Source organism: Actinomadura sp. K4S16 (assembly GCF_008327685.1).
Taxonomy (GTDB): domain Bacteria; phylum Actinomycetota; class Actinomycetes; order Streptosporangiales; family Streptosporangiaceae; genus Spirillospora.
The window spans coordinates 1-227469 of the sequence record NZ_BDDE01000023.1; the positions used below are offsets into that span (position 1 = coordinate 1).

At 71.3% G+C, this 227469-nt stretch carries 212 protein-coding genes, 1 tRNA gene and 1 pseudogene (1 of these 214 only partly in view); 117 read left to right on the forward strand and 97 right to left on the reverse strand.

Going from position 1 to position 227469, the window contains the following annotated elements; all coding sequences use genetic code 11:
* The 11 genes and pseudogenes from K4S16_RS44650 to K4S16_RS35055 form a co-directional block, all read left to right on the forward strand.
* The coding region (locus K4S16_RS44650) for a DUF5753 domain-containing protein (RefSeq protein WP_235037265.1) at nt 1–543 on the forward strand (543 nt) is incomplete at its 5' end.
* On the forward strand, nt 540–734 hold the full coding sequence (locus tag K4S16_RS35005) for a DUF397 domain-containing protein (protein WP_149263365.1): 195 nt from the start codon (nt 540–542) through the stop codon (nt 732–734). The genes K4S16_RS44650 and K4S16_RS35005, both read left to right, overlap by 4 nt.
* 218 nt (nt 735–952) lie before the next feature.
* The gene (locus tag K4S16_RS35010) at nt 953–2380 is read left to right on the forward strand and encodes a sialidase family protein (RefSeq protein WP_160161142.1); all 1428 of its coding nucleotides are present in this window, start codon (nt 953–955) and stop codon (nt 2378–2380) included.
* Between the two features lie 203 nt (nt 2381–2583).
* Complete coding sequence (locus tag K4S16_RS35015; RefSeq protein ID WP_149263367.1) at nt 2584–3663, forward strand: winged helix DNA-binding domain-containing protein; 1080 nt, start codon at nt 2584–2586, stop codon at nt 3661–3663.
* 93 nt (nt 3664–3756) lie between these two features.
* Nucleotides 3757–4356 carry a short chain dehydrogenase gene (locus K4S16_RS35020; protein ID WP_149263368.1) on the forward strand — a complete coding sequence of 200 codons (600 nt, stop codon included), beginning with the start codon at nt 3757–3759 and terminating at the stop codon, nt 4354–4356.
* A gap of 147 nt (nt 4357–4503) precedes the next feature.
* Nucleotides 4504–5100, forward strand: coding sequence for a 3'-5' exonuclease (locus K4S16_RS35025; protein WP_149263369.1), 597 nt, complete (start codon nt 4504–4506; stop codon nt 5098–5100).
* Between the two features lie 241 nt (nt 5101–5341).
* The gene (locus K4S16_RS35030; protein WP_235037266.1) at nt 5342–5704 is read left to right on the forward strand and encodes a type II toxin-antitoxin system RelE/ParE family toxin; all 363 of its coding nucleotides are present in this window, start codon (nt 5342–5344) and stop codon (nt 5702–5704) included.
* A 2-nt stretch (nt 5705–5706) separates the two neighbouring features.
* Complete coding sequence (locus tag K4S16_RS35035) at nt 5707–6054, forward strand: helix-turn-helix transcriptional regulator (protein ID WP_149263371.1); 348 nt, start codon at nt 5707–5709, stop codon at nt 6052–6054.
* A 183-nt stretch (nt 6055–6237) separates the two neighbouring features.
* A pseudogene (locus K4S16_RS46035) lies at nt 6238–6873 on the forward strand (DEAD/DEAH box helicase family protein).
* A 1283-nt stretch (nt 6874–8156) separates the two neighbouring features.
* Nucleotides 8157–8660 carry a hypothetical protein gene (locus K4S16_RS35050; RefSeq protein WP_149263373.1) on the forward strand — a complete coding sequence of 168 codons (504 nt, stop codon included), beginning with the start codon at nt 8157–8159 and terminating at the stop codon, nt 8658–8660.
* A gap of 234 nt (nt 8661–8894) precedes the next feature.
* A complete protein-coding gene (locus tag K4S16_RS35055; RefSeq protein ID WP_200842296.1) occupies nt 8895–10238 on the forward strand; it encodes a hypothetical protein in 1344 nt (447 codons plus the stop codon).
* A gap of 58 nt (nt 10239–10296) precedes the next feature.
* On the opposite strand, the gene K4S16_RS35060 is transcribed toward K4S16_RS35055, so the two are convergent.
* Nucleotides 10297–11916 carry a GMC oxidoreductase gene (locus tag K4S16_RS35060; protein WP_149263375.1) on the reverse strand — a complete coding sequence of 540 codons (1620 nt, stop codon included), beginning with the start codon at nt 11914–11916 and terminating at the stop codon, nt 10297–10299.
* A 131-nt stretch (nt 11917–12047) separates the two neighbouring features.
* Between K4S16_RS35060 and K4S16_RS35065 the strand changes: the two genes are divergently transcribed.
* On the forward strand, nt 12048–13127 hold the full coding sequence (locus tag K4S16_RS35065; RefSeq protein WP_149263376.1) for a dihydrodipicolinate reductase: 1080 nt from the start codon (nt 12048–12050) through the stop codon (nt 13125–13127).
* A 25-nt stretch (nt 13128–13152) separates the two neighbouring features.
* On the forward strand, nt 13153–13644 hold the full coding sequence (locus tag K4S16_RS35070) for a carboxymuconolactone decarboxylase family protein (RefSeq protein ID WP_149263377.1): 492 nt from the start codon (nt 13153–13155) through the stop codon (nt 13642–13644).
* A gap of 47 nt (nt 13645–13691) precedes the next feature.
* Here K4S16_RS35070 and sigJ read toward each other — a convergent pair whose 3' ends face one another.
* Entirely contained in the window at nt 13692–14618 is a 927-nt protein-coding gene (gene sigJ / locus K4S16_RS35075) for an RNA polymerase sigma factor SigJ (protein ID WP_149263378.1), read from the reverse strand.
* Nucleotides 14619–14842: 224 nt separating this feature from the next.
* Here sigJ and K4S16_RS35080 point away from each other — a divergent pair, with 224 nt between their 5' ends.
* Nucleotides 14843–16309 (forward strand): MFS transporter, encoded by a 1467-nt coding sequence (locus tag K4S16_RS35080; protein WP_149263379.1) that lies wholly within the window; start codon nt 14843–14845, stop codon nt 16307–16309.
* Here the strand turns inward: K4S16_RS35080 and K4S16_RS35085 are convergent.
* Both K4S16_RS35085 and K4S16_RS35090 read right to left on the reverse strand, forming a co-directional pair.
* Complete coding sequence (locus K4S16_RS35085) at nt 16302–17576, reverse strand: MFS transporter (RefSeq protein WP_149263380.1); 1275 nt, start codon at nt 17574–17576, stop codon at nt 16302–16304. The two genes, K4S16_RS35080 and K4S16_RS35085, sit on opposite strands and share 8 nt — an antisense overlap.
* Nucleotides 17555–18730, reverse strand: coding sequence for a glycosyltransferase family 4 protein (locus tag K4S16_RS35090; protein WP_200842297.1), 1176 nt, complete (start codon nt 18728–18730; stop codon nt 17555–17557). Before K4S16_RS35090 ends, K4S16_RS35085 begins: the two co-directional genes overlap by 22 nt.
* A 198-nt stretch (nt 18731–18928) precedes the next feature.
* Between K4S16_RS35090 and K4S16_RS35095 the strand changes: the two genes are divergently transcribed.
* Both K4S16_RS35095 and K4S16_RS35100 read left to right on the forward strand, forming a co-directional pair.
* A complete protein-coding gene (locus K4S16_RS35095; protein WP_160161143.1) occupies nt 18929–20620 on the forward strand; it encodes a DUF262 domain-containing protein in 1692 nt (563 codons plus the stop codon).
* 52 nt (nt 20621–20672) lie between these two features.
* A complete protein-coding gene (locus tag K4S16_RS35100) occupies nt 20673–21326 on the forward strand; it encodes a RadC family protein (protein WP_149263382.1) in 654 nt (217 codons plus the stop codon).
* Nucleotides 21327–21718: 392 nt separating this feature from the next.
* Here K4S16_RS35100 and K4S16_RS44655 read toward each other — a convergent pair whose 3' ends face one another.
* Nucleotides 21719–21868, reverse strand: coding sequence for a hypothetical protein (locus tag K4S16_RS44655; RefSeq protein WP_160161144.1), 150 nt, complete (start codon nt 21866–21868; stop codon nt 21719–21721).
* Nucleotides 21869–22100: 232 nt separating this feature from the next.
* Here K4S16_RS44655 and K4S16_RS35105 point away from each other — a divergent pair, with 232 nt between their 5' ends.
* Nucleotides 22101–22475 (forward strand): helix-turn-helix transcriptional regulator, encoded by a 375-nt coding sequence (locus K4S16_RS35105; RefSeq protein ID WP_268843294.1) that lies wholly within the window; start codon nt 22101–22103, stop codon nt 22473–22475.
* Nucleotides 22466–22588: a hypothetical protein gene (locus K4S16_RS47055; protein ID WP_375708360.1), complete on the forward strand. Its 123-nt coding sequence runs from the start codon at nt 22466–22468 to the stop codon at nt 22586–22588. The genes K4S16_RS35105 and K4S16_RS47055 overlap by 10 nt, the downstream gene beginning before the upstream one ends.
* A gap of 16 nt (nt 22589–22604) precedes the next feature.
* Here K4S16_RS47055 and K4S16_RS35110 read toward each other — a convergent pair whose 3' ends face one another.
* The 8 genes from K4S16_RS35110 to K4S16_RS35140 all read right to left on the reverse strand — a co-directional run bounded on the left by K4S16_RS35110 (nt 22605) and on the right by K4S16_RS35140 (nt 31590).
* Nucleotides 22605–23747 carry a restriction endonuclease subunit S gene (locus K4S16_RS35110; RefSeq protein ID WP_160161145.1) on the reverse strand — a complete coding sequence of 381 codons (1143 nt, stop codon included), beginning with the start codon at nt 23745–23747 and terminating at the stop codon, nt 22605–22607.
* Nucleotides 23744–25243, reverse strand: coding sequence for an N-6 DNA methylase (locus K4S16_RS35115; RefSeq protein ID WP_149263385.1), 1500 nt, complete (start codon nt 25241–25243; stop codon nt 23744–23746). The genes K4S16_RS35110 and K4S16_RS35115 overlap by 4 nt, the downstream gene beginning before the upstream one ends.
* Nucleotides 25244–25250: 7 nt before the next feature.
* Complete coding sequence (locus tag K4S16_RS35120; protein WP_149263386.1) at nt 25251–26117, reverse strand: nucleotidyl transferase AbiEii/AbiGii toxin family protein; 867 nt, start codon at nt 26115–26117, stop codon at nt 25251–25253.
* Nucleotides 26114–26716, reverse strand: a complete 603-nt coding sequence (locus tag K4S16_RS35125) for a hypothetical protein (protein ID WP_149263387.1) — start codon at nt 26714–26716, stop codon at nt 26114–26116. Before K4S16_RS35125 ends, K4S16_RS35120 begins: the two co-directional genes overlap by 4 nt.
* 84 nt (nt 26717–26800) lie before the next feature.
* Entirely contained in the window at nt 26801–29239 is a 2439-nt protein-coding gene (hsdR, locus tag K4S16_RS35130) for an EcoAI/FtnUII family type I restriction enzme subunit R (RefSeq protein WP_200842298.1), read from the reverse strand.
* A 94-nt stretch (nt 29240–29333) separates the two neighbouring features.
* Nucleotides 29334–30287 carry a winged helix DNA-binding domain-containing protein gene (locus K4S16_RS35135; RefSeq protein WP_268843295.1) on the reverse strand — a complete coding sequence of 318 codons (954 nt, stop codon included), beginning with the start codon at nt 30285–30287 and terminating at the stop codon, nt 29334–29336.
* A 6-nt stretch (nt 30288–30293) separates the two neighbouring features.
* A complete protein-coding gene (locus tag K4S16_RS46040; protein WP_235037267.1) occupies nt 30294–30440 on the reverse strand; it encodes a hypothetical protein in 147 nt (48 codons plus the stop codon).
* Between the two features lies 1 nt (nt 30441).
* Complete coding sequence (locus K4S16_RS35140; protein WP_149263388.1) at nt 30442–31590, reverse strand: epoxide hydrolase family protein; 1149 nt, start codon at nt 31588–31590, stop codon at nt 30442–30444.
* Nucleotides 31591–31653: 63 nt separating this feature from the next.
* On the opposite strand from K4S16_RS35140, the gene K4S16_RS35145 reads away from it, so the two are divergent.
* On the forward strand, nt 31654–32610 hold the full coding sequence (locus K4S16_RS35145) for a YafY family protein (RefSeq protein WP_149263389.1): 957 nt from the start codon (nt 31654–31656) through the stop codon (nt 32608–32610).
* On the opposite strand, the gene K4S16_RS35150 is transcribed toward K4S16_RS35145, so the two are convergent.
* Together K4S16_RS35150 and K4S16_RS35155 are read right to left on the reverse strand one after the other, a co-directional pair.
* Nucleotides 32607–33842 carry an MFS transporter gene (locus K4S16_RS35150; RefSeq protein ID WP_235037268.1) on the reverse strand — a complete coding sequence of 412 codons (1236 nt, stop codon included), beginning with the start codon at nt 33840–33842 and terminating at the stop codon, nt 32607–32609. The two genes, K4S16_RS35145 and K4S16_RS35150, sit on opposite strands and share 4 nt — an antisense overlap.
* A gap of 102 nt (nt 33843–33944) precedes the next feature.
* Entirely contained in the window at nt 33945–35333 is a 1389-nt protein-coding gene (locus K4S16_RS35155) for an FAD-dependent oxidoreductase (RefSeq protein WP_149263390.1), read from the reverse strand.
* 73 nt (nt 35334–35406) lie between these two features.
* Here K4S16_RS35155 and K4S16_RS35160 point away from each other — a divergent pair, with 73 nt between their 5' ends.
* Together K4S16_RS35160 and K4S16_RS35165 are read left to right on the forward strand one after the other, a co-directional pair.
* Nucleotides 35407–36057, forward strand: a complete 651-nt coding sequence (locus tag K4S16_RS35160) for a TetR/AcrR family transcriptional regulator C-terminal domain-containing protein (protein ID WP_149263391.1) — start codon at nt 35407–35409, stop codon at nt 36055–36057.
* A 159-nt stretch (nt 36058–36216) separates the two neighbouring features.
* A complete protein-coding gene (locus K4S16_RS35165; protein WP_149263392.1) occupies nt 36217–36477 on the forward strand; it encodes a DUF6406 domain-containing protein in 261 nt (86 codons plus the stop codon).
* Nucleotides 36478–36563: 86 nt separating this feature from the next.
* Here the strand turns inward: K4S16_RS35165 and K4S16_RS35170 are convergent, their stop codons facing one another.
* A complete protein-coding gene (locus tag K4S16_RS35170; protein ID WP_149263393.1) occupies nt 36564–36950 on the reverse strand; it encodes a hypothetical protein in 387 nt (128 codons plus the stop codon).
* 653 nt (nt 36951–37603) lie between these two features.
* Between K4S16_RS35170 and K4S16_RS35180 the strand changes: the two genes are divergently transcribed.
* From K4S16_RS35180 to K4S16_RS35190, 3 genes are read left to right on the forward strand one after another with little or no spacing between them, the layout of a single operon-like run.
* Nucleotides 37604–38443 (forward strand): helix-turn-helix transcriptional regulator, encoded by an 840-nt coding sequence (locus K4S16_RS35180; protein ID WP_149263395.1) that lies wholly within the window; start codon nt 37604–37606, stop codon nt 38441–38443.
* Nucleotides 38443–38640 (forward strand): DUF397 domain-containing protein, encoded by a 198-nt coding sequence (locus K4S16_RS35185; RefSeq protein WP_149263396.1) that lies wholly within the window; start codon nt 38443–38445, stop codon nt 38638–38640. Before K4S16_RS35180 ends, K4S16_RS35185 begins: the two co-directional genes overlap by 1 nt.
* Nucleotides 38637–38804: a DUF397 domain-containing protein gene (locus K4S16_RS35190; protein WP_149263397.1), complete on the forward strand. Its 168-nt coding sequence runs from the start codon at nt 38637–38639 to the stop codon at nt 38802–38804. The genes K4S16_RS35185 and K4S16_RS35190 overlap by 4 nt, the downstream gene beginning before the upstream one ends.
* A gap of 71 nt (nt 38805–38875) precedes the next feature.
* On the opposite strand, the gene K4S16_RS35195 is transcribed toward K4S16_RS35190, so the two are convergent.
* Nucleotides 38876–39685 carry an aminoglycoside phosphotransferase family protein gene (locus tag K4S16_RS35195; RefSeq protein WP_149263398.1) on the reverse strand — a complete coding sequence of 270 codons (810 nt, stop codon included), beginning with the start codon at nt 39683–39685 and terminating at the stop codon, nt 38876–38878.
* Nucleotides 39686–39745: 60 nt separating this feature from the next.
* The gene (locus K4S16_RS35200) at nt 39746–40663 is read right to left on the reverse strand and encodes a hypothetical protein (RefSeq protein WP_235037269.1); all 918 of its coding nucleotides are present in this window, start codon (nt 40661–40663) and stop codon (nt 39746–39748) included.
* 44 nt (nt 40664–40707) lie between these two features.
* Between K4S16_RS35200 and K4S16_RS35205 the strand changes: the two genes are divergently transcribed.
* Nucleotides 40708–41544 carry a 2,3,4,5-tetrahydropyridine-2,6-dicarboxylate N-succinyltransferase gene (locus tag K4S16_RS35205; RefSeq protein WP_149263399.1) on the forward strand — a complete coding sequence of 279 codons (837 nt, stop codon included), beginning with the start codon at nt 40708–40710 and terminating at the stop codon, nt 41542–41544.
* Here the strand turns inward: K4S16_RS35205 and K4S16_RS35210 are convergent.
* On the reverse strand, nt 41534–42217 hold the full coding sequence (locus tag K4S16_RS35210; RefSeq protein WP_235037289.1) for a 4'-phosphopantetheinyl transferase superfamily protein: 684 nt from the start codon (nt 42215–42217) through the stop codon (nt 41534–41536). The genes K4S16_RS35205 and K4S16_RS35210 overlap by 11 nt on opposite strands.
* 33 nt (nt 42218–42250) lie before the next feature.
* On the opposite strand from K4S16_RS35210, the gene dapE reads away from it, so the two are divergent.
* Both dapE and K4S16_RS35220 read left to right on the forward strand, forming a co-directional pair.
* Nucleotides 42251–43327, forward strand: a complete 1077-nt coding sequence (gene dapE, locus K4S16_RS35215; RefSeq protein WP_149263401.1) for a succinyl-diaminopimelate desuccinylase — start codon at nt 42251–42253, stop codon at nt 43325–43327.
* Nucleotides 43324–44124, forward strand: coding sequence for a TIGR00730 family Rossman fold protein (locus K4S16_RS35220; protein ID WP_149263402.1), 801 nt, complete (start codon nt 43324–43326; stop codon nt 44122–44124). The genes dapE and K4S16_RS35220 overlap by 4 nt, the downstream gene beginning before the upstream one ends.
* A 195-nt stretch (nt 44125–44319) precedes the next feature.
* Here K4S16_RS35220 and K4S16_RS35225 read toward each other — a convergent pair whose 3' ends face one another.
* Together K4S16_RS35225 and K4S16_RS35230 are read right to left on the reverse strand one after the other, a co-directional pair.
* Entirely contained in the window at nt 44320–44661 is a 342-nt protein-coding gene (locus tag K4S16_RS35225) for a hypothetical protein (RefSeq protein ID WP_149263403.1), read from the reverse strand.
* A 99-nt stretch (nt 44662–44760) separates the two neighbouring features.
* On the reverse strand, nt 44761–45243 hold the full coding sequence (locus tag K4S16_RS35230; RefSeq protein ID WP_149263404.1) for a hypothetical protein: 483 nt from the start codon (nt 45241–45243) through the stop codon (nt 44761–44763).
* A gap of 278 nt (nt 45244–45521) precedes the next feature.
* Between K4S16_RS35230 and K4S16_RS35235 the strand changes: the two genes are divergently transcribed.
* The gene (locus K4S16_RS35235) at nt 45522–46262 is read left to right on the forward strand and encodes a dienelactone hydrolase family protein (protein ID WP_149263405.1); all 741 of its coding nucleotides are present in this window, start codon (nt 45522–45524) and stop codon (nt 46260–46262) included.
* A 99-nt stretch (nt 46263–46361) separates the two neighbouring features.
* Here K4S16_RS35235 and K4S16_RS35240 read toward each other — a convergent pair whose 3' ends face one another.
* Nucleotides 46362–46934: a hemerythrin domain-containing protein gene (locus K4S16_RS35240; protein WP_149263406.1), complete on the reverse strand. Its 573-nt coding sequence runs from the start codon at nt 46932–46934 to the stop codon at nt 46362–46364.
* 275 nt (nt 46935–47209) lie between these two features.
* Between K4S16_RS35240 and K4S16_RS35245 the strand changes: the two genes are divergently transcribed.
* Nucleotides 47210–48412, forward strand: a complete 1203-nt coding sequence (locus K4S16_RS35245) for a hypothetical protein (RefSeq protein ID WP_149263407.1) — start codon at nt 47210–47212, stop codon at nt 48410–48412.
* A 44-nt stretch (nt 48413–48456) separates the two neighbouring features.
* Here the strand turns inward: K4S16_RS35245 and K4S16_RS35250 are convergent, their stop codons facing one another.
* Nucleotides 48457–49044, reverse strand: coding sequence for a dihydrofolate reductase family protein (locus K4S16_RS35250; RefSeq protein ID WP_149263408.1), 588 nt, complete (start codon nt 49042–49044; stop codon nt 48457–48459).
* Nucleotides 49045–49702: 658 nt separating this feature from the next.
* On the opposite strand from K4S16_RS35250, the gene K4S16_RS35255 reads away from it, so the two are divergent.
* The 3 genes from K4S16_RS35255 to K4S16_RS35265 all read left to right on the forward strand — a co-directional run bounded on the left by K4S16_RS35255 (nt 49703) and on the right by K4S16_RS35265 (nt 51654).
* Nucleotides 49703–50005 (forward strand): response regulator transcription factor, encoded by a 303-nt coding sequence (locus K4S16_RS35255; RefSeq protein WP_149263409.1) that lies wholly within the window; start codon nt 49703–49705, stop codon nt 50003–50005.
* 100 nt (nt 50006–50105) lie between these two features.
* A complete protein-coding gene (locus K4S16_RS35260; RefSeq protein ID WP_149263410.1) occupies nt 50106–51356 on the forward strand; it encodes a cytochrome P450 in 1251 nt (416 codons plus the stop codon).
* On the forward strand, nt 51346–51654 hold the full coding sequence (locus tag K4S16_RS35265; RefSeq protein WP_149263411.1) for a DUF4190 domain-containing protein: 309 nt from the start codon (nt 51346–51348) through the stop codon (nt 51652–51654). Before K4S16_RS35260 ends, K4S16_RS35265 begins: the two co-directional genes overlap by 11 nt.
* Nucleotides 51655–51693: 39 nt before the next feature.
* Here K4S16_RS35265 and K4S16_RS35270 read toward each other — a convergent pair whose 3' ends face one another.
* The 3 genes from K4S16_RS35270 to K4S16_RS35280 all read right to left on the reverse strand — a co-directional run bounded on the left by K4S16_RS35270 (nt 51694) and on the right by K4S16_RS35280 (nt 54626).
* Nucleotides 51694–52887 (reverse strand): family 2 encapsulin nanocompartment cargo protein terpene cyclase, encoded by a 1194-nt coding sequence (locus K4S16_RS35270; RefSeq protein WP_200842299.1) that lies wholly within the window; start codon nt 52885–52887, stop codon nt 51694–51696.
* 52 nt (nt 52888–52939) lie between these two features.
* Nucleotides 52940–53776, reverse strand: coding sequence for a geranyl diphosphate 2-C-methyltransferase (locus K4S16_RS35275; protein WP_149263412.1), 837 nt, complete (start codon nt 53774–53776; stop codon nt 52940–52942).
* 205 nt (nt 53777–53981) lie between these two features.
* Entirely contained in the window at nt 53982–54626 is a 645-nt protein-coding gene (locus K4S16_RS35280) for a DUF6962 family protein (protein ID WP_149263413.1), read from the reverse strand.
* Between the two features lie 94 nt (nt 54627–54720).
* Between K4S16_RS35280 and K4S16_RS35285 the strand changes: the two genes are divergently transcribed.
* A complete protein-coding gene (locus K4S16_RS35285) occupies nt 54721–56139 on the forward strand; it encodes an RtcB family protein (protein WP_305790879.1) in 1419 nt (472 codons plus the stop codon).
* A gap of 23 nt (nt 56140–56162) precedes the next feature.
* On the opposite strand, the gene K4S16_RS35290 is transcribed toward K4S16_RS35285, so the two are convergent.
* Nucleotides 56163–56588, reverse strand: coding sequence for an archease (locus K4S16_RS35290; RefSeq protein ID WP_149263414.1), 426 nt, complete (start codon nt 56586–56588; stop codon nt 56163–56165).
* Nucleotides 56589–56767: 179 nt separating this feature from the next.
* Here K4S16_RS35290 and K4S16_RS35295 point away from each other — a divergent pair, with 179 nt between their 5' ends.
* The 5 genes from K4S16_RS35295 (at nt 56768) to K4S16_RS35315 (ending at nt 61870) form a co-directional block, all read left to right on the forward strand.
* Nucleotides 56768–57841 (forward strand): S1C family serine protease, encoded by a 1074-nt coding sequence (locus K4S16_RS35295; protein ID WP_235037270.1) that lies wholly within the window; start codon nt 56768–56770, stop codon nt 57839–57841.
* A gap of 99 nt (nt 57842–57940) precedes the next feature.
* Nucleotides 57941–58609: a TetR/AcrR family transcriptional regulator gene (locus K4S16_RS35300; RefSeq protein ID WP_149263416.1), complete on the forward strand. Its 669-nt coding sequence runs from the start codon at nt 57941–57943 to the stop codon at nt 58607–58609.
* Nucleotides 58606–59517, forward strand: a complete 912-nt coding sequence (locus K4S16_RS35305) for an ABC transporter ATP-binding protein (protein ID WP_149263417.1) — start codon at nt 58606–58608, stop codon at nt 59515–59517. The genes K4S16_RS35300 and K4S16_RS35305 overlap by 4 nt, the downstream gene beginning before the upstream one ends.
* Nucleotides 59514–61175, forward strand: coding sequence for an ABC transporter permease (locus K4S16_RS35310; RefSeq protein WP_235037271.1), 1662 nt, complete (start codon nt 59514–59516; stop codon nt 61173–61175). The genes K4S16_RS35305 and K4S16_RS35310 overlap by 4 nt, the downstream gene beginning before the upstream one ends.
* 92 nt (nt 61176–61267) lie before the next feature.
* Entirely contained in the window at nt 61268–61870 is a 603-nt protein-coding gene (locus K4S16_RS35315) for a TIGR00730 family Rossman fold protein (protein ID WP_235037272.1), read from the forward strand.
* Between the two features lie 36 nt (nt 61871–61906).
* On the opposite strand, the gene K4S16_RS35320 is transcribed toward K4S16_RS35315, so the two are convergent.
* Both K4S16_RS35320 and K4S16_RS35325 read right to left on the reverse strand, forming a co-directional pair.
* Complete coding sequence (locus K4S16_RS35320; RefSeq protein WP_149263418.1) at nt 61907–63712, reverse strand: thiamine pyrophosphate-requiring protein; 1806 nt, start codon at nt 63710–63712, stop codon at nt 61907–61909.
* Between the two features lie 28 nt (nt 63713–63740).
* Nucleotides 63741–64766, reverse strand: coding sequence for an SDR family oxidoreductase (locus tag K4S16_RS35325; protein ID WP_149263419.1), 1026 nt, complete (start codon nt 64764–64766; stop codon nt 63741–63743).
* A 155-nt stretch (nt 64767–64921) separates the two neighbouring features.
* Here K4S16_RS35325 and K4S16_RS35330 point away from each other — a divergent pair, with 155 nt between their 5' ends.
* The 3 genes from K4S16_RS35330 to K4S16_RS35340 all read left to right on the forward strand — a co-directional run bounded on the left by K4S16_RS35330 (nt 64922) and on the right by K4S16_RS35340 (nt 68282).
* Nucleotides 64922–65749, forward strand: coding sequence for an inositol monophosphatase family protein (locus tag K4S16_RS35330; protein WP_149263420.1), 828 nt, complete (start codon nt 64922–64924; stop codon nt 65747–65749).
* A 163-nt stretch (nt 65750–65912) separates the two neighbouring features.
* Nucleotides 65913–66818 (forward strand): aldolase, encoded by a 906-nt coding sequence (locus tag K4S16_RS35335; RefSeq protein ID WP_149263421.1) that lies wholly within the window; start codon nt 65913–65915, stop codon nt 66816–66818.
* 147 nt (nt 66819–66965) lie between these two features.
* On the forward strand, nt 66966–68282 hold the full coding sequence (locus tag K4S16_RS35340; RefSeq protein ID WP_149263422.1) for an alkaline phosphatase PhoX: 1317 nt from the start codon (nt 66966–66968) through the stop codon (nt 68280–68282).
* Nucleotides 68283–68312: 30 nt separating this feature from the next.
* Here the strand turns inward: K4S16_RS35340 and K4S16_RS35345 are convergent, their stop codons facing one another.
* Nucleotides 68313–68630 (reverse strand): hypothetical protein, encoded by a 318-nt coding sequence (locus K4S16_RS35345; RefSeq protein WP_149263423.1) that lies wholly within the window; start codon nt 68628–68630, stop codon nt 68313–68315.
* 67 nt (nt 68631–68697) lie between these two features.
* Between K4S16_RS35345 and K4S16_RS35350 the strand changes: the two genes are divergently transcribed.
* From K4S16_RS35350 to K4S16_RS35360, 3 genes are read left to right on the forward strand one after another with little or no spacing between them, the layout of a single operon-like run.
* Nucleotides 68698–69129 (forward strand): SlyX family protein, encoded by a 432-nt coding sequence (locus tag K4S16_RS35350; RefSeq protein ID WP_149263424.1) that lies wholly within the window; start codon nt 68698–68700, stop codon nt 69127–69129.
* Nucleotides 69126–69554, forward strand: coding sequence for an SRPBCC family protein (locus tag K4S16_RS35355; RefSeq protein WP_149263557.1), 429 nt, complete (start codon nt 69126–69128; stop codon nt 69552–69554). Before K4S16_RS35350 ends, K4S16_RS35355 begins: the two co-directional genes overlap by 4 nt.
* Nucleotides 69555–69569: 15 nt before the next feature.
* On the forward strand, nt 69570–70184 hold the full coding sequence (locus K4S16_RS35360; protein WP_149263425.1) for a DNA-3-methyladenine glycosylase I: 615 nt from the start codon (nt 69570–69572) through the stop codon (nt 70182–70184).
* Nucleotides 70185–70325: 141 nt separating this feature from the next.
* Here K4S16_RS35360 and K4S16_RS35365 read toward each other — a convergent pair whose 3' ends face one another.
* The 3 genes from K4S16_RS35365 to K4S16_RS35375 form a co-directional block, all read right to left on the reverse strand.
* Nucleotides 70326–72896 carry an FtsX-like permease family protein gene (locus K4S16_RS35365; protein WP_149263426.1) on the reverse strand — a complete coding sequence of 857 codons (2571 nt, stop codon included), beginning with the start codon at nt 72894–72896 and terminating at the stop codon, nt 70326–70328.
* A 5-nt stretch (nt 72897–72901) separates the two neighbouring features.
* Nucleotides 72902–73666: an ABC transporter ATP-binding protein gene (locus tag K4S16_RS35370; protein WP_200842300.1), complete on the reverse strand. Its 765-nt coding sequence runs from the start codon at nt 73664–73666 to the stop codon at nt 72902–72904.
* A 109-nt stretch (nt 73667–73775) separates the two neighbouring features.
* Nucleotides 73776–74561: an enoyl-CoA hydratase-related protein gene (locus K4S16_RS35375; RefSeq protein ID WP_149263427.1), complete on the reverse strand. Its 786-nt coding sequence runs from the start codon at nt 74559–74561 to the stop codon at nt 73776–73778.
* A gap of 318 nt (nt 74562–74879) precedes the next feature.
* Between K4S16_RS35375 and K4S16_RS35380 the strand changes: the two genes are divergently transcribed.
* The gene (locus K4S16_RS35380; protein ID WP_083980698.1) at nt 74880–75047 is read left to right on the forward strand and encodes a DUF3117 domain-containing protein; all 168 of its coding nucleotides are present in this window, start codon (nt 74880–74882) and stop codon (nt 75045–75047) included.
* A 101-nt stretch (nt 75048–75148) separates the two neighbouring features.
* Nucleotides 75149–76618, forward strand: a complete 1470-nt coding sequence (locus tag K4S16_RS35385; RefSeq protein ID WP_149263428.1) for a leucyl aminopeptidase — start codon at nt 75149–75151, stop codon at nt 76616–76618.
* Nucleotides 76619–76660: 42 nt separating this feature from the next.
* Here K4S16_RS35385 and K4S16_RS35390 read toward each other — a convergent pair whose 3' ends face one another.
* Nucleotides 76661–77281, reverse strand: coding sequence for a hypothetical protein (locus K4S16_RS35390; protein ID WP_149263429.1), 621 nt, complete (start codon nt 77279–77281; stop codon nt 76661–76663).
* On the reverse strand, nt 77274–77933 hold the full coding sequence (locus K4S16_RS35395) for an O-methyltransferase (protein ID WP_149263430.1): 660 nt from the start codon (nt 77931–77933) through the stop codon (nt 77274–77276). Before K4S16_RS35395 ends, K4S16_RS35390 begins: the two co-directional genes overlap by 8 nt.
* Before the next feature lie 169 nt (nt 77934–78102).
* On the opposite strand from K4S16_RS35395, the gene sigE reads away from it, so the two are divergent.
* The 5 genes from sigE to K4S16_RS35420 all read left to right on the forward strand — a co-directional run bounded on the left by sigE (nt 78103) and on the right by K4S16_RS35420 (nt 83062).
* On the forward strand, nt 78103–78837 hold the full coding sequence (gene sigE, locus K4S16_RS35400) for an RNA polymerase sigma factor SigE (protein WP_235037273.1): 735 nt from the start codon (nt 78103–78105) through the stop codon (nt 78835–78837).
* Nucleotides 78838–78901: 64 nt separating this feature from the next.
* Nucleotides 78902–79564 carry an anti-sigma factor gene (locus K4S16_RS45275; protein WP_200842301.1) on the forward strand — a complete coding sequence of 221 codons (663 nt, stop codon included), beginning with the start codon at nt 78902–78904 and terminating at the stop codon, nt 79562–79564.
* On the forward strand, nt 79561–80679 hold the full coding sequence (locus K4S16_RS35410; RefSeq protein WP_149263432.1) for a MucB/RseB C-terminal domain-containing protein: 1119 nt from the start codon (nt 79561–79563) through the stop codon (nt 80677–80679). The genes K4S16_RS45275 and K4S16_RS35410 overlap by 4 nt, the downstream gene beginning before the upstream one ends.
* 102 nt (nt 80680–80781) lie before the next feature.
* The gene (locus K4S16_RS35415) at nt 80782–82590 is read left to right on the forward strand and encodes a S1C family serine protease (RefSeq protein ID WP_149263433.1); all 1809 of its coding nucleotides are present in this window, start codon (nt 80782–80784) and stop codon (nt 82588–82590) included.
* Nucleotides 82591–82711: 121 nt separating this feature from the next.
* Complete coding sequence (locus tag K4S16_RS35420; RefSeq protein ID WP_149263434.1) at nt 82712–83062, forward strand: sec-independent translocase; 351 nt, start codon at nt 82712–82714, stop codon at nt 83060–83062.
* Between the two features lie 105 nt (nt 83063–83167).
* Here the strand turns inward: K4S16_RS35420 and K4S16_RS35425 are convergent, their stop codons facing one another.
* Entirely contained in the window at nt 83168–84307 is a 1140-nt protein-coding gene (locus tag K4S16_RS35425; protein ID WP_149263435.1) for an Mrp/NBP35 family ATP-binding protein, read from the reverse strand.
* A 129-nt stretch (nt 84308–84436) separates the two neighbouring features.
* Here K4S16_RS35425 and K4S16_RS35430 point away from each other — a divergent pair, with 129 nt between their 5' ends.
* The gene (locus tag K4S16_RS35430; protein ID WP_200842302.1) at nt 84437–84895 is read left to right on the forward strand and encodes a MarR family winged helix-turn-helix transcriptional regulator; all 459 of its coding nucleotides are present in this window, start codon (nt 84437–84439) and stop codon (nt 84893–84895) included.
* On the opposite strand, the gene K4S16_RS35435 is transcribed toward K4S16_RS35430, so the two are convergent.
* The gene (locus tag K4S16_RS35435) at nt 84892–85392 is read right to left on the reverse strand and encodes a DUF1003 domain-containing protein (RefSeq protein WP_149263436.1); all 501 of its coding nucleotides are present in this window, start codon (nt 85390–85392) and stop codon (nt 84892–84894) included. The genes K4S16_RS35430 and K4S16_RS35435 overlap by 4 nt on opposite strands.
* On the reverse strand, nt 85389–86687 hold the full coding sequence (locus K4S16_RS35440; RefSeq protein WP_149263437.1) for a magnesium transporter MgtE N-terminal domain-containing protein: 1299 nt from the start codon (nt 86685–86687) through the stop codon (nt 85389–85391). Before K4S16_RS35440 ends, K4S16_RS35435 begins: the two co-directional genes overlap by 4 nt.
* Nucleotides 86688–86793: 106 nt before the next feature.
* Between K4S16_RS35440 and K4S16_RS35445 the strand changes: the two genes are divergently transcribed.
* Nucleotides 86794–87693, forward strand: a complete 900-nt coding sequence (locus K4S16_RS35445; protein WP_235037274.1) for an RNA polymerase sigma-70 factor — start codon at nt 86794–86796, stop codon at nt 87691–87693.
* 28 nt (nt 87694–87721) lie between these two features.
* Here the strand turns inward: K4S16_RS35445 and K4S16_RS35450 are convergent, their stop codons facing one another.
* A complete protein-coding gene (locus K4S16_RS35450; RefSeq protein WP_149263439.1) occupies nt 87722–88222 on the reverse strand; it encodes a hypothetical protein in 501 nt (166 codons plus the stop codon).
* A 39-nt stretch (nt 88223–88261) separates the two neighbouring features.
* On the opposite strand from K4S16_RS35450, the gene K4S16_RS35455 reads away from it, so the two are divergent.
* Both K4S16_RS35455 and K4S16_RS46740 read left to right on the forward strand, forming a co-directional pair.
* Nucleotides 88262–89200 carry a CoA ester lyase gene (locus K4S16_RS35455; RefSeq protein WP_149263440.1) on the forward strand — a complete coding sequence of 313 codons (939 nt, stop codon included), beginning with the start codon at nt 88262–88264 and terminating at the stop codon, nt 89198–89200.
* 74 nt (nt 89201–89274) lie between these two features.
* Nucleotides 89275–90726: a CPBP family intramembrane glutamic endopeptidase gene (locus K4S16_RS46740; protein ID WP_149263441.1), complete on the forward strand. Its 1452-nt coding sequence runs from the start codon at nt 89275–89277 to the stop codon at nt 90724–90726.
* 22 nt (nt 90727–90748) lie between these two features.
* On the opposite strand, the gene K4S16_RS35465 is transcribed toward K4S16_RS46740, so the two are convergent.
* Complete coding sequence (locus tag K4S16_RS35465) at nt 90749–91138, reverse strand: NUDIX hydrolase (RefSeq protein ID WP_149263442.1); 390 nt, start codon at nt 91136–91138, stop codon at nt 90749–90751.
* A gap of 84 nt (nt 91139–91222) precedes the next feature.
* Between K4S16_RS35465 and K4S16_RS35470 the strand changes: the two genes are divergently transcribed.
* From K4S16_RS35470 to K4S16_RS35485, 4 genes are all read left to right on the forward strand, one after another.
* Nucleotides 91223–91870 carry a DUF6758 family protein gene (locus tag K4S16_RS35470; protein ID WP_149263443.1) on the forward strand — a complete coding sequence of 216 codons (648 nt, stop codon included), beginning with the start codon at nt 91223–91225 and terminating at the stop codon, nt 91868–91870.
* A gap of 27 nt (nt 91871–91897) precedes the next feature.
* Entirely contained in the window at nt 91898–92764 is an 867-nt protein-coding gene (locus K4S16_RS35475; RefSeq protein ID WP_149263444.1) for a PHP domain-containing protein, read from the forward strand.
* Between the two features lie 10 nt (nt 92765–92774).
* The gene (locus K4S16_RS35480) at nt 92775–93482 is read left to right on the forward strand and encodes an MBL fold metallo-hydrolase (protein ID WP_149263445.1); all 708 of its coding nucleotides are present in this window, start codon (nt 92775–92777) and stop codon (nt 93480–93482) included.
* A gap of 86 nt (nt 93483–93568) precedes the next feature.
* A complete protein-coding gene (locus tag K4S16_RS35485; protein ID WP_149263446.1) occupies nt 93569–94468 on the forward strand; it encodes a PD-(D/E)XK nuclease family protein in 900 nt (299 codons plus the stop codon).
* Here the strand turns inward: K4S16_RS35485 and K4S16_RS35490 are convergent.
* Nucleotides 94465–95373, reverse strand: a complete 909-nt coding sequence (locus K4S16_RS35490) for an oxygenase MpaB family protein (RefSeq protein WP_149263560.1) — start codon at nt 95371–95373, stop codon at nt 94465–94467. The genes K4S16_RS35485 and K4S16_RS35490 overlap by 4 nt on opposite strands.
* 117 nt (nt 95374–95490) lie before the next feature.
* On the opposite strand from K4S16_RS35490, the gene K4S16_RS35495 reads away from it, so the two are divergent.
* From K4S16_RS35495 to K4S16_RS35515, 5 genes are all read left to right on the forward strand, one after another.
* On the forward strand, nt 95491–95949 hold the full coding sequence (locus tag K4S16_RS35495) for a MarR family winged helix-turn-helix transcriptional regulator (RefSeq protein WP_235037276.1): 459 nt from the start codon (nt 95491–95493) through the stop codon (nt 95947–95949).
* A gap of 26 nt (nt 95950–95975) precedes the next feature.
* A complete protein-coding gene (locus tag K4S16_RS35500; RefSeq protein ID WP_149263447.1) occupies nt 95976–97394 on the forward strand; it encodes an MFS transporter in 1419 nt (472 codons plus the stop codon).
* A gap of 552 nt (nt 97395–97946) precedes the next feature.
* Nucleotides 97947–103745, forward strand: a complete 5799-nt coding sequence (locus K4S16_RS35505) for a type I polyketide synthase (protein WP_235037277.1) — start codon at nt 97947–97949, stop codon at nt 103743–103745.
* Entirely contained in the window at nt 103742–104176 is a 435-nt protein-coding gene (locus K4S16_RS44660; protein WP_160161146.1) for a thioesterase family protein, read from the forward strand. Before K4S16_RS35505 ends, K4S16_RS44660 begins: the two co-directional genes overlap by 4 nt.
* 13 nt (nt 104177–104189) lie before the next feature.
* Entirely contained in the window at nt 104190–104999 is an 810-nt protein-coding gene (locus K4S16_RS35515; protein ID WP_149263450.1) for an SAM-dependent methyltransferase, read from the forward strand.
* A gap of 8 nt (nt 105000–105007) precedes the next feature.
* Here the strand turns inward: K4S16_RS35515 and K4S16_RS35520 are convergent, their stop codons facing one another.
* Nucleotides 105008–105172, reverse strand: coding sequence for a DUF1059 domain-containing protein (locus K4S16_RS35520; protein WP_235037278.1), 165 nt, complete (start codon nt 105170–105172; stop codon nt 105008–105010).
* Between the two features lie 239 nt (nt 105173–105411).
* Nucleotides 105412–106083 (reverse strand): DUF6338 family protein, encoded by a 672-nt coding sequence (locus K4S16_RS35525; RefSeq protein WP_149263452.1) that lies wholly within the window; start codon nt 106081–106083, stop codon nt 105412–105414.
* Between the two features lie 100 nt (nt 106084–106183).
* Here K4S16_RS35525 and K4S16_RS35530 point away from each other — a divergent pair, with 100 nt between their 5' ends.
* Nucleotides 106184–109039: a CHAT domain-containing protein gene (locus K4S16_RS35530; protein WP_149263453.1), complete on the forward strand. Its 2856-nt coding sequence runs from the start codon at nt 106184–106186 to the stop codon at nt 109037–109039.
* 31 nt (nt 109040–109070) lie between these two features.
* Here the strand turns inward: K4S16_RS35530 and K4S16_RS35535 are convergent, their stop codons facing one another.
* The 9 genes from K4S16_RS35535 to K4S16_RS35575 all read right to left on the reverse strand — a co-directional run bounded on the left by K4S16_RS35535 (nt 109071) and on the right by K4S16_RS35575 (nt 127011).
* On the reverse strand, nt 109071–114488 hold the full coding sequence (locus tag K4S16_RS35535; protein ID WP_149263454.1) for an ATP-binding protein: 5418 nt from the start codon (nt 114486–114488) through the stop codon (nt 109071–109073).
* Between the two features lie 52 nt (nt 114489–114540).
* Nucleotides 114541–116127, reverse strand: coding sequence for a hypothetical protein (locus K4S16_RS35540; protein WP_149263455.1), 1587 nt, complete (start codon nt 116125–116127; stop codon nt 114541–114543).
* Entirely contained in the window at nt 116127–120239 is a 4113-nt protein-coding gene (locus K4S16_RS35545; RefSeq protein WP_149263456.1) for a serine/threonine protein kinase, read from the reverse strand. The genes K4S16_RS35540 and K4S16_RS35545 overlap by 1 nt, the downstream gene beginning before the upstream one ends.
* 3 nt (nt 120240–120242) lie before the next feature.
* Entirely contained in the window at nt 120243–121652 is a 1410-nt protein-coding gene (locus K4S16_RS35550) for a restriction endonuclease subunit S (RefSeq protein WP_149263457.1), read from the reverse strand.
* Nucleotides 121649–122275, reverse strand: coding sequence for a hypothetical protein (locus K4S16_RS35555; RefSeq protein ID WP_149263458.1), 627 nt, complete (start codon nt 122273–122275; stop codon nt 121649–121651). Before K4S16_RS35555 ends, K4S16_RS35550 begins: the two co-directional genes overlap by 4 nt.
* Nucleotides 122272–123555, reverse strand: a complete 1284-nt coding sequence (locus tag K4S16_RS35560) for an AAA family ATPase (protein WP_149263459.1) — start codon at nt 123553–123555, stop codon at nt 122272–122274. The genes K4S16_RS35555 and K4S16_RS35560 overlap by 4 nt, the downstream gene beginning before the upstream one ends.
* Complete coding sequence (locus K4S16_RS35565) at nt 123552–125645, reverse strand: N-6 DNA methylase (RefSeq protein ID WP_149263460.1); 2094 nt, start codon at nt 125643–125645, stop codon at nt 123552–123554. The genes K4S16_RS35560 and K4S16_RS35565 overlap by 4 nt, the downstream gene beginning before the upstream one ends.
* A 165-nt stretch (nt 125646–125810) precedes the next feature.
* Nucleotides 125811–126125 (reverse strand): DUF397 domain-containing protein, encoded by a 315-nt coding sequence (locus tag K4S16_RS46600; protein WP_149263562.1) that lies wholly within the window; start codon nt 126123–126125, stop codon nt 125811–125813.
* A gap of 28 nt (nt 126126–126153) precedes the next feature.
* Entirely contained in the window at nt 126154–127011 is an 858-nt protein-coding gene (locus K4S16_RS35575; RefSeq protein ID WP_149263461.1) for a helix-turn-helix transcriptional regulator, read from the reverse strand.
* A gap of 198 nt (nt 127012–127209) precedes the next feature.
* On the opposite strand from K4S16_RS35575, the gene K4S16_RS35580 reads away from it, so the two are divergent.
* Nucleotides 127210–127491: a hypothetical protein gene (locus K4S16_RS35580; protein ID WP_149263462.1), complete on the forward strand. Its 282-nt coding sequence runs from the start codon at nt 127210–127212 to the stop codon at nt 127489–127491.
* The gene (locus K4S16_RS35585) at nt 127488–127970 is read left to right on the forward strand and encodes an ATP-binding protein (RefSeq protein WP_149263463.1); all 483 of its coding nucleotides are present in this window, start codon (nt 127488–127490) and stop codon (nt 127968–127970) included. Before K4S16_RS35580 ends, K4S16_RS35585 begins: the two co-directional genes overlap by 4 nt.
* A 109-nt stretch (nt 127971–128079) precedes the next feature.
* Here K4S16_RS35585 and K4S16_RS35590 read toward each other — a convergent pair whose 3' ends face one another.
* Nucleotides 128080–130194 carry an AIPR family protein gene (locus K4S16_RS35590; RefSeq protein ID WP_160161148.1) on the reverse strand — a complete coding sequence of 705 codons (2115 nt, stop codon included), beginning with the start codon at nt 130192–130194 and terminating at the stop codon, nt 128080–128082.
* Between the two features lie 356 nt (nt 130195–130550).
* Between K4S16_RS35590 and K4S16_RS35595 the strand changes: the two genes are divergently transcribed.
* Both K4S16_RS35595 and K4S16_RS35600 read left to right on the forward strand, forming a co-directional pair.
* A complete protein-coding gene (locus K4S16_RS35595; protein WP_149263465.1) occupies nt 130551–132863 on the forward strand; it encodes a type I restriction-modification system subunit M/S in 2313 nt (770 codons plus the stop codon).
* Nucleotides 132864–132878: 15 nt separating this feature from the next.
* Nucleotides 132879–133094, forward strand: coding sequence for a hypothetical protein (locus K4S16_RS35600; RefSeq protein WP_149263466.1), 216 nt, complete (start codon nt 132879–132881; stop codon nt 133092–133094).
* Between the two features lie 99 nt (nt 133095–133193).
* Here the strand turns inward: K4S16_RS35600 and K4S16_RS35605 are convergent, their stop codons facing one another.
* Together K4S16_RS35605 and K4S16_RS35610 are read right to left on the reverse strand one after the other, a co-directional pair.
* Entirely contained in the window at nt 133194–133490 is a 297-nt protein-coding gene (locus K4S16_RS35605; RefSeq protein ID WP_149263467.1) for a hypothetical protein, read from the reverse strand.
* Between the two features lie 5 nt (nt 133491–133495).
* Nucleotides 133496–133681 (reverse strand): DUF1059 domain-containing protein, encoded by a 186-nt coding sequence (locus tag K4S16_RS35610; RefSeq protein ID WP_235037279.1) that lies wholly within the window; start codon nt 133679–133681, stop codon nt 133496–133498.
* A 203-nt stretch (nt 133682–133884) separates the two neighbouring features.
* On the opposite strand from K4S16_RS35610, the gene K4S16_RS35615 reads away from it, so the two are divergent.
* Nucleotides 133885–134379: an Imm21 family immunity protein gene (locus K4S16_RS35615; RefSeq protein WP_149263469.1), complete on the forward strand. Its 495-nt coding sequence runs from the start codon at nt 133885–133887 to the stop codon at nt 134377–134379.
* Here the strand turns inward: K4S16_RS35615 and K4S16_RS35620 are convergent.
* Nucleotides 134376–135329 carry a YafY family protein gene (locus K4S16_RS35620; RefSeq protein ID WP_200842304.1) on the reverse strand — a complete coding sequence of 318 codons (954 nt, stop codon included), beginning with the start codon at nt 135327–135329 and terminating at the stop codon, nt 134376–134378. The genes K4S16_RS35615 and K4S16_RS35620 overlap by 4 nt on opposite strands.
* 61 nt (nt 135330–135390) lie before the next feature.
* On the opposite strand from K4S16_RS35620, the gene K4S16_RS35625 reads away from it, so the two are divergent.
* From K4S16_RS35625 to K4S16_RS35650, 6 genes are all read left to right on the forward strand, one after another.
* On the forward strand, nt 135391–135960 hold the full coding sequence (locus K4S16_RS35625; protein ID WP_149263470.1) for a DinB family protein: 570 nt from the start codon (nt 135391–135393) through the stop codon (nt 135958–135960).
* Between the two features lies 1 nt (nt 135961).
* Nucleotides 135962–136399 carry a VOC family protein gene (locus tag K4S16_RS35630; protein WP_149263471.1) on the forward strand — a complete coding sequence of 146 codons (438 nt, stop codon included), beginning with the start codon at nt 135962–135964 and terminating at the stop codon, nt 136397–136399.
* Between the two features lie 186 nt (nt 136400–136585).
* Nucleotides 136586–138178 (forward strand): FAD-binding oxidoreductase, encoded by a 1593-nt coding sequence (locus tag K4S16_RS35635; RefSeq protein WP_149263472.1) that lies wholly within the window; start codon nt 136586–136588, stop codon nt 138176–138178.
* 9 nt (nt 138179–138187) lie between these two features.
* Nucleotides 138188–139735 carry a serine/threonine-protein kinase gene (locus K4S16_RS45280; protein WP_200842305.1) on the forward strand — a complete coding sequence of 516 codons (1548 nt, stop codon included), beginning with the start codon at nt 138188–138190 and terminating at the stop codon, nt 139733–139735.
* A 177-nt stretch (nt 139736–139912) separates the two neighbouring features.
* Nucleotides 139913–141307 carry a hypothetical protein gene (locus K4S16_RS35645; RefSeq protein ID WP_149263473.1) on the forward strand — a complete coding sequence of 465 codons (1395 nt, stop codon included), beginning with the start codon at nt 139913–139915 and terminating at the stop codon, nt 141305–141307.
* Nucleotides 141308–141316: 9 nt separating this feature from the next.
* Nucleotides 141317–141574: a hypothetical protein gene (locus tag K4S16_RS35650; protein ID WP_149263474.1), complete on the forward strand. Its 258-nt coding sequence runs from the start codon at nt 141317–141319 to the stop codon at nt 141572–141574.
* Between the two features lie 110 nt (nt 141575–141684).
* Here K4S16_RS35650 and K4S16_RS35655 read toward each other — a convergent pair whose 3' ends face one another.
* The gene (locus K4S16_RS35655; protein ID WP_200842306.1) at nt 141685–142230 is read right to left on the reverse strand and encodes a hypothetical protein; all 546 of its coding nucleotides are present in this window, start codon (nt 142228–142230) and stop codon (nt 141685–141687) included.
* A 123-nt stretch (nt 142231–142353) separates the two neighbouring features.
* Nucleotides 142354–142917, reverse strand: coding sequence for a TetR/AcrR family transcriptional regulator (locus K4S16_RS35660; RefSeq protein ID WP_149263476.1), 564 nt, complete (start codon nt 142915–142917; stop codon nt 142354–142356).
* Between the two features lie 103 nt (nt 142918–143020).
* Here K4S16_RS35660 and K4S16_RS35665 point away from each other — a divergent pair, with 103 nt between their 5' ends.
* Nucleotides 143021–143935 (forward strand): SDR family oxidoreductase, encoded by a 915-nt coding sequence (locus tag K4S16_RS35665; RefSeq protein WP_149263477.1) that lies wholly within the window; start codon nt 143021–143023, stop codon nt 143933–143935.
* A gap of 50 nt (nt 143936–143985) precedes the next feature.
* Here K4S16_RS35665 and K4S16_RS35670 read toward each other — a convergent pair whose 3' ends face one another.
* The 4 genes from K4S16_RS35670 to K4S16_RS35685 form a co-directional block, all read right to left on the reverse strand.
* Entirely contained in the window at nt 143986–146754 is a 2769-nt protein-coding gene (locus K4S16_RS35670; RefSeq protein ID WP_149263478.1) for a bifunctional YncE family protein/alkaline phosphatase family protein, read from the reverse strand.
* Nucleotides 146755–146757: 3 nt separating this feature from the next.
* Nucleotides 146758–148107: an ABC transporter permease gene (locus tag K4S16_RS35675; RefSeq protein WP_149263479.1), complete on the reverse strand. Its 1350-nt coding sequence runs from the start codon at nt 148105–148107 to the stop codon at nt 146758–146760.
* Nucleotides 148104–149081, reverse strand: coding sequence for an ABC transporter ATP-binding protein (locus K4S16_RS35680; protein WP_149263480.1), 978 nt, complete (start codon nt 149079–149081; stop codon nt 148104–148106). The genes K4S16_RS35675 and K4S16_RS35680 overlap by 4 nt, the downstream gene beginning before the upstream one ends.
* Before the next feature lie 229 nt (nt 149082–149310).
* Nucleotides 149311–149673: an SDR family oxidoreductase gene (locus K4S16_RS35685; protein ID WP_235037280.1), complete on the reverse strand. Its 363-nt coding sequence runs from the start codon at nt 149671–149673 to the stop codon at nt 149311–149313.
* An 80-nt stretch (nt 149674–149753) separates the two neighbouring features.
* Here K4S16_RS35685 and K4S16_RS35690 point away from each other — a divergent pair, with 80 nt between their 5' ends.
* Nucleotides 149754–150611: an oxidoreductase gene (locus tag K4S16_RS35690; RefSeq protein ID WP_149263481.1), complete on the forward strand. Its 858-nt coding sequence runs from the start codon at nt 149754–149756 to the stop codon at nt 150609–150611.
* A gap of 23 nt (nt 150612–150634) precedes the next feature.
* On the opposite strand, the gene K4S16_RS35695 is transcribed toward K4S16_RS35690, so the two are convergent.
* Entirely contained in the window at nt 150635–151510 is an 876-nt protein-coding gene (locus tag K4S16_RS35695) for an alpha/beta fold hydrolase (protein WP_149263482.1), read from the reverse strand.
* Nucleotides 151511–151587: 77 nt separating this feature from the next.
* Between K4S16_RS35695 and K4S16_RS35700 the strand changes: the two genes are divergently transcribed.
* Nucleotides 151588–152295: a glycerophosphodiester phosphodiesterase gene (locus K4S16_RS35700; protein ID WP_235037293.1), complete on the forward strand. Its 708-nt coding sequence runs from the start codon at nt 151588–151590 to the stop codon at nt 152293–152295.
* A 28-nt stretch (nt 152296–152323) separates the two neighbouring features.
* Here K4S16_RS35700 and K4S16_RS35705 read toward each other — a convergent pair whose 3' ends face one another.
* The 8 genes from K4S16_RS35705 to ligD (K4S16_RS35740) form a co-directional block, all read right to left on the reverse strand.
* Nucleotides 152324–153775, reverse strand: coding sequence for a DEAD/DEAH box helicase (locus K4S16_RS35705; protein ID WP_235037281.1), 1452 nt, complete (start codon nt 153773–153775; stop codon nt 152324–152326).
* A 493-nt stretch (nt 153776–154268) separates the two neighbouring features.
* The gene (locus tag K4S16_RS35710) at nt 154269–154556 is read right to left on the reverse strand and encodes a GlsB/YeaQ/YmgE family stress response membrane protein (protein WP_149263485.1); all 288 of its coding nucleotides are present in this window, start codon (nt 154554–154556) and stop codon (nt 154269–154271) included.
* 126 nt (nt 154557–154682) lie between these two features.
* Entirely contained in the window at nt 154683–154916 is a 234-nt protein-coding gene (locus K4S16_RS35715; protein ID WP_149263486.1) for a DUF3107 domain-containing protein, read from the reverse strand.
* A 133-nt stretch (nt 154917–155049) separates the two neighbouring features.
* A complete protein-coding gene (locus K4S16_RS35720; RefSeq protein ID WP_141577962.1) occupies nt 155050–155679 on the reverse strand; it encodes a TetR/AcrR family transcriptional regulator in 630 nt (209 codons plus the stop codon).
* A 212-nt stretch (nt 155680–155891) separates the two neighbouring features.
* Complete coding sequence (locus K4S16_RS35725) at nt 155892–156080, reverse strand: hypothetical protein (protein ID WP_149263487.1); 189 nt, start codon at nt 156078–156080, stop codon at nt 155892–155894.
* Between the two features lie 55 nt (nt 156081–156135).
* Nucleotides 156136–157461, reverse strand: coding sequence for an NAD(P)/FAD-dependent oxidoreductase (locus tag K4S16_RS35730; protein WP_149263488.1), 1326 nt, complete (start codon nt 157459–157461; stop codon nt 156136–156138).
* A 105-nt stretch (nt 157462–157566) separates the two neighbouring features.
* Entirely contained in the window at nt 157567–158475 is a 909-nt protein-coding gene (gene ligD, locus K4S16_RS35735) for a non-homologous end-joining DNA ligase (RefSeq protein WP_149263489.1), read from the reverse strand.
* A complete protein-coding gene (gene ligD, locus K4S16_RS35740; protein ID WP_149263490.1) occupies nt 158465–159439 on the reverse strand; it encodes a non-homologous end-joining DNA ligase in 975 nt (324 codons plus the stop codon). Before ligD (K4S16_RS35740) ends, ligD (K4S16_RS35735) begins: the two co-directional genes overlap by 11 nt.
* A gap of 113 nt (nt 159440–159552) precedes the next feature.
* On the opposite strand from ligD (K4S16_RS35740), the gene K4S16_RS35745 reads away from it, so the two are divergent.
* Nucleotides 159553–160458, forward strand: a complete 906-nt coding sequence (locus K4S16_RS35745) for a Ku protein (protein WP_149263491.1) — start codon at nt 159553–159555, stop codon at nt 160456–160458.
* A 30-nt stretch (nt 160459–160488) separates the two neighbouring features.
* On the opposite strand, the gene K4S16_RS35750 is transcribed toward K4S16_RS35745, so the two are convergent.
* Nucleotides 160489–160788, reverse strand: coding sequence for a response regulator transcription factor (locus tag K4S16_RS35750; protein ID WP_149263492.1), 300 nt, complete (start codon nt 160786–160788; stop codon nt 160489–160491).
* Nucleotides 160789–160982: 194 nt separating this feature from the next.
* On the reverse strand, nt 160983–163136 hold the full coding sequence (locus K4S16_RS35755) for an MMPL family transporter (protein ID WP_149263493.1): 2154 nt from the start codon (nt 163134–163136) through the stop codon (nt 160983–160985).
* 165 nt (nt 163137–163301) lie between these two features.
* On the opposite strand from K4S16_RS35755, the gene K4S16_RS35760 reads away from it, so the two are divergent.
* Nucleotides 163302–164018, forward strand: coding sequence for a TetR/AcrR family transcriptional regulator (locus K4S16_RS35760; protein ID WP_149263494.1), 717 nt, complete (start codon nt 163302–163304; stop codon nt 164016–164018).
* Between the two features lie 98 nt (nt 164019–164116).
* On the opposite strand, the gene moeZ is transcribed toward K4S16_RS35760, so the two are convergent.
* Nucleotides 164117–165298: an adenylyltransferase/sulfurtransferase MoeZ gene (moeZ, locus tag K4S16_RS35765; RefSeq protein ID WP_149263495.1), complete on the reverse strand. Its 1182-nt coding sequence runs from the start codon at nt 165296–165298 to the stop codon at nt 164117–164119.
* A gap of 217 nt (nt 165299–165515) precedes the next feature.
* Between moeZ and K4S16_RS35770 the strand changes: the two genes are divergently transcribed.
* The 11 genes from K4S16_RS35770 (at nt 165516) to K4S16_RS35820 (ending at nt 178690) form a co-directional block, all read left to right on the forward strand.
* Nucleotides 165516–165707 carry a hypothetical protein gene (locus tag K4S16_RS35770; protein ID WP_149263496.1) on the forward strand — a complete coding sequence of 64 codons (192 nt, stop codon included), beginning with the start codon at nt 165516–165518 and terminating at the stop codon, nt 165705–165707.
* A gap of 58 nt (nt 165708–165765) precedes the next feature.
* On the forward strand, nt 165766–165957 hold the full coding sequence (locus tag K4S16_RS35775; RefSeq protein ID WP_149263497.1) for a CsbD family protein: 192 nt from the start codon (nt 165766–165768) through the stop codon (nt 165955–165957).
* Nucleotides 165958–166138: 181 nt separating this feature from the next.
* Entirely contained in the window at nt 166139–167053 is a 915-nt protein-coding gene (locus K4S16_RS35780) for a hypothetical protein (protein WP_149263498.1), read from the forward strand.
* Nucleotides 167047–168408, forward strand: a complete 1362-nt coding sequence (locus K4S16_RS35785; protein ID WP_149263565.1) for a S8 family serine peptidase — start codon at nt 167047–167049, stop codon at nt 168406–168408. The genes K4S16_RS35780 and K4S16_RS35785 overlap by 7 nt, the downstream gene beginning before the upstream one ends.
* Before the next feature lie 25 nt (nt 168409–168433).
* Nucleotides 168434–169192: a hypothetical protein gene (locus K4S16_RS35790; protein ID WP_149263499.1), complete on the forward strand. Its 759-nt coding sequence runs from the start codon at nt 168434–168436 to the stop codon at nt 169190–169192.
* Nucleotides 169186–170448, forward strand: a complete 1263-nt coding sequence (locus tag K4S16_RS35795) for a S8 family serine peptidase (protein ID WP_149263500.1) — start codon at nt 169186–169188, stop codon at nt 170446–170448. The genes K4S16_RS35790 and K4S16_RS35795 overlap by 7 nt, the downstream gene beginning before the upstream one ends.
* A gap of 15 nt (nt 170449–170463) precedes the next feature.
* Entirely contained in the window at nt 170464–170766 is a 303-nt protein-coding gene (locus tag K4S16_RS35800) for an MGMT family protein (RefSeq protein ID WP_149263501.1), read from the forward strand.
* 137 nt (nt 170767–170903) lie between these two features.
* The gene (locus K4S16_RS35805) at nt 170904–174017 is read left to right on the forward strand and encodes an ATP-dependent DNA helicase (RefSeq protein WP_200842307.1); all 3114 of its coding nucleotides are present in this window, start codon (nt 170904–170906) and stop codon (nt 174015–174017) included.
* Between the two features lie 19 nt (nt 174018–174036).
* Complete coding sequence (locus K4S16_RS35810) at nt 174037–177474, forward strand: ATP-dependent DNA helicase (protein ID WP_149263503.1); 3438 nt, start codon at nt 174037–174039, stop codon at nt 177472–177474.
* 73 nt (nt 177475–177547) lie between these two features.
* A complete protein-coding gene (locus K4S16_RS35815; protein ID WP_149263504.1) occupies nt 177548–178327 on the forward strand; it encodes a class I SAM-dependent methyltransferase in 780 nt (259 codons plus the stop codon).
* Between the two features lie 54 nt (nt 178328–178381).
* Nucleotides 178382–178690 (forward strand): hypothetical protein, encoded by a 309-nt coding sequence (locus tag K4S16_RS35820; protein WP_149263505.1) that lies wholly within the window; start codon nt 178382–178384, stop codon nt 178688–178690.
* Nucleotides 178691–178747: 57 nt separating this feature from the next.
* On the opposite strand, the gene K4S16_RS35825 is transcribed toward K4S16_RS35820, so the two are convergent.
* The 5 genes from K4S16_RS35825 to K4S16_RS35845 all read right to left on the reverse strand — a co-directional run bounded on the left by K4S16_RS35825 (nt 178748) and on the right by K4S16_RS35845 (nt 186063).
* Entirely contained in the window at nt 178748–180340 is a 1593-nt protein-coding gene (locus K4S16_RS35825) for an AMP-binding protein (protein WP_308800944.1), read from the reverse strand.
* A gap of 98 nt (nt 180341–180438) precedes the next feature.
* Nucleotides 180439–182586 carry a tetratricopeptide repeat protein gene (locus K4S16_RS35830; RefSeq protein ID WP_160161149.1) on the reverse strand — a complete coding sequence of 716 codons (2148 nt, stop codon included), beginning with the start codon at nt 182584–182586 and terminating at the stop codon, nt 180439–180441.
* 88 nt (nt 182587–182674) lie between these two features.
* Nucleotides 182675–183034 carry a hypothetical protein gene (locus K4S16_RS35835; protein WP_149263508.1) on the reverse strand — a complete coding sequence of 120 codons (360 nt, stop codon included), beginning with the start codon at nt 183032–183034 and terminating at the stop codon, nt 182675–182677.
* A gap of 174 nt (nt 183035–183208) precedes the next feature.
* Nucleotides 183209–185644 carry a tetratricopeptide repeat protein gene (locus K4S16_RS35840; RefSeq protein WP_149263509.1) on the reverse strand — a complete coding sequence of 812 codons (2436 nt, stop codon included), beginning with the start codon at nt 185642–185644 and terminating at the stop codon, nt 183209–183211.
* 50 nt (nt 185645–185694) lie between these two features.
* A complete protein-coding gene (locus K4S16_RS35845) occupies nt 185695–186063 on the reverse strand; it encodes a hypothetical protein (protein ID WP_149263510.1) in 369 nt (122 codons plus the stop codon).
* Nucleotides 186064–186378: 315 nt separating this feature from the next.
* On the opposite strand from K4S16_RS35845, the gene K4S16_RS35850 reads away from it, so the two are divergent.
* The gene (locus K4S16_RS35850) at nt 186379–186993 is read left to right on the forward strand and encodes a hypothetical protein (RefSeq protein ID WP_149263511.1); all 615 of its coding nucleotides are present in this window, start codon (nt 186379–186381) and stop codon (nt 186991–186993) included.
* A gap of 10 nt (nt 186994–187003) precedes the next feature.
* Here the strand turns inward: K4S16_RS35850 and K4S16_RS35855 are convergent, their stop codons facing one another.
* From K4S16_RS35855 to K4S16_RS35865, 3 genes are read right to left on the reverse strand one after another with little or no spacing between them, the layout of a single operon-like run.
* On the reverse strand, nt 187004–187930 hold the full coding sequence (locus tag K4S16_RS35855; RefSeq protein WP_149263512.1) for a MerR family transcriptional regulator: 927 nt from the start codon (nt 187928–187930) through the stop codon (nt 187004–187006).
* A gap of 33 nt (nt 187931–187963) precedes the next feature.
* A complete protein-coding gene (locus K4S16_RS35860; protein ID WP_149263513.1) occupies nt 187964–188866 on the reverse strand; it encodes a pyridoxamine 5'-phosphate oxidase family protein in 903 nt (300 codons plus the stop codon).
* A gap of 29 nt (nt 188867–188895) precedes the next feature.
* Entirely contained in the window at nt 188896–189357 is a 462-nt protein-coding gene (locus tag K4S16_RS35865) for a VOC family protein (protein WP_149263514.1), read from the reverse strand.
* Between the two features lie 120 nt (nt 189358–189477).
* Here K4S16_RS35865 and K4S16_RS35870 point away from each other — a divergent pair, with 120 nt between their 5' ends.
* The gene (locus tag K4S16_RS35870; RefSeq protein ID WP_149263515.1) at nt 189478–190050 is read left to right on the forward strand and encodes a CGNR zinc finger domain-containing protein; all 573 of its coding nucleotides are present in this window, start codon (nt 189478–189480) and stop codon (nt 190048–190050) included.
* Nucleotides 190051–190072: 22 nt separating this feature from the next.
* On the opposite strand, the gene K4S16_RS35875 is transcribed toward K4S16_RS35870, so the two are convergent.
* The gene (locus K4S16_RS35875; RefSeq protein WP_149263516.1) at nt 190073–190975 is read right to left on the reverse strand and encodes a LysR family transcriptional regulator; all 903 of its coding nucleotides are present in this window, start codon (nt 190973–190975) and stop codon (nt 190073–190075) included.
* 71 nt (nt 190976–191046) lie between these two features.
* Between K4S16_RS35875 and K4S16_RS35880 the strand changes: the two genes are divergently transcribed.
* Complete coding sequence (locus K4S16_RS35880) at nt 191047–191901, forward strand: PhzF family phenazine biosynthesis protein (RefSeq protein WP_149263517.1); 855 nt, start codon at nt 191047–191049, stop codon at nt 191899–191901.
* Between the two features lie 35 nt (nt 191902–191936).
* On the forward strand, nt 191937–192575 hold the full coding sequence (locus K4S16_RS35885) for a maleylpyruvate isomerase N-terminal domain-containing protein (RefSeq protein WP_149263518.1): 639 nt from the start codon (nt 191937–191939) through the stop codon (nt 192573–192575).
* A 3-nt stretch (nt 192576–192578) separates the two neighbouring features.
* Here K4S16_RS35885 and K4S16_RS35890 read toward each other — a convergent pair whose 3' ends face one another.
* The 4 genes from K4S16_RS35890 to K4S16_RS35905 are packed head-to-tail and all read right to left on the reverse strand — an operon-like array spanning nt 192579 to nt 197981.
* Complete coding sequence (locus K4S16_RS35890; RefSeq protein ID WP_235037282.1) at nt 192579–193646, reverse strand: alanine racemase; 1068 nt, start codon at nt 193644–193646, stop codon at nt 192579–192581.
* An 11-nt stretch (nt 193647–193657) separates the two neighbouring features.
* Nucleotides 193658–195259 (reverse strand): IucA/IucC family siderophore biosynthesis protein, encoded by a 1602-nt coding sequence (locus tag K4S16_RS35895; RefSeq protein ID WP_149263520.1) that lies wholly within the window; start codon nt 195257–195259, stop codon nt 193658–193660.
* A complete protein-coding gene (locus K4S16_RS35900; RefSeq protein ID WP_149263521.1) occupies nt 195250–196824 on the reverse strand; it encodes an IucA/IucC family protein in 1575 nt (524 codons plus the stop codon). Before K4S16_RS35900 ends, K4S16_RS35895 begins: the two co-directional genes overlap by 10 nt.
* The gene (locus K4S16_RS35905; RefSeq protein WP_149263522.1) at nt 196821–197981 is read right to left on the reverse strand and encodes an ATP-grasp domain-containing protein; all 1161 of its coding nucleotides are present in this window, start codon (nt 197979–197981) and stop codon (nt 196821–196823) included. The genes K4S16_RS35900 and K4S16_RS35905 overlap by 4 nt, the downstream gene beginning before the upstream one ends.
* 136 nt (nt 197982–198117) lie before the next feature.
* On the opposite strand from K4S16_RS35905, the gene K4S16_RS35910 reads away from it, so the two are divergent.
* Nucleotides 198118–198726, forward strand: a complete 609-nt coding sequence (locus K4S16_RS35910) for an HD domain-containing protein (RefSeq protein ID WP_149263523.1) — start codon at nt 198118–198120, stop codon at nt 198724–198726.
* 14 nt (nt 198727–198740) lie between these two features.
* Here the strand turns inward: K4S16_RS35910 and K4S16_RS35915 are convergent, their stop codons facing one another.
* Complete coding sequence (locus K4S16_RS35915) at nt 198741–199034, reverse strand: DUF4031 domain-containing protein (protein ID WP_149263524.1); 294 nt, start codon at nt 199032–199034, stop codon at nt 198741–198743.
* A 130-nt stretch (nt 199035–199164) separates the two neighbouring features.
* On the opposite strand from K4S16_RS35915, the gene K4S16_RS35920 reads away from it, so the two are divergent.
* Both K4S16_RS35920 and nudC read left to right on the forward strand, forming a co-directional pair.
* Nucleotides 199165–200556, forward strand: a complete 1392-nt coding sequence (locus tag K4S16_RS35920; RefSeq protein WP_149263566.1) for a dipeptidase — start codon at nt 199165–199167, stop codon at nt 200554–200556.
* Nucleotides 200557–200618: 62 nt separating this feature from the next.
* A complete protein-coding gene (nudC, locus tag K4S16_RS35925; protein ID WP_149263567.1) occupies nt 200619–201530 on the forward strand; it encodes an NAD(+) diphosphatase in 912 nt (303 codons plus the stop codon).
* Nucleotides 201531–201751: 221 nt separating this feature from the next.
* Here the strand turns inward: nudC and K4S16_RS35930 are convergent, their stop codons facing one another.
* Entirely contained in the window at nt 201752–202033 is a 282-nt protein-coding gene (locus K4S16_RS35930) for a mycoredoxin (RefSeq protein ID WP_149263525.1), read from the reverse strand.
* Between the two features lie 130 nt (nt 202034–202163).
* Between K4S16_RS35930 and K4S16_RS35935 the strand changes: the two genes are divergently transcribed.
* The 5 genes from K4S16_RS35935 (at nt 202164) to K4S16_RS35955 (ending at nt 206495) form a co-directional block, all read left to right on the forward strand.
* On the forward strand, nt 202164–204230 hold the full coding sequence (locus tag K4S16_RS35935) for an ATP-dependent DNA helicase UvrD2 (RefSeq protein WP_149263526.1): 2067 nt from the start codon (nt 202164–202166) through the stop codon (nt 204228–204230).
* Nucleotides 204231–204282: 52 nt separating this feature from the next.
* Complete coding sequence (gene tesB, locus K4S16_RS35940) at nt 204283–205173, forward strand: acyl-CoA thioesterase II (RefSeq protein WP_149263527.1); 891 nt, start codon at nt 204283–204285, stop codon at nt 205171–205173.
* A gap of 224 nt (nt 205174–205397) precedes the next feature.
* Complete coding sequence (locus tag K4S16_RS35945) at nt 205398–205787, forward strand: hypothetical protein (protein WP_149263528.1); 390 nt, start codon at nt 205398–205400, stop codon at nt 205785–205787.
* Nucleotides 205788–205906: 119 nt separating this feature from the next.
* Nucleotides 205907–206185, forward strand: coding sequence for a WhiB family transcriptional regulator (locus K4S16_RS35950; RefSeq protein ID WP_052357680.1), 279 nt, complete (start codon nt 205907–205909; stop codon nt 206183–206185).
* Between the two features lie 97 nt (nt 206186–206282).
* The gene (locus K4S16_RS35955; protein WP_149263529.1) at nt 206283–206495 is read left to right on the forward strand and encodes a hypothetical protein; all 213 of its coding nucleotides are present in this window, start codon (nt 206283–206285) and stop codon (nt 206493–206495) included.
* A gap of 290 nt (nt 206496–206785) precedes the next feature.
* Here the strand turns inward: K4S16_RS35955 and K4S16_RS35960 are convergent, their stop codons facing one another.
* A complete protein-coding gene (locus tag K4S16_RS35960; RefSeq protein ID WP_235037284.1) occupies nt 206786–208117 on the reverse strand; it encodes an AarF/ABC1/UbiB kinase family protein in 1332 nt (443 codons plus the stop codon).
* A 173-nt stretch (nt 208118–208290) separates the two neighbouring features.
* Here K4S16_RS35960 and K4S16_RS35965 point away from each other — a divergent pair, with 173 nt between their 5' ends.
* The 3 genes from K4S16_RS35965 to K4S16_RS35975 all read left to right on the forward strand — a co-directional run bounded on the left by K4S16_RS35965 (nt 208291) and on the right by K4S16_RS35975 (nt 210497).
* Nucleotides 208291–209091 carry an enoyl-CoA hydratase/isomerase family protein gene (locus K4S16_RS35965; protein WP_149263530.1) on the forward strand — a complete coding sequence of 267 codons (801 nt, stop codon included), beginning with the start codon at nt 208291–208293 and terminating at the stop codon, nt 209089–209091.
* A gap of 138 nt (nt 209092–209229) precedes the next feature.
* The gene (locus tag K4S16_RS35970; protein WP_235037285.1) at nt 209230–209820 is read left to right on the forward strand and encodes a M48 family metallopeptidase; all 591 of its coding nucleotides are present in this window, start codon (nt 209230–209232) and stop codon (nt 209818–209820) included.
* Nucleotides 209817–210497: a hypothetical protein gene (locus K4S16_RS35975; RefSeq protein WP_235037286.1), complete on the forward strand. Its 681-nt coding sequence runs from the start codon at nt 209817–209819 to the stop codon at nt 210495–210497. The genes K4S16_RS35970 and K4S16_RS35975 overlap by 4 nt, the downstream gene beginning before the upstream one ends.
* A gap of 29 nt (nt 210498–210526) precedes the next feature.
* Here the strand turns inward: K4S16_RS35975 and K4S16_RS35980 are convergent, their stop codons facing one another.
* The 3 genes from K4S16_RS35980 to K4S16_RS35985 all read right to left on the reverse strand — a co-directional run bounded on the left by K4S16_RS35980 (nt 210527) and on the right by K4S16_RS35985 (nt 212924).
* Nucleotides 210527–211078, reverse strand: a complete 552-nt coding sequence (locus tag K4S16_RS35980) for an NUDIX hydrolase (RefSeq protein ID WP_375708361.1) — start codon at nt 211076–211078, stop codon at nt 210527–210529.
* 236 nt (nt 211079–211314) lie between these two features.
* Nucleotides 211315–211491, reverse strand: coding sequence for a hypothetical protein (locus K4S16_RS44665; protein WP_160161151.1), 177 nt, complete (start codon nt 211489–211491; stop codon nt 211315–211317).
* Complete coding sequence (locus K4S16_RS35985) at nt 211488–212924, reverse strand: zinc-dependent metalloprotease (protein ID WP_149263531.1); 1437 nt, start codon at nt 212922–212924, stop codon at nt 211488–211490. The genes K4S16_RS44665 and K4S16_RS35985 overlap by 4 nt, the downstream gene beginning before the upstream one ends.
* Before the next feature lie 89 nt (nt 212925–213013).
* Here K4S16_RS35985 and K4S16_RS35990 point away from each other — a divergent pair, with 89 nt between their 5' ends.
* Entirely contained in the window at nt 213014–214096 is a 1083-nt protein-coding gene (locus K4S16_RS35990; RefSeq protein WP_149263532.1) for an NAD-dependent epimerase/dehydratase family protein, read from the forward strand.
* A gap of 110 nt (nt 214097–214206) precedes the next feature.
* On the opposite strand, the gene K4S16_RS35995 is transcribed toward K4S16_RS35990, so the two are convergent.
* A complete protein-coding gene (locus K4S16_RS35995; RefSeq protein ID WP_149263533.1) occupies nt 214207–217107 on the reverse strand; it encodes a UPF0182 family protein in 2901 nt (966 codons plus the stop codon).
* A gap of 118 nt (nt 217108–217225) precedes the next feature.
* Here K4S16_RS35995 and K4S16_RS36000 point away from each other — a divergent pair, with 118 nt between their 5' ends.
* From K4S16_RS36000 to K4S16_RS36015, 4 genes are all read left to right on the forward strand, one after another.
* On the forward strand, nt 217226–217756 hold the full coding sequence (locus tag K4S16_RS36000; RefSeq protein WP_149263534.1) for a PPA1309 family protein: 531 nt from the start codon (nt 217226–217228) through the stop codon (nt 217754–217756).
* A 33-nt stretch (nt 217757–217789) separates the two neighbouring features.
* On the forward strand, nt 217790–218233 hold the full coding sequence (locus K4S16_RS36005) for a molybdenum cofactor biosynthesis protein MoaE (protein WP_235037287.1): 444 nt from the start codon (nt 217790–217792) through the stop codon (nt 218231–218233).
* 27 nt (nt 218234–218260) lie between these two features.
* Entirely contained in the window at nt 218261–219310 is a 1050-nt protein-coding gene (locus K4S16_RS36010; RefSeq protein ID WP_149263536.1) for a PDZ domain-containing protein, read from the forward strand.
* 49 nt (nt 219311–219359) lie between these two features.
* A tRNA-Met gene (locus tag K4S16_RS36015) sits at nt 219360–219433 on the forward strand.
* Nucleotides 219434–219625: 192 nt separating this feature from the next.
* Here the strand turns inward: K4S16_RS36015 and K4S16_RS46605 are convergent.
* Together K4S16_RS46605 and K4S16_RS36025 are read right to left on the reverse strand one after the other, a co-directional pair.
* Entirely contained in the window at nt 219626–220999 is a 1374-nt protein-coding gene (locus tag K4S16_RS46605; protein WP_149263537.1) for an RNA polymerase sigma factor, read from the reverse strand.
* Nucleotides 220996–221364: a YciI family protein gene (locus K4S16_RS36025; RefSeq protein ID WP_149263538.1), complete on the reverse strand. Its 369-nt coding sequence runs from the start codon at nt 221362–221364 to the stop codon at nt 220996–220998. Before K4S16_RS36025 ends, K4S16_RS46605 begins: the two co-directional genes overlap by 4 nt.
* 338 nt (nt 221365–221702) lie before the next feature.
* On the opposite strand from K4S16_RS36025, the gene K4S16_RS36030 reads away from it, so the two are divergent.
* The 4 genes from K4S16_RS36030 (at nt 221703) to K4S16_RS36045 (ending at nt 225526) form a co-directional block, all read left to right on the forward strand.
* Nucleotides 221703–222263: a dihydrofolate reductase family protein gene (locus K4S16_RS36030; RefSeq protein WP_149263539.1), complete on the forward strand. Its 561-nt coding sequence runs from the start codon at nt 221703–221705 to the stop codon at nt 222261–222263.
* Nucleotides 222264–222279: 16 nt separating this feature from the next.
* Entirely contained in the window at nt 222280–223107 is an 828-nt protein-coding gene (locus tag K4S16_RS36035) for an alpha/beta fold hydrolase (protein WP_149263540.1), read from the forward strand.
* 30 nt (nt 223108–223137) lie between these two features.
* Nucleotides 223138–223788, forward strand: coding sequence for a DUF998 domain-containing protein (locus K4S16_RS36040; RefSeq protein WP_149263541.1), 651 nt, complete (start codon nt 223138–223140; stop codon nt 223786–223788).
* 115 nt (nt 223789–223903) lie between these two features.
* Nucleotides 223904–225526: an acyl-CoA synthetase gene (locus K4S16_RS36045; protein ID WP_149263542.1), complete on the forward strand. Its 1623-nt coding sequence runs from the start codon at nt 223904–223906 to the stop codon at nt 225524–225526.
* Nucleotides 225527–225532: 6 nt separating this feature from the next.
* On the opposite strand, the gene K4S16_RS36050 is transcribed toward K4S16_RS36045, so the two are convergent.
* Nucleotides 225533–226621 (reverse strand): CdaR family transcriptional regulator, encoded by a 1089-nt coding sequence (locus tag K4S16_RS36050; protein WP_149263543.1) that lies wholly within the window; start codon nt 226619–226621, stop codon nt 225533–225535.
* 117 nt (nt 226622–226738) lie between these two features.
* On the opposite strand from K4S16_RS36050, the gene K4S16_RS36055 reads away from it, so the two are divergent.
* Nucleotides 226739–227469, forward strand: partial view of a proline dehydrogenase family protein gene (locus tag K4S16_RS36055; RefSeq protein WP_149263544.1) — the 5' portion only. The gene runs 178 nt beyond the window's last position; the window shows 731 of its 909 coding nt (coding positions 1–731); it begins with the start codon at nt 226739–226741; its stop codon lies off the right edge, out of view.

Below are 227469 nucleotides of genomic sequence, written 5' to 3' on the forward strand. Positions count from 1 at the left end.
AAGCAGTACCTCCAGTACGAGGAGGCGGCCGACGTCATCAAGATGTACCACGGCAAGACCGTCCCGGCCTTGGCGCAGACCAAGGCATATGCGCAGGCTCTCCTCAAAGCCGCGGGTCGTGCCGATGAAGCCGAGGCTGAAGCTCAGGCCCGGATGAAGCGCCAGGAGATTTTGCTGCGGAAGGAGCCGCCTTACCTGTGGATTCTCATCGACCAAGAGGTACTCGACAACGTCGTGGGCGGTTGCGAAGTCATGGCGGAGCAGTTGCACCATCTCATCGAGTTGGGGGACACCGACCGCGTCTGCGTCCGCGTCGTCCCGCGCGCTTCGGGGTGGCATCCAGGGCACGACGGGCACTTCCAGGTGATGACGATCAATGGTCGGGGTGTTTCCTACGCCGTCGCGCAGGTCGCCGGGCGGTTGATCGAAGCCGGTGACGAGTCAGCCCTACTCGAAGTACGTTTTGACCAGATCGGGGCACTTGCCCTGCCTCGAACGGACTCGCAAGCCCTGATGGATCGGATGCTGAGGAAGTACGAGTGAGCAATTGGCGCAAGAGCTCCCACAGCGGCGGCGGCAATGACGATGCATGCGTGGAGCTGGCGGAGCTGGGCGGTCGGGTGTGGGTGCGGGACTCCAAGGATCCGGATGGGGAACGGCTGGTGTTCGGGCGGGAGGCGTTCGGCGGGCTGCTGGCCCGGCTGAAGCGGGACGACCTCGATCTTCCTCGCTGAGCGGCCGGCGCGGCGGGCCGACCGGTCGGGGAGAGGTCGGAGATGATCTTGATTTCCTCGTTCGCGGGATAGAAGTCGATCTTGGACTGTAGCGTCGGTCGTGCCGTTCCGGCGTCCGCTGGGGCGCGTTGTCCGGTTCATGGCCGCGTCCTGCGGAGACACCCCGATCGAGGATGAGGAAGGCACCTTTGAAACGACCTTCGACGTTAATGGCGGCCATGGCGGCCGCCGTGTTCGCCTTGAACTTCGCGGTTCAATCCGCCTTCGCGGACGGGTCCGACCCTGCCAGTGTGGTGCGTATATCGGGTAAAAGTGCGCTGCCTTCGGGCTGTGGGCAGCCCGAAGGCGACGGTTATGTGCTGAACCCGAACACCGAGGTTCAGCCCATGGTGGCTCGTGATCCGAAGCGGCCGTCGCATCTGGTCGCGGTGTACCAGCAGGACCGGTGGAACAGGTACGGGAGCAATGGAACCGCCACCGCCGTGTCCGACGACAATGGCGCGACGTGGCGTCCGTCGGCGGAGCAGCCCGCGTTCTCCCGGTGCGACGGCGGTACCGCGGCCAACGGCGGCGACTACGACGTCACGACGGACCACTGGGTCACGATCACGCCGTCCGGTGCGGCGGTGACCGCGTCGTTCTCGCTGTCGCGTTCCGGCGAGACGACGGCGATCCTGGTGTCGCGGTCCGGTGACGGCGGCATGCACTGGGATCGTCCGGTGACCCTGAAGCGCGACGACGATCCGCGGTTCTTCAACGACCGCCCCGCGATCACGGCCGATCCGTACCACCCGGGCGTGGTCTACGCGGTGTGGGACCGGGTCGAGACCCGGTCGACCGACACGACGCAGAGCTGGGTACAGCCGATCTACATGGCGAAGTCGACCGACGACGGGCGTACCTGGACCACGAAGAAGGTGTACGACTTCCCGACCAACAGCGGCGTCATCGGTACCGAGCTGGTGCCGCTGGCCGACGGGACGCTGCTGATGGGCATGCACCAGGAGACCGACACCACCGCCGCCACGCAGGTCATCCGCTCGACAGACGGCGGCGACACCTGGTCGGCGCCGACGCTGAACGTGGCGGCTCCGATGGCCGTGGGCATCAAGGTCCCCGACCCCGACAACTCGGGTGACCCCGTGCGCAACGCCTCGCTGCCGCTGCTGGCGGCCCGGCCGGGCGGCAAGACGGCGAACATCGTCTGGCAGAGCCAGGACGCCGACGGCACCTTCCACGTCCAGTACGCGGAGTCCAACGACGGCGGGAAGACCTGGTCCAGCCCGGTTCGCGTGGACAAGACGCCCTCCGGTTCGGCCGTGGTACCGGCGATCGCGGTATCCCCCGGCGGCACCGTGGCGGTCACGTACTACGACTTCCGGAAGAACACGTCCGCCGCCGGCCTGCCCACCGACTTCTGGGCCGTGACCTGCGCGCAGGAATGCACGAAGTCCGGATCGTGGCGCGAGCGGCACATCGAGGGCCCCTTCGACGCGCGGACGGTGCCGTCGACGAGTTCCGGTCGGATGCTCGGTGACTACACCGGCCTGGTCTCGACCGGCTCGGCCTTCGTGGCCGTCTACGGCGTGGCCACCGGCGACACCGCCAACCCGGTGGACATCCACAGCGCGACCTTCTACAACTGAGCGCCGGGGTGCGCCCCGCCGACCCTCGAAGTTCGGGCGGGTCGCACCCCGTGCCCAACGGATCACCGCGTAGCCGCGCCCCTTCCGCAACGGTCGCTGCGGAAGGGGCGTGAGCGCCTTTGGGCTGACGAACGTCCGCCGACCGGCTGAATGTCAGAGCGCCTGCCTAGGCTGTTCCCGGTTCGAGTCCAGGAGATGGGGGCGTGGTGCGGGACATCGACATCGCTCGTTGGCGGTTGCGCTCTCAGCACCTGGTCTGGCCCTACGTCGGGTCGGCGGGTGAGGCGGTGGGATCACTGCTGGCCGTCCAGGCGGAGAACTCCAGCCAGGCGGCTTGGGCCGTGGCCTCCCGCACACGGAACCCCGACCGGGCCGATCTGGCGACCCTCCTCGACGACGGCGCCATCGTGCGCACGCATGTGCTGCGCCCGACGTGGCACTTCGTGCGAGCCGAGGACGTCGGCTGGCTGCTCGACCTGACCGGTCCTCGTGTCCGCCAGGTCACCGGCCGGCAGCTGCGCGATACCCACGGCCTCGACGAACGTGCCATCGACCGGGCGGTCGCCGCCGTCATGGAGGCGTTGGCGAGCCGTGGCCATCTCACGCGCAAGCAGTTGGCTGAGGAGTTGCGCGAGCGCGGTGTCCAGGGCGGCGGGCAGATGCCGGTCATCCTGCTGGCCCACGCCGAGTTGGACGGCCTGATCTGCAGCGGGCGACCCGTCGAGGGCGAACACACCTACGCGCTCATGTCCGAGCGCGTGCCGGCACCACGGCGCCTCGACCGGACCGAGGCCCTGGCCGAACTCGCGCTGCGGTACTTCACCGGGCATGGCCCGGCGACCGAACGGGACCTCGCCTACTGGGCGACGCTCACCCTCACCGACGTGCGTGCCGGCCTGCACCAGGTGCGTGATCGGCTCGACTCGTTCCAGCACGACGGGCGCACTTTCTGGCACGCGCCCGGAGAAGCTCCCGACGGACCGCAGGACCCCGGGGGCCACCTCTTGCAGATCCTCGACGAGACGTATCGCGGCTATCAGGACTCCCGCTGGGTGCTGGACGCCGCCGGCGACGTGCCGCGCACCCGGGAGGCCGCGATCGGGATGGCCCTGGTCGACGCCCAGCTCTCCGCCTCCATGCGACGCACCGTCGGCCGCGACCATGTGCGGTTCGACCTGCGGCCTTACCGGGCGCTGACACGTCCGCAGCTCGAAGCCCTCGACCAGGCCGCCAGACGGTACGGCGAGTACCTGCGGCTCCAACCCAAGGTCACGCTTCTCTGACCGTACGTCCGATCCCGCGGTGCGGCATGCCCTCCCCGTTTGGGACGACCTTTATGGCTGGACTTCGGGACCGTGACGAACGATCATCCCTCCATGAAGATCCTGCTCATCGGCGCGAACGGCACCCTCGGAAGCGCCGTCCACAGCGCCTTGCGGAAGCGTGACCACCAGATCGTCACCGCCTCGCGCTCGGGCTCCGACATCTCCGTCGACATCACCGACCCGGACTCCATCCGGTCGATGTACGAACGGGCGGGCCGGGTCGACGCCGTGGCGAACACCGCGGGCAGCGTTCCGTGGAAGCCCTTCACCGAGCTGAGCGCCCAGGACATGCGAGACGGCCTCACCGGCAAGGCGCTCAGCCAGATCGAACTCGTCCGTCAAGGCAGCATGCTCATGGGCGGGGAGGCCTCGTTCACTCTCATCACCGGCGTCCTCACTCGTGACCCGGTCGTCACCGGCTCGGTGGCGTCCACGGTGAACGGCGCCGTCGAGGCGTTCGTCCGAGCCGCCGCGATCGAACTTCCGCACCGCCAGCGGATCAACGCCGTGAGCCCCACCGTCTTCGCCGAGTCGATGGACGTCTACGGCGACCTGTTCGCCGGTTTCCAGCCCGTCCCGGTCGCCGTCGCCGCCGACGCCTACATCCGCTCGATCGAGGGCCGCCAGACCGGCCAGGTGTACACGATGTGACCCCACGCTCCGGTCCCGCGACGAACCGCCTCCCTCACCGTCCGGACGGAGATCCGCGTTTTCCGGTCTCCATACCTCCTCGCAATTCAGGTGGGCGTCCATAAACGAGTCGCCAGGCCGGGAGTTCGTCGGTAGCGTTGCTTGGCTATGGAAAATTTTGGGCAGTTTCTCAATGTCATTGATGTGGAAGCGACCTGTTGGGAGGGACGTCCGCCGCCCGGGGAGGTCAGCGAGATCATCGAGATCGGGCTCTGCGTGGTGGACGTGGAGGCGCGGAAGCGGGTGGCCAAGCACCGCATTCTGGTCCGCCCTGCCCGCTCGGCGGTAAGTGCGTTCTGTACTGAGTTGACCGGGCTGACCTCGGCCGAAGTCGAGGGCGGGCTCGAATTCAGGGAGGCGTGCGCCCTCCTGGAACGGGAGCATCGGTCGAGGTCCCGCGCCTGGGCGAGCTGGGGTGACTACGACCGCAGGCAGTTCGAACACCAGTGTTCGGGCGGCCGGGTGTCCTACCCGTTCAGCTCGCGGCACACCAACGCCAAGCGGGCCTTCACCGAGTGCTTCGGCCTCCGCAGGAAGCCCGGGATGAGCGCGGCACTTGACCACGCCGGCCTGCCCCTGGAGGGCCGTCACCACAGCGGACCCGACGACGCCTGGAACATCGCCGCCCTGATGCTCGAGATCAGCGCCCGCGGGGCCTGGCCCGGCTCGGACGAGAAGGTATCCCAGCCCACCGGCCGGCGTTGACCATCACGTGACCGTGGCGTGATCGTCGGGCGCGGTCGGTGCGTGACGGAGCAGAACCGGCTGGCCGCCGTGGTGCTGGAACACGACTAGCGGCATCAGTGCGGGCCTCGCACCGATGGGCCTCTCTGCTGATCCTGAGACCCGCCGGAGGCCGCCCCAGCCCAGTTCGCCTGTCAGCACCCGTGGGAGGAGGCAGGAGACTAGGTTAAGGCTATCCTTAAGTTTCGAAGGAGGACCGTCGTTGACCTGGGCCGTGAAAGTGACCGAGGAGTACGCGACGTGGTTCCGTACCTTGATCAAAGAGGATCTCGGCTCTGCCACGCAGGTCGCCCAGGCCGTGGCGGCACTACGGGAAGAGGGCCCGACCTTGGGCAGACCCCTGGTCGACCGCCTCAAAGGCAGCAACCTGCACCACCTCAAGGAGCTACGACCCGGTTCCCGCGGCCGATCCGAGATAAGGATAATCTTCGCATTCGACCCGACACGATCAGCGCTCCTTCTGCTCGGCGGCGACAAGGCGGGCAACTGGGAGCGGTGGTACCGCGACAAGATCCCACTGGCCGAACAGCTCTACATCGACCACACCACCCAAGAGGAGGAGTGACCGTGCCCAAGCGCACTCCGCAGGACTGGGAAACCCTGGAACAAGAACTGCACGCCGCCGGCGTCTCCCCTTCCGAGATCGAGTCCGGAGCACGCAGGCTCCTCGCCGAGACGCGCGGACACCAGCTCGCCGAAGCCCGCAAGCACGCTGGCCTCGGCCAGAAGGACCTCGCCGCTGGCATGGGCGTGAGCGTCGCCCGCATCTCCCAGATCGAACACGGTGAGGTCACCTCCATCGAGGTCATCGCCCGATACGTCGAGGCACTCGGAGGACACCTCGACCTGGTGGCCGACTTCGGCGACCACACCATGAGGCTTCCCGTCACCGACCGGCCCACCAACGCCGCCTGACGCTGCCCCCCAGCCACCACGGCAACCGCACTTGAGGTCAGGACGTGCCGGTGGGGGGCTTTTTGCGGTCTGCGGTGGGCTTGGCTCGGCGGGTTCGGGCGGCGGCGTTGCCGTCCGCGTTGGCCTGGTCGGGAGTCGGCCGAGGCCGCATTGGGACGGAGGGTCAGGAGGTCTTCGTCGCGGATGCGGTCGATCGAGGGGCTGGCCGCCGCCAAGGTCGTCCTGGTCACCGACCGGACGCAGCTGCAAAGGCAACTCTCCAGGACGCTGATGACCGGCGAGGAGATCCAGGAGGCCGCAAGCGTCAAGAAGGCCAAGCGGCTCCTCTCGGAGCACGGGCCGGGCATTGTCGCCGTGATGATCCTGAAGCAACAGGACGTGGCCGCCCGGAAGTCCGACGGGGGCCGAGCGAGACGGCGCCCTCGCTCGGCGAGCTGAAACGCCGACGAGTCGGTCGTCATCCTGAACGACGAGGCGCACCGGTCGCACGGCTCGCGGCTGGACACGAACCTCTTCGAAGCGCTGCCCGACTGCGCACGAATCGGCTTCACCGGTACGCCGATCATCATGGGCAAGAAGAAGCGGACCAGCCAGATCTTCGGCCCGGTCATCGACCGCTACCCGCTCGCCGACGCTGAGGCGGACGGCGCGGTCGTGCGGATCTTCTACGAGGGCAACACCGTCAAGGGCGCCGTCCGCGACGGGCGCGACCTCGACGAGGTCTTCGAGAGATGTTCGCCGAGTAGAGCGAGCAGGAGCGCGAGGCGCTCCAGCGCCGGTACGCCACCCGGGGCGACGTCCTCGAAGCCGAAAAGCTGATCGAAGCCAAGGCCCGGCACATGCTGCGCCACTACGTCGCCGGGGTGCTGTTCGGCGGGTTCAAGGCGCAAATCGTCGCCAACGGCAGGGGGCGACGATCCGCTACCGCGAGGCCCTGATCAAGGCCCGGGACCGGCTGGTCGCGGAGGCCGAGGCGATCCCGTCCCGGCTGCATCGAGGTCAACCGGGGCCGGGATCCCGGCCGCTACCGGATGCTGAGCGAGCGGCTCGAAGAGATCCTCCACGATACGCCGACAACTGGGAACAGCAGGCGGCTCTGCTGCCTCCTCCGCGACCCAAGCCAGAGCGGGCGCTATGGATACGTCGCTGCGTCACCTCCGGCACACCTCCGCATCAGCATGATGTTGCAGTCATAGATCGTCACTGTCGGTGACGGAATATACTTTGTAAAGCCTTATCAAGGAACGTAGATGCTCTTCGCTCCTGTCGGAGTGCTTACTACTGCCGGTAGTTGTCGACGGCGTCGCGCTGGAATGCGACCGTACTCACGGGTATCTCGATGACGAGCCATCGCTTGACGTCTGACCGTCGCATGTAAAGCGTCCGACTCGCCACGTAATGAGCAGTTCTGCATGATTCGCACGCATGATCGAAAACACTAATCATGATCGTTTGCTCACTCTTAGTAGTGATATGGGCGACATCGGCGACAAGGGGCAACGTGTGCGCAACTTTGGGGCCGTGGAGGAGTAGAGTCGTTGCCTAGTGCGGAAACGCGACTCTTCCGGTCCTGTCACGCTGTCCTCGCCGGGGTGGCAGACGCTGCGGAGCCAGTTGACCGAACGCGGTCCGGGCAGAACGCGGTTCGGGGAGCGGGTGGGCCAGGAGGTATCGATAAGCGGCACTTCGTGATCAGTCCAGATGGGGCTCACGGCATTTCCTGTAAGGGGAACTAGGAGACGGACCCGGCCGTGGCCCTTTTCTTATAGATCTTGTCCGGGAAGCGAAAAGCGGAAAGCCCGGATAAGCCGAGGGCCGTCATCCCTACCGCCGGTTGTTGGCGCAGCTCACCGGTAGGTTGACGGCCCTCACCCCGCAAGACCCGTCCCGATTTCACTAGAGGAGAGCCCTGGGGTGGTTTTAATGCATCACAGGAGCGTTGGTGCCGGGAAAGACTCGGCACTACCCATACCTGAGCACATTGTGGTTCCACCGTACGGCAAAGCCGCACAGGTTGATACCTACTCCGCCGCTTTGTTGGGGAGCATGTCCGATGCCGGTCCGTGCCGCACCGCGGCGCAGAGCGGGGAGGCGAGGCGGCGGTGACCTGGAAACAGGGGTGCAGCCTGGTCGCACTCGCGGCCGGCACCCCCGCTGCCGCCGCCGTGGCGGTGTTCGAGGCGACCGGTGACCCGGCATTGGCCCGGTGGGTCGCGGGCTGCGTCGCCGTTGTGGCGCTCTTCGGAGCCGTCGCCGCGCTGCTCCAACCCGCCCTGCCAACCTGGCTCCAGCACCGCACCGAATATCGGATCGCGCGTGACGAGGGCCGCGAACGGCGCCGAGTCACCAGGGCCGCCACTCGCTCGTGGATACCGCGCGGAGGTTCCGAGGCGGTTGTCAAGCTGCGCCGGGACGCCCGTGCCTACGCCAAGGATCGAGGATGGAGGGGGCCCACCGCCATGGTCGACGTCATGCGCGCCACCCGCGACCGCGGTGGCACCGTACGCAGAACGCGTTCCGGGACGGCTCGTAAGAGCGGCAACGTCACCGAACTGGAGAACAAGCGGCGCGCCTCCGGTGACACCTCCACCGGACCGTCTCGCTGACCCTTTCGGTCGTGGCCCGTCCCTGCGGGTACGGGCCACGGCCGACCGCTATGCGAATCCGGGGGCCTGATCGCGCCGGAGGTCGCCCGGCGTAGGAGCGCGCCTCTTGGGCTTCTAGACGGCGGGCTACGCGGAAGACCGGATGGCGCTGCCGCCCGTCCGCGCGACGAGCACGAGGGGCCGGATGCGGTCTCGTCATTCCATTGACCGACCGGACGGTATGTAATGCGCTTCATGCGCATTCGTCCCCTCGCCGTTCTCTCCGCGCTGGTGCTCTCCGCGCTCGTTCCGGCTGGTGCGGCCCGTGCCGACCGCGTTCCCGGCGACCAGCCGCTCCCCGGGTACACGATCGTCAATCCGCCGCTCGCGCCCGTCCAGGTGCACGGGGAGCCGTCGCGGGTGATCCAGGGCGTCCACCGCCATGCGGCCTACGACATCGAGGTGCCGCCGCAGTGGAACGGCAAACTGGCGCTGTGGGCCCACGGCTATGCCGGGCAGGGGAAGGTGCTCACGGTGGGGCCGCCCTCGTTCGGCCTGCAGCAACGGCTCCTTGACCAGGGGTACGCGTGGGCCGCGTCGTCCTACTACGACAACGGGTACGACGTCCGCGCGGGCGTGTTGAGCACTCGCGACGTGGCCGAGCTTTTCGCCGCGAAGGTGGGGCGGCCCAAGCAGCGCATCATCGCCGGGGTCTCCATGGGCGGGCACATCATCGGACGCTCGCTGGAGCAGTTCCCCGGGTATTACGACGGCGCGCTTCCCATGTGCGGGGTGCTCGGCGACGACGAGCTGTTCGACTACTTCCTCGACTACAACCTCGTCGCCCAGGCCCTGTCCGGCGTCCGCGAGTACCCGGTCACCGAGCAGTACGCGACGGTGACCGTCCCGAAGATCGAGGCGGCGCTCGGGCTGACCGGGCTGCAGCCGGGCGGGCCGGACACCACTAACGAGCGCGGGAAGCAGTTCCGCTCGATCGTCGTCAACCGGACGGGCGGGGAGCGTCCCGGCGCTGTGAACTCGTTCGCGGTCTGGAAGGACTTCCCGTTCACGCTGGCCGAGCCTCCCAAGCCGGACGCGACCCTGGCCGAGGAGCCGGGGCAGCTGGGGACGAACCTGTTCACCCGGTACGAGCCGAACAGCCCGGTCGACGTGAACAGGACGGTCCAGCGGGTGCGGGTCCAGAACCTGCCGGCGCGGCTGTCGAACCGGCTGTCCCAGGTTCCGCGCATCAACGGGCGTCCGGACGTCCCGGTCCTGAGCCTGCACGGGCTGGGGGACCTGTTCGTCCCGTTCTCCATGGAGCAGATCTACGCGAAGGAGGTCGCGCGGAACCACCGGTCGAGGCTGCTCGTCCAGCGTGCCGTCCGCACGACCCAGCACTGCGAGTTCTCAGGCGGTGAGGCGGGCGCGGCCTGGGACGATCTCGTCCGCTGGATCGACAGGGGAGTGCGGCCCGCCGGGGACGTGGTCACGAGGCCGTCGGTGGTGGCGCGTCCGGACTTCGGCTGCCGGTTCAGCGATCCCGCCGCCTACGCGGCCGGCACGGGGACGCGGCGGCTGTTCCCCGCCTGCCCGTAGAGCCGTGCGCCCGTGGAAGGGGTCCGGCCACACGCGCCCGTGGCCGGATCCCGGTGGATCACAGGTCGGTGGCGATGATCTTCTCGATGTTCCGCTCGGCGAGGGCGGTGATGGTGACGAACGGGTTCACGCTGGTGTTGCCCGGGATGAGCGAGCCGTCGATCGCGTAGAGGCCGGGGTGGCCGTGCAGGCGGCCGTAGTTGTCGGTGGCCTTGTTCAGGACGGCGCCGCCGAGCGGGTGGTAGGTGAGGTGGTCGCCCCAGATCTTGTAGGTGCCGAAGAGGTCGGTCCGGTAGATCGTCCCCTCCTTGCTGTTGATCTTGTCGAAGATCGTCTTGGCCATGTCGATGCTGGACTGCTTCCAGGACTTCTGCCAGTTGAGGTCGACGCGTCCGGCGGAGGCGTTCCACGAGAACTCGGCCCGGTGCGGAGTGTTGGTGATCGACAGGTAGAACGAGGCGTACGTCTCGATGCCGGTGGGCAGCGGCGCGACCTCGGCGAACGCGCCGCCGGCGTCCCAGTTGTCGATGCCGCCCGTGGGCATGGACGACTGGAGGCTGCCGGTCGGGTCCCACATGTGGTTGGCGCGGCCGACCATGACGTTGCCGTTGTCGCCCCAGCCCTTGCCGACCTCGCCGTTCAGGTTGGGCAGCGCGCCGGTCGCCTTGAGCTTGACCAGCAGCTTGCTGGTGCCGACGCTGCCGGCGGCGAAGAACACCCGGTCGGCGGTCACCGTCTTGGTCGCCACGACGTTGCCGGTGGTGTCGATCTGCTCGATGGCGACCGTGTATCCGCCGCCGGACGCGGGGGACACCGACGTGACCCTGTGCTGGGCCGAGATGGCGACCCGGCCGGTGGCCTTGGCCTGCGCCAGGTAGGTCTTCTGGAGTGACTTCTTGCCGTAGTTGTTGCCGTAGAGGATCTCGGTGTTCAGCGCCGACCTCGGGACGGCGTTCGCCGCCTCCTGCTTCATGTAGTTGAAGTCGTAGACGTTCGGGACGTAGACGAACTCGAACCCCGAGCGCTCGGCGTGCTTCCGTCCGACCCGGGCGTACTGGTAGCAGTCGGTCGTGTCGAACCAGGCCCGGTCGATCTCGTTGACGCCGAGCCCGGAGTTGGCGCGCGGGTAGTAGACGTTGTACATCTCGTCGGCGTTCACCGAGGGGAGGATGGCGCTGAAGCGCGAGCGCTTCGGCGTGACCGCCATCCCGCCGTTGACGAGGGAGCCGCCGCCGACGCCGCGGCCCTGGTAGACGAGGATGCCGCCGAAGTCCTCGGCGTCCAGGATCCCGGTGTACTTGGGGACGTCCTTGTCGATCGGGAAGCCGAGGAAGTTGCTGATGGGCTGCAGGGTCCGCGTCCGGAGCCAGTAGGCGCGGTAGTCCGGCGACTTCATGCCCGAGAAGATCTTGCCGTCCGAACCCGGGGTGTCCCAGGTCATGCCCATCTCGACCATGTGGACGTCGACGCCCGCCTGGGCGAGGCGCAGCGCGGCGACCGAGCCGCCGTAGCCGGTGCCGATGACGAGGACGGGTACGCGGGCGCCGTTGGCGATCGGCGCGGGGGCCGGGGCCGCCGCGGCTCCGGTCCGACCGAGCAGGCCCAGCCCGACCATAGAACCGGTTCCAACGATGAAACCGCGACGGGACACGCGAAGGGACGGGGTGGTGTCACTCATGTGACCTCCCTCACTCGTGAGATTAGAACGTGTTCTATATGGATTTAGGGGCCGCGTCACGAGCTGGGGGAAAGATTTACGTGTCCACATGTGGCTACCAAGTGCTTGCTTGGTCCTGGTACATTCCGCGCATGATCTCCGTGGTCGTCTGGGGTACCGGCAACATGGGACGGCTGGCCGTGCGGGCCGTCGAGGCGAATCCGGCGCTCCGGCTGAGCGGCGTGATCGTCCACGATCCCGGCAAGGTCGGACGGGACGCGGGCGACCTCGCCGGCCTCGGCCGCGACCTGGGCGTCGCGGCGACCGCCGACGTCGAAGCCGTGCTCGCCGACCGTCCGCAGGCCGTCGTGTACGCGGCGTCCGGCGACATCCGCCCGGACGACGCGCTCGCCGACGTCCTCAAGGCGATCCGCGCCGGGGCGGTCGTCGTCACACCCGCCCTGTACGCCCTCTATGACCAGCGCAACGCGCCGCCCGAGATGCGCGCGGCGGTGCTGGACGCGATCGCCGAGGGCGGCGGCTCCCTGTTCGCCTCCGGCGTCGACCCGGGGTGGGGCAACGACGTCCTGCCGCTGCTGGTCAGCGGCCTCGGCGGCACGATCGACGTCGTCCGCTGCCAGGAGATCTTCGACTACTCCACCTACGACCAGCCCGACTCCGTCCGGTACCTGGTCGGCATGGGGCAGCCGATGGACTACGAGCCGCCGATGCTCGCCGCGACCGTCCCGACCATGGTGTGGGGCGGCCAGGTCAGGCTGATGGCCCGCGCCCTCGGCGTCGAGCTGGACGAGATCCGCGAGACCGTCGACCGGCGCCCGCTCGACGCCACGATCACCACCGTGTCCATGGGCGAGTTCGAGAAGGGGACGCAGGGCGCGGTGCGGTTCGAGGTCCAGGGCATCGTGGGCGGCGAGCCCCGCATCGTCGTCGAGCACGTCACGCGCATCCACCCGTCCTGCGCGCCCGACTGGCCCGTGCCTCCGGACGGCGACGGCGCGCACCGCGTGGTCATCGAGGGCGTCCCGCGCATCGAGGTCACCGTCGAGGCCACCGACGAGCACGGCAACCGCGCCGCCGGCGGGAACGCCACCGCCGCCGGCCGCCTGGTGAACGCGATCGACTGGCTCGTGGACGCCGAACCGGGGCTCTACGACGCGCTCGACGTTCCCGTCCGTCCCGCCGTGGGCAAACTCGGCAGGACGGCGCCATGAGAGGCGTCAGCAGAAGGGCAGGCCCGTGAACATCGAGATCCCCGAGGGCAAGGACCCGATCCAGTACGTGTGGGGCGAGATGGTGCCGGGCATCGGCCCCGCCGCCTCGAACCTCTCCCTCGCCGTCTACGCGCACACCACCCTCGGGCTCCGCGAGTTCGAGGCCGCCCGGCTGCGCGTCGCCCAGCTCAACGGCTGCCTGTTCTGCCTCGACTGGCGGACGGAGCGCGACGGGCAGAAGGTCGAGGAGGGGTTCGCCGACGCCGTGACCGAGTGGCGCACCACCGACGCCTTCGACGACCGCACCCGCCTGGCCGCCGAATACGCCGAGCGATACATCCTCGACCACCACGGCCTGGACGAGGACTTCTGGACCCGCATGGCCGCCCACTACACCCAGGCCGAGATCGTGGAGCTGAGCATGTGCATCGGCTCCTGGCTGGCCTTCGGCCGCCTCAACCGCGTCCTCGGCCTAGACGCCATGTGCGTCCTGCCCCATTCCGGCGCCACCCCCTGAGACGACCACCGAACGGTGAGGCGCGGGGCCGCCCGTGAGCCGCGAGTTCAGTCCTCGTCCTCGATCTCCTCGTTCTCCTCGATGTGGGTCAGTTTTTCGGGGTTGGTGACCGCGTAGACGCCGCGGACGTGGTAGCCGTCCGGGTCCAGGTCGAGGACCATGACGGCGAACGGGGCGTTCTTGTCGAACAGCACCGCTGACGGGTCGCCGTTGACGGTGCGGTAGCAGATGTCCAGCTCCAGGGGCGCGCGGCTGGTCGTCCCGGCGATGACGCGCGCCACCCGGTCGGCTCCCTGGATGGGGCGCAGGGCCGCCACGCCCCTGGATTTGCCGCCGCCGTCCGTCCACAGCGTCACGTCGGGGGCGAGGATGTCCATCAGTGCGTCGAGGTCGCCGCCGAGGGCGGCCTGGAGGAACCGCTCGGTCGCCTTCCGCTGCACCTTCGGGTCGGCCTGGTAGCGGGGGCGGCGGGCGTGCACGTGCTCCCGGGCGCGGTGCGCGAGCTGGCGGACCGCCGATGGGCTGCGCTCCAGGATCTGCGCTATCTCGGTGTGCGCGTAGCCGAACACCTCGTGCAGGACGAACACCGCCCGCTCCAGCGGTGTGAGCGTCTCCAGGACGACCAGGAGCGCCATCGAAACCGCCTCGGTGCGCTCGGCGGACTCGTCCACGTCGTCGCGGGTCACCAGCGGCTCGGGCAGCCACGGCCCCACGTACGTCTCGCGGCGGCGCCTGATCGCGGCCTGCCGCGACAGCGCCGTGTTGACCGCGATCCGCACCAGGTAGGCGCGCGGGTTCTCGATCTCCCCGGGGGCGTCGGCGGCGCTGCGGGACGCCCATGCGAGCCAGGCGTCCTGCAGGACGTCCTCGGTGTCGGCGACGCTCCCGAGCATGTTGTAGACCACCGAGAACAGCAGCTCCCGGTGCCCGGCGAACACCTCCGTCGCGATGTCGGCGGCTGTGCCTTCGGACATGGCTCGACCTCCTCTGCGCTCACCCCTCTGAGCGCGGCCGGCCCCCCGAGTGTGACATCCGCTACCCGATTGTGACCTGACCCACATTCCCGGGCCGCCGCGTCACACTCCCGCCCTCCGATCCGCTCATGGAACGCGAACCGAACCGACCCGGGGGAGCGAACGAGCCCCCGAGCGTCCCGCGCCGAAGGTCACCGGCGCGGGCCCATCGACCGGAGGCCCGCATGACCGAATCCCCTCCGTCCCTCCTCGCGACGGGACGCGGCAAGCTCACCCTGACCCTGCTGTGCGCCATCGCGTTCCTGGACTTCATCGACGCCTCGATCGTCAACGTGGCGCTGCCCGCGATCCGCGCCGACCTGGGCTTCTCCGTCCAGGACCTGCAGTGGGTCCCGTCCGGCTACCTGCTGACCTACGGCGGCTTCATGCTCCTCGGCGGCCGGCTCGCCGACCTGCTCGGACGCCGCCGGATCGTGGTCGCGGGCACCGTGCTGTTCTCGCTGTCCTCGATCGCGGGCGGGCTCGCCGCCTCGCCCGGGACGCTCGTCGCCGCGCGGCTCGCGCAGGGCGTCGGCGCCGCGCTGATGCTGCCCGGCACGCTGTCGATCCTGACGACCACCTTCAAGGAGGGCGGCGACCGCGCCAAGGCGCTCGGCGTGTGGGGCGGCGTCGGCGGCGGCGCCTCCGCCGCAGGGGTCCTGTTCGGCGGGCTGCTCACCGACGGGCCCGGCTGGCGCTGGGTGATGCTCGTGAACGTCCCGGTCTGCGTCCTCGTCATCGCCGGGCTGTTCCTGCTGGTCGAGGGCGACCGGCGCGGCGCCCGGCTCGCGGGCTTCGACGCGCTCGGCACGGTCCTCGTCACCGGCGGGATGCTGCTGCTGGTGTTCACCCTGGTCAAGGCCCCGGAGGTGGGCTGGGACGCGGGCCGCACGATCGGCGGCCTCGCCGGTTCCGCCGCGGTCCTGCTGGCCTTCCTGGTCACCGAGCAGCGCGGCCGGAACCCGCTGCTGCCGCTGTCGATCTTCCGGATCCGGGGGCTGGCCGCCGCGGACGTCACCCAGCTCGTCGCGGTCGCCGGGTTCCTGTCGATGTTCTTCTTCCTGAGCCTCTACATGGTGAACGTCCTCGGCTACTCGCCGCTGGAGACCGGCTCGGCCTACCTGCCGCTCTGCGCGGGCGTGGGCGTCGCGGCGGGCGCGTCCGCCCCGCTGATCGCGCGCGCCGGGACGCGGCCGGTGATGATCTTCGGGCTGCTGCTCGCGGCCGCGGGCATCTACCTGCTGTCGCGCGTCCCGGTGGACGGCCACTACCTCGCCGACCTGCTGCCCGGCCTGATGGTGACCTCGTTCGGGCTCGGCTTCACGTTCGTGGCCGTCACCACAGCGGCCAACGCCAACGTCCCGCCGGACAAGGCAGGGCTGGCGGCGGCGCTGCTCAACGCGTCCCAGCAGATCGGCGGCGCGCTCGGCCTGGCGATCTTCTCGGCGGTCGCCACCGCCCGCACGAACGACCTGCTGGCCGACCGCAGGCCCGTGCCCGAGGCGCTCACCGGCGGGTTCTCCCGCGCGCTGCTGGCCAGCTCGCTCTTCCTGGTCGCTGCGGCCGTCGTCGCCCTCCGCGCCGCCAACAGCCGCGGCGAGGCGTCCGCGATGGAACAGGAGAAGAAGCCCGGCCCCGTCCCGGTCACTTAGCGGAGAGGCCATTGCCGCCGGGGACGCGGATCAGGGACGCCCCGAACAGCACGACCAGCCCGGACATCGCCAGCACGAACTGCGACGGCGACAGGCCGAGCGGGGCCGCGCCGGCCTTCCTCAGGAGGTCGGCCGCGGCCCCGGCCAGCAGCGCGGCCAGCGCCAGGCCGAAGCGCAGAACGGCGTGGAAGGCCGTGAGGGCCAGGTTCCGGTTGGCCCCGCTGAGCGCCTCCTGGAGGTAGGTGATCCCGCCCACCAGCGCACTGGTCGCCGCCGCGCCGAACAGCACGGCCCCGATGAACGCCCAGGTCACCGTCCCCAGCAGGGCCATGAGGAAGATCACCACACCCTGCACGGCCGTCCCGGCCCGGATCTGCACCGACAGGTTCCGCACCTTGCGGTGGATGATCAGCAGCCCGACGAGCGCGCCCACGCCGAACAGCACCACGAGCGTCCCGAACCCCACCGGGCCCGCGGTCAGGACGTTTCGCACGAACACCACGCCCAGCGAGAACAGCGCCCCCAGCCCGAGCGACACCACCGCCACCCCCGGCAGGACGCCGCGCACCACGGGCAGGCGCAGGCCCGAGAGCAGGCCGCGGGACGACGTCTCCTGCTCGGTGCGCTCCATCTCCCGCCGCTCGGCGGGCCCCGGACCGAGGTCGGGGATCGAGCGGATGGCGAGGTAGCAGATCAGGTACGTCAGGGCGTCCAGCCAGAACACCACCGCGTAGCGCCAGTTGCCGTGCAGGCCGATGTTCTCCGAGAACAGCAGGATCAGGCCGAACGCGCCGGCGCCCACCGGGATCATCCCGTACGAGGTGGCCATCGTGATGCCGTTGGCGATCTCCAGCGTGCCCGTGTCGTGCCGGTTCTCCTCGTCCTCGATGAGGAACGGGATCGACGCGTCCCGGGCCGGCAGGAAGATCAGCCCCGCCACCTCGATCATGAAGGCCCAGAAGTACACCCACCCCAGCCACGGCACGATCGGCAGCGCCAGCGCCATGCCCGTCTGGACGAGGGTCGCCCACATCATGACGCTGCGCCGCCGCCAGCGCGTCACCACCCGCGCCGCCACCGGCGCGCCCAGCGCGGACGGGAGCAGCCGCAGCACCAGCACGCCGCCGACCGCCGTCGTGGAGTCGCTGAGCAGCAGCACGAAGTACATCAGCGCCAGGGTGCCCATCCAGTCGCCGAACGAGGAGACCGTCTGACCGACGATGAGCCGCCGGAAGTCGCGCTTGTTCAGCTGCTCCCTGAGTCCCATGCGGGCTCCATCCCCGGTGTGTCGTGCTTCGGCGGCGCTTCGGGGGCGGAGTCCTTCAGCAGGCCGGCGAGCCGGGCCGCGGCGGCGTCCCAGCTCCACCGCTCGCACGTCCACCGCCGTCCGGCGGCCCCCATCGCGGCGGCGCGCTCGGGGGAGCCGAGCAGGCGGTGCAGGGCGAGGGCGATCTCGTCCGGGCCGGCGGCGTCGACCAGCACGCCCGTCCGGCCGTTGATCAGGGACTCGGGGCTGCCGCCGGACCGCCCCACGACCACCGGCAGCCCCGACGCCGACGCCTCCAGCACCGACAGGCCCAGCCCCTCGGTCTGGAGCCCCGCCCGGTCGTCGCGGCACGGCAGCGCGAACACGTCGGCGGCGGCGTAGTAGCGCGGCAGCTCCGCCGCGGAGACGGGCCCGGTCACCGTGACCGTCCCCGGCACCTCCCGGTCCGCCAGCTCGACGAGCCTGCGCCGCATCGGACCGTCCCCGACGATCACCAGCCGGGCGTCCGGACGGCGCCGCACCACGTCGGCCCACGCGCGGATCAGCATGTCGTGGCCCTTGCGGCGGACGAGCCGCGCGACGCTCAGCACCACCGGCCCGTTCCCGAGCCCGTGCCGGCGGCGCACCGCCGACCCGTCCAGCCCCGGACGGAACCGCACGGTGTCGACGGCCCCGGCGAGCCGCGCCAGCCGCGTCCGGTCGCCGACCGCGGCCTGGAGCTCCGGCAGCGTGGTCGCGCTGAGATGGGTGAGGACGTCGAACGACCGCGCCGCCGCCCGGAGCGCCACCCGCGTCGGCGGCGCCCGGAACCACCCCAGCTCCTGCCCGTGGGCGGACCCGACCAGCCACCGCACCCCGGCCGCCCGCACCAGCGGCGCGTACATCCCGAACGGCGCCGCCGCCGTGATCCACCCGGCCTCGACCCGGTGCCGGACGACGAGCCGCCGCAGCCCGCGGAACAGCAGATACCCGTGCCGCCGGACGACGGGGAACGCGAGGGCCGCGTCGAACTCCGCGGACCCCGGCCACGCGGGCGCCACGACGACCACCCGGTCCACGGGCAGCCGCCGGACCAGCTCCCACGTGAACGTCTGAACGCCGCCGGGCTCCGGTGGAAAGTGCCCGGTCAGCACCAGCGTCCGCGGTATCTCCATGCGACGACGATTTCCCGTCTAGAGGCCCCCCAACCAATCCACCAGGCCACTGACCGCTTTGTCGCTTTTGCGGCTCCCTGGCCTGACTCGTGCGATCCGGCCGAAGTCCCACAACATCCTTAAAAGGAACGTCAGAACGTCAGGGGTAAATGTCATGATGTGGCAAAGGCGCGACAGGCGGGCGGAGCGGGGGATGGGGTGTCCAGAAGGTCGCAGGAACGGGAGCACAGGCCGGTCCCGGAGCTGATCACGGGACTGGCTTCACGCGTCCGCGAGGGGCGGATCCGCCTCCCCAAGTTCCAGCGCGAGTTCGTCTGGACGCGGGAGCAGGTGCTCGACCTTCTGGACTCGATAGCGCGCAACTACCCGATCGGCAGCCTCCTGCTGTGGCGCAGCGATCTTCCCCTCGCGAGCGAACGCACCATCGCCGACCTTGCGATCGACGTCCGCGAGGACGAGGACGTCACTGCCTACCTCCTCGACGGCTGCCAGCGGCTGTCCACGATCTGCGGCGCGCTCCACTGGGAGCCGGACGACCCACGGAGTAACTGGAACCTCGCATACGACCTGCGGGAAGAGCGCTTTCTGCACCGCGATGATCTCGATGACCCGCCGGCCCACCAGGTCCCGCTCCGCTTCCTGACCGATCCGTCCGCCTTCTTCAAACGGGTCATGAAGCTCCCCGAAGAGCAGCAGGCCCGAGCGGACCTCCTGTTCAACCGATTCGCCCAGTACGAGGTCGCCGTGGTGACACTAGAAAGAACGTCGTTCACCGAGGTCGGCCGCATTTTCGAGCGCGTCAACACGCGGGGGACCCCGCTCACGACCGTGGAGTTCGTCCGCGCCGCTACCTGGACCGACGAGTTCGACCTGCTCGACGCGATCGACGGCGTCCGTGCGGTCCTCGCACGCAAGCACTACGGCCGGATTGACCGGCAACTGCTGCTCAGGGCGATCTCCGCCGCCGCAGACCTCGGGTTCTCCACGAGGGACCTCGAAGGGCTGCCCGCCCTGCCGCACGAGAAGCTGACCTCGGCCATCGCGGAGACCGGGGACGCCGCACGCCGCGCCGTGGACTTCCTCACCACCGAGATCGGCACACCGACCGCCGAGGCGCTCCCGTATCCGAACCAGCTCGCGGTCGTCATCGAGATCTTCCGGCGGCTCCCGAAGCCCGACGCGCGCCAGTTCGCCGCGATCCGCAGCTGGTTCTGGAAGACGGCGCTGACCGCCTACTACGACGGCTGGAACGCCCGGAAGATGAGCGACGACCTCGCCGCCGTCGCCGCGTTCGCATCTGGTGCGGCCAAGAGCATCACCGTGGACACGCCGCCCCTGAGCGTTGGGCTCTGGAAGTCTCAGCAGTACAGGCGCGACAGCGGCAGGACGAAGGCGTTCGCTCTGCTCCTGGCGGCCGCAGGACCGCGCGACCTGCGCACGGGGCAGCGGATCGACACCGGCCGTGCCCTGGCGATGTCCAACGACATGCAGTACCACCACTTCTTCCCGAAGGCGTGGCTGATGCGCGAAGGGCTCGCCTATGAACGGGCGAACACGCTGGTCAACATCGTCATGTTGACCGCGATCAGCAACCAGGCCGTGGCCGACCAGGCCCCCGCCGCCTACCTCAAGGACGAGATCGACTTCAGTGGAGAAGAGGAGATCCGCGCACGGCTCGAAAGCCTCCTGGTGTCACCGCCGGCGTACGACGCGGCCGTGCGCGGCGACTATTCCGCGTTCCAGGACGCACGTGCCGAGACGCTTCTCTCCTGGGCTCAGGAACTCGTCGGGGGCGCCGCGATCGCCGAGACGCCGGACGAGGATCTCGATCCCGAGGTGACCCGGCGGCTGACGGAGGTCGAGGTCACCGACACCGATACCGACGACTGAGCTTGCCGCGCTCTGTCCCCCCCGTCTGCTCTCCTTCTGGGGGAGGTACGAGATGCGGGTCAAGGATCTGCCCGAGTTGGACAGGCCTCGCGAGCGCCTGCTCCGCCAGGGCCCTCGCGCTCTGGCGGACCGAGAGCTGCTGGCGCTGATCCTCGGTGCCGGGCGGCCGGGCCGCGATGCGATCGAACTGGCCGCCAGACTGATCGACGATCAGGGCTGCCTCGCGACCCTGGCAGGTGCTGACGCCCACACTCTGAGCCGCCTGCCGGGGATCGGCCCGGCCAGAGCGGCCCGTGTCGCCGCCGCCTTCGAGTTGGCGCGGCGCGCGGCGACGGGCGAGGAACGGCGCAGGGTCCGGGGTTCGGCGGACCTCGCCGCGGTGGCAGCGCCGCTCTTGCGCGGCCTCCGACACGAGCGGGTCGTGGTCGTCGTCTGCGATGCCGGCGGCGGGGTTCTTCGCGTCGTGCCGCTGACCGAAGGCGCCGCCGATCGGAGCCTGATCCCTGTCCGGGACGTTCTGACCACGGTCCTCTCGACCGGCGGCACCGCCTTCGGGGTGGCGCACAACCATCCCAGTGGAAGTCTTGAGCCCAGCGTGTCCGACCGCCGGGCGACGGAGGCGCTGCGCGACGCCGCCGAAACGGTCGGCCTGCGCTTCATGGACCACGTCATCGTCAGTGAAACCGCCTGGGCTCGTGTGGCCTGATCAGGCCGTCCCGAATGTCTTCCGGGTAATCGAGCGCCGACCCGCCCAGGCCGCCCGCACACCCGCCTGACGACCCCGGCGGCCCCGTCCAACCGTCCCGTCTGGAGAGACTCGCTCGCGTCCGCGAAGTTTTTCGTCAGGTTGGATAGAGCATCCAGGCCGCGCGTGGCCGTGCAGGCACCTCAAGGGCCGCCTCGCGGTCACCCGGTCGGTGCGTGCTGGTGCTCTGTGGCTCGCATGGCTAAGGCGGTGAGCCTCTGGGTGGGGAGTTCTGGGAGCGTGCCTCGATCAACCGGTCCGGCAGGCCGGGGACGAACATCCACCATGACCGCGTGTAGATCCCGTGCCAGACCTGCAAACCGGGATCCATTATGCCAGGTCGGCGGCCGGGTTCATCGGCTCAGCTCCCCGGCGGACGGCTGAGCGGCCAGCGCCTCGCGTAGTTCCTTCTCGGAGTCGGCGATGACGGTCGCGGGCAGGCCCGGCCTCGGGTCACGTCGAACCGCGCCCCAGTACGCGCCCTGCTGGGATATCCACACCATCCAGGCGGGGAAGTCCCGCTCAATCTCGGCCGTTCTCGTGTCTCTCGTTCGCTGACCTGTCTCTTCCCGGCCGACCTCGTCGGCGTGCGTCTGATTCCTGAGACAGATTGCGGTCGAGCGATTACTTTGGGCAACGAAGCTATTGTAACTGGACCTCCACCCCCCCGACGCCCCCGCCAACCAAGTGCCGGAGGCCCCTGCCAAGGCCGCTGACCAGTAAGACCCCGACGCGCTGCGCGTCTACTTCAGCGAAGAGCTCCGCCGGATGCGCCAGCGCGCGAAGCTGTCCCAGAGCCAACTCGCGAACGCCTTGGGCTGCACACCGCAGTGGATCTGCCAACTGGAGAAGGCGGACAAGACCGTCTCCGAGCAGACGGCTCTCGACCTGGACACCTACTTTAAGACCGACGGCTGGGACCACGACGAAGGCCACTTCCAGCGCATCCACAAGACCATCCGCCGCGCCAGCCGCCACCGCGTCCTGCTGCCAGGTTTCGACGCCGACCTACGCCACGAAAGCTTGGCTATCGGCATCCGATGCTTCGCTGCGCAGGTTGTCCCGGGACTCTTCAGACAGAGGACTACACACGCGGGACGATGGATCTGAGTGAGTCGGCTGAGACGCTCGGTGCTCGGACTACCGGACGTATCGCCCGGCAAGCGATCCTCAACACGCCGCAAGTCAACACGTCCGGGGAAACTTGGTGGACACGCACTTGACCGTCCCGTCCGGCTCTCAGAGCTTTCCGCTGAATGCCGCGTTAAGAAGGGACTGTTGCAGCGCCGAAGTAGTTGGTTTCTGAGTCTGCGCCAACTTGCGCATCTTCGTGCTTTCGTCGAGGAAGTTGGCTATTTGGTGCTGGCGGGATGGAGTCGGGAGTGGGATGGATATGTTGTTAAACTTATTAATCGAGAGGGTTTGATTGCGAAGGACGGTCCCGGTGGAGGTGTTGCGAATGATTCCTTGACCGGATCTGCTCTGAAAATAATAATTCAGATAGCGCAGGTCGACATTATCGGACGGGGTAAAGCTAAGAAAGCGGCTCGAGCCGACGCAGTCTTTATCTGCCTCCGTGGAAATGGCAATCGCGCCCTCCCAGGCCATGATGTTAGATACGATCAATCGGTCTGGCTGTATCCAGAAATATTTTAGCTTGCTCAGTTCCCGCCCTGGCAGTTTGTCGCGGTGGAAGATTCCGTTTCCGAAAGATCGTACACCGATCTGCGTGTATTCGCGTTCGGGGTCAACTTCTAGGGGGATTCTCTCCAGGGAGAGGATATCGCCAAGCCGGGTTGATTTACTCGACTCTTCCTTGTGGATTACGGAGTCTCGGAGAGCGTTGTGAAGATCCTCGGTAAAGTCTCGTTTCTTCTGTATCAGTGACAGTTTTTGCATTGCTGAGTCCAGACGGGCGGCGATGCGGCGCTGCTCTGCCGGACTGGGGAGCGGGATATTTACCGACAGTAGGCGTTCAGCGCTGACGCGTTCCTTGCGTGCGCCAATACCTTTAGACTGGGCGCGAAGGCGCTCCCAGAACTCTGGCCAAGCGCAAATATTTGCCAAATAGCGGGAATCGGCCCGGGTGTCGTCGATCGCAAATGTTGGAAACTCGGGAGACAAATACCAGCCATCGAACTCGGCTGAAATCAGCGATATAGCTCCCTCGAAAGCTTTAAGGCGGCTCATGACCAGACGCCCCTCAGTCAGCCGGTTAAGCTTCTTGTAGCTTGTTTCCCTGCCTTGAATCGGTCCGCGCTTGAACAAACCTCTCCCAAATCCGTACACGCCGGCTATTGGGTAGGACTGGTCGTCCGCCACACGTTCTTCTGTAGTTGCGAGACTTATGACCTCGCCAAGCGGACGCTCTTGGATACTCAATGGTTCTCCTTGAGTTCTGCTTGGAGTTCTGTAAGTGAGGCGAGAATCTGACGCTCAGTGTTAATGAGGTCTGCGAGAAGTTCAAGGGGCGGACGGTGCGCCAGATCATCCTCTTCTTCAGGGTGGTTGAGGTTGAGGTTGTAATCGTTGGCGATGATATCGGCGATGGGGACGCACCAGGCGTGTTCGTTTTTCTCTCGGCCGGTTCGTTCCTTGCCACCCCACCACTCGGCACATTCTGCGAATTCCTCATTGCGCATGGGCCTGGTTTTTGCGTAGCCCTTGCGGCCCTCGGGCGGGTCGATCTGGTAGAACCAGGTCTCCTTCGTGGGGCCCGTCTTGTCGAAGAACAGCAGATTCGCCGGGATCTGCGTGTAGGGCGCGAAGACGCCCTGGGGAAGCCGCACGATGGTGTGCAGGTTGCACTCCTCCATTAGTTTCTTCTTGATTTTCGTGCCGATGCCTTCACCGAAGAGGGCGCCGTTCGGCAGGACGATAGCGCAGCGGCCGTCCGGCTTGAGCTTCCTGATTACCTCGTGCAGGAAGAGCCAGGCCGTTTCGCGAGTCCGATATCCCTGCGGGAATGCCTTGGCGATCGAGGCCTCCTCCTCGCCGCCGAACGGCGGGTTGGTGAGGATCACGTCCACGCGGCTGCTCGGCCCGGACTCGTTCAGCATGTGCCGGAGCGCGTTCGTGTGCAGGATGTTCGGCTCGGTGATGCCGTGCAGGATCAAGTTCATCATGCACAGGAGGTAGGGTAGCGGCTTCTTCTCGATGCCCCGCAGGTCGCGCCAGAGCTTCTCCTGCTGGAGGATTCCGAGCTTCTGGCCGCTGGGCAGTTCCGTCAGCTCCGTGTAGGCCTCCACGAGGAAACCTCCGGTGCCGCAGGCCGGGTCGAGGATCGTCTCGCCGAGCTCTAGGAACGTCTGCTCGACCATGAACCGGATGACGGGGCGCGGAGTGTAGAACTCGCCAGAGTCCCCGGCCGCGTCTCGTACCTCTTTCAGTAGCGACTCATAGAGGTACGCCATCGTGTGGATGTCGTCGCTGGACGCAAAGTTGATGTTGTTGATTTGGTTGATCAGGTCACGGAGGAGATATCCCGACGCCATCCGGTTCTGGACGCCCTCGAATACCTGGCCGAGAACGTTGCGCGGGTCGCCTGGCTGGTCGCTCTTGAGGTCGCTCAGGTAAGGGAGCAATTCCTCGTTGACGAACTTGAGAAGGTCGTCGCCGGTGAGCTCCTTGTCCTCGGCCCATTTCCTCCACTGGTACTTGGGCTCGATCGCAGGGCGGAAGTCGTCCTGTTCCCACTCCTTGCGCTGCTTCTCCAGCGCGTCGAAGGCCCGGAGGAACAGCAGCCACGACAGCAGGGGCAGCCGGTCCAGGTCGCCGTTCAGGCCGGCGTCCTTGCGCATGATGTCGCGGGCCGACTTGATGACGGAACCGAGTCTCGCGCGCGAGCTGGTGTCCTCGGTCTTCTTCGCTGAAGCCATGGCGGGGTCAGATTTCCGTTTCCGTGATGAGGGTCTGCGCCCAGAACTTGCGGACGAGATCGAGCGCGGTCGCGAGGTTCGGTTCGGCGAGCGTCCGGTCCTCGGCGAGTCTCGGGTACTCCGTCGCCCAGACGGGCGGCGGGTCGGGGATGTCTGGCGGTACAGGGTGGACGGCGCGAGCGGTGAACACGTGGCGCACCACCCCCAGCAGGGGCCGGTCCGCGGGGAGCCCGTCCTCGATCAGCAGGACCAAGTCCACGAGGTCCTTGACCCTCGTGTTCGGCCGCTCGCCGTAGTCGCGGGTGAGCGCGTGCAGCTTCTCCGCGAAATGCTGGCGGCGGTCTACCGACTCGATGGTGCGGGCGGGCACGTCCGCGAAGTCTAGGAAGCCGGGCAAGGTGATGCGTTCCGTGGCCGCGAGTTCCTCGCCGCGCAGGACGACGTCCAACCTGATCGTGGCGAACGACTTGCCGGCGAGCGCGGCGTCGACGGAGAAGCGCCAGCCGGGACGTCCGGCCGAGTCGGGCTCCAGGGCCGTGGGCGGCCGGACGGTGAAGGTGAAGCGGTCGCCGTCCACGTCCACGGCGAGTGTCTCGATCAGCTCCTCGCGCAGGACCACGCCGTCACTCGGCCCGTCCAGCAGTGCAAGGTCGAGGTCCTTCGTCGCGCGGGCGCGGACGCCGAGGCGGAACTCCAGGGACGCGCCCCCTTTGAGGACCCACCCCCGTTCCGCCGCGGACAGCCGCGCGCCGATCCGGTCGAAAACCGCCACGCGGCGCAGGCGGCTGAGGTCGGTGCCGGTCTCCTCCGCCCGCTGTTTGAGCCGGGCCTCCAGGGCGCGCCGAAGATCGACAGCGGTCGCGTACCTCTTCATGCGCGTTCCGCCTGGAAGGCCCGCTCGACCGCGAGTTCCGCGCGCGCGCCCAGATGCTGCGCGGCGCGCAGGAGCTGCCCCTTGGTCGCGGCTCCGCGGTCGAGCAGTTCGGCGACGGCGGAGTCGATCGCGTCCTGCTCGAGCCCGTCGGCGGCGGACTCCGCGATGGCGCGGACGGGAGTGGTCACCCGGAACCCTTCATGTTCTTCGATCTCCTCGGGGGAAAGCTCGGCGCGGTGGACCACCACCGCCGGGTCCCGCTGCCGGAACCCCGGCGGGACCGTCAGGTGGATCTCGGCGGGGTTGGCGATGCCCAGGTCGTGCACGCCGAGTGCGGTTCCGTGGGACACCACGGCCAGGTCGCGGCTCCAGAGCGTCCAGCGGACGAGGTGGTCGTTCTCACCGGTCGGCAGGTCGGCGAACTCGCGGAAGCGGTAGACCCCGCGATCGATGCGCGTCCAGTTGCCGCGCTGCACATGGAAGTACTGCGACTGGTAGGAGTAGCCGTCCTCAAGTGCTTGGGCGGCGGTGAAGTAGCCGCGCTGACGCGCCGCCCGACGCCACAGCCGGGCGCGAGGCTCGTCGTCCCGCTGCCGCATGCGGTCACCCTATCGGCGTTAGACCTTCGAGAAAAGTTTAGTTTGGTGCAGGCCGCTTGCATGGAACTAAAAATTACTTGAAGGTTACGACGCTTCGTAGACACGGGCGTTCAGCTCGTCGAATGCCGCGCGCAGCTCGTCGCCGCCGCCGAAGCGCTCGCCGATCTCCAGGATGTTGCCTAGATCGGAGTAGGCGTCCGAACGCAGCGCCCGGACGTCCAGCTCTTCGGCCCCCCGAGCGGCGTACTGGTCCAGCACCCTATCGAGCACCTCGCGGGCCTGGGGCGCGAACGAGTCGAGGAACTCGCGATGCCGGACCGAGACACGGCGCGCCCGCTCCGACCGCGACAGCAGCGGGACCTCCCAGGCCAGGTACAGCAGCAGGTCGATCGTGTCGGCGTCCGGCCGTCCGGCCCACTCGGCGAGGTCTTCGAGATCGATGTGGCTTTCGCCTAGCAGCTTGCGCAGTTCCTGCCTGCTCTTCACCCTCGCCCAACGGCCCATGAGCTGGTGCGGCTCAAGGCGGAGCTTGATGATCTGGTCGCGGACGAACTGGTCGTACTCGACGAGCCGCAGGCCGCCGTTGGCGCTGCTGTCCGACACGTAGAACGCGGTGCCCCACGGCGTGACGGGGACGCCGTCCACGTAGAAGGTCTGCGGGCTGGCGAGGATGTCGTCAACCTCGTCCGGATCGGTGACGAGCGGAGGCAGGGTCCCGCCGTCCTGCACTTCGTACTCGCCCTCTGGCTCGGCGACGGTCCCGTCATCGCCGGGCACTTCCTCTTCGACTGAGTCGGCGATGCGGCCGTCGGTGTCGGTCTCGTCACGCACCACGCGCATCGGCGGGCCGTCGAACTGCGGGTCGTTGAACAGGCGCGTCGCCTCGACGAAGTCGATGATGTCGAAGGTGTACTTGCGCGACTCGGGGAAGAGCCGGGTGCCGCGCCCGATGATCTGCTTGAACTCCGGCATCGACTTGATCACGCGGAATAGCACGATGTTGCGGAGGGTCGGGATGTCGACTCCGGTCGACAGTAGCCTGGAGGTGACCGCGATGACCGGGACGTCGCTCTCCTCCTTGCGGAACTCGTCCAGCAGCTCCCGCCCCGGATCGCCGTCCGCTGCGGTGATCCGGCACGCGTACTTGCCGTTGTATCGGCGCGACATGTCGGCGTTGGCGTTGGTCAGGGCGTTCACCATCCGGCCGGCGTGGTCGGTGTTCGCGCAGAACACGATCGTCTTGCCCATCCGGCCCGTCCGGTGCAGGAACTCGGTCAGGTAGCGGGCGGCCTCCTCGGTGCGTTCGAGGATGGCGAGGATCCGCTCGAACTCCTTCGGGCCGTAGAGCTTGTCCGGTATCTCCCGGCCGAGGAGGTCCTTCTGGCCGGGATCGGGGCGCCAGCCCGTCATATCGACGTTCAGGCGCACCTTGCGGACGCGGTAAGGGGCCAGAAACCCGTCCTCGATGCCGTTCGCGAGCGTGTACTGGTAAAGCGGCTCGCCGAAGTAGCCGTAGGTGTCGGCGTCCCTGGTGGTGACCGGGGTCGCGGTCAGGCCGAGCTGCACCGCCGGGGAGTAGTACTCCAGGATCTCCCGCCATCTCGACTCCTCGGCCGCGCTTCCCCGGTGGCACTCGTCGACGATGATGAGATCGAAGTAGTCGGGGGCGTACTGGCGGTAGAGGGCTTCCGCGTCGCCACTGCTGTCGAGTGACTGGTAGAGGGCCATGTAGATGTAGCGGCCCGTCTTGGCGTCGCCTCCCCCGAGCTTGTACACGGCCTCGCCGAACATGGGGACGAAGTAGTCGTCCTTGGGCTGGTCGATCAGGATGTTGCGGTCGGCCAGATAGAGGACCCGAGGGCGCCGGGCCTCCGGCCATTTCGCGTTCCAGAGCTTGGCGACGATCTGCGATGCGACGAGAGTCTTCCCCGTGCCGGTGGCCAGGACGAGCAGCATCCGCTTCTTGCCGGATGCGATGGCCTGGACCGCCCGGTTGATCGCGATGTTCTGGTAGTAGCGCGGCTCCTTTGGGGTGCCGTCCCAGTTGCGGAGTTTCGAGTTGAGCGAGGCCGAGGCCAGCCTTGCCTGTTTTTCGTCAGCGAGTTGCCGTTCCTGCCGGTAACGGGTCCACAGCTCATCGGGGGACGGGAAAGCCGCGATCTCGTTCTGAAGGCCGGTGCGGGCGTCGAACTCCAGGATCCGGTGCCCGTTCGTCGAGTAGGCGAAGGGGACGTCCAGCAGGCGGGCATACCGCTTTGCCTGCTCCAGGCCGTCCGCGGGGTCGCGGCGCGAGCGCTTGGCCTCGATGACGGCGATCGGCAGCCCGTCAGAGTAGGACAGGACGTAGTCAGCCTTCAGCGGCCGTTCCTGCCGATGGCCCCGCGTGGTCGCGCGGAGGCGCCCCCGATTGATTGAATACTGGCCGCGGATCTGGTTGTCCTGCCAGCCTGCTGCGTCCAGGGCGGGCTCCACGAAGCGGCGGCACGTCTCGTCCTCTAGGGGGTCCTGGAATCTCGACGTCACCGCACCATTCTCACTCGGACCGCCGACAATTTCGGCTGATCGGGCCTTCTGCCGCGATCTGGCCTCCCGGGTCGGTGGCGCCACACGTCAATGGCTACTGACAGAGCGTCAGTTGGACGTCGTGGCGGGTGTGCGGGCGAGTAAAGGTGAGCAGCCGTTCTGCCTCGGCCTCTATCGCTGAGCGGTCCGTCGGCGACAGGGGGCGGAACGGACGGACGGTCAGCGTGACCGTGTCGGCAGTGCGCTTCGCCGTCCAGGTGCCGGTGACCGTGCCGTCGACCAGGACGGTGGAGGCCACGGCGGCGCCGTCGCAGACACGGCGCCGGACGTCGGCGGTCATGATCCTGCTGCGGTCGGCGTGGGCGAGCAGCGTCGCGTCGAACTCGGGCAGGAGGCGCACCGGCGCCGGGACGTCCTCGTCGGGGCGTGGGGCGTCCGGCAGGTCGAAGAGTTCCTTACCGGACGGGTCGGCGAACAGGCGCAACTCGGGACGCAGGTAGTCGAACACCTCGCGAAGACCGGCAAGGCCCGACCAGAGCCGGGCGTCGGCCGCCGACGCGGGTCCGAACGCCGCCAGATAACGCCTGACCAGCAGGTACGCGTCCTGGAGCGTCGGTTCCCGGTGGACGCCCGTCCAGTCGGCGCGGGCGAACGGCGTCGCGCCGCGAACGTTCCACGTGCCGCTCGGCGCGGGATGCACCACGGGTCCGAGGTACTGCACCGACCATCCGAGGGCGGCGGGGTCGGCGTCCGGCCACCGGCGGGCGAGGAGCCGCCCGAGCTCGGGGCGGGTGAGCGTCCGGCCGTCGGCGAGCAGGTCGCGGGCCTCGGTGACGAGCGCGTCGAGGTCGGCGCCGGCGACGCGGCGGCCGAACGCGGTGCGCTGCACCCGCCGCAGCAGCGGCGCCAGCTGCGGACGGATCAGCCGGAAGTCCGGCACCGACAGCAGGTGCTGCGTCGCACGCATCAGCGTAGAGCGCACCAGCTCGCGGTTCTCGATTGCCGCCGTCAGGTCATCGATCGCGAAGCCCTCCAGGCGGTTCCACAGCGCGAGTTACGGCAGATTCGGGTCCTGGGCGTTGAGGCCGAGCAGCCGTTCGACGGCCGGGACCACCGAGAGGTCCGCTCGGCGGAGCAGCAACTGGCGTCCGAGGAGCGCGCGGTTGAGCGCTCGCGCGGACAGGGCCTCGCGAGCGCCCATGTCAGCGCACCTTCCGGAAGAACGCGCGGATGTCGCCGGTCAGGAGGTCCGGCGCCTCCATCGCCGCGAAGTGGCCGCCGCGGTCGTACTCGGCCCAGTGCACGATCCTGTGCTGCCGCTCGGCGAGCGCCCGGATCGTGAGGTCACCCGGGAAGATCGCACATCCGGTGGGGACGGTCGAGGTCTCAGCCGGGGCACCCCACTGCGACGCCTCCTTGTACAGCCGGATGGACGACGCCAGTGTGTCGGTCAGCCAGTAGATCGTGACGTTGGTGAGCAGGGCGTCCCTGCCGACCGCGTCCTCCGGAAGCCGCTTGGCCGGGTCGCTCCACCGCTGGAACTGGTCGGTGATCCAGGCGAGCAGCCCCACCGGCGAGTCGTGCAGACCGAACGCCAGCGTCTGCGGCCGCGTCGACTGGATCGCCGCGTACCCGAACCGCTCACCGGACGGGTCGGTCAGGACGGCGAGCCGCTCCTTGTCTGCCTCGTCGAAGCCGTCGTCGTTGCCGTCCCAGGACGGAAACGTCATCGGGCCGTTCATGTGGACTCCGACGACGCGCTCGGGGGCCATGCGTCCGAGCTGGGGCGAGACGAAGGAGCCGACGTCGCCGCCGTGCGCGCCGTACCGCTCGTACCCGAGCCGGTCCATCAGCCCGGCCACGACCTCGGCGTAGCGTGCGGTGTCACCGTCGCCGGGCCTGCGCGTCGGGCCGGAGAACGCGAACCCCGGCAGCGACGGGACGACCAGATGGAACGCGTCGGCCGGGTCGCCCCCGAAGGCCCGCGGATCGGTGAGCGGCCCGATCACGTCCAGGAACTCGGTGAACGTCGCGGGCCAGCCGTGGACGAGCACGAGCGGCAGCGCGTCCGCCTCAGGCGACCGGACGTGCAGGAAGTGCACCCGCTGCCCCTCGATCTCGGTGACGTGATGCGGGTACTCGTTCAGCGCGGCCTCGTGCGCGCGCCAGTCGTAGCCGGTGCGCCAGTACTCGGCGAGGTCCTTGAGGTAGGAGGCGGGGACGCCGTGGTCCCAGCCCACTCCGGGAAGCTCGTCCGGCCAGCGGGCGGCCGCGAGCCGCGCGTTCAGGTCGTCGATCCGATCCTGCGGGATATCAAGGGTGAAGGGACGAATGTCCTGTTCGGAATTCATGCGGACGACGCTAGAAGCAGGTTAGGACGAGTTCGTTCCTAAGTAACTGGCATATTTAGACTCATGCCGGACACATCCGCGCGGCTGCTCAGGCTGCTGTCGCTGCTCCAGACCGGCGGGGACTGGTCCGGTGCCGAACTCGCCGAAAGGCTGGCGGTCACCACCCGGACCGTCCGCAGGGATGTGGACCGGTTGCGGGAACTCGGCTACCCCGTCCACGCCAGCCGCGGCATGGCCGGGTACCGGCTGGGGGCGGGCGCGTCACTGCCGCCCCTGCTGCTGGACGACGACGAGGCGGTCGCGGTGGCGCTCGGGCTGCGGACGGCGGCCGGAGGATCCGTCGCCGGGATCGAGGAGGCGTCTCTGCGGGCGCTCGCCAAACTCGAACAGGTGCTTCCGTCCCGCCTGCGCCACCGGGTGGCGACACTGGCCCGGGCCACCGTCCGGGTCGGCGCCCGCGCTCCCGAGGTGGACGCCGACACGCTGATGACCATCGCCGACGCCTGCCGCCGGCACGAGCGGCTGCGGTTCGGCTACGCGGGCCCGCGCGGAGACACCGTCCGCCAGGTCGAGCCGCACACCGTGGTCAACTTCGGACGCCACTGGTACCTCGTGGCCTGGGATCCCGACCGCGACGACTGGCGCACGTTCCGCGTGGACCGCATGAGCCCGCGCCTCCCGGCGGGCCCCCGCTTCCCGCCCCGCGCCCCTCCGGACGGCGACGTGGCCACCTACCTGGCGCGTCGGCTGTCGGTCAGGTCGTGGGCCTGCCAGGCGACGGTCACCCTGCACGAACCCGCCGGCGCGGTCGCCGACCGCGTGTGGCCGGGCATGGGCGTCATCGAGGCCGTCGACTCCCGCAGTTGCCTCCTGCACGTGGGCGCCGACACCCCGTCCGCCCTCGTATGGATGATCACCTCCGTGGACGCCGACTTCACCCTGACCGCGGGCCCACCCGAACTGGCGACCGCCCTCCGCGCCCAAGCCACCCGCTGCCAGAACGCCGTCGACCACCTCTAACTCTCAACAGGGTCCTGAACGCGCCCTGTGGAAGTGGACGGGACGGAGCGGCCGCGCGCCGCCAGCGTGAACGCCGCGGCGATGACGACCGCGGCCGCCGCGAACCCCGTCGTCGCAGGCCAGCCGAACCGTTCGACGGCGGTGGCGCCGAACGCCGTCCCCAGGCTTCCGCCGACGAAGTAGACGAGCATGTAGGCGCTGTTGAACCGTGCGGGCGCCGCGGGATCGATCGCGAGGACGGTGCTCTGGTTCGCGACCTGTGCGGCGAACAGTCCCGCGTCGAACAGCGCCAGGCAGAGCAAGGTCGCCGGGGCGCTCGGGAGGGCGACCCCGACGACCGCCGCCGCGGCCCCGGCGACGGCCAGGCCCGAGAGGATGACGCGCCGCGCGCCGACGCGATCGGTGAACAGGCCCGCGACCCGGGTGGCGGGGATGCCGAGGAGGCCAGCGAACGCGTACAGGCCGATGCGCTCCGCCGAGTACGAGTACGGGGGCTCCGACAGTGCCACGGCCAGCCCGGCCCAAACCGCGCAGAACGCGAAGAACCACAGGGCACCGCGGGTCGCGGCCGACCGCAGCGCCGTGTACCGGACGAACAGGCCCGGAATCGACTTCAACGTGGCGAGATATCCCCGCTCGACCCCTCCCCGGGCGGTCGGGACCACCAGCAGCAGGCCCACCGCGACGGCCGCGCAGGCCGCGGCGAACGCCATGAGCATGCCCCGCCAGCCGATCACCTCGGCGAGCCAGCCGCCGACGATGCGGCCGGCGAGGATACCCGCCGAGATCCCGGCCGTCAGGATTCCCAGCGTCGCCGCCCGCCGATGCGGGGACGCCAGCCGTCCGACCATCGAACTGAGGGCGGCGCCGACCGCCGAACACGCCCCGATCACGCTGGTCGACGCGCCCAGCACCCGCACATCGCTGACGACGGCGCTCATGAATAGGGCAGCCGCCAGGACGCCGACCTGCGCCGACAGCACCCGCCTCGGAGGGAACCGGTCGACCAGCGGGACGAGCAGGCCGAGCCCGACCAGGTAGCCCATCGGCCCGCACGCAAGCGCCACCCCGACCGCGCCGAGCGATGCGTGCAGCGAATCCGCCACATCGGCGATCGCCGGCTGCAACGGATAGATCGTCGCCGTCCCGAGCCCGGCCGCGAGCGACATGAACCAGACGACGGGACCGGGCAGGTCGCGGCGCCGGCCGGCACCGGCAAGATCAGTTTCCACGCCCCGACGGTAGGAAGCGCGGGCACGACCACGCTGGCAGGAATCGGACCTCGACGTCCCCGCGACGACGGGTCGGGCCGGGTTCGTGAACGGTGGAGAAGGCTAAAGAGTCCGGTAGGCGTCTTTGGCCCCCACTCGATCCGCGTACTCTGCCAGCCCATCCGTGGTCTCTCCCGCCCAGCCCACGTAGCCGTCCGGGCGGATCAGGAAGACGCCCGCGCCGTACACCTGCGCCGTGTACGTGTCGAGGTCCGTGTCCACCGTCAGCAGGGTCCAGTGCGGCCCCCGGAACGCGTCGAACAGCCGTGTCCCCTTCACCGTTCCGTCCGGTGCGCGGTCGCCCGCCCGCACCGGGCCCGGGGCCTCGCGGGTCTCCTCGTTGAGGGAGGAGGTCCGGTAGCCGAGGTTGAGCTGGCGGGTCGCCTCGCCTCGGCGGGTCTCGCCGCGGTGGACGCTCGTCGACAGCCCGAGCATGGCGGCGGCGATCGGGCGCCGTTCCTCCTCGTAGGTGTCGAGGAGTGCGGCGGGCGCGTCGCCCCGCAGCACCGCGCCCAGCTTCCAGCCCAGGTTGTAGGCGTCCTGCACGCTGGTGTTGAGGCCCTGGCCGCCGGCCGGCGAGTGGACGTGCGCCGCGTCCCCGATGAGGAAGACCCGGCCCTGGCGGAAGCGGTCCGCCAGGGCCGCCCGCGGGCGGAAGTCCGAGGCCCACCCCACCTCGGTCACGTCCTCGGGGGCGAAGTGCGAGCGGGTGGCGACGACCTTGCGCACGCCGTCGAGGGAGAGGTCCACCGCGGTGCCTTCCGGGAGCCGCGCCACGAGTTGGAAGTCCTCCGTGCCCGCGAGGGGGCAGACCGCCATGAAGCTCCCGTCCTCTCCCGGGAACATGTGCCAGTTGTCGCGGTCCAGGTCGGGGATGCGGACGTCTGCCACCAGCATCGGGCCCGGATCGACCGTCTCGCCCGTCATGCCGATGCCGAGCGCCCGGCGCACCGCCGAGCGCCCCCCATCGGCGGCGACCACGTACCTGGCCCTCAGTTCTGGACCGTCGGCGAAGCGCACGGTCACGCCTTCCTCGTCCTGTACGAGGCCGACCGCCTCCCGGCGGAAGGCGGCCCGTCCGCCCAGCTCCCGCAGCCGCGCGAGCAGGATCTCCTGCGTGCGCCACTGCGGCACCATCCAGGGTTCGGTGTACGGCGCGTCCTCGGTCGGCTCCGCCGGGTCGAACATCTGGTGCTCGCCCATGCGCCGTCCGTCCTGCCAGATCATCCCGACCGGGTGGACGCCGCCGGCCGCGCGGATCGCGTCGATGACGCCGAGGTCGTCGAAGACCTCCATGGTGCGCGGCTGGAGCCCCTTGCCGCGCGAGCCGGGGAACAGTCCTTCGCCCTGCTCGACGACGAGCGCGTCCACCCCGCGCCGGGCGAGGTCGACGCCGAGAGCCAGCCCGCTGGGACCCGCGCCCACCACCAGTACGTCCACCTGTGCGGCCATGCGTCCACGCTCCTTAATGCCGTTAAGTTCCGTCGGATGCGAGGATGGCCTTAACGGCGTTAAACTGTCAAGCGTGACCACCAGACGGCGTGCGCCCCTCGACCGCAAGCGGGTCGCGGACGCCGCCCTGAACCTCCTGAACGAGGTGGGCCTGGAAGGCCTGACGCTGAGCGCCATCGGCCGCGAGCTGGGCGTCCAGGCACCCGCCCTGTACTGGCACTTCAAAGACAAGCAGGCCCTGCTCGACGAAATGGCCACCGAGATGTACCGCCGGATGGTCGCCGGGACCCCGCTCCATCCCGACGACACCTGGCAGGAACGGCTGCGCAAGTCCAACCACGGCTTTCGCGAGGCACTGCGCGCTTACCGCGACGGCGCGAAGGTCTTCAGCGGCTCACGCTTCACGGGCATCGAGCACGCCGAGCAGATGGAGGACAACCTGCGCCTCTTCACCGCCGCCGGCTTCACCCTCGCCCAGGCGGTCCGTGCGACGTTGACGACGTACCTGTACACGATCGGCTTCGTCATCGAGGAGCAGGGCGTCGAACCCCTCCCCGACGAGCGCCGCGAGGGCTTCGACGTCGAGGAACGCGCCCGAATGATGGCCGACTTCCCCCTCTCCGCCGCCGCGGGCCCCGAGATCTTCACGGACTACGACCGCCACTTCGCAGAGGGCCTAGAACTACTGATCGCAGGCATCACCACCCAATACCGCATCGACTGACCGGCACCCGGGCGGCTAACGGCGGCCCTGACTCTCGCCCCGGGCGGCCGACCACTGGACGATCACGATGTCCCGGGGACTCGGCAAGCACCGGAAGCCCAGCCCCGGCCAAGAATTCAAACGCGAAGCACGGCCACGCTATACGACATTGGAGTAATCATGGTGCGCAAGAATGTTGCCCTTCAGGAAGGAACCCAGGCTCACTTGGATGAGGGGGTGAAGATGGGCTTGGTCGACGTGAATCTAGGAGGAGATGGTGTCCCGTCAGAGGTGATTCCTTTCGTCAAGGATGGCGGAGAAAAAGAGTTCACCCTACGCCTTGGCGACACCTTCCCCGTCGGCGAGCGAACTTGGAGGGTCGAGCGCATTGAAGAGATTGGAACGGGCAAATTGGGCGCCGTTTTTTCCAGGATTGAGTAGCGTCTTCGGGTGACGCACGGTGGCGATCAGCCGTTCCGGGGGCGGCTCGACGCGCTCAGGTGTTTCTGACTGCGAAATCTCGACGGTCAGCCGCGGCGGAGCAGGCGGCGCTTGCGGGGCGGGGGAGTGTCGTCGGGCGGTGGGAGGTATTGCTGGACGTGCACCTGCTCGGCTGTGGTGATCCGGGCAAGTTTCGGGCTGGAAGAAGCGGGGGTGCTCACCTCCACCAGCCACGACCCGTCGGAGAGCCTGAACACGCTCCGACCGGGGGTTGCGCCGCGAGGTATGTAGATCGACTCGGGGACGTGTTCCATGGCCAGAGCCTGTGCCCGTGCGTCGGCGACGGTGCGGTCGCCCTCCACGGGGATCGTCTTGACGAGCTGCCAGTGGTGGTCGTCGCTCCCGATGGGAATCACTTCCTCGACGAGGATCACGTACCGCATGGCGGCTTCCGGCGGCGTGTCTCTGACCATGAACGTAAACCTAATGCCCTTCCTGGAGCGCACGAAGGTCTCTGTGCGCGGTGATGGCACGCAAGCTCGCGATCTACGGCCGGGGTTCTAGGGCGCATTGCGTCGCTGTCGCCGGGATGGTGCGGGTCGGTGGTTCGCGGTTCGCATGGCCAGTGAAGTCAGACTCTGGGCCAGGAGGTCCGGGGACGGGGCTTCGATCAGTCGGTCTGGGAGGCCGGGGACGAACGCCCACCATGAGCGGGTGTAGATCCCGTACCAGACTTGCAAGCCGGGGATCCAAGTCGTCAGGCCGGCTGCCGGGTTCATCGGCTCAGCTCCCCGCTGGACGGTTGGGCCGCGAGCCCTGCGCGTAGTTCGTCCTCGGAGTCGGCTATGACGGTTGCGGGCATGCTGGGCTTTGGATCGCGTCGGACCGCGCCCCAGTACTCGCCCTGCTGGGATATCCACACCATCCAGGCGGGGAAGTCTCGCTCTATCCCGGCCGTTCTCGTGTCTTTCATTGGTTGACCTGCCCCTTCGTGGCCGAACTCGTTGGTCTGCGTTCGATTCGTGGGACAGAATGCAGTCGATCGATTACTGTCAGCTACGAAGCTGTTTCAAGTGGACGTCCACCCCCCGACGCCCCCGTCAACCGAGTGCCGGAGGCCCTCGCCATGGCCAGCGACCAGCAAGACCCCGACGCGCTGCGCGTCCACTTCGGTGAAGAGCTGCGCAGGATGCGCCAGCGCGCGAAGCTGTCCCAGAACCAGCTCGCAAGCGCCCTCGGCTGCACCCCGCAGTGGATCTGCCAGATGGAGAAGGCGGACAAGGCCGTCTCCGAGCAGACGGCCCTTGACCTGGACACCTACTTCAAGACCGACGGCTCGGACCAGGACGACGGCCACTTCCACCGCCTCTACACCGCCATCCGCCGCGCCGGCCGTCACCGCGTGCTGCGCCCTAGCTTCGACGACTACCGGGTTCAGGAGGCGATAGCCATAGGCGTCCGTGCCGTTGCAGCCCAATTGGTCCCTGGCCTTCTCCAGGTGGAGGCCTATGCGCGAGGCATCATGGACCGAAACGAGCCGGCCGAAACCCTCGACGGTCGTGTCGCTGTACGGATGGAAAGGCAAGAGATCTTCCATCGCGAGAACCCTCCGGAAGCGATGTTCGTCCTGGACGAATCCGCACTTCGGAGGCCGGTGGGAGGCTCAAAGGTCATGGTGGAGCAGATCGACCACCTCGTCGATATGACTCAGCGGCCCAACGTTCAGGTGCTTGTCATGCCCTTCGACAGGATCACGCCGCTTGCGCTGGGCGGCGGCTTCATCCTGCTCAGCTTCGCGCGAGATTCCGACCTCATGTACACCGAGGCAGGTCACGTCAGTCAGCTCATCGGAGACAAGGACGTGCTCTTCAAAGCCGGAGTACATTTCAATCTGGTGATGGGGGAAGCTCTCAGCCAAGCTGAGTCCATCGAGTTCATGCTTCGAGTGCGCGAGGGGTATCTGTGATGCATTCAGAACAGGCGGGCGTCCTGTGGCGGAAGAGCAGCCATAGCGACGGCACTGGAGGCGAATGCGTTGAAGTTGCCGCAACCCCAGGACGGTTGCTGATCCGAGACTCCAAGGACCCCAACGGTCCACACCTGGATCTGTCCCGGGCAGCGGCGTGTGCCCTGATGGGCCGACTGCGCGGCGAGAAGTTGTGAACCGCGGAGATCGACGTGATCTCCGGTGGCGGAAGAGTAGTTACAGCGGTGGCTCGGGTGGTGAGTGTGTGGAGGTTGCCGCTGGGGCGGGGTGTGTTCTGGTTCGGGACTCCAAGGATCCGGACGGACCTTGTCTGGGGCTGACTCCGGCGGCTGCGCGTTAGCTCGTGGGGCGACTGCGGGGCGCGTAGTTCGGGGCTTCGGGTGGCCGTCCTGGGGGCGTCTGCCCTGCCGTTCAGTGGAGCAGGGTCAGGACGCGGGTTGCTTGGTGCTTCAGGAGTTCGGGTGGGGCTTCCTGGGGTGGGGTGCGGCGCAGGATGGCCACCAGCCAGAACGTGGCCAGGAGGCGTCGGGACTCTTGTAGGCGTGCCGCTTGGGTGGGGGAGAGGCCGAAGTGGTCGAGGATCTGGGTGGCGTCGATGACGTCCGGGGCGGCTAGGGAGATGTGTTCGACGGTTTCGGCCAGTTCGTAGAGCTGGTCGCTGCGGCCGGAGTGCTCGAAGTCCACGATGCCTACCGTCTGGCCGTTCCAGAGGTAGTTGGCCAGGTTGCCGTCGCCTGTGCCTAGCACCGGCTCGTGTTCCTCGGCTGCGAACGCGTCCAGCGCTGGGCGTCGTATCCATGCGGACGCCTCGTCGAACGCTTCCTCGATCATTCGGTCGGATGTCGGCATGGGGAGCATGGGGAACGCTAGACGGAGGTCGGTGAGCATTTCCGCTGGGGACCCTGCTCGTGGCGGGAGTGTTGTGAGGAGGTCGCGGGGGATTGCTTGCTGCATCGCCTTGATGGCGTCCGCCATGGCCTCTACCTGCGCGGTGGTCACCGGGGGAGTCAGAGGAGTGCCGGCGAGCCTCGTCATCGTCACGCGGGCGGGCTCGGTCGCCAGCTCGGCGGTTATGGGGGACGGTGCGAGGCCGGGGGCGTAATCGGCGAGCAGTGTCAGCGCTCGCCATTCCCGCTTCGCCGCATCGCGACTCCCGGGCCGGTACGTCTTGACCACGACTCGGGGGTGGATCTGAACGTCGTGCGTGCTGGCCAGGCTCATCCGGCTTCGCCGATCCCTTCGGGCGGGGTGCCGTCCCCCGCATCCGGCCGTGCCGGACGACTACTGGACGATCACCGTGTTCTGGGGGGCCTGCTTGTCCTCGGTCCAGCCGTCGTGGCCGGCGTTGGACTTCCAGTGCTTGCCGGCGTAGCGGATCTCGGTGAGGCCGTAGGCCTGGGCGTGGGTCACGGCCCAGCTCGCCACCGCCCAGCCTGAGCGGGGGTTCGTCACCTGCACCGCGTTCCACGATTTCGGGTCGGACGGGGAGCCCGCCTTGAGGGGGCCGGGGCCGCCGACCTTCAGGCGGCTGCCGAAGGCGCGGCGCATCTCGCGGAGGGCCTCCGGGCGGCGGGACGTGGTCTTCTTGTCGGGCGGGTACCAGCAGCGGGCGGTGGCGGGCTCGCGGCCGGTGAAGGCCGTCGCGAGGAGCTTGCCGTCGGGCTCGTGCTGGGCGTAGGCGCGGCCGTCGGCGCTGCGCTGGACCTTCTGCGCCGCGTCGTGCAGGTCGCGGTCGAGGTAGTCCTTGACCTTGACGAGGGCGTCGAAGAACTTGCTGGTGGACTGGACGGGGTCGCGGAGCTTGTCGGGCGTGCCCCAGCCTTGTGACGGGCGCTGCTGGAACATGCCGACCGAGTCGCGGTCGCCGCCCGGCAGGTTGTGGATGTGCGACTCCTGGATCGCGGTCGCGTAGGCGATGACGACGGCGCGCTCGGGGAGCTGCTTGCGGAACGCGACGGCGGCGATGGTGGCGGCGTTCGCGCCCTGCTCCAGGTCGAGCGGCATCTTGCCCAGGGACGTCTGCACCTCGCAGCCCGAGCCGTGCAGGTAGGGCCGCGCCCGCTGGAAGGCCACGTAGGCGCCCACGCCCACCAGCAGCACGACGACGGACAGGACCGCAGCCCAGCGGGCACCGCGCCGGCCGCGCCCGCCGCCCGCCCCCTCCTCGGGGCGCGCCTTCAACCTCGCCCAAACAGCCACGCGAAGACAGTACTGGCAGATGGCCACCAGTAAGCTCAGGAGGCATGACCGAAACGTTCACCAGCCCGATCTCCGGCGGCATCGACGAGCTGTGGGAGCGGCGCGCCGAGCTGAGCCCGGACGACGCCGACGCGCGTGAGGCCATCGTGGCCGCCGTCGACCAGATCGACACCGGCGAGGCCCGCGTCGCGCAGATCGACCCCGCGACCGACGAGGTGGTCGTCGACGAGCGGGCCAAGCGCGCCATCCTGCTGAGCTTCAAGGTCCTCGGCATGGCGCGCTCCCAGGTGGGCGACTTCCGTTACCACGACCGCATCCCGCTGAAGACGCGCCTGGACGGCGTGCGGGTCGTCCCGGGCGCCATCGCGCGCTGGGGCGCCTACCTCGCCCCGGGTGTCGTCCTCATGCCGTCTTTCACCAACATCGGCGCCTATGTCGACTCCGGGACGATGGTCGACACCTGGGCCACCGTCGGGTCGTGCGCGCAGGTCGGCAAGAACGTCCACCTGTCGGGCGGCGTCGGCATCGGCGGCGTGCTGGAGCCCCCGAACGCCAAGCCGGTGATCATCGAGGACGAGGCGATGATCGGCAGCCGGTCCATGATCGTCGAGGGGGCGCGGGTGGGCCGCGGCGCCGTCGTCGGGTCCGGGACGAACCTGTCGGCGTCCATGCCGGTCATCGACGTCGAGACCGGCGAGGAGATCAGCCGCGGGCGCATCCCCGACTGGTGCGTCGCCGTCGGCGGCACCCGCTACAAGGAGTTCAAGGGCGGCACGTTCGGCCTGCCGGCGGTGCTGATCCTCAAGCGGCTGGAGGAGGGGCAGCGCCACGACAAGGCGTCCCTCAACGACATCCTCCGCGACCACGGCATCAACACCTGAGCGGCACCTGGTTGACCCTGAGGGGACGGTCGGTGAGGACGGCGGCCGCGGCCGCGTAGCCGGGGCCCGCGTCCAGGTCGGCGAGGCGGACGGGTGAGACCGCCGCCTCGCCCTCCCACGCGACGACCTCGGGCGGCTCGTCCGGGCCGGAGACGTGGATCGCGGTCATCGAGGCGGCCAGCCCGTGGCCCGTCGCCTTCAGAAGGGCTTCTTTCCGGCTCCAGTAGGCGTGGAAGCCGCGTTTCCGGTCGTCCATGGTCCGCAGCACCTCGCCCTCTGCGTCGGTGAGAACCATCCTGGCGAGGCTGTTGATGTCGCGGTCGCTCTCCTGCTCCACGTCCGCCCCGACCGCGGCGCCCTCGACCAGGACGAGCAGGACGCGGTCCCCGGAGTGGGAGAGCGAGAAGTCCAGATCGCTGCCGGGCAGGCGGGGCTTGCCGTGCGAGCCGCCGCAGTGCGGGCAGTCGGTGGTGAAGCGGAGGTCGCGCGGAGGCCTGCCGGTGGCCTCGGCGAGGACCGTGCGCGCGAGCCATCGCCCGGTGACGAACCGGGCCTTGTCCTCGGCGCGCATGAAGCGCTCATAGCGGGCGCGCTCCCCCTCGTCCAGGAGGTCGCGCATCCGGGGGTCGTCGTCGGGACGCGCCCAGTGGACGGCGCACTCCAGTACGGGCATCTCCACGAACGCGATGATAGATAACCTTCGAGCATGGGGCTTGATCTCTTCTCAGACGTCGCGGACCTGACGGCGGCCGTCGTCGACATCGAGTCGGTGAGCGGCGGGGAGGAATCCCTGGCCGGCGCCGTCGAGGAGGCGCTGCGGGCACTGCCGCACCTGGCGGTGGAGCGCGTCGGCAACAACGTCGTCGCGCGCACGGATCTCGGACGCGCCGAGCGGGTCGTCCTGGCGGGGCACCTCGACACCGTCCCGCTGAACGGCAACCTCCCGTCCCGCGTGGAGGAGGACCGCCTCTACGGCTGCGGCACCACCGACATGAAGAGCGGCGTCGCGGTCGCGCTGCGGCTCGCCGCGACCGTCGCCGAACCCACCCGCGACATCACCTACGTCTTCTACGACTGCGAGGAGGTCGAGGCCGAGCGCAACGGGCTGCGGCACCTCGCGGCGTCCCGGCCCGACCTGCTCGCGGGCGACTTCGCCGTGCTGATGGAGCCCACCGGCGGGCTGATCGAGGGCGGCTGCCAGGGCACGATGCGCGTGGAGGTCACCGCGACGGGGGAGCGGGCGCACAGTGCGCGCGCCTGGATGGGGTCCAACGCGATCCACTCGGCCGGGGCGATCCTGGACGTCCTGCGCGCCTACGAGCCGTCCCGGCCGATTGTGGACGGCCTGGAGTACCACGAGGGCCTGAACGCGGTGTTCATCTCGGGCGGCGTCGCAGGGAACGTCATCCCGGACGAGTGCGTCGTCACCGTGAACTACCGGTTCGCGCCCGACAAGTCCCTCGCCGACGCGGAGGCGTACCTTCGGGAAACCTTCGCGGGCTTCCAGGTGACGGTGACCGACGCCGCGCCCGCCGCCCGGCCAGGGCTGACCCACCCGGCCGCCGCCGCGTTCGCCTCGGCGAGCGGCGCCGAGGTCCGCGCCAAGCTCGGCTGGACCGACGTCGCCCGCTTCGCCGAACTCGGCGTCCCGGCCGTCAACTACGGCCCCGGCGAACCCACCCTCGCGCACACGCGGGACGAGTACGTCGAGATCCCTCTCATCGGCGAGTGCGAGCAACGTATGCGCATGTGGCTGGAGGGTCCCATTACCGTGGCTCCATGACACTGGATGTGAATTCCCGCTCGCGGCGCCAGGGCCCGGCCATGCTCCGGGGACGCGCCGTCCCCCCGACGACGACCGACCAGCGGCTCCTCGACAGCCGGGGCCCGGTCGACTGGGTCCACGCCGACCCCTGGCGGGTGCTGCGGATCCAGGCGGAGTTCGTCGAGGGCTTCGGCCTCCTCGCCGAGCTGCCGAAGGCCGTCAGCGTCTTCGGCAGCGCCCGCACCAAGCCGGACTCCCCGGAGTACGGGCTCGCCGTCGACATCGGCGCCCGCCTGCACGAGGCCGGCTACGCCGTCATCACCGGCGGCGGTCCGGGGATCATGGAGGCGGCCAACAAGGGCTGCGACGAGAACGGCGGCCTGTCGGTCGGCCTGGGCATCGAGCTGCCGTTCGAGCAGAAGCTCAACGACCACCTCGACATCGGCCTGGAGTTCCGGTACTTCTTCGTCCGCAAGACGATGTTCGTGAAGTACTCGCAGGCGTTCGTCGTCCTGCCGGGCGGCTTCGGGACGCTGGACGAGCTGTTCGAGGCGATCACCCTCGTCCAGACCAAGAAGATCACCCGCTTCCCGATCGTCCTGGTCGGCACCCGGTTCTGGGGCGGCCTGCTCGACTGGATCAAGGAGTCGATGCTGACCTCCGGCAAGATCTCGCCGCAGGACATCGACCTGTTCCACCTCACCGACGACCCGGAGGAGGTCGTCAAGATCATCATCGAGGGCCACACCCGCGCCGAGCAGGAGATCATCGAGTCCCGCGCCGCGGCCGAGGCGGCCGAGACCGGCGGGGAGTAGCTCCGCGCCGTGGACCTGCATGAGCGCCCCGGCCATGCAGGTCCAGGCGACCCCGCACGCACCCGGCAGCGGCGGTCACGGCGAACCGAGCGGAAGACCTGTTGAGCGAAAGACCATCGGCGAAGCACGGTCGGTCATCCATGGCCCCTGTCGCCCGGATGATCCTGCCTCGGCTCTCGGGAAGCCGTCGCCGTCTCAGCCGCTGACGATCACGGCGGTCTGGGTCACGAGGAGAAGCACTACCTGGCCCGCGACGAGGACCGGGCGGATCCGCGCGGTCACCGTCCAGGCGGACCGGAGCAGCAGTGCGCCGACGCCGGCGGCGCCGCTGGCCCAGAAGCTCCACCAGGCGATGGGCAGGAGGGTCTCCGCGGCCGGGTCGCACTGCTCCCCATAGGTGAGGCAGCGGCCGTACTCCGGGGTGGAGAGCACGCACAGCCAGGCGAGCACGGTGAGGGGCAGGAGCAGGGCGAGCGCGACCGCCGCGGCCACCCGCCAGCCCGATCGCGTCCGAGGGGCGGCGGCGGTGTCATTCATGATCACAACCTCAGTGAACCGGCTTCCGGCCGCTCGACCGATCCGCTCGCCTACTCAGATACGCGCGGTGCGGTACTCAACTGGAGCACGATGGCCGGTTCAGTCGTTGTTCGTGTGCGTTTCAGCGACCACGCCCATGTCCTGAGTGGTGAACCTCTTCCCGGATACCGGCAGCAATGTGACCGGGTAGGTCCGTTGATGGCCGAAGAACCAGACCCTTCCCGCAGGGAACTTCAGTTTCCTGGATTCGCCGGGCCTGAGCGTTGCCCGTCCACCTGGAATGGGAGACTCGTGCTCGGTGTCGCAGACCCCGGACTGCCCCATGCACAGCGTCACCGGGACGGCGAGCCGGTTGACCACACGAACCCGGTCGGGGTCCGCCTCGATGCAGTCGGTGGACCACCCGGACGCGGTTATCGCCGCGCGCCCCCCTGGCGTCATCGAGCCTCCGCAGATCTCCTGCTGGAAGTAGGGATCGTCGGTCTTGGGGCCCCAGACCATAGGGACCCACAGAATCGCCAAGAGCGCCGCGATGAACAGGAAGACCGTCATTCCGCTCGACACGCGTTCTCGCTCGGGCATCCCGCCGGTCCTCCCCGTGCGAACCGAGTGTCCACCTCAGCCGTGCGTCTGGGCAAAGGGTACGCAGGCCGATCATCCGGCGTCACCCGCAAGAGCGGGCCTTCGCGAAAACCCGTTGGCGGGCCGCGGCGGCCACTGCTACTTTTCGGGAGGCCGTGCGGCAGACCGAGGAGGTGGTACCCGTGAACACATCGACATGGGTGCTCCCCTCTGGGGTCACGGTCGGGCGATAGGTCGTCCGGGAGCGCCGTTCAAGAGCACTCCCGAAAGGCACGACCATGCGGTTCACTTCTGAGCAGCGCTTCGACGACGGCGTCCTCGAACGCGACTTCACCCTCGGCGACATCCCCGGCATCCTCTGGACGCCCGGATCCGCGTCTGCTTCGGCGCCGGTGCCGCTGATCCTGCTCGGCCACCCCGGCGGGCTGGACAAGATGCGCCCCCGGCTGGCGGGGCGGGCCCGGCACTCCGCGGCGGAGAGCGGCTTCGCCTCGGCCGCCATCGAGCTTCCCGGCAGCGGTGACCGGCCCCGTTCGGCCGCCGCCGAGCAGGCCCGCGCCGACCTGCGCCGGGCGGTCGAGGCCGGTGAGCCGGTCGGCGACGAGATCGTCGACCGGCTCGTCCTTCCGCTGGTCGACAAGGGGGTCCCGGAATGGCGGGCCACCCTGGACGCCCTCCTCGCGCTGCCCGAGATCGGCGGCCCGGTCGGATTCTCGGGGGGAGTGATCGCCATCGGCGTCCGGCTGGCGGTGGTCGAGCCGCGCATCTCGGCCGCCGTTCTGTTCGCCGGGAGCTTCGTGCCCCGCGTCATCTTCGAGGAGGCCCGGCAGGTCACCATTCCGCTGCACGTCCTGCTGCAGTGGGACGACGAAGGCAACGACCGGCAGGTGGCCCTGGACCTGTTCGACGCCTTCGGCTCCAAGGAGAAGACCCTGCACGCCAACATGGGCGGGCACACCGGCGTCCCGCAGTTCGCCGGGGACGCCGCGGCGGCCTTCTTCACCCGGCACCTGACCTAGCCACCGGCAGGCCCCGCACGAACGCCCCGATCGCGTCGGTACCGCCCATCGGCGGTACCGGCCGGTCGGGGCGGCTCGGCCGCGACGGAACGCGCCGGGTCAGTGCTTGCCGCGGGCGTCTCGGATCAGGTCGCGGACGCGGTCGGCCACCGAGGCCATCGGTCCGGCGAGCATGTTCTTGGTGGCGGACTCCACTCCGGGGTGCGGGTGCGTGGGCGCGGTGGCCTCGGCGGCGCGGACCGCGGCGGCGAAGCCCTTGAGCTGGGCCGGGCTGAACTGGTCCTTGAGCCGGTCGAACTCGTAGCGCTCCTCGGCGCGGGCGTGGGTGAGCACGTCGATGCGCAGCTTGTCGAGCGACTTGAGGAAGCGCGGGTCCTCGATGTCCATGCCGTCCAGCTCGGAGAGCAGCTCCTTGGCCTCGCGCTCCTCGGCAAGGCGGTCGTCCACGATGCCGTCGCCGCCGGGCAGGCGCCGCGCCATGGGGTGGATGATCTCCTCCTCGGCCGTCTCGTGGACGGCCAGCAGCTTCACCAGCTGCTGGAAGGCCTTCCGGCGCTCCTTGCCCTCGGAGTCCATGACCTCGTCGAACAGGTCCCTGATCCGGCCGTGCTGCGCGCGCAGCAGGTCGACGACGTCCTCGGTGGTCTCGGCGTTCGCGGGTGTGGTCCGCATGGGCCTTCCTCGCTTCCTCGCCCGGCCGCTGCTCCTGCTGGGCGCTGTCCGTGCAGATGGGCGTGCTGGTGAGACGGTGCCGAAGGGTGGGGATGCGCGGCCCGTACCCAGCGCCCCTCGGCCTATGCGAATGGCTCTCGCCCGTTCGGACAGGGAGTCGGTCAATGCGGGACCAATCTTGAGAAACAGCTGCTCGGAGAGGTGCATAACGGGACGCCCCGGGTACGCGCACCGGTCGTCAGCCCGAACAGCACCCGCAGGAAGGGACGAGCCTGGTGGCCTTCAACCCGCTCGAACACCGCGGCATCCCGCTCGACGACCAGCTGCGCAACTGGTCCCAGCTGGACGTGGCGCCCGTCGACCCGGACAAGTCCGATCCCTACACCCGCTGCCGCATCATCACGATGAACGGCATCGAGGTGGAGGCGATCATGTTCAGCCACCACTTCAACCGCATCTGCCCCGACCTGGAGGTCAAGCAGAAGCTGGCGGAGGTCCGCAACATCGAGCAGCAGCAGAAGGTGGTCAACTGGCTGCTGCCCGGCCAGGCGTCCGTGCTGGAGACGACCATCGCCTACGAGCAGGTCGCGGTCGACCTGACCGGCTGGGTCGCCCGCCAGGAGCCCGACCCGTACCTCCAGCAGGCCTACCAGTTCGGGCTGCTGGAGGACTTCGACCACCTCTACCGGTACTCCAACCTGTACGAGATGATCGAGCACCGCCGGGCCGAGAAGATCGTCGACCAGCTCACCGAGGTGATGCCGGGACGTCCCGGCCACCTCCAGCACCGCCACCCGGTCGACAACGTCCGCGAGCACTACGACCGCGAGGCGGCGGCGCCGATCTCCAAGCTGCACGCACTGACGATCATGGCGGCCGAGCAGCAGACGATGAACTTCTACATGAACGTCGGCCCGATGTACATGGAGCCGATCGCCCGCCGGCTCTACCAGGACATCGGCCTGATCGAGGAGGAGCACGTCACCCACTACGAGTCGCTGGTCGACCCGGGGGAGACCTGGTGGGAGCGGCTCGTCAACCACGAGTACAACGAGTGCTACCTGTACTACTCGTTCATGCAGACCGAGTCCGACCCGCGGGTCAAGGGCATCTGGGAGCTGCACCTGAACATGGAGCTGGAGCACCTGCGGATCGCCTGCGACCTGATGCGCCGCCACGACGGCCGCGACCCGGAGAGCATCCTGGCGCCCGCACTGCCCGAGCCGGTCACCTTCGAGCCGAACAAGCAGTACGTGCGCGAACTGCTGGCCACGCAGATCGACTACACGACGCTCGGCACCGGGTACGTCCAGGAGGCCCACCGCCGCTTCGAGGAGTACCAGGACAAGATCCACGCCGAGCGGCCGCCGCAGGAGCGCGTCATCGAGGAGCACCGCGCCAAGTTCGGCGACGAGTACCGCCTGGAGACCGACGGCCCCCATCCGGTCCAGCGCCTGCGCGACCAGCCCGCCACCTGACCCGGCCGAGGGCGCGCGCCGGCCCCGCCGGACCGCGCCCCGGCTCAGGGGCGGACGACGCGGTAGCGCAGGTGCATGACGGCGTGCGCGGGGTCCTCGTCCTCCGGCGTGGTCAGATGGCGGACCAGGCGGAGTTCGGTGTGCTCGGGCGGCAGGTGGTCGAACAGGCGACGGCCCTGCCCGAGCAGGACGGGGACGACGTGGAGTTCGAGCTCGTCCAGCTCCCCGGCCCGCAGCAGCGCCTGCGCGGCGCCCGCGCCGTGGACCATCACGTCGCCGTCCCCGGCCGCCGCGCGCGCCCGCTCGGCGCATTCACGAACGTCGGTGACATAGCGGACGCTGCCCGGCGGCGGGTCGTCCGGGACCGAGTGGGTCAGGACGAAGACCGGCACGCCGTCGTGGTGGTCGCCCTGCCAGCGGCCCGCGAGCTCGTAGGTGCGACGGCCCGCGACGACGGCGCGGGTGGCCATCGCCTCCCGATACACCTGCCCGCTTGGCCCCGGCTCGTGCCGCCGGTCGAGCCAGTTGAAGAGGCGGAAGCCGCCGGTGCCCAGGGGAGCGTCGGGGCCGTCGTCCGGTCCGGCGACGTAGCCGTCCAGGGAGATCGTCATGTAGAGCCGGATGGTCGCCATCGGCTCAGCCGGCCTGGACGGCATGGGTGAAGGGCGTCATGGATCGCGTTCCTTTCGTGACGGCCCGTGCGAGGGCCTGACGGGTGCCAGCATCCCGTCCAGCATGCGAGATGCCGGCGGCGCGGCTGAATCCCAGGTTCCTGGGATGGCTCAACGGGGCCGCTGTAGGCTCGGCGCGTGGCCAACGCGGCGGCGCCGGGACGCGTCCGCGACGTGCTGGGCCGCGTCGTGCCCGCCGAGGGCACCTGCCTGATGACGACCGCCCCGGCGACCCTGCTCCCGACCGCCGAGTACGTGGAGAACGGCCTGCCCGCGCCCGAGATGCGGCGCCTCCTGGAGATCGAGGCACGCGAGCCGGACTTCAACAAGTGGGTACAGCTCGCCCGCGCGGAGCACCCGGCGGCCAGCCTGAGCGAGGCCACCGCGGGCGATCTGGAGCGCAGCCTGCGCCGGCGGGAGATCCGTCGGCCCGGCGGCTTCGCCGACGAGCTGCGCGTCGTCCTCGCGGGCGGCACCGGGACCTGGGGCGTGCTGACCGTGTTCCGCGAGGCCGGGCGCCCGCACTTCGCCCCGGCCGAAGTGCGGCTCGCGGCGTCCCTGGCGGCGCCGATCGCCGACGGGCTGCGGCGCGGCCTGCTGCTGGAGGGCGCGTGGGCCGGTGACACCGACGCCGGCCTGCTGGTCCTCGACGCCGACGACGGCGCGGCTGATCGTGGACGCGTACGGCTTCACCGCGCGGGAGCGGCGGGTCACCGAGCTGGTCGCGCAGGGCCTGTCGACCAGGCAGATCGCCGGACGGCTGCGGGTGACGCCCTACACCGTCCAGGACCACCTGAAATCGATCTTCGCCAGGTCGGGCGCCGCGTCCCGCGGCGACCTGGTGGCCCGGCTGTTCTTCGCCCATTACGCGGGCCCGCTGGAGGCGGGACCCGTGGCACGGTCCAGCGGTGGATGGCCGTAAGCGGTCACCATGCCCTGGCGGCTGATGTGCTGGGGTTGGACCGAGGCGCCGGAGCGGACACCGGTCGGCGCGCGGCTTTCGATGGCGGTAGGAGGCTGCAATGGGTGTGCGGTACAGCCTGTACGACTACGGAATCCAGCAGGATCCGTATCCCGTTTACACGCAGTTACGGGAGGAGGCGCCGGTCCACCGCAATGACGAGGAGGATTTCTGGGTCCTGTCGCGGCACGAGGACGTGACCGCGGCGTTCCGGGACTTCCGGAGGTTCTCCAGCGCCAACGGGATCCTGCTGGAACCGTCGGTGTGGGGGCCGCAGGCGCGCAGGCACGCGTCGTTCCTCGCGCTGGACCCGCCCGAGCACACCCGGATGCGCGGGCTCGTGGCGAAGGCGCTCACCCCGCGCCGCGTCGCCGACCTGGAGCCGCGGATCCGCGACATCGCGCGCGGCCACCTGGACCGGGCGCTGGACGGCGCGGAGTTCGACCTCGTGGCCGACTACGCGGCGCCGCTCCCGATGGACGTCATCTCCGAGCTGCTCGGCGTCCCGGAGGTCGACCGCGGCGAACTGCGGCGGCTGGCCGACCCGATCGTGCACCATCAGCAGGGCCTCCAAGACGTGACCCGGGCCTGCCACGAGGCGATCCCCGTCCTGGCGGGCCACTTCCACGACCTGATCGCCGAGCGCCGCGCGCGGCGCCGCGACGACCTGGTGTCGGCCCTGCTGTACGCCGCCGAGGGCGGCGACCACCTGACCGAGGCCGAGATCATCGGCGTGCTGCTCGTCCTGGTCGCGGCCGGCACCGGGACCGCCACGAATCTGATCTCCAACGCCTGGCACTGCGCCTGGCGGCATCTGGACCGCCCGTCCGCGGCGTTCGGGCGGGTCGGCGACTGGATCGAGGAGACGCTGCGGCTGGAGGCCCCGGCGCAGGCCGACGGGCGCACGGTGACCGGGGAGTTCACCCTGCACGGCGTGACCGTCCCGGCCGGGGCACGCGTCCTCCTGGTGCTCGGCGCGGCGAACCGCGACCCGCGCGTGTTCCGCGACCCCGACCGGTTCGACCTGGGCCGCGACACCACGGCCAAGATCAGCTTCGGGTCGGGCCGGCACTACTGCATCGGCGCGAACCTGGCCCGGCTGGAGGCCCGGATCGCACTGGAGGAACTGGCGGCCCGCGTCGGCGACTACGCCATCGACGAGGCCCGAGCCCGACGCCTCGCCTCGCCATACGTGCGCGGCTTCGCCGAGCTGCCGACCACCGCCGTCCCCACGGCGGACCGCTGGCCTCGATCGGCGGCGATCATGTCAACTCTCCGCGGGCCCAGGGCGTCGAACCGTCATGGGGCCTGAAGAAGAGCCGGTCGTCTCGGAACCGCGTACCGCATCGAACCCGGGCGACGCCCCGGCGTACCGTCTGGCGACGGCGAGCATGGTGCTGGGCGTTCTCGGGTTCCTTCCTTTCGGGCAGTTCGCCGTCGTGGCGATCGTCATGGGGCACGTCGCGCGCAGGCGGATCAGGCGGACCGGCGAGGGTGGCCGGGGCCGGGCGACCGCGGGCCTGGTCCTCGGCTATCTCTTCACGTGCCTTTGGGCGGGCATCCAGGGCACCACCGTGTGGGCCTACGGCGTCGCCTTCCACCTCTGGTGACACGGTGCGTCGTCTGACCTGCCCCCGGCCGGCCGGCCCTCAGGCGTGTTCGCGGTAGCGCGGGTTGGTCGCGTGCCATTCGAAGCCGCCGCCCATCCAGGCGCGCAGGCCGCGCAGGAACCGCTGGAGCTCGGGGGAGGGGACGGCCGCCAGGTCCCGGTGGCCGGCCTCGAAGTCGCGGACGAGGTCGTTGTGGAGGCCCACGGCGGCCTCGGTCGCCTCCTCCACCGAGCAGCCCCGGTCGGCGGCGATCAGAAGGACCAGGTTGCAGACCGGGTTCTCGTCGGCGGCGTCCTTGGCCACCGAGTGCAGGTCGTTCACGATCACGCTCGCCGTCCCGGCCTGGAAGGCGGCCCGGCGGACGCGCGGATCGTAGAACAGGCGGCCCGGCACCTCGTAGCCGCCGACGACGTCGATCAGCGTCATCGAGGTGTAGAAGCTGTCGTGCTGGCGCGCTGCGAGGTACTCCCAGGCGGGCGGGTGCTCGCCGGTCTCGCGCCACGCCGCGTAGGCGGTCCAGCTCACGAACATGGCGAAGGTCGAGTAGCAGACGCGCTGGACCTGCGCGTGGGACGCGTGGCGCCTCAGGTGGCCGACGGCCGAGCCGAGCATCCGCAGGACGAGGTCGTCGTGCAGGGCCTCGCGCAGCGGCGGGGTGAACTCGCCCGCCGGCGGGACCGGGTCCATGGCCGACATCACCAGCGTGAGGCGCTGCGGCAGCCGCGCGGGCACGGCGCCGAGCGCGGTGTCGTCGGCGTAGTAGTCGTCGGCCGCCCACCAGCCCGCGTTCAGCTGCGCGGCGACGAGCAGGGCGTCGGGGTCGTCGGTGTCGGGGTGGGCGAGGGTGACCAGCCGCCCGAAGGCCGCCTTGCCCAGCGCGTCGAGCTCGTGGTCGTCGAACCCGCGGTCGCGCGCCCAGGCGAGCAGCCGGGCGTCCACCTCGGCGGCGAGGGCGTCGTCGACGCGCTCGACGACCGGGCAGTACAGCGGCGAGTGCGACCCGTCGCCCCAGTCGCGCTCGACGTAGCCGGGCCCGCCGCCGCCGACCGGACGCGGGTGCGTCCCGGCCAGGAGGTCGCCGTAGGGCACCTCCCGGCTGGGCCACGCCGCGGCGATCAGCGACGGCAGGGACACCGCGCCGGTCCCGGGGCCGGACGGTCCCGCCGGGCGGGGTTCCGCGGACGAGCCGTACGGCGCGTGGCGGCCGCTGCACCCGTGGTGCGTCGCTTCCATGTAGTGCTCACCTACCTCTGCCCGAAGGCGACCGGTCCGGCGTTGACGGGGGTCAGATCCGATCGGCGGCGATGAGCAGGTACTGGAAGCTTCCGTCGCGGTAGGCCTCCAGGAAGGCGCCCTCGATGCCGGTCGCGACCGGCGACTTCTCGCGCAGCTCCCAATACGGGATCGTGTCGGCGGTCAGGTCGACCACGGTGACGGGCACGAGCCGGTTGGCGGCCATCGCGCGGAAGTAGGCGCTGCGCGGGTGGATGTCGCACACGTAGTGGGCGTTGATCGTGGACACCGCCCTGGACGGCAGCCCGTACACGTCGTTGTAGCAGCCGGTGATGGTGACGTACCTGCCGCCGCGGGCGAGCAGCCGGGAGTGCTCCGCGAACAGGTCGTCGAGGACGGTGTACATCGTCGACTCGTTGTTCCAGACCGCCTGGAACGCGCCCGCCTCGAAACCCGTGTCGAGCATGTTCTTGAAGTGGAACCGGACCCGGTCCGACACGCCGCGCTCGACGGCCTGCTCGTTGGCGAAGTCGACCTGGGACTGGGAGATCGACACGCCGTCGACCCGGCAGCCGAAGGCGGCGTTGGCCATGATGCTGGAGCCGCCGCGCCCGGAGCCGGCGTCCAGCAGCCGGTGGTCGGGCCGGATGTCGCCGAGGTGGTCGAGCAGGAACCGGGCCTGGGCGTTCTCCAGCCGGTGCAGCTCGGTGATGATCGCCTGCTCGCGGGCGTCCTCCGGGGTCTCCAGGACCGACCAGTCCACCTCGCCGATCCCGTAGTGGTGGTGGTAGATCCCGGACACGTCGCCGAGGCGCAGGTTGACGGGGTTGCGCTCGGTGTTCCAGTAGGTGGCGACGTCGTGCTGGTAGACGCTGGCGATGGCCGTCATGAACGCTTTCCTCCACGCGGTCGGGGGGTTCGAATCACGGGTTGAAAGCTAACGGTGACCGTCCGTGTCCGAAAGGGCGGTGTTCAGCACAGAAGGAAGGCACCCCCGTAAGGGGAATGTTCCACCCCGGACACTCCCGTGCCGCCCGTGCCGTCCGGGATGCGCGTTCCGTCCGGAAAGGGGGTACTACCTGGTCAGGGGCGTGCTATCCGAGCAGGGGGCGCGGCTCGCGGCCCTGGCGGTGCGGGTTGCTGACTGCCAGGTAGAGCAGGACCATGCCGACGATCTGGGCGAGGTGGTAGACCGACGTCGGGTCCAGGGCGACGAGGCGGGCGAGGGCCGGGTCGATCGCCTTGGTCGCGGCCGCCGCGGCGCTGGCCGCGAGCGCGGCGATCACCGGCCCGGCCATCGGGTGGCGGTGCAGGGCCGCCCAGCCCCACAGCGCGAGGATGCACGCCATCGTCAGGCTCTCGCAGGCCAGCAGGGCGCCGACCCCGGCGTGGCCGGTGACCGCGAGGACGGCGTAGGCGCCGATCCCGACCGAGCGCAGCAGCCAGAACGTCCTGCCGTGGCGCGGGCCGAGCACCTCGGCGACGGTGGCCGCCAGCAGGTAGGACACCGCGACGACGACCATGGCGCTGATCAGGGCCCAGCTCGGCCCCGACCACCGCTCGGAGTGCTTGACCACGCCGTGGTGGACGAACCCCGCGAGCGCCGCGATCCCGGCCCACCAGAAGGACCTGCGCCAGTGCGGATGCGCCGCCTGGGCGCGCCCCAGCCGGACCGCGAGCGCCACCACGACCAGGCCGAGAGCGAGGTCGCTCAGTGCGGGCGCGGGTTCGGCGAGCATGTTCCGCACGCTACCGGCACGGTCTCTGGAGATCCTCGGTCGGCCGCCGCCGCGCCGGGAGCATGAGCGGCGGGGCGGGGGGTAGCCCCGCCTTGTGGACGTCGACCTGGTCGAGGACGGCCCGTACCGGTTCCGGATCGAGCCGGTGGGCGCCATGCGCGTGCCCGGCGTGGTGTTCGCGTCGCGGGAGCTGCTGGCGCCCGCGGACAACGCGGTCGGACAGGTCGCCGCCGTCGCCACGCTCCCGGGAGTGGTCGAGGCGTCCTACGCGATGCCCGACATCCACCTGGGGTACGGCTTCCCGATCGGCGGCGTGGCGGCGACCGACCCGCGTGAGGGCGGCGTGGTCTCGCCCGGAGGCGTCGGGTTCGACATCTCGTGCGGCGTGAGGCTGCTCGCGGCGGACATCGACGCCGCCGGGCTCGGGCCCGTCCTGCAAGACCTGATGGACGGCCTCGACCCCGTCATCCCGCGCGGCATGGGCAAGGGCGCGGTCTGGCATCTGCCCGGACGGCGGGAGCTGACCGGCATCCTCACCGGCGGGTCGCGGTACGCGGTCGAGCAGGGCCACGGGGACGAGCGCGACCTGCGCCGGTGCGAGGACGGCGGGGCCGTCGCCGACGCCGACCCCGGCCCGGTGAGCGAGCGGGCCGTGGAACGCGGCGCCCGCCAGGTCGGCAGCCTCGGCTCCGGCAACCACTTCCTGGAGGTGCAGCGGGTCGCCGAGGTGTACGACGCGGACGTGGCCGAGGTTTTCGGGCTGCGGGCCGGGCAGGTCTGCGTCATGATCCACTGCGGCTCGCGGGGGCTGGGCCACCAGATCTGCACCGACCACGTCCGGGCGATGGAGCGGGCGATGCCGCGGTACGGCATCGAGGTGCCCGACCGGCAGCTCGCCTGCACCCCGGTCGACTCCGCCGAGGGCCGCGCCTATCTCGGCGCGATGGCGGCGGCGGCCAACTACGGCCGCGCCAACCGGCAGCTGCTCACCGAGGCGGCGCGCCGGGTGTTCCAGCGGGTCGCGGGCGCCCGGCTCGACCTGGTCTACGACGTCTCGCACAACCTGGCCAAACTCGAAGAGCACACCGTGGACGGACGGCGGCGCCGGCTGTGCGTGCACCGCAAGGGGGCCACCCGCGCACTTCCGCCCGGCCATCACGATCTGCCGCCTGACCTGCGCGAAGCCGGTCAGCCGGTGCTGATCCCGGGGACGATGGGCACCTCGTCCTACGTCCTGACGGGCGTGCCGGGCGGGCCCGCGTTCTCCTCCACGTGCCACGGCGCCGGACGCGTGCAGAGCCGCCACCAGGCCGCCCGCGGCGTCAGCGGCAAGCAGTTGCGGTCGACGCTGGAGGAGCAGGGCATCGCGGTGCGGCCGTCGTCGTGGCGCGGCCTGGCCGAGGAGGCGCCGGACGCCTACAAGGACGTGTCCGCCGTGGTCGAGGCCGGCGAGGGCGCGGGGCTCTGCCGCAAGGTCGCCCGCCTCGTCCCGCTGGGCGTCGTCAAGGGCTGATCCGCAGGCACACACCGCGCCGGTCAGACGTCGATGGTCACGGCGCAGGACCAGCCGCGGGCGTCCCGGCCGAAGCGCAGGTCGTGCAGCGACACCGCCTTGGGCGCCGCTCCCGTCCCGGCCGCCTCCGCCGCGTCGCCGACGGGCAGCCGGGCGGTGAGCCCGCCGTCCGGCGCCTCGGCGATCTCGGCGTCCAGGGCGAGGACGCCGTCCACGTCCAGGCGGTAGATCACCTCGTCCAGCACGGCCACGAGGAGGTCCGCGTCGGGTCCCGGCGGCATGTCCATCCGGATCTCGCCCGCCGGGCGGACGCCTGAGACGTCGGCGAACGACTCCACGAGCCCGGCCACCGCCTCGGCGACGCAGCGCTCCCGCGTCGGCCCCCACGCCTCGATCCGCAGGTCCGCGGTGTGCGGGACGCCGCGATGCCCGCTCCCGGGATGCGACATGACCGGACGGCTACCCGGCCCCGGCCAGGCGAAACGGCGTCGGGCGGGCCGGCGCCGGGCGCCCCGTTCCCGCTCGGAGATCATCTGGGCCTCGGGCGAGCGGCATGGTGACGCAAAATCATGACCCGTGCGGCGCCTGTTCCTCCGCGGGCGGGAAGTGTCCCCTCTGGAGGTGGACTGTGGACAGGAACGCGAGGACGAAGGCGTGCGCGGCGGCCGCGGCGGGGGCCCTGGTGCTCGCCGGATGCAGCGGCGGCACCAAGAACGCCGAGAACGCCGGGAACACCGCGTCGGGCCAGACGTCGCCGCCGGTCTCGGGGGCGGGATCGGACCTGGAGCGGCAGTACGAGAGGGTCGTGGACGCCGTCCTGCCGTCGGTCGTGAAGATCCAGACCGATCAGGGGGAGGGGTCGGGGGTCGTCTTCGACGCCCAGGGGGACATCGTCACCAACGCCCACGTGGTCGCCGGGGCGAAGAAGATCGAGGTCACCTCCTCCGGCGGCGGGTCCCCGGCGAACGCCTCCCTGGTCGGCGCGTTCGCCGCCGACGACCTGGCCGTCGTCCGGGTGAAGGGCGGGTCGCTGAAACCGGCCTCGTGGGGCGAGTCGGGCAAGGCCCGGGTCGGGCAGATCGTCCTCGCGATGGGCAATCCGCTCGGCCTCTCCGGAAGCGTGACGAACGGGATCGTCTCCGCGCTGCACCGCACGGTGTCGACCAAGGGGCAGGGCTCCTTCCAGGGGTCCACGATCGCCGACGCCATCCAGACGAGCGCGGACATCAACCCGGGCAACAGCGGCGGCGCCCTGGTCACCCTCGACGGCCAGGTGATCGGCATCCCCACCGCGGCGGCGTCCGACCCGCAGATCGGCGCCGCGGCGCCCGGCATCGGGTTCGCGACGCCGAGCGACACCGTCAAGCGGATCGTCCCGCAGCTCATCGAGTCGGGGAAGGTGTCGAACTCCGGCCGCGCCGCGCTCGGCGTCGTGGTGCGCACGATCGTCGACCCGCAGACCGGCCGCCGGTCGGTCGCCGTCGTGGAGGTGCAGAAGGGCGGCGGGGCGGCCGCGGCGGGGATCCGGCCGGGCGACCTGATCCTCTCGGTGAACGGCACCGCGACGCCCGACCAGAGCGCGCTGACCACCGTCCTGGCGAACCTCAAGCCCGGCGACAAGGTGAAGGTCGAGATCCAGAAGTCGGACGGCTCGAAGCGGCAGGTCCAGGTGACGCTCGGCCAGCTGCCCGGGGGCGGCTGACCTTTCGGGCCGCGGGTTCCCGTACCGGGTTGACGGGGGCCTGTACGCGAGTACAGTGTACAAACGTACAGGTTGCTGAACATCGGTACAGGAGTGGGAATGGCAGTGCACGAGCGGGCCGAGGACCTGACCGGGCGCGCCCGGATCAGGGACGCGGCCCTGCTGGAGTTCGCCGAGCACGGGGTGAAGGGCGCGACGATCCGGGGCATCGCGAAGGCCGCCGGGGTGTCGCCCGCCCTCGTCCAGCACCACTACGGGACGAAGGAGGCGCTGCGCGCGGCCTGCGACGAGCAGGTGATCGAGGTCATCCGCGAGACCAAGCAGGAGGCGCTGCAGGGCGGGATGGCCAACCCGAGCTTCCTCTCGATCGCCCTGCGGACGGCCCTGCCGATCCAGCGCTACATGGCCCGCGCCCTGGCCGACGGCTCGGCGGCCGCGGCGGCGCTCTTCGACGAGGCCGTCGCGTTCAGCGAGGAGATGCTCGCGCGCGGCGCGCCCGGCATGGCCAAGCCGACCACCGACGACCTGCACGGCTACGCGACGGTCATGACCGGCATGAGCTTCGGCCTGATCGTCCTGCACGAGCACATGTCCCGGTCGCTCGGCGCCGACGTCCTGATGGGCGGCGGCTACCCCCGGATGGCACTGGCGATGCTGGACGTCCTCGACGACCGGCTCCTGTCGCCCGAACTGGTCGCGCAGACGCGCGCCGCACTGAAGAACCTGCCCGCCGCCGGCGGGCGGCCCCTCGACGAGGAGGACCGGTGACCCCGAACACGCCCCCCATATCCGTCTCCGGACTGGTCAAGACCTTCGGCCGGACCCGCGCGCTGGACGGCCTCGACCTGACCGTCAACCCTGGTGAGGTGCACGGCTTCCTCGGCCCGAACGGCGCCGGGAAGTCGACCACCATCCGGGTCCTGCTCGGCCTGCTGCGCGCCGACGGCGGCACCGCCCGGCTGCTCGGCGGCGACCCGTGGCGGGACGCGACCGAGCTGCACCGCCGGCTCGCCTACGTCCCCGGCGACGTCACGCTGTGGCCGAACCTCTCCGGCGGCGAGGTGATCGACCTGCTCGGCCGGATGCGCGGCGGCGTGAACGCGCGCCGCAAGGCCGAGCTGCTCGACCGCTTCGAGCTCGACCCGCGCAAGAAGGGCCGCGCCTACTCCAAGGGCAACCGGCAGAAGGTCGGGCTCGTCGCCGCGCTGGCGTCCGACGCCGAGCTGCTGCTGTTCGACGAGCCGACCTCCGGCCTGGACCCCCTCATGGAGGAGGTGTTCCAGGAGTGCGTCAGGGAGGAGCGGCGGGACGGCCGGACGGTGCTGCTGTCCAGCCACATCCTCTCCGAGGTCGAGGCGCTGTGCGACCGGGTGACGATCATCCGCAAGGGCGTCGCGGTCGAGTCCGGGACGCTGGCCGAGCTGCGGCACCTGACCCGCACGTCCATCGACGCGGAGCTGGCGTCGCCGCCGGACGGGCTGCCGCTGCCCGGCGCCCACGACGTCCACGTCGACGGCAACAAGATCCGCTTCGAGGTGGACACCGCCGAGCTCGACTCGGCGCTGCGGCAGCTGACCGAGCTCGGCGTGCGGAGCCTCAGCAGCCGCCCGCCGACGCTGGAGGAGCTCTTCCTGCGCCACTACAAGGACGAACTCGCCCCGGAGGCGACGCGATGAGCGCCACGGTCCAGGAGGCGCGGCCGGCCGCGCCCTCCCGCGCGACCCCGATGCGCGGGCTCACCGGGACCGGCGGGCTGGTCCGGCTGATCCTGCGGCGCGACCGGTTCCTGCTGCCGTCCTGGGTGATCGTGCTCGCGCTGATCCCGATCAACTTCGTGGCGGCCACCGAGAGCCTCTACCCGACGGCCGCCGAGCGCCTCAAGTACGCGCAGACCACGGGGACGAACCCGACGTTCCTCGCCCTGTACGGGCCGCTGTACGACTCCGGCCTGGGCGGCATCATCGCCCAGCGCTCCGGGTTCCTCCCGGTGGTCGTCGCGCTGATCAGCGCGCTGACCGTCGTCCGGCACACCCGGACCGAGGAGGAGGCGGGCCGCCGCGAGCTGCTCGGCGCCACCGTCACCGGGCGAGGCGCCGGCCTGGCCGCCGCGCTCATCGTGACCATGGCGGCCGACCTCGCGCTCGGCGCCCTGCTCACCGCGGGCCTCGTGGCGCAGGGCCTGCCGTTCGCGGGCTCGCTGGCGTTCGGCCTGCAACTGGCCGCCGCCGGATGCGTCTTCGCCGCCGTCGCGGGCGTCACCGCCCAGCTCAGCGAGGGCGCCGGCGCCGCCAGGGGAACGGCGATCGCCGCGCTCGGCGCCGCGTTCGTGGTCCGGATGGCCGCCGACGTCGGCGGCGCGGGCAACGGGCTGTCGTGGCTGGGCTGGCTGTCCCCGCTCGGCTGGGAGAACCGCCTGCGCGCCTACGGCGGGGAGCGCTGGTGGACGCTCGCGCTCGTCGCCGCGCTCACCGCCGCCCTCGTCGCCGCCGCGGGCGTGCTGTCGGCCCGCAGGGACGTGGGCGCGGGAGTGCTGCCGCCGAAGCTCGGCCCCGCCGACGCGCCGCGCCTGCTGTCCGGGCCGCTCGGGCTCGGCTGGCGGCTGCAGAGCCGCGCCCTGTACGGGTGGCTCGCCGGGTTCGCCGCGCTCGGCGTCGTGTACGGCGCGGTCGCGGGCGGCGTCGGCGACATGGTGAAGGACAACCCCGACCTGGAGAAGATCTTCACCCGGCTCGGCGGGCAGGGCGGGATCACCGACGCCTACTTCGCCTCGATCGTGGGCATGCTCGGCCTGATCGCCTCCGCCTACGCCGTCTCGGCCACGCTGCGGCTGCGCACCGAGGAGACCGGGCAGCGCGCCGAGCCGCTGCTCGCCACCCCCGTCGGGCGGCTGCGGTGGGCGGCCGGCCACCTGGTCTTCGCGCTGCTCGGCCCGGTCGCGCTGCTCGCCGTCGCGGGCCTGGCAGCCGGGCTGGCGCACGGCCTCGACACCGGCGACCCCGGCCGCGTGGTGCCGCGCGTCCTCGGCGCCGCGCTCGCGCAGCTGCCCGCCGTCTGGCTGGTCGCGGCGATCGCGCTCGCGCTCTTCGGCCTCGCCCCGAGGATCACCGCCGCCGCCTCCTGGGCCGCGGTCGGGGTCTTCGCGGTCGTGACGCTCTTCGGAGCCGGGCTCGGCCTCGACCAGTGGGCCCTGGACGTCTCGCCGTTCAGCCACGTCCCGAAGCTGCCGGGGCACGAGTTCACGCCCGCGCCGCTGGTCTGGCTCCTCGCGGTCGCGGCCGTGCTGTCCGCGCTCGGCCTGGTCGGATTCCGGCGCAGGGACCTCTCCACCGGGTGACCCCGCGGGTGAGACCCCTGTCACCGGGGGAGAGGCCACCTGCGGCGGAAAATCCACGGGCCTCTTCCGGAGCCAGCCGTTAGATTGGCCCGGTGAACTCCCGAAAGCCCCTCGCCGTCTGCGTGTTCTGCTCGTCCAGCGGCAAGATCGACCGCCGTTACGTCGACCTCGCCGCCGAGGTCGGCGCCGAACTGGCCCGGCGCGGCCACAGCCTCGTCAGCGGCGGCGCCCAGGTGTCGTGCATGGGCGCCGTCGCCCGCGCCGCGCGGGCCGGCGGCGCCCGCACGGTCGGCGTGATCCCCGAGGGGCTGGTCAGCGTCGAGATCTCCGACGAGGACAACGACGAGCTGGTCGTCACCGCCGACATGCGGACCCGCAAGGGCGAGATGGACAGGCGCAGCGACGCGTTCCTCATCCTGCCCGGCGGCATCGGCACGCTGGAGGAGCTGTTCGAGGTGTGGACGGCCCGCGTCCTCGCCATGCACGACAAGCCCGTGGTCATCCTCGACCCGACCGGCGTGTACGAGCCGCTGCGCGAGCTGATGGTGGGCCTGACCGACCAGGGCTTCGCCCGCCCCAAGATCTGGGACGCCATCGGCTGGACGAGCAGCGTCCCCGAGGCGTTCGACCTCCTGGAGCGGGCGCAGCCCCGCATCGAGTTCTCCCCCGAGGACTACGCGGAGGCCGAACTCTGACCCGCGGCCGGCCGGCCTCGGCGGCTCGCGGCACCGTCAGTCGTGCTTGCGGCCCGGCATGTTCTCGTACATCTCGGTGAGCTTCTGGCGGAATCCGCGGGCCGCGATGCCGACCTTCTGCGGGTCCTTGATGCCGGCCTTGACGGCCTTCTTCGCCTGGTCCTTCATGATGTGCGGCGGGATCGGGGCGATCTCGTTGTCCACCACGAACTCCAGGACCACCGGGCCGTCGCTCGCGAGAGCCTCCTGCCAGGCCTCGGTGACCTTCTTCGGATCGTCGCAGTAGATGCCCTTGAGCCCCGCCAGTTCGGCGAACTTGGCGTAGGGGAAGTCGGGGATGCTCTGCGAGCCCTCGTACTTGGGGTCGCCGCCCATGGCGCGCTGCTCCCAGGTCACCTGGTTGAGGTCCTGGTTGTTGAAGATGGCGAAGATCAGCGGCGCCGCACCGGCCATCCGGTCGGCGTACCGCTTCACGGTGATCATCTCGTTCATGCCGTTCATCTGGAACGCCCCGTCCCCGACGAACGCGATCACCGGGCGGTCGGGGTAGGCGAACCGCGCCGCGATCGCGTACGGGACGCCGGGCCCCATCGTGGCCAGGGTCCCCGACAGGGAGGCCTTCATGCCGTCCCGGAGCTTGATGTGCCGGGCCCACCAGTTGGTGCCCGAGCCGGAGTCGGCGGTGAGGATGACGTCGTCGGGCAGGAGCGGGGACAGCTCGTGCGCGACGGCCTGCGGGTTGATCTTGCCGTCGAAGCTCTGGCCCGCCCGCTTCTCCATGACCGTGTTCCAGGCGCGGACGTTCTCCTCGATCTCCTCCCGCCAGGAGCGGTCCTCCTTGCGCCGCAGCAGCGGGATCAGCTCCCGGAGCGTCTCCTTGGCGTCCCCGACGACGTGCGCGTCCATCGGGTGGCGGATGCCGATCATGCGGCCGTCGATGTCGATCTCCACGCCCTTGCAGCTGCCCTCGTCCGGCAGCCACTCGGCGTACGGGAAGCTCGTGCCGATCATGAACAGCGTGTCGCAGTTCATCATCATCTCGTCGCTGGCCTTGGAGCCGAGCAGGCCGATCGGGCCGGTGACGAACGGCAGGTCGTCCGGGACGACCTCGCGGCCGAGCAGCGCCTTGGCGATGCCGGCGCCGAGCAGCTCGGCCGTCTCGATCACCTCGGCCTCGGCGTTCGCGGCGCCCTGGCCGATGAGCATCGCGACCTTGGTCCCCTCGTTGAGGATGTCGGCCGCCTTGCGCAGCTCCTCCGGGTCCGGCAGCACCCGCGGCCGGCTCCACCCCACGCTGGAGTAGACCGAGCCGTGCTCCTTGGGAGGCGAGGGCACCGCGTCGGACTCCTGGACGTCCTCGGGAATGATGATCGTCGCGACGCCGCGGGTGGTCAGGGCCGTCTTGAACGCCCGGTCGATGACGTGCCGCATCTGGCCGGGGTGCATGACGATCTGGCAGTACTCCGAGACGTCGGAGAACAGGTTCTCGAGGTTGACCTCCTGCTGGTAGTGCGTGCCCTGCGCCAGGCGCTTCTGCTGCCCGACGATCGCGACGACCGGCTGGTGGTCCAGCTTCGCGTCGTACAGGCCGTTCAGCAGGTGGATGGCGCCCGGCCCGGACGTCGCCGCGCACACGCCGACCTCGCCGGTGAACTTCGCGTGGCCGCAGGCCATGAAAGCGGCCATCTCCTCGTGCCGCGTCTGGATGAACTCCGGCTTGCCCTCCGCGCGGTCGAACGCGCCGAGCATCCCGTTGATCCCGTCGCCCGGGTATCCGTAGACGCGCTCCACGCCCCACTCGGTCAGCCGCTGGAGCACGTAGTCGGCCACTTGCTGAGCCATCGCTGTCTCCTTCGTCGTCACTGGTCCGTCATCGCCGCAGCAGCCTGGCCGCGCCCGCGGCGGCCCCCGCCGCGGCCCCGGCCGTCGCGGCCCCGACCAGGTACTTGTGCCGCCCCGCCCACACCTGCGGGCTCCTGGCGTGCGCCTGCTCGTCGAACCGCCCGTGGCTGCCGTGGTCGTGGTCGCCCGCCGCGTCCGCGGGCTCCCACAGGTTCGCCGGCTGGTCCGGCCTCGTCCGCTTATCGGTCTGCTGGGACTTGAAGCCCGTCCGGGCCAGGTAGCGGTCCAGCAGCCCCGTCGCGAACTTGTCGGCCAGGATCGTGCCGACCGTGCTGCCCCCGACCCAGTACTCCCGGCGGCGCGGGTGCTCGGCGGCGTGGACGAGCGCGTCCGCCGCGATCTCCGGCTGGTAGATGGGCGGGACGGGCTGCGGGCGGCGCGGCAGCCGGTTCAGCACCCAGTCGAACTGCGGGGTGTTGACCGCCGGCATCTGCACCATCGTCACCTTCACGCCGCTGCGCTCGTGCATCAGCTCCGCCCGCAGCGAGTCGTGCAGCCCCTGCACGGCGTGCTTGGAGCCGCAGTACGCGCTCTGCAGGGGGATGCCGCGGTAGGCCAGCGCCGACCCGCACTGGACGATCACGCCGCGGTCGCGCGGCATCATCCGCTTGAGCGCGGCCCTCGTGCCGTTGACGTAGCCGAGGTAGGTGACCTCGGTGGTGCGCTTGAACTCCTCGGGCTCGATCTCCCAGAACGGCGCGAACACCGAGGAGAACGCCACGTTGACCCACACGTCGATCGGCCCGAGCTCCCTCTCGGCCGCCTCCGCCGCCGCGTCCACCGCGCCGGCGTCGGCCACGTCCACGCTGATCGGCATCGCGCGCCCGCCGGCGGACTCGACGTCCGCCGCGGCCCCGCGCAGCCCCTCCTCCCCGCGGGCCAGGAGGGCCACCCGCGCCCCGCGGCGCGCGAACGCCACCGCGGTGGCGCGTCCGATGCCGCCGGAGGCTCCCGTAACCACGACGACCGTTCCCTTATCGATCTTGTGCTTCATGTTTCATCCCCATGAGGGCGGCGCTGGATCCGGCACAGTGACCCACTGCCCGAGCCGAGGGCTCTGTAACAACGGCCCCGCCGGGGCCCGCCGGCCCTCGGATACGGTCGTGATGAGGTGCGCACTCGCGCCCCCGCCGTCGCCGAAGGAGAAGAATGAGCGCCGATGTCCCCGCCTCGCGGGAGCTCGCCGGGATCGCCGAACTCGCCGCCCGCGCCACCGGGGACCGCCTGCGGACGGCGTTCCGCTCGCGCCCCGAGGTCGACCTCAAGCGCGACATCCACGACCCGGTCACCGTCCACGACCGGGCGGCGGAGGAGACGATCCGCGAGGTGCTGGCCGAGCACACCCCCGGCAGCGCCGTCGTCGGCGAGGAGGGCGGCGTGGGCGGCGGGGACGGCGACCTGCGCTGGTTCGTCGACCCGATCGACGGGACGGCCAACTTCGCCGTCGGCCTGCCGTTCTTCTGCGTGTCCATCGGCGCCGCCATCGGCGACGAGCTGGTGGCGGGCGTGGTGTACGACCCGGTCCGCGAGGACATGTTCACCGCCTCGCTCGACGGCGCCACCTGCAACGGCGAGCCGATCCGCAGCCGCGGCGCGACCCGGGACGAGACCGCCGTCGTCGCCACGTCCTACCCGAGCGCCTACGACCTGAGCCTCGGGCGCGAGGAGGCGCTGCGTCGCTACGGCCGGATGGTGGACGCGTTCGCCACCGTCCGCCGCCCGGGCAGCGCCGCCCTCACCCTCGCGCACGTCGCCGCCGGATGGGTCGACGCGGCCTACGACTCGTCCATCAACGCCTGGGACATCGCCGCCGGGCTGCTGCTGGTCAGGCAGGCGGGCGGGACGTACGTGCCGCTCCGCGGCGAGCCCGGCGGGCACGACTGGGAGGCCCCCGGGTACCTGGCGTGCGTGGGCGGCTTCGACCTGGCCGGCTCCGTCATCGCCGAGGTCGCGGACTACAAGCCCGCCGGGTCCTGAGCAGTGGCCGCGGGGCGCGCCTGCGGGCCGCCCCGCGCCGCGTTGACAGGCGTTCGTGATCTTGAGCAGACTCGGCCTGGCCGGTGGCGCGAACCCGGCGCCGCGCGTTTCGCGGACAGGGACGGTGAACCATGATCGATGCGCTGGTGCGGCGGGTGGCGCGATGACGCCCGGCACGGGCTCCGCGCCGGGAGAACGCGCCGCGCGGATCGCGGGGCTGGCCGAGGTGCGGGCGGTGCGTCCGGAGTCGATCGCCGAGGCGGCGGAGCGCCGGGTCAGGCGCAGGACGCTGCTGGGGGAGTCGGGGCGGCTGATGCTGCTGGCGGCTGATCATCCGGCGCGTGGCGCCCTGGCGGCGGGTGGTGATGCGCTGGCGATGGCCGATCGGGGTGAGCTGCTGGATCGGTTGTGCGTGGCGTTGGAGCGGCCGGGTGTGGACGGTGTGCTGGGCACGGCGGATGTGATCGAGGATCTGCTGCTGCTGGGCGTGCTGGAGGGCAAGGTCGTGGTCGGTTCGATGAACCGGGGCGGGCTGGCGGGGGCGTCGTTTGAGATCGACGACCGTTTCACGGCCTACAGTGCGGCTGCGATCGCGGCGTCGGGGTTGGACGGCGGGAAGATGCTGCTGCGGGTGGACGATGAGGACCCGGCGACTGTTCGCACGTTGGAGGCGTGTGCTCGGGCGGTGTCGGAGTTGGCCGGGCGCGGGTTGATGGCGATGGTGGAGCCGTTCATCTCGCGTCGGGTGGACGGCCGGGTCCGCAACGACCTGTCGCCGGAGGCGATGACGCGTGCGGTCGCGATCGCGTCGGGGTTGGGGACGACGTCGGCGTACACGTGGCTGAAGGTGCCGGTGGTGGCGGACATGGAGCGGGTGATGGCGGCGTCGACGCGTCCTGCGCTGCTGCTGGGCGGGGAGGTGGCCGCCGATCCCGTCGCGGCGCGGGAGGGGTGGCGGCGTGCGCTGCGGCTTCCCACGGTCCGGGGCCTGGTGGTCGGCCGGTCCCTGCTGTATCCGCCGGACGGCGACGTCGCCGCGGCCGTGGACGCCGCAGTGGAACTCCTCTGAGACCACGCACCGCGCGCGTTCCGGCACTCCCGATGAGATCGGACCAACGTTGGCCTGGGGTTTTCCCTCCCGGCCGGTGATCGTTCACTGCCGGTTCAGGGGCGGCGACCAGGCTCCCGCGTGATCCCCTCTCACAAAGGAGTGCCCATGTCCGTGACCCGTCGCGGAGTCGTCAAGGGCGGCGCGGCCGGCGCGCTGTCCATCGCCCTCGCCGGAAGCCTGGACGGAATCTTCCAGACCTCCGCGGGAGCCGAAACGGGAGAGGCCTACGGCTACGGCCCGCTGGTCCCCGACCCCAAGGGCGTCCTGGACCTGCCCAAGGGCTTCTCCTACAAGACGTTCTCGGTCGAAGGCGAACCCATCTCCGAGGGCGTCGTCGTCCCCGGCCACCACGACGGGATGGCCACCTTCCCCGGCGGCCGCCACGGCCGCACCCGCCTGCTGCGCAACCACGAGCAGAGCAACAACGGCACCCGCGCCGTGGGACGCCCCGAGTGGACCTACGACCCCGCGGCCAACGGCGGCACCACCACGCTGGAGGTCGACAGCAAGGGCGACCTGCTGTCGCAGTACGTCAGCCTCGCCGGGACCGCCACCAACTGCGCGGGCGGGCGGACCCCCTGGGGGACGTGGCTGACCTGCGAGGAGACCGAAGGGTTCACGGGCCAGACCAAGACCCACGGCTGGGTGTTCGAGGTCGACCCGACCGGCCGCAGGACCGAGCCCGTCCCGCTCACCGGGCTCGGCCGGTTCGCCCACGAGGCCGTCGCCGTCGACCCGCACACGCTCACCGCGTACCTGACCGAAGACGCGTCCAAGCCGTTCGGGCTCTTCTACCGCTTCAGGCCCCGCGCCCACCGCGGCGGCTACCACGCCTACATGGCGGGCGGGAAGCTGGAGGCGCTGAACGTCCCCGGCGTCCCGGACCTGTCGGCCGTCCAGGAGCCCGGGTCGCGGTTCCGGGCCGAATGGCTGGAGGTCCCGGACCCGTCGGCGAAGCAGACCTCGATCCGCAAGCAGTTCGACACGATCACGCGGAGCCAGAAGATCGAAGGCGCCTGGTGGGGCCACGGCAAGGCGTACTTCGTGTGCAGCTTCTCCCGGAAGGCCGACGGCGGCGCCGCCGACCACGCCGGGCAGGTCTGGACCTACGACCCGCACCGCGGCGAGGTCGAGCTCCAGCTCGTCTTCAAGCCGGGCGGACGCTTCGACGGCCCCGACAACATCACCGTCTCCCCCTACGGCGGCGGCGTGATCCTGGCCGAGGACGGCGACGGCGAGCAGTACCTCATCGGGACCACCCGCCGGAACGAGCCGTTCGCGATGGCCCGCAACGCCCTCAACGACAGCGAGCTCACCGGCGTCACGTTCTCCCCGGACGGGCGGATCCTGTTCGCCAACCGCCAGTCCGGACCGGGCGCGACGTTCGCGATCACCGGGCCCTGGCACCGCCTGCGCGGCTGACGCCGGACCCGGCGGACCCTGCCCCGCCGATCAAGCGAGGCCGCGGCGGGCGACGGACGGGGGGCGGGTGCCCCGGATGGAGGCCACCATGTCGAGCACCTGGCGCGTCCCGTCCGCCTGGGACTCCGGCACGCGGAACCAGGTCGCGCCCAGCCACGCGTAGACCGACGCCGCGGCCAGCAGGCCCGCGTCGGGCTCGCGGGCGTCCGTCTCCAGCGTGACCAGCACGGCGTCCCCGGACGCGACGAGCCGCTCCACGCGGCTCGCCGGGGGCGCCGTGCCCGCGTCCACGACACCGCCCGGAACCGGCGCGTCCGGTGGAAGGACCTTGCGCTCTTGCAACCCCATGCCGCCAAGCGTGGCACGATCGGGGACGGGGAGTCGTCCTCCAGATGGGGTGCCGTCAGATCGGAGCGTGATCGTGGTCGTGGTTCTCGTCCTGGCCGGCGTGGCCGTGCTGGGCGCCGTCGTCGTCCTCGCCATGGGCCGGGGCGGCGAGCTGGCCGAGGCCCATCCCGACTATCCGCCGGTCAGCGTGGACGCCGAGGGGCGCCCCGTCATCGGATGGGACGTCTCCCACGTCCGGTTCCCCAGGACCATCTGGGGGTACCAGACGCACGTGACGGACGACGCTGTCCACCGCCTTTCCGAGGCCCTGCACGAGCGCGACGCCCGCGTGGCCGACCTGGAGCGGCAGCTCCGCGACCTCCGCAAGCGCCTCGGCGACGCGGAACCGTCCCGCCCGGTCGGCGCCCTGCACGGGATCGACGAGCCCGGCGCCCGGGTGCCGCTGCGCAAGGAGCCCGTCGAGCCGGACGGCGCCCCGAAGGAGGAGGAGCACTCGTGAGCGCGGTCGCCGTCCACGCGGAGGCGGTCTCGGCGGCCCCGCCGGACCGGGTCTTCGAGGTCCTCACCGACTGGCCGCGGCACGCCGAGTGGATGCCGTTCACCCGCGCCGAGGGCGGCGACAAGGTCGGCGACGAGCTGCGGGCCTGGACGGGCGTCGGCCCGGTCGGCTTCCTCGACACCATGGTGATCACCGACTGGCGGGCGGGTCGCCGCGTCGCCGTCCGGCACACCGGCCGCGTGGTGCGCGGCGAGGCGTACTTCAAGGTCCTCCCGGAGGGCTCCGGCAGCCGCGTCGTCTGGGCGGAGCGCGTCGACCTGCCGCTCGGCCCCCTCGGCCGCGCCGGCTGGCTGGTCGCCGGGCCGGTCGTGCGCGCGTTCATGACCCTCGGGCTGCGCCGCCTCGCCGCGCTGTCGCAGGCATGAGGTAGAACGGGGCGCGTGAGCACCGCGATTCTTGGCGAGGACGGGCTGGCGCGCTGCCCGTGGGCGCTGTCGGCGCCCGACTACGTCGCCTACCACGACGACGAATGGGGCCGTCCGGTCCGCGACGACCAGGGGCTCTACGAGCGGCTGTGCCTGGAGGCGTTCCAGTCCGGCCTGTCGTGGCTGACGATCCTGCGCAAGCGCGAGGGCTTCCGCGCCGCGTTCTGCGGCTTCGACATGGAGAAGGTCGCCGCGTTCGGCCCGGACGACGTCGAGCGGCTGATGGCCGACGCCGCCATCGTCCGCAACCGCGCCAAGATCGACGCCGCGATCGGCAACGCCCGCGCGGCGCTCGACCTGCCGGGCGGCCTCGCCGCGACCGCCTGGCGCTACGCCGACCCCGACTCCCCGTCCTATGCCGACATGGCGGATGTCCCCGCCTACACCGACGCCTCGAAGGCCCTCGCCAAGGAGCTGAAGAAGCACGGCTTCCGCTTCGTCGGCCCCACCACCGCCTACGCCCTCATGCAGGCCTGCGGCCTAGTCGACGACCACCTCAGTGCTTGCTTTGCGTCCTCGCGGTCGGAGGGCCCGGGGGCCCTCCGACCGCGAGAACGCTGCGATCGCTAGCATCGCTCCGGCTCGCCTTGCGGCTCGCTGCGCGATCAGTTTCTCGCAGGCTCGAAACTGGCTTCGCACGCGATCGCCACCTTGAGGTCGTCGCTGGCTAAGGCGGTGGCTGAGCATGTGCGCGCGTCCAATCGCGGCGGATCAGTGGGTTGGCGAGGCGATGGCCACGGCTCGCTTTGCCGGGAGGGCTGAGACTGCGTGGGTGACGGCGGCGGCGCCTGCGATGACCAGGGCGAAGAGCCACCAGGGGGCGTTCGGGGCCAGGAACGAGCTTCCCGTGGCGAGGTGCAGCAGGGACGCCGTGCCCAGGGCCGTGCCGAGGCCGAGGAGGCTGCCGAGCAGGACGACGGTCGCGGCCTCCCAGCGGACGATCGAGCGGATCTGCGCGTCCGTCGCGCCGACCGCGCCGAGCAGGCCGAACTCGCGGGTCCGTTCGCCGACGCTCATCGAGACGGTGGTCGCCATGCCGAACAGGGCGAGCACGAGCGCCATGCCGATGAAGCCGTAGATGACGCTCATCCCCTTGGTCATCGCGGCGGACGCCGTCTTCACGTAGCCGTCCCGGTCGAGCACCTTCAGGCCCGGCGCGTCCGCGAAGGCGCGGGACAGGGCCCGCTCGGTGCCGCCGCGGACGAGCACCACCTGCGTCGCCGCGGCCGGGTCGAGCCGGTCCATCGTGGCCTCCGAGACGAGGGCCTGGTCGGCGAACAGGTGGGACGGGTCGTGGTAGGCGGCGGCGACGGTGAGCTCGACCCGGCCGCGGGCGCCGCGCACGACGACCCGCTGCCCCTTCTTGATCTTCTGGCCCTTCATGACCGTGGACGTGAGGGCGACCTGGCCGTCGCCGAGCCGGGGAAGGCGGCCGCCGAGCTTCAGCACCGCCGGCACCGCCGCCTGATCGGCGCCCGTCACGGTGAGGTAGACCGGCACCGGGTCCTCTTCGGGCGACGGCTTCTTGGGCGGGGGAGACACGAGCTTGACCTCGGACGTCGTGAGCGCCGCCGCGGCGGTCACGCCGGGCACGGCCGCGGCCTTCCGCGCGGCGTCGCGGGGGAGCGGCGCCTGGCCGTCCGAGGTCATCCCGGTCGCGGTGATCGCGTGGTCGGCCCGCATCACCTCCCGGCCCGTCGTGGCGAACCGCGCGTCCACCGACAGGACGATCAGCGCGGTCGAGGCGACCAGCGCGACGCCGAGCATCAGGGACGACGCCGCCGACGACACGCGGCGCGGGCTGCGGGTGATGGTGGCGCGGGCGAGGCGCCCCGCCTCGCCGCTCACGGACGTCCCGATGCGGCCGACCAGCCCGCCGAGGGGGCCGACGAAGAACGGGGCGAGGACGGCGAGCGACGCCACGGTCGTCATGCAGCCCAGCAGGACCATCACGCTGGTGCCGGCGGTGCGCTCGGGGCCGGGCGGCTCCTCCGAGCGGATCCCGAAGACGCCCCCGAAGAAGATCCAGGCCAAGGCGAACACCGCCAGGGCGCCGAGGACGCGCGGCCAGCGGCGCCCCGCCGTCTCGGTGCTCGCGTCCCGCAGCGCCTCCATCGGAGAGATCTTCGCGGCGCGGCGGGCGGCGCGGCGCGCCGCGAGCTGGGTGACGAGGATTCCCGCCGCGGCGGGGATCGCGAGCGCGATCCAGCCGTACTGCGCGTCGGCGGCGGAGATGTCGAAGCCGTCCTCGGCGAACAGGTGGGTGAGCAGCGCCGACACCGGGTAGCCGAGCGCGGTGCCGCCCGCCGAGGCGACGACGCCGAGGGCGAGGGCCTCGAACCGGATCAGCCGCTTGATCTGCCGGGGCGTCGCGCCGATCGCGCTGAGCAGCGCCAGCCGCCGGGTCCGCTGCCGGACGAGCGTGCCGAACGTGTTGGCGACGACGAACAGCCCCACGAACACCGCGACGGACGAGATCATGCCGATGGCGCCGCCGATCGATCCTCCGGCGGCCTGCAGCTCCGCGGACTGGGCGTGCCGGACGTCCGCCGCCGTCCGGACGGTGACGTCCTTGCCGAGCTCGCGCGCCAGCGCGGTGCGCAGCTCGGACGCCGAGCCGCCGGACGCCCTGACCCACACGCTCTGCCACGTCCCCGCCGGAAGGCCCGCCGCCTGCGCGACGGTACCGGGGGGCGCCAGCAGCAGGTCGCCGCTCGCCACGGCGCTGTGCCCCTGCACGGTGACGATCCCGACGATCCTCATGTCCCGGCTCTGCTTCGGCAGCAGCACCTTCAGGGTGTCGCCGACGTCGAGCCCGCCCGCGCGGGCCACGTGCCGGGTGACGGCGACCTCGCCGTCGGCGGCGGGCGCGCGTCCCGACTCCAGGTGGTAGGGGTTGAGGCGGCCGTCCGGCGTCCACGGCCGCAGCGCCGTCCCCGCCCCGGCCGGCGGCAGGATCGGCTCGCCGTCCGAGCCGCTCGCGGTCACCGGGACCATCGCGTCGCCCGCGGCCGCCGCGACGCCGGGACGTCCCGCCACGGCGCTCAGCGCGACCCGGCCGTCCGGCGGCGAGTACGGGTCGTCGGGGTCGGCCGAGCCGCCCTGGACGAGGACGTCGGCGCGGGAGTACTCGCTGGCGTCGCTGCCCGACACCGCCTCCTGCGCCCGCAGCGTGAACTGCAGGGCGCCCGCGATCAGTCCGATGGAGAACACGGCCGCCAGCAGCGTGGCGGTCAGCCGCGTCCAGCTTTCGGCGAAGGAGCGGCGCGCGATCAGCCACATGGCGCTCAGCCCTCCATCCGGCGCATCACGGCGTGGACGCCGTCGATGGTCGGCTCGAGCAGCTCGTGCACGATCATGCCGTCGGCCAGGAACAGCACCCGGTCGGCGTGCGCGGCGGCCGCCGGATCGTGCGTCACCATGATCACCGTCTGCCGGTAGGCGTCCACCGCGCCGCGCAGGAAGCCCAGCACCTCGGCGCCCGACCGGGAGTCGAGGTTGCCGGTCGGCTCGTCGGCGAACAGCACCTCCGGCCGGGTCAGCAGCGCCCGCGCCACCGCGACCCGCTGCTGCTGCCCGCCCGACAGCTCGCTCGGCCGGTGCGACAGCCGATCCCGCAGCCCGAGCGCGTCCACGATCGTGTCGAACCACTCCCGGTCGGGGCGCCGGTTCCCGAGCCGCCCGGTCAGCCGGATGTTCTCCTCCGCCGTCAGCATCGGCAGCAGGTTGAACGACTGGAACACGAACCCGAGCCGGTCGCGGCGCAGCTTCGTCAGCCGGGTCCGCGACAGCCGGGTGATGTCCACGTCCCCGATCAGGATCGAGCCGGACGTCACGGTGTCGAGCCCGGCCATGCAGTGCAGGAACGTCGACTTGCCGGAGCCGGACGGCCCCATGATCGCGGTGAACCGGCCCCGAGGGAAGGACGCCGAGACGCCGCGCAGCGCGGTCACCTCGTTCTCGCCCGTCCCGTAGGACCTGACGATGTCGCGCGCGACGGCGACGTGGTCGTCGAGCTGCCCGGCAGGGGGTGCGGCGGCTGTCTGCATCATGCCGTCCAGCAAACCGCCGGGCACCCCTCGCCCACATTGACGCGGGCTCCCCACTCCATGCGGGGGAAGGCCCTACCCCCGCCCAGGGGGAGCCCGGCGTGCGGCGGCGCTAGCGGCCTTCGAAGACGGGCTGCTGCTTCTTCAGGAACGCCTCGGTCGCGTTGTGGTGGTCGCTCGTCTTCTCGCACTCGTCCTGGAGCTCCGCCTCGCGTTCGAGGGCGGACGCCAGGTCGTGGGTCGCGGCGTGGTCGAGGGCCGCCTTGACCGCGCCGTAGGCGACCGTCGGGCCGGACGCGAGGCGGCGCGCGAGCTCCACCGACGCCGGAGCGAGCTCGTCGGCCGGGACGACGCGCGTCACCAGCCCCATCTCCAGCGCATCCTGGGCCTTGACCGGCTCGCCCAGCAGCAGCAGTTCGGCGGCCTTGGCGCGGCCGACGAGGCGCTGCAGCGTCCACGACATGCCGCTGTCGGGGGCGAGGCCGATCCCGGTGAACGCGGTCGCGAACCGGGCCTTGTCGGACGCGACGACCAGGTCGCACGCGAACGCCAGCGACGCGCCCGCGCCCGCCGCCACGCCGTTCACCGCCGCCACGACCGGCTTGCGCATGCCCGCGATCGCCAGCACGATCGGGTTGTAGTGGTCGCGGACGGTGCCGTCCAGGCCCCGGCCGGCGGCGAGGTTGTCGCCGTGCTCGCGCAGGTCCTGGCCCGCGCAGAACGCCCGCCCCGCACCCGTCAGGATGACCGCGCGGACGGCGGGGTCGGCCGCGGCGCGCACCACGGCCGCGCGCAGGGACTCCTTCATCTCGACGGTCAGGGAGTTCATCCCGTCGGGACGGTTGAGTGTGATCGTCCCCACTCCGTCGGTCACGTCGAAAAGCACGGTCTCAGACATCGTCGTCCTCTCGGTCCTCGGTAGATCTTCCCAGGCCACCTTCGACGAACACCGGCGGGGCGGGCAAGAGCGGTCCCGCCCCCGGTGCGGCGGCCCGCGGCCGGGGGCCCGGGCCGTCCCGCCGCCGCCGATCCTGAGGCCCGCAGGGGGCCGCGACCTGCGTCCACGGGTCCCGGCTGCCGATCTGGAGGCTGATCGTTACCACTTCGCGCCCGGAAGACGAGATAATGGACCACTACTGATGACGCGGATGCGACACGCGGCCACGCGGCCAGAGGTGTGCGAGGCCGCGGCCCTACTTGGGAAGGGGATGCACGCATGGCGGCGATGAAGCCGCGGACGGGAGACGGTCCGCTCGAAGTGACCAAGGAGGGACGCGGAATCGTCATGCGGGTCCCCCTCGAAGGCGGCGGCCGCCTCGTGGTCGAGCTCTCCGCCGACGAGGCCAAGGAGCTCGGGGAGGCCCTCAAGGACGTCGTGGGCTGACGGCCCCGCCGCTCCCGGCTTGTTGGTGACGGTCCCGGCGACGCCGCCGGGGCCCTTGCCATTTCCCGTAACGATTCAGCGATCAGGGGGGACCCACCGCCATGCCCATCGAGACCCGCATCCACGGTGCCGGCGGCACCGTGTCGCAGACCGCGGTCGACCTCGGGGCCGAGGTGGTGGCGGTGCCCGTCCGGTCCGGCCCCGCCGCCCCCGCGGCGGAGGTCGCGGCCTCGCTCCCCTTCACGCTGGACGAGCTGCTCGCGCTGCACCAGGCCAAGGGCGAGCCGGGTGAGATCATCGCCACACAGGTCCGCGTCGGCGACCGGGTCCGGGAGCTGCTGCTCTACGGGGTCGGCGACGCCGCCCCGGGCGACCTGCGCAAGGCCGGCGCCGCGCTGGCCCGCCGCGGCAAGGGGCGGACGGCGCTCGTCGCCGGGGTCCCGGACGGCGACCTCGCGGCCTTCGTCGAGGGGGCGCTGCTCGCCTCCTACGAGTTCCGGATCGGTGCCGCCCCGCCGAAGAAGGCGCTCGGCACCCTCGCCGTGCTGACCGAGGCGGGGCCCGAGTCGGACGCCCCCGCGATCGAGCTCGGCACCGCGCGGGCCCGGGCCACCGCCCTCGCCCGCGACCTCGCCAACACGCCGTCCCGCGAGAAGGACCCCTCCTGGCTCGCCGCGCAGGCCGAGCGCGTCGCCGCCGAGTCCGGCCTCACCGTCCGCGTGCGCGGCGAGAAGGAACTGGTGGAGGAGGGGTTCGGCGGCCTGGTGGCCGTCGGGGGCGGATCGGCCCGCCCGCCCCGGCTGATCGAGCTCTCCTACGAGCCGGCGGACGCGGACGGGGCCTCGCCGCGCCATGTCGTCCTGGTCGGCAAGGGCATCACGTTCGACAGCGGCGGCCTGTCGCTGAAGCCCAACGAGGGCATGAAGACGATGAAGACCGACATGGCGGGCGGCGGCGTCGTCATCGCCGTGATGAGCGCGCTGCGGGACCTCGGCGTCCGCACCCGCGTCACCGGCCTGGTCGCCGCGGCGGAGAACATGCCGTCCGGCTCGTCGATGCGCCCCGGCGACGTGATCGCCCACTACGGCGGGACGACGTCGGAGGTGCTGAACACCGACGCCGAGGGGCGGCTCGTCCTCGCCGACGCGCTCGCCTACGCCGACGCGCGGCTCGACCCCGACGCGGTGGTGGACGTCGCCACGCTCACCGGCGCCGCCAAGGTCGCGCTCGGCCTGAAGCACGCGGCCCTGTTCGCGAGCGACGACGCCCTCGCCGAGGCCCTCACCCGGGCCGGGAAGGCCGCCGGCGAGCCCGTGTGGCGGCTCCCCCTGGTGGAGGAGTACCGCGCCGCGATCGACTCCGACGTGGCCGACATCAACAACATCGGGCGCGGCGGCTACGGCGGCGGCTCGATCACGGCGGCGCTGTTCCTGCGCGAGTTCGTCGGCGACCGGCCCTGGGCGCACCTCGACATCGCCGGGCCCGGCCGCTCCACCTCCGAGGACGCCGAGATCACCCGCGGCGCCACCGGTTACGGCGCCCGCCTCCTGCTGGACTGGCTGACGGCCTGACCCGTCCCGCCCGCGCGGACGGGCGGTCGCTTCACGCGGCGGTCACCGCACGCGGCGGTCGATCACCGGGACGCGGCGCCGCCGCCTGGCCTGCTTGACGATCTCCGGGAGCGTCGCGTCCCACCCGGGCTCCACCGCGAAGCACCACGGGACGGCCGCCGCCGTGGCGGGCACGTCCCGCATCGTGAGCGCCACCAGGTGCGCCCGCTCCGCCGTGCGCGCCATCTCGGCCAGCTCCGGGGTCGGCAGGAAGACCAGGTAGTCCTGCTCGCCGCGGCGGGTGCCGCCGACGCCGCGCCGCAGCGCCGTGATCGCGGCCACCTCGTCCCAGGGCAGCGTCCGCCCGGACCGGCGCGGCAGCGGCCAGCCGGCGGGGCGCCGCACGCCGGCGCCGTCGAGCTCCAGGACGGGCCGGCGCGACAGCATGCCGCCGGCCGACACCAGCAGGCCCGCCCCGAACAGGCCGAGCCCCGCCACGCCCAGCACCATGACCACGACGCTGCCGACGCCCGCGCCGCGCATCGCCCCGCCCGCGACGAACCCCACCGACGCCAGGAACAGGATCGCGAACGCGGCCAGCCGCCACACCCCGCGCCAGGTGACCCGCACCCGGACCGCGAACGCCTCCCCGGCGGCCCGGTCGCGGAGGGCGTCCTCAGTCACGCCGGACGGCGCAGAGCAGGCCGTCGCCCACCGGGATCAGCAGCGGGACGAGCCGGTCGTCCTCGCGGATCATGCGGTGCACCTCGCGGATCGCCTCGGTGTCGGGGTCGCGCTGGTCGGGGTCGGCGACCCGGTCGTGCCAGAGCGCGTTGTCGAACGCGACGACGCCGCCCGGCCGCAGCAGGCGCAGCGCGTCGACCAGGTACTCGGGGTACTCGCGCTTCGCCGCGTCGCAGAACACCATGTCGTAGGCGCCGTCGGTGAGGCGCGGCAGGACCTCCAGCGCCGGGCCGATGATCATCCGGGTGCGAAATCCGGACAGGCCCGCCTCCCGGTAGGCCTGCTTCGCCAGCCGCTGGTGCTCCGGCTCGATGTCGACGCTGGTCAGCACCGCGTCCTTCGGCATGCCGCGCATCAGGTAGACGCCGGACACGCCGCAGCCCGAGCCGACCTCCACGACCGTGCGCGCGCCGATCAGCGTCGCGATGAACCGCAGCGCCGCGCCCCCGGCCGGGCCGATCGGCACCGCGCCGACCTCCTGGCCGCGGCGCCTGGCGTTCAGGAGCGGCTCGTCCTCGGGGAGGAAATCCTCCACATAGGCCCGGGTGGCCTCAATGGCGTCGATGGCTGCCTCCTCGTGGGACCCCCGCATGGCTCATGCTGGGAAGACCATATCGTTGCAGGGGAACCAACTGGCGTTTCAGCGCGTTGTAAGGGACACAGGCAAGCACCGAGTCGGTATCAGAACCGCCCCAGCCCAGGCGAGACCGTGCCGTTCCAAGGCGGGACCTTGGCTCACGAGAGAGGAACAGCCCGGCACCATGGGAGTCGCAGCACTCAGTTTCAGAAGCGCTGTGGGGGTCGGCGCCAGGCAGGGGCTTGGAAACGCCGCTCGCACCCGAGAGAACGCCCCCGAGGCCGAATGGGCGCCGCCGTCCTGGGACGAGGTCGTCCGCGAGCACTCCGCCCGCGTCTACCGGCTGGCCTACCGCCTGACCGGCAACCAGCACGACGCCGAGGACCTCACGCAGGAGGTCTTCGTGCGGGTGTTCCGCTCCCTGTCGAACTACACGCCGGGGACGTTCGAGGGCTGGCTGCACCGGATCACCACGAACCTGTTCCTCGACATGGCCCGGCGCCGCCAGCGCATCCGGTTCGAGGGACTCGCCGACGACGCCGCGGAGCGCCTCCAGGGCCGCGAGCCGACCCCGGCGCAGGCGTTCGACGACAACAACTTCGACGCCGACGTCCAGGCCGCGCTCGACGCGCTGGCCCCCGACTACCGCGCCGCCGTCGTGCTGTGCGACATCGAGGGGCTGTCCTACGAGGAGATCTCCGCGACCCTCGGCGTCAAGCTCGGCACCGTGCGCAGCCGCATCCACCGGGGGCGTGCGCAGCTGCGGGCGGCGCTGGAGCACCGCGCGCCCACCCGGCGCCGGCCCGGCACCCGCAACGACTTCCAGGCCGCCGTCGCATGCGGCGACCCGGCGGCCGGCGGCGAGCCCGGGGGGCTGCACGCGGCGGGCGGTGTCCGGCCGCTGCCGGACGGCGTGTAAAGCTGTGCTCACCGCGCGCGGGGCGGGACCGCGCGCCCGACGGAACGGAATCGACGGAGGCGGCGTGAGTTGTCTGGGGGAGCGTCTGACCGCGCTGGTCGACGGTGAGCTGGGGGACGAGGAGCGCGAGCGCGCCCACGCCCATCTCGCGCGATGCGCCGACTGCCGGGACGAGGCCGACCAGCTGCGCAAGCTGAAGGGACGCCTGCGGGGGCTCTCCGAGCCGCCGGCGGCCGACGGGACCGACGACCTCCCGTCCGGCGACTTCCTGGACCGGCTGCGCACCCTGCCCGCGTCCGCCGGGCTTCCGGACCCGGCCGACGCCCCTGACGCGACCGTTCCCGACCTCCCGATCGAGCCGGCGGCCTCGCATGCCGGGGCGCGCCCACGGCACCCCTCCCGGCCCCTCCGATCATCGGCCCGTCCCGTCCGGCCGCCGCACGCCGCCCGGCCCCGCGACAACCGGCCGCGCGACGCCCGCCCGGCCGGGCATGCCGCCGCGGTCCGCGTCCAGCCGCGGCGCCGCTACCTCGTGGTCGGGGCCGCCACCCTCTTCCTCGGCCTCGGCACCGCCTCCTACATGGCGGGCGGGCGCCAGGACGCCCCCGCCGTCACCCCCGCGTTCGACCGGTTCGCCGTCGAGCACGCGCTCACCTCCGGTGACGCGCCGATGACCGATCCGCTCACCGACCCGGTCAACCAGGTCCAGGTCTCCCCGGGGCCGTGAGGCGCGCGACCTCCAGGGGGCGCTGCCGGCGCGGCGCCGCCCTGGCCGCCGGGCTCGCGGGCGCCCTCGCGCTGGCCGTGACGCTCACCGGCGACCCCGCCCCCGCGCGCCGCGTCCGCAGCGATCCGGGCGCGCTCGCCCTGCTGCGCGGCGCCGCCGACGCCGCCCGCCGCGTCCCCTACGAGGGCCGGCGGTTCCTCACCACCCGCAGCGGCGGCAGGGCCGCCACCTCCCGCGTCGCCGTGTCGCACACGCCGGGCGCGGGCATCCGGTACCGGTCCGGGTCCGCGGGGGAGGGCTACCGGCCCGAGTCCGCCGCCGGGGACACCACCGGCTTCACGCCGGCGACCCTGGCGCTGCTGACCCGCAACTACTCGGTGGTGCGCGCCCCGGACGCCTCGGTCTGCGGCCGCCCCGCCCGCGTCGTCGAGGCGCGCCGCGCCGACGGCAGCCCCGCCGGGCGCTTCTGGATCGACCGGGACACCGGCCTGATGCTGCACCGCGAACTGATCGACGCCACCGGCCGCCCGGTGGTCGCCAGCGGCTTCACCGAGATCAGCTTCAGCGCCTCGCCGATCGGGCCCTCTCCGCTCAGCCGCCCGCTCGGCGGCCCGTCCCGGTTCCCCGGCGCGAGCGCCGGCAGCCCCGTCGAGAACACCCGCGTCCGCGAGAGCGCGAGCGCGCGGGGCCGGAAGCTGGACCGGGCGGGCCTCGCCGAGCTGCGCGACCGCGGCTGGCCCGTCCCGGAGGACCTGCCGGGCCGGCTCACCCTCTACGACGCGCGGCGCGAGAAGGACGGCGGCGCCCTGCACCTCAGCTACTCCGACGGCCTCGCCGCCGTGTCGGTGTTCGTGCAGCGCGGCTCCCTCGACGAGCGCGGCATGACGGGCTGGCAGCGGACCAGCCGCCGGGGCCGGACAGTGTTCCGCCGCGAGTCGCTGCGGCGCTGGGCGGTGTCGGCCGGGAACGGCTACGTCTACACGGTCGTGACGGACGCGCCGCAGAGCACGGCGACGGCGGTGGCGCTGAGCATGCCGCGCGGCTCCGCGTCCCACTGGAAGCGCCTCTCCCGCGGCGCTCGACGCCTTGCCACAGCGGCGAATCCGTTCGATTGACCCGAGATGTGGGTATCGGCGGCAGGTCTTATGCTCGCCACATGCCATGCGGGGCAGCATGAGCACGGATAACGAGGACCATGCTCGGTAGGAGAGATGGGGATGACGGAAGACAACCGCGGCCCGGTCAGGGCGCCGTCGGAGGACGACGACGTCGTCCCCGGCCAGGAGCCTGAGCGTCAGGAGGCGGCGGCCCCTCCCGAGACGGTGACCGACCGGGAGATCCCCCTGGAGCAGCCGGTGGACGACCCCGAGGCCGACGACCCCGAGCCCGGACCGGCCCGCGCCGAGGACGGCGCCGAACCGCGCCCCGAGGACGGGCGCGAGTCCGGCGAGGAGGGCGACCGCCTGGTGGCCGGGGGGTTCGCGCCGCCCGACTCGTTCGGCGGCCCGCCCGACACCAGCGAGGACGTGCTCTCCCAGGCCGCCGCGGACATGCCGCAGGAGGTGCCGCTGCAGGACGCCCCGCCGCGCGACATGCCGCAGCCCCCGCCGCCGGTCCCGCTCGACAAGCCGCCCGTGGAGGCGGCCGACGACCGGCCGCGGCCGGGGTTCGTCCCGCACAACCAGGACCCGAGGGCCGCGCAGGGCGGCCCGTACGGGGGCTGGCCGCAGCAGTCCCACCAGGGCCCGCCGCCGCCCGCGCCCGGGCGCCCGCCGATGGGCCCGCCGCCCGCGCCGCCCGGCCCGCCGCCCCCCGGCGGCCCCGGCCCCCGCCCGATGGCGGGCTACGGGATGCCGCCCGGCGGCACCGGGCCCAACTGGGCGCCGGTCCCCGCGCCCCCGTCGTCGTCGCGCGGCGGCCCGGGCCTCGGGCTCCTCGCCGTCGTCGCGCTGATCGTCGCGCTGGTGGCCGGGGCCGTCGGCGCCGGAATCGGCGTGATCGCGACCGGTGGCGACGACGACCCCTCGTCGGTGAGCCTCGGCGGCAGCAACAGCAGCGACACCAAGGTGCAGAGCCGCCCGCCGGACTCGGTCGCGGGCGTCGCGCAGCGGGTGCTCCCGAGCGTCGTGATGATCCGCGTGCAGTCCGCGCAGGGCGAGATCGGCGGCACCGGCTTCATCGTGAACGGCGGCTATGTCATCACCAACAACCACGTCGCCTCCGGCGGCGGCGGCGGTGGCGGCCAGATCCAGATCGTCTTCAACGACAAGAAGACGCTGCCCGCCACGGTCAAGGGCGCCGACCCGAGCTCGGACGTCGCCGTGCTGAAGCCGGAGGGCCAGCACTCGCTGCCCCCGCTGCCGGTCGGCGACTCCAGCGCCATCGCCGTCGGCGACCCGGTGATCGCGATCGGCTCGCCGCTCGGCCTGCAGGGCTCGGTCACCACCGGCATCGTCAGCTCGCTGAACCGGGCCGTGCCCACGCGCGGCGAGGGCGGCGGCGGCGACGCGTCCTACCTCAACGCCATCCAGACCGACGCCGCGATCAACCCGGGCAACTCGGGCGGACCGCTGGTGGACGCCAAGGGCCGCGTGATCGGCATCAACACCGCGATCGCGACGCTCGGCGGCCAGTCGATGGGCGGGGAGCAGCAGAGCGGCAGCATCGGGCTCGGCTTCGCGATCCCGATCAACCAGGGCAAGCGGATCGCCGAGGAGATCATCCGGACGGGGACCGTCAAGCAGGCCAAGCTCGGCGTGCTGCCCGACCCCCGCTACCAGGAGGGCGGCGCCCGGATCATGCAGCAGCCGGTCAACGGGCAGGACCCGGTGACCAAGGGCGGCCCGGCGGACAGGGCGGGCCTCAAGCCCGGCGACGTGATCACCAAGGTCGGCGACAAGCCGATCGAGGACGCCACCGACCTGATCGCGCAGATCCGCAGCCGCGCGCCCGGCGAGCGAGTCACCATCACGTACCAGCGGGGCGGCAAGGAGGCGACCACCCAGGTGACCCTGGGGTCCGACTAGGCGCGGATGTTCAAGTCCGGTTCATCCGGGCTGGGGATACGCTGGGGGGACCGGCCCGCCTCTGGGCCGGTCCCCTTGGGTTGTGTGGCCCGCCGCGGCGGGCCGGTGTGTGGAGGACGGGTTGTTCGACGTCGGACTCGGTGAGATGGCGGTGCTCGTCGTCCTCGCCCTGGTCATCTTCGGGGACAAGCTGCCGCAGGTCGCGGGGCAGGCCGGCCGGATGCTGCGGCAGTTCCGCCAGATGGCCGACAGCGCCAAGGCCGACCTCCAGGAGGGGCTCGGCCCCGAGTTCAAGGACTTCGACCTCAACGACCTCAACCCGAAGACGTTCGTCCGCAAGCACCTCTTCGAGGACGAAGACACCTACCCGAAGAACGACTCAGGCCTCTTCGACGACGAGCCCTCGTACGCGACGACGACCACGGGCCTCGGCCCTAGCGAGAAGCCGCCGTTCGACAACGAGGCGACCTGACCTCGCGGACCTTCCGTTCCCCCAGCGGCCCACCGCGGTCTGGGGTGTGCCCGCCCGCCCCGGCCTGACTTCCTGCCCGGGGTAGAGGCCCCGGGCAGGTACCGGTCAGCGGCCCTTCGGGCTGATGCCGAGGGACATGCCGGCGAGGCCGCGGCTGCGGCCCGCGAGCTTGTCGGCGATCGTGCGCAGCTCCTTGGCGGCGCCGGCGTCGGGGTCGGCGAGCACCAGCGGGACGCCGTTGTCGCCGCCCTCGCGCAGGCGCGGGTCGATCTGCACCTGGCCGAGCATGGGGACGCGCGTCCCGAGCGTCTTCGTCAGCGCGTCCGCGACCGTCTGGCCGCCGCCCTCGCCGAAGATGTGCTGCTGCTCGCCGCAGTGCGGGCACGTCAGGTAGGACATGTTCTCGATCACGCCGACGACCTGCTGGTGGGTCTGCGCGGCGATCGCGCCCGCCCGCTCGGCCACCTCGGCGGCGGCCTGCTGCGGGGTGGTGACGACGAGGATCTCCGCGGACGGCAGCAGCTGCGCGACCGAGATCGCGATGTCGCCGGTGCCGGGCGGCAGGTCCATCAGCAGGATGTCGAGGTCGCCCCAGTACACGTCCGCGAGGAACTGCTGGAGCGCGCGGTGCAGCATCGGCCCGCGCCACACGACCGGCTGGTTCCCGGCGGTGAACATGCCGACCGAGATCACCTTCACGTCGTGCGCGGTCGGCGGCATGATCATGTCTTCGACCTTGGTGGGCGGGGTGTCCACGCCCAGCATCCGCGGCACCGAGTGGCCGTAGATGTCGGCGTCCACGACCCCGACCTTGCGGCCCTGGGCGGCCAGCGCGGCGGCGAGGTTCACCGTCACCGACGACTTGCCGACGCCGCCCTTGCCGCTCGCGACCGCGTACACCTTGGTCAGCGAGTTCGGCTGGGCGAACGGGATCTCCTTGGCGGGCTGCCCGCCGCGCAGCTTGGTCTGCAGTTCCTTGCGCTGCTCCTCGCTCATCACGTCGAGGTCGACGCGCACGGAGGAGACGCCGTCGAGTTTGGACACGGCCTCCGTGACGTTCTTGGTGATGGTGTCCTTCATCGGACACCCGGCCACGGTCAGGTAGACGCCGACGCGGACGGCGCCGTCCGCGTCGATGTCGATGCTCTTGACCATGTCGAGCTCGGTGATGGGCTTACGGATCTCGGGATCGAGCACCGTGGCAAGGGCCGCGTTCACCCGCTCGGTCGTCACAAGGGAGGCCATGTGTCCATGGTATGAACCCCGCGTGCCAACCTGCTAATCAGGGTGTCCGGCCTCACACGCCATGGTGTGCGACCTCACGCGGGGCGGCCGCCCATCGCCCGGACGGCGCGCCGGGCCTACGATCGGTCCGTGACCAGCGAAACCGCCCCGGCCGCCGCCGAGCTGATCGTGTGGCGGACCCTGCTGCGCGCGCAGGCGCGGCTCTCCCGCCGGCTGCAGGCGGAGCTGCTGGCCCGCCACGACCTCGCGCCCGGCTCCTACGACGTGCTGATGCACCTCGGTGAGGCGCCGCACGGGCGGCTGCGGATGAACGACCTCGCCGACCGCGTGCTGATGTCGCGCAGCGGCCTGACGCGGCTGGTCGACCGGATGCAGCGGGACGGGCTGGTGACCAGGCAGTCCTGCGCGAGCGACGCCCGCGGCCTGTTCGCCGCCCTGACCCCCGAGGGCCGGGCCCGGCTCGCCGAGGCCGCGCCCACCTACCGGGAGGTCGTCCGCGACCACGTCCTGAGCCGGCTGGACGAGCCGGACGTGCGCGCCCTCGGCCGGATCCTGGACAAGCTCGCCGACGAGGGGGACCCCGCCTAGGGGACGGGGTTCTTCGCGTCCAGCTCCTTGAGGATCTGCTGGAGCTCCGAGCGCACGAAGTCGCGGGTGGCGACCTCGCTCAGCGCGACCCTCAGCCCGGCGATCTCGCGGGTCAGGTACTCGGTGTCGGCGATGCTCCGCTCGTTGCGCGACCGGTCCTGCTCGTACTGGACGCGGTCCCGGTCGTCCTGCCGGTTCTGGGCGAGCAGGATCAGCGGGGCCGCGTAGGACGCCTGCAGCGACAGCATCAGCGTCAGGAAGATGAACGGGTACGGGTCGAACCGGAGCGACGGCGGCGCCACCACGTTCCACCCGAGCCACAGCGAGACGAACACCGTCATGTAGACGATGAAGCGGGCGGTGCCGAGGAACCGGGCGATCTGCTCCGACACCCGCCCGAACGACTCGGGGTCGTAGTAGAGGCGGCGCGGCAGCAGCGACCTGCGCAGCTCCCTCGGCTGGTCCAGGCGCGCGGTCATCTCGCGTGTCGTCGTCATGTCGTCCCCCGCAGAGCCTCTTCCTCGGGATCGGCGGCCCCCTCGGCGGTCGCCTCCATCGCGGCCTCCCGCCAGTCCTCGGGCAGCAGATGGTCGAGGACGTCGTCGATCGTCACCGAGCCCAGCAGGTGCCCGTTCTCGTCGACGACCGCCCCCGCGACCAGGTTGTAGGTGGCCAGGAACATCGCGACGGCCTCCAGCGACATGGTGGGGCGCAGCGGGTCCAGCGCGGTGTCCACGATCCCGCTGACCAGCGTCGGCGGCGGCTCGCGCAGCAGCTTCTGGAAGTGCACCGTGCCGAGGTAGCGGCCGGTCGGCGTCGCGGTCGGCGGGCGGCACACGTACACCTGCGCCGCCAGCGCCGGGTTCAGGTCGGGCCGGCGGATCAGCGCGAGCGCCTCGGCGACCGTCGCGTCCGGCGGGACGACCACCGGGTCGGTCGTCATCAGCCCGCCCGCCGAGTTGTCGGGATAGGTGAGCAGCCGCCGGACCGGGGCCGCGTCGCGCGGCTCCATCAGCGTCAGCAGCTGCTCGCGCTGCTCGGTCGGCAGGTCGCCGAGCAGGTCGGCGGCGTCGTCGGGGCCCATCGCCTCCAGGACGTCGGCGGCGCGGTCCACGCCGAGCTTGCCGAGGATCTCGATCTGGTCGTCCTCGGGCAGCTCCTCCAGGACGTCGGCGAGCCGCTCGTCGTCGAGCGCGACCGCGACCTCCGTGCGCCGCTTCTCCGGCAGCTCGTGCACGATGGTGGCGAGGTCGGCGGGCTTCATCCGCTCGAACGCGGCGATCAGCCCGGCCGCGCCCTGCCCGTGCTCGACGGCGGAGAACCCCTCCACGGCGTCCCAGTCGACGACCATGCTCTCGCCGCGCTTGCGCAGGCCCCGGCCCGTCCGGCGGCGGACGGCGACCTTGGTGACGAGCCAGTCGCGGGTCCGGGTCGGCTCCATCGCCACGTCCACCACGGAGACGGCGGCGCCGGTCTCGCGGACCCGGACGGTCCGGTCGAGGATCTCGGCGATCACCAGGGTCTCCGACCCGCGCTTCTGGAAGCGGCGCACGTTCAGCCGCCCGTCGAAGACGATCGCGTCCGGCTCGATCACCGTGACCCGGGTGATCGGCAGGAACACCGCGTGGCGCGAGACGACCTCCACCACCAGGCCCAGCACCCGCGGCGGGCGGGGCGCGAGGCGCAGCGCGACCACGACGTCGCGCACCCGGCCCACCTGGTCTCCCGCCGGGTCGAACACCGCGACGCCCGCGAGCCGGGCGAGGAACACCCGCGACGGAGCTCCGCTCATGGCCTGGACACTACCCGTGATCTCGGGACTGATCCGGACGGGTACGTCACATCCGGCCGCGACCCGGAGTTCGGGGGGCGAAGGGGACGTGAAAGGGTGGAGGACCGTGAGCGACGCCTTCGCAGAGCCTTTCGAGCAGTACCGCAACCTGCTGTTCGCGGTGGCCTACCGGATGCTCGGCACGGCGGCCGACGCCGAGGACGCCGTCCAGGACGCCTGGCTCCGCTGGTCGGCGGGCGACCGCTCCGGCGTCTCCGATCCCAAGGCCTACCTCGTCCGGATCACCACCAACGTCGCGCTCGACCGGCTGCGCTCGGCGCAGGCCCGGCGCGAGACCTACATCGGGCCGTGGCTGCCCGAGCCGATGCTGACCTCGCCCGACGTCGCCGAGGACGCCGAGATGTCGGAGTCGGTGTCGATGGCGATGCTCGTCGTCCTGGAGACGCTGAGCCCCCTCGAACGCGCCGTGTTCGTCCTGAAGGAGGTCTTCGGCTACCCCTACGCCGAGATCGCCCGGGCGCTGGACCGCTCGGAGGCGTCGGTCCGGCAGCTCGGCACCCGCGCCCGCAAGCACGTGGAGGCGCGCCGCCCCCGCTTCGAGGTCGGCGGCGCCGAGCGGCGCGCCGCCACCGAGCGGTTCTTCGAGGCGGTCCTCGGCGGCGACGTCAACAAGCTCATGGAGGTCCTCGCGCCCGAGGTCGCGCTGTGGTCGGACGGCGGCGGCAAGGTCCGGGCGCCGCTCCGGGCGATCTTCGGCGCGGAGAAGGTCGCGCGCTTCCTCTCCGCCATCGGGGGGCAGTCCTACCGGGGCGTCGACCCGGCCGACATGCGGTTCAGGCGCGTCCAGCTCAACGGCGAGCCGGCGATCGTCGTGGACGGCCCGGACGGGCCGATCAGCGCCGTGTCCGCCGACATCGGCGAGGACGGCCGGATCGCGGCCCTCCACCTGATCGCCAACCCGGACAAGCTGCGCGCGGTCGCGGAGGGGCGCCACCTGCCGATGTGAGGGCCGCCGCCGGCCGGCGAGGCGGCGGCTACCGGTCGGCGTGCCGCCGCTTGCCGCCGTACATGCGCGGGGGCGCGCCGGCGGTCGTCGCGGGGGTGGGGACCGGCCGCACGGCGGCGTACTCCTCGTCCGCCTCCACGGCCTCGTCGGCCGGGGTGAGCCGCACGATCCACGACTCCTCGGCCCACGTCTCGACCTGGCCCTCGTGTGTCCGGGCGTTGAGGCGCTCCTTGGCGAGGATCGGCGTCACCTCGTCCCACAGCGCCGTGCCGGGCTCGACCCGCTCGGCGTCGGCGACGAACGCGAGGAGCCGGCCGCCCTTGTCCTTGCTGCGCAGGATCACCGTCACCTGCGCGGCCTCCGGCAGCCCCGGGAGCGGCTGCTCGCCCTCCCCGCCGGTGAGCACGTACGCCGACCCGTCGTGCCACACGTGCCAGGCGGCGCGCGGCTGGACGAGGCCGGGCAGCTCCAGCCACAGCAGCCCCGACTTCTTGGCCGCCTCCTCCACCAGCGCCCTGTTCAGACCCATGCGACGAGGGTCTCATACCGCTGGATAGCATCCGGGGCCATGCGCTCTCGACGTACCACCCTCGCGGTCCCGGGCAGCAATCCCCGCTTCATCGAGAAGGCGCAGGGGCTGCCCGCCGACGAGGTCTTCCTCGACCTGGAGGACGCCGTCGCCCCGTCGGCCAAGGAGGCCGCCCGCGCGACCGTGGTCGCCGCGCTCAACGACGGCGACTGGACGGGGAAGACGCGGGTGGTGCGCGTCAACGACCTGGAGACCCACTGGGCCTACCGGGACGTGATCGAGGTCGTCGAGGGCGCCGGCGCCGACCTCGACGCGGTCATGCTGCCGAAGGTGTCGGACGCCGGCCACGTCCAGTGGCTCGACCGGCTCCTCACCCAGATCGAGCGGGCCATGGGCCTGCCCGTCGGCCGCATCGGCATCGAGGCGCAGATCGAGGACGCCCGCGGCATGGTCAACGTCGACGCCATCGCGGCGTCCTCGCCGCGGCTGGAGACGCTGGTCCTCGGGCCCGGCGACCTCATGGCGTCGATCAACATGAAGACGCTCGTCGTCGGGGAGCAGCCGCCCGGCTACACCGAGGGCGACGCCTACCACTACATCCTCATGCGGATCCTGATGGCCGCCCGCGCCCACGACCTCCAGGCGATCGACGGGCCCTACTTCAACGTCCGCGACGTGGAGGCCTTCACCCGCGTCGCCGAGCGCTCGGCCGCCCTCGGCTTCGACGGCAAGTGGGTGCTGCACCCGTCCCAGATCGAGGCGGGCAACGCGGTCTTCTCCCCCTCCCAGGACGACTACGACCACGCCGAACTGATCCTGGACGCCTACGAGCACTCGCTCGGCGAGGGACGCGGCGCCGCCCGGCTCGGGGACGAGATGATCGACGAGGCGTCCCGGAAGATGGCCCTCGTCGTCGCCGCCAAGGGCAGGGCGGCGGGAATGGCGCGGACGAAGCGCTTCGACCCGCCCGGGAACTGAAGGACCCGTACGATTCGTCCCAGGTTGTACGCAAGGGTTCGCCGAACACCAGGGTCCACAAGAAGGGGTCGCACGTGGCAGGAGCAGGGGACGGCGACGGCTGGGCACCCCTAGACCCCGAACTCGGGCGCGAGCCGCGGAGGGACCCGCAGCCGTCCGGCCCCCGGCCCGTGCCGCACGGCGAGGCGCAGCCGCCCGCCGCCGACTGGCCGTCGCCGGACCAGGCCCAGCCCCAAGACGCCGGATGGCCTCCCGCAGCCCAGCAGCCGTACGGCCCCGGACAGCCGTCCGAGGCCGGGCAGCCGTACGGAGCCCAGCAGCCCTATGGCGCTCAGGCCTATGGCGCGCAGGGCTATGGCGCCCAGCCCTACGGCACAGGCCAGCCTTACGGAACCGGCCAGTTGCCCGTGTACAAGCCCGGGATGCCGTACTGGGAGGGGGCGCCTGCGCAGCCGGATGCGTACGGGCCGGGCCCCTACGGCGCCGGGTACGGGATCCACGCGGCCAAGCGGCCCTGGACGGTGCCGACGCCGAAGGAGGTCCCGTTCCACCGGCTGGCGCGCAACGAGGCGCACCGGTGGTGGCGCCCGCTGGTCGGCACCCTCGGGATCGCCGTCGTCGGGATGGCGCTGGCCGTCGGGCTGATGATCGTGGGGGTCATCGTCCAGGCGCTGGTCACCGGCGAGGCCCCGGACACCTCCGGGACGGGCGACCAGATCTTCGGCGACCAGACGGCCGACCTGGCCTTCAACCTCGGCGCGCTGGCGCTGTTCCTGCCGGTCGCGCTGCTCGGGGCCTGGGTCGTCCAGCGGCGGCGGCCGGGAACGCTCTCCTCGGTCGCGGGACGGCTGCGCTGGCGCTGGCTGCTGGCCTGCAGCGGTCTGGCGATCCTGTTCTGCGCCGTCTCCTACGGGACGGCGATCGTCGCCGGCGCGGCCATGCACGACCAGTCGGGCGGCGACGAGCACTGGGTGGGGTGGGGGAAGTTCGTCGCCCCGGCCGTCGTCATCATCCTGCTGGTGCCGTTCCAGTCGGCGGCGGAGGAGTACGTGTTCCGCGGCTGGATGCTCCAGGCCGTCGGCGCCTGCACTCTGGAGAACGCCAGGGGACGGGCCGGACGCGCCTTCAGCGTCGTGTTCCGCACGCCGTGGCCGGGGATCGTCGTCGGGTCGGCCCTGTTCACGTCGGGGCACGGCTACACAGGCTGGGGCATCCTCGACATCTTCGCCTTCGGCGCTATCGCGGCGTGGCTCGCGGTGCGGACGGGCGGGCTGGAGTCCGGCATCGCCCTGCACGTGTTCAACAACCTGATGGCGTTCCTCGGGCCCGCCGCGGTCGGCCAACTCGACATCGAGCAGGGCAGCGTCCCGTGGCAGGTCGTCGCGGCGGACATCGTCCCGATGCTGCTGTACGCGGCCGCCGTCCTGTGGCTGGCGCGGCGGATGCGGGTCCGGACCGTCACGGCCGGCGACGGGGACGGCCAGGCGCCGGTGACGGCGGCCACCGAGCCCGCGCACGCCTCCTAGCTCGTCCGGGAGGGCCGCCCGGTCACAGGACGCCCCATTCGGCGAGGGCTCTGAGCAGGCCGGGCGTCATCGGGAGGCCGTCCATCTCCGCGGGCGGAACCCAGCGCACGTCGGACGCGTCGTCGCCCGCGCGGAGCGTCCCGCCGGTCGCGGTCGCCTCGTAGTCGTGGATCTCGTAGACGACGCCGCCGGGCCCGGCGCGCTCGACCGTCCCGGCCAGGGCGCCGACGAGGACGTCCAGGCCGGTCTCCTCCCTCAGCTCGCGGACGACCGCCGCGGGGTCGTCCTCGCCGGGCTCGACCCGCCCGCCCGGAATGGACCACAGGCCCTCGCCGGGCGGATGCCCGCGCCTCACCAGCAGGAACCGCCCCTCGGCGTCCCGGACGATCCCGCCGACGCAGCGCACTCGCATGACCCCATTTTCTCGCCACTTTTCCCTGGCGAGGCCCCCGCCCGCCTTGACGAGGCGGGATGCGGCCGCGCAAGGTGGTTACTCATGAGGGCGGAGCCCACATGCCCGCGCTGCGGGGGTCCTGTCAGCGCGCCGAACCTCTGGTCCAGCGACTGGAGTTGCGGCGTGCACGGCGCCGTACTGCCGCGCCAGCCGTCCAAGCGCCCCGGCCCCGAGGGGCTGGCCGCCGTGCTGCGGGACGCGAGGGTCCCCGTCTGGACGCCCTGGCCGCTCCCGGCGGCCTGGCTCGTCACGGGGTTCACCACGGTCGGGGACGAGCGCTCGGGCGCCCGCGCGACCGCCGTCGCGGTGTCCGGGCCGGGGCTGCTGCGCGGCCCCGCCGACATGGTCCTGATCGCCGAGGAGCCGGGGATCGGCCTCGGCGCCCACTACGCCGGGCTCGCGGGCCCCGATCCCGGGAACGGGTTCAACGGCGGACCGCCGCACGTGAAGCTGGAGGTCGCCGGCCCCGCCGCGACCTGCGGGCAGACGGTGCCGATGTGGACGGTCGGCGACCGCTCCGACCGCGCCGCCTACGTCGGCGAGGCGATGGGGAACTGGCTGTGGGCGGTGCTGTGGCCCGCCGACTCCGGGGTGCTCCTGCTGGAGCACCTGACCCTGCTCGACCTCCGCGAGCCGGGCATGGAGCTCGACCTCCCCTACGGCGCGCACAGCCCCCGCCTCGACGGCTGAGCCGCGTCCGGTTGGTAGGAAGGGTCCATGCGGATCGATCTGCACTGCCACAGTGACGCGTCCGACGGCACCCGGCGGCCGGCCGAGGTCGTCCGGCGGGCGCGCGGCAACGGCGTGGACGTCGTCGCGCTCACCGACCACGACACGGTCGCGGGCTGGGACGAGGCCGCCGCGTCCCTCCCCGACGGGCTGGCGCTCGTCCCCGGCATCGAGCTGTCGTGCAAGGAGGGCGGCCGGAGCCTGCACATGCTGGGCTACCTGTTCGATCCCGGCGAGCCGGAGCTGGCCGCCGAGCTGGCCCGGATCCGCGACGACCGGGTGATCAGGGCGCGCGCCATGGTGGAGCGGCTCCGCGAGCTGGGCGCCGGCGTCACGTGGGACATGGTCCGCGCGCTGGCGAGCGGCGAGGCGGTCGGACGCCCGCACATCGCGCGCGCCATGGTGGAGGCCGGCGTGATCGAGACGGCGGACGAGGCGTTCACGTCCCGATGGATCGCCCAGGGCGGCCGCGTCTACGTCGACCGGTACGCGCTCGACCCGGAGCGGGCGATCGAGCTGGTCCGCGCCGCCGGGGGAGTGTGCGTGCTGGCGCATCCCCGGGCGCGCCGCCGCGGCTATGTGTTCGAGGACGAGGTGATCGAGAGGCTCGCCGCCGCCGGGCTCGCCGGGGTGGAGACCGACCACCCCGACCACGCCCCCGAGGACCGCGCCCGGCTGCGCGGCCTGGCCGCCGCGCTCGGGCTCGCCGCGACCGGCTCCAGCGACGACCACGGCGCGTTCACCGGCGACCGGATCGGCGCCGAGACCACCGCGCCGGACGCCTTCGAGGCGCTCCGCGCCGCCGCCACCGGCGGTGATCTCCGTCTGCCCGACCGGGGCGGCGAATCGCGGTAGGGTGCGAAGCGTGGACGCGCGCATCGAACAGGTGGTGACGTCGGGGAAGCTCACCCTGGACGACACCGAGTACGACGTCGAGAACAACACCTACATCGTCGGCGACGACGACGAGGTCATCGTGATCGACCCGGCGCACGACGCCGAGGCCATCCTCAAGGAGGTCGGTGACCGCGAGGTCATGGCCGTCCTGCTGACCGACGGCAACGAGCACCGCCTCAGCGTGGTCCTCGAGGTCGCCGCCGCCGGCGAGGAGGACGAGGACAACTGGGCGCCGATCGCCCTGCACCGCGCCGACCGGCTGCTGTGGCGCGACTACTTCGGCCGCCTCGCCAAGGAGGAGGACGACGAGGACGACGCCAAGGCGCTGCGCTCCCTCGAACCCGACATCTGGCTGGAGGACGGCGGCGTCTTCGAGATCGGCGACGCGCAGCTCGAGATCGTGCACACCCCGGGCCACACCCCCGGCAGCGTCTGCGTGATCAGCGAGCAGCTCGGCCTGCTGTTCTCCGGCGACACGCTGCACCGCGGCCGTCCCGGCTCGGTCGGCGGCGCCTACGAGGACCTGCGCAAGCAGCTCAACTCGATCGGCGCCCTGCTGACCCCGCTGCCGAAGGACCTGCGGGTCCTGCCCGCCCAGGGCGAGGAGACCACGGTCGGCGACGAGGACGCCCGCTGGGAGAGCTGGGGCTCGCTGGCGCAGGAGACCGACGACTGACCGATGCCCGGAGCGAAGCGGAGGGCGGCGGTCAGTCCCCCGTCCCGGGGGGTCTGGGGGGTCGTCCCCCCAGAGAGGGCATAGCCTTGGAGCAGCTCGGGTTCGAGGGGATGCCCCGGCGGCTGTACACGTGCACGCCGTCGCGGCTGAACACGTGGCTTGACTGCCCGCGCCGGTACCGGATGACCTACCTCGATCGTCCGATGCCGCCGAAGGGCCCGCCGTGGGCGCACAACAGCGTCGGGGCGAGCGTGCACAACGCGCTGGCCGGCTGGTGGCGGCTGCCCGTCCAGGAGCGCAGTCCCGAGGCGGCGGGGACGCTGCTGGCCCGGGGCTGGCTGACCGACGGCTTCCGGGACGAGGCCCAGTCCGCGCAGTGGCGTGAGCGGGCCCGGGAGATGACGGAGCGGTACGTCGCGGGGCTCGACCCGTCCGACGAACCGCTCGGCGTCGAGCGCACCGTGGCGACCCGCACCGACCGGATCGCGGTGTCCGGGCGCATCGACCGGCTCGACGCGCGGGGCTCCGAGCTCGTCGTCGTCGACTACAAGACGGGGCGGCACGTCCTCACCGCCGACGACGCCCGCGGCTCGCTGGCGATGGCGATCTACGCGGTGGCGGCGTCGCGCGTCCTGCGCCGCCCGTGCCGCCGCGTCGAGCTGCACCACCTTCCGTCCGGTGAGGTCGCGGTGTGGGAGCACACCGACGAGTCGCTGGCCCGGCACATCCGGCGCGCCGAGCAGATCGCCGCCGAGGCCGCGGCCGCCGACGACGCCTACCGTGAGATCGCCGGTCCCGCCAAGGGGAACCGCACCGTGCCGAGGCCCCGTGACGGGGAGGTCGACCACGGCCCGTTCGACGAGTCGTTCCCGCCGCGTCCGGGGAACCTGTGCTCGTGGTGCGACTTCGCCCGCCACTGCCCCGAGGGCCGGGAGGCCGCCCCGCGCAAGGAGCCGTGGGCGGCGCTCCCCGTCGACGCCGTCTAGGCGGGCGTGAGGGCCCGGCGGTCGGGCCAGCGGCGCGGGTCGCGCAGGCCGTACAGGCCCTTGCTCAGGTCGTAGCCGTCGGCCGCGAGCCGCTGCCGGGCGCGGTCCAGCATGTCGCGGGTGTTCTTCGCGAACGCGTAGTCGTGGACGCGCTCGGGCACCGAGTTCATCGCGAGCCGGAACGACTTCAGCGCCGCCGTCACCGCGGGCTGCGGCACCTCGGGCAGCGCACCGTACATCTGGCGCGCCCAGTCCGGCAGGGAGTAGTAGCAGAGCGCGCCGAACGGGAAGTAGCCGGGCTTGCCGGGGGAGAGGAACTTCAGGTTGTCCGGCAGCGTCGGCCACATGAGGAACCGGACGGTCTCCGCCGCCTCTTCGGTGACCCGCAAGCGCGGCCGCATCTCGGCGAAGAACGCCTCCATCTCGGCGACGCCGCCGGGAACGTCGTCGGCGTGCAGCCCGACGAGCGTCGCCGACTTGCGCTGCTCGTACAGGTAGCGGTCGGCCATGGCGTCCGTCAGCGGCAGCCCGGCCCGCCGCGCCACCTCCAGGTAGGAGTACACCTCGGCGCAGTGCACCCACAGCAGCAGCTCGGGCTGGTCCAGCCGCTCCTTCTTCCCGGTGTCGTGGTTGAGGATGCGCAGGCTCCGGTGGATCTCCCGCACCCGGTACGCGGCCTCCTCGACCTCCTCCGGACTGCCGAACGTGCCGAGCCCGACGAAGTCGGACGTCCGCTGGAGCCGCCCGAACGGGTCCTCGCGGAAGTTGGAGTTCTGCCAGACGCCCCACATCGCCATCGGGTGCAGCGCCTGGAGCATCAGGCTGCGCACGCCCCCGACCCACATGGACCGGTCGATGTGGACGCGCCACGTGACGCTCTCGGGGGGCTGGACGGTCGCCGGCATGTACACCTCCATGAGACAAACTGAAGTAAGTGTGTCATTACTTCGACGGCCCCGCGACACCGCCCCACCCTGGACGAGATGCATAAAGACTATATATAAAGCTGCTATCTTTCAGGCATGAGCCGCCAGGGCGCCGCGCACGGCGCTTCCGAAGCCATCGGGTCAGCCCTCTACGGTCTGGCCACCAGGGCCGTGAGACGCCTTCCCCGCGACATGAGCCTGACGTCCGCCGCCACCTTGGCCACCCTGGACAAGACCGGCCCGCGGCGGATCACCGATCTGGCGGCGGCCGAGGGCGTCACCCAGCCCGCGATGACCGTCCTGGTCCGGGTGATGGAGGAATCCGGGCTGGTCGAGCGGACGGGCGATCCGTCCGACAGGCGGGTCACGCTGGTGCGCCTGACCGAGGCCGGCGAATCGTACGTCCGGACGCGGCGCCAGGCGGGCGTCGACGCGTACGCGCGGTTGATCGACGAGCTCACCGATGACGAGGTCGAGGCCTTGGCGGCTGCCCTTCCGGCGCTGCTGCGTCTGGCGGAGCTCGAAAGCCACGCCCGAGAGGAGTCGGACCGGTGACCGCGGCCGAGGCTCATGACCAGCCCATGAGCGCTGCCCCGGCTCGTTCCGAGGCACGTCTGCTGGTCCCCGCCCTGATATTCATCGCCTTGGTCGTGGCGGCGGTCGCCAGCCTCGGGACGCCGCTCATCACCAGCGTGGCGACCACGTTCCATGTCTCCCTCGACAGCGCGCAGTGGACGCTGACCATCGCCCTGCTCAGCGGCGCCGTCGCCACCCCCGTCCTCGGCCGGCTCGGCGCCGGTCCGCACCGGCGGGCCGCGATTCTCGCCACGCTTGCGATCGTCGTCGCCGGCAGCGCGCTCACGGTGCTGCCGCTGCCGTTCGCCTGGCTGCTCGTGGGCAGAGCGGCCCAAGGCGTCGGACTCGGTCTCACGGCGCTGATGATGGGCGTGGCCCGCGACCATCTTCCCAAGGAGCGCAGCGCGGCCACGATCGCCCTGATCTCGGTGGTCTCCATCATCGGAGCCGGCGTCGGCTACCCGCTGGCCGCGCTGCTCGCCGAGTTCGGCGGACTGCGGGCCGCCTACGGCCTCGGCCTGCTCGTCACCGCCATCGCGTTCCTGACCGCTTGGCGCTCCATGCCCGCGGCTCCCGAAGGCCGCTCCGCTCACGTGAACGTGGCCGGCGCGCTCCTCCTGGCGGGTGGACTGCTCCTCGTCCTGTTCCTGGCCGGCGAGAGGAGCCTGTGGAGCCTGCACCTCGCCGTGGCGGTGACCCTTGCCGTCGCCGCCGTGCTCCTGCTGTGCGTCTGGACCGCCTCCGAACTGCGCAGCGCGACGCCTCTGGTCGACGTCCGGGCGGTACGGCACCCGGCGGTCGCCGGGGCGAACATCGCCATGTTCGTCGGCGGGAGCGGCATGTACCTCCTGCTCACGCTCATCACCCGCTACGCGCAGACGCCGCACGGCGCCGGCTACGGCTTCGGGCTGAGCACCTTCGTGGCGGGGCTGGTCCTCATCCCGTTCTCCGTGCTGGGGTTCGTCGCCGGCAGGCTCACGCCCCGGGTCCGCCGACGGATCGACGGCCCCCTGCTCCTGGCCGGCAGCGCCGCCATCGTCGGCGGCGGGTTCGTCCTGTTCGCGGCGGCCCGGTCCAACCTGGCCGAACTGCTCGTGGCCATGGGCGTGCTGGGCTTCGGCGTCGGCGGCTTCTCGGCCGCCATGCCCGGCGTCATCCTGGCCGTCACGCCCAAGAGCGAGACGTCGAGCGCGATGAGCTTCAACTACGTCGTCCGCAGCGTCGGGTACTCCCTGGGCAGCGCCATCGGCGGTCTGGTCCTGGCCGCCGGCACCGGCACCGGCCGCCTCTTCCCGGACGAGGGCGCCTACACCACCGCGGCGCTGGTCGGCGTCGCCGCGATGGCGATCACGACGATGACCAGCCTCGTCCTCGCCCGCCGACGCTCACCCGAGACCGATCCGGTCGCGGCCCCGGCCGGCTGACCGAAGCCGTCCGACTTCGACGCCGTCTCCGTCGGCTCGCCGACCCGCAGCGCGCCGGCCATGGATGGATCTGAGCATGCCTCCGAGCATCGTTGAAGGATCATCCATTTCCGCGAGCGCAATTCGCACATGCCCCGGTGCCGCTGCGAATTACGCCCCGTGACGGACGGCTTTTCGTCCGTCGCGCTGCGTGCGGCGCTCACCGGGAAAGCGGTCAACCGGGCACCAAGCGGGATGTGGAGCGCGGTACGCCGCAAACGCGTGATGCCGGGCATGAGTGGGCCGAGAATGGCCGCGGAAGACTCGAAAATGGTTCACTAATGCTCGGTTCGGCCCCTTGACGCCATGAGACCAGGCTGCCTACAGTTCAGTAACTTACAGATTGATCTTGGAATGGGCGGGCGCCGCGGGCGGCGTCCGCACGCTCCGAGAATGGTCAGTCACGGCTTGGCCGCATTTCCTCCCTCCCTGGGCACGGCGCTCGATTCGGCGTGCCCGAAAACGGGCTGCCCGGAAATGCGCGGGCCTTTCGCCGCCGTATTGGGGTGCACTGTGAGCTCTCGAATAGCGATCGTCGGCATGGCGTGCCGCTTCCCGGACGCCGCCACTCCCGAGGAGCTGTGGGACAACGTCCTGGCCGGGCGCCGGTCGTTCCGCCGCATCCCGTCCCAGCGGATCAGGCTGGAGGACTACTACAGCGCCGACCGCTCCGCGGCCGACCAGATCTACATCACCGAGGCCGCGCTGCTGCGCGACTGGGAGTTCGACCGGGTCCGGTTCAAGGTCGCCGGCTCCACCTACCGCAACGCCGACCTGACCCACTGGCTCGCGCTGGAGACGGCGGCCGAGGCGCTGGCCGACGCCGGGTTCCCCGAGGGGCGCGGAGCGCCGGGCGAGAGCACCGGCGTGCTGGTCGGCAACTCCCTTACCGGCGAGGGCATCCGCGCCGCGCAGATGCGGCTGCGCTGGCCGTACGTGCGGCGCGTGGTGGCCGACGCGCTGAAGGACGACGTCGGGACCGACCGCCTCGCGGCGCTGCTCGCCGACCTGGAGCACTCCTACAAGGCGCCCTTCCCCGTCCCGGACGGAGACTCCCTGGCGGGCGGCCTGTCCAACACGATCGCCGGGCGCATCTGCAACCACTTCGACTTCAACGGCGGCGGCTACGTCGTGGACGGCGCGTGCGCGTCGTCGCTGCTGTCGGTCATCACCGCGTGCAACTCGCTGCTGACCGGCGACCTGGACCTGGCGGTCGCGGGCGGCGTGGACATCAGCGTCGACGCCACCGAGCTGATCGGGTTCTCCCGCGCGGGCGCGCTCGCCGTCGAGGAGATGCGCGTCTACGACCGGCGCTCCGCCGGGTTCTGGCCCGGCGAGGGCTGCGGCATGGTCGTGCTGATGCGCGAGGAGGACGCGGTCGCGCGCGGTCACCGCGTGCGCGGCTTCATCGACGGGTGGGGCGTGTCGTCGGACGGGGCGGGCGGCATCACCCGCCCGGAGACCGACGGGCAGCGGCTGGCGCTCGACCGCGCCTACCGGCGCGCCGGGTTCGGCCCGGACGAGGTCGCCTACTTCGAGGGGCACGGCACCGGCACGGCCGTCGGCGACGCCGCCGAGCTGGAGACCCTGATCGAGGCGCGCCGCGCGGCCGGCGGGTCCGCGCCGCCCGCCGCGGTCGGCTCGATCAAGGCCAACATCGGGCACACCAAGGCCGCCGCGGGCGTCGCCGGGCTGATCAAGAGCGTGCAGGCGGTCGGCGCGGGCGTGCTGCCGCCCACCACCGGCTGCGAGCGCCCGCACCCGCTGCTGGACGACGGCCGCGACGCGCTGCGCGTCCTGCGCAAGGGCGAGGCGTGGCCGGAGGGCGCGCCGCTGCGCGCGGGCGTGAGCGCGATGGGCTTCGGCGGCATCAACACGCACATGGTGGTCGAGGCGCCGCGGCCGTCGCGCCGCGCCCGCGTCGGCAACCGCACCCGCACGGTCCTCAACTCCCCGCAGGACGCCGAGCTGTTCGTCCTGGACGCCGACTCGCCCGCCGCGCTGGCCGAGCGGGCGACCGCGCTGGCGGCGGTGGCGGAGGCCGCCGCCCGGTCCGAGCTGCCCGACTTCGCCGCGCACCTGGCGGGGCGGCTGGCGCGGCGGCCGTGGCGCGCCGCCGTCGTTGCGGGCGCCCCGGCGGCGCTCGCGGCCGCCCTGCGCCGCGTCGCGGAGCTGGCCGGGGAGGCGACCGGGCAGGCCGGCGAGGGGGCCGTGCGGCACATCGACCCGGCGTCCGGCGTGTTCGTCGGCGGTCCGGGCGAGCAGCCGCGCATCGTCCTGCTGTTCCCCGGCCAGGGCTCGGGGACCCGCTCGGACGGCGGGGCGCTGCGCCGCCGCTTCGAGACGGTGGAGGAGCTGTACGAGGCGGCCGCGCTGCCCGTCGGCGCCGACCAGGTGGAGACCGCCGTGGCGCAGCCGCGCATCGCGACCGCCTCGGCCGCCGGGCTGCGGGTGCTCACCGCGCTCGGCGTGGAGGGCGGTGCCGCCGTGGGGCACAGCCTCGGCGAGATCACCGCGCTGCACTGGGCCGACGCCCTCGACGAGGACGCGCTGCTGCGGATCGCGGCGGCGCGCGGCGCGACGATGAGCGAGCTGGCCGAGGACGACGGCGCGATGGCGGGCATCACCGCGGACGCCGCCACCGTCGCCGCCCTGCTCGACGGCGCGGACGACGGCGTCGTCATCGCGGGCCACAACGGCCCCCGGCAGACCGTGGTCTCCGGCCCGGCGGACGGGCTGCTGCGGGTCATCGGCCGCGCCACGCGGGCCGGGCTGCAGGCCGTCCGGCTCCCGGTGTCGCACGCGTTCCACTCGCCGCTGGTCGCGCCCGCCGCGGAGGCGTTCGAGGGCCGGCTGCGCGGCGAGCCGCTCGCGCCGGTGCGACGCCCGGTGTTCTCCACGGTGACCGGTGCGGCGCTGCCTCCGGGGATGACGCCGGAGGAGCTGCGCGGCCTCCTGCGCGAGCAGATCACCGCGCCCGTGCTGTTCGCCGAGGCACTCAGTGCGGCCGCCGAGAACTCGGACCTGCTCATCGAGGTCGGGCCCGGGCAGGTCCTGACCCACCTCGCCCGCGAGATCACCGGCGTGCCCGCCGTCGCGACCCGCACCGACGAGGACTCCCTGACCGGGCTGCTCGGCGCGCTCGGCGCGGCGTTCGCCGTCGGCGCGGGCGTGCGGGTCGGGGAGCTGTTCGCCGACCGGCTGGTCCGGCCGTTCGACCCGGACACCGAGCCGGTGTTCATCTCCAACTTCTGCGAGATCGTCCCCGAGGTGGACGCCGCGCTGCTCGCCGACGCGACCGCCCGCGCCGCCGCGCCCGGCGCCGCCTCCGAGAGCGGCGTCCCGGACGAGGTCGGGACGGACGACCCGCTGCTGCTGATGCGCACGCTCGTCGCGCGCCGCGCCGAGTTCCCGCTCGACGCCGTCCAGGCCGACAGCAAGTTCCTGGACGACCTCCACCTCAGCTCCATCGTCGTGTCGGAGCTGGTCGGCGAGGCCATGCGCACCCTGGACCTGGCCGAGACCGCCGCCCCCACCGGCTACGCGACCGCCACCCTCGGCCAGGTCGCCGAGACGCTCCGGGAGCTGGTCGCGACCGGCGGCGCCGGGGAGGACGACGCCGAGGCCGCCGCCGCCAAGATCGTCCCGCCGGGGGTGGGTCCGTGGGTGCAGGCCTTCGCGGTGGACCGGCGGGAGACGGCGGCCCCCGGACGGGTCGCCCCGCGCGCCGCGGGCTCCTGGCAGGCCGTCGGGGAGCACCCCGCCGCCGGGCCGCTGCGCGAGGCGCTGGAGGCGGCGGAACTGGGCGAAGGTGTTCTGGTCGTCGTCCCCTCCGGCGCGGACCGTCTCGCCGTGCTGCGGGCGGGCGCCGACGCCGTCCTCGCCGGCAAGGACGTGACGCGCTGCGTGTTCGTCCAGGACGGGCCAGGCGCCGCCGGGTTCGCCAAGACGCTGCATCTGGAGGCGCCCTGGGTGGCGACCACCGTCGTGACCGCCGCCCTCGGCGACCCCGCGACCCCGGCGCTGGTCGCGGCGGACGCCGCCGCGACCGGCCGGTTCCGCGAGGTGATCCACGACGGCGCCCGCCGCGAGCCCTTCCTCGCGCCGGTCGAGCCGCGCGGCACCGACCTGCCCCTCGGGCCGGACGACGTGCTGCTCGTCACCGGCGGCGGCAAGGGCATCTCCGCCGAGTGCGCCCTCGCCCTCGCCCGCGAGAGCGGCGCCCGGCTCGCCCTGGTCGGACGGTCCGATCCGGCGGGCGACGCGGAGCTGGCCGCCAACCTCGAACGCATGGAGGCCGCCGGGGTCACCGCTCGCTACCTGCGCGCCGACGTCACCGACGCCGCCCGGGTCGCCGAGGCCGTCGCCGAGGCGCAGGCCGCGCTCGGACCGGTCACCGCCGTCCTGCACGGCGCGGGCGGCAACGTCCCGAAGCTGCTGGAGGAGCTGACCGACGAAGACTACGCCCGGACCATCGACCCCAAGGTCGCGGGTCTGGAGGCCGTCCTCGCCGCCGTCGACGCCGCGCGCCTCCGGCTCGTCATCACCTTCGGCAGCATGACCGGGCGCGCCGGGCTGCGCGGCGAGGCCCACTACGCCGTCGCCAACGAATGGCAGAGCGACCTGGTCGAGCGGCTCGCCGCCGAGCTGCCGCACTGCCGGTTCCGCGCCGTCGAATGGTCGCTGTGGTCGGGCGTCGGCATGGGGGAGCGGCTCGGCTCGGTGGAGAACCTGTCCCGCGCCGGCGTCACCACGATCGCCCCCGAGCAGGGCGTGGCGATGCTGCGCGACCTGGCCGCCGACCCGGACGCCCCGGTCGTCGCCGTCGTCACCGGACGGTTCGGCGAGATGCCGACCGTGTCGTTCGGCGCGGACGAGCCGCCGCTGCTGCGCTTCCTGGAGCGGCCGCGGGTGCACTACCCCGGGATCGAGCTGGTCGCCGACTCCGACGTCGGCTGGGGCAGCGACCCCTACCTCGCCGAGCACGTGTTCGGCGGCGGGACCGAGGCCGTCCTGCCCGGCACCGTCGGCATGGAGATCATGGCGCAGGCCGCCGCCGCGCTGCTGGGCCTGGACGTCGCGTCCGGCGCGGCGCCCGTCCTCACCGGCGTGGAGTTCCTGCGGGCGATCGCGGTCGCCGAGGACGCCACCGTCACCGTCCGGGTCGCCGCGCTGCGCACCGGCACCGGCAGCGTCACGACGGTCGTGCGGTGCAGCACCACCGACTTCAAGGTGGACCACTTCCGCGCGGTCTGCGAGGCGCCCGCCGCCGCGCCGAAGGGCGCCGGGCTCGTCCGGCCGGAGAACGCCGGGCTGCCGCCCATGGCGATCGACCCGCAGACCGAGCTGTACGGGCCGATGCTGTTCCACGGGCCCCGGTTCCGCCTGATGGGCGACATCCGGCGCGCCGACGCCAAGCACGTCACCGCCCGGCTGCTGCCCGACACCCGCGTGGCCTGGTTCGGCCGCTACCTGCCGGACCGGCTGCTGCTCGGCGACCCCGCCGCCCGCGACGCCTACATGCAGCCCCTCGCCCTGTGCGCCCCGACCGTCCTCGCGATCCCGGCGGGGGTGCGGCGGCTCGTCCCCGGGCCGCGCGCCGGCGCGACCGCCGCGTTCGTCCACGCCCGCTACCGGCTGGACGAGGACTGCTGGGACATGGAGGTCACCGACGAGGACGGCGAGCTGATCGAGACCTGGGAGGGCTTCACGACCCGGATGGTGGAGAAGTTCCCGCTGCCCGCCGGCTGGGTGCCCGCCCTCCTCGGCCCGTACGTCGAGCACGCCCTCGTGGCGTTCGGCCTCGCCGGGCGCGCCGTGGTCGACACCGACCCGGAGGGCGCGTCCCCGGAGGAGGCCGCGGAACTGGCCGTCCGGCGGCTGCTCGGCGGTGACGTCACCCTGCGCCTCGGCCCGGACGGCAGGCCGGAGACCAGCACCGGCGCCAATGTGTCGATCGCGCACAACGCCGGAGTCACGCTGGCGTCCAGCACCCCCGGCTGCGATCTCCGCCTGGTCGCCTCCCGCGACCGTGAGACGTGGGCCGGGCTGCTCGGCGCGGACGGCCTCGCGCTCGCCGACGCCCTGGACGAGGAGTTCGACACGGCCGCGACCCGTGTGCAGGCGGCGGTCGAGTCGGCGGCCAAGGCGGGGCTCCCCGCCGGGACGCCGTTCACCGTCCACTCCACCCACGAGGACGGCTGGGTCGTGCTGGCCGCCGGGGACGCCCGCGTCGCGACCATGGCGACCGGCGTCCGCGGCGTCGCCGAACCCGTCGTCCTGGCGGTGCTGACCGAGGAGGCGCCCGCGTGAAGGGCTTCGAGTACCGGCACGTCGTCACCATCGAGGACACCGACCTGCTCGGCAACGTCAACTACGTCAACTACATCTCCTGGCAGGGCCGCGCCCGCGAGCTGTGCCTGCGCGAGTACACCCCCGACGTGGTCGCCGGGTTCGGGGACGGCGTGCGGCTGCTCACGGTGAGCTGCCAGTGCGAGTACCTCCGGGAACTGACGATCTTCGACGAGGTGGCCGTCCGGATGACGCCCGGCGAGGTCGGCCAGACCCAGATGACCATGAGGTTCGAGTACTGGCGGCAGCGCCCCGACGGCGAGGAGCTGGTCGCCACGGGCGAGCAGCTCGTCGTCTGCGTCCGCCCGGGCCCCGGCGGCGACATGGTGCCCGCCCGCCTGCCCGAGTCGATGCGCCGCCTGGTCGACGCCGTTACCGCCGGCCGCCGCTGAGAGGAGAACGACCATGGAAGGCGTTTCCGCGACGGCCCGCTGGACGGCCGCCGCCCGCGCGGTGGAGACCCGCCGCGCCGACGCCCTGTTCGCCGACGGGCTTGCCGAGGCGCTCGCCGGCCCTGAGGGCTTCGCCCGCTGGGAGCGCTACGACAACCCCGGCACGACCGAGTTCCTCGCCATCCGCACCCGCTGGCTGGACGAGGTGGTCGCCCGGTCCGCGCGGCCGCAGGTCGTCCTGGTCGCGGCCGGCCTGGACACCCGCTCGGTCCGGCTGCACTGGCCGGACGGGACCGTCCTGTACGAGCTGGACCACGCCGACCTCGTGGAATGGAAGGAGAAGCGGCTCGCCGAACTCGGCGCCCGCCACCGCTGCGAACGGCACGCCGTCGGCGCCGACCTGACCGGGCCCTGGGACGAGCGGCTCCGCGCCGCCGGCTGGGACCCGTCCGTCCCCACCCTGTGGATCGTCGAGGGCCTGCTGTTCTACCTCGCCGAACGGGACGCCCGGACGCTCCTGGAGCGCCTGGCGTCCCTGTCGGCCCCCGGCAGCGTGCTGGCCGGCGACCTGATCGCCCACCAGTCGATGATCAGCGAGTTCACCAAGGAGGGCCTGGCGCGCCTGCGCGCGGACGGCTGCCCTTGGCTGTGGGGCACCGACCGGCCGGAGGAGTTCCTGGACTCCTGCGGCTGGCCGGCCTCCGAGGTGCGCCTGCCGGGCGAGGACGGCGCCTCCTTCGGCCGCTGGCCCTGGCCGCCCCTGCCCCGCGACACCCTCGGCTTCCCCATGAACTACCTGTTCACAGCGACTCGTCCCGCATGACGTCCGGCTCAGCCGCCGACCGGCGCGCGCTCGTTCTTGAGCTGGGTGTGGATCTCCTCGCGGAGTTCCGGGGTGTCGTCGTGCCCGTGCACCGAGGCGGCGTGCTCGGCGGCGGCGCGGACGACCTCGTCCTCCTCGCCGCTGATGGTGAGGAGGACGTGTCTGCCCCTCATTGCAGTGGGCCGCTCCGAGGACATTTTGGAAGCAGGCCCCGTACTGCCGCCTCGTATGAGCTTTACGTCATGGCGATGTCATTAATCTGCGCTCTCGGTATGGTCGCCTGGTCTGCCAGGAACGGTTAAACTATTACTCATCGTCCGTGTCATCTTGAGGGTCTGAAATGGGAGGCCGTGTGGGCGGAGGCTGTGTGGGTTCTGGGGCGTCTCCGATAGGGCGGTAACCCTTCTTCTCATCAGGTTCGAACGGGCGGCGGTCCTGACTCACCGTCGTCTCCTTCCTCACGGGTACTCTCTATAAAGTCTAGGCACTCTACTTCCTCCATGCGAATGTAGATGCCGCTGCTCTGTTCGAGAGGCCTGATGAAGTACCCCATTGGTGAGACCTCCCATGCGGTCTGCAAGTACAAATCAGCTGGTTGCGGATATCCGGAAGCGTATGAGTGCCTCCCGTACCAACCGCCTATCCATCGACCGCTCTTGAGCCGGACTCGGACAAAACAAGGCCCACGATTCTTGAAGGCATCATCCCACGCTGTCGGCGTAGCGTCATAGGCTGCGGCTCTCTTGCGCCCGCTCCAAAGTGATACGCCCCAGGCGGCCATAGTCGGTACCACGATGAGAAGTGCGATAGCCGTGATTGCTATGAGCCGATAGTTCGACGCGCTTCCACTCAGCCACCCCTTCTTGTCGTCGTATACAAGATGCACTATCAAATCGCCGCCGATGATGACATATGCGGCATTGATAATCGCGCTCGCCGCCAATGCACGAAGAATTCGTTCACCAAGATCCTTGTGCACGGGAAGGGGGCCTCGTGAACGTTCGCGAACGAACTGATATGCCACACCGGGCAGGATCAGCAGCAGCACGATGGTGAGCTGGGTGACCGTGGTAGGGGGCTGCAGCCTACTGCCTTCTCATCGGAGGTTACTCGCAGGTTGACCCAGTGTAGGCCACTTCGGGCGCGTAGGCTGTCGCTAGCGAGATTTCACAAATGGAAGACGGATGAAGGTGGACATGATCGAGGATCTTCAGCAAGCTCGCGACGCTTGGATTCATCGTCTAGTGACCTACGTCTGTGAACGCTGGGGGCATGAGGTCGAACCAGAGCTGCTCGCGCCACACGTGCAGACGGATCCTCTGGTCAGGGCGCTGGCGCTTAGCAAGATCGCTGAGGGTGACACCCGCGCTTGGCCGCCTACGGTCATCGCGGAAGACCTTCGAACGGTCGGGTTGCTCGCCGATGTACCGATCGAGAGGGCCGTGTCCGGCCTCGTCCTCCCGGTGGTTCGGATTCTGCGAAGAGAAGGGGCACCGTGGGCCCGCTGGTGGGATGTCGCGGGGCTATTTACGGTCCTGCTCGAGTTGTGGATAGGTGGTCGCAAACAAGAAATTAGCAAAGACGACGTCGCCGCTGAGCTAATAGAGGTATGGGGAATCAGTGAAGACTTTATCAAATCGTTGATCCGCAACTCCTCTAATCCTTTTATGTACATGCCTCCAGACCTCCTTAGGGACTCTCCGTGCGGACCAACGGCGCAAGTACTTCGCGAACTCGTCGAGACTTATTATATAAACTTGGACCGCCATGAGAAGGCTCTTGAGACCCACCCGGAGTTGGTGAAACGTCCGGATCTCGCGGAGGTCGCCCGCCGATTTAGGCACTGGCGTGTGCTGCAACAGGCGCTGCCGCTTCTCCGTGGTATCCCGCAGTCAAAACGCCAGGCGATAACTCAAGACCTCGAGTGTTTCGACAGGCAGATGTCCTCGCTGGTGCACAGCCTGACCGGGTACGAAGTCAGACTGATACGCGGCGTCGAGCCTGACGAACTGTATCGTTATCGCTGCCTGGTGGCTGCCCAAGGTATATATGAGCAGTGGCTTCTGAATGACGATTCCCTGCCTCCTGCGATTGAGTTTTGCTCAGGCGGTGATGTTCCTCAGTGGATACATGATGAAGTCGTCGCCGGTGGTGGGCGTACGTCCCGCACGAATGTTGGACCACATCCGCTATGGCTCGCCACTGCAGAAACGCCTGCGCACGAGGCGTCCATTCGAATGCTGTCAATCGAGGGTGCCGCGTGCAAAGTCGGACATGAAATCAAAGATGACGAGGTCGTGCTTTGGTTGATACTGCCTCTTGCTCCCGGCGACCCGGGACCGGCCGCCAGAGTACCTTTTATCTATTCACTGGATATTGTTAACGGGGCTTGGCAGTTGCTGCACCTTTCGGCGGTCGGCAGAGTCCGACTCACTGCGGTCCGGCTGACAGACGAGGGTGAGCCGAGACTAATCGGCGCCAAGGTTCTCACCCTTCCACCGGATGCATGTGCCGAGCTTGGGGGCGTGGCCACAACTGCGCTGCGGACCCTGGTAGGGGACAACCTACAGTCGATTTTGTGGCGCCGCGGGACCGAAGGGCTCGATCAGCAGGCAAAGAGCGCTTTTCGCGGCAACGAGACCGCCAAAGGCGAGGATCTGCGTGATGAGTTCATCCTACCGCTGGAACACAATGCGCATCCGGTATGGGACGAGTTCCGAGAGGCCGCCCGAGAGCTTGCGCGTGCGAGGAGCCAACTTGCCACAGCCGTGCTGGATGGCCTGCCTGACTCATCTCTGCGCGAGGGCGTTGCGGCGGCCGTCGAGAGCAGGCAACGGGCCCTGGAGGTCGCCCGAGCAGATCCCCGCTCAGACGTTCGAACCAGCCGCCATGCGGAGGATTTAGCCCGTTCCCTACCAAGCGATCACGATGCGTTCGTGCATCTGTTTGTGCTGAACGACCGGCTCTCAGCAGTGATCGGCCGAGTAGTTGGCGGCCAGCCGCATTTTGAGTTGTTGCCCTACAGTGATGTCTCGGTCGAGCGGCTCACTCGTGCAGTCGATGCATGGTCGCGCCTACCACATGCCCGAGTCGGGCAGGAATGGTATCGCTATTTTGGCATGCTCATAACCGCCTTCGAGGGACTCATCCGCCTCCTTGCGGAGGCGTTGGAGCGACACGGGATCACTAAGGTGTTCCTGAGTCCCACAACCCCTTTGGACCTGCTCCCGCTGCATGCGGTTCCCCTCGAGGACGACCGTGCGGTCTTTCTGGGTGACGTGTTGACGGACGTCGCCTACATTCCCACGGCTCACATGTTGCGGGCGGTCACGCAAACTGTGCGGCGGCCAGCGACTTGCCCCGCAGTCGTTATAGGTCATGGTCGTAGTGCCGTTTTCGAAGCTGAAATGGTCGCCGGAATCCACGAAGGAGCAACTCTTCTTACCGAAGAAGCGGCTACTCCAGGTTCGGTTCTTTGTGCCATCACGGGAGCTCGTATCGTCCACATCACCTCTCACGGATTCACCCATTCGAACCGATGGGCATCCGGCGTCGAATTGAGTGGGAATACCCGCGGTGCTTCCACTTTGACAACCAGCAGGATTCTTGCGGAGGCGGACCTCTCCAGTGCTGACCTCGTAGTCCTTAATGCCTGCAGAACGGGCACTCATGTCTCCACCGCTCGTATAGTGCAGACTCTCCGCGGTGTCGAGTCGGCTTTCCTAGCGCGGGGAGCTAAGGCGGTCATCAGCACGTTGTGGGAGATCACCAATCTACATGCAGCCGTGTTTTCGGTTCTGCTCCACGCCAATCTTGCCGAGGGGGCGTCTGTCGGGGACTCCTATCGCGCTGCTATCTCCTATCTGCGACATGGTCAGTGGCAATCGACCACTCGGCAGGAGTGGCGTACGCAGTCGGCGGAAATGCTGCTCGATGAAACATTCGATGGAGTGCTTGATGATTGGCGTGAGCACCTCACTCGACAGGCGAAGGGCGACCCGTTCTTCTGGGCGGCCTTCAAGATCACTGGATCTATATGACCTCCTGGTTGCGTCGCCGTTGCTCGGGCGCTCATCCGGTGGCGGTTCTCGTGGCGCCTCCGTGGCGGGTGATCCGAGGGCGCAACCGGACCTTGACAGCTCCTCGGTTGAACGCGGCGTCGGTCGTCTTGCTCGACCAGATGTAGGCCTCCCCCGGGGAGAGTGACGCGAGCTTCGACGGTGTCAGTCCGTTCAATGCTGTGATCGCCTTCTGCATGTGCTTGAGCCAGGCCGGCGACGTGAACTTGTGCAGGATCACGTGATTGGACAGTTCGATCAGCTTGACCGGGACGGAGGGCGGATCCTGGCTCGCCACGAGCACGCTCATGCCCTTGTGCCGCATCTCGCGGACGCTTGCCACGAGCTCGTCGACCAGGTCGGGGCTGTCGATGTACTTGTGCGCCTCGTCGAAGACGACGAGCTTGTTGAACCGCCGGTCGCTGTTCTGCGCCTCGGCGAACAGCTGCATGAGGACGACGAAGAGCCCTAGCGCATCGTCCTTTTCAACGAACTCGTCACGGAGGTCAACGATGATCATTCGTCCTGGCCGGACGAGTTCCTTGATACGGGCGCCGTCGTCGATGTAGTCGGAGGCGAGGTCGAGGCGCTGCTGCGCGAGCTGCTTCAGGTGGTCCGGCAACGTCGACTGGTCGACCCCGTCACGGATGACGTCCAGACGGAGGTCGCGCCGATGAGCCCTCATGATCCGTTGAAGCTGCCGGATGTAGGTGGACTGGTTGCCGACGGCCCCCATGAGGAACCGCCAGTGCTCCGCGCGCAGCTCCGCGGAGCCGAACTTCAGCGGAAGGACACGGACCTCCGGGTACTCCGCGACGCGCTGCTCCAACTGGTCTTCGGGGACCAGCATCACCACGTCGTCCAGCCCCCGGGGCTCGACTCCGTAGGTCTCCCTCAGTGCCCGGATCTGGTCGTCGCTGTCGTTCGGCTTGACCATGCTCGTGAATTCAGGCGCGTAGTCCAGTGTCTGGCTGTAGTGGAAAACGATCGTGGCGAGCGGGTTGGGCAGTGAGTTGACCGGCGGGGCGGGCAGGGACGCGGCTTCGACGATGGAGCCGAGCGTGTAGCTCTTACCGCCGCCCTGCACGCCGAAGAGACTGATCGTGTGCGTCTCGTTGAGATCGAGGGCGACCGAGCGGCCGGCCGTCTGCCCGAGCACCCCGTACTGCGGCGAGGCCGAATCCGCTCCCAGATAGATGTCGGGGGCGGCTGCGACGGCGGGGGGTTCCTGGGACGGTTGGCGGGCCGCGGGCCTCGAGCCGTGCTCCGGGAGAGCGGGGAGGAGGGCCGCGACGGGCTTGGGGGGCTCGTTCGATGGCACAGAGGCCCCGTCGGGCCGTTCTGCCGGAGAGTCAACGGCGCGCGGCTCGTCCGGGGCGGGATCGGTGAGGGGCTCGGCGAGCGGAAGTTCATGTGGCCTGGCCGGCGCCCGGAAAGCCGCCGGCTCCAGCCTCGGCAGGTTCAAGTCGATCCTGGCGAGCGAGTCCGACGTCTCGTCCAGGCTGAAGGCCGCGTCGGTGGGGATGGCGTCGAGGAGTTCTTGAGCGAGGTCCCCGCCGATGCGCAGGAACTCGACGTCTCCGTCAGGTTCGGTGGCGATGCCGGAGCCGTTCAGTTCGAAGATGAGTCCGGTGCGCGTGAACTCGAGGCGGTAGGAGTCGAGCCGTTCCAGGAGCCAGCGCGCCTCGTCGGCCGCGGCGGAGCGGATCGTCCGATACCGCACGGCGCGCTCCAGATAGGGACGGAGGAAATCCGCGAGCTGCGCGTTCTTCACCGCACGATCCGGCCTGTCGGCGGTTGCGGAGGGGGAGAAGTGGCCCGCGATGATGGCGGCGCTGCGGTCCAGCTGGGCGGTGATCTCGTCCTTGAGCTGCTGGTAGGCGGTCAGGTCGGGAATGGAGGCGCGGTTCTTGACCTCGATCAGCCGGCAGGTGACCGTCCGCCTGCGGGCGTCGAGGCCGAACAGGGCCAGGTCGGTTCGCTGCAGGCTGATGGTCTCGCCGACCTCGTCGGCGCGGGCCCGCGCCTCCCGGTAGAGGTCGATGTGAGCGTCGAGCGGCACGAGGATCTGATCGGCGAGGGCGCCCTGATAGTCGAGGAACAGCCGGGCCAGCGCCAGACCGACGACCTCGGAGCGCTGCGTGGGCGTCGCCGAGGCGAGCTTGAACGCGAGCCGCCCGGACAGCAGCCGCAGCTGATCGAAGAACGTGCCGGTGTGCCGCGCCGGGATGGCGAACCCGTGCTGGGCCAGCGCGGGTTCGAGCAGGAAGCGCAGTTCCTCCAGCGAACGCGAGCTGATGACGGTGTGGTGGCCGATCCCGGTGCCGCCGTCGGCGTCGAAGTCGATCACATAGTCGGGCCGCCGCGCGCTGCCGGGGCTGTCGAAGTACTCGACGCCGAGGGTCCGGTCGACCGTGACGACCCAGTCGCTGGACCTGTGCGCCTGATGCAGCAGGGTGCCGTCGGCGACATTGAGCGTGAGCGTGATCTGCGGAACGAGTTCGGTGCCCACCTGGCCCGTGGAGACGGCGGCCGCCGCCGCGGAGATGGTGCGGGGAAGGGCCGTGAGCAGGTCCGAGAGCTCTTCGGAGCCGGGGATCGCCCGGGTGAGCCCCGCCTCGGCATGGCGGGGGCGCTTGTGCCAGGCGATCACGTCATCGTCCTCGACATAGTCGATGTCCATGTCCTGACGCAGCCCGTGGACGGGGGCGGCACCGCGCGGCTGGGAGGGGGCGGTGCCGAACTGCTCCCCGCCGAAGGCGTCGAACAGCATCGTGATGTGCGAGAAGTGGTCGCTGCTCGCGGAGCGGAACTCGTCCAGCGGCCGAAGTGAGACGGCCAGTTTCTGCGCCGCCCCTGGTGCGGCCGGAGTGTGGAAGACCTCGCTGTTCACGGCGGTGCTCCACTCGCCGCGCAGCAGCTGTGCGAGCGCCTCGGCGAGGCCGGGGGCCTCAGGCGCGTCGCTGAACAGCCGGATGTCGTAGGTGAGGTCCTCCAGCGCGGGTCGGCCCTGGAGGTCGATGAGCATGTCGGCGATGTGGTCGGCACGGCCCGGGTTGACGACGCTGACGACCAGGGACCCGACATAGGGGTGGAGGCGCACGTAGCGTTCGACTCTGTCCGCCAGAACCCGTCCTGACACCGCCGCGGTCCTGCTCGCCTGGTCCGGTACGTGCAGGGCCGTCGACAGTGTGGACAGCAGCCGCCCGGGGTCTTCGGTGTCGGTGGGCAGGAACGCCCCCCAGTACGGGGTGAGGTTTCCGCCGAAGAGCGCGAGCCGCTCTCCGCTGCGCGGCACCACCATGGGGAAGCCGCTGGGGGACAGGGCATCCAGGGACCGGTGCGCGGCCGACAGCGCGGGGCCGTCCGCGTCGGCGCCCTCGTCGAGCCAGTGCCCGCCGAGCGCGGCCCAGGTGGTGAGCCAGAGCAGCCGCAGGGGATGGGTCGGAGCGACGAGCGTCAGCTCGCCGCGCGAGTCTTGGCCGTCGAGGAGATCCACCCGTACGCAGTCGATGAGCAGGAGGGCGTCCAACTCGCGCAGCACCTTGCGCTCGTTGCCGTCGCCAGCGCGTTCGGCGCGGGCCAGCAGGGTGGCCAGCAACGCGCCGTAGGACTCGGCGTAGGAGCGCGCCGCGGAGGTGAGCTCGCCGAGATCCCGGCCTTCCACGACCATCGAGTCGTCTCGCCTGACCGTGGCGAAGACCGATCGGCGCGCCTCCCGGAATCGGGCGAGGACCTCACCGCCCGAGTCCGGCCATGCCGCCTCCTGGTGCGTCGCCGTGCCCGGCCGGTCGGGCTGCAACGGGAGCCGCCACACGCCGATACGGTCAGGGTCCGCCAGGATCTGCCTCTCCAGTTCGGTGAGCGCGGGCGGCAGCGGGATCTCGATGTTGCCGTGCTGGCCGAAGGAGATCGACAGGGTGTGCCGACCGGCTCCCTGCACACCCTTCCAGCCGCAGGCCCGGACCTGGACGTCCTGCCACTGCCTGCCCTCGGCCAGCGCGCCGAACTGCAGTTCCCGCAGGGCGTGCGTGAGCCCGACATGCTTCCTGGACCGTTGCGGCGGGGGGTCGTCGACGATCTCCTCGTCGCTGACGACGAAGAACCGGTCGCTTTCGTTGGGAGCCTGAACGTCCCGCTCCGACCGCGCCACGGCGAGCGGGATGCCGTCATCGTCGAGGGGAAGGACACGGACGAAGTGCCAGCCTTCCTCGAGTTCCGCTCTGCGGAGCTTCTTGAGCGTCGCCCTGTACACGCTCTTGGCGTTCTTGCTGACCCGCGCCGAGACCGCGACACCGGTCGGCCCTGTCTCTTCGGAGACGAGCTCGACCGAGAACTTCGACAACCCCGGAACCGAGCGCGGATCGGGTGCCACGTCGAAGGACACGGGCAGTTGGGTGGCGCCCTGCTTGCCCGCCACCAGGAAGGGCTGCCCCGTGATGGAGCCGAGGACCGGATGTTCGGCGTGCGCAGGATCGTCGCCCGAACGCCCGAGTCCAGCCAGCTCACCGACCTTGATCGTCACCTCCTCGGCCTGCTCCTCCTCGGCGAGCGGCCAGTGCTGGAAGGCCAGCCGCCACTTGTCGCGGTCGATGACGATCCGGCGTGTCCAGGCCCGCGGATCCTCCAGCCCGGTCTCGACGAGGAACTCCGCCAGCCGGGCACGGAAACCGGGATCGGTGAGGCCGAGTTCGATGACGCGCTGCCGCTCCGGCTTGACGGGTTCCCGCAGGATCCGCATCTGCCGGACGTTGCGGGCGGCGCGCGTCCGGACCTGTGCGATGTCGGTGAACAGCTCGAAGTCGGGCACCAGCCCGAGCTCGAACACGGCCGCGCCCGCGGCGGCAGGGTCGGCGTCGTTGAGCCGGACCGTCAGCAGGTAGCGGGCACGGGCGAGCGAGTCCGCCGGCGGCCATTTCTCCTCGTCCAGCAGGCCGAAGAGCTCCTCGGTCCCATGTCGCACGTCGGTGGGCAGCTCGGCCGGCAGCCGATCGGCGAGGTCCGCGTACACGTCCCCGAGGGTGACCTCCTCGAAGGTCGCCACATCGAAGGAGTCCTCGGCGCTGGCGTGGACGCCCGGCGGGATGAAGACCAGCAGCGGCGGACGCTGCCGGTCGCCGTCGGGGTTGCGGAGTTCGATGAGCTTGGTGCTGCTGATCGCGACATCGGCGGGGATGGTGCCATCACTCGTACCGCGGGGCGAGCCCCCTGCCGGCACGGCGTCGCTCAGGACATATGGAGCGGCGCCGTTGCTCACCGCGCGGCGGATCCGGCGGCACAGCCGGACCGCCAGCGCCGCCCCCACCTCGGTGACGCGGGCGCAGTGCCCGGGTTCCCGGTTCTGCATCAGCGACGACAGCCGCGGCGCGAGGACGCGGGCGAGTTCCTCCTCCAGGTCGTCGTCCAGCAGTTCGCGAAGCCCGGTGGTCATCGTCGTCCCCCGTTCATCGTGTCCTCCATGGCGCGTCTCCGTGACCTGCGGCTCACTGGTCGATGACGTACCGCGGAGTGATCGTCTGGGTCAGGTAGGCGTCCGAGAGGTCGGAGTAGAAGCCGATCTCCCGCAGCCGGGTGGTGAAGGCCCGGGTGTTGTCGCGCAGCGCCCGCTGCTCGATGATGCTGGGACGGCCGAAGCCGTCGCCGGGCGGCAGCCGGTCGATGTACAGCCCGTAGCGGTCCGCGAGGAAGGCGAGGAACTCGTCCACCCGCAGCGGCTCGGTGCGGAACCCGTGCCGCCCGCCGGGCCGGAGCAGCGCGATCTGCAGCAGCACCTCCAGCAGCCTGCCGTCCAGGACGAACCGCCGCTCGCCCCGCTTCGGCTGCGCCAGCATCGCCCCCGGCCGGTCCTTCAGCAGCATCGAGTCCAGGGCCTGCCGGATGTACTTGCGGTGGAAGTCCCTCCGGTAGGCCGTGATCACCTCGATATAGGTGTCGAAGGGCCCGAGGCCGAGGCCGAGCAACTGCGCGATCTCGGGGGAGAGGTCGTCGTCCTCGCCACTGCCGCGAGTTCCGCCCAGCACGCCGGCGAGCCGGGACTCGGCGAAGTTCGCCAGGTCCTTGGCATGGGCGCGCCCGTTGAGTCTGAGCAGGTCGGCGACGGAGAACCGGCCCGCCTGGGGTGTGCGGAGCCTCCTTCGCCTCACCAGGTACGCGGCGAAGTCGTCGAGTCGCTTCACCGTGAACGTGGCGGGGATGTAGTCGGCGATCCTTCCGTACCAGATGGCCGCGCTGTGCTCCGCGAGCCCCGCCGCGGTGGTGCCCGGGACACCTGCCACGTCCAGGAAGAACCCTCCGTCCGGACGTGCGCTCCTTCCTCGGACGAGCTCCGGCAGCATCTTCATGATCTGCAGGTGGTAGAGACCCAGGTGGAACGCGAAAAGGATCTTCAGGTAGTCGACCAGCACCGACCGGGGGATGAGCTCGCGGTGGAACAGCAGGCGGACGACGTCGTCGGCCAGCAGTTCGCTCGCCTCCGGGTACAGCGGCGGGTGCTGATTGGGATTCCTGCTCCCCTTGTGATCGGGGATGTCGCCTTTGACGGCCTCGGACAGGCTGATCAGCGCCTGGGTCTCGACATCGACCTGGACGTCGGTCAGCGGGACACCGGTGCCCGGATCGACCCCGGCGAAGAAGAACTTCCACAGCAGCGTCAGCGTGTCCCCGTAGCGCGGCGGGGCATGCTTGATCATCGAATAGAGCTGCTCGTCGGCCCCGTAGGGCCGGGACCGCCGACCGTTGCGGAAACGGTAGGTGTAGCCGTGCAGGGGGCGCAGCCCCGCCACCGCCTGCGTCGCCTTCCCGCGGTTCACCATGTCCACCAGGTGCGTCTCCACCCAGCGGCGGGTGACCTCCTTGTCGAACCCCTCGAACAGCTCGGGATGCTCGGCCATCGTCTCGACGAAGTCGTCGACCGTCAGGTCCCGTCCCCGGCCCGTCAGCTTGCTGGGCGCCCCGTCGTAGAGCAGCCGCGGCAGGAATCCGGTGAGCACGCGGTCCATGTCGAGCTGCTTGTAGTCGACGTGCGTCACGCCCGGGTGGCGGAACTCCTTGTCGGTACGGCTCAACGCCATCAGGCGCCCCCAGTGGCCATGGTCAGCTTCCCCCCGGCTCCGCGGGTGATCTTTTGCAGGTCCGTCCCGCCGGTCGTCAGCAGCACCTCCTGGTAGGGCGCGGCGGACAGCTCGTTCTTGAAGATGGTCAGGGCCAGGTACAGGCCCCGCGATTCGGCGACGCCCGGCAGGTACCCGTCCCGCATCCGGTGCAGCAGCTCGTACAGATCCAGCCGGATCGGCAGCCGGGCCGTCTGCCCGGCCGCGGTGCGGTGGCTCAGCAGCAGCCCGTCCGGCTGCTGCTCCAGGAAGGGCGACGGGGCGGCCTCCTGGGCCGACAGCTCGAACTCCCCGGCGTCCAGCAGCCGGTAGCTGCGGATCGTCCCGCCGGGGACGTGCCGGACCTGGAGGGCCAGGTGGTCGCCGAGCCGGCGCGGATCGGGCAGGCCCTCGCCCCGGTTGATCGCCTCGATGATCTCCGCCAGGTGCTCGGGGACCTGCTCGGGCCGCCGCAGCAGCTCCAGGAACCGGTCCGCCGACCGGTACGGCAGCAGTCGCCGGGACCGCTGCTCGTCCACGCATTCGAAGTAGAAGCGGCGGCGGGCCGAGGCCAGGTACCGGCGGTGCGCGGCGGCCTGCGCGGGCGACGGAGCGGGACTGCGCGGCAGCCCTGCGAAGATCCGCTCCAGCAGGAGCATGTCATGGCCGCCGCGCTGGTCGACGGTCATCACGGCCTGCCCCGCGTCCGGGCCGGTGTAGTCCAGCCGCCGGTCCAGCGCGGGATCCGGAACGGCCGCCACGTCCACGTCGCGCAGCTGTGCGAGCAGGCGGTCCCCGGTGCCCGGGGCGCCTGCCCAGCTGTTGAAGTAGAACCCGTCCAGGATCGCCTGCGCGCCGTCCCCGCCGTGGGGCTCGCCCGCCCCCGCGCGCCCCCCGGCGGCGTAGAGATCCTGGATCTCCGCGCAGCTCCGTCCGGACGTCAGCATGTACGCCAGCGCCGACCGCAGATCCCGCAGCGTCACGTGCGACCGCCCCCGCAGGTGGGCAAGCGTGTAGAGCCGTTTGAGGCGGCGCGTCACCTGTGGTCCCGCGCTGGGGTGCGCGAAGGTCCGGGCGTTGTGCGGGGCATAGCACTCGTCGGCCAGCTTGCAGGAACCGCACGCCTCCCACAGCCGCTCGTGCGTCATCCGCCGCAGCATCCGATCGAAGATCGATTCGATGTCGCCGTGCTGCGGGACGTCGGCCACCACGCTGCGGCGGTTCAGGTTCACCACTGCGACGCCCTCGGCGGCGGAGGCGCCGGACAGCCCTTCCCGCACGATCCGCGCCAGGCCGCTGAACCGGTCTTCGTGGGTGGTCACGAAATCGACCAGGCGGCCCTCGTTGATGGCGATCAGCCGGATCTCGTCCTGCCCGCCGGGCACGGTCGCGCCCGCGAACGGGGCGAAGAAGTCGAGCAGCACCGCGTCGTTGGCCTTGTCGCCCTCGTCCTGGCTGCCGTCGTGGTTGGTGCGCAGCCACGTCCCGTCCACCAGTTGCACGTCGGCACCGTTGGGGCGGGACGGCCCCGGCCGGCCGCCGCGCTTCTCGGCCTCCTGGACCAGGTACTCCAGGAACGCGGTCTTGCCGTCCCCGGCGTTCCCAGTGATCACCACCAGGCGGTAGTCGCGCTTCAGCACGGCCGGCAGCAGCCGGTTGTCCAGTTCCGTCGCGACGTACAGGTTGAACGGGTCGCGCCCGCGGGTACCGGCGTTGCTGCTCGTGCTCTGGCTGTAGAGGGTCTTCAGATGGTCGACGAACGGGTTCGTCCCGACCGGGGAGGGCCGCGGGGGCACCGGGGCGGGTTCCGGGGCCGCGGTGCGGCGGTGGACGTCGTTCCCGACCGCCACCAGCGCCGCCAGGTACTCGGCGGCCGAGGCGAACCGGTTGCTGCGCTGCGGCCTGATCGCCTTCAGCAGCACCGCTACCAGCGCTTCGGACAGTTCGCCCACTCCGAGATCGGCCGGGTGCCGCGGTTCCTCACCGAGGATCGGCTCCCGGCGTGAATCGAACGGCCATGTCCCGGTGATGAGCTGGTACAGGGTGAGCCCGAGCCCGTACACGTCCCGGTCGATCAGCTCGGCGGCGCTCGGCGCGCCCGAGCCGGACCGTGTGTCCGGCGGTGCGTACCGGGTCGTGCCGCCCACCCTGGACATGCTGGAGTCGCCGGTGACCGAGACATTGAAGTCGAGCAGCTTGCCGCCCTTGTCGGTCAGCATCATGTTCCCCGGCTTGACGTCGCAGTGGTACACCTGGTGCTGGTGGAGGAAGGCCAGCCCCTTCGCGATGTCCACAGCGAACTTCAGCGCGTCGGCGGGTCCGAGCTGCCGCTTTTTGACCAGCTCCTGGACGTTGCTGCCGTCCAGGTACTCGAAGGCCAGGTAGGGGTGGCCGTCCGGAAGGTAGTCGGCGTACTCGACCTTGACCACATTGTCGTGAGGGGGCAGGGCGAGCAGGATCCGGTACTCCTGCCGGATCCGCTCCGGCGGCGACTCCCGGTCCTTGTACACGATCTTGACGGCGCGGTCCTCGGCCGCCAGGTTGTCGTACACCTGGTAGACGATGCCGTACGAGCCGGACCCGAGCTTGCGCCGCACCATGTACTTCTGGGTGAGCTGGTATCCCTCCGGCAGGTTCCGGTAATCGGGGCCCTGCCCCCCGGCCGACCCGCCACGGGACCCGCCTGTACCGCCTCGGCCGCCGTCACCGCCGCCGATGATGCGCAGAAGTTCCTTCAACGCCTCCTCGGCCGTCGGCCGGGCCGACGGCGCCCGTTCGCACAGCCGCTGCAGCAGCGCCGCCAGTTCCCCTTCCACTCCGGCGGACGCCAGCACCGGCGAAGGCAGGACGCTGCCCTTCTCGTACTGGTCGGCGCTGGAGGCGAACGGCGGCTCACCGGTCAGCAACTCGAAAGCGACCACTCCCGCGGAGTAGACGTCCGATGCGGCGGTCATCGCCTGGGGCCGGTTCTGGCACTCCGGCGCGACATAGACGGGGTCGAGCGCCTCCGAAAGCCGATCGATCACCGTGTGGGCGCGCGGCGCGACCGGCCGCGCGTAGTCGAAGCCGGTCAGCATGGCCCGCCCGCCCTGCGTGACCAGGATCGTCGCGGGCGACAGAGCCCGATGGATCACCTTGCTCCGGTGGGCGTGGGCCAGGCCCCGCAGCACTCCGGCGAGCAGCTTGAGTCTGGCGTCGATGCTGAGCGGCCGGCGCGGGTTTCCCATCCGTAGCCGCAGCGCCTCGCCGTGGACATCGTCGAGGACGAGCACGAACCGGCTCTCGTCCTCGACCGCGAAGAACTCGCGCTGCCCCACGATGTAGGGACTGCGGCCCAGCTTCCCGAGGATCTCGTAGGCGTTCGCGATCGCGATCTTCTCTGCGTTCCGGATGTCCTCCGGCTGGAAGGGGTCGGCCCGGTACACCCGCAGCAGGACCGTCTCGGAACTCGCGACGGTCGCGTTCACGGCACGGTACTCGGTGACCTCGTCGGTGCCGCCGAGTTCCTCCTGAACCACCCAGTTCCCGAACCGCGGAGGCCCGGTCGGGTAGCGGACGGCGCCTCGCAGGGCCTGGACGATGGCGTCGCCGTGCTGCCTGATGTCTCGGAGCATGTCGTGGCGCACCCGGGAGAGGTCCCGCAGCGTCGGGATCAACTGGTCCAGCGACGTGACGTCGAGCGCGTCGGCGTCGCCGCGCTCGTTCGGGTCGATCAGCACGGCGTCGTCGGCGGTGAGGACCACGACGGAGTCGAAGTAGACCCGGCTCAGCTCGGGCCGTTCCTGCTCCAGCCGCCCCTTGAACGCCTTGGTCAGGCCGACCAGCTTCGCCACCGGCGACCCGAACGGCGCGCGCCCCTCCGGATACCACCGCCGCCCCGCGACCTCGATGCGGCCGTGCGTCCCCTTCACATCGATCAGCACCACCGAGTGGTCGGTGATGACAACGATGTCGATCTCGTACTTGGAGCCCCGAATCGGCAGCTCGATGTTGTGTAAGACGAGCCATTCATCGGGAGCGTGCTTCTCCAAGTGACCGATGGTCACCCGCTCCGCATCGTTGACCGGGGGGCCGCCACCGATGATCTGGGCCATCGCCTACCGAGCCGCCTTCCTCACCGCCTGTTCCAGCAGGGCAAGTGCCTCATCTTCCTTCATGTCGGCCTCGTCCCGCCACCGATACGCCTGACGCACCATCTCCGCGATCCGGTGCCGGTCCTCTGGGGTGCAGAGCGGCACCGGGATGTCCCGGCGGAGCTCTTCATGGATGTCCTGCTGCTTGCTGCCGGTGCTCATCGAGCGGAGGACCCGGAACATGGCCTCGGAACGGAGGAAGGCGAACAGGTAGGCGCCGGGAATCTCAGGGTCACCGGAAGTGATGCGCAGAAAATGCTCTGAGAAGACGTAATTGCGCTGCCATCGCCCTGTCACGAAGATGGCTCGACAGAATGCCTCATTCTCGCCAAGGGTACCTTGTGAAGCAACCAGTATCGATTCGTCCTTTGCGCGCACCATGTATTCTTCGGCTGGCTTCAGGGCGACCCACCGTCCTTCCGGCCGAAGCCAAAAACCTTGACGCTGGCCCAAGAGTCTAAAGCCCTTCTCTGGATCGCTGTCGACTCTTGTGAATCGGCTGCCACGATCAAATTGGCCACCCTGGCAGATTTTGGCAAGCGTTCTATGCGGTCTCTCTTGGATTCGTGAAATGATGCGCTGTGCTCGAGGGGAGAAGTTCATTGCGCGCAGACTGGTAGCGTTTGCTCCGGAGATGAAAAAATCCAGATCTCGCTCACGGTGCCACTGTAGCGTTGCAAGGTCTGACAATCCCGCACACTCGAAGAGAAGGTCAGTCGCGCCGACTATCCCCTGATTGAAGTTGAGACGCAACTGCATGGCTTCGGTAATGAGACCGTCAATAGTAAATTCGATCTCCTGGGGAAGGCGAAGGACTGGGAGGTCGGCGATCTGTTCAGGTTCGATATGCTTGACACTCGTCCCGTACACCTGACCTTTGATCATTGCAAGGCCGTATCGGCTCGCGAGGAAGGTGTACAGGTAGCCCGGCGAGATCTCCTCTTCGTCTGCTACGACACGAAGAACGTCCTCGCTACAAGCAAGTCCTTCCATCTCTAGCCGAGCATAGGTCACCCTACCTGCTGTCATTCCGGACCTCGTGATGAGTGACCAGCCCGGTTCCAGGCGAAGTTGAGGCCTTTTGTTGAATGATCTGCTTGTAATCAGAGGCAAATTTGATAGATCGGCTTGAAAGATGGCCGCACTCCCTAGAAAAGGAATGCCATACGCAAGGTCGGTCGTCCAGTGACGACGAAATATACCCGGATGGAAAATCCGCTCTGTAATCTCTGAGAGTGGCCTGAAATTGCGTAGACTCTCAATGAACTTGCGGGTCTGATAGCCGTCCGACACGTAGGTGTCCGCGTCGAGGCGGAGGCCCTGTTCGACAAGCCAGGACGCCCGAACGGGGTTGTCGATGGAAGCGATTTTCACTGGTAGGTCTCCGGGAACCAGGTGCGGAGGTTGCTGCACAGGTGATTGAAGGCGGTGTCCTGGCAGTGCCGGACAGAGATCTTTGCGGCCAGGCGGCGGAAGGCGGCGTTCTGTCGATCGGCCCTGTACCGCTTGCGCAGATAGTTGAGCGCTTCTTTCGGGTCAGACGGCTTGAGTTGGTCCTCGGGCCAGTGATTGCTCTTCGCAAGGATCTCTCGAAAGTTGGCCGGGCACCTGAACGCATCGGCGACATGCGGGCTTTCCTGCCAGACCCAGGCTTCGAGTTCAGGGTCGATCACGATGACCGCGAACTCATCCCAGGCTTCCGAAAGGGCCTTAGTCACCTTTTCGCGGATCCGGTCACAGCCGGGGCTGCCCTCCCAGTCCCGGTCGAGCATGACGACCGCGTGCCGGTAGAAGGACTCGAAGGGGCGCAGCAGCTCGCGCGCAGTACCGTAGACCCCTGGGTCCTTCGTAGGGGCGACGATGATGTCTTCGCGGGGGTCGAAGACGAACGGCCTGCAACCGAGGCTGCGGTGGAAATGGTCGCGTCCGAAGAAGCCTCGCAGCATCTGTTCCATGGCACCGTCGGCGACCAGGAAGACGAGATCCCGCTGGGTCATGACAGGACTCCCGCCGCGAACAGGGTGCCGATGTCCAGAGAACCCTTCCAGTCACGCAATCTGGGATGTTCCTTGCCCGGGATGACCGAGACGCTTCCGTCCCTGTTCAGCCGTGCTGTCAGGACATCGGAAAGGTCGGTGTGAGCAAGCACGATCGGCGAGTGAGTTGACACCCACACCTGCGACTCGTAGAGCGAGTTCAGGGAGTCGACAATGGTCTCTATGGCTCTCGGATGGACGCCGTTCTCCGGCTCCTCTGTGACCAGCAGCCGAGGCAGTACGCCATCGTCCAGGTACGGGAGCAGCGTCATTGCGAGGATCCGCAATGTCCCATCAGAGAGGCCAGACGACGTGACCCGGTACCCGCCCTCGTACTCGACGGAGAAGTAGGCGTGATGGTCTTCTTCGCGTTCGATCACCTCGATGCCCGCAACCTGCGGTAGCGCGGTCCGGACATGATCGATCCAGAGGGAGAACCTGTCGGGGTCCTGCTGGGACAGATCCAGCGCCAGCCAGGGAGCGTTGCGGCCTGAGCGCAGAAGTTGCCTGCGTTCGCCTGGCGGAGCGGGTTGCCGCAGTTGATCCCAGTCCGGTTCGAAGAACACGACGCCCTCGCGTAGCAGTTCGCTGAACCAAAGAGCCGCCGGGAACAGGGTCGGATCGGCCGGCACGGCACCGAGAGCGAGTTGCCCCGAAGGAATGCGAAGAGCGGGAATGTCCGTGGACTGGGTGGTCGTCTCAGGGACGAACTTGGTCGGGTCTGAGTGGGTCCGGCGAATTACTGATTGCCAGTCGCCGGGCTCCGGGCCTGCCTTTTCCCCTTGAGGGAACCCTCCCTTGGAGGGCAATGCGCCGTGCTCGGAGAAAAGGAAGAGGTGCTCGGTGGAGACGCGCAGTTCGTTCGAATCGATATCGAGCATCAGCTCGTAGCGCAAATGAGTTGGAGAATGCTGGACCAGGATGGAGAAGGAGCGGTCGGCAAAGGCTTCGATGATCGCGTCAGGAAGTTGGGCCTCGACCGCGAATGCGATGCTGCTACCTTCCCGCTTGTACAGCAGTTCGAGCAGACTGCCGGCGCGTGGCGGCATGTTCGGGCTCCGGCGGCCTAGGAAGGCAGAGACTGCATTGCGCTTCCCCAGCAGGTCGCCGATCAACGGAGGAATGTCCAGGAGAGTCGACTTGCCTGCCCCATTGGCTCCGGCTAGGACCTGGTAGCGGTCGAGGTCGATACCTAGTTGCGGGAAGCAGCGGTATCCGTAAGCTTCGATCCTTGTGATCACGTGGGTTCTCCCGGCTCTTTGTGCTTGTCGCGGAAGCGCTTGTAGGCTTCGGCGATCACCGGGAGGTCGTTGTCGATCACCTTCTGCTTGCGGACGAGTTTTCGCTCCACTTCTTTGCCGCCGATTCGTACTCTCTCTTTTTCTTCTACCGACTCGAGAATGACTTCGCCGTCCGGGTGGCGTTTGTAGACGGTGTTGCCGCGTCGATCTACCCCCACCTTCTCTGCGACGGCCATGAAGACGGGATAGTCCGACTCGTGACCGCTGAGCATCTCCGCCATTTTCTCGCGCTCGGTCTTCTTCTTCAAGAAGAGCAGGCTGGTGAGGATGTTGACATTGGCATCGACGATGAAGGTCTCGACGGGAAGTTCGATGCTGGCCAGCACCCAGCAGTTGTCCAGGATCCATCTCCGGATAGCGCTGTGGGTAGAGCCAGGATTGGAGAGAGTTCCGTTAGGGAGAACGATGCCGACTTTTCCACCCGGCCTCACCCACTCGACGGCGCGTTGAATAAAGAGATGCTCTGGCGGTACCGCCGTGACGTCATTCAGTCCTTCAATGAGCTCATTGGTCTCCCGATTGCGCGACCAGGAGCGGGCGATGCCATTACGGAACTGATCGAGGACGTCGCGGTCCTCCACCTTGATGTCTGTTCCGAACGGAGGGTTCGTCATCACGAAATCAACGCTGCCCGGCACGGGAATGCGTTCGGAAGCCTCTTTCACGCCTGGATAACCCCCATGCGGGAAGAGCAGGGAGTCCATGTAATAGACGTTGCCGCTCTCGCCGGTGAAGGTCATGATGCTCATCTGGGTCGCCCGAACCAGGGATTCATCGAAGTCGGCGCCGAACAACTTCTCCCTGGCGTAGTCGGCCAGTCGTTTCTGGTGTTCGAGAAGTTGCTCTTCAGTGTCGGGGAGGCCGAGAGTGTGCTCGTGATCGCGCCACCGATTGAGTTGGTGGCGAAGCGTTTCCCGAAGGAAACCGCCGGTACCGCAGGACGGGTCCAGAACGCTTTTGTCGTCCGGCGGATCGAGGATTTTGACCATCAGTTCGACAGCGCCCTTGGGGGTGAAGTACTGCCCGCGGTCGCCGCGCAGGTTCGTCCCGACGAGTTCCTGATAGGCGATCCCTTTGACGTCCATGTCCGTCCCGGACAGGTCATAGGGGGCGAGTTCACCGACGATGAACGCCAAGGCGCGAGGCGACAGGCGGATCACGTCACTGTCGTCGAAATGCGGATAGCGCTCCTTCACTTCCTCGAACAAACGGAGGATCCGACCGCGGATGGTCTTGCGGCCTTCTTCGTCGAAAGGTTCGTCTGGAAGAACGAAGAACAGGGATTGACGCCCCTCCTGGCGGCAGACCCGCTCGTCGTACATCTTCGTGAAGAGCAGGTAGAGAAACTGCCAGAACGCACGGTCCTTGGGCATTCCTTCGTTGCCGTGAATGTAATTGTGGCAGCGGCGGAAGGCCGTCTTGAGCATCGAGGCCTCGCCCCGGCGCAGCCGGGCCACCGAGGCCACGGTCCCGCTGTTGATGCTCTCTTCGCTCGGGGGCCAGTTCGTCCGCTTCTCGAACTTGGCGCCGAACCGTCCCGACTCCTTGTAGAGGAAGAAGAAGTCGAGCCCGTTCGTCCACATGCCGTACTGGGCCTCGGGCGTGGCGTCTGTGCCGAGCAGCGTCTCGAGCTCCAGAAGGTCCGTGGAGGCCTGCTCGTAGGTGCGGATCTTGGTGACGGTCTTGCCGGCCTTCGGTTCCGGCTTGCAGATCACCACCCTGCGCAGATTCTCAAGGGCGTGCTCTGATCCAGGCGCGAAGATGGCGATGTCCGCCTTCTTCGTCTTCCGGCGACTACCGTCCGACTGGACCGGGATAGGGAAGCCCGCCTCCATGTCATCGACCGAGATGCCGTACTCGTGGAAGAGGGCTCGCGCGATGCGCTGCCGCACCGGCTCGTTGCCCTTGAGCTTGACGGGCCGGCCAGTGATGTAGTCGATGGTCTCATCGTCGGCGAGCGAGTTCAGCGCATCACCCGGCTCGCCTGAGCCCGGCTCGGGCTCCTCGAACGGCAACCTGGCCTGCTGCATGCTGAACTCCTCGCTCCGCCCACGACCCGTACGCTGCGGCACACCGCAGCGTACGGATCCTATGGCTCCTCGTCAGCCGCCACTGCCGGAAGCCTGGATGATGGTCCGGCCTTGACGGTAGTCGTGATCACTGACACTCGGCGGGGCCCGCAGAGAGGGGGACGGTCAGCGGGGGAGGTCGAGGCGGCCGCTCTTCACGGTGGCGAGGAAGGCTTCCCAAGCGCCGGCGCCGAACCCGAGCACCGGCCCGTCCGGGTCCTTGGAGTCCCGCGTCAGCATCAACTCACCCGCTGCTACCTCGACGCATTCTCCGCCGTTGCCCATGCTCTGGCTGCTCGTCCTCCAAGCACTGCTGACCTCAACGCAGTCGTCTGGCTCACCACTGCGGGAACTGTCTTTGCGCCAGGCTCCAATCTCTACGCATTCTCCCTCTTCAGCGCTGTAACTGCTCTTGCGCCATTGCACGCGAGAGTGCCCCATGATGGCTCGCACTCCAATCCAGTTCTGGCTAGGAAATGTCCTCGGCCAGCCTAGCGATCAGATCAACAGACTCGTCGGGGCCGAGTGCTCGTGAGCGCAGGTGATCGAAGAGGTCGACATACATGTCGACATCGGAGGGGTCTTCCAGGTAGATGCTTCCCCGGCGGTACTGGATGTACACGACGTCAGGATCGGCCACCTCTGGGAAGCGGAGGACCGTGCACGAGCCGTCCATGGACGGGTGGGCGCCCACGGAGAAGGGCAGCACCACGATGTTCACATGATTGAGCTGCGCAATCTCGGTGAGACGATTGAGTTGACTTCGCAGGGTCTCTTGCCCGCCGACCTGCCTGCGGATGACGGCCTCATTGAGGACGGCCCAGATCTTGGGGGCATCATCCCCGGTCAGGCGCTCCTGCCTCTTGAGACGCAACGCCACTCGGCGGTCGATCTCCTCTTCTGACCAGGTTCGGAGGCTCGCGTGGAACAGGGCCCTGATATATCCCTCTTCTTGGAAGAGACCTGGCACGAGCTCGGATGCATAGCTGAGAATCTCGTGAGCCTCTTCTTCGAGACCGACGTAGACCTCGAACCACTCGGGGATGGTGCCGCTGTACTGGTGCCACCAGCCGCGCTGGCGGCTCTGGCGGGCCAGCGTGACGAGGACCTCGGTGCGGTGGTCGTCCAGGCCGTAGAACTTGCAGAGCGCCATGATGTCGGCGACCTTCGGGGCGTGCACAGCGGCCTCGATGCGGCTGACTGTGGCGGGCGCGATGTCAGCGAACTTGGCCGCCTCCTCTCGGGTCTTTCCTGACTCTCTGCGCAATCGCCGCATTTCCGATGCAAGGCGCCGCCTGCGGACCGTGGGGCTCGTCCGACTTGTCATGTTCGTACCTTCTCTTGGTATATGCCCATTCGATGGACCGTGATTATTTGAGCGAGTTCACTTCTTGGGGTTTACAAACTCAAGGTGTCCGCTTCATGCTCTGACCGTAGCGAAAGTCACGCACGGTAGATGAGCGATCACCTGAGGAAGTCGGGTGGATTGTGGTCGTTCGCGTGCCCGGAGAAGGGGCGTCCGACGATGTCAGCGGATCAGCGGCCGCACGAGGTGCGGTTCAGCCTCCTGGCTGATCTCTGTTACAAGCTGGGGCAGCGCCAGCAGTGCACGTCCATGCTCGTCCATCCGCGGGAAGGTGAGTCGGTCCTGTGGGTGCCGCAGCGCGGGTGGCCCCGGCAGTGGCTCGGGGTGGCGGCGGTCGACCATCGGGGCCGGTGGCTCTACACCTTCGGGAACCAGTGGAGCCGGGCCGGGGACGTGGCGGAGACCGCCGCGCGGGTGGCGTGGGCGGTGGGCGTCCGATGAAGCACCTGGGGAACTGCGTCATCCCGGCCGCGCCGCAGAACGTGGCGAACGGTCGACGGTGGCTGCTGGGCCGCCTCGAACCACTCCTCGGTGCGAAGCACAGCGCCTGCGAGGACAGCGTCCTCCTGCTCTCCGAGACGCTCACCAATGCGATCGTCCACGGTGAGGGTGACCTCGTGGAGGTGGACGCTTACGTGGGCACGGCCGGCATCCGCATCGAGGTCACCGACGAGGGCGGCAGTTCCGTCCCGCACCATGTCGACGACCCGCACGGCGAGCACGGGCGCGGCCTGCCCATCCTCGGAATGCTCGCCTCCTCTTGGGGCTTCGAGCATCTCGACGACGGCCGGTTGCGGGTCTGGTTCGAGGTAGGGCACACCGGCAGATCCGTTCCGGCCCCGGCCCCGCGTCGGGACGACGGGAGCCGAGGCGAGTCCCTCGGCCCGTCTCCCGACGCGGCGCACGTCGCCGATCACTGACGATGTCCGGCGGCGCGGCCGGTCCTTCCGTTGCGCGCCGCCTCTCCAGCATGAACTCAACTCGACCCACCGGCGAGACCTCTCGCGGGCGCGATGTCGCGGAAGCCGGTCATTCGTCCTGCGGAGCGTGGACCGCGTTGTTCCTGATCTCTCGGGCGATGTCCACCAGCGATCCCTTCCCGGGCACGTGCCAGTGCAGCGTTCCCTGTACCTGCTGGTCGTTTCCCATGGCCTCGCGGCGCATGGCCCGAACCAGCGACGAGGGGGCGTACGCCTTGCCGTCGGCCTCCCACACGAGCGGCTTGCTCTTGTTGTTGCGCCATCGTGCCTTGGCGCGGTGCGGGTCCTCCGCCAACCACTGGGGGAACTGGCGGCGTTCCGGGGTGAACACCGGACGGAACTCCAGGACCTCGCCGTCCGGGATCGAACCCGCGTCGACGATCGCCCAGACCGCGCGTGTCTGCTGGCCGCCCTTACCGCTCGGACTCCCCGTCTGAGACTCGGCGTCGGCGGGGGGCTCAGCCCCGCCGAGCACATAGTCCCGAAGCCGCTTCGCGACGAGTTCGGCGCGGTCCGCGGTGCGCACCGTCGTGCTGATCTGGCTCTTGCCGCCGAAGGCACCGTCGATCACCGGCACCAGCCAGCCGAGCGCCTTGCGCACGCGCTCCCGCACCTCGGCGAACCGCTGCTCCCAGACAGCCGCCGCCTCCTCGCCCTCGGCGTCGATGTCGCCCGTCTCCATGGCGTGAAAGAGCACGTGCGTGAGGAGCAGGTCGCCGTGGGCGGCGGCGCTGGCGGGGCGGCCCACCAGGCTCTCCTTCTGCTCGTCGAGCGCTTCGCGCACGGCGCGCAGCAGCCGGACGCACCGCCACACCCGGTGGGCACTCGGCGGGCCGCCGAAGAGGGTGCGGTAGTACCGGTCCTCCCAGAGTGACGAGGCGTCGCCCTTCGCTCGCGCGGCGAACTCGGCGGAGGGCTGGGCGGCGGCGAGCGCGAGGGCGGCCTCGGTCATGGTGCAGCCCTTCGCCCTGGGCGGGTCGGGCTCGCCGCGCTTGATGACGTAGTCGAGGCCCAGCGACAGCGCGAAGTCATGCCGGAGGTCCGATTGCTCGGGCCTGCGGGAGCGGAAGTCCCGCGCCTCGGTCGGGTTCTGTGTGTTCGCCGCGACCGTGATGCGGTCCCCGAAGTCGTCCGGAGCCTCTTCCAGGGAGATGATCCGCACCATGACCCGGCCGGCCGCCGCCTTGCCCGGCTTCTGCTGCATCGCCCGGCCGATGGCGCTCACGGTCTGCGCGCCGTTGATGACGTTCGCGCCCTCCAGGCGGAGCTTCGCGTTCCCGCCGCTGCCCGGAGCGCCCATGCCGTGCTTACGGATCCGGTCGCAGATCAGCGTGATCCCGTTGCTGAGGTACCAGAAGAGCTCCGGCTCCTTGACGAGCGTGGCGCGGATCTTCTCGTTGACATCGCTGATGTCCAGCGCGTCCCGGATGTTGCGGGCGGTGAGGTGGCGGCCGTGCCTGCCGTACCAGCCGGCGACCTCTTCGGCCGACACGGTTCCGTAGTAGGCGAGGAACGGGTCCGTGAACCGGCCCATGCTCTGGATCTCGACATCGAGGTCGACCTTGCGCTCGGCATGCTCACCGAGGATCTCGCGATACAGGTCCCGCAAGTTGATGATCTCGTAGCTCACCAGATCGTCATCGAGGTTGTGCTTATCGATCTGCTCTTCCAGGAGCGCCCGGGTGTTGGGGTGCAGATCGGTCGCGGTCACCAGGGCCAGTACGAGGACGACCTTGGGGGACGGGCTGTTCAGCGCGGCCTCCAGCGCCGCCGCATGGCGGTCGATCTTGCTGCCGAAACGGTGGAACTCCAGGTCCAGGAGGTAGTCGAGGCCGCGGATGACCGCCGATACGTCCCCTTCGCCGAACCCCGCCTCGCCCTTGCCGCTCCACTTCGCCTGGACGAGGGTGACATGCTGTCGCTCTCCGCGCTGCTCGACCGCCACCGCGTCGATACCGCGGTCGGTGTCGCAGTCGATCACCGAGCGGGCCGCCTCCTCGTCCGAGCAGGCGGTCTCCATCTTGATCGCCAGCGCGGCCACGGCTCGGCTGAGGAACGCCTGCTCCTCGTCCGGCCGTCCTGCCCAGTCGGTCATGTCGATCAGCGGCCGGAACCGCTCGCCGAACTGCCGCTTGAGGTTTCGCACCTGAACCGGGTATGCCACCCGCCGTCTCCATCCGACTCGTCCACCCCCGCCGCCGGGTCGCGGCCAGGAAAACGGTAGGCGCCCATCCGGCGCCGAGTAGGGAGATTGCGGAGATTTGTGGTGGCGCAGGCGGGGCAGGCGAGAGCTGTCACGGTCCTTGACATGAGGGTTATCACTAAGAGAGAACCTTCGGTGCAATGACTTCATGCCTTTGACCTCTACGATCAGTGGTGACCTGGAGATAGTCCGTGAGCGCGAGGCCGCACTGCGACTGTGCTGGCGGTCGCGTAGCTCAGTGCGCACTTGCCCCGTTGGGGGTGCTCCGCCTACCGTCCCGGGAGTGCTCGGCACTGACGGAGGAAGAAGGAGCGGCCATGGACGAGGGCTCATACCGGTTCGAGATGCAGGTCTCGCGCAGGGAACTGGCCGAACTGGCGGGGGTCAGGCGGGAGACGATCACCACGTGGGCGGGTCGCCACTCCGACTTCCCGAGGCCCCGGGCGTTCGGCGCGCAGGAGTACCTTTACCTGCCGAGCGTCCTCGCCTGGCTGGAGCGGCGGCCGATCCCGCTCAAGAGCCTCCGGGACGGCGAGGTCGAAGGAGCGACGTACGCGGAGCGGATCCGCCGGGCCCTGCGCCGGCGGCCCCCGGCCACCGGGCGCACCGAGCCTGGACGCACCGAGCCTGGGGACGACGGCCAGACCGGGAGGACGCTCACCGAACTCTACGGGCCGCTTGCCGACCGGGTGCGCGGTGCCGGCTCCCGTAGCGCTTACCTCTACCTCCTGCTGTCCCTCGTCTCCGTTCGAGGGGCTGATCGCAGGGCCTGGGGCCGGATACGCGATCTGGTCGTGGATGCTGACCGCCAGCAGCAAGACCCGAGAGCAGCGCTCAGAAGCCTGGGCGTCCTCATCGACGACGTCCTTCGCGGGCAGGGGCAGATACCAGGCGCGGTCGCGCTGTTCGACACCCTCCGGCCCGAAGCTTCCGACGACCTCGCTTACGTGGTGCGCCTGTGCGACGGGCTCGGCCGAGAGGCGTTCCAACTCCTGCTCGATCGGTTCGAGGAACTCACGAATCCGGGCAGCACCGAGTTCTTCACGCCGCGCGGCCTGACGCGTCTCATGGCGGAGATGCTGTGTGCGGACTACGACGGTCGACCACGGTGCTACGACCCCTATGTGCGCGGGGGAGAGGGGCTTTCCGCGATGGTCGAGCGGCTTGGCGACGCACCGGTTCTCGGTGAGAGCCCTCATCTCACCGCGCTGCGCCTCGCCGGGATGAACCTGGCCTTCCACGGAGTCCGACCGGTGCTCAAGGAGAGCACGGCCACTCCTTGGGACCGCCCCGAGCGGCCCGGCCCGGTATTCGACCGCGTCATCACCAACCCGCCCTTCAACCAGAAGGTGCCCGTGCCGCGCGATCGAAGCCGTCAGAGGTGGCCGTTCGGCCCACCGCCCGAGAGGAGTGACACCTACGCCTGGCTCCAGTACGCCTACGCGTCTCTCGCGCCGGGAGGCCGGGCCGCGGTCGTCATGCCCAACAGGGCCGCCGTCACCGACGACGCCAGGGAACGCGCGATCCGAGGACAGATGATCGAGAAGGGTGCCGTGAAGTGCGTCGTCTGGCTTCCACGCGGGTTGTTCCCCGGAACCCCCATCGCGGTCACGGTCTGGGTCCTCGCGGCCTCGGACGCGGTCGGCGACCAGGTGCTTCTCATCGACGCGCGCATGCTGGGCAGGAAGGAGGGGAAGCGGCACAGCCTCTCGCAAGCGGAGTGGAACGCGATCGCCGCATGCTACGAGCGCTGGGTGAGAGGGGAAGGGGCGTTCGCGGAACCGCTGGAAGGCGCGGGTGGCGCCGCCGTCTCCGTCCCAGCGGAGACGATTCGCGGTCGTGAGGATTCGCTCGACCCCTCCGAGTACGCCGAGGTGCCGGCCGAGCGGAACGGGCCGGAAACGTCCGTCCCCTGGCCGGACGTGGTACTGGACGACGTGCGACGGCGGACGGCCTCAGCCGACTCGGTCGTTGGAACGCTTCGTGTCCGTGAGAGGGACGCCCAGGCCGGCGGTCTGCCCGGCGGATGGCGCAAGGTGCCGCTGGCCGAGCTATGCGACATCCAGACCGGCCCTACCCACAGCCGTCTGAAGGCCGCTCCTCGCTCCCCCGGGGGAGTGCCCGTCATCGTCCGCGGGCATCTGCGGGACCGGCGCCTCGTGGTGGCCGACGCGGATCGGCTGGCTCCTCAGGCGGCCCGGCGATTGGGCAGGTTCGCGCTGGAACCGGACGACCTCCTCTGCGTACGGACCGGGTCGACCGGGCCGCTGGCGCTCGTCGGCGCGGAGTGGACGGGCTGTGTCTTCGGCAGCGGCCTGACACGGATCCGCTGTTCACCACCCGCCGAACTCGACCCGGGCTACCTGCTCGCCTTCTTGTCGCTCCCGGCGTCCCAGAACTGGATCGGCAACCGGGCGGCCACCGCCACAGCCATCGACTCGATCGGGGGGAAGAGGCTCGGCCACCTTCTCGTGACGCTGCCCCCGCTCGGTGAACAGCGGCGCATCGGTGCCGTCCTGCGCGCCATGGACGACCAGATCGCCGCCCACCGCGACTTCGCGGAAGCGGCCGAGCGGACCCGCTCCGCTCTCGCCACCGACTTGATCAGCGGACCGCTGGCCCTCGACTGAGCTTCGGAGAGCAAGATGCAACCCTCGGCGAACACCGTGAAAGCCCTGTTCATCGTCGTCGCGTTCCTGGCCGGTGGCAATGTCGGACTGCTCACCGGGATCCTGTGCGGGATGGACGGAGACTCGGTCCTGGACGCCATCAGGTACGGGGGTGCTGCCTTCGCCGGCACCGTCGTCTTCGTGTTTGGACTGTTCGGCTTCTGGTACGGCTTCCAGAACGGAGGGAAGTGACCGCGACGAGACCGCATGTGCGACTGCCGGGGGCAGGAGCGGCGCGTCCCTGGCCGCCCCTGCCCCGCGACACCCTCGGCTTCCCGATGAACTACCTGTTCACAGCGAGTCGTCCCGCATGACGTCCAGGTTCAGGAAGCGCGGGCCGTCGCTGCACAGCTCCTCCATCCGCCCGGCGAGGCGCCGGGTCTCGGGCAGGTCGCTGTTGCGCATCGCCTCCTCGTAGGACGGGAACTCGACGATGTCGACGAAGTGCGACGGGTCCTCGCGATCGTGGGTGTGCAGCTCGTGCGTCGCGGTGCGCTTGCCCTCGCTGATGCTCGCCCACTCGTCGAACAGCCCGTCCATCTCGTCCTGGCGTTCGGTGCGGTAGTCGATGATCTGTACGAAGCTCATAGGGCTCAACCCCCCACCGTCGCGCGCTCGTTCTTGAGGTGGGTGCGGATCTCCTCGCGGAGCTCCGGGGTGTCGTCGTGCCCGTGGACCGAGGCGGCGTGCTCGGCGGCGGCGCGGACGACCTCGTCCTCCTCGCCGCTGATGGTGAGCGTGCAGCCCATCTCGCTCGGCATGTCCCTGCAGTCGGCCACCTTGCGCATGCTTCCCCCTCGCCGGCCGGGCGCCCGCGCGCGAGGGGAGTCGTGCATGGCGGCGGCGCCCCGTCCGGCCGTCGTTCCCGCCGTATCGCCACATCTTCACAATCCACCTTAATCGTCGCATTTGGCCACGTCACGGGGGAGGATGTCCGACACGCGGTGTACGTTGACGCCTCCGGCGACGAGAGGGTGTGCCTATGGACTGGGTCGAGTCCGGCGGGGGACCGCTGCTGGCCGCGCCCGCGTCGCAGCTCGCCCGCTGGGAGGGCTCCACCGACGACGAGGGCCCCGTCGAGACCTGGGGCGACTACGGTCGCGCCTGCGCGGTCGAGGGCTACATCGGGCTGGTCGGCGTCGGAGCCGGGCAGGGCCTCGTCCTCGGCGACGAGCCCGCCACCACGACGTACCTGCCCGACGAGCGCCTCTTCGTGCGCTGGGCGGCGGCCGACTCCGAGTCCGAGCTCGTCGACGCGGCCAGGCAGGCCGTCCACGACGTCGAGTGGGAGGAGGAGCTCGGCTGGGACGTCGACGGCCCCGTCGTCCTGTTCGACTCCGCCTGGCCGGGCGCGACCCCCGAGCCCGGCAACCACCTCAAGATCGACCTTGCCCCGGGCCCCTACCGCGTGCGCGCCGCCTACACGAAGGACGAGCGCACCTGGATGATCCTCGTCCACCTCCAGCCGGCGTCCTAACGGGCCATCGCCGCCAGGCGCCGGGCGAGCCGCGCGGCGGCCTCCCGCAGCTCCGCGGGCTCCAGCACCTCCACTCCGAAGCCCAGCCTGGCCACGTGCAGGGCGAGGGAGTCGAGGTCCGCCGCGCCGACGATGAGGACGCACCAGCCTTCGCGATCGTCCTCGACCCGTCCCACCTGGGGAGGGACCAGCTCCCGGACCCGGTCGGGAGGGGCGTGCACCCGGATCCGCGCGAGATGCCGGTACGGGGCCTCGGTCACGGCCCGCTGCACGTAGGCGACCGGGTCGGGATGCTCCCTCGGCCGGAACCGCCAGGTCGTCGCCGCGGCCTCGCGCATCCGGTCCAGCCGGAAGGTGCGCCAGCCGTCGCGGTCGACGTCCCACGCCATCAGGTACCAGCGGCGTCCGGTGGCGACCATCCGCACCGGCTCCACCGTGCGCTCGCTCTCCCCGCCGCCGCGCCGGGGGTAGCGGAACCGCACCCGGACCTCGTCGCGGCACGCCCGCGCGAGCGTCACCAGCAGCTCCGCGTCGATCTCGACGCCCGGCCCGACGAGGGTCTCGGTGGCGCCGTGCACCGCCCGCACCTCGGCGCGCAGCCGGGGCGGCATCACCTGGTCGAGCTTCGCCAGCGCCCGCAGCGCCGCCTCGCCCGCCCCGGCGACCGTGCCTCCCGACGCCATCCGCAGGGACACCGCCGTCGCGATCGCCTCCTCGTCGTCGAGGAGCAGCGGCGGCAGCCGGGTGCCCGCGCCCAGCCGGTACCCGCCGCCCACGCCCGCCGTCGCGTGCACCGGGTACCCGAGCGCGCGCAGCCGCTCCACGTCGCGCCGCACCGAACGGTCGGTGACGCCCAACTCGGCGGCGAGAGCGTCGGCGGTCCAGGACGCCCGCCGCTGGAGCAGCGCCAGCAGCCGCAGGACCCGCTCAGTCGTCCCCTCCACGCTCACGCGTGCATCGTCCCACGAATCGCGGACCGTAGCTGTCCGCGATCGCCGCCACACTGGCCCCATGACCGACACCTGGAATCCGCTGCTCCGGGAGCAGATCACCTGGCACTGGGACAACCAGCTGCGTCCTCGGATCAGCGGCCTCACCGACGACGAGTACTTCTGGGAGCCCGCGCCCGGCTGCTGGAGCCTGCGCCCGCGTGGCACCGGCACCGCGCCCGTGCAGGTCGGTGCCGGTGCGATGACCATCGACTTCGCGATGACGCGGCCCGACCCGGCACCGCTCACCACGATCGCCTGGCGGCTCGCACACGTGATCGTCGGTGTGCTGGCGGTGCGCAGTGCCGCCCACCTCGGGCGCGCGCCCACCGACTACCAGGCGTTCGAGTACGCCGCGACGGCGGACGAGGCGCTGGCCCAGCTCGACGCGGAGTACGCGACATGGCTGGCCGGGGTCGAATCCCTGGGCGAGACCGGCCTGGCCCGCCCGTGCGGCGAGGCCGAGGGGCCGTACGCCGAACGTCCCCTGGCGGCGCTGGTCCTGCACATCCACCGGGAGCTGATCCACCACCTCTCCGAGGTGTGCCTGCTCCGCGACCTCTACCTGCACACTCACAAGGAGGCGAGCTGACATGGCCCGCGACGTCCAGATCACCTTCGACTGCGCCGACCCGGCCGCCCTGGCGGCCTTCTGGGCCGAGGCCCTCGGCTACCGGCTGCAGGACCCGCCTGGCGGTTTCGCCTCGTGGGACGACGCCCTGGAGGCGATGGGCGTCCCGCCCGAGAACCGCAACGACGCCTCGGCGGTGGTCGACCCCGAGGGCGCCGGGCCCCGGCTGTTCTTCCAGCGCGTCCCGGAGGGCAAGCAGGCCAAGAACCGCGTGCACCTCGACGTGCGAGCCGCGCCCGGCCTCGACGGCGACGCGAGGATGGCGGCCCTGGAGGCCGAGGCCGAGCGCCTCGTCGCCCGCGGCGCCACCCGCCTCCAGCGCCACGACCCGGAGCCCCCGCTGGGGGCCGGCCACATCGTGATGACCGACCCCGAAGGCAACGAGTTCTGCCTCGACTGACGCCCCGATGGCGGGCTCGACCTCGTCTGAGAGACCCGGAGCCGCCGCGCCCGTCCGCCCGCTTTCGCGGTATGCGGTACATCATCGCGCAGTTCCCGGACAGGTTCCGCGGCTCCGCCGAAGGAGGCCGGGCCGGGTAGCCGACGTGCCGGGGCGTCCCGCATCGCCATGGCGCATCATGGTGCGATGCGGTCTTGGTGGGGTTGGGGAAATCTGCGGGACGCGGTCGCGGGCGCGGAGCGGGCGGCGCTGGTCGAGCGGGTGGCGGCGCTGCTCCCCGGCGCCGAACTGCTCGACCACGAGCCCCCGGCGATCGGCGACCTGGACCTGCGCCCCCCGCGGATCGCCGCGCCCCCGTCGCTGGCCGCCCTCTGTTCGGACGACCCGTCCGACCGGCTCGGCCACGCGCGCGGCAAGGCGTTCCGGGACGTCGTCCGCAACCTGCTGGGCGACGTGGGCGAGGTCCCCGATCTGGTGTTGAGGCCACGCACCGAACGCGACGTGGTCGACGTCCTGGACTGGTGCACCGGCGCGGGGATCGCCGTCATCCCCTACGGCGGCGGCAGTTCGGTCGTCGGGGGCGTCGAGCCGCGCTTCGCCGGGCCCGCGATCAGCCTCGACCTGGGCCGCCTCGCCGACGTCCTCGACATCGACGCCACCGCCAGGGCGGCCCGGATCCAGGCGGGCGTCTACGGCCCGGCGCTGGAGGACCGGCTGCGGCCGCACGGACTGACCCTGCGGCATTTCCCCCAATCCTTCGAGTTCTCCACGCTCGGCGGCTGGCTCGCCACCCGCGCGGGCGGCCACTACGCCACCGTGCTCACCCACATCGACGACCTGGTCGAATCCCTGCGGGTGGTGACCCCCGTGGGAGTGAGCGAGTCGCTGCGGCTGCCCGGCTCGGGCGCGGGCCCGTCCCACGACCGGCTGTTCCTGGGCTCCGAGGGGACCCTGGGCGTCATCACCGAAGCGTGGATGCGCCTGCAGGAACGGCCCCGCTGGCGCGCGGGAGCGTCCGTCCTCTTCGACGACTACGACGACGCCGTGGCCGCGACCCGGGCCTTGGCGCAGTCCGGCCTGAACCCGGCGAACTGCCGCCTGCTCGATCCCATGGAGGCCCTGCTGAACGCAGGCACCGACGCACCGGGCGGGGTGCTCGTGCTGGGCTTCGAATCAGCCGACCACCCGGTCGACGCGTCACTGGAACGGGCACTGGAGTTGTGCCGCGACCACGGCGGCGACCCGCAGCCCCGCTCGAAGCGCGACGCGTCCGACACCTGGCGCACCGCGTTCCTGCGCATGCCCTACCAGCGCGACGCCCTCGCCGCCCACGGCATGATCGTCGAGACCTTCGAGACGGCCTGCACCTGGAGCGCCTTCCCCGCCCTGCGCGCGGCGGTCCTTTCGACAGCGCAGCAGGCCATGCGCGCGGTCGGCGCCGAAGGCGTGGTGACCTGCCGCTTCACCCACGTCTACCCGGACGGCCCGGCCCCCTACTTCGGTGTCTACGCGTCCGGCCGCTGGGGCTCCACGGTGACCCAGTGGGACGAGATCAAAACCGCGGTATCCGACGTCCTCTCCGCCCACAACGCCACCATCACCCACCACCACGCCGTCGGCCGAGACCACCGCCCCTGGTACGACCGCCAGCGCCCGGCCCCCTTCGCCGCCGCCCTCCACGCCGTCAAATCCACCCTCGACCCGTCCGCAATCCTCAACCCCGGCGTCCTGCTGGCTCCCGACGCCGCACCGCCCACGGGGACGAACGGGGGACTGTAAAGTCCGATCATGGGCTGGGACGGCGATGGCGTGCTGGCGGGCCGGTACCAGAACCTGGGGCTCATCGGGCAGGGCGGGATGGGATCGGTGTGGCGGGCCTACGACCCCGAGCTGGGCCGAGAGGTCGCCATCAAGGAACTGCGAATCGCCGAGCAGGTCACCGAGCAGGAACGCTCCGTCTGGTACGCGCGGACGGAACGGGAGGCCCGGGCCGCCGCCCGGCTGAGGCATCCCGGCATCGTCACGGTCTACGACCGGGTGATGGGCGAGGACGGCCGCCCGTGGATAGTGATGGAACTGATCCGGGGGCGGTCGCTGGGGGCCCTGCTGGCGGAGCAGGGCAGGCTCCCCGCGCGCCAGGCCGCCGCGATCGGGCTGGCGGTGCTGGACGCGCTGTCGGCCGCGCACGCACAGGGCATCGTCCACCGCGACGTCAAACCGGCCAACGTGCTGCTGGAAGGCGACCGGGTCGTCCTCACCGACTTCGGCATCGCGGCGGTGGAAGGCGACGCGACCCTCATACGCTCGGGCGCGGTACTGGGCACACCCGCCTACATGTCCCCGGAACAGGTGCACGGCGAGCCCGCCACCCCCGCCTCGGACCTGTGGGCGCTCGGCGCCACCCTCTACGCGGCTGTGGAGGGACGCCCACCGTTCACCGCCCCCACCCACGGCGCTCTGTTCATCGCCATCGCCACCCAGGAACCCGACCCGCCCCAGTGCGGTGGACCGCTCGCACAGCTCCTGAACGGCCTGCTCCGCAAGAACCCCGCCGACCGGCCGTCTCCCGCGCAGGCCCGCGAACTGCTCAATGCCGTCGCTGACGAGGGCGCACGACCTCCCGCCCTGGATCGGCCGTCCGCCCCAGGGCCCGAGACCCGCATCGACACCGCACCGGGCGGTGCTCGTGACCATCCGGTCGCGGTTCGGGGCGCTCTCACCGCCGCCTGGGTGGCCGTCGCCGCCGTCGTGCTGCTGCCACGCGACTTCGCCGACCCCATCGGCCTGATGATCCTCCTGGACGAAGGCCCGCATTGGCTGGGAGGAGTCCTGGCGTTGGCGGTCCTCCTCTCTTTCGGACTGTGGAACCTCACGCACAGGCCGGGGCTCACCCTCGCGGCCGTCGCCGTGCTCGACCTGCTGCTCTCCTTGGCCGCCCCGAGTTCCTACGACGCGGTCGTGATCAGTGAACTGGGCGAGGGGGACGCCCCCGACATCGGGGTGGGAACGATCTTGGCCTGGCTCGCGGGCGCGGTCGCGCTCATGTTCGCGTTCGCGGGGGTGAACAAGCCGCTGATCGAGCGGCCGGCCCGCGCCGGACACCGTCACGCATTGCTCAGGACCGTCGTCATCATCGAAGGCGCCGCGGCAGTGATGTGGCTGCCGTTCGCCTTCTTGGCCTGGGGAATGGAAATGGACGCGGACATGAGCAGGCACGTCGGCTCCGACGCCCGTGCCTGGGCCCTCGTAGGCTCTCTCGGCTTCGTGCTCGTCGCGTGGATCACCACTCAGACCGTTCTTCGGCAGAGCCACCGCAGGACCGATCCCGTCCGGTGACCTGGACGCTCCAGATGCCCTGGAGGCTCGTCCGACATGCCCGCGAAGGAGACTTGACGGTCTAAGTCGGATTGGTCCAGTCTCTCGGAGGTAAGTCGGCGCCAGCACCCCGCAGGCATCTGGACACCGTTCGGCACCGGCGTCGCATTCGTCCGGCAGTCGAAAGGGCTGACACGCGTGGGTGTCGACCGCACCGGCAACACCTCTGACAGCGGTACCGAGAACGTCGAGAAGCCGCCCGCCCAGGACAGGGTATGGCGCCGCCCTGTCGATCAACCGGGCTCACCCGGACAGCCGTCCCGCCTCGCAAGCCTGGCAGCCGCCCGCGAAGCCCAAATCCAGCGGCGTGACGAGAAGCTCAGAGCAGAAGCGGAGAAGGAAACCTCGAAAGATGGCGAGCCTCAGGCCGCCGCGCCGGGGAAGGACGCAGAACAGAAGACGGACGAGTCTTCGGTCGAGACCGACGACGCCGTCACAAGTGAAGAGCGCGGGGGTACGGAGCGGCCTGAGGAAATCGCGGACGAGGACGCCGAGGACGAGCCCGACGATGCTCGCGATAAGGATGCCCCGCCGGAGCCCGAAGACGAGCCGAAGAACTCCTCGGGGAGTGACCGCTGGGAGGAGCTCGAAGACCGCGGGGCATCCGGCGAGGCGGCAAGCCGGCCCACCGAGACCGGTTCGACGGAGCCGCAGGATGAATCGGCTGGTCGGGACGAACTCTCCTCTGAGGGACAGAAGGACGCGGCCGACGCCGAGACCACCGATGCCGAGTCGGCAGAGAGCGGTGACGCGTGGCGCGAACATGTCGACGATATGAGAGCCAAGTGGGCCGACCTCGAAGCGGAACGGACTCCTGACAGACCGCCGGAAAAGAACGACGAAGGTGAGGACCTCCAGGGGGAAGGCACGAGCGAGGAGAGCGGAGAAGATCCCGGGGACGAACCCGGCTCTTGGCGCGGGGACGACGATCAGTATCTGAACTATGAAGAGAACTACGCGGCGGGTCGCGCCTTCGAGCGTGTGCGAGACCAGGAAGTCGACGTCACCGATAAAATTAAGATCGGCGAGACGGAGGTGGCTGACGCCGAACTGGTCGGGCTTGAGTACCGGATCAAGGGTGAGGACAGGTTCAAGGAGAAGGTCGCAGAAACCCTTGCGGCAGAGTTGCGGGAAGATCCGACGCGCGCCGCCGAGTCGATCCCTGACGCTCTGCGATACACGTACCAACTACCCGCTGATAAATACGTACAAGGTTATCGTGAGATCACTGAAAAGCTTGAGGGTGACGGCTATCAGATGGTCTTCAGTCGAAATTCGTGGGATACTCCGGTGTACAAGGGGGTCAATACCCGCTGGAAGACCTCAGGTGGGCAGCTCTTTGAAGTGCAGTTCCATACTCCGGAGAGCTTTGAGGCCAAGCAGTTGACGCATGCGGCTTATGAGCGTAGGAGAAGCCCGGGGGTCGGTGTGCTCGAAGCGGAGAAGCTCGACGATTTTCAGCGTGAGGTCTCCGCGGGAATACCGATACCGAAGAACATTTCGGACATAGTGAGCTTTCGCAGAGAGGAATGACGCGACGAGATGGCCGATGAGAAGATAGTCTATTATGCAATTGTTGGAAGGGGTAGGACGGTCGATGACCCGCATGGGATCGTGCGGCGACGCAGACCTGCGGGCGGCGGTATTGCCGACGAAGCGCTTCACCGGGATCTGGAATGGCATCGGACCGGCATCATCGTCGAGTGGGAGCACTCCAGCTTTGCTGACGAGTTGGAAGAGGTCAGCGAAGAGAAGGCGATGCAGATCGTTGAAGCCTTCCGTGCGGGCGGCCCCTACTGAGTCACCGGGTTCGGGCCGCCCGGCCCGTCCTGAGTTCTCCCCTCGGTGCAGTTGCCCTCCTCGGTGTCCGGCGTCACGGCCTCGCCGGGGTCTGCGGGGGGCGTGGCGAGTCAGAGGGACGTCAAGCAGTACAGCCGCTCGTCGTTTTCGCGGGCTTCTCTGGCGAACCGTCTCAGCCGCTCGACTAGGTTCAGCAGGACATCCGCCTGCGCCTCGTACTTGCGTACCGCCTCGGAGCGCCCCCATCGCGCGGCTACCTCCGGTATCTCCGTGTCGTGAACACCCGCCAGCGTGTCCCGGACGCCGACGTCGAACTCCCACACCCATGGGCCCCCTGCCCAAGCATCGTCGTCGGCAGGGCCATCGGGACCGGGAGCCGGCGATATCGGCCACACCAAGGTCTGCTTGACCAGCCTTCGGCTCGTCGGGGCCCGCCTGATGACCGCGATGAGCTCAGGCAACAGGCTGTCGTCGTCCATTCCGGTGGCGTCGACTCTTCCGAGAGCGGAGAGACCTGCGCCGAACGGCGGGTCGCCGAACTCGTCGTCGGTCGGCTCGGTGTCCAGCAGACCCATCTCGAACATGTTCCGCTTCGCTTCCTCCTCCATCGCCCGCACGACGACCTCAGCGCTGCGCGCGCGGAGATAGTCGGTCAAAACACCCAAGACAGCCTCCAAGTGATCGGTTCGATCGGCTGACACCAGATCACGAAGCGCCGACAGTCGCCGAAACGCCCGTGGGCACCGCCGAGGGGCGGCGCCGGCGTCCCGCACCACATGTCAGGGCGCTGTCACGGCCCTGAGGTGGTCGAGTGATCGCCGGATGCTCTCGGCCAGTTCCTCCTCGGCGGGTTCGTTGAGCCAGCGGTCGAAGGCGACCTTGAAGACGGCGATTCCGGTTTCGGCGGTCAGGGGGGCGGTCGGGTCGGGGACGCCCCGGCGGCGGAGGGCGTCGGCCAGGGTGGAGGCCAGGGTCGCCAGCTTGATCAGTTCGCGTTCGCGGAGTTCGGTGTTCGCGTTGATGACGGCCTGGCGGCGGCGGGCGTGGGCGCGGCGGCCCGCGAAGATCGCGCTGACGGCGTCCAGGGCGGCGGCCGTCGCGTCGAGCGGTGACGCGCCGTCGGGGGCGTCGGCCACGGCCTTCGTGAGGACGTCCTGGAGCAGGGACGAGCCGGCGAACAGGACCTCGCGCTTGTCGGCGTAGTGGCGGAAGAAGGTCCGCTCGGTGAGGCCTGCGCGGGCGGCGATCTCCGCGACCGTCGTCTTCTCGTAACCGCGTTCGCCGTAGAGGTCCAGCGCCGCTTCTTCGAGCCGGCCCCGCGCGTTCGGCTCCCATCGCCCCATGGCCTCGATCCTAGCTCGATGACAGTCACTGTCATAGGCGAGCTATGGTGATGACAGTGACTGTCGTCGCTTGGACGATGGATCGGGTCGTTGGAGGTTTCTCATGCGCGTTTTCGTCACCGGGGCGTCCGGCTGGATCGGCTCGGCGCTCCTCCCGGAACTCATCGGCGCGGGGCATCAGGTCATCGGGCTCGCGCGGTCGGACTCCTCGGCCGCCAAGCTGGCGGCGGCCGGGGTCGAGGTGCGGCGCGGCACGCTCGACGATCTCGATGCCCTGCGGGAGGGGGCCGAAGCGGCGGACGGTGTGGTCCATCTCGCGTTCAAGCACGACCTCGCGTTCACGGGCGGGTTCCAGGAGGCCGCCGAGGCCGACCGCCGGGCCGTCGAGGCGTTCGGTGGTGCGCTCGCCGGGACGGACAAGCCCTTCGTGCTCGCCTCCGGCCTGCTCGGGCTCGCGCCCGGGCGGGTGGCGACCGAGGAGGACGGGCGTGAGCCCGTCGAAGGGGAGGGGGTGCAGGCTCGGCAGGCCACCGCGCAGCTCGCGCTCTCGTTCGCGGCGCGCGGTGTCCGCTCGTCCATCGTCCGGCTTCCACCGACGGTGCACGGCGACGGCGACCCGGGCTTCGTGGCCGTGCTGGTCGGCATCGCACGCGAGAAGGGCGTCTCCGGACACATCGGGGACGGAGCCAACCGATGGCCCGCGGGGCATGTGTCGGACGCCGCGCGGCTGTTCCGGCTGGCGCTGGAGAAGGCCCCGGCGGGGTCGGCGCTGCACGCGAACGACGATGAGGGCGTGTCGCTGCGGGACGTGTCCGAAGTGATCGGACGCCGTCTCGGCCTGCCCGTGGCGTCCATCGCCCCTGAGGACGCCGCCGGGCACTTCGGGTGGCTCGCCGGAGCCGTGGGCATGGACGCTCCGGCGTCGAGCGCGCTGACCCGCGAGCTGCTGGGGTGGAGCCCGACCGGCCCGAGCCTCGTCGACGATCTGGAGAAGGGGCACTACTTCCAGGCCCCGTGAACGGCGGCACGGCCCGCCGGGGTCGCCGGCGGGCCGTGGGGTCGCGGAGATCAGCCGTCGGTCTCCGGGGACGGCAGGTAGCGGCCGGGGACCTCGTCCGGGGTGAGGACCTTCTTCTCACCCGGGTAGGGCGTGGCCCAGTCGTGCGACTGGTACCAGGTGAAGTGGTCCATCATCACGGGGTTGGCGCGGTCCGGCATCGTGGTCGACCCGTTCTGGGCCTGCTTGCGCTGCCAGGCCGTCCACGCGTCGGCGATGCGCTGCTGGTCGGCGCTCAGTGCGGCCGGCTTGGCCGACGCCGCTCCGGTCGGGGTGTCGTTGCCGCAGGCCGGCGGGGTGGCCAGGCCGTCGGTGAGCGGCACCTGGTTGGGCTTGGCGGTGAACGGCGTGAAGTCGGGCTTGGTGGTGAAGGCCCGGCTCATCGGGGTCGCGGCGCTGTCCTTCTGGTTCATCGGCTGGATCCCGAGGATCTGCTCGATGGTGCGGATCATGGTGATCTGCGTGTAGTAGCGGCTGTCCACCGTGCCGTGGTTCGCCCACGGGCTGATGATCTGGACGGGGCCGCGCGCGCCGTCGACGTGGTCGACGCCGTTCTGGGTGTCGTCCTGGATCACGAAGATCGCGGAGTCCTTCCACCACTTGCTGTGCGAGATCGTCTCGACGATCCTGCCCACGGCCAGGTCGTTGTCGGCGACCTGGGCGACCGAGTTCGGCGCGCCGCCGGTGTGGTCGCTGGAGAGCCAGAACATGTTGAGGTTGGCCGGGCCGTTGGCCGCGAAGTGCCGCTTCCACATCTCGTACCGGTAGATGTCCGGGATGTTGGTGTCGTACTTCGGGTAGTCGTGCACCGTGATCTTGTTGAGCGACGGGATCGGCGACTGGGTGTCGGTCTTGAGGGCGGTGTTCTGACCGGTGTCCGCCATGGTGCGGGCGTCGCAGTAGAACTTCTGCCACGTCGCGCCCGCGGGCTTGGTCAGGAACTGGGTGAACTCGCCGAAGTTGAGGGCGCTCTTGCCGGCGGCCGCGGCGCCGGTCCACAGGAAGCCGGTGCGCTGGTGGCCCAGCGCGTCGTCCTCGGTGTCGTAGCTGCGCTCGTACAGGCCGGCGCTGGACTCGGTGTACTCCGGGTTGTCGGCCTGCACCAGCCAGTTGTGGCCCTCGGCGGAGTTGGTGCCGATGGAGTAGGTGTTGTCGTAGAGGCCGAACTGGCGCGCCAGGGCGTGCTGGTTCGGGGTCACCTTCTCGCCGAACTGCGCCATCGACGGGTCGCCGTTGCCGCGCGGGTCGTCGCCGAAGAGCTGGTCGTAGGTGCGGTTCTCCTTGACGACCAGGAAGACGTGCTTGATGGTCGACGGGTCGCCGAGGCGCCGCGGGACGGGCACGGCGCGCTGCGGCCTGCCCTTGGCGGGCTTGACGTCGTTCCTGCCCCAGCCGTTCTGCGCGAAGACCGTCGCCGTGGACTTGGCGATCACCTTGTCGGACGGCAGCCGGAACCGGAGCAGCGAGCCGGTCGAGTCGTGGGTGTTGTGGCCGGTCGCCGGCTTCGTCCCGGCGCCCTTGTCGATGGTGCGCGTCGGGCCGCGCTCACCGATGCCCCGCATGTTGGTGACGACCACGTTCTCGCCGACGGTGGTCACCTCCGCCGGGTAGTAGTCCGTCGGGAGGAGGCCGACGTAGCGGACCGGCGCCTGCGGCGAGGTGTAGCGGTAGACGGCGACCGCGTTGGCGCGGCCGAGCGTGACCAGCAGGCGGCCGTCCCTGGTGAGGGTCACGCCGTTCGGGGCGTACCCGACGTCGGACTGCGGCCAGGGCCGGGTCGCGATCGTCTGGACGACCTTGTCCTTGGAGGTGTCGATGACCGAGACCTGGTCGTCGAAGGTGTCGGTGACGAAGAGTGCGCCGCGGGCCGCGTGCAGCGCGGTCGGGTGCAGGCCGACGTCGATGGAGCGGACCTCGGCGTCCGGCTCGGCGACGTTGATCACGCTCACGGTGCCGGTGGTCGCCGCCCCCGTGTCCGGGTTCGCCGGAACGTCGGTGCCGTAGGAGTTCATCGTCGTCTCGCCGGGCTTGGCCGGACGGCCGCCCTCGTTGCTGACGTAGAGCTTGCCCCCGACGAGCGCCAGGCCGCGCGGTGCGGTGCCCACGGTCCAGCTCCGCCGGATCGCGCCGGTCGCGGGGTCCATCGCCACGACGCGGTTCTGGCCGTTGACGGCTGCGTACACGGTCGCGCCGTCGGCGGCGAAGACGGCCTGGGCGGGAATGGCCTTCTTCTGGCCCTGAGCGGCGATGGTGATGAACGTGGGGGCGCCGAGGGTGCCGTCGTCCTTCACCGGGAAGCGGTTGAAGCCGGTGGCCTGCGGCAGCCACAGCGTCTTGCCGTCCGGCGAGTAGGCCGGCCCCTCCTGCCCGACGTTGTTGCTGCTGATGCGCACGCCGGCGGACTTGTCGGTCCCCGCCTGCTGAAGGATCTTGTAGGTCTTCAGGTCGACGATGGTGAGGGCGATTCCCCGGTCGTTGGTGAGCGCCGCCAGGTGGCGGCCGTCCGGGCTGACCGTCGAGGCGAGCAGCTTGCCGTTGTCGACGAGCAGGCGGTCGCCGATCGGCTTGATGATCTGGTCGCTGGCGAGTTGCAGGCCGCCGTCCTCGGTGGTGGAGCCGACCTGGTTGGAGCCGAACACCTCGGTGGAGGCGAGGGCGACTCCGCCGCCGCCCAGGGTGAGGGCCGCGGTGCCGGCCGCCACGAGGCGGGTCCGGCGGCCGGTCCGCGAACCGAAGAGCCCGGTCCGGGCCTTCGGGACGCGTTGGCGCGTGACGTGCATCTGTTACTCCTCCGGAGCACTTGCGAGCAGGTCGACGTGCCCGTCGAACTGCCACAGGGGGTTGGGTGCGTCCCCGGTCGGGGTGCGGATCTGGAAGTAGCCGTTGACCTCCTTGGGGCCGTCGCCGTCGGCGACGTACCGCCCGTTCGCGGTGACGTCGAGCTGGTAGATGGCGCTGCCCACGGCGGTCGCCCCGGGCAGGTGCCAGGACACGACGCACCGCCAGTCGTTGCCCGGCCCCTCGTCGGCGACGCGGGATCCGCCCTTGTCGCAGGACGCGGTGACCCGCAGCTCCGCCTCGGTGACGCCAGGACGGTGGAGCTGCCGCGTCTGCAACCGGTAGAGGTGGCCGTACACCGTGGCGAGGGAGTTCTGGACCTTCGTCCGCTCGATCCCGGAGCCCTCGGCCGGGGTCGTGGCGCTGACCAACGCGAAGGTGAGGACGACCAGGCCCGTCAGCGGAAGCGCTCCCGCGACGAGGACGCGCCGTCCCGACCCCTCGTAGGACGGGTCGGTGAAGTCGCGGCGCAGGAACAGGCGGTAGGCCAGCGCGGTGGCGACGACCGCCCACGCCAGGCTCACCGCGAGGCCGATGACGAGGGGGCGGGCCTGGACGGGGCTGGTGAACAGGCCGCGCCAGGCGAGGAAGCCGTGGCTCGGCAGGGCCGTCCGAACGGCCACCGGCAGCGGGAGCAGCTGCGCGAGCTGCAACGCGAAGGCGAGCAGCGCCGGCATCAGCAGCCCCATGGGGGAGCGGCCCAGGGCGACCGATCCGAGGAGGCCGACGGCCGCGAACGCCAGCGTCGGCGCCAGCACGCACGCCCACGCGAGCAGCACGGTGCCGGCCGCGTCCCCCGGGGAGAGGAGGTGGCCGTCCAGCCCGACGAGCGGATGGCCGCCGACCGCCGCCAGGCCCCCGGCGATGCCCGACCCGGCCAGCCCCGCCACCAGCAGGAGGAGCACGGTGACGCTGGCGAGGCCCTTCGCCACGAAGATCCGCCGCGGCGAGCGGACCGCCATGAGGAGATGGCGCCATGTGCCCAGCCGGTCCTCGGCGGCGAACACGTCGCCGGCCACCAGCGCCGTCAGCAGCGGCAGCGCCCAGCTGCACGAGAAGTCGAGGACGACCAGCGGCCCCGCCCAGCCGGTCGCGTGCATCCAGCGGCCGAAGACCGTGTCGGTGGGCAGCATGCTCTGCAGGCTCACCACCGCCACGTAGCCGGCTGGACCGATCCAACAGACGAGCAGCATCAGCCGTGTCCGCCACTGCGAGAGCAGCTTGACCAGCTCGAACCGGTAGCCGCGCACCAGCGGCGCGGGCTTCGCCTCGATCCGGGTGGGTGCGATGGTCACGCCGCGTCCTCCTCGTCGGCCGCGTCGGTGGCGGCGGTCCGTCCGGTTCCGGTCAGGGCCAGGAACGCGGCTTCCAGCGGCGGCACCACGGGCGCCAGTTCCCGCAGCGCGACGCCGGCCTCCACCAGCCGCACCACCAGGTCCTCGATGACCGGCACGGCCCCGCGGACCACGAGCGCGTCGGCGTCCTGCCGGCCGGCGCCGTCGCGGCGGGACGGGACGGCGAGCCCCGGCAGGTCCGCCGCCACCCGGCGGGCCGCGTCCGGATCGGAGGTGAGCAGCCGGTAGTCCAGTTCGCCGCTCTCGGCGGCGAGCTTGCCCACAGTCCCGGAGAAGACGACCCGCCCGGTGGCGAGGACGGTGACCTCGGAGCACAGCGCGGCGAGGTCGTCCATCCGGTGGCTGGACAGGACCACCGCGGTCCCGTCCGCGGCGAGCCGGGTGATGACGCGGTGGACGTGGCGCTTCCCGGCCGGGTCGAGGCCGTTGGCCGGCTCGTCGAGGACGAGCAGCCGCGGTTCGGTCAGCAGCGCGGCGGCCAGCCCCAGCCGTTGGCGCATGCCCAGCGAGAAGCCCCGGATGCGGTCATCGGCGACGTCCGTCAGCCCGACCTGCTCCAGCGCGTCGTCCACACCGGCGTCGCGGGAGCCGTGCCCGCGCAGCGAGGCCAGAGCCGCGAGGTTCTGCCGCGCGGTGAGCGACGGGTAGAGCCCGGGGCCGTCCACGAAGCCCGCGACGCCGCCGGGGACGGCGAGCGTCCGTCCCACCGGCGCGCCCAGGATCTCCAGGCTTCCGCCGTCGGCGACGGCCAGGCCCAGCAGCAGGCCCAGCAGCGTCGTCTTGCCCGCGCCGTTGGGGCCGACCAGGCCGTGGACCTGCCCCTCGGCCACGTCGAGGTCGACGCCGTCGAGCGCGACCACGTCCCCGAAGGTCTTCCTGATCCCGCGACCCCGGACTGCGGGGCTGTGCTCCATGGCGCTCTCCCTTGCTCGCCCTCCGGCAAGAGGAAGCTAAGGAGCGCGGTTGGCCTTCGGAGATCGCGTAGGCGAACGTTGGGCGAATGGGGCTCATCCGGGGCGCCATGAAGCGGCGAATCGGCTAGGGAGCCGCGCAGTGGTCCTTCCGGAGCTCCCGGGGGCCGGCCGGGGAGAGGGCCAGCCCTCCACGCGCCGGTCGTGGCGGACCCCGCGGGCGGGAATCCCGTCAGCGGAAGTCGGAGGCGTGGTCTTCCGCCCACTGGCCGAAGGACGCGGCGGGCTCGCCGTCCGCGAGATCGGCCACGTCCGTGGAGAGGTAGACGACGTGCCGGGCGCTGCGTGCGATCGCGTCGACGGCGCGCGAGTCCACCGGAAGGCCGGGCCACATCAGGTAGACGGCGTCCACGCCCCGGGCGGCGCGCTCCAGCGTCTCAGGGGAGCTGAGGTCTCCCTTGACGGCGTCGATCCCGGCGGGCGCGCCCGCGGTGTCGCGGACCAGCGCGCGGACGGCATGGCCCGCTTCGGCCAAGGACGCGGCGACGTGCCGCCCCACCCGCCCCGTCGCCCCGGTCACCAGGTAACTGCTCACGGCCCCCGACCGTAGAACCTCAACCTCACTTGAGGTCAAGAAGGCGCGATCTCCGTGCTGGGCGTCTATCGTCAATGATCATGACTGCTGGAAGCTGGACGCTGGGCGGAGATCTGAAGGTCGCGCGGATCGGTTACGGCGCGATGAAGCTGACCGGATGGCCGAAGGGAGACCCGCCCGGCAGGGAGACCGCGCTGGGCATCCTGCGCCGGGCCGTGGAGCTCGGGGTGAACCACATCGACACCTCGCACTACTACTCGCGCGGCGGAGTGGCGGCGAACGAGCTGATCCGGGAGGCCCTGCACCCCTATCCGGACGACCTTGTGATCGTCACCAAGGTGGGCGCGCTGGTCGAGGGTTCTGATCTCGCCCTTCCCGCGGAGCGGAAGAAGGGCCTCGCCCCGGACGGCCTGCGCCGCGGCGTGGAGGCGAACCTGCGCTCGCTGGGAGTCGACCGCCTGGACGTGGTGAACCTGCGGATGGGCGACCTCGACCGGAGCGAGACGCCCTTGGCCGGACCCCTGGAAACGCTGCTCGCGCTTCGGGAGGAGGGCCTCATCCGCCACCTCGGAGTCTCCAACGTCACTCCGGCCGAGTTCGCCGAGGCCCGCCGGATCGCGCCGATCGCGTGCGTCCAGAACCTCTACAACGTGTCCCAGCGGGACGACGACCCGCTCGTGGACGCCTGCGCGGAGGCGGGGATCGCCTACGTCCCCTTCTTCCCCGTCGGCGGGTTCACCCCGGTCACTGCGGAGCACCTGGAGGCCGTCGCCGCCCGGCACGGCGCGACCGTCCCGCAGGTGGCCCTGGCATGGCTCCTCGCCCGCTCCCCGAACATCCTCCTGATCCCCGGCACGGGCTCACCGGCCCACCTGGAGGAGAACATCGCGGCCGGCGCCCTCACCCTGACCGAGCAGGACCTCGCCGAACTCGGATGACGGAGCGGCCCGTCCGGGCGCGGCTACTTGAGGGCGCGCTCGGTGTCGGCCCAGTGGGACAGGAGGGCGGCGGCGGTGGTTTCGGGGGCGTCCCAGGCGGGGGAGTGGGCGGCGCCGGGGATGACGACCTTGGAGGCGTTGAGCCTTTCGGCCATCGCGGCCTGCTCGCGGGGGTCCCAGGCGTCGTCGTCCTCGCCGTAGAGGACGAGGGTGCGCAGGCCCGTGTCGGCGCAGTGCTTGGCCAGCTCGTCGACGCGGTCGGGGGCGGTGAGGATCTCGTCGGCCATGCGGGTCAGGCCCTTCTCGGAGTTGCCGAGGGTGCGGGCCTTGAGGAAGGCGACGATCTCGCGCTGGACGCCGCGGCCGAGGTAGTCGGGTTCGAGGCTGAGCTCCCAGATCTGCTCCATGCCGAGCTCGGGGATGGCGTCGCGCAGGGCGCGGGCCCTGGCGGCGGCCTGGCCGCCGACGGCGGCGGGCCCCGAGCTCATCACGGTGAAGGACGCGGGGCGGGCCCCGGAGAGCACGGCCTCGCGGCACACCAGGCCGCCGAAGGAGTGGCCGACCAGGTGCACGGGGTCCGGGCCGAGGGCCGTCAGGAGGGCCGCGACGTCGGCGCCGAGGGCCGCGCGGGTGTAGGCGCTCTCGTCGTCGGGGCCGAGCGTCTCGTACTGCCCGCGCATGTCGATCGCGACGACGCGGCGGCCGGACGCTGCGAGGGTCTCCAGGACGGCGAGGAAGTCCTCCTTGCTCCCGGTGAGGCCGGGCACGAGGAGGGCGGGGCAGCGGTCGGGCGCGCCCGATCCCGGGAGGGCCTCCAGCGCGGCGAACGGGCCGCGGGAGGTCTCGACGGTCGTCCGGCGAACACCGGGGGGCAGACTCACGAACCGGGGCGTACTCACGGTGGAAACCTTAGTCAATGGGTGGCTACGTGCTTCGGTAAGAAATCTTCGGTGGTAGCGTCACCAGCGTGGTCGCCATGCCTGCCATCTCCGCGCACCGCCGTGACGAGGCGGGCCTGACGGGTCTCGGTGAGGCCGCCGCGTCCGGCGCCGAGTACGTGGAGATCGACATCAGGCGGACCGGGGACGGCCGCCTCGTCGTCCACCACGACCCCGAGATCGGCGGGCTCCGGCTGAACCGGCTCAGCTACGCGCGGATCCAGGAGCTCGCGGTGCGCCCCGTGCCGCTGGTCGCCGACGCCATGAAGATCATCGCTGGCCGGGCCCAGGGGCACCTGGACCTCAAGGAGCGCGGCTGCGAGCACGAGACCGTGGCGCTCGCCGTGGAGGCGTTCGGCACCGAGAACTTCGTGGTGACGACCCGCGAGATCACGTCCCTCATGGAGATCAAGAAGAGCTTCCCCGGGGTGCGCACGGCCCTGTCGGTCGGGCGCAACCTGTGGGAGCGGGGCGCCGCGCACGACTTCGCGCCGCTGCGGCTGATCCGGCGGGCGGGGGCCGACATGGTCGCCCTCAACCACCGGCTCGCCCGCGTCGGCGTGCTGCGCCAGTGCGGGCGCGCCGGGATCCCCGCCATGATCTGGACGGTCAACGCCGAGCCCGTCATGCGCCGGTTCCTCGGCGATCCGCGGGTCGCCGTCCTCGTCACCGACCATCCGGGCCTCGCCCTCAGGATGCGCGAGGGGGGAGACCCGGGGAGAACGCGAGCCGCGAGACCTGGCTGAGTCTCGCGGCCGTGTGCTCCGCCGCCGGTCAGGCGGTCTGGGACGTCTCGGCGGTGCCGCTCCCGGTCGCGGCCGGCTTGCCGGCGCGGGTGCGGCGGCGGGTCCGGCTGCGCTTGCGCTCGGTGGCGACCGCGTCGACCACGTTGTCGGTGGCGGCGGCGGTCTCGGTCTCCCGCGCGGTCGCCTCGACCGGCTGGCCCGCCCGCGTCCGGGTGCGGTTGCGCTTGCGCCGGCGCGGCCGGGGACGCTCGTGCTCGTGGTCCCGGTCACGGTCGCGGCCGCGGTCGTGGCTGCGGACCTTGCCCGTCTCGCCGATGTCCTCCAGCTCCTCGGCGTCCAGCCCCGCGCGGCCGTTGCGCTTGTCGGCGGGCAGCGTCCCCTTCGTGCCCTCGGGGATGCCGAGCACCTCGAAGAAGTGCGGGGACGTCGAGTAGGTCTCCTCCGGCGCCGCGAACGGCAGGTCGAGCGTGCTGTTGATCAGCTTCCACCGGACGAGGTCGGACCAGTCGACGAGCGTGACGGCGACGCCCTCCTTGCCCGCGCGGCCGGTCCGGCCGATGCGGTGCACGTAGGTGTCGGCGCTGTCGGGGCACTCGTAGTTCACGACGTGGGTGACGTCGTCGACGTCGAGGCCGCGGGCCGCCACGTCGGTGGCCACCAGCACACCGATCTTGCCGTTGCGGAACGCGCGCAGGGCCCGCTCGCGCTGGCTCTGCCCGAGGTCGCCGTGCACGGCGGCGGCGTCGAAGCCGCGCTGCGCGAGGTCGGCGGCCACCCGGTCGCAGGCCCGCTTGGTCTGGCAGAAGACCATGGTGAGCCCGCGGCCCTCGGCCTGCAGCAGGCGGGCCAGCATCTCCGGCTTGTCCATCTGGTGGGCCTGGAAGACGTGCTGGACGACCTGCGGCGTCGCGTCGGACTCGGTGTGCGACTCGGCGCGGACGTTGGTCGGACGGGTCAGGTACCGGCGCGACAGCGCGGCGATCTCGCCCGGCATCGTCGCCGAGAACAGCATGGTCTGGCGCTGCGCCGGGATCCGGTCGATGATCCGCTCGATGTCGGGCAGGAAGCCGAGGTCGAGCATGCGGTCGGCCTCGTCCAGCACCAGGACGCCGACCTTGGACAGGTCGAGGTGCTTCTGCTTGACGAGGTCGAGGAGCCGTCCCGGGGTGCCGACGACGACGTCGACGCCCTCGCGCAGCGCCTCGATCTGCGGCTCGTAGGCGCGCCCGCCGTACACCGACAGGACGCGCGTGCCGAGCTTGCCGCCGGCGACGAGCAGGTCGTCGGTGACCTGGAGGGCCAGCTCGCGGGTCGGCGCGACGACGAGCGCGCGCGGCTCGCGGCCGCCGTGCTCGATGCGCTGCAGCAGCGCGGCGCCGAACGCGAGGGTCTTGCCGGTGCCCGTGCGGGCCTGGCCGATGATGTCGTGCCCGCCCAGTGCGATGGGCAGGGCGAGTTCCTGGATGGGGAACGCCTCCACGATGCCTTCGGCTTCGAGGGCGTCTGCTATCTCGGGTACGACCCCGAGTTCACGAAAGGTAGTCAGGGCTTTCAGCCTCCAATATGCGGGGTCTCCGCTCCCGGGTGCGGCGCGGCTCGCCGGCGTGACGCCGCCCAGTCGGCGTTGTCCGCCGTTCCTGTGGCCGCGCGCTCGCGCGGGAGGGACCAGCCGTTGATCAAAATCCTTCGGCGACCGCAGTCAGGGGTTGAAAGCAGTCACTCGCTGTGGCTGCGTGCGGTCACACTCCGCGACGCAGTGTACCGACCGTTAGTCGCTTACACCAATAGCCGGTCACCGTGCCCAACGTTTCCATGGTTTCATCTATTCCGTCCCGGGCCCGCCAGGCATTACAGGCCCGGCGGGACGGGGGTTCCGGACCGGCCGGGGGGCGGCGCGGCGACGGCCACATCCGGACATCCGGAATGACGGAAGCCCCCGCCGGGGCGAGGGCTTCCACCGGGGTGGCGCGGGGTCAGAACGTCCGGTGCTTGGTCCGCCACCCGCGGCCGCGGCCGTGGCCTCGGGTGTTCATCGCGGTCAGCGCCGCCACGCCGAGCGCGGCGATCACCACCGCGAACACGAGCGCGACGATGGTGCCCGCTCCGAGGGCGTCCGCGACGACGCCGCCGAGGATGGCGCCGGCGACACCGATGAGGATCGTCAGCAGGATGCCGATCGGGTTGCGGCCGGGGACGAGAAGCCGCGCGACGGCTCCGATGACGGCACCGACCACGATGAACCAAAGGATCGTCGTGAGCATATCGATCAACCATTCCTTTCCGTGGGCCGGTGGCCCGGGTCGGTGGTCGATATGCCCCTCCTGCCAGGTTGAAACAAAACCCAGGTCAAGGAGAGTGCGAAGGGGGTAAAACCCGGGTCCGGCGGCTCAGGCGTACTGCGTGCCGAAGCCCACGCTGCGCTGCTCGTCCTCGGAGATCTCCAGGTAGCCGACGCGGGCCCCGGGGATGACGACCCGGCCGGCGCGGCGGTCCTTCAGCACCAGCACGCCTTGCGCGTCGGCGAGCGCCGCCTTGAGCGCGTCCTGCACCTCGTCGGCCGTCTGGTCGGTGTCGACCACGAGCTCCTTGGCCACGTTCTGGACCCCGATGCGAACCTGCACGCGCTGCCTCCCGTCGTCCGGCGCGTCCCGCCGACCGCCGGCGGGCTCGCCTTCCGATGGTCGCACGGAGATCGCCGGACGTGCCGACGCCCGGTTGTGCCGAGGGTGAACTTTCCCTCACCCCCGGCGGCGGTCAGCCCTGGTCGGTGGTGCGGGGGAAGCCGGAGATGCCGCGCCAGGCCAGCCGGGCGATGATCTTCTCGGCGGTGTCCTTGGGGATCGCGCGGTGCTGGGAGAGCCAGAAGCGGGCGCTGACCTCGGCCATGCCGACCAGGCCCATGCCGAGCAGGTGCGCCTCCTCGGCCGGGGCGTTGGTGTCCTCGGCGATGACCTGCGCGATCATCTCGGCGCACTGCTGGTTGGCGCGGTCGACGCGGGCCCGGACGGGCGCGACGTTGCGCAGGTCGGACTCGAAGACCAGCCGGTACGCCTCGCCGTCGCCCGCCACGAAGTCGTAGAAGGCCTGCATGCTCGCCTGCACGCGCAGCTTGTTGTCCGTGGTGGACTCCAGCGCCTCGCGGACGATCTTCACCAGGGCCTCGGCGTGCTCGTCCAGCAGCGCCAGGTACAGCTCCAGCTTGCCCGGGAAGTGCTGGTAGAGCACCGGCTTGCTGACGCCCGCACGCTCGGCGATCTCGTCCATCGCCGCCGCGTGGTACCCCTGCGCGACGAACACCTCCTGGGCCGCGCCGAGCAGCTGCTTGCGGCGTGCCAGTCGCGGCAGTCTCGTGCCACGGGGGCGGGCGTCCGGGGTCGCGGTCACCACACTCTCCGATCACCGAATCTTGGGACGGATGGGGGTCGTCCGTCGCCGGGAAACAATCTCATCATCCTACGCGCGAGTAACTCCGTTGGTCACGGGCCGCGCCCGCCGGCGTTCCTTCGCGCAGGTCAGTGTATTCCCGGCGGAGCGCGGCGCGGTCGTGCACCGAGTCTTCTGTCAGCCTTCCTTCCTGTGCCGGACGCCAACGCGGGTCAGCGGTAGTCGTCCTCGTCGAGCCGGACCTCGAGCCGCTGCTCGGCGGCGTCGGCCTCGTTCGCGTCGTCCGGTATCGGGCCCCGCTCGACTCCGCCCTCCTCGTCGAGGACGGCGCGCTGCTCGGCGGCGTCGGCCTCGTTGGCCTCGTCGGGGGCGGGCTGCTCCAGGTCGTCGGTCTCGCTCATCAGGGGTCCTCCTCCAGGGTCCGCGGTCGTCTCGGGTGGACGGCCGGCTCGCGGTTCACAGCCGTCCGGCCAGTTCCCGCAGCGGCGCCTCGACGGACTCGCCGTGCGTCGGGAACGCGTGGACGACGTCGGCGAGCAGGCTCAGCGGCGTCTCGGCTCGGATGGCCAGCGCGATCTCGCTCATCCACTCCTCGGCGTTGAGTCCTGCGGCGGCGGCGCCGACCAGCAGTCCGCGGGCGCGGTCGGCGTACAGCTCCACCCGGCCGCGCTCGTCGGCCTCGACCGCCGCCCGGGCCGTCGAGGCGAGGTCGTACCCGGCGGTGAGGAGGTCTATGCCGAGTTCCTCCACCTGCCTGGGGGAGATCCCGACCGAGTAGACGGAGGGCATCGTGTAGACGACGCGGGGGATGGCGCGGTAGTCGGCCTCGCGCCGGTTCCCGAGGAGGTTCGACAGCGCCACCTGCGCCTGGTAGCGGGCGGCGTGCGTGGTCCGCGCGATGCCGGTGACGTCGCCGGCCGCCCACACGCTGCCCCCGCCGGACGGGACGCGGCACGTCGCGTCGACGGGGATCCCGCGGCCGGGGACCACGTCGACGCCGAGGTTCTCCAGCCCGAGGCCCTCCACGCGGGGACGGCGCCCGGCGGCGACGAGGACGCGGTCGGCGTCGAGGGTGCCGCCGTCCGACAGCCGCAGCCGCGCCCCGACGTCCTTGCGCTCCACGTCGGCGACGTCGGCGCCCAGCCGCAGGTCGACGCCCATCCGGCGCAGCGCGTCCGCCAGCACGTCCCCCGCGAACGGCGCCTCCGCGGTCAGCAGCCGCCCGGACGCCTCGACGACCGCGACCTGCGACCCGAACGCCGCGTAGACCTGCGCCAGCTCGCAGCCCACCGGGCCGCCGCCGAGGATCACCAGCCGGCGCGGCAGGTCGGGGACCGACAGGGCCTCGGCGCTCGTCCACAGCGGGACGTCGGCCAGGCCCTCGACGGGCGGGATGACCGGTTCGCTGCCGGTGCACACGACGAGGTCGCCGAAGCCGTGCACGGCGCCGTCGACCTCGATGCGGCCGGGTTCGAGGATCCGGCCCCGGCCGCGCAGCACGGTCACGCCCTCCTCGGCCATCCGCGCGACGGCGGGGTCGTCGCCCCGGTGCCCGGCCAGGGCGTCCCGGCGGGCGACGGCCGCCTCCCAGGTCTCGCCGCGGCGCGCCGACAGCAGCAGCGACTTGGACGGGACGCACGCGAAGTACGGCGACTCGCCGCCGACGAGGCGGCTCTCGACGAGCGCGACGTCCCTCCCGGCGCGGGCGAGGCCGGTCGCTACCAGCTCGCCCGCGGTCCCCCCGCCCAGCACTACGGCGTCGTAGTGGTGGTTGTGCGACAACGGTCCTTCCTTCCACCGGTGGTGTCCCCGCGCACCATGGTGACGGACCGCGGTCCCGGAGCGTGCCGATTCGAACACATAGGGCACGCGGATCGCGGAAGTCGCTCAGGGCAGCGGCCGGTGGTCCTTCAGAAGGGGTTCCAGGAGGTCGCCGTGCTTGTCCACTCGGGTGAGGACGTCGTCCGGGCCGAAGACGAGCTCGGCGGCGTCCCCGCACGACTCCAGCTCGTCCCAGGTGATGGGGGTCGACACCGACGGGCGGCTTCCGGCGCGCAGCGAGTAGGGCGCCACGGTCGTCTTGGCCGGGTTGTTCTGGCTCCAGTCGACGAAGATCTTCCCCTTGCGCAGCCGCTTCTCCATCTTCGCCACGACCAGCCGGGGGTTCTCCTCGGCCAGGCGCTGCGCGGCGGCCTTGGCGTACTCGGACGTCCGCTCCGCGTCCCCGGGCTCCTCGATCGGGACGTAGAGGTGCAGGCCCTTCTTGCCGCTCGTCTTCGGGTAGGAGTCGAGGCCGTCCTCGGCGAGCACGTCGCGCAGCAGGGCGGCCACCTCGCACGCCTCCACGATCGTGGCGGGCGGGCCGGGGTCGAGGTCGAAGACCACGAGGTCGGGGGTGTGCACCTTGCCGCGCGGCCCCACCTTCCACTGCGGGACGTGCAGCTCCAGCGCGGCGAGGTTCGCGCACCACACGAGCGTGGCGAGGTCGTCGACAACGACGAAGTCGAGGGTGTCGCGGCCCTTCGAGCTGCCGGGGGTGGGGACCGTCGCGGTCCGGACCCAGTCGGGGGTGTGGGAGGGGGCGTTCTTCTCGAAGAACTTGCCGCCGTCGACGCCGTCCGGCCAGCGGATGCGGGTCGCGGGGCGGTCCTTCAGGTGGGGGAGCATGACCGGGGCGATGCGGGCGTAGTAGTCGATGACCTCGCCCTTGGTGAACTCCGGGTACAGGTTCTTGTCGAGGTTGGAGAGGGAGAGCTGACGGCCGTCCACGTCGACGGCGGTCCTCTTACTGCTCACTCGTGACCTCCAGGGGGTCCTTGTCGTCACGCAGGCCCCGCCAGGACGGGAAGCGGAGGCGGCCGTCCCTGGTCCGGGCGCTGTACGCGACCTCCCCGACGAGCCGGGGCTCAACCCATTGGGCGTCGCGGGCGAACTCGCGCGGAACGGGCTCGTCGTAGGGGCTGGTCGGGCGGCGCAGCGGCCACAGCGTCTCGTACAGGTCGTCCAGCGCGCGGTCGCTGAAGCCCGTGCCGACGTGCCCGACGAAGCCCAGCAGCCCCTTCAGGTCGTACTCGCCCAGCAGCAGCGAGCCCACGCCGCCCTCGCGGCGGCCCTTCCCGGGCTTCCACCCGCAGATGACGACCTCGCGCGTCAGGAAGTTCTTCACCTTGCGCCAGAAGTCGACGCGGCGCCCCGGACGGTACGGAGAGTCGAGGCGCTTGGCGAGCAGGCCCTCCATCTGCTGCTCGCGGGTGAAGGCGAGCAGTTCCTCCACCTGCGCCTGGTCGCCGCCGTGCAGGTACGGGGGCACCTCCACGGGACCGGTGCCGGCGAGGTCCAGCTCCGACAGCACGGAGCGGCGGTCGGCGTACGGCATGTCGTACAGGAGGTGCCCGTCCAGGAAGAGGACGTCGAAGACCACGTAGCGGACGGGCACCTCGCGGATGAGTCGCGGATCGGGGCGTTCGACGTGCATGCGGCGCTGGAGGCGTTCGAAGCTGGGCCGCCCCTCCCGGAAGGCGACGACCTCGCCGTCCAGGACGACGTCGTGGTCGGGCAGCAGGTCGGCGAGGGCGGACAGCTCGGGGTAGCGGCTCGTCACCTCGCCGCCGCGCCGCCCGACGGCCCGGACGCCGTCGGCGGACACGTGCGACAGGACGCGCACCCCGTCCCATTTCAGCTCCAGGCCCCACTTCCCGCCGTCGGAGGGGAGGTCCCCGGTGGAGGCCATCATCGGCTCGACGGGCCACGGCATGGTCATACCGCCGTCTTACCCCGTCCCGCCGCACGGGGAAAGGATCACGACGCCCTTGTGGCGCAAATCGAACGGCGTTGCGACGCTAGGGGCAGGAACGTGCTGGGTAAGGACGGATCATGCGCAGTATCTGGAAGGGCGCGATCTCCTTCGGTCTGGTGACCATACCGGTGAAGCTCTACTCGGCGACCGAGCAGCGGGACGTCGCCTTCCACCAGGTGCACCGGGAGGACGGGGGGCGCATCAAGTACAAGCGGGTGTGCACGGTCGACGGCGAGGAGGTGCCGTACTCCGACATCGCCAAGGGGTACGAGCTGCCGAGCGGCGAGATGGTCATCCTCACCGACGAGGACTTCGCCGACCTGCCGCTGTCGTCCAGCCGCCGGATCGACGTCCTGCAGTTCGTGGAGCGCGAGGAGGTCGACCCGATCTACTTCGCGAAGTCCTACTACCTGGAGCCCGACGCGCAGGGCGCCAAGCCGTACGTGCTGCTGCGCGACGCGCTGGAGAGCTCCGGGCAGGTCGCGATCGTGAAGGTGGCGCTGCGGCAGCGCGAGTCGCTCGCGACGCTCCGGGTCCGCGAGGGCGTGTTCGTCCTGGAGACCATGCTGTGGCCGGACGAGGTCCGCGCGCCCGAGTTCCCCTTCCTGGAGGAGGACATCGAGGTCCGCAAGCAGGAGCTGTCGATGGCGACCTCGCTGATCGAGTCGATGGAGGGGGAGTTCGACCCGGGCGAGTACAAGGACGCCTACCGCGAGGCCCTCCAGGCGGTGATCGACGCCAAGGTCGAGGGCCGGGAGGTGGCGCGCCCGGCCGAGGAGGGCCCGGAGGAGCCCGCCGCGGACCTGCTCAGCGCGCTGCGCGCGAGCGTGGAGGCGGCCAAGAAGAGCCGCGGCGAGAAGGGCGCGAAGGCGGCGTCCGGCAAGGAGGCGGCGGAGAAGAAGCCCGCCGCGCGCAAGACGTCGCCGGCGAAGAGCGGCGCGAAGAAGGAGCCGGCGAAGAGCCGCGGCCGAAAGTCGGCCTGAACCCCTCGCCGGGTGCGTGCGCCGGGCGGGTCAGTTGTCGCGGCGGGCGGCGAGCACCCGGCCGACGGCGGCGGCCGCGCCGGACGGGTCGTCGCAGGACGCGATGCGCTCGCCCCAGCCGTAGCAGTAGGACCAGCCGTCGCCGGACCGCTCCCGCACGGCGATGACGCTCTCGTTCACCCGCGGCAGCCGCGGGTCGGCGATGAGCGCGGACGGGCGCCGGTCGGCGGGCGCGGCGACCTCGACCGCCCAGCCGGCGGAGCGCAGGACGTCGGTGAGCCGCTCCAGGTGCGCGAGCGCCGTGTCGTCGGTGATCAGCAGCGCGGACATGGTGCCTCCAAAGGAACATCCCGGCACGGGACAGGGGTTCGGGGATCCGCCGGGCAGGGGCCGTCGCGGCGCGCGTCACGCGAGGGTGGAGCCGGTGGAATGACGTTCAGTCTTCCGCCGGGCGAGGGAGTCCACAAGCGGTTCGGGTGGATTGGTGGCCGGCACTTTCGCGGTGCCGGCCACCGGTGCGGGGGTCAGCCCACGGGCTCCAGCCGCGACGGGGCCGGGGCGTCGCCCTCCCGGATCCCGTACCGGCCGTAGAGCCGGGCGAGGGGGCCGGGCGCCCACCAGTTGGCGCGGCCGAGCAGCCGCATCGTGGCGGGCACGAGCAGCGCCCGGACGACCGTCGCGTCCAGCAGGATCGCCACGGCCATCCCGACCCCGGTCATCTTGATGAACGTGATGCCGGACGTCGCGAACGCGCCGATCACCACGATGAACAGCAGCGCCGCGCTGGTGATGATGGCGCCGGTGCGCTGCACGCCGGAGGCGACGGCCGCGGTGTTGGAGCCGGTCAGGTCGTACTGCTCGCGGACCCGCGACAGCAGGAACACCTCGTAGTCCATCGAGATCCCGAACAGCATCGCCAGCATGAGGATCGGCATCGCGGGGGAGATCGCGCCGGTCGCGGTGAAGTCCAGCGGGCCGGACAGGTGGCCGTCCTGGAAGACCAGCACGACCGCGCCGAAGGTGGCCGACAGCGACAGCATGTTCATGACGATCGCCTTCAGCGGCAGCAGCACCGACCCGAACGCCAGGAACAGCAGGAGGAAGGTGGCGCCGCCGACGAGCACGGCCAGCCACGGCAGCGTCGCGCCGATGCTGGAGAGCTGGTCGACCACGTCGGCCGTCTGGCCGCCGACGTGGGCCCGCGCGCCGGGCGGCGGCGGGACGTCCCGCACCCGCTGGACGAGGTCGCGGGCGGCGCCGGAGTTCGGGTCGGCGTCGTAGCGCAGCGCGATGCGGGTCGTCGTCCCCTTGGCGCCGGTCACCGCCGCGTCCGTGACGCCGGGCAGCGCGTCCAGGCGGGCCCCGTACGCCTGGACCGCGGCCCGGTCGGACGTCCCGGTCACGACGGCCTCGATCGGGCTGGTGGCGTTGCGCGGGAACCGCGCCTCCAGCGTCTCGGCGACGACCCGCGCGTCCGCGCCGTCCGGCAGCACCTTCGCGTCCACGCCGCCCCAGTTGATGCGCAGGAAGGGAGCGCCGAGCGCGAGGAGCAGCGCCATGGTCGCGACCATGTAGACGACGGGGCGGCGCATCACGCTGCGCGCGACGCGTCCCCACCAGCCGTCGGTCCGGCCGGCGGCCGCCCGGCGCCGCCGGATCGGCAGCGCGTTCACCTTCGGGCCGAGGACGGCCATCAGCGCGGGCAGCACGGTCAGCGCCCCGGCCATGCAGACCAGCACGGTGGCGATGCCGCCGTAGCCCATGGAGACCAGGAAGTTCTGGTCGAACAGCAGCAGCCCGGACAGCGACACCGCGACCGTGACGCCGGAGACCGCGACGGTGCGCCCGGCCGTGGCCATCGTGGCGGCCAGCGCGTCCTCGGCGGTGGCGCCGTCCCGGCCGATCTCCTCGCGGAACCGGCTGACCATGAACAGCCCGTAGTCGATCGCGAGGCCGAGCCCGAGGAAGGTGGTGATGTTGACCGCGAAGATCGACACGTCGGTGACGTAGGTGAGCGCGTGCAGCGCGGTGAACGAGCCCAGGATGGCCAGTCCGCCGACCAGCAGCGGCAGGCTCGCCGAGACCAGCCCGCCGAAGATGAGCACCAGCAGCACCAGCAGGACCGGCATCGCCATGCCCTCGGCCCGGCCGATGTCGGACGAGACGCGCTCGTTGATCGCGACCCCGGTGCCGACCGCCCCGCCCACCTTCGCGGTGAGGCCGCCGCCGACCTCGGTCAGGTCGTCCCGGATCGCCTTGTAGGCGTCCTCGCGGGCGGCCTCGTCGGAGCCGGCCAGCTGCAGGACGGCGTAGGTCGCCTTGCGGTCCCGGCTCACGAACTGCGGCGCGTTGGTCGTCCAGAACGTGCTGGCCTTGGCGACCTTGTCCGACGGCAGCGCGGCCAGCGCGCCTTCCACCGACGTCCGGAAGGACGGGTCGTCCACGGTCGTCCGGCCCTGGTAGAGGACCACGACGTCCGCCTGGTCCCGCCCGAGGTCGCGCTCGGCGATCCGCGCGGCCTCCGCGCTCTGGCTGCCCGGGGTGTCGAAGCCGCCGGAGGAGGTCAGCGCGCCGAACACGCCCGTACCCCACACCGCGGCGAACACCAGCGCGGCGCCGGCGACGGCGAGCACCCACCGCCGGCGCCGGTGCACCCACCTGCCCCATCGATCGAACATGGCTCTTTCCCCCAGCCTTGTTACCTTGAGTAATTTCAGTGAACGCCGTAAACTGAGAACAGCGTTAACTTCGCATACAGCGTTAGCTGTCGTCAAGGGTGTTTTTGCGGAATCATGCGAGGGCGGCCGGACCCGGCCGGGCACCGGACGGTGAGAGGAGGCGTGGTGGAATCGCGTCGTGATCGCCTGCGTGCGGCGACGGTCCGGGAGATCTCCGAGACCGCCCGCCGGATCCTCGTCGAGGAGGGCCCCGACGCGGTGACGCTGCGCGCCATCGCCCGCGAGATGGGCATGACCGCCCCCGCGCTCTACCGCTACTTCGGCAGCCACGGCGAGCTGCTGCGGCACCTGGTCGGCGACCTGTTCACCGAGCTGACCACGGAGCTGCACGCCGCCATGAAGGACGTGCCGGCGGGCGACATGAGCGGCAAGTTCATGACGGTGGCCCGCCAGTTCCGGCTCTGGGCGCTGGCGCACCCCCGCGAGTACTCACTGCTCTTCGGCGCGCCCGTGCGCGGCGCCGCGCACCAGGAGGAGGTCGACTTCGCCGAGGAGTGCGCCCGCCGCTTCGGCTGGACGTTCCTGTCGCTCTTCCTGGAGCTCTGGAGGAAGAGCCCGTTCCCGGTCATGGCCGACGACGACATCGACCCCGGCCTGCGCGAGCAGCTGCGCCGCTACCGCGACGAGGTCCTCGGCGTCGAGCTCCCGCTCGGCGTGATCCAGCAGTTCCTCAAGTGCTGGACGAGGCTCCAGGGCGGGGTCAGCCTGGAGGTGTTCGGACACCTGGAGTTCGCCCTGTCCGACGCCGCCCCCATGTTCGAGCTGATGCTCGGCGAGGTGGCCTCGGAGCTGGGCCTGACCTACGCCCCGCCCGGGAAGTGAGCCGGGCGGCTTCCGGGCTTCGACGCCTGGGAGCGGCTCGTTTCCGCCCGGAGACGCCGAAGGCCCCCGGAGGTTCCGGGGGCCTTCGGCGCGGACGGTCAGTAGGTGGGTTGGCTCGGGTCGATCTGGTTGACCCAGGCCAGGACGCCGCCGCCGACGTGGACGGCGTCGCCGAAGCCGGCGTTCTTCACGACGGCGAGGGCCTCGGCGGAGCGGACGCCCGACTTGCAGTGCAGGACGATCTTCTTGTCCTGCGGCAGCCGCTCCAGGGCGGAGCCGTTCAGGAACTCGCCCTTCGGGATGAGCGTGGCGCCCGGGATCGAGACGATCTCGTACTCGTTGGGCTCGCGGACGTCCACGAGGAAGACGTCCTCGCCGCGGTCCTGCATGGCCTTGAGGTCGTGCACGGAGATCGTGGAGTCCTTCACGGCCTCGGCGGCCTCGTCGGACACCGCGCCGCAGAAGGCCTCGTAGTCCTCCAGCAGCTCGGTCTGCGTCGGGTTCTTGCCGCACAGCGGGCACTCGGGGTCCTTGCGGACCTTGACCGAGCGGTAGGTCATCTCCAGGGCGTCGTAGACCATCAGCCGGCCGACGAGCGGCTCGCCGATGCCGGTCAGCAGCTTGATGGCCTCGTTCACCTGGATGGAGCCGATGGACGCGCACAGGACGCCGAGCACCCCGCCCTCCGCGCACGACGGCACCATGCCGGGCGGCGGCGGCTCGGGGTAGAGGCAGCGGTAGCAGGGGCCGTGCTCGGCCCAGAACACCGACGCCTGGCCGTCGAACCGGTAGATCGAGCCCCACACGTACGGCTTGCCGAGCAGGACGGCCGCGTCGTTCACCATGTAGCGGGTGGCGAAGTTGTCGGTGCCGTCCACGATCAGGTCGTAGCCGGAGAAGATGTCCATGATGTTGTCGCGGTCGAGCGCGGTGTCGTGCACCACCACGTCGATCAGCGGGTTGATGTCGCGGACCGTGTCCGCGGCCGACTCGACCTTCGGCCTGCCGAGGGACGACTGCCGGTGGATGATCTGCCGCTGCAGGTTGGACTCGTCCACGACGTCGAAGTCGATGACGCCGAGGGTGCCCACCCCGGCGGCGGCCAGGTAGAGCAGGGCGGGGGAACCGAGGCCGCCCGCGCCGACGACCAGGACCTTGGCGTTCTTGAGGCGCTTCTGCCCGGCCATGCCGACATCGGGAATGATCAGGTGCCGCGAGTAGCGGTTGACCTCGTCGCGGGTGAGCTCCGGGGCGGGCTCGACCAGAGGTGGCAAGGACACGGTGGATGCTCCTGTGCTGACGCTCGACGTAAGGAGGGCGGGACGTCATCGTCCACTCACCGCACAACCTTGCCATGTCCTGCGGCATTCCCGGCAGCCGCCCGTGCGCCGGACGGCCCTGACCTCCCCGGTACCGGAATGGAACGCCATAAAAGGGGCACCGTACGGGCGCGAGGCCGGCGGACGGGACCGGCCGCGGGTGAGAGAGGTGACGGGCATGGGGTTCCTGAAGAAGCTCACGGGGGAACGGGCCGGGCGGCGGACGGCCGGGAAGCGGCGCAAGCCGAGCCCCCGCGAGCTGCGGGCGCGGATGCGCACGGAGCAGGCCGAGGCGAAGCTCCTGGAGACCGAGGCCCTCATCCACGAGGAGGCGGAGCGGCTGCGGCGCGGGACCCGGACGTCTGCATGATCCGTGGCCATCGAGGGCATGGCCGACTTGGACGACTCTTCGTACCAGAGGAGGAACCATGAGTTTCCTCGACAAGCTGAAGAACAAGGCGCAGCAGGCCAAGGGCCGCGGCAAGGAGGAGGCCGGACGGCAGTCCGGCGACCCCGGCCTCGAGGCCGAGGGCAGGACCGACCGCGCCGCTGGCGGCGCCAAGCAGGTCGGCGAGAAGGTCAAGGACGCCGCCAAGGAGGCGAAGCGCGCCGCTGAGTGACGCGCCCGACCCGCCGGGTTGGGCGGCGGACCTCCGCCGCCCGGAGCGGAAGCGCGTGACGCGGAACACGGTGACGGAGCCCCTGCGGAAAGGGGCTCCGTCCGTTTCCGGCCCCGGACGGAGCGCGGCCTTCGCCGGATGACAGGCGGAATGTCGTGAAGCGCAGTTAATCTTGACTGTTGTGGCATTCCTGCCTCCCTCCCAGCAACCGCCCCCGCCGCGGTCCCCGCACCAGCCCGGCATGCCCGGCGGCCTCCGCCGCCCCGGCCCGCCCGGCGCGCCCGCGACCCCCTACGCAGGGCCTTCGCGCCCGCCCGGCCCGCCGCTGCCGCCGGGGATGGGCGGCCCGCCCACGGTGCTGGGCCTGACCGGTCGGCAGTGGAGCCTCATGGCGCTGGTGGTCGGCTGCTGCTACCTCCTCACCACGGCGATCTCGTTCTTCGGCGCTTGGACGACCCTCAGGCGCGAGCCCACGAACGCCGAGCTGCAGATCGCCGCCAACAAGGAGGTCGCGCGCCGCTGGGAGGCGTGGCCCGCGCGGCGCGTCTTCCCCGACCGGATCAGCTACCGGCCGACGGGCAACCACACCGAGTACGCGTCGCGGACGGGGATCGTCCCGGACACCGGCTGCGTCGAGGGCGTGGACGAGGAGATCGCGACGACGATCGGCAGGCACGGCTGCCGGGCCGTCCTGCGCGCGACCTACGTCGACCAGCTGCAGGGCGTCGTCGTCACCGTCGGCGTGGTGGCGTTCCCCGACCCGTGGAAGGCCGACCGGGCCTACAAGGAGCTGCCCGGCTCGCAGGGCCCGGACGGCTCGGGCTCCGTGCGCCCCGCCCTGCGCGCCGCCGCGTTCCCCGGGACGGCGTCCGCCCGCTTCACCGACGACGCCCGGCAGGACCGGACGATCGACCGCGGCGGCCCGTACGTCGTGCTGACGACATCCGGGCAGGCCGACGGCCGCCCCGCCTCCGTGATCAAGAAGGAGCGGCCGGGCGAGCCGTTCGCGCTCGCCCCGCAGATCGGACACGCGATCGCGCGGACGCTGTCGGCCAAGGCGCTGCCCGACTGCGACCAGCCCGAGTGGCAATGCTGACCCGGGCGCGGCGGCGCGGCACGGCCGCGGCCGCGGCCGCGGCGGCACTGGCGGCGGGCTGGCTGATGCCCGTCCACGCGCACGCGGACGTGGTCCGCGACCGGCAGCGCCCGATCCTCGACCTCCTCGGCATGAAGGCCGCCTGGAAGGTCACCAAGGGCGCCGGGGTGACGGTCGGGGTCGTGGACTCCGGCGTCGACCCCGCCCAGCCGGACCTGCGCGGCAAGGTCACCGTCGGCCCCAACATGCTCGCCCGGATCGACGCCGGGACGACGCCGGCGCGGCTGCACGGCACCGGCATGGCGTCGCTGATCGCCGGGCACGGGCACGGCCCCGGCGGCGGCTCCGGGGTCATCGGGATGGCCCCGCAGGCGCGCATCCTCGCCGTCCGGGCGATCGGCGAGCCGGAGGACGCCAGCTACGCCCGCTTCCGGACCTCGGGCAGTTCCGACGCGGCGGTCGCGCGCGGCATCCGCTACGCCGCCGACCACGGCGCCGACGTCATCAACCTGTCGCTCGGCAGCCGCGAGGAGCAGCCCGCCGAGCGCGAGGCGGTCGGCTACGCGGTCGGCAAGGGCGTCGTGGTGGTCTCGGCCGTCGGCAACGACGGCGACGAGGACCGGCTGCTGGACGGCGACGGGTTCGCGCCGTACTCCTACCCGGCGTCCTACCCCGGCGTGATCGCGGTCGCGGCGACGCAGCCCGGCCACGTCCGCGCGCCGTTCTCCAACCGCAACTACTCGGTGCTGCTGTCGGCGCCGGGCGCGGGCCTGCCCGTCGCGGGGCCGGGCGGCCGGTACTTCACCAGCGCCGGCACCAGCGACGCCAGCGCGGTCGTGTCCGGGATCGCCGCGCTGATCCGCGCCAAGCATCCCCGGATGGCGCCCGCGCTGGTCTCGCAGGCGCTGATCCAGAGCACCCGGCACGGCCCGCCGGGCAAGTACGACCCGGAGATCGGGTTCGGGGAGGTGCACGCCGCCCGCGCCCTGTCGGCGGCGGACTCGCTGGCCTCGGCGCAGCCGGGCCCGGCGCGGGCCAAGCCCGCCGGGCAGCGGTTCGGGGAGAAGGACCCCGGCCCGGTGGAGGTCATCGAACGGCCGTTCTGGGTCCGCCCGCTGATCATCGTGATCGTGCTGCTCGGGATCGGCGGGACGGCCGGGGCGGGCGCGCTCGCGATCACGTTCCGGCGGCGGCACCCCAGGCCGGCGGGCGGCCCCGCCCCCGACGGCCCCCACCGCGGCGGCCCCGCTCCTGGTGCGCCTCCCCGCAGCGCGGCCCCTCGCATGCCCCCTCCTCGCGGCGTGCCCCCTCAGGCCGGGCCGCCTTCGGGACGGCCTCCTGCCGCCCCGTCCTGACCCGGCTTCGGCTACGCTCCGCTGCGTGTGGCGCGCCCAGATCTCCGTCCCGGACAGCGATCCGGAACCGGAGCCGGGCGGCGGACGGCGGGTCTCCCGCCGGACGGCCGCCCTGGTGGCCGCGCCGGTCTGCGCGACCGTCCTCGCCGTCGCCGGCGTGCGGCTGGCCGCCGAGCTGACCCGCGCCCCGACGCCGGCCGAGCGCGCGGCGGCCGCGGCGGCGGAGCTGTCCGGCCGCTACCGGGCCTGGCCCGCCGGGCGGATCTTCCCCGCGGGCCTTCGCTACCGGCTCGGCCAGGCCTCCACCGAGACGGCCCGCCGGGTGGGGATCGGTCCCGACACCCGCTGCGAGACGGCCGTGGACGACGCGTTCGCCAACAGCCTCACGTCGCGCGGCTGCCGCGCCGCGCTCCGCGCCACCTACCTCGACCAGGCGCAGGGACTCGCGGTCACGGTCGGCGTGGTCGTGTTCCCGGACGAGCGGACGGCGCGGGAGGCCGTCGCCTGGTTCCCGTCCCACGCCGCCGGCCCGGGGCTGCGCGCGCTGCCGTTCGCGGGCTCGGTGGCCGCCCGCTTCGGGGACTCCGCGCGGCAGGCGTCCACCGCCGCGCAGGCAGGCCCCTACGTGGTCGCGGCGACGGCGGGGTACGCCGACGGGCGCCCCGCGCTGCGCGGCTCCCTGGCCGACGCGGCCGAACTGGCGCCGCAGCTCGTCCAGGGCGTCCTTCGGCCGCTGACCGCGCCCGCGACGGTCCGCTGCGGCGGCCGGGAGTGGCGGTGCTGAGCCGCGTCGCCGCCGGGACGGCCGCGCTGGCCCTCGTCCTCGCCCCCGCGGCGGCACCGGCCCGCGCCGCCGCGGCGCTCCCGCAGCGCGCCCTTCCCGCCGACGCGGTGCGGGACGCGGTCATGCCCGTCCTCGCATCGCTGAACGTGCCGCGCGCCTGGACGATGACGAAGGGCGGCGGCGTGACGGTCGCCGTCCTCGACTCGGGCGTGGACCCCGGCCAGGCCGACCTCGCCGGCTCCGTCACCGCCGGGCCCGACTACACGCGCGGCGCGAACCCGGACGGCGTCGCGCCGAAGCGGCTGCACGGCACCAACATGGCGTCGATCATCGCCGGGCACGGGCACGGACCCGGCGGGTCGGAGGGGGTCGTCGGCGTCGCGCCCGAGGCGCGGCTGCTGTCCCTGCGGGTGATCCTGGAACGCGACGAGCCGGGCTTCGCGCGGTTCACCGGCGGGCAGCGCTACACGGGGACGATCGCCCAGGGCATCCGGTACGCGGTCGACCACGGCGCCGACGTGATCAACCTGTCGCTCGGCCGCTCCTATCCCACGCCCCGCGAGCGCGACGCCGTCGCCTACGCGATCGGCCGGAACGTCGTGGTGGTCGCGGCGGCGGGCAACAGCGGAGCCGAGGGCGACCCGCGCGGAGTGGGAGACGGGTCCGCCCCGCCGCGCGGCGCCCGCGGACCCGGGGGATCCGCCAGGTACTTCTACCCGGCGTCGTTCCCCGGCGTGATCTCCGTCGCAGCCGTGGACGCGCAGGGCCGGCACGCCGGGTTCTCCAACCGCAACTCCGGCGTCGTGGTGTCGGCGCCCGGCGTCCAGATCATCGGCGCGGGCCCGGACGGGCGGTACTGGGTCGGGGACGGCACGAGCCCGGCGACCGCGTTCGTCTCCGGCGTCGCCGCGCTCATCAGGTCCCGCCACCGCGGCCTCGCCCCCGCGCTGGTCACGCAGGCCATCGTGGCGGGCACCGGCGACCGCCCGGCACGCGGCTACGACCGGGGCGTCGGCTTCGGGCGGGTCGACGCCGCCGCCGCGCTCGCCGCGTCCGACACGCTGGCGGGCGCGCGGACGGGCGGCGCGGGCCTGCCGGCCGGGAAGCGGTTCGCGGCGGGGCCCGCCCGCCCCGTCCAGGTCGTGCACCGCTCGGGCGGGCTCGTCCTCACGTACCTGCTGATCTGCGCGCTGTCCCTGCTGGGCCTCGCGGGCGCCGCCGTCCTCCTGCGCGGCGAGCGGGACCCGTCGGATTGAGCGGATAATGAGCGGGTGTGGTCCGAACCTGACGAGTACGCCGAGGCGGTGCTGGACGCGGTGGAACGGATCCCGCCGGGCCGCGTCCTGTCCTACGGCGACGTCGCCGAGCTGGTCGGACGCGGCGGGCCGCGCCAGGTCGGACGCGTGATGTCGCTCTACGGCGGCGCCGTCCCCTGGTGGCGGGTCATCCGCGCCGACGGCAACCCGCCGAGCGGCCACGAGATCCAGGCCCACGAGAACTACCGCGCCGAAGGCACCCCCCTCCACCCGGACGGCCGCCGCGTAGACATGAAGCGAGCCCGGTGGACGGGTTAGCTCTATTGCATTTATCTCCTGCGACATGCGTGCGTTGTGGTCAGAACCGTCCCGGTGATCTGTTCCAATGAACTGTTGTGCCGGCAGCTTCCTACCGTCTCGTGCGCCGCGCGGGTCCCGCGCGGAGCGTCCCGCCTGTGCTCGACGAGCAGCAGCGGCGGGTGGTCGAGCATGCCGGTGGGCCGATGCTGGTGCTGGCGGGGCCGGGTACCGGGAAGACCACCACGATCGTGGAAGCGGTCGTCGACCGCATCGAGAACCGGGGAGTCGACCCCGAGCGGGTGCTCGTCCTGACGTTCAGCCGCAAGGCGGCGGGGGAGTTGCGGGAGCGCATCACCGGCCGCTTGCACCGGACGACGCGAACGCCCCTGGCGCTGACCTTCCACAGCTACGCGTACGCGCTGATCCGGCGGGACGCCGTCCTGAACGAGGAGCCGGCGCCCCGGCTGCTGTCCGGTCCCGAGCAGCTGCTCGAAGTGCGGCGGCTGCTGGAGGGCGAGCTCGCGGACGGCGCCCGCGACTGGCCGGAGCGGCTGCGGGCCGCGCTGGCGACGCGCGGGTTCGCCGAGGAGCTGCGTGACTTCGCCCTGCGCGCGGTCGAGCGGCAGTACGCCGCGGAGGACCTCGCCGCCCTCGGGCGCATGCGGGGCCGCGACGACTGGGCCGCCATCGGCGGGTTCATGGAGCGGTACGTCGACCGGTTCCTGCTCGATCCCGTCCCCACCTACGACTACGGCGAGCTGATCCACCTGGCCGCGGGCATGCTCGCCGACGAGGAGGTGCGCATCCGGGAGCAGGACGCCTACGACGCCGTGTTCGTGGACGAGTACCAGGACACCGACCCTGCGCAGGAGGCCCTCCTGCACCACCTCGCGGGCGACGGGCGCGACCTGGTCGTGGTGGGCGACCCCGACCAGTCCATCTACGGGTTCCGAGGCGCCGACGTGCGCGGCATCCAGGAGTTCCCGAACCGCTTCCTCACGCTGGACGGCGACCCGGCGCCCGTGGTGGCGCTGCGGACGTGCCGCCGGATGGGACCCGAGATCCTCGCCGCCTCGCGGCGCATCGCGCGGCGGCTGCCCGCCGGGTCGGCGGGCGCCGCCGAGCACCGCGCGCTCCGTCCCGTGGACGAGCTCGACGAGGGCGAGGTGCGCGCGGTCATCGCCGACTCCGAGAGCCAGGAGTCCGCGCTGGTCGCCGATGAGCTGCGGCGCGCCCACCTGCTCGACGGCGTGCCGTGGTCGCGTATGGCGGTCCTGGTGCGCAGCGCGGTGCGGCAGGTTCCCGTGCTGCGGCGGGCGCTCGCCCAGGCCGGCGTGCCGGTGGTCGTCGCCGGCGACGAAGTGCCGCTGGTGGGGGAGCCCGCCGTCCGGCCGTTCCTCGTCCTGCTGAGGGCGGCGCTCAAGAAGGGCTTCCTGGACGAGGTCGTGGCGGAGGACCTCCTGACCGGTCCGCTGGGCGCCGCCGACGCGCTCGCCATGCGCCGCCTCAAGCGCGCTCTGCGCGACCTGGAGGAGCTGTCGGGCGGGCAGCGTCCGCTGGGCGAGCTTCTGGTCGCGGCGGTGAACGACCCCCGCGAACTGGTCCTCGTCCATGAGCGGGTCCGCGCGCCCGCCGAGCGGATCGCGAACCTGATCGAGACGGCGCGGCGCAGCGCGCACGACGGCGGCACCGCCGAGGACGTCCTGTGGGCGGTGTGGCAGGAGAGCGGCCAGGCCGACGTGCTGCTGGAGCAGAGCGTCAAGGGCGGGACGCGCGGGGCGGCGGCCGACCGCGACCTCGACGCCGTGGTGGCGCTGTTCGACCACGCCGCGCGGTTCGTCGACCGGCTTCCCCAGGCGGGGCCCGAGCTGTTCGTCGACAACATCGCGTCCCAGGAGATCGCCGGTGACACGCTCGCAGAGCAGGCGCCGGAGGGGGAGGCGGTCCGGATCCTCACCGCGCACCGCTCCAAGGGCCTGGAGTGGGACGTCGTCGTCGTCGCCGGCGTCCAGGAGGGCGTCTGGCCCGACGTGCGGCTGCGCGGGTCGCTGCTCGGCGTCGAGGAGCTGGTCGAGCACGCCGCGGGGGCCGAACCGGACGGCGAGGCCGCCGCCGGCGCCTCCATGGCCGCCAAGATGCTCGACGAGGAGCGGCGCCTGTTCTACGTGGCGGTCACGCGCGCTCGCAAGCGCCTCGTGGTCACGGCCGTCGGCGGCGACGACACCGAGGAGCGGCCGTCCCGCTTCCTGAACGAGCTCCTCCCCGGCGCGATCGAGCAGTCGCAGCTGGACGAGAAGACCCGCTGGCTCTCGCTGTCGGCGCTCGTGGCCGACCTGCGGTCCGTCGTCGCCGACCCGTCGCGTCCCGAACCGCTGCGGCGCGCCGCCGCCGGGCACCTGGCCCGCCTGGCGCGCGCGGGCGTGCGCGGCGCGAAACCGGAGAACTGGTACGCCATCACCGCGCTGTCGGACTCCGGCCCCGCGTTCGCCGAGGACGAGCCCATCACGATCTCGCCGTCCCAGGTCGAGGCGTTCACCACGTGCGGGCTGCGCTGGCTGCTCGCCTCCGCGGTCGGCGCCCAGGAGGGCGGGCCCAACGAGTACAGCACCATGGGCAAGGTCGTCCACGCCGTCGCCGAGATGGCGGGCGCGGACGACGGCGTCGACGAGGTGCACGTCGCGCGGCGGCTCGACGAGGTCTGGAACGACCTGGAGTTCCGCAGCTCCTGGTACTCGGAGAAGCAGCGCGAGCAGGCCGCCCGGATGGTCGACAAGTTCCTCGCCTGGCACCGCGACAACCCCAACGAGGTCGTCGCGCTGGAGGAGTCGTTCAAGGTCGACCTCGGCCGCGTCGTCATCAAGGGCCGCATCGACCGCGCCGAGCGCGACGAGCAGGGCCGCGCCGTCATCATCGACATCAAGACCTCCTCCACCGCCGTCCCGAAGGACGAACTGGCCCGGCACCCGCAGCTCGGCGTCTACCAGTACGCGGTGATGCTCGGCGCGTTCGAGCGGCACGGGCTGATCGAGCCGGGCGGGGCGAAGCTGATCCAGGTCGGCAAGGCCGCGTTCACGGCGAAGGCGCGCGAGCAGGAGCAGCCCCCGCCGGCCGAGGACGCCGACCCCGAGTGGCCGAAGAAGCTCGTCGAGATCGTCGCGACGGGGATGGCCGGCGACGTCTTCCAGGCCAGGGCGAACGACAAGTGTCGCACCTGTCCCGTACGCTCCTGCTGCCCCGTCCATGACGAGGGCGGGCAGGTGAGCGACTGACTGGCTCGGGGGGAGCGAGGTGATCACGCCGGGAGAACTGGCCCGGCTGCTGGAGATCCCGGCGCCGACGGAGGAGCAGGCCCGGGTGATCGAGGCGCCGATGGCGCCGATGGCGGTGATCGCCGGCGCCGGGTCGGGCAAGAGCGAGACGATGGCCGCGCGCGTGGTGTGGCTGGTCGCGAACGGCTTCGTCCGGCCGGAGCGCGTCCTCGGCCTCACCTTCACCCGCAAGGCCGCCGCCGAGCTCGGCGTGCGCGTGCGCAAGCGGCTCGACAGGCTCCGCGAGGTCCTGCCCGGCGACGAGCTGGAGCGGCTGGGCGGCGAGGCCCTGTTCGACGGCGAGCCGATGGTGTCCACGTACCACTCGTACGCGGCGCGCCTCTTCGGCGACCACGCCCTGCGCGAGGCGCTCGAACCCACGATGCGGCTGATCTCGCCTGCCGTCGCCTGGCAGATCTGCTCGCGGGTGGTCGACGCCTACCACGGCCCCATGGACCGGATCGACTGGCAGCCCGACACCGTGACGAAGGCCGTCATGGAATTGTCCGGCGACCTGGCGGAGCACCTGCGCACGGCCGAGGACGTCCGCAAGGTCGGCGCCTGGCTCGACGAGCGGCTCGCCGTGGTGAAGAAGCCGCTCAAGGCGCAGCGCGACGTCCTCGCCAAGCACGCCGTCCGCGAGCAGCTCATGCCGCTCATCGAGGCGTACGGGCGCGCCAAGGCCGACCGCGAGGTCATCGACCACGGCGACCAGATGGCCCTCGCCGCGCGCATCGCCTACAAGCACCCCGAGGTCGGGATGATCGAGCGGTCCCGGTTCTCGGTCGTTCTGCTCGACGAGTACCAGGACACCAGCCAGGCGCAGCTCGTCCTGCTGAAGTCGCTGTTCGCGGGCGGGCATCCGGTGACGGCCGTCGGCGACCCCTGCCAGTCCATCTACGGGTGGCGCGGCGCGAGCGCCGGGAACCTGCTGCGGTTCGCCTACGACTTCCCCGCGCAGCCGGCGGCCGCCGCCGGCGGGCGCCCGGTGGCCGCGCCGGTCGTCCAGCTCAGCCGGTCGTTCCGCAACGGCGAGCAGATCCTGGAGGCGGCGGCCAAGGTACAGGAGGAGCTGCGCGCCGAGACGAAGGCCGTGCCCCGCCTCATCCCGGGCGCCGGGCGCGAAGGGCGCGGACGCGTCGAATGCGCCCTGTTCCCCACCGTGGAGGACGAAGCCGACCGCATCGCCGACCGCATCGCCGGGGTCATGGCCGCCGACCCCGAGACCGCCCCCGACGGCGGCCCCCAGACCGAGCCGCTCCGGTACTCCGACATCGCCGTCCTGGCCCGGAAGCGGTCGCAGTTCCCGCTGATCAGGCGCGCCCTGGAGGCGCGCGGCATCCCGGTCGAGGTGGTCGGGCTCGGCGGGCTCCTCACCGTCCCCGAGGTGCAGGACGTCGTCGCCACGCTGCGCGTCATGCACGACCCGACCGCGGGCGCGTCCCTCGCCCGCCTCCTCACCGGCCCGCGCTGGCGCCTCGGCCCCCGCGACCTCGTCGCCCTGGGACGCCGTGCCCGCGCCCTGGCCCAGGAGGCGGCCCGCGACATCACCCGCCCGGACGACCGCCCCGTCCCGGCGCACGACGAGCCGCCCCCCGCCGCACCCGCAGAGGGAGCCGGGGAGGGGCCCAATGAGGGGGCCGGGGAGGGGGCCGGGGAGGGGGCCGGGGAGGGGCCCGCGGGGGACGATCCGCTTCGGCAGCTCGTCAGCGAGTTGAACCAGGAGACCGGCAGCCTCGTCGACGCGCTCGACGACCTCGGCCCGCCCGACGCGTACTCGCCCGAGGGGTACGGGCGGCTGCGGCGCCTCCGCGACGAGCTGCGCGGCCTGCGGAGCCAGGTCGGGCTGCCGCTGCCGGACCTGGTCAACGAGGTCGAGCGGGCGCTCGGCCTCGACATCGAGGTCGCCGCGCGGTCCGGGCTCGACCCGGTCACCGCCCGCGCCGACCTCGACGCCTTCATCGACGCCGCCGCCACGTTCGCCGGCGACGCCGAAGACCCGACGCTCGGCGCGTTCCTCGCCTACCTCAAGGCCGCCGAGACCGAGGAGTTCGGGCTGGAGGCCGGGCGGGTCGGGGAGACCGACAGCGTCAAGCTCCTCACCGTCCACGCCTCCAAGGGCCTCGAATGGCCGGTCGTGGTCGTCCCCGGCCTGGCGTACACGCCGCAGAAGAACGGCGGCCCCGCCAAGGGGTCGATCTTCCCGTCGCCGCCGCAGAACGCCACCCGCTGGACCGCGAACCCGCGCGTCCTGCCGTTCATGCTGCGCGGCGACCGCGCCGACCTGCCCGCGCTGACCGGGCTGGAGAAGGACGACCTCGCCGCGTTCGAGCAGGCGTGCTCCGAGCGCGACCTGCGCGAGGAGCGGCGGCTCGCCTACGTCGCGGTCACGCGCGCGTCCAGCCTGCTCATCACCACCGGCTACTGGTGGGGGTCCTCGGGGCGCCCGCTCGGACCGTCGCCGTTCCTGGAGGAGGTGCGGGCGGTCTGCCTCGCCGGGGCCGGGTCCGTCGCCGTTTGGGCCGACCCGCCGGAGGAGGGCGCCGCCAACCCGCTGCTCGCCGACCCCGACGAGGCGCAGTGGCCCATCGCGCCCGGCGAGCGCGGCCGGTCCGACCTGTCGGCGCGGGCGCGCTACGAGGCGGTCGTCGAGGGCGCCCGCATGGTCGAGGACGAGATGGCCGGGCGCACCCGCCACTGGGCCGGCGACGCCGGGCTGTCGGACGCCGACCGGGCCCGCATGACGGCGTGGGCGCGCGACGTCGAGCTGCTGCTCGCCGAGCGCGACCGGGGGCGCGGCGGCGACGGCCTGCTCGTCGAGCTGCCCGCGCACCTGTCGGTGTCGTCGCTGGTGTCGCTGGCGCGCGACCCGGCGGCGCTCGCCCGGCAGATCCGCCGCCCCATGCCGCGCCCGCCCGCCCCCTACGCGCGGCGCGGCACCGCGTTCCACGCCTGGCTGGAGGGCCGCTGGGGGCAGCAGCGGCTCCTCGACCCCGACGAGCTGCCCGGTGCCGCCGACGAGGGCGCCGCCGACGACTCGCACCTGGCGATGCTGCGCGAGCGCTTCGAGGGGTCGCAGTGGGCGGCGCGCGAGCCGCTCGACATCGAGGTGCCGTTCGAGACCATCATCGGCGACCGGCTGGTCCGGGGCCGGATGGACGCCGTGTTCCGGACCCGGGACGGCGGATACGAGGTCGTCGACTGGAAGACCGGCTCCCCGCCGTCGGGGGAGGAGGCGCGGTTCGCCGCCGTGCAGCTCGCCGCGTACCGGCTGGCGTGGGCCGAGCTCGCCGGAGTGGACGTCGCGCAGGTCAGCGCGGCGTTCCACTACGTCGCCGCCGACGTGACCGTCCGTCCGGCCGACCTGCTCGACGCCGCGGGCCTCGCCGCGCTGCTGGAGGGCGTCCCGGCCGCCTGAGGGTTTCGTCACTCCCCTCTGTTCACCGTGCGTGGTTTCGGGGATGATCCGGGCAACCAGTCGAGGAGGCGACGTGACGGTGACCCATGACGAGAAGGTGGTACGGGAGTTCTCCAAGCAGGCGGCCGGTTTCGCCGACCCCAGGCTGAACACGGCGTTCACCCGCCATCTGGACCGGCTCGTCCGGTTCATGGACCCCGAGCTCGACCTTGAGGACGTCGTGCTGGAGGTCGCCGCAGGGACGGGCATCGTGTCCCGCGCGATCGCCCGCCGCGTCCGGCACGTGACGGCGCTCGACCTCACGCCCGCGATGCTCGCCGAAGGCAAGCGCGACGCCGACCACGCCGGCCTCACCAACGTCACCTTCGCGCACGGCGACGCCACCGCCCTGCCCTACCTCGACCGGTCGTTCACCCTCGTCGTCACCCGCTTCTCGCTGCACCAGGTGGCCGACCCCGGGGCCGTGGTGAAGGAGATGGCCCGGGTCAGCCGCCCCGGCGCCGCGCTGATCATCGTCGACCTCGTCCGCCCCGAGGGCCTGGACGGCGACCCGGACCGCATCGAGCGCCTCCGCGACCCCTCGCACGGGGAGGCCCTGACCGAGGCGCGGATCGCGGACCTCGTCACCTCGGCGGGCGCGCAGGTGAAGCGCGCCGACCAGTTCGACTACGTCCGTCCGCTGGACCCGTGGCTGGAGTTCTCGAAGACCCCCTCGGACGTCGCGGCGCAGATCAGGCGCGAGCTGGAGGACGAGCTGGCGGGCGGACCCGCCACCGGCATGCGCCCGAGCATGGTCGACGGCGCCCTGCACTTCACGCACTCCTACCTCTTCCAGCAGGCCATCGTCGGGTAACGTTTTCGAGCAAACGTTCGACGCGTGTGACGCGTGTGGTCTATGTTGTCGAACATGGGTTCTAGCACCGTGCGCTCCCTCGATCGCGAGCCTGCCGCGCTGGCGATGCGCATCGGCGTGGTCGCGGCCGAGGCCGCCCTCGCCACCTTCGCCCGCAACCTCGACCTCGACGACCTCGAGGACGGCGTCGACTTCCAGGGCGCCATCGGGCCCGCCGAATGGCCGGTGTTCTCCCTGGTCATCGACACCCTCGCCGAGGCCGGGCCGGGCGACCGCCGCACGCTGGACGAGCGCCGCGCCGACGCCCTCAACGACCTCGCCCGCATCTGCATGGCCGCCAAGGAGCGCGCCGGAGCCGCCTGACCCCCGGGACGGGGCACGCCCGGGACCTCGCGGCCCTGGGCCCGGGCGTATCCCTCATCAGCCGTCGGGCGCCGTCCGCTTCACCTTGCCGGTGCTGGTCCGGGGGAGTTCCCGGACGAACCGGATGTCCCGCGGCACCTTGTAACGGGCCAGGTGCGCCCGCACGTACTCCTTGAGGTCGTCCTCGGTGACCTCCGCCCCCTCGGCCCTGACGACGTGCGCGGCGAGCCGCTGCCCGAACCTCTCGTCGTCCACCCCGGCCACCGACACCTCCGCGACGTCCGGATGGCCGCCGAGCAGGTTCTCGACCTCGCCGGGGAACACGTTCTCCCCACCCGAGACGATCATGTCGTCCGCCCGCCCGTCGATGAACAGCCGTCCCGCCTCGTCGAAGTGCCCGAGGTCGCCGGTGCCGGTCAGGCCGTCCCGCACCTGCTTGCCGCCGCCCCCGGTGTAGCCGGCGAACCGCAGCCCGCCGCCGGTGTAGACCTCCCCCGTCTCGCCTGCGGGCAGCTCCCGCCCGTCCTCCCCGAGCACCTTGATCGTGAGCCGGAAGGACGGTCTGCCCACCGTGCCGGGCGCGGCCCGCAGATCCTCGGGCGTTGCGATCGTCGCCCACCCCGTCTCGGTCGCGCCGTACACGTTGACGAGGACGTCGCCGAACGCGTCCATGAACGCCTCGGACAGATGCGGATGCAGCGCCGCCCCGCCGCACACGACCGCCCGCAGCGTCGGCGCCGGCGGGCGGTCCGGCACGTCCAGGATCCGCTGGAGCATCACCGGAACCGCCACGAGCGCCTCCGCCCGGCAGTCCGCGATCGTCTCCAGCACCTGCCGCGGATCGAAGCGGCGCGACAGGATGAGCGGCATCCCCATCCCGAGCCCGACCGTCGTGTAGGCGAACCCGAGCAGGTGGAAGAGCGGCGGCGCGACGACCATCGGCGCACCCGACCGAACCGGCACCCGCATCAGATGACTCAGAGCCGCGGGCAGCAGCGAGGACGCGGACAGATCATGCCGCGCCCCCTTCGGCGTCCCGGTAGTGCCGGACGTCATCAGGATCACCCGGCTGGCCCGCTCAGGCTTGAAGGGCTCGGGCGAGGTCTCCGCGATCAGCGCGTCGACCGTGTCCCCCTCCTCGCCCCAAGCGACCACCCGCTCCCCGCCGAACCCCGACTTCTCAACGGCCGCCCCGAACTCCTCGTCATGGACGAGCAGCTCGATCCCCTCCCGATCGACGACCTGCCCCAACTGCGTACCGGAGAAATCGGTGTTGAGCAGCACCACGTCATTCCCGAGCCGGGACGCCGCAAGAACCGTCTCCACAAACCCCCGGTGATTGCGGCAAAGAACCCCGACCTTCCCATCACCCACACGCCTGCTCAGCGCCGTGGCCAGCGAAGCAGCACGCCGTTCGAGCTCCGCATACGACAGCACCCCGCGTTCATCGATGAGGGCCGTCCGGTTTGGAAACCGCAGCGCCGCCACAGCTCCGAGCGTCGCGGGAACAGGGCCGAACCGCGCGTAGGGGAACAGCAGCCGCACCGCCCGATCAGGCCGGACGGGCCGCAACGCCCCGGAGTCCCGCACCGCCCGGGCAGCCCTCGCTCCAGCCTTCGCCGCACCCCGAACCCGCCCAAGCACCAGCACGCCACCTTCCGTGAACCGGCCTCCGCATCCCGCCGTCGGCCATACCCGGCTTTCGTCCGAGCAAAGGCACCGTCTTCCAGTGCTCGATGACAGGTCGATCACTGCGATCTTGCGGCATGGAGGTTGCGGCGCACGATATCGGTGCTCGGGTGGTCAGGCCCCAGTACCCGTTCGAAGTCGGTGAGGGTTCGTTCGAGGATGGGGACCGCGCGTTCGAGGTCTCCCGCGTCCCGGTAGGCGCGGGCGAGGTTGTTGCGGGAGATCAGCGTGTTGGGGTGGTCAGCCCCCAGGACCCGTTCGCGATCGGTGAGGATCTGTTCGAACATGGGGATCGCCCGTTTGAGGTCCCCCGCGTCCCGGTAGGCGACGGCGAGGTTGTTGCGGGCCCGCAAGGTCTCAACGTGGTCGCTGCCGCGCGCCTGCTCGAAGTCGGTGAGGGTTCGTTCGAGCATGGGGGTGGCGCGTTCGAGGTCTCCCGCGTCCCGGTAGGTGCTGGCGAGGTTGTTTCGGGAGATGAGAGTCTCGACGTGGTCGCTGCCACGCACTTGCTCGGAGTCGGTGAGGGTTCGTTCGAGCATGGGGATGGCGCGTTCGAGGTCTCCCGCGTCCCGGTAGGCGATGGCGAGGTTGTTGCGGGAGGTCAGAGTCGCAGGGTGGTCGCTGCCCAATACCCGTTCGCGATCGGCGAGGATCCGTTCGAACATGGGGATCGCGCGTTCCAGGTCCCCTGCGTCCTGGTAGGCGCGGGCGAGGTTCCCGAGGGAGGTCAGGACGGCCGGGGAACGGTCGCCGTGAAGGCGCTGGTTGGTGGCCAGGGCGCGTTGGAAGTACTCGATGGCGCGGATCAGGGAGCCTTGCCGTTGCAGGAGGGTGGCGGTGCGGTCCAGCAGGTGCTGAGTGATGTCGGTGTCGGTGTCGGCCGGTGCGTGGTCGGCCAGGGCGTCGATGTGGGGGAGCAGAGCCCGCCACATCGGCCATCTGGCAGGGTCTTCGACGTCGGAAGGGCGGACCTCGTCCAGGACGCGGGCGGCGGTGTCGCGGGCGGTGGCGATGTCATCGTGCTGACGGTGTGGGTCGGCCGGGTCGGGGGCGCGCGCGACGGCCTGCACCAGCCGGTGCACGGTGACCGCGCCCCCCTCGTCCAAAGCGATCATGTTGTAGGCGGCCAGCGCACCCAGGGCGTGCCGGAGCGCCGTCAGGTCCACTCCAGGGGTGAGGCGGGGCGAGGAGCGCCGCCGCAGCCAGGCCGGCAGCCCTCGTCGCCGGCGCGATCCCGGCGGGCTGCCGTTCAAGGCGGCGGGAATGCCTTCGACAAGGGTGCGGGGAATGGCCTCGGGGGCGTACCAGGCCAGGACTCGAAGCATGTCCCCGGCCAGTGGGGTGTCGGTGAGCTGGTCGAGGGTGAGGCGCCAGATCCGGGCGATGGTGCGTGCGGCGTCGGCGCCCTGGGCGGTCTGGTCGTACATGACCGCAGGTGAGTCGGCCAGCAGGTTCAGGTAGGCGCGCGGGGAGAGCCGGTGCTGGTGCAGGTAGGCGGCGGCCTGCTCGATCGCCAGCGGCAGGTGACCCAGCTCTTCGGCCAGGTCGGCAGCGCCCTCCAGATCCGCGCCGGGCCGGTCGTGGGCGGCGATGCGAGTGAGCAGTTCCACCGCCTGCCCACTGGTGAGCACGTCCAGCCGCAGCACTTGGGCGCCGAACCGGTGCCAGCTCTCGGCCAGCCGGCTGGTGACCAGGACCCGCCCGTTGCTCGTGCGGGCCATCACCGGGGCGATGTGCTCGGGGTCGTTGACGTTGTCCAGCACGAGCAGCCAGCCGTCATGGCTGCTCAGCCAGGTCAGCGCCCACTCGGCCAGGGCCTCCAGGGGCAGTGCCTGCTTCAGTTCGGGCTGCAGTGCGACGGTGAGTGCGGCCAGTCCCGCCTGGACGGCCTCGCCGGTGTCGGCGGTGATCCACCACACCGGGGAGAACCGGTCGCGGCGGCGGGTGGCATAGCGAGCGGGCAGGGTGGACTTGCCCACCCCGCCCAGGCCGTGCACCGCGGCCACCAACACCTCACCCGAGTCGGTCAAGGCCGCGTCCAGCTTCTGCAGTTCGGTGCCGCGCCCGACGAACAAGTGCGCATGCGACGGAACGTTGGTCAGGCCCGGCGGGGCGGTCACGTCAGCGGGTCGTACCGAGTACGACAGCACGACCTGCCGCTCGATGCGCTGCTCGGTGAAGTTCTGGTCCCGACCGGCTTGGTTCACAACGCCGTGCCCCGACGCGGTGCCTTCCATATGCGAGGAGGGTTGGTCAGGTTGGGGTTCGGCTCCGCCGGCCATCGCTCTGAAGCCGTTACCGGTCGCGGTGGATGTGCTGGTCGCGTCCGGCCTGGTAGATGCGGCCGTGCCCGGAGGCGGTGCCCTTGATCTGGGTGTTGGTCGTGCCGTCTCCGGTGGAGACGATGCCGGTGTTGGTGGCGTTGTCGCCGAACTGGACCGACCGATCGCCTGCTGACCGGTCCCTCCCGGAAGTCCGGCGGGCTTGCACGGCCCCGGACACGGCCATGACCAGCCCGGCGATGCCGACCACGGCGCCGATGACCCCGATGGTGTCGTCCCAGTGGAAGCCCTTCACCGCGAAGTACACGATCAACGCGGCCACCGATGCGGCCGCGATGACGCCGCCGGCCCAGGCCAGTACGCGCCCTGTCATGCCCCCCATAATCGACCCGTCCACCCGGCGACAACAGGTCATCCGCCACAAACGCCGGAACCGGACGACCAACATGCACGAATACGGACGACCACACTCGTTGACTATCCCCGCATAGCCAGTTCGGCCGCCCTTGCGAGCGTCGGAAACGAGTTCTGAACGGATTGACGCCCGTCACTGCCCACCTTGCTGTTGTGTCGCTGATTCGAGATTGGCGCGCACGATCTCGGTCATCGGGTGGTCTTTGCTCAGGACCCGCTCGCAGTCGGCCAGGGTCTGCTCGTACATCTGGATCGCGCGCTCTAGATCTCCTGCGTCCTGGTAGGCGCTGGCAAGGTTGTTGCGAACCGTCAGGGTGTCAGGGTGGTCGTGGCCTAGAACCCGCTCGCGATCGGCCAGGGTCTGCTCGTACAACGGGATCGCCCGACCCAGGTGACCCGCCTTCTGATAGGCGTTGGCGAGGTTATTGCGGGAGCTCAGGGTGTAGGGGTGGTCGGTGCCCAGGACCCGCTCGCAGTCGGCCAGAGTCTGCTGGTACGGCGGGATCGCGCGTTCCAGGTCTCCTGCGTCCTGGTAGGCGTAGGCGAGGTTGTTGCGAGATGCCAGGGTGTCGGGGTGGTGGGCGCCCAGGATCCGCTCGCGGTCGGCGAGAGTCTCTACGTGCAGTTGGATCGCGCGCTCCAGGTCGCCCGCGTCCTGGTAGGCGCTGGCAAGGTTGTTGCGAGCGGTCAGGGTGTCAGGGTGGTCGTGGCCCAAGACCCGCTCGCGGTCGGCGAGGGTCTGTTCGTGCAGCGGGATCGCCCGGGTCAGGTCGCCCGCGTCCCGGTAGGCGTAGGCGAGGTTGTTGCGGGAGCTCAAGGAGTCAGGGTGGTCGTGGCCCAAGACCCGCTCGCGGTCGGCGAGGGTCTGCTCGTGCAGTTGGATCGCACGTTCCAGGTCGCCCATGTCCTGGTAGGCGTTGGCAAGGTTGTTGCGAGCGGTCAGGGTGTCAGGGTGGTCGTGGCCCAGAACCCGCTCGTAGTCGGTGAGGGTCTGTTCGTGCAGCGGGATCGCCCGGGTCAGGTCGCCCGCGTCCCGGTAGGCGTAGGCGAGGTTGTTGCGGGAGGCCAAGGTCTCGAAGTGGTCGTCGCCGCGCAGTCGGCGGTCTGTGGTCAGGGCGCGTTCGAAGTAGGCGATCGCGCGGGTGAGCACTCCTTGGTTCTGCAGGAAGGTGGCGGTCCGGTCCAGCAGCAGGCTGGTGCGGGTGGAGTCGGTGTCCAGAGGTGCGTGGTCGGCCAGGGCGTCGATGTGGGGGAGTAGCTGTCGCCAACGCGGCCAACCGCTCGGGTCTTCAACGTCGGCGGGGCGGGCCTGATCCAGCAATCGGGTGGCGGTGTGCAGAGCGGTGATGATCGCCTCTGGGCTGCGGTGGGGGTCCCGGTCGCCGGGGCGGTCGTCGGGGGTGCGGGCGAGAGCCTGGACCAGCCGGTGCACGGTGATGGTGCCGGGCGTGAGGGTGATCATGTTGTAGGCGGCGAGCTTGCCGAGTGCGGCCTGCAACAGCGGTGCCTCCACGATCTCCCCGGCCCCTGCGGTCGCGTCGGCGTTCTCGGCCTCATGCGGTCGGGTCAGGCCGTCGAGCAGACTGCGGGGGATGGCCTCGGGGGCGTACCAGGCCAGGACGCGCAGTAGGTCACCGGCCAGTGGCGTGTCGGCGGTGAGCCGGTCCACGGTGATCCGCCAGATCCGCGCGATCGTGCGGGTGTCGCCGCCTTCGGCGAGCAGGTCGTACATCATCGCCGGTGAGGCCGCCAACAGCTCCAGGTAGGCGCGCGGAGGCAACTGGTTCTGGTTGATGAACGCGCCGGCCTGTTCGATCGCCAGCGGGAGGAATCCCAGCTCGGCCACCAGCTCGTCCGCGCCGTCCGGATCGATCTCCCAGCCGTTGGTGGTGGCGATGCGGGTGAGCAGTTCCAGCGCCTGATCGGGGGTGAGCACATCCAGCCGCAGGACCCGGGCATTGTGACGGTGCCAGCCCTGGCCGAGCCGACTGGTGACCAGGAACCGTCCGGCCCTCGTGCGTTCCAGCAGCGGGACGATGTGTGCCGGATCGGTGACGTTGTCCAGGACCAGCAGCCAGCCGGAGTGGCAGCCCAGCCAGGTCAACGCCCACTCGGCCAGCGCCTCCAGCGGCAACGCCTCGGTGAGTTCGGGCTGCAGCGCGGTCGCCATACCGGCCAGCCCGGCCTGCACGGCCTCTTGGGTATCGGCGGTGATCCACCACACCGGGTGAAACTTGATCGCCCCGGGGGGTGCGCCCCTACCGACCTCGTCGCTGCTTTCGGGCCGGGCGTGGGTGAGGGCGTAGCGGGCGGCCAGCGTGGACTTGCCCACCCCGCCCAGCCCTGACACCGCGGCCACCACGACCTGCTCGGAGGCTCGCAGGGCGGCGTCCAGATCGGTCAGCTCGCTCTCCCGCCCGACGAACAGGTCCGCGTGGGCGGGCAGGTTGAGCAGGCCTGGCGGAGCCGGCACCTCGGAGGCCGGACGCACCTGAATGGTCCGCTCATCGATGTACTGGTCCCGGGCCGCCTGGTACACCCTGCCGTCTCCGGAAGCGGTCGCCTCCATATGGATGTCAGCAGCCTTTCGGGCGTCGCCGGGATCGGTCCGCGGGCTACTCACTGGTCCTTGATGTACTGGTCTCGTCCGGCCTGATACACCCGGCCGTGCCCGGATGCCTCACCTCTGATCTGGGTGTTGGCCGCGCCGCCTCCGGTGGAGACGATGCCGGTGTTGGTGCCGTCATCGCCGATCCGTACTGACCGTTCCCCGCCCGGCCCGTCCAGCTGCTGATCGGGGTCGGGGGTTCGGTGGCCCCGTACGGCTCCGTACACGGCCATTACCAGGCCGACGATGCCGACCACGGCGCCGATGACCCCGATGGTGTCGTCCCAGTGGAAGCCCTTCACCGCGAAGTACAAGATCAACACCGCCACCGATGCGGCCGCGATGATGCCGCCGGCCCAGGCCAGTACGCGCCCCGTCATGCCGCCATCATCGACCCGTCCACCCGGCGACAACAGGTCATCCGCCACAAACGCCGGAACCGGACGACCAACATGCACCAATTCGGACGCCCCGCACTCCGCGGCTCTCCTGCCCGAACGGAAGGGGTGCGTCCGACCTGAGGAAATGTCGTCTCAGGCAGAGCATTCGCAAACCTGCCCGGTGTAGGGGCAACTGTACGATCGGCGCGGGGAAGAACTGATCGGCCGCCCTCGATATTCGACCATTCCCCAAGGTCTCGACGGCCCACGCAGGGATGGACCTGGCACACCACGGGGCCGGAGGGACGCGCGTGGATGCTCGCCCACATCGAGCAGGCCGGACTGACTTGGACGCCGCCACCGGCACTGCCGGCTAATCGCAAGAGCCCGTCGCCGATGACGCTGCGGCAGCGGGCCGGCGTCCTGCTGGGGCGCTGGCCGGTCAGGGCTCCGGCCGGACGCGAGCCGCTGCCTGCCGAAGCGCACGTCCTCAAGGCCCTCGACACCGATGCGGTCTGCGCCGTGTTCGAGGAGGCCGGACGGCTCCGGCTCGGCCTCGGTGGCGGCGGACCATTGCTCCGAGCGCACCTGGACCCCGAAGGCGTCCACTATCTGGTGCCGGATCCGGCGAACTACTACTGGCCCGGAAATTTCGACGGCCGAGACGGGGAGATCCGCTGGTGGCACTGCACCGCATTCGTGCGGATGCTCGATGGCGAACAAGTCACCAGCATGGTCGCCGTGCAACCCGAGACCTTCGCCGCCCTCCCGTCCACCCTTCCGAGGAGGAGGCAGCTCAGGCTGGTCCACCTCGCCCGAGCCTCCGAGCGCGACACCTACCTGTGGGGCCGCGACCACGAGGCCGAATGCAGTCCCGAGCGCTGTGGCTACACCCCGGACCCCGACGATGCGAAGGCCGTCGATGAGTAGGCGGCGGTGATCAGGGGGTGGGGAGGGCGGTGAGGAACCAGTCGATCTCTTGGCGGGGGTGGTCGGGTGGGGCCCAGCCGTTGACGGTCGACAGGAGGGTCAGGTAGCGCTCGCGGCGGGGGTCGTTGGCGGCCGTGAGATAGGCGGCCAGGCGGGCGCGCAGGGCCGGGGTGTCGGGGAGGTTCTGGAATTCCGCGTAGGCGGCTACGACTTCGTTGACGGCCTGGGCCGCCTCCGGGGAGTCCGGGGCCAATCCTGCGGCCAGCAAGGGGCGGACGGTCTCGGTGACGCGGGCGACGGCGTGCTTGCGTGGTGGGCCCTTGGGGCGGCCGGCGGCTGCGGCGCTGTGGTCGTTGAACAGGTCCCGCATGAGGGTGCGGAAATCGGGGTCGCGGCTGAGTTCGGCCAGTTCCACCCAGGCCGCCAGTTGCTCGGAGGTCGGGTCCTCGGGCAGTTCGGGGGCCAGCGACCGGTGCAGGACGCGGGGCATCGGGCCGGTCTCGGGCGCGCCGAACGAGCTGTTGAGGAAGTCGCCGACGAGGTCCTTGCGTTCGGCCGACGACAGTCGGGCCAACCGGTGCATCAGTTCCATCTCCTCGGGGTCGCTGCCGCGCCGGGCGGCGATGGTCAGGACCGCGTGCCGCAGCCGCAGCGTCCGCATCTGGACGGCGACGGCCTCGGCGTGGGCGGCGGCCGCCTCGGCGGCCGAAACCTCGCGGTCGACGATCTTCTGGACGGTGGCCAGGTCGATCCCCAGCTCGCGCAGCGTCCGCACCAGGCCCAGCCGGGCCACCGCGTCCGCCCCGTAGCGGCGGTGTCCCGACGCGGTCCTGCGCGCCGGGACGATCCCGCGTTCGGTGTAGAAGCGCACGGCCTTCACGGTGAGCCCGGTGGTCCGGGCGAGGTCACCGATGGAGTAGGTCGCTTCGCCGTCCATGGCCTCACCCTGGCATCTCCCCTCAGGGGAGATTCAAGTGACGGGCGGGTTGAACCGGGACGGGACGGGGGCGCTCCAGCGCAGCGGCACGGCTCCGGCGATCTCGACGACCTCGGTGGCGGTGAACTCGACGAGGCGTTCGGCGCCCGGGACGGCGGCGGCGTGCGCGGGGTCCCAGTCGGTGCGCGCGGTGCCGGTGAGGTGGAGGACGGCGCCGGTGCTCCAGTCGCAGAAGAGCAGTCCGGCCCGGGGCTGGACCTCCAGGTTGCCCAGCGTGTTGAACATGGCGTTGCCGACGTAGTCGGGCCAGCGCAGCACGGTCGGCGACACCACCTCCACGAATCCGGGGGCGCCGCCGCGGTGGGAGGCGTCGGCGTCGCCGTCGAGGTCGGCGGTGGCGATGAAGAAGGTGTCCGCGCCGGCGATCCACTTTTGCTGGTCGGGTGTGAGGGCGCTGGAGTGCTTCGGCGGGGCCGCTGTGGCCGCCGACCATTCCGGTTGCCGCTTCTGGATGTACTTGGGGCAGTTGGAGTACACCTGGTCGAGATCCACGCGCAGGCCGCTCCCGGTGGGGGCGGCGCGGCCGTTCATCCGCATCCGGCGGTGGCGGCCCGGTTCGATGGCCAGCATGCCGACCTGGGCGGGCCCGGTGAGCCGGTCGTGCAGCGGGTCGTCCGGCGCCGGGCGGGCGTCGATCGTAAGGGCGCGGTCGTCCTCGGCGCGCAGGAAGCCGGGCCGGCCGGTGAGCACGGTGGCCCACATCCGCCCCTCGTCGTCCGCGGCGCCGAGTACGAGCATCGGCTGCGCGAGCAGGAACTTGCGCGCCACCTCGGGTATCTCGGCCCGGACGGCGCGGGAGGAGAACGCGCCCTGGTCGAGCAGACCGGCGCGCCGCTGGGCGGCTCGTTCGCCTTGGTGGTAGACGTCGGCCGCCACAGCGGCCTCCTTTCGATGGACCGGTGGGATTAGAAGAATCCGCAGGTGGGGGCCGCTCCGCTGGGTGCGGGGGCGGTGTCGGCGCCGGTCGGCGCGTAGATCTCCAGGCGGGTCCCGTCGGGGTCGGTGAAGAAGATCCCTCCGGAGGAGACGCCCTCGCCGTGCGGGACGACGCCGTCGTGGACCAGTTCGGCGTCCAGTTCGCGGAGTACCCGCTCGGCGGCCTTCACCTCGTCGATCGACTCGACCTGGAACGACAGGTGGTGCAGGCCCGCCGAGCGGGGCGCGAAGGCGGAGTCGCTCTGCTGCCACAGGGTCAGCACGAGCCGCCCGTCGCGGCCGAGGAAGGCCCAGCGGCGGTCGGCCTCCTTGCCCTCGGCCTGCACCTCGAACCCGAAGACGCGCTGGTAGAAGGGCACCGACCGGTCCAGGTCGGTCACGTTCAGCCCCACGTGCCCCGTCTGCAGGGCCTTGATGGCGACCGTCTCCATGCCACACCTCACTATCCCGGGCCGTCCTGCCCGGCGTTGATTTAACTGGCTATCTGAAGATAAGTGGTTAGAGAGAGCGCGTCAACCGGCTAAGGCGCGTTAGCCGGGTAGAATCGCGGTGTGCAGCCGGAAGAACGACCTCCGCAGCGGGACGCGGCGGACCCCCGTCCGCTGGTCGGGGAGCCGCTGTTCCTGGACCTGCTCAACACCCGGTGGATCGACGACGGCGTCCGCCACGACCTGCTCGACTCGACCGACGGCCTGGCCGTCTGGCTGCGTTCGGCGGGCCTGGACGAGCGCGCGACGGCCGACCGGGCGACGCTCGACGCCACCGTGCGGACCCGCGAGATCCTTCTGGCGCTCGTGGACGAGGAGCCGTCCGCGCAGTCGGCCGACGCGCTCAACGGGGTCCTGGAACGCGGCGCGCTGCACCTCAGGCTCGGGCTCGGCGGCCCGCAGAACCATGCGCGCACCGACGACCCCGCGTGGCTGCCGTCCTGGCTGGCCGCCGCCGACTACCTGCGCCTCATGGCCGACAGCCCCGACCGGGTCAAGCCCTGTGCGCACCCCAACTGCGTGCTGCACTTCCACGACACGACCAAGAACGGCACCCGGCGCTGGTGCTCCATGGCCGTCTGCGGCAACCGGGCCAAGGCCGCCCGGCACTACGAGCGCGCGAAGACCGGACGCTGAGCCGCGTCCCGCCGGGCCGGGACTACGAGCGCGCGGTGCCGTCGGCGATCGATTCGATCAGGGCGGTGCGGACGGCGTCGACGGCGGGGGAGCGCCAGCGGGACGCCGGCTCGGCGAGCCAGAGGCGCTGCCGGGACAGGCCGGCCGGCGGGCGCAGTTCGGTGAGCGTGCCCGCGGCGAGCTCCCCGGCGACCGTGACCGCGGGCAGCAGCGCCACGCCGAGGCCGGCGGCGACGCAGCGCTTCGCCGTCTCGATGCCGCCGAACCGGGGCGGGTTCGCCGTGGGGTCGGCGGCTGCCGCGACAGCGGCGATCTCGTCGCTGTAGGAGCAGCCTTCCTCCAGCAGGATCACCCCGGCCTCGGCGAGCTCCGCCGGGGTGAGCGGACGGTCCCGGGGGAGGGGCGCGGCCGGCGCCGCGACGAGCGACAGGGGCTGGACGCCCAGATCGACCAGCTCGACGCCGGACGGGTCGGGCGACGGTTCGAGGACGAGGGCCAGGTCGGCGCGGCGGTCGGCGAGCGCGGTCAGCGCGGTCCGCGTGTCGGCGGGGGACAGCGACACGCTCACGTCCGGGAGCGCCTGCCGCAGCCCGGGCAGGACGGGCGCGAGCCAGTACGCGCACACCGACTCCGGCGCCTGGAGCCGCACCTGGCCGGACGGCTCGGTTGCGGCGGCGGTGACCTCCGCGAGCATCCGCTCCTGGAGGTCGAGGATGCTCCGGGCGCGCTCGGCGAGCAGCGAACCGGCGAGGGTCGGGGAGACGCCGCCGGGACGGCGGTCGAGCAGCGGCGTCCCGGCGATGCGCTCCAGCGCCTGGACGTGCGCGGTGACCGTGGACTGCACGAAGCCGAGCTCCGCTGCGGCGGCGGTCATCCCGCCGGTGCGCAGGACCGCCAGGAAGGTGGTGAGGAGGCGCGTGTCCATCGAGTATCCCGATGCCTCTCATCAATAACCATCGTTGGACGCGATGCTACCGGTGCGCGCAGACTGGTCCCATGAGCGACACCGCACAAGCACTCCGCTACACCGCCTTCGACGTGGACGGCGAGGGCGGCAACCCGGCCGGCGTCGTCCTGGACGCGCGGGGCCTGGACGCCGCGAGGATGCAGGACATCGCCGCCGAGATCGGGTTCTCCGAGACGGCGTTCCTCTTCGACGAGGGAGGCGCGCCCGATCGGTTCCGGATCCGCTACTTCAGTCCGCTGGCCGAGGTCGCCTTCTGCGGGCACGTGACGATCGCGACCGCCGTCGCGCTGGCCGAGCGCCGGGGCACCGGGAGCCTGCGGCTGGACACCATGGCCGGGGAGGTCGGGGTCGAGACGAGGGAGGCCGGCGGCCGCGTCCTCGCCACCCTCACGAGCGTCCCGCCCACCGTCCGGGACGTCGCTGAGGCTGACCTCGCCGCGGCGCTCGACGCGCTGGGCTGGGAGGCCGCGCAGCTCGACCCGGCGCTGCCGCCGCGCATCGCCAACGCGGGCAACGACCACCTGGTCCTCGCCGCGTCCACGCGCGCACGCCTCGCCGACCTCGACTACGACATGGACGCGCTCGGCGAACTCATGGCGCGCAACGACTGGACGACCGTCCACCTCGTCTGGCGGGAGAGCGAGACCGTCTTCCACGCCCGCGACCCGTTCCCGCCGGGCGGCGTGGTGGAGGACCCGGCGACCGGCGCCGCCGCGGCGGCCTTCGGCGGTTACCTGCGGTCGCTGGGCCTCGTCGCCCCGCCCGCCCGGCTCACGATCCGCCAGGGCGAGGACATGGGCCGTCCCAGCCGGCTGCTCGTGGACGTCCCTTCCGGCGACACCGGGATCAGCGTCAGCGGGACCGCCGCCCTGATGGGCGGCTGAACGGCGGTCGGTGGTCGTCCAGTAGCGTCGGGGCCATGCCGCATCCGACCGCCCCCGTGACCGCAGACGATCTCGACCTCGCCGTCCGGCTGGCCATCGCCGCGCTGCGCGAGGCTCCCCAGGAGGCCTGGGACGCGAAGGCCGGGTCGCTCGAATGGACCTGCTGGGAGACCGTCGAGCACCTCGGCGACGACCTGTTCGCCTACGCCGCCCAGCTCGCGCCGAGGACGCCGCCGACGGACGGCGAGGTGCCGTTCGTGTGGGAGAGCAAGCGCTCCGGGGGGCCGGCGAACGCGATCCACGCGGACCGGGACGCCGGGGCCGCGGGGCTGCTCCAGGTGCTCGACGCGTGCGGCGGGATGCTCTCCGCCGTGGTCCGCTGCACGGCCCCGGACGTCCGCGCGCACCATGTCTTCGGCGCGTCGGACGCCGAAGGGTTCGCCGCCATGGGGATCGTGGAGACCCTCGTCCACATGTACGACCTGGCGGACGGGCTGGGTCTGCCGTGGGAGCCGCCCGCCGACCTGTGCGCCCGCGTGCTGGGACGCCTCTTCCCCGGCGCACCGCAGGACACCGACCCCTGGGCGACCCTCCTGTGGGCCACCGGACGCGGCGACCTCCCCGGGCGCCCGCGCGTCACGTCCTGGCGCTGGTACGGGAGCCCCCGCAGCTGACGGTCAGCGCCGGTAGTGGAAGGCCGGCTTCGGGTGCATGAGGAAGTCGTGGTGGGAGATGTTCCAGGCGTAGGCCCCGGCCATGGTGAAGGCGATGACGTCGCCCGGGGCCAGGGGCGGGACGAGGGCGTCGCGCGCGAAGACGTCCTTCGGGGTGCAGAGCTGGCCCACCAGGGTCGCCGGGCGCTCCGGGCCTTGCGCGGTCAGAACCTTGAACGGCTGGTCGTGGCCCTTTGTCACGGGCGTCCTCAGATGGTGGGTGCCGCCTCTGAGGACGACGAAGGTCTCGCCTCGCGTCGTCTTCACGTCCAGGACGTCGGTGACGTACCAGCCGTGGTAGGCGGTCATCGCCCGGCCTGGCTCTATGCGGACCTTCGCGGGGATGCCGCTTAGGCCCGTCCCGTAGGTGTGCCAGTCGAAGCGGGTCTCCGGGGACGTGTAGTCCACCGCCATTCCGCCGCCCACGTTCAGTTCGGGGTCGTCCACTCCTCGGGCACGCAGCCAGGGGATCGCCCATTCCGCTATCCGGTGGGCCAGGTCGAGCATGACCGGCGCGTCCAGGCCGGATGCCAGGTGGGCGTGGATACCCCGGAGCTTGAGGTGCGGGTAGGAGGCCAAGAGGCGGGCGCAATGGTCGAGGGCGTCCTCGTCCATTCCGAAAGGGCCGCTCATGGTGAGGGCGGCGTTCGGCACGTGCAGGGGCAGATTCGCGCGGAGAAGGACGTCGGCCGGGCCGAGGGCTGCGAGGCGGGCCAGTTCGTTCGGGCTCTCCACGTGGATCCGTTCGGCGTTGAGCGTGCGCGACAGGGCCAGTTCGTCGTCCGTCTTCCCAGGCCCGCCGAACGCTACGGGCTTGCCGGGGAGCGTCTCCCGGACATGCGCGAGTTCGCCGCCGGACGACACCTCCACGCCGTCGATGTGGGGCGCGACAGTGCGGAGGATCTCGGCGTCCGGATTGGCTTTGGCGGCGTAGAAGACCTCCGTGCCGGGCAGCGCGGCGCGGATGCCGCGGACGTGGGCTTCGAGGCCGGGAAGGTCGTGGACGTAGGCCGGGTACCGGTCGAGGGCCACCGCGAACTCGTTCACAGCGGTCGGGGCGCGGCGAGCGGGTTGGGGACGGGGACGTAGGCGGCGCCGCGGTCGGCCGTCCGCGACCAGCGGGTGCGGAGGTTCGCCTTGGCGGGCAGCGGGACACCGGCCAGCAGGGCCCTCACCTGCGGGTGACGGTCGTGGTCGGCGAAATGCTTGCGCGCCGTGCGCCAGAGCGTCTCGTCCAAGGACGGGTGGAGGTCGGCCACCGCGGCGGCTATCTCGGTCAGGTGGTTGACGAGGAGGCAGTAGACGACACGGTTCCAACCCTGGTCGGGGGCGTAGGTGAGGGCCTCGGCCACACGGGAGGGGAGATGCGACAGGTCCCATTGGCCGGAGGTCAGTTTGGTGCCTTCCATGTCGCGGAACACGGCATGGACGGGCATGCCGTCGTCGTCGACGCAGACGAGGACGTTCTGCAGGTGTGGCTCCAGGACGACGCCGTGGTCCAGATAGGCGCCCAGCACGGGCGGTGCCACGCAGGCTACGTATGCGTCCCACCAGGCTTGGGCGCTCTCCGGGGTCGACAGTGCGGGCAGCCCGGCGAGGAGGGCGTTGCATGGGTCGGTCAGAGCGCCCGCAAGGAGAGGCGTCCCGGGAAGGGAGCCGACGCCTTGGCGCAGGATCACGCCCAAGCCCTCGTACAGGCGGCGGTCGGGGAGAGCGACGCTGCGGTAGGCGGGCTCCCTGAGGCACGTGGCGTCCAGCTTCTCCAGGATGGGCGGCAGTAGCTCGTTCAGGGTCATCGCCCCGGTCAACTCGTACCAGGCGTTCTTCCGGACGCAGTTGGTGATGCGCACATCCAGGCTGAACTTGCAGAACACGTCGGCGTCCGGCAGGTACGCGGTACGGATGGACGACGTAGGCACCGCCTCCGGCCCGGAGGGGCCGAGGTTGACCAGGGAGCCGCTCGCCAAGGCCTTCCGCAGGACGGGGTTGTCCGCCAGCAATGAGAACTGCCACGGATGGACGGGAAGTAGCCGGCGTCCGGGCGGAGCCGGGGGCCCGTGCTCTTCCAGGGCCTCGAAGGCCCTCGCGTCTCCCTCCTCGGCGACGAGATGCTCGGGGACGGCGAGCCACAGCGGCCGGAACCGAGCCCTCGTCTCAGGCGCGTAAGGGAGCCACTCCTGCGGCGAGCCCTGACGGGCCTTGGGAGACGGGTGGAAACGGTGCCCCGCGACAAGGGACTGCTCCGAGTCGATGTAGGGGTCTCCAGAGGGTTCGCCCCTCGCGGCAAGGATGGCGGTGAGCGCAGCATGGCTGTCGACCACCTGGGCGAGGAACTCCGGGTTCGGGTGCCCGGTCGCCAGTTCCAGTTCGCCCGCGACCAGGTTCGCCAACCTCTCCCAGGGGGCCGGTATCCACTCGTCCGCGCGGCGCTCCTCGTAGGGCGGCGCCAAGCGCGGGGCGGCCCCGGCCGGGGGGCGGGCCAGGCCCGCGCGCAGCACGACCCCCGCGCGGGGGAGCCGGAGCACCAGCCGGCCGCCGTCCGGCCAGACCTGCTGCTCGGGCCCGCACACCTCCCGCACCAGGCAGTTGAGCAGCGCGGTCGAGGTGGCGTCGTCGGCCGTGACGGCCGGTCCTGTCAGCAGCACGTGGTGTCCCGTAGGTAGTTCGGCCCCGGCGGGCCGTAGTGCTTGTTGATGTCGGCCGCGCCGGTCCTCGCCTTGTCGACGAGGGTCCCGGCGGTGACCATGGCCTTGCCGGGCAGCGAGTCGGCGTCGAGCGTGCGGGAGCGCAGGAACGCGTCGTCCGGCCCGAGCGCCTCGTCCAGCCGCTCGCGGATCATCCGGCGCCCGGTCCGCCACGGCAGCAGGCCCCGCTCGGCCAGGCCGAGGGCGGGCGCCGCGGCGCACAGGTGCAGCGTGATCGTGACGAAGACGCGGGCGAGGGCCTCGGGGTCGGAGGTCGTCATCCGGCGGTCGGCGAGGTCGCGGGGGTCGGTGCCGGGGGCGGGCGGCACGCGCTCACGGAGGCGGGACGGGTCGATGAGCGCGCCGTCGTTGTCCTTGACGAGGAGGCGGAGCGGGGACTCGTCCAAGACGAGCGCCACGTTCTGCTGATGCGCCTCTAGCGCGATGCCGTACCGGAACAGCGTGACGTTCCAGGAGAGCAGCGCCGACAAGTAAGCGCCGAAGAGTGCTTCGACGTCCCAGCGTTCGATGACGAAACCCTCGTCCGGTGCCTCGGCGAGCAGTGCCGCTACGGGGACGACGTGCGCGCGCGCCACCTCCGGCGGGAATCGCCGCACCAAATAGCCGAGGAGTGGGTCGTCGGCATGGCCGTAGGTCTGCTCGTCGGCGACAAGGACGGGAAGCCCCGGCTCGTGCACAAGCACTTGGCGCAGTATCCGCTCGACGAGCGCGCCGTCCGGGAGGGTGCCGGGCATGATGGTGCGCCGGTTGCGGAGGCCGAGGGTGCTCGTCGGCAGCGGCATCTTCAGATGGGCGAGCGGGGCCGCCGCGACCGTCCGCATCGAAAGGGTCGGGGCGACCTGGAGGTAGGGGTCGGGCGCGAGCAGGGCACCGGGCTGCGAGCGCACTTGCCGCACCGCCAGCGGATGGACGGGAAAGAGCACGCCTTCCGATCCCAGGCCCACCTCGGACGGAGTGGGCCACCACTCGGGGAGCTCCCCGGCCAGCGTCGCGTTCCGCACCGCCGCCCAGCGCAGCGGGAACGACGGAGCGAACTCGGGCGCGTACCGGCTCAGCTCGGCCAGGGACAGCCCGGCGCGGCTCCGGCCGGTCGGATGCACGGGATGGTCGTTGTAGGCCGCCAGCGTCTCGTAGAACGTGCCGGGGCCCGTCCGCAGCTCGGCCGGGAGGCGTCCCAGCCGCCGGTGGACGGCCGGACGCGCGTCGTCGTGCAGCCGGACGGCCGCCAAGGCCTCACGGCACTCGCGCTCGAAGGCCGCCGTGTCGTCACGCAGGTCGGCCACCGCACGGACGGCATGGAAGACGTCGCTCAACCGCAGGCCCTGCCCAGGGTCCACGACGAGTTCCGAGAGAAAGGCGGGACGCGCTTGCACGAGACGCACGGGCCGGCCCGGAAGCTCCAGCGTGCGGCCACGCACGAAGCGCCTTAGGCCCGCGTAGTCCTCCCTCAGCAACGCGTCCAGGACACGGGCCGCGAGCGTGCCCTCGGCGTCGTCACCGGTCACGCGATCGTCCACTCGTGGGCCGCCCGGAACCGCGCCAGGGCGGCGTCCACCTCGTCCGGCCCGGGTCCGATGGCGCGGACGGTGCCCAGGTAGTCGCGGTTGGTGCGGGTGAGTTCGACGGTGTCGCCCACCGCGCGCTGCGGGCGGTACGCCAGCCGGACGGGACCGTCGTCCAGCAGCAGGGGGCCGGGAGCCGCGGTGAGCGTGCCGCAGCGGTCGGCGATGACCGGCTCGGCGACGGCATGGCGCGGACGCGGCACCCGCCGTCCCGGCAAGGACGCGCCCAGGTGGACGTCGAGGATCTGCTCGAAGAGCGGGACGCCCAGCAGGTCGGCCAGCAGGAAGTCGCAGTGGTCGCCGATCAGGCGGTAGTTGACCTCGATGATGCGGGCGCGCCCCTCGTGGACGACGAACTCGGTGTGGCACGCTCCGAAACCGACGCCCAGCGCCTCCAGTTGGCGCAGCACCTGCGCCGTCTCCGGAGGCGGGGGCGCCCACTCCAGGCGTTCCTCGACGAAGAACGGCGGCGGCGAGAGCGACGTGCGGAACGACCCGAGCACGCGCACCTCACGCCCGTCGCCCAGCGTCTCCAGCGTGTGGAGGCGTCCGGGCAGGTACTCCTCGGCCACCAGCGGATCGCCGCGCCGGGCCCTGACCTCCTCGATCCGTGCGGAGAGCTCCCCGGCGTCGCGGACGAGGAAGACGTCCTCGCTCGCCACCCCCTCGCGCGGCTTGAGGACGAGCGGGTACGGCGCGTCCGCCGGAACCCGCGCGGCGTCCGCCGAGAAGACCGGGTCGAGGGACACCAGGTGCCGCCGCATGAGCGCCTTGTTCTTCGCCCGGGTCGCGGCCCGCCAGTCCTTGGCGGGCAGGCCGAAGTACGCGGCGGCCAGCGCGGCGGGCGCCTGCAGGAAGTCGCTGTTGGAGAAGACCGCGGCGGGTTCGGCCCCGCCGTGCGCGGCGGTGCCCTCGACGCTCGCGATGATGGCGCGGAAATCGGAGACGTCGCACTCGACCACGGGAACACCGGCGTCGTGGGCGGCGGGACGGTCGGTGAGGAGCGTGACGTCGAGGCCCAGGCGCGCGGCGGCGGGCAGGAACCCGTGGGTCACCGAGTCGGTCGCCTTGCCGGCGACCAGGTAGAGAGAGGCGGCCACGACCGGCCCTTCCAGTGAGTGAGGTAAGCCTTGCCTAACTCGCAGTGATCACCATAGTGGCCGGGGCGTCCTCCGCACGCAAGAACGATGGCATCGCGTGTCCCGGCCCGTCCCGCGATCCGCCAGGATGGCCCCCATGGAACTTGTCGACCGGTGGGTGGCGCTGGCCGGACCCCACACCCGGCACATCGGCGCCGAGCTCGACCAGCGCTACGGCGAGCCGCACCGCCGCTACCACACCCGCGCGCACCTGGCCGCGGTGCTCGACCTCGTGGACGAGCTGGCCGGGCACGCCGAGGACCCCGACGCCGTCCGGCTCGCCGCCTGGTTCCACGACGCCGTGTACGACCCCGAGCGCGCCGACAACGAGGAGCGCAGCGCCCGCCTGGCCGCGCGCATGCTCGCCGACACCGACCTCCCGGAGCCGGTCGTCGCGCAGGTCGTCCGGCTCGTCGAGCTGACCGCCGCGCACGCGCCGGAGGAGGGCGACCGCGACGGGCAGGTCCTCTGCGACGCCGACCTCGCGGTCCTCGGCGCGGAGCCCGAGGAGTACGCCGCCTACGCCGCCGCCGTCCGCGAGGAGTACGCGTTCGTCCCCGACGAGTTCTTCCGCGCCGGACGGGCCGAGGTCCTCAACGGACTCCTGGCGCTGCCCAGGCTGTTCCACACGCCCGCCGCACGCGAACGCTTCGAGGAGCGCGCCCGCAACAACATGCGGACCGAACTCCTGCTCCTCAACGCCTAGCCAGACGACGACGCCTAGCCGGACGACGACGCCGAGCCGGCCGTCCGGGGCCGGTACGCCTTGCGGCGGCGCAGGCCCGCCTTCGTCAGCCGCAGCAGCAGCTCCTGGCAGCTCACCGCCTCGGCGCCCTGGAGCAGCGCCGCCTCGTACAGCTCGGACGGGACGTCGTAATGGTCGCGCTCGAACGCCCGCGCCGGCATGCCCAGATCGGCGGCGAACAGGTGCAGCTCGTCGTACGACACGTCGCTGACCATGTGCGACCACACGCGGCCACGCGCGGGCCACAGCGGCGGGTCGATGAGGATCAAGGCCACTCCCGCGATCGAGGCAAGGGGATCCCTTACTGTGAGTTCCCCGGATCGGGGAACCCGAGGTTCCGGACGTCCGGAGATCCCGGACGCAGGACGCTCGGCCCGACATTACGACATGCGAAGGGGCATGCAGGTGAACGACGTAGTCGCCTACATCCAGGCGGACCGCGACCGGTTCCTCGCCGACCTCAAGGAGTGGCTGGCGATCCCGTCCATCTCCGGGGACCCGGCCCACGCCGACGACGTGCGCACCTCCGCCGGATGGCTCGCCGAGTACCTGCGCGGGCAGGGCTTCCCCACCGTCGAGGTCTGGGAGACCCCAGGACTGCCCGCGGTGTTCGCCGAATGGCCCGCCGAAGACCCGGGCGCCCCTTCGGTCGTCGTCTACGGGCACCACGACGTCCAGCCGGTCGAGCCGCTGGAGGAGTGGGAGACCGAGCCGTTCAAGCCGCTGGAGAAGGGCGACCGGCTCATCGGGCGCGGCGCGTCCGACGACAAGGGCCAGGTCTTCTTCCACACCCTCGGGATCCGCGCGGGGCTCGCCGCGTCCGGGCGGCAGGCCCCGCCCGTCACGATCAAGCTGCTGGTCGAGGGCGAGGAGGAGTCCGGCTCGGCGCACTTCGCCGAGCTGCTCCGCACCCACCGCGACCGGCTCGCCTGCGACGCCGTCGTCATCAGCGACACCACGATGTGGTCGGCGGACGTGCCGTCCATGTGCACCGGCATGCGAGGCCTCGCCGAAGCCGAGGTCACGCTGCGCGGCCCGGAGAGCGACCTGCACTCCGGCTCGTTCGGCGGCGCCGTCCCCAACCCGCTCCACGCGATGGCCTCGCTGCTCGCCGCCCTCCACGACGACGACGGCCGCGTCACCCTCCCCGGCTTCTACGACGACGTCGTCCCGCTGACCGACGAGGAGCGTGAGCTGTTCGCCCGGCTGCCGTTCGACGAGGCCGAGTGGCTGCGCACCGCCGGGAACAGCCGCGCCGCCCACGGCGAGAAGGGCTACACGACCCTCGAACGCGTCTGGGCCCGGCCGACCGCCGAGATCAACGGCATGTGGGGCGGGCACACCGGGCCGGGCGGCAAGACGATCGTCCCCCGCGAGGCGCACGCCAAGATCTCGTTCCGGCTCGCCGCCGGCCAGGACCCCCGCAAGGTCCAGGAGCAGTTCAGGGAGTGGGTCGCCGAGCGGACGCCGGCCGGCGTCGAGGCCGAGGTCCGCACCCCGCACGGCGGCGTCCGGCCCTGCTTCTCCCCGATCGACTCGCCCGGCGTCAAGGCCGCCCGCCGCGCCATGGAGCGGGCCTTCGGGACCGACGTCCTGTTCACCCGGGAGGGCGGCAGCGGCCCCGAGGCCGACCTCGCCGACATCCTGGACGCGCCGCTGGTCTTCGTCGCGGTGGGTCTGGACGGCGACCGCATCCACGCCCCGAACGAGAAGGTCGAGATCCCGCTGCTGCTCAAGGGCGCCGAGGCCGCCGCGTACCTGTGGGAAGAACTCGCCACCGCGCTGCGCTGAACACGGCGGAGAGGAGCACGATGACCGACGCCCCGCTGGAGACGCCGCCTGCTCGGCAGGAGATGTCGCAGGACCCGCTGGAGTGGCTGGCGCTCGCGCGCGGCACGCTCGACCGCGTCGCGCTGAACCGGCGCGACGAGGCCTGGCTGGACGCCGCGTGGGCCGACCCGAGGACGCGCGTCCTGGTCGTCCACGAGGGGCGGGCGCTCGTGGCCTTCGAGCCCGCTCCCGCGCTCGTCCTGGTGCCGCCGGAGCAGGCGCCGGACGGCGGGCGGTGGCTCCTCGGCGTCGACGGCGACGGCGTCGCCTACTTCGGGGTGCCCGGCCCGCTGCCCGCCGTCGAGGGGGCGCAGCCGGCCGGGCTCCGGCGCGTCGGCGCCCTCCTCGGCGACCGGGACTCCGGCCTGCTCACCCACGCCGTCGCCCTGGAGCACTGGCACGACACCCACCGGTACTGCCCGCGCTGCGGCGCCGAGACCCGCACGGCCGCCGCCGGGCACGTGCGCGTCTGCCCCAGGGACGGCTCGGAGCACTTCCCGCGCGTCGACCCCGCCGTGATCATGCTGGTGACGGACGAGGCCGACCGCGTCCTGCTGGCCCGCGGCCCGCAGTGGCCGGCCGACCGCCGCTCGATCCTCGCCGGGTTCGTCGAGCCGGGGGAGTCCCTCGAACAGGCCGTCGCGCGGGAGGTGCAGGAGGAGGTCGGGCTGCCCGTCCGCGACGTGCGCTACCTCGGCAGCCAGCCGTGGCCGCTGCCGCGGAGCCTCATGATCGGGTTCACCGCGCGGGCGGACGGCGGCCTCCCGCTGCGTCCCGACCCCGAGGAGATCCTGGACGCCGCCTGGTACACCCGCGACGAACTGCGCGCCGCCATCGACGCGGGCGAGATCGTCGCGCCGGGCCCGCTGTCGATCGCCGCCCAGCTAATCATGCGCTGGTACGGCAGCGACCTCCCCAAAATGCCGCCGTTCTAGCCTGGCATTTCTCTCCTCCTTCGGGCCTGGCGGCCCTCCATCGTCGAGAAACGCGGGCGATCGCTGGCATCGCTCCGGCTCGCCTTGCGGCTCGCTGCGCGATCAGATTCTTGCTTCGCTCGAATCTGCCTTCGGACGCGATCGCGGGCCTGGGGTCGTTGCGGGGTTGCGCCGCGGGCTGGGGTGCTCTCGGCTTTCAGGCCCGAAGGAGGAGAAAAACGCTAGGCAAGCTCCGCGAGGCGGCGCTTGACTTCTTTGGCGCTGGGGTTGGTCGCGGCGGAGCCGTCGGGGAACACGATCGTCGGCACCGTCTGGTTGCCGCCGTTGACGCTCATCACGAACTCGGCGGCCGCGGGGTCGCGCTCGATGTCGATCTCCACCATCTGGATGCCGTCGCGGGCCAGCTGGCTCTTCAGCCGCCGGCAGAACCCGCACCAGGACGTCGTGTACATGGTGAGCTGGCCGGCCGCGCCCTTGGCCCGGTCGGTCGTCGGCGTCGCCATCGGTTCCGCGTCTCCTTGCGCTCGGGGGTTGATGCCTACCAAGAACATCACGCGACCGCTTCGCATTCCGCGTCGTCCACAGGCGGCGGAGATGGCTGATACAGGTGGGGCGGGCTGCGAGTATGGGGGAATGTCAGCTGAGTCGGTGCTGGAGGGGCTCGACCCCGAGCAGCGGGCGGTCGCCGAGGCGGTGAAGGGCCCGGTGTGCGTCCTCGCGGGCGCCGGGACGGGCAAGACCAGGGCGATCACCCACCGGATCGCCTACGCCACCCTCACCGGCGTCGTGACGCCGCAGCGGGTGCTCGCCGTGACGTTCACCACACGCGCGGCGGGGGAGCTGCGCAGCCGGCTGCGGCAGCTCGGCGCGCCCGGCGTGCAGGCCCGCACGTTCCACGCGGCGGCGCTGCGGCAGCTCGGCTACTTCTGGCCGCGCGTCGTCGGCGGCGAGGCACCCAAGATCGTCGACTCGAAGATCGGGCTGGTCGCGGACGCGGCGCGGGCGTGCCGGCTCTCCCTCGGCCGCACGGAGCTGCGCGACGTCGCGAGCGAGATCGAATGGGCGAAGGTCACCCAGAACCGCCCCGAGGACTACCCGGCCGCGGTCGTGAAGGCGGGCCGCCGCCCGCCCGCCGAAGTCGTCGACGTGGCCCGCGTCTACGCGATGTACGAGCAGCTCAGGCGCGAGCGCAACCTGCTCGACTTCGAGGGCATGCTGGAGCTGACCGCCGCCGTCATCACCGAGCACCGCGAGGTCGCCAACCAGGTCCGCGAGCAGTACCGGTACTTCGTCGTCGACGAGTTCCAGGACGTCAACCCGCTGCAGAAGATGCTGCTCGACGCCTGGGTCGGCGACCGCGACGACCTGTGCGTCGTCGGCGACCCCAACCAGACGATCTACTCCTTCACCGGCGCGTCCCCGTCCCACCTGCTCGACTTCACCCGCGAGCACCCGGACGCCAAGGTCGTCAGGCTCGTGCGCGACTACCGGTCGACGCCGCAGGTCGTCCGGCTGGCGAACGGGGTGATCGGACAGGCGCGGGGCGCGCGGCACAAGCTGGAGCTGGTCGCGCAGCGCGAGAACGGGCCCGAGCCCGTGTTCAACGAGTACGACGACGAGGTCGCCGAGGCCGACGACGCCGCGCGGCGCGCCCGCAAGCTGATCGAGGAGGGCGTCCCCGCGCGGGAGATCGCGATCCTGTACCGGATCAACGCCCAGTCCGAGACCTACGAGTCGGCGCTCGCCGCCGTGGGCGTCCCGTACGTGCTGCGCGGCGCCGAGCGGTTCTTCGAGCGGCCCGAGGTGCGCGAGGCCGTGGTGCGGCTGCGCGGCGCGGCGCGGGCGGGCGCCGACGCCGAGACCGACGGCATGGGGCTGATCCAGACCGTCCGGCACGTGCTGAGCGGGGCGGGGTTCTCCGACCGGCCCCCCGAGGGCGCGGGCGCGGCCCGCGCGCGCTGGGAGTCCCTCGCCGCGCTGGCCCAGCTCGCCGAGGACATGGCCGCCGACAATCCCCGGACCGGGCTCCCCGAATTCGTCGCCGAGCTGGAGGAGCGCGCCGCCGCGCAGCACGCGCCGCCGCTGGAGGGCGTCACGCTCGCCTCGCTGCATGCCGCCAAGGGCCTGGAGTGGGACGCGGTGTTCCTCGTCGGGCTGGCCGAGGGCACGCTGCCCATCGTCTACGCCAAGACGCCCGAGCAGATCGAGGAGGAGCGCCGCCTCCTGTACGTCGGCGTGACGCGGGCGCGCGTGCACCTGAACCTGTCGTGGGCGCTGGCGCGGTCGCCCGGCGGGACGCAGGCGCGCCGCCCGTCCCGCTTCCTGGACGGCCTGACCGGCAAGACCACCACGCACACGCCCGCCCGCGTCGAGCGGTCGAAGCGGCGCCCCGCCAAGGGGCCGCAGCCCTGCCGGGTGTGCGGCCGCCCGCTGACCGCCGCCGTCGAGCGCAAGCTCGGCCGCTGCGAGGACTGCCCCTCCGAGCTGAACGAGGAGCTCCTCCTGGCGCTCAAGGAGTGGCGCGCCCAGGTGTCCGCCGAGCAGAAGGTGCCCGCGTACGTGGTGTTCACCGACGCGACGCTCCAGGCGATCGCCGAGCACGCCCCCGAGTCGCTGGAGGACCTGGCCCGCATCCCCGGCGTCGGCAAGGTGAAGCTCGACCGGTACGGCGACGCCGTCCTCGGCCTCTGCGGGCACTGACACCACAGGGTGAGAGCCAGCTCACTCAAGGCCATAGGGAACACTGGCCACCGTGAAGGAATCGCTGAAGGAACTGCTGGACCTGCTCGACCTGGAGCAGATCGAGAACGACATCTTCCGCGGCCGCAGCCCCGAGGAGCGGCGGCAGCGCGTCTTCGGTGGGCAGGTGGCGGGGCAGGCGCTCGTCGCCGCCGGGCGCACCGTCCCCGCGAACCGGCCCGTGCACTCGCTGCACGCCTACTTCATCCGTCCCGGCGATCCGCTCGTCCCGCTCGTCTACACCGTCGACCGGGTCCGCGACGGGCGGTCCTTCACCACCCGCCGCGTCACCGCCGTCCAGCACGGCAAGGCGATCTTCACGCTGTCGGCGTCGTTCCAGATCGTCGAGGACGGCCCGACCCACCAGGCCCCGATGCCCGAGGCCCCCGCACCGGAGACGCTCCCGGACGGCCTGACCCGCCTCACGCCGCTGTTCGGCGAGGTCGGGGCGCGCGAGTTCGTCACCCGCCGCCCGTTCGACATCCGGCACGCGACGCCGCTGACGTGGGAGGCCGCCAAGGACCCCTCCCTCGCCACCCCGGAGTCGAAGGTGTGGCTGAAAGTGGACGGCGAGCTGCCGCACGACCCGCTGCTGCACGTGTGCCTCATGACCTACGCCTCGGACATGACGCTGCTCGACACCGTCCTGCTCAACCACGGGCTGGCATGGGGCGACAAGCGGACGATGGGCGCCAGCCTCGACCACGCGATGTGGTTCCACCGGCCGTTCCGCGCCGACGAGTGGCTGCTGTACTACCAGGACACCCCGTTCGCCGGCGGCGCCCGCGGGCTCGCCCGCGGCCAGGTGTTCACCCGCGAGGGCGAGCTGGTCGTGTCCGTCATGCAGGAGGGGCTGGTCCGGGTCTCCGACGCCGTGCGCGAGCGCCCGGCCGACCGTTCGTGAGATGATCGTTCCGTACGCGGCTCCCGGGAGTTTCGACGCTCGCGAGGCGTGTGGAGTTCTGCGGAACGCGGGTGAATTCCCCCACGAAACCGCAGGTCAAAAATATCTTGCTTGATTCGGCGCGATCCCCGTACGCTCGATGCGAGCAATCAACCGGCCGACCGGTGTGGATCTTGGATCCGCCGGACCCGGCCCGAGGAGCCAGAGAGGTGGTGTGCAGTCCGGTGAGCAACACGTTGATCAAATCCGCGTCGTCCTGGACCGCGGCCTGCTCCGGCGCCTCCGTGTCCCGCGCCCCGATGACCCGTCTCTCGAAGCCCGGCGAGTCCGCCGCGTATCTCGAGGCGTCCGTCGTCGAGGCGTCCGTCATGCGACAGCGTGAGCGCGGCATGCAGTGGCGCGACCTGCGAGGGCTGCGCGACCTGCGAGGGCTGCGCGGCACGAATCTGTGCGATCTGCGCTTCGAGCAGCGAATCCAGGACGACCAGGGCCGCAGTGTCTTCGAACACCTTCTCGAGGACATGAGCGCTCCGGCTCCGGCCACGGCCCACGTGGGCGTCACCTTCACGGGTGGCGTGTCGGGTCCGTACCCCTGGAGGCGACGACCGGTCTAGCACGAAGACCGGCAAGCCCCCAGGCCGCGGATCCAGACACCGGATCCGCGGCCTTCTTCTTTGTCCAGACCCACCGACACACCCGTTGAGATCCAACGAGAGGAACAAGGGTGACTGTGATGCAGGGGGCTCTCGCAGTGAGCGAGGAGGACCTCACGCTTCCGTGCCGGACCGACCCGGAGCTGTTCTTCGCCGAGGCTCCCGCCGACGTCGAGCTCGCCAAGGCGCTGTGCCTGGAGTGCCCGCTCCGCAAGGAGTGCCTCGCCGGGGCGCTCGAGCGCAAGGAGCCCTGGGGCGTCTGGGGCGGCGAGCTGTTCGTCCGCGGTGTGATCGTTCCGCGCAAGCGGCCCCGTGGCCGCCCGCGCAAGCACCCGCGGCCCGACGAAGTCGCGGTGTGAGGCACCGATGCCCGCCACGCCGCTGATCGGCCGATTCGACCCCGGAGGCGCGGCCCCCGCGAGGGGACCGCGCCCCCGGGCGGCCGGGGAGAACGAGATGACGATGCTCAGCGAAATGACGTTGCTCAGCCAGGACCTGTCCCGCGAGCGAATACCCGCGACCGTCCCCGACGAGCTCGCCGCCCGCGTGCTCGCGCTCCGGCGCGCCCGCCGCGAGGCGCGGACCAGGGCGTCGCGGGTGAGCCGCGTCCTGCTCGCGCCCACAGGGGCCGGCGGGACGTACACGCACGCGCCGCAGCCGCGGCACTGACGGACGACCCGACCGGGTCAGGACACGGCCGGACCACGACCCCGGCCAGGTCCTGACCCGAGAGGATCACGGCACGACCCAGAGGCGCGGCGCGAAGGCGCGGCGCAGACAGACGGAGGGCCCGCCGGTAGCAGGCCGACGTCCGTTCTTTCTTGGATGGTTTGGCGGACGGCACGCCTCCCGGCGGGCGCGTGGAGCGCGTCCGGTGGCCCACTCACCGGACGCGCGAAGAGCGGGGCCCCGCGCACCTCATCAGTGCGCGGGGCCCCCGAGCTTCTCCTGGAGCGGCGTCAGCCGGTGACCAGTTCGCCGTCCGCGTCGTCGGCGAAGCCGGGCACCCACTTCAGCGACTCGGCGCGGGCCGGGATCTCGCACTCCAGCTGGCACAGCACGCCGGTGCCCGCCGACAGCACCCGGTGGATGATCACGTACTCGGGCGGCAGGTTCAGCTGCCGGACGACGTTGGAGGGCCGCAGGTCGGTGACCCGGGCGGCCATGTCGCGCAGCCACTCGCGGTTGAACTTGAACGTCTCGGTGACGAACGGCTCGGTGATCGGCGCGAGGAACGCCTGCAGCGACTCGGCGTCGATCTCCACGCCCTCGCGGATGAAGTCCTCCCGGCGCAGGGCCTCCTCGACCTCGTCGATGTCGGCCATCGTGCCGATCCGCAGCAGCAGCCCGAGCCGCTTCTGGAACCCGCCGGGGATGCGGTCGACGGCGCCGAAGTCCAGGACGCCGAGCCGGCCGTCGGCCAGCAGCCGGAAGTTGCCGGGGTGCGGGTCGCCGTGCAGCATTCCCGACCGCTTCGGCCCCGACAGCAGGAACCGGCAGTACAGCAGCGCCGCGTGGTCGCGGGTCTCCTGGTCGCCCTCGCTGATGATCTTCGAGAGCGCGGTGCCGTCCATCCACTCGGTGATCAGGATGTTCCCGGACTGCGCGATGACCTCGGGGATGTAGAAGTCGGGGTCGTCCAGGTAGGCCTCGCGGAACCGCGCCTGCGACTCGGCCTCGATCGTGTAGTCGAGCTCCTCGACCACCCGCTCCTTGAGCTCGGCCAGCATCGACTTGACGTCCAGGCCCGGCATCAGGACCCCGAACAGCCGGCCGAGCCGGGCGAGCTGGTTGAAGTCGCTGATCAGCGCCTTTCCCGCGCCCGGGTACTGCACCTTGACCGCGACGGCCCGGCCGTCGTGCCAGACCGCGCGGTGCACCTGGCCGATCGACGCGGCGGCCGCCGGCCGGTCGTCGAACGACTCGAAGTAGTCCCGCCAGTCCTCGCCGAGGAACTCCTCCAGCACCTTGTGGACGGTCGACACCGGCAGCGGGGGAGCGGCCTCCTGCAGTTTCGTCAGCGTGGCCCGGTACGGGCCGGCGATCTCCGGCGGCAGCGCCGCCTCGAAGATCGACAGCATCTGGCCGAGCTTCATCGCGCCGCCCTTGAGCTCGCCGAGCACCTTGAACAGCTGCTCGGCGGTCCGGGCCTGGATCTCCAGCGCGACCGCCTCGGCCGGGCGGCCGAAGGTCCGCTTTCCCATGCCGAGGGCGGTGCGTCCCGCGAAGCCGATGGGGAGGGACGCCAGCTTTGCTGACCGCGTCACCGCGCGGCGGGGGAGATCGCTCACGCCGCCCATTGTCGGTGATCGACTGTCGTTCACGCCACAACCCCGCCGAACTCTCCCCGATGCCGGAACCGGCACACCGCGCTGACCTGCACGAACTCCGTAAGTGTGCGCTTTCTCACGCGGAGGAGGGGGCGGTCGGACGGCCGCGCGGCGGGCGCGGTACGGTGCCGGACATGTCCGCGGAGCCTGCCGACGTGCTGCTGATCGACCGCCGTCCCGGCGGGGTCGCCGTCCTCACCCTCAACGACCCCGGCCGCCGCAACGCGATGGCGGACGGCCTCACCGCCGCGTGGAAGCGCGCGATCGAGGACCTGCGCGGCGACGCTGCGCTGCGCTGCGTCGTCGTGACCGGCGCGGGCACCGCGTTCAGCTCCGGCGGCGAGCTGTCCTGGCTGGCCGACGCCGGCGACGTGGCGGTCCCGCCGCTGCGCGACCGGATGCTGGAGTTCTACCGGACGTGGCTGTCGATCCGGGACCTGGAGGTGCCGACGATCGCCGCGGTCAACGGGCACGCGGTCGGCGCCGGCCTCTGCCTCGCGCTGGCCTGCGACCTGCGGTACGCGGCGCGGGACGCCAAGCTGCTCGCCCCGTTCACCGCGCTCGGCCTGCACCCCGGAATGGCCGCGACCTGGCTGTTCCCCGAGGTCGCCGGGCTGCCGCTGGCCCGCGAGATGCTGCTGGCCGGACGCGTCCTCACCGGTGCCGAGGCCGCCGAGAACGGCCTGGTCAACCGGGCGGTGCCGGGTCCGGACGTGCTGGAGGAGTCCCTCGCCGTCGCCGCCCGGATCGCCGCGCAGGCGCCGATCGCGACCCGGCTCACCAAGGTCGCCCTGGCGAACGGCGGCCACCCCGACATGGAGTCGGCGCTGCGCTGGGAGTCCCTCGCCCAGCCGGTGACGATGGCGTCCCGGGACATGCGGGAGGGGATCGCCGCGCAGCGCGAGAAGCGCAGCCCGCAATTCACCGGCGAGTAAAGTGCGCGGGCGCACCCCCGGGGCCCTCCGCGCGGATTGGTGAAAGCGTGGAAGAACCCTTCAAAACGTAGGGGTTGACCTGCGGTAACGTCAAACACCCCCTGTGGATTTCGCAAAAATTCGAGTACGGTTCTGACCGTGCCCCCTAACGTTGAGGTCCGCCGCAGCCCGAGGCGCAGGCGCACCGTGTCCGCCTACCGTGAAGGCGACAAGGTGGTGGTGATGGTTCCGTCAAGGCTGACCAAGGCCGAAGAGGAACAGTGGATCGCGACCATCCTGGAACGGCTCGAGGAGAGGGAGCGCCGGCGGCGGCCCTCCGACGCCGACCTCCAGTGCCGCGCCCGCGAGCTCTCGCGCCGCTACCTGTCCGGACGCGCCGACCCGGTCAGCGTCCGCTGGGTCGCCAACCAGCGCACCCGCTGGGGATCGTGCACTCCCGACGACGGCACGATCCGGCTGTCCACGCGGCTGCGCGGCATGCCCGGCTGGGTCGTCGACTACGTCCTCGTCCACGAGCTGGCGCACCTGCTCATCCCCGGGCACGGCGCCGACTTCTGGGAGCTGGTCGGCAACTACCCGAAGGCCGACCGCGCCCGCGGCTACCTGGAGGGCGTCGCGGCCGCCGCGCACCTGCCGCTCGAAGCGGACGCGCCCGACGACGTCGCGGACATCCACCACGGCGACGGCCTGCACCGCGGCGGGGAGTACCCGCACGAGGCCGCCGGGTGACCGACCGGGTGACCGACGCCCCGGAGCCGGGGCCCGAAGGCCCGGCGCGCTGCGCCGCCGTGCTCGCGTGGCCGCCCCGCTCCCCGGCCGCGCCGCCCGGCCTCGATCCGGAGGAGTTCCGGCTCGCGCTGCTCGAAGACACCTACGAGGTCGTCGCCGGACTCGAACTGGTCACGCCCGCGCTCGTCCTGGACCCGCCCGACCAGCCGGACGCCGAGGCCGTCACCTGGCCGGGCACGCCGATCGTCCGGGAACCCACCCTCGCCGGCGCGTTCGCGGCCCTGCACGCCCTCGGCGCCGGGACCGCCGCGCTGATCGCCCCGGACGCGCCCGACCTGCCGCCGCTGCTGATCGGCAAGCTCTTCCGCGCCCTCGGCACCGCCCCGGCCGCCGCCTGCCAGGCCGAAGGCGCCGCCGCCCGCGGTAACGGCCTGGTCGCCCTCGCCGCCCGCCTCCCGCTGCCCGGCTGGCTCGCCGCCGCCCTGCGCGAGACCGATCTCGACACCCCGGACGCCCTCGCCCGGCTCCGCGCCGCCGCGCCGCGCCCCGGGCTCGTGCCGCAGGGCCCCGGCTGGCACCGCCTGCGCACCCCGGACGACCTGCGGTTCCTCGACGCCGGCCTGGAAGGCTGGGAGAACACCCGCGCCCTGCTGGAAGGCCACCCGCTCGGCCGCTGACGGCTCGGGGCCGGGCAGCCCGCGGGGCGTCACACGCTCGCGTCGACCGCCCGGGCCACCAGCCGCCGGACCGCCTCGTCGGCCGACTCCGGAAGATCGTCGACCGGGAACCAGCGGAGGTCGTCCGACTCGTCCGACACCGCGTGCCGGGCGCCCTCCGGAGCGACCGCGACGTACTGCACGTCCAGGTGCCAGGTGCCCTGCGGATGGCAGCGGACCTCGTGCCGGTCGAGCTGGAGGGGCTCGGGCACCAGCCGCAGGCCCGCGATGCCCGACTCCTCCGTCGCCTCCCGGAGCGCCGCGCCCGCGAGCGTGAGATCACCCGGCTCGCAGTGCCCGCCGAGCTGGAGCCACGCCTTGACCTTCGAATGCAGCGTCAGCAGGACCCGGGTACGGGACGCGTCGAGCACGGCGGTGCTGGCGGTGATGTGCCCGTCCGCGCACTCGCGCCACATGCCGTCGGCCGGGTGCACTTCCAGATGGCGGAGGAACTCCAGGCGCAGCCCGTCCTGCCCGGGATCGGGCGCCTGCCACGCCGACAGGACGCGCACGGCGTCCCCGTACAGGAACCCGGGCGTCAGCGACCGCGTGCCCAGCGGCCGCGCCCCCGGGGGCGTCCTGTCCGGCGCCGCCGTCTCGGGCGTGAGGCGGACGGCGCCCGCGTCGGGCTCGAAGGCGTGGGTGGCCGGCTCGGCCTCAGGGCCCCGGCCCGCGGTGCCCATGTCCTGCGCTCCGCCGGGCGACCGGCCGCCCGCCCGTGGCGGCCCGTCGTCGTGCCGGGCGCCTGGGCGCCCGCGGCCCTTGCGCGGCGACCTCCTCATGCGCGGCCGACGCGGGGGTAGCGCGAGTTGTCGGGGCGGCGGCGCCGCCTCTCCTGGTCGAGCGGGCGCTGCCAGCACAGGCTCGCCCGCGCGATCCGCCTCCGGATCGCGCTCGTGGACGAGCCGGGCTCGTACATGCAGCCGTTCACCCGCGACGGGCGCGCCCGGCTCATGCGCGCGGCCCTTCGCCGCCCGGCCCCCGATCCCCGCCGGGATCGCCGCCGGGCTCCTCGCCGTCCGGGCCCTTCTCGGCCTCCCCGGCGTCCTTCGCGTCGCCGGAGTCCTTCTCGTCCGGCTTCTCGTCCTCGTCCAGCCCCTTGGCGAGCTTGGACAGGTCGATGTCGGACAGGCCCTCGATCTCGTCGCGGCCGTGGACGAAGCCGTCCGGGTCGTCGAGGTCGTCCGAGGTCGGCAGCAGGTCGGGGTGGTCCCAGACCGCGTCCCGGCCCTGGGTGCCGCGCGCCTCGGTCAGCGACCGCCACAGCGCCGCCGCCTCCCGCAGCCGGCGCGGACGCAGCTCCAGGCCGACGAGCGTCGCGAACGTCCGCTCGGCCGGGCCGCCCGTCGCGCGGCGCCGCCGCACCGCCTCCGCCAGCTTCACCGAGCCGGGCAGCCGCCCCTCGGCGGCCTCGTTCACCACGGTGTCGACCCAGCCCTCGACCAGCGCGAGCGTCGTCTCCAGCCGGGCCAGCGCCGCCTTCTGCCGCGGCGTCTCCTCGGGCTGGAGCTGGATCTCCCCGCCGAGCGCCTCCTGGAGCGCCTCCGGGTTGCTCAGGTCGAGCCCCTGCACGGCCTGCTCGATGCCCGACAGGTCGACGGTGATGCCGCGCGCGTACTCCTCGACCGCGCCCAGCAGGTGCGAGCGCAGCCACGGCACGTGCGCGAACAGCCGCTGGTGCGCGGCCTCCCGCAGCGCCAGGTAGAGCCGGACCTCGTCGGAGGAGACCTCCAGGCCCGCACCGAACGCCTCGACGCCCGCGGGCAGCAGCGCGCCGACGCCGTCCGGCGCGAGCGGCAGCCCCACGTCGGCGGAGCCGGTCACCTCGCGGGCCAGCGCGCCGAGCGCCTGCCCGGCCTGCCCGCCGACCATCGCCCCGGCCATCTGCTTGACCATCCCGATCAGCGGGCCCGCCATCGCCTGCACGTCGGCCGGGATCTCGCCGCCGCCGAGGGCGCCGCCCATCGAGTCGACCATCCGGGCCGCGATCGGGTCGCACACCTTCGCCCACACCGGGAGCGTCTGCTCGATCCACTCCGACCGGCTCCACGCCTGCGGCGTGCGGATCCCGGCGGGCAGCGTCGTCCGCTCGTCGAGCCACAGCTCCGCCAGGCGCAGCGCCTCCTCGACCTGGCGCCGCTCGGTGTCCACGACCGACGGGTCGCCCTGCTCCACCACCGTGTGCCGGGCGATGTTCTTGGCCAGGTCCCAGTTGAGCGGGCCGCCGCCCTCACCGCCCGCGCCCTGCGCACCGATCATGTCCGCGAACCGGTGCAGCATGTCGGCGAACTGGGCCATGTCGCCGCCCATGCCCTTGAACGGATCCTGGGGCCGGTCGTCGTCGTCGCCGCCCCCGGGACGGTTGAAGCCGAACGGAGTGTCACTCATCGGTTTGCCCCTGGGATGCATGATGGGCTCATATCCGCAACGTTAGCCGGTCCCGGCAAGGTCGCGTACTCAAGGAAGGGGGCACCTCCGTGGCAACGGGCAAGGTTCGCCCTCGGCGTAGCAAGGGCCCGGTCGTCGCCGTCACCGGCGCGGCCTCCGGCGCGGGGCGGCTGCTGGCCGCCCGGCTCGCCGAACGGGAAGAGATCCGCAAGATCGTCGCCATCGACGGGCACCGCGGCGACGTGCCCGGGGTCACCTGGCGTGTCGTCGACATCAGGGACCCGCTGCTCTCCGGCCGGCTCTCCGACGTCGACGTGATCGTCAACCTGGACCTCGAACGGTCCCCGGACGTGGACCCGCGCGAGCGCCGCACCCACAACGTCCGCGGCGCCCAGACCGTGGTCACCGCGGCCGCCGCGGCCCGCGTGCGGCGCGTGGTGCTCGTCACGTCCGCGATGGTGTACGGCGCCGGGCCCGGCAACGAGGTGCCGCTGAGCGAGGACGCGCCGCTGCTCGCCGAGGCCAGCACCTCCATCGCCGGCGACTTCCTGGAGATCGAGGAACTGGCCGCGACCGCGCACCTCACCCACCCCGGCGTCGAGGTCACCGTCGTCCGCCCCGCCGCGCTCGCCGGGCCGGGCGTGGACACCGTCGTCACCCGCCACTTCGAGGCGCCGCGGCTGCTGTCGGTCAAGGGCAGCACGCCCGGCTGGCAGTTCTGCCACATCGAGGACCTCGCGTCCGCCCTGGAAGTCGTCGTCACCGAGAACGTGTCCGGCCCCGTCGCGGTCGGCTGCGAGGGCTGGCTCGGCCCCGAGGAGGTGACCGAGATCACCGGCAAGCGCGCCTTCGAGCTGCCCGCCGCCCTCACCTTCGGGATGGCGCAGCGCCTGCACCGGCTCGGCATGACCCCCGCCCCGGCCACCGACCTGCACTACGTCGCCTACCCGTGGGTCGTCGACTGCGCGCGGCTGCGCGCCGCCGGCTGGAAGCCCCTCTACGACAACGCGGCCGCCCTCCGGGCCGTGATGGAGGAGACCGCGGGACGGCACGCCGTCGTCGGCCGCCGCGTCGGCGGCAAGGAGGCCACCATGGCGACCGCCGCGGGCGCCACCGTCGCCGCGATCGGCGCCGCCGCCGCCATCCGGCGCGCCCGCAAGCGCCGCCGCTGAGCCCCGGGCGCCGCCGCCCGCCCGGGTCGGACGACCCGGCCCCGGGCGCGGCGGCGACCTCGGCGTGACGGCCCCGCCGGCTCGACGGGGCCGTCAGCCGGACGGCGCCGTCAGCTCGACGGGGGCGTGGCGCTCGGCGAGGCGGACGGTGAGGCGGACGGCGACGGGCTGGGGGAGGTCTTCGGCTTCTGGCCCGCGGCCGACAGCGCCGCCTGCGCGTCCTTGATCCGCTTCCAGGCCTCGCCCATGCCCGGGTAGTCGCCCTTCTTCTGGGCGTTCTCGTAGTCGGTCACGGCGGCCTTCAGATCCTCGATCGCCTTCTTCGCCGGCGCGCTCAACTGATCGTCCGGCGTGCCCGGCGACCCCGACTGCGCCGGGGCGCCCGACCCGCCGAGCACCTGCGTCAACGCCTGATCGAGGGTGTCGGCCGCCGCGATGCCCTCCCCGAACCGCACCAGGATCTTGCCGCGGATCGGGTAGGGCTGCTGCTCCGAGCCGCCCGCCGCCTTCGTGTACATCGGCTCCACGTACAGCAGGCCGCCCCCGAACGGGATCGTCAGCAGGTTGCCCGGGACGGTCTTCGTCCCGCCCTGCCGCAGCGTGAACAGGTCATTCTTCACCTTCGTGTCGGTCTCGAAGGAGTTCTGCACCTGGCCCGGACCCGCCGGCTGCGCGTTGCGCGGCATCTGCAGGATCTGGATCTGCCCGTAGTCGCGCGAAGTGGACCCCACCGACATGAACGCGGCGAGCTGCGGGTTGCCGCGCGGGTTGAACACCGTGGTCAGCGAGAAGGACGGGGCGTCCTGGCCCGGCATCCGCAGGCTCTGGTAGTAGGGAGGCTGCCGCTTGCCCTTCGCGGACGGGTCCTCCGGCACCTCCCAGAAGCCCTCCCCGTTGTAGAACGCCGACGGGTCGGTCACGTGGTACTTCGTGAGGACCTTCCGCTGCACCTTGAACAGGTCCTGCGGGTAGCGGAAGTGGGACTCCAGCTCCGGCGGGATCGACGAGCGCGGCTGGACCGTGCCGTCGAACACCTTCATCCACGTCTTGGTGATCGGGTCCTTCTCGTCCCACTGGTACAGGTGGACGGTGCCGTCGTAGGCGTCGACGGTCGCCTTCACCGAGTTGCGCAGGTAGTTGATGTGGTCGTTCGCCTGCCGCGCCACCGCCGACCGCGTGTCGGTGATCGTGTCGCGGGTGGCCTCCCCGAGGCTCATCTGCTCCGAGTACGGGTAGCCGTTGGACGTCGTGTAGCCGTCCACCACCCACAGGATGCGCCCGTTCACCACCACCGGGTACGGGTCGCCGTCCAGCGTCAGCCACGGCGCCGCCTTCTGCACCATCTGCCGCGGAGACCGGTCGTACAGGATCTTCGCGTTCTTGTTGATCGCTCCGGACAGCATGAGGTTCTTGTCCTGGAACTTCGCCGAGTACAGCAGCCGGTGCGCGAACGAGTCGATGGGCACGCCGCCCTGCCCGTCGTAGGTGCTGCTCTTCTGCCCCGACGGGCTGTTGTCCGGGTAGTTCAGCTCCTGCTGGCCGCGCCCGCCGGCCACCGAGTACCGCGGCGAGCGCTCCCCGAAGTAGATCTCCGGCTGCGCCACCTTGATCGCCTGGTTGGGGGCCGCGGGCATGTCGCGGGTGATGAAGTCCGGCTCCGTGGCGGCGAAGCGGTCGCCGTAGGCGGACACGAACCCGTAGCCGTGCGTGTAGACCATGTGGTCCTTCACCCAGCTGCGCTGCCCCACCGGCGCGCCGGACAGCTCGCGCAGCGCCACCACCGTGTCGACGAGCTTGCCGTCCACCTGGTAGCGGTCCACGTCCAGGGTGTCGGGGAACCGGTAGAACGGCCGGATCCGCTGCAACTGCTGGAACGTCTCGCCCACCACGTTCGGGTCGAGGACGCGCACCCCGTTCTGCTGGAGCTTGGCCGCCTCGTCCTGAAGGGCCTTCTTATCGGTCACCGGCTGCGTTCCATAGGGGACGACCTTCGCCCCGTCCACCCCGTAGGCCTGGCGCGTGAACTCGATGTTGCGCTGGATGTACTGCCGCTCCTTGGCCAGCTCGTCGGGCTTCACCTGGAACTGCTGGATCAGCAGCGGGTACACCCCGCCCAGCAGGATCGCCGACAGCACCAGCAGCGTGAACCCCACGCCCGGCAGCATCATGCCGCGCCGCAGCAGGTTGCCGAAGAACATGGCGGCGCACAGCAGCGCGATCACGGCCAGGATCGTCTTCGCCGGCAGCAGCGCGTTCACGTCCGTGTAGGACGCGCCCGTCGCCGCCCCCCGCTCCGAATGCACCAGCCCGTACCGGTCGAACCAGTACGCGACCGCCTTCAGCAGGATGAACAGGCCGAACAGCACCGACAGGTGCGCCCGCGCGGGCGGGCTCGCCTTGTCGCCCGGCCCCTGCAGCCGCAGCCCCCCGTACAGGTAGTGCACCATCACCGCGGCCAGGATCGACAGGATCACCGTCGCGAAGACCACCCCGATGACCAGGCGCAGGAAGGGGTAGGTGAAGACGTAGAACGAGACGTCCTTGTGGAACTGCGGGTCGCGCACGCCGAACGGCGTCCGGTTGAGGAACGCCAGCCACACGGGCCACTGGCCCGCCACCGACGACCCCGTCAGCACCCCCAGCATCCCGAGCAGCGCCCACGCGATCAGCCGCCGCCGCGGATCGATCACCGCCCGGTACCGCTCCAGGCCCTGCTGCTCCACCGACAGCGGCCGGTACGCCGGGCGCAGCCGGTACGCCACCACGACGTTCGCGCCCACCACCAGCGCCATCAGCAGCCCCGCCCCGAAGAACAGGACGACCTTCGCCTGGAGCTGCGTCGTGAAGACCGACGAGAAACCGATCGAGCGGTACCAGAGCAGATCGGTGTACACGGCCGTGAAGACCAGGAACGCGACAAGCAGCGCCGCCAGCGCCACCAGCACCGGTAGCAGCAGCCGTGTCCGTCCGGTGCCGAGCCGGCGCCCGAAACCGGGAGTCCGGAAGGTCAAGTGGCCCCTCCGATCGAGATCTCTCCCACCGGCCGCCCGCCGGTGCTGTAGATGCAACTTACCGACTGGGAGCGGGGTTCCCGCATTTCCCCGTGCCGAATGGGGGAAAGATGGGCCCGTGAGTCTTCTGGAAGAAGTCGTGCTGGACCTCGAACGTCACTCGGCCCAGGAGGGCTGGGACGGCACGCCCCGCATCTACGCCCTCGTCCGCAGCTCAGAACTGCGCCGCGCCGAACCCGAGCTCGCCGAGCAGCTCGGCCTCGACCCCGCGACCGACACCCTCGCCGCCCTCGAACAGCCCGCCCTGCCCGACCAGGCCGGCATCGAGGACGCCCTCGCCACCATCGCCTGGCCAGACGCCGTCGAAGGCTGCGCCCTCGTCATGGAGCGGATCGTCCTGCCCCCCGAGGCCGAGGACGAGATCCCCGAGGACGAGGCCGAGGCCGCCGAGTTCGCCGCCTCCCACCCCGGGCGCGAGGACGTCCGCATGATCGTCGGCGTGCTGCGCGACGGCGCCCGGCACGCCGCCCTCCGGCTGCGCCGCCACGACACCGAGGACGAGGTCCTCTCCGGGCCCGACCTCGTCCCCGCCCTCGCCGAGGCCCTCGCCGCCACCTTCGAACCCGACGAGCCCGGCACACCGGAGTGAACGTGATCGCCCGGGAGAGGTAGCCTGCGGGACGTGAGCCACAGCGTTACCGCCGAGGGCGTCATCCGGCTGATCGGCGTGCGCGACACGCCCCTGTCCGTCGACGAGGTGTACGCCGCCGTCGGCGCCCCCGGCGCCGGCGGCACCGCCGTGTTCGTCGGCACCGTCCGCGACACCGACCACGCCCGCGCCGTCACCGCCCTCTCCTACAGCGCCCACCCCACCGCCGAACGCGAACTCCGCGCCGTCATGGAGAAGGTCGCCGCCGACCTCCCCGTCCTCGGCCTCGCCGCCCTCCACCGCGTCGGAGACCTCGACATCGGCGACATCGCCGTCGTCGTCGCCGCGTCCTGCCCCCACCGCGACGAGGCCTTCACCGCCTGCCGCCGCCTCATCGACGACCTCAAGGCCACCGTCCCCATCTGGAAGCACCAGACCTTCGCCGACGGAGGCGACGAGTGGGTCGGAGCCTGCTGAGCGCCCGAACCGCATAGAGTTTCCGGCATGTCTCGTCGTGCCGCCACGCTCAGCCTCGCGAGCGTGCTCGTCCTCGTGCTCGCCCTCATCGGCTCCGTCATGCGCGTCCCCTACGTCGCGCTGATGCCCGGGCCCACGAGCAACACCCTCGGCACGAACGACAAGGGCCAGCCCCTCATCAGGATCGACGGCCGGCAGACCTACCCCGACCAGGGCCACCTCAACTTCACCACCGTCACCTACCGCGGCGGCCCCGGCGGGCGCATCGACCTGTTCACCGCCCTGCGCGGCTGGATCGCCGGCGACACCGCCGTCGTCCCCGAAGAGACGATCTTCCCGAAGAACGAGTCGCCCAAGCAGGTCGACCAGGAGAACACCCGGGCGATGCAGGACTCCCAGCAGAACGCCGAGGCCGCCGCCCTCCACGAACTCGGCATCCCCGTCACCACCCGCGTCGTCGTCGACGGCGTCCAGAAGGGCCGCCCCGCCGACGGCGTCCTGCGCCCCGGCGACGAGATCACCGCCCTCGACGGCACCGCCGTCACCAGCGTCTCCCAGGTCACCGGCACCATGGCCAAGCGCCAGATCGGCACCCCCGTCACCCTTGCCTACAAGCGCGGCGGCACCGAGGCCAAGGCCACGCTCAAGACCGTCGCCGACCCCAGCGGCAAGCGCGCCGTCGTCGGCATCGTCCTCTCCGACCAGTACAAGTTCCCCTTCAAGATCGACATCAGCATCGGCGACGTCGGCGGCCCCTCCGCCGGCCTCATGTTCTCCCTCGCCATCGTCGACAAGCTCACCCCCGGCCCCCTCACCCAGGGGAAGTTCATCGCCGGCACCGGCACCATCACCCCCGACGGCGCCGTCGGCCCCATCGGCGGCATCCAGCAGAAGATGATCGCCGCCCGCAACGCCGGCGCCACCGTCTTCATCACCCCCAAGGACAACTGCGCCGACGCCGTCGGCTCCCGCCCCGACGGCCTCCGCCTCATCCGCGCCGACACCCTCCACAGCACCGTCCAGGCGCTCAACGCCCTCACGAGCGGCAAAGGCACCGTCCCCGTCTGCACCCGCTGACCGACCCGTACGAACCACTCCCTCCGATGCCATAGACTTAAGACATCACCGCGGGGTGGAGCAGTTCGGTAGCTCGCTGGGCTCATAACCCAGAGGTCGCAGGTTCAAATCCTGCCCCCGCTACTGGTCCTTAGGGTCCTCCTGGTCGCCGCTCTGCGGCTTCCCCAGGGGGACCCTTCGCATTTCGCCCGGGGGGCGACCCCCCGGATCCCCCCGTTCCTCCGCCTCCCCCACCCGCCCGCCCCTGGGGCTCCGCCCCTATCCCCCTCGGGCTTCGCCCTCTGTTTCTTCTCGGGGTCGGTGCACGGAATCGCTTCAGGCCAGGCCGCCTTGGGGCTTCGCCCCTATCCCCCCTCGGGCTTCGCCCTTCGTTTCTTCTCGGGGTCGGTGCTCGGCTTCCTTCAGGGCAGGTCGCCTTGGGGCTTCGCCCCTGCCCCCTCGGGCTTCCAGGGCTGTCAGCTTTCCGGTGAGCACGGCGTGGTCGGCTGCGCTGTCGGTGAGGGACACCGCGGTCCGCAGGTGCGCGGTGGCCTGCCGGTGGTGGCCGTCGGCGGCGTCGAGGTCGGCGAGCACGGCGTACAGCAGGTGGTACCGGGCCATCCGAGGGTCCTGGAGAAGGGGCTCGATGACCCGGCGGGCCGCGGCTGTTCCGTGGGCCCTCCAATGCGCGATGCCGCGGTTGAGTTCCGCCACCGGGCTCGGATGCCGTTGAACATAGTCGTCGTAGTGGCGGGCGATCTCGGGCCAGTCGGTGTCCTCATGGGTGAGCGCGCGGGCGTGGCATGCCGCGATGGCCGCCTGGGCCGTGTACGGGCCGCCTCCCAGCGCGACGGCGCGGTCGAGTCCCCGAAGGCCGCGGCGGATCAGAAGCCTGTCCCACAGCATCCTGTTCTGGTCCTCCAGCAGTACCGGCCCCTCGGGCCGGTCGCGGGCGTGGAAGCGGGAGGCCTGGATCTCCATCAGCGCGAGCAGGCCGTGCACCTCGGGCATCCGCGGCATGAGGTGGGCGAGCATACGGCCGAGGCGCAGTGCCTCGCCGGCGAGGTCGGGGCGGGTCCAGTCCGCACCGGAGGTGGCCGCGTAACCCTCGTTGAAGATCAGGTAAACGACCTCGAGAACGGAAGGCAAGCGCTCGGCCCGCTCGGTCCGTGTCGGGTTCTCGAACCCGATCCCGGCATCGGCGAGAGTGCGCTTGGCGCGCGCGATCCGCTGTCCGGCGGTGGCCGAGGACACGAGTTGTGCGCGCGCGATCTCGTGAGTGGTCAGTCCACCCACGAGCCGGAGCGTCAGCGCCACCCGCGCTTCACGGCCCAGGATCGGATGGCAGCACAGGAAGACCAGACGTAGCAGGTCGTCCTCGATACGACCGTCGGCGATGTCGTCGATGGACACGTTCTCGCTTCCCCTTCCGGCATGTCCCGCGACCTGTCGGTACTTGGCGTCGCGGGTGACCGCCTGACGAACGAGGTCGACCGCGCGCCGCTTGGCGGTCGTCATGAGCCACGCGGCGGGACGCTCGGGCGCTCCCTCGGCCGGCCACTGTTCGAGCGCGGCGACGAACGCGTCCTGTGCCGCGTGTTCGGCCAGGTCGGGGTCGCGGGTGATCCGGGTCGCGGCCGCCACCAGTCTGGGGAACTCGATGCGCCAGAGCGCCTCGATGTCCGGGAGCCCGGATGCGCCGGCGGTCAACTGCGGTCCCCGGGGCCGCCGGGCCCGGCCACCTGGCGGATCTCCACCTCGCAGGCCCCCTCGTGGACGAGCGCGAACCGCCGGCCCCACTCCTTGGCCTCGGCGAGATCGCGGGCCTCGATGAACGCCAGCCCTCCGACGAGCTCCTTGGCCTCGGTGAACGGCCCGTCGGTGACGCTGAGGACGCCGTCGCGGGCGGAGAGGCGAGCGCCGGCGGAGCTGGGCAGCAGCCCGTCGGCCTGCAGCAGGACGCCCGACGCGGCGGCCTCCCGCATGAACCGCTCCATCCGCTCGAACAGCTCCGGGCTCGGTGGGTTGCCGGCCTCGAAGTACTCGTTGGTCCTGCTCATGATCACGAAACGCATGGTCGGCCTCCTCGGACTCGAATGCCGCGTCCCGTTCGCGACGCGCATGTACACGTCGCACGGGGACGACGGCTTTCGACAGCAGGGGCCGGAAAAGTTTTCTGGTTCCGGTGTCGAAAACCGCGGTGCTCGCCCGACGTGTAGCCGTGAACCCGACCAGGACGGCTGTCGCGGCCCCACGAGATGGCCACCGGGACGTCGAGCCGGCGATCCCGTACCTCGCCCCGAACCGCGAGGGCACGTGCCGGCATCGCCTGCCCCGACCTGTGGCACGTCCTGCCGCACACCGCCCCTGACCAGGGCCGACACCGACCATCGACATGTCTTGGAGACCCGTCATGCGCACCATCACCGCCAGCTACTTCATCTCCCTCGACGGCGTCGTCGACGCGCCGCAGGAATGGCACCTTCCCTATGCCGACCCCGAGCTGATGAGCGTCGTCGGCGCGGCGACTGAGGGCGTCGACGCCCTGCTGATGGGCCGCCGGACCTACGAGGAGTGGGAGGCGTTCTGGCCCCACCAGACCGGCTTCCCCATGGCCGACTTCATCAACGACACCCACAAGTACGTCGCCACCACCACGCTGACCGATCTCGGATGGGGACCGTCGAGCGTGCTCGGCGATGCCGTGATCACCCGGATCGCCGACCTCAGGAACCGCGACGGCGGCAGGATCGCGATCAACGGCAGCGGAACCCTGACCCGCCACCTGCTGCGGGCGGGACTCGTCGACGAGCTCCACCTGCTCGTCCACCCCCTCGTGGTCGGCACCGGAAAGCACCTCTTCGAGGGCGGCGGGGCACCCGTCGGCCTGCGACTCGCCGACCAGCGGACCTTCGGCAGCGGCGTCACCTACCAGGTGTACGAGCCCGTCGCCCCCGCGGCCGACGGCGCCTGAGCCCGGGAGCCACGACATGGACCACACCCTCGACACCGGTCACGTCATCTCCGCCGACGGCACCCGGATCGCGTACGACGTGATCGGATCAGGGCCGCCACTGGTACTGGTCGGCGGTGCGTTCAGCCACCGGCGGTGGAAGGGGTTCGTCGAGCTCGCCCGATTGCTCGCCGGCTCCTTCACCGTCTACGGCTACGACCGCCGCGGCCGCGGCGGCAGCGGCCACGGCCCGGCCACGTCGGTCGACCTGGAGATCGCCGACCTCTCCGCCGTCATCGCCCGCGCCGGAGGCCCCGCCCACCTGTTCGGAATGTCCTCGGGAGGCGTCCTCGCCCTCCGCGGAGTCGCCGCGGGGCTCCGCGCGCGCAGCGTCTCCGTCTACCAGCCGCCCTTCGTCACCGAGACCGGCCGCACTCCGCCTCCCGACTTCGTCCAGCGCCTCCATGCCCTTCTGGAAGCCGACCGCCGTGGCGCGGCCGTGCACTACTTCATGACCCGCGGCATGGGCGCTCCCGCCCCGGTGGTGGCCCTGATGCGGCTGGCGCCCTTCTGGAAGGACCTCAAGGCCGTCGCCCATACCCTGCCCGCCGACCACGCCGTCATGGGCGACACCCTCGAAGGACGCCCCCTCGGCCTCTACCCCTGGAGCGCGGTGAGGGTCCCGACCCTGGTCCTGGACGGGAGCAAGAGCCCGAAAGCGACCGGCGTCGCGGCAGACGAACTCGCGGCGCGACTGCCGGCCGGCGAACGGGCGACCCTCAGCGGGCAGGGCCACAACGTCGCCATGACCGTACTCGCCCCCGCCATCCGGGGATTGGCCGCATCCGTCGACGCCCGCGGCTGACCACCGCCGACAATCCAGAGAGAGGCCCTCATGTCCAACCTCACCGCCGTCGACACCCCAGCGCGCCGCACCACCCGATCGCTGCGCCTCGGTGCCGGAGTCGTCTCCCCGGTGCTGTTCCTCCTCGTCAGCTTCGCCCAGATGCCGTTCAACCCAGGCCTGGACCTGACCAAGCACGCCTTCAGCTACCTCGCCATCGGCGACACCGGGCCGCTGCAGCAGGTCAACTTCGTGGTGATGGGCCTGCTGAACATCGTCGCCGCCACGGCCCTCCGCGCCCATGTCGCGGGAAGGCTCGGCACGCCGGCGGCGGTCCTGCTCGCGCTGGACGGCCTCGGCCAGATCATCGCGGGAGTCTTCACCCTCGACCCGTCCAACGGCTTCCCCGAGGGCGCGCCGGCGGGTCTCCCCGAGACCGTCAGCACGCACGGCAACCTGCACGGAGCCGGGTTCGGCCTCTCGATGGTCTCCTGGGTGCTCCTCCTGTTCGTCCTCGCCCGCGCCCATGCCGGAGCCGCGGATCGCGGCTGGGCGGTCGCCGGCGCCGGCTGCGCCATCGCCCTCCTGGTGACCGCGGCCTGCCTGATGACCGACTTCGGGACCGTCCTGCTCTACGTCGTGCTCAGCGGCACCTGGCTGTACACCGCCGCCACCCTGCAGCACCTGCGGGCCCGGCGGTGAGCGCGAGCGGCGGCCGACACCTCGACCGCGCGTGACGGCGGGTCGTCATCGATCGGTGCTTCCCGGCCCCTCCGATGCCCCCTTTCGGGGGTGGAGGGGGCGGGGAGGGGTGGCTATGATCGGCCTTTATCGCGCTCACCTGCGGTTTTGTAGGGAAGGTGGCCTTGTGTCTGTTGTGGGGCGGGCTCGTCAGCACTCCGTCGGGGATCTCCTGCATCGGACTGCCCGGCGGGATCCTCAGAAGCCGGCCGTCGTCAGCGGAGATCTCCGGGTCACGTTCGCGGAGTTCGACGTCGCGGTGAACCGGGCCGCGCACGCGCTGGCGGCGCGGGGGCTCGGCAAGGGGGACCGGCTCGCGCTGCTCAGCCACAACTGCTGGCAGTACGCGGTGACGGCGTTCGCCACGGCGAAGCTCGGCGTGGTGCTCGTGCCGATCAACTTCATGCTGAACGCAGAGGAGATCGCCTACATCCTCGGGCACTCGGGGGCGTCCGGGATCGTCGCGGAGGACGCGCTCGCCGCGACCGCCGAGAAGGCGCTCGCCGCGGCCGGCGTCCAGGACGGGGTGCGCGGGTGGATCCCGCTGTCGGGCGCGGCGCCCGGTGAGGGGTGGGAGGACGTCGACGCCTGGTGGAGTGAGGGGCCCTCGGCGGCGCCGGACGTGCTCGTGGAGGACGACGACCCGCTGCGGATCATGTACACCTCGGGGACCGAGTCGCGGCCCAAGGGAGTGGTGCTGACCAGCCGGTCCCTCATCAGCCAGTACGTGAGCTGCGTGGTCGACGGCGAGATGAGCGGCGACGACGTCGAGGTGCACTCGCTGCCGATGTACCACTGCGCGCAGCTCGACTGCTTCTTCTCCGTGGACGTCTACCTGGGCGCCACCAGCGTCATCCTGCCGGGGCCCGACCCCGCGGCGCTGCTGGAGACGATCGAGCGGGAGAAGGTGACCAAGCTCTTCTGCCCGCCCACCGTCTGGATCTCGCTGCTGCGCCACCCGGACTTCGACAGGCGCGACCTGTCGAGCCTGAAGAAGGGCTACTACGGGGCCTCGCCCATGCCCGTGGAGGTGCTGCGGGAGCTCATGCGGCGGCTGCCGGACGTGCGGCTGTGGAACTTCTACGGGCAGACGGAGATGGCGCCGCTCGCCACCATCCTGAAGCCGCACGAGCAGCTCGAACGGGCCGGCAGCGCGGGGCGCGCGGCCATCAACGTGGAGACCATGCTCGTGGACGACGACGGCGCGCCCGTGGGGGTCGGGGAGGTCGGCGAGATCGTCCACCGCAGCCCCCACGCCGCGCTCGGCTACTACCGCGACGAGGAGAAGACCGCCGAGGCGTTCCGGGACGGGTGGTTCCACTCCGGCGACCTCGGGGTCATGACCGAGGACGGCTACCTCTCGGTGGTCGACCGCAAGAAGGACATGATCAAGACGGGTGGCGAGAACGTCGCCAGCCGGGAGGTCGAGGAGGCCGTCTACGAGCTGGAGGACGTGGCCGAGGTCGCCGTCTTCGGGATCAGCCACCCGCACTGGATCGAGGCCGTCACCGCCGTGGTCGTGCCGAAGCCGGGCGCCGCGCTGACCGTGGACGACGTCCACGCGCACGTCCGCGAGCGGCTCGCCCCCTACAAGCGCCCCAAGTACGTCGTCCTCGCCGACGCGCTGCCCAAGAACCCCAGCGGCAAGATCCTCAAGCGGGATCTGCGGGAGCGCCACGCCGGGCTCGCTCAGGCTTGAGGCTCTTCAGGTCAGGTGGGGGGCCAGGGTCAGGGCCAGGTGGAGTGTCAGGCGGTCTTGGCCGTCGGTGAGGGTCAGGGCCGTCAGCTCCTCTATGCGGCGCAAGCGGTGGTAGAGGGTCTGGCGGTGGATGTTCAGGGCCTTCGCCGTCTGCTGGACGTTGCCCGCCAGGTCCAGGTAGGTGCGGGCCGTCTTCGCGAGCTCGTCGTGCGCTAGGAGGCGTTCGGTGCCGGGGGTCTGGGTCGTCTGGGCCAAGGCCTCGTCGCCCGCTGTGCGCAGGAGGCGGAGGACGCCCAGGGACGTCCAGTCACGGATCTCGCCAGGAGCGGCGGTGCGGGCGGCCACGCGGGCGCGGAGCCAGCCCTCGTGGACGTCGTCCAGGGTGGGGCAGGGGGAGTACACGCCGGTGTGGACGGGAGTGTTGCGTTCCTCTAGGAGGCGGCGTGCGCGGGCCAGAGCTGTCGTCGCGCTGCCCGCGGGGACGAGGAGGACGTGGTCGCGCTGCCACACCGTCGCCAGGACGGAGTGGGGGAGCAGCCACGGGTTGAGCGGCTCGGGGCTGGGGGTCCGCAGCACGGCCACCGTCAGGGGCGGGTCGGCCGCTCCGGCGTCGGTGAGGTCGTCGGCGGCCTGGGTCCGGACGTCGGGGTGCGTGGACAGCAGGTCGGCGACCTTCCAACCGAGGTCGTCGCGCTCACGGGCCTGCCGGGCCATGAGGAGGCCGGCGCGCTCGCACAGGGGCATGGCCCTGGCCGCCTGCGCGTCGGTGATGCGCTCCTTGTCGTCCAGCAGCCAGAGGTAGCCGTAGGTGACGTTGTTCCAGCGGACGGGCAGGCACAGGCGGGCGAGCTGGCCGAGGGCGGCGTCGGCCGGGATGCGGACGGGGCCCGTCGCGCGGGCGATGCCGTGGCGCTCGAAGCGGGCGCGGACGGCCTCGGTGGCGCGGCGGTGCAGGATCGAGTTCATACGGACGGGGTCGATCGTGTCGCCGTGCGCGGCGTAGGCGACCAGATGGAAGTCGCGGTCCTCCAGGGTCGCGGGTGCGCGCAGGAGGTCGGCCGCCTGCTCCACGATTTCCTGCAGATCGGGTGCCATCGCGATCCCTTCGTACATGTGTATGAGGACGGGCCGCTCTGAAAGTGGCGTTTGACTATAGGGGCCGCGCGGCGGTGCTCCTAACGTGCGAGGTGTTCCTTGACGTTGGAGGGTTCCATGCTCAGCCCGCTTCTTCTCGCCGCCGCGCGCAGCGGACGGATGCGCGACGTCATCACCTCCGTGCCGCTGACCAGGGGAGTCGTCGACCGGTTCGTCGCCGGGGACGATCTCCACGCCGCCCTCGAAGCCGTCCGGGAACTGCGGGACGGCGGGCTTGAGGTCACCCTCGACCACCTCGGGGAGGACACCCGGGAACCCGCCCAGGCGCGGGCCACCCGGGACGCCTACCTGGAGTTGTTCGAGGCGTTCGAGGGGCAGGGGCTCGCCCGGGGCTCCGACGCCTCGGTGAAGCTGTCCGCGCTCGGGCAGGCGCTGCCCGGCGACCTCGCGCTCGACCACGCGCGGGAGATCTGCGCCGCGGCCGGGCGGGTCGGCATGACCGTCACCCTCGACATGGAGGACCACACGACGGTCGACTCCACGCTGGAGATCCTCGGGAAGCTGCGGGTCGACTTCCCCTGGGCGGGGGTCGCCGTCCAGGCCATGCTGCGGCGCACCGAGGGCGACCTGCGGGACCTGGTGGGCGAGGGGTCCCGCGTGCGGCTGGTCAAGGGCGCCTACGCCGAGCCCGCGTCGGTCGCCTACCAGAGCAGGCACGAGGTCGACCGCGCCTACGTGCGGGCGCTGCGGCGGCTCATGCGGGGCGACGGGTACCCCATGGTCGCCAGCCACGACCCGCGGATCATCGAGATCGCGCGCTCCCTGGCCGCCGAGCGCTCGCCTGCCTC

Coding starts and splice junctions, on each gene's coding strand:
- K4S16_RS35965 (WP_149263530.1), top strand. CDS start 208,291: ATGTCCGCGGAGCCTGCCGACGTGCTGCTGATCGACCGCCGTCCCGGC.
- K4S16_RS35280 (WP_149263413.1), bottom strand. CDS start 54,626: ATGCTCGCCGAACCCGCGCCCGCACTGAGCGACCTCGCTCTCGGCCTG.
- K4S16_RS35435 (WP_149263436.1), bottom strand. CDS start 85,392: ATGACGACGACACGCGAGATGACCGCGCGCCTGGACCAGCCGAGGGAG.
- K4S16_RS35515 (WP_149263450.1), top strand. CDS start 104,190: ATGGAAGGCGTTTCCGCGACGGCCCGCTGGACGGCCGCCGCCCGCGCG.
- K4S16_RS35565 (WP_149263460.1), bottom strand. CDS start 125,645: ATGCAGCAGGCCAGGTTGCCGTTCGAGGAGCCCGAGCCGGGCTCAGGC.
- K4S16_RS35985 (WP_149263531.1), bottom strand. CDS start 212,924: ATGAGTGACACTCCGTTCGGCTTCAACCGTCCCGGGGGCGGCGACGAC.
- K4S16_RS35395 (WP_149263430.1), bottom strand. CDS start 77,933: ATGCGGGGGTCCCACGAGGAGGCAGCCATCGACGCCATTGAGGCCACC.
- K4S16_RS36030 (WP_149263539.1), top strand. CDS start 221,703: ATGCGCACCATCACCGCCAGCTACTTCATCTCCCTCGACGGCGTCGTC.
- K4S16_RS35785 (WP_149263565.1), top strand. CDS start 167,047: ATGCTGACCCGGGCGCGGCGGCGCGGCACGGCCGCGGCCGCGGCCGCG.
- K4S16_RS35090 (WP_200842297.1), bottom strand. CDS start 18,730: ATGGAGATACCGCGGACGCTGGTGCTGACCGGGCACTTTCCACCGGAG.
- K4S16_RS35250 (WP_149263408.1), bottom strand. CDS start 49,044: ATGGCGACCATCCGGCTCTACATGACGATCTCCCTGGACGGCTACGTC.
- K4S16_RS35665 (WP_149263477.1), top strand. CDS start 143,021: ATGCGCGTTTTCGTCACCGGGGCGTCCGGCTGGATCGGCTCGGCGCTC.
- K4S16_RS35365 (WP_149263426.1), bottom strand. CDS start 72,896: ATGTGGCTGATCGCGCGCCGCTCCTTCGCCGAAAGCTGGACGCGGCTG.
- K4S16_RS35880 (WP_149263517.1), top strand. CDS start 191,047: ATGAGCGACACCGCACAAGCACTCCGCTACACCGCCTTCGACGTGGAC.
- K4S16_RS35615 (WP_149263469.1), top strand. CDS start 133,885: ATGGACTGGGTCGAGTCCGGCGGGGGACCGCTGCTGGCCGCGCCCGCG.
- K4S16_RS36025 (WP_149263538.1), bottom strand. CDS start 221,364: ATGCGTTTCGTGATCATGAGCAGGACCAACGAGTACTTCGAGGCCGGC.
- K4S16_RS35835 (WP_149263508.1), bottom strand. CDS start 183,034: ATGACAGGGCGCGTACTGGCCTGGGCCGGCGGCGTCATCGCGGCCGCA.
- K4S16_RS35235 (WP_149263405.1), top strand. CDS start 45,522: ATGCGGTTCACTTCTGAGCAGCGCTTCGACGACGGCGTCCTCGAACGC.
- K4S16_RS35140 (WP_149263388.1), bottom strand. CDS start 31,590: ATGAATTCCGAACAGGACATTCGTCCCTTCACCCTTGATATCCCGCAG.
- K4S16_RS35630 (WP_149263471.1), top strand. CDS start 135,962: ATGGCCCGCGACGTCCAGATCACCTTCGACTGCGCCGACCCGGCCGCC.
- K4S16_RS35125 (WP_149263387.1), bottom strand. CDS start 26,716: ATGCGGCAGCGGGACGACGAGCCTCGCGCCCGGCTGTGGCGTCGGGCG.
- K4S16_RS35340 (WP_149263422.1), top strand. CDS start 66,966: ATGTCCGTGACCCGTCGCGGAGTCGTCAAGGGCGGCGCGGCCGGCGCG.
- K4S16_RS35635 (WP_149263472.1), top strand. CDS start 136,586: ATGCGGTCTTGGTGGGGTTGGGGAAATCTGCGGGACGCGGTCGCGGGC.
- K4S16_RS35425 (WP_149263435.1), bottom strand. CDS start 84,307: ATGGCCTCCCTTGTGACGACCGAGCGGGTGAACGCGGCCCTTGCCACG.
- K4S16_RS35775 (WP_149263497.1), top strand. CDS start 165,766: ATGAGTTTCCTCGACAAGCTGAAGAACAAGGCGCAGCAGGCCAAGGGC.
- K4S16_RS46040 (WP_235037267.1), bottom strand. CDS start 30,440: ATGGGCGCTCGCGAGGCCCTGTCCGCGCGAGCGCTCAACCGCGCGCTC.
- K4S16_RS35170 (WP_149263393.1), bottom strand. CDS start 36,950: ATGGTCAGAGACACGCCGCCGGAAGCCGCCATGCGGTACGTGATCCTC.
- K4S16_RS35065 (WP_149263376.1), top strand. CDS start 12,048: ATGATCTCCGTGGTCGTCTGGGGTACCGGCAACATGGGACGGCTGGCC.
- K4S16_RS36035 (WP_149263540.1), top strand. CDS start 222,280: ATGGACCACACCCTCGACACCGGTCACGTCATCTCCGCCGACGGCACC.
- K4S16_RS35710 (WP_149263485.1), bottom strand. CDS start 154,556: ATGCTCACGACGATCCTTTGGTTCATCGTGGTCGGTGCCGTCATCGGA.
- K4S16_RS35380 (WP_083980698.1), top strand. CDS start 74,880: ATGGCGGCGATGAAGCCGCGGACGGGAGACGGTCCGCTCGAAGTGACC.
- K4S16_RS35660 (WP_149263476.1), bottom strand. CDS start 142,917: ATGGGGCGATGGGAGCCGAACGCGCGGGGCCGGCTCGAAGAAGCGGCG.
- K4S16_RS47055 (WP_375708360.1), top strand. CDS start 22,466: ATGGATCTGAGTGAGTCGGCTGAGACGCTCGGTGCTCGGACTACCGGA.
- K4S16_RS35080 (WP_149263379.1), top strand. CDS start 14,843: ATGACCGAATCCCCTCCGTCCCTCCTCGCGACGGGACGCGGCAAGCTC.
- K4S16_RS35690 (WP_149263481.1), top strand. CDS start 149,754: ATGACTGCTGGAAGCTGGACGCTGGGCGGAGATCTGAAGGTCGCGCGG.
- K4S16_RS35335 (WP_149263421.1), top strand. CDS start 65,913: ATGACGCCCGGCACGGGCTCCGCGCCGGGAGAACGCGCCGCGCGGATC.
- K4S16_RS35950 (WP_052357680.1), top strand. CDS start 205,907: ATGCAGGGGGCTCTCGCAGTGAGCGAGGAGGACCTCACGCTTCCGTGC.
- K4S16_RS35955 (WP_149263529.1), top strand. CDS start 206,283: ATGACGATGCTCAGCGAAATGACGTTGCTCAGCCAGGACCTGTCCCGC.
- K4S16_RS35055 (WP_200842296.1), top strand. CDS start 8,895: ATGCGCATTCGTCCCCTCGCCGTTCTCTCCGCGCTGGTGCTCTCCGCG.
- K4S16_RS35745 (WP_149263491.1), top strand. CDS start 159,553: ATGCGCAGTATCTGGAAGGGCGCGATCTCCTTCGGTCTGGTGACCATA.
- K4S16_RS35490 (WP_149263560.1), bottom strand. CDS start 95,373: ATGCCGGCGACCGTCCAGCCCCCCGAGAGCGTCACGTGGCGCGTCCAC.
- K4S16_RS36045 (WP_149263542.1), top strand. CDS start 223,904: ATGATCGGCCTTTATCGCGCTCACCTGCGGTTTTGTAGGGAAGGTGGC.
- K4S16_RS35845 (WP_149263510.1), bottom strand. CDS start 186,063: ATGACGGGGCGCGTACTGGCCTGGGCCGGCGGCATCATCGCGGCCGCA.
- K4S16_RS35060 (WP_149263375.1), bottom strand. CDS start 11,916: ATGAGTGACACCACCCCGTCCCTTCGCGTGTCCCGTCGCGGTTTCATC.
- dapE (WP_149263401.1), top strand. CDS start 42,251: ATGGGGCTTGATCTCTTCTCAGACGTCGCGGACCTGACGGCGGCCGTC.
- K4S16_RS35205 (WP_149263399.1), top strand. CDS start 40,708: ATGACCGAAACGTTCACCAGCCCGATCTCCGGCGGCATCGACGAGCTG.
- K4S16_RS35670 (WP_149263478.1), bottom strand. CDS start 146,754: ATGCACGTCACGCGCCAACGCGTCCCGAAGGCCCGGACCGGGCTCTTC.
- K4S16_RS35465 (WP_149263442.1), bottom strand. CDS start 91,138: ATGCGAGTGCGCTGCGTCGGCGGGATCGTCCGGGACGCCGAGGGGCGG.
- K4S16_RS35875 (WP_149263516.1), bottom strand. CDS start 190,975: ATGGACACGCGCCTCCTCACCACCTTCCTGGCGGTCCTGCGCACCGGC.
- K4S16_RS35530 (WP_149263453.1), top strand. CDS start 106,184: ATGAAGGTGGACATGATCGAGGATCTTCAGCAAGCTCGCGACGCTTGG.
- K4S16_RS35100 (WP_149263382.1), top strand. CDS start 20,673: ATGCGGGTCAAGGATCTGCCCGAGTTGGACAGGCCTCGCGAGCGCCTG.
- K4S16_RS35910 (WP_149263523.1), top strand. CDS start 198,118: ATGGAACTTGTCGACCGGTGGGTGGCGCTGGCCGGACCCCACACCCGG.
- ligD (WP_149263490.1), bottom strand. CDS start 159,439: ATGACCATGCCGTGGCCCGTCGAGCCGATGATGGCCTCCACCGGGGAC.
- K4S16_RS35345 (WP_149263423.1), bottom strand. CDS start 68,630: ATGGGGTTGCAAGAGCGCAAGGTCCTTCCACCGGACGCGCCGGTTCCG.
- K4S16_RS35020 (WP_149263368.1), top strand. CDS start 3,757: ATGAAGATCCTGCTCATCGGCGCGAACGGCACCCTCGGAAGCGCCGTC.
- K4S16_RS35455 (WP_149263440.1), top strand. CDS start 88,262: ATGCGCTCTCGACGTACCACCCTCGCGGTCCCGGGCAGCAATCCCCGC.
- K4S16_RS35220 (WP_149263402.1), top strand. CDS start 43,324: ATGACACTGGATGTGAATTCCCGCTCGCGGCGCCAGGGCCCGGCCATG.
- K4S16_RS35010 (WP_160161142.1), top strand. CDS start 953: ATGGCGGCCGCCGTGTTCGCCTTGAACTTCGCGGTTCAATCCGCCTTC.
- K4S16_RS35275 (WP_149263412.1), bottom strand. CDS start 53,776: ATGACGGCCATCGCCAGCGTCTACCAGCACGACGTCGCCACCTACTGG.
- K4S16_RS35540 (WP_149263455.1), bottom strand. CDS start 116,127: ATGGCGTTGAGCCGTACCGACAAGGAGTTCCGCCACCCGGGCGTGACG.
- K4S16_RS35855 (WP_149263512.1), bottom strand. CDS start 187,930: ATGGACGGCGAAGCGACCTACTCCATCGGTGACCTCGCCCGGACCACC.
- K4S16_RS35595 (WP_149263465.1), top strand. CDS start 130,551: ATGGACGAGGGCTCATACCGGTTCGAGATGCAGGTCTCGCGCAGGGAA.
- K4S16_RS35930 (WP_149263525.1), bottom strand. CDS start 202,033: ATGGCGACGCCGACGACCGACCGGGCCAAGGGCGCGGCCGGCCAGCTC.
- K4S16_RS44655 (WP_160161144.1), bottom strand. CDS start 21,868: ATGGTGTGGATATCCCAGCAGGGCGCGTACTGGGGCGCGGTTCGACGT.
- K4S16_RS35680 (WP_149263480.1), bottom strand. CDS start 149,081: ATGGAGCACAGCCCCGCAGTCCGGGGTCGCGGGATCAGGAAGACCTTC.
- K4S16_RS35120 (WP_149263386.1), bottom strand. CDS start 26,117: ATGAAGAGGTACGCGACCGCTGTCGATCTTCGGCGCGCCCTGGAGGCC.
- K4S16_RS35320 (WP_149263418.1), bottom strand. CDS start 63,712: ATGGCTCAGCAAGTGGCCGACTACGTGCTCCAGCGGCTGACCGAGTGG.
- K4S16_RS35935 (WP_149263526.1), top strand. CDS start 202,164: ATGTCAGCTGAGTCGGTGCTGGAGGGGCTCGACCCCGAGCAGCGGGCG.
- K4S16_RS35580 (WP_149263462.1), top strand. CDS start 127,210: ATGTCAGCGGATCAGCGGCCGCACGAGGTGCGGTTCAGCCTCCTGGCT.
- K4S16_RS35270 (WP_200842299.1), bottom strand. CDS start 52,887: ATGGAAGCGACGCACCACGGGTGCAGCGGCCGCCACGCGCCGTACGGC.
- K4S16_RS35155 (WP_149263390.1), bottom strand. CDS start 35,333: ATGGCCGCACAGGTGGACGTACTGGTGGTGGGCGCGGGTCCCAGCGGG.
- K4S16_RS35265 (WP_149263411.1), top strand. CDS start 51,346: ATGGGGCCTGAAGAAGAGCCGGTCGTCTCGGAACCGCGTACCGCATCG.
- K4S16_RS35585 (WP_149263463.1), top strand. CDS start 127,488: ATGAAGCACCTGGGGAACTGCGTCATCCCGGCCGCGCCGCAGAACGTG.
- K4S16_RS35300 (WP_149263416.1), top strand. CDS start 57,941: ATGGCAGTGCACGAGCGGGCCGAGGACCTGACCGGGCGCGCCCGGATC.
- K4S16_RS35325 (WP_149263419.1), bottom strand. CDS start 64,766: ATGAAGCACAAGATCGATAAGGGAACGGTCGTCGTGGTTACGGGAGCC.
- sigE (WP_235037273.1), top strand. CDS start 78,103: ATGGGAGTCGCAGCACTCAGTTTCAGAAGCGCTGTGGGGGTCGGCGCC.
- K4S16_RS35545 (WP_149263456.1), bottom strand. CDS start 120,239: ATGGCCCAGATCATCGGTGGCGGCCCCCCGGTCAACGATGCGGAGCGG.
- K4S16_RS35415 (WP_149263433.1), top strand. CDS start 80,782: ATGACGGAAGACAACCGCGGCCCGGTCAGGGCGCCGTCGGAGGACGAC.
- K4S16_RS35260 (WP_149263410.1), top strand. CDS start 50,106: ATGGGTGTGCGGTACAGCCTGTACGACTACGGAATCCAGCAGGATCCG.
- K4S16_RS35700 (WP_235037293.1), top strand. CDS start 151,588: ATGCCTGCCATCTCCGCGCACCGCCGTGACGAGGCGGGCCTGACGGGT.
- K4S16_RS35500 (WP_149263447.1), top strand. CDS start 95,976: ATGAGCGCTGCCCCGGCTCGTTCCGAGGCACGTCTGCTGGTCCCCGCC.
- K4S16_RS35440 (WP_149263437.1), bottom strand. CDS start 86,687: ATGAGCGGAGCTCCGTCGCGGGTGTTCCTCGCCCGGCTCGCGGGCGTC.
- K4S16_RS35920 (WP_149263566.1), top strand. CDS start 199,165: ATGCAGGTGAACGACGTAGTCGCCTACATCCAGGCGGACCGCGACCGG.
- K4S16_RS35330 (WP_149263420.1), top strand. CDS start 64,922: ATGAGCGCCGATGTCCCCGCCTCGCGGGAGCTCGCCGGGATCGCCGAA.
- K4S16_RS35575 (WP_149263461.1), bottom strand. CDS start 127,011: ATGACAAGTCGGACGAGCCCCACGGTCCGCAGGCGGCGCCTTGCATCG.
- sigJ (WP_149263378.1), bottom strand. CDS start 14,618: ATGTCCGAAGGCACAGCCGCCGACATCGCGACGGAGGTGTTCGCCGGG.
- K4S16_RS35625 (WP_149263470.1), top strand. CDS start 135,391: ATGACCGACACCTGGAATCCGCTGCTCCGGGAGCAGATCACCTGGCAC.
- K4S16_RS35535 (WP_149263454.1), bottom strand. CDS start 114,488: ATGACCACCGGGCTTCGCGAACTGCTGGACGACGACCTGGAGGAGGAA.
- K4S16_RS35230 (WP_149263404.1), bottom strand. CDS start 45,243: ATGCCCGAGCGAGAACGCGTGTCGAGCGGAATGACGGTCTTCCTGTTC.
- K4S16_RS35210 (WP_235037289.1), bottom strand. CDS start 42,217: ATGCCCGTACTGGAGTGCGCCGTCCACTGGGCGCGTCCCGACGACGAC.
- K4S16_RS35850 (WP_149263511.1), top strand. CDS start 186,379: ATGCTCGCCCACATCGAGCAGGCCGGACTGACTTGGACGCCGCCACCG.
- K4S16_RS35520 (WP_235037278.1), bottom strand. CDS start 105,172: ATGAGGGGCAGACACGTCCTCCTCACCATCAGCGGCGAGGAGGACGAG.
- K4S16_RS35470 (WP_149263443.1), top strand. CDS start 91,223: ATGAGGGCGGAGCCCACATGCCCGCGCTGCGGGGGTCCTGTCAGCGCG.
- K4S16_RS36040 (WP_149263541.1), top strand. CDS start 223,138: ATGTCCAACCTCACCGCCGTCGACACCCCAGCGCGCCGCACCACCCGA.
- K4S16_RS35385 (WP_149263428.1), top strand. CDS start 75,149: ATGCCCATCGAGACCCGCATCCACGGTGCCGGCGGCACCGTGTCGCAG.
- K4S16_RS35600 (WP_149263466.1), top strand. CDS start 132,879: ATGCAACCCTCGGCGAACACCGTGAAAGCCCTGTTCATCGTCGTCGCG.
- K4S16_RS45280 (WP_200842305.1), top strand. CDS start 138,188: ATGGGCTGGGACGGCGATGGCGTGCTGGCGGGCCGGTACCAGAACCTG.
- K4S16_RS35185 (WP_149263396.1), top strand. CDS start 38,443: ATGCATTCAGAACAGGCGGGCGTCCTGTGGCGGAAGAGCAGCCATAGC.
- K4S16_RS35770 (WP_149263496.1), top strand. CDS start 165,516: ATGGGGTTCCTGAAGAAGCTCACGGGGGAACGGGCCGGGCGGCGGACG.
- K4S16_RS44665 (WP_160161151.1), bottom strand. CDS start 211,491: ATGAGCCGGGCGCGCCCGTCGCGGGTGAACGGCTGCATGTACGAGCCC.
- K4S16_RS35225 (WP_149263403.1), bottom strand. CDS start 44,661: ATGAATGACACCGCCGCCGCCCCTCGGACGCGATCGGGCTGGCGGGTG.
- K4S16_RS35820 (WP_149263505.1), top strand. CDS start 178,382: ATGGGTTCTAGCACCGTGCGCTCCCTCGATCGCGAGCCTGCCGCGCTG.
- K4S16_RS35450 (WP_149263439.1), bottom strand. CDS start 88,222: ATGGGTCTGAACAGGGCGCTGGTGGAGGAGGCGGCCAAGAAGTCGGGG.
- K4S16_RS35885 (WP_149263518.1), top strand. CDS start 191,937: ATGCCGCATCCGACCGCCCCCGTGACCGCAGACGATCTCGACCTCGCC.
- K4S16_RS35370 (WP_200842300.1), bottom strand. CDS start 73,666: ATGATGCAGACAGCCGCCGCACCCCCTGCCGGGCAGCTCGACGACCAC.
- K4S16_RS35375 (WP_149263427.1), bottom strand. CDS start 74,561: ATGTCTGAGACCGTGCTTTTCGACGTGACCGACGGAGTGGGGACGATC.
- K4S16_RS36050 (WP_149263543.1), bottom strand. CDS start 226,621: ATGGCACCCGATCTGCAGGAAATCGTGGAGCAGGCGGCCGACCTCCTG.
- K4S16_RS35725 (WP_149263487.1), bottom strand. CDS start 156,080: ATGAGCGAGACCGACGACCTGGAGCAGCCCGCCCCCGACGAGGCCAAC.
- K4S16_RS35475 (WP_149263444.1), top strand. CDS start 91,898: ATGCGGATCGATCTGCACTGCCACAGTGACGCGTCCGACGGCACCCGG.
- K4S16_RS36010 (WP_149263536.1), top strand. CDS start 218,261: ATGTCTCGTCGTGCCGCCACGCTCAGCCTCGCGAGCGTGCTCGTCCTC.
- K4S16_RS35180 (WP_149263395.1), top strand. CDS start 37,604: ATGGCCAGCGACCAGCAAGACCCCGACGCGCTGCGCGTCCACTTCGGT.
- nudC (WP_149263567.1), top strand. CDS start 200,619: ATGTCGCAGGACCCGCTGGAGTGGCTGGCGCTCGCGCGCGGCACGCTC.
- K4S16_RS35555 (WP_149263458.1), bottom strand. CDS start 122,275: ATGACCCAGCGGGATCTCGTCTTCCTGGTCGCCGACGGTGCCATGGAA.
- K4S16_RS35750 (WP_149263492.1), bottom strand. CDS start 160,788: ATGTCCGCGCTGCTGATCACCGACGACACGGCGCTCGCGCACCTGGAG.
- K4S16_RS35145 (WP_149263389.1), top strand. CDS start 31,654: ATGCCGGACACATCCGCGCGGCTGCTCAGGCTGCTGTCGCTGCTCCAG.
- K4S16_RS46600 (WP_149263562.1), bottom strand. CDS start 126,125: ATGGGGCACTCTCGCGTGCAATGGCGCAAGAGCAGTTACAGCGCTGAA.
- K4S16_RS35025 (WP_149263369.1), top strand. CDS start 4,504: ATGGAAAATTTTGGGCAGTTTCTCAATGTCATTGATGTGGAAGCGACC.
- K4S16_RS35840 (WP_149263509.1), bottom strand. CDS start 185,644: ATGGAGGCGACCGCTTCCGGAGACGGCAGGGTGTACCAGGCGGCCCGG.
- K4S16_RS35085 (WP_149263380.1), bottom strand. CDS start 17,576: ATGGGACTCAGGGAGCAGCTGAACAAGCGCGACTTCCGGCGGCTCATC.
- K4S16_RS35195 (WP_149263398.1), bottom strand. CDS start 39,685: ATGAGCCTGGCCAGCACGCACGACGTTCAGATCCACCCCCGAGTCGTG.
- K4S16_RS35240 (WP_149263406.1), bottom strand. CDS start 46,934: ATGCGGACCACACCCGCGAACGCCGAGACCACCGAGGACGTCGTCGAC.
- K4S16_RS35165 (WP_149263392.1), top strand. CDS start 36,217: ATGGTGCGCAAGAATGTTGCCCTTCAGGAAGGAACCCAGGCTCACTTG.
- K4S16_RS35310 (WP_235037271.1), top strand. CDS start 59,514: ATGAGCGCCACGGTCCAGGAGGCGCGGCCGGCCGCGCCCTCCCGCGCG.
- K4S16_RS35650 (WP_149263474.1), top strand. CDS start 141,317: ATGGCCGATGAGAAGATAGTCTATTATGCAATTGTTGGAAGGGGTAGG.
- K4S16_RS35605 (WP_149263467.1), bottom strand. CDS start 133,490: ATGAGCTTCGTACAGATCATCGACTACCGCACCGAACGCCAGGACGAG.
- K4S16_RS35290 (WP_149263414.1), bottom strand. CDS start 56,588: ATGTCGCATCCCGGGAGCGGGCATCGCGGCGTCCCGCACACCGCGGAC.
- K4S16_RS35755 (WP_149263493.1), bottom strand. CDS start 163,136: ATGTTCGATCGATGGGGCAGGTGGGTGCACCGGCGCCGGCGGTGGGTG.
- K4S16_RS35115 (WP_149263385.1), bottom strand. CDS start 25,243: ATGGCTTCAGCGAAGAAGACCGAGGACACCAGCTCGCGCGCGAGACTC.
- K4S16_RS35495 (WP_235037276.1), top strand. CDS start 95,491: ATGAGCCGCCAGGGCGCCGCGCACGGCGCTTCCGAAGCCATCGGGTCA.
- K4S16_RS35865 (WP_149263514.1), bottom strand. CDS start 189,357: ATGGAGACGGTCGCCATCAAGGCCCTGCAGACGGGGCACGTGGGGCTG.